Below are 225139 nucleotides of genomic sequence, written 5' to 3'. Positions count from 1 at the left end.
GCAACAAGGCGTGATCAAGCACGGCGCGAAGATGATCCAGGCGGTGGCCAATGCCCGTGTGCCCAAGCTCACGGTAGTGGTCGGCGGTTCCTACGGCGCCGGCAACTATGCGATGTGCGGGCGTGGCCTGGACCCACGCTTTATCTTCGCCTGGCCCAATAGCCGCACCGCCGTGATGGGCGGCGCCCAGGCCGGCAAGGTGCTGCGCATTGTCACCGAGGCCAAGCAGTTGAAAGACGGCCTGGTGCCCGACCCCAAGGTGCTCGACATGCTCGAGCAGGTCACCGCGCAGAAACTCGATAGCCAGTCCACGGCCCTGTATGGCAGCGCCAACCTGTGGGACGACGGGCTGATTGACCCGCGGGACACCCGCACGCTGCTGGGCTACCTGTTGGATATCTGCCAGCAAGCCCAGGTGCGCCAATTGCAACCCAACAGCTTTGGCGCCGCGCGCTTTTAACGATCAGGAGAACAATAAAAATGATCTTCACCCAGGAACACGAAGAGCTGCGCCGTACCGTACGGGGTTTTATCGAGCGCGAGATCAACCCCCACGTCGACGAATGGGAAAAAGCCGGGCGCTTTCCCATCCACGAGATTTTCCGCAAGGCCGGCGATCTCGGTCTGCTGGGTATTTCCAAGCCAGAGAAGTTCGGCGGCATGGGTCTGGACTACAGCTACTCGATTGTCGCCGCCGAAGAATTCGGCACCATCCGCTGCGGCGGCATCCCGATGTCCATCGGCGTACAGACTGATATGTGCACCCCGGCGCTCGCACGTTTTGGCTCCGATGAACTGCGCGACGAATTCCTGCGCCCGGCCATCAGCGGCGAACAGGTGGGCTGCATCGGCGTCTCGGAGACCGGCGCTGGCTCCGACGTGGCGGGCTTGAAAACCCACGCCCGCAAGGACGGCGACGACTACGTGATCAACGGCAGCAAGATGTGGATCACCAACTCCCCCAGCGCCGACTTTATCTGCCTGCTGGCCAACACTTCGGACGGCAAGCCGCATATCAACAAATCACTGATCATGGTGCCGATGAACACCCCTGGGATCAGCGTCAGCCCTCCCCTGGAAAAGCTCGGCATGCACAGCTCGGAAACCGCCCAGGTGTTTTTCGATGATGTGCGTATTCCACAGCGCAACCGCATCGGCCACGAAGGCGCGGGCTTCATGATGCAGATGCTGCAGTTCCAGGAAGAACGGCTGTTTGGCGCGGCCAATATGATCAAGGGCCTGGAGGCCTGCGTCGACAGCACCATCGCCTACTGCAAGGAGCGCCAGACCTTCGGCAAGGCCCTGATCGACAACCAGGTGATCCACTTTCGCCTGGCCGAACTGTCCACCGAGATCGAGTGCCTACGCGCCCTGGTCTACCAGGCCACCGAGCAATACCTCAAGGGCCAGGACGTGACGCGGCTGGCCTCGATGGCCAAGCTCAAGGCCGGGCGCCTGGGCCGCGAAGTCAGCGACAGCTGCCTGCAGTACTGGGGTGGCATGGGCTTTATGTGGGACAACCCGGTGGCCCGCGCCTATCGTGATGTGCGCCTGGTGTCGATTGGCGGCGGCGCCGACGAGATCATGCTGGGGATCATCTGCAAACTGATGGGTACGCTGCCGGGGAAAAAATCGTGAACGCCTGTGAAACCCTGCTGCTGGAGCCGCACAACGGCGTGTTGCACATCACCCTCAACCGCCCGCAGAACCGCAATGCCATGAGCGTGCAGATGGTCAGCGAACTGCGCGCCGTGCTGACGGATGTCGCCCGTGACGAGCAGGTGCGGGCATTGGTGATCAGTGGCGCTGGCGGGCACTTCTGTGCGGGCGCCGATGTTAAGGACATGAGCCGCGCGGGCAGCCGCGAAGGCTTGCGTGATTTGAACCGGGTGTTTGGCGCGCTGTTGCAAGAAGTCGAAGCCCTGCCCCAAGTGGTGATTGTGGTGTTGCAGGGCGCGGTGCTGGGCGGCGGTTTTGGCCTGGCGTGTGTCAGCGACATCGCCATTGCCGACCACCAGGCACAGTTCGGCTTGCCGGAAACCAGCCTCGGCGTGCTGCCGGCGCAGATCGCACCGTTTGTGGTGCGGCGCATCGGCCTGACCCACGCCCGGCGCCTGGCGCTGACTGCGGCGCGGTTTGACGGGGTCGAGGCGCAGCGCCTGGGGGTGGTGCATTTTGTCGAGCATGCCCCCCAAGGATTGGCGCAGCGCCTGGATGAGGTGTTGGGGCAGGTATTGCGCTGTGCACCGCGCGCCAATGCGCGAACCAAGGCGTTGTTGCTCCAGAGCCTGGATCAGCCGCTGGAGCTGCTGCTGGATCAGGCTGCCGATTGGTTTGCCGAGGCGGTGACCGGGGAAGAAGGCATTGAGGGGACGCGGGCGTTTGTCGAGAAGCGCAAGGCCAGGTGGGTGAGTTGATCTTGAAAACGCCACATCCCCTGTAGGAGCTGGCTTGCCTGCGATGCGGGCACCTGGATCTGTCAGGGATACCGAGGTGATGCAATCGCAGGCAAGCCAGCGCCCACACAAGCCCGCGCCTGCGAAACCAATCAAACAGGGACCCAAAATGCCCAGTTTCAATAAAATACTGATCGCCAACCGCGGCGAAATCGCCTGCCGAATCCAGCGCACCGCCCAGGCCCTGGGCTACCGCACCGTGGCGATCTATAGCGCAGCCGACGCCAACGCCCTGCACGTACAAATGGCCGACGAAGCGGTGGATATCGGCCCCGCCCCCGGTGCAGCAGTCTTACCTGAACATCCCGGCGATCCTCAATGCCGCACGCCTGACCGGCGCCGATGCGATCCACCCCGGCTACGGCTTTCTCTCGGAGAACCCCGAGTTCGCCAAGGCCTGCATTGCCGCCGGCCTGGTATTTATCGGCCCCAGCGCCGACGCCATCGAGTTGATGGGCAGCAAGCGCCTGTCAAAAAATCGCCATGCTCGACGCCGGGGTGCCGTGCATTGCCGGCTACCAAGGCAGCGCGCAGGACGACACCACCCTGCAGAGCGAAGCCGAGCGCATCGGCTACCCGCTGATGATCAAGGCCAGTGCCGGCGGCGGCGGACGCGGCATGCGCCTGGTGCACGCGCCGGCGCAGTTGCTCGAACAACTGCACACCGCACGCTCCGAGGCCCTGAATGCCTTTGGCAGCGACGAACTGATTCTGGAGCAGGCGCTGATCGAACCGCGCCATGTGGAAATCCAGCTGTTCGGCGATGCCCACGGCAACCTGATCTACCTGGGCGAACGTGATTGCTCGGTCCAGCGCCGCCATCAGAAGGTCATCGAAGAAGCACCCTGCCCGGTCATGACTACCGAACTGCGCCAGGCCATGGGCGAAGCGGCGCTCAAGGCCGGACGCGCAGTGGCGTATGTCGGCGCGGGCACTGTGGAGTTCCTGCTGGACCGGAGCGGGCGGTTCTATTTCCTGGAAATGAACACCCGCCTGCAAGTGGAGCACCCCGTCACCGAACTGATCACCGGCCTGGACCTGGTGGACTGGCAACTGCAAATCGCCGCCGGCCAGCCCCTGCCCTTGCGCCAGGACCAGGTGACGCTGAGCGGGCATGCCATGGAAGTGCGCCTATACGCCGAAGACCCGGCCCAGGGTTTCTTGCCACAAACTGGCGAGGTGTTGCGCTGGGAGCCGGCAGCCGGGGTGCGGGTCGATCATGGATTGCAAGCCCCGCAGCGCATCAGCCCGTTCTATGATCCGATGCTGGGCAAGATCATCGCCCATGGCGCTACCCGCGAAGAGGCCCGGCGCAAGCTGCTGCGGGCGGTGCAGGACTGCGTGCTGCTGGGGATCCCCAGCAATCAGCGGTTACTGGTGGACCTGCTGGGGCATGCGCAATTTGTCGCGGCGGATTTCAGCACCGGATTTATTGCCGAACACTTCAGTGACATTGCCCGCCCTGCCGTCAGCGAAGAAGACCTGGCTCTGGCCGCCGCCCTGTTTTATCGGCACAGCGCGGCAGTGCATGGCCCGGCCCTGGCAGGCTGGCGCAACAATGCCAGCGTGCCCTGGACCTACCGCCTGGGCGTCGATGAGCACCGCCATGAGGTCAGCGCCCGCTTACTGGCGGAGGATCATCTGCAAGTCGGCAACATCGACATCCACCTCCTCGACAGCGACGGACGCTGGGCCAGCCTGGTCATCAACGGCATTCGGCGGCGGATTGCCTATCACCTGCAAGGCTCCCAGCTCTGGCTGTTGAATGCCGGCACCAGCCTGTGCGTGAGCAACCAGACGCAAACCGTGGCCAGTCGTGAAGCGCCCGTCAGCAGCGGCACGGTCAAGGCGCCGATGGACGGTGCCATTACCCTGCTGCAGGTGCGCGAAGGGGATGTGGTGAGCAAGGGCCAACTGCTGCTGGTGCTCGAAGCGATGAAAATGGAGCATCCGCTCAAAGCGGGCATCGACGGGGTGGTCAAGGCCATTCACGTCAGCGCCGGTGATCAAGTGCGCAATCGCCAGGTATTGCTGCAGATCGAGTAGCCCTGGGCGGAACTACCAGGCTTGGCTACGCTCTATCCCCATCAGAAAGGGATGAGTACGGGAACCTGCGATGCCTCATTGGCTGATTATTGATCTTGAAGCCACAACGGATGACGGCGGCTGGCCCGTGTCGGAGATGGAAATCATCGAAATCGGCGTGAGCCTGGTCAACCGTCAGGGCCGCGAGCTGGACCATTTCCAGCGCTTCGTGCGGCCCTTGCGCCGCCCGTTGTTGACGCCGTTCTGCCGCCAGCTGACGCACATCAGCCAGGCCAGTATCGACAGCGCAGCGCCCTTGACCGAGGTCTGGCCGCTGTTCGAACGCTGGCTGGGCCAGCATCATCCGCGCCTGGAAGGCTGGGCCAGCTGGGGCGACTATGATCGCCAGCAACTGGAGTTGGAGTGGCAGCGCCATGGCTTGGCCAGCGCGCTAAGCCAGACACCCCATGTGAACCTCAAGCAACGCTTCGCCAAGGCCCGACGCCTGGACAAGCCGTTGGGGCTCAATGGCGCCTTGCAACTGGCGGGCATGCAGTTCAACGGCCAGCAACACCGGGCACTGGAAGATGCGCGCAATACCGCGCGTTTGCTGCCGTTGATTTTGCCCGTGTAGAAGGCATACTGGCCGACCTTTCTTGCCCCTTTTTTCGAGGATTCGCCCATGTTCAAAGTCAATGAGTACTTCGACGGCACCGTCAAGTCGATCGCCTTCGGCACCCCTGAAGGTCCGGCGACCATCGGCGTGATGGCTCCGGGTGAATACGAATTCGGCACGGCCCAGCGTGAAATCATGCACGTGGTCTCGGGCGCGCTCACCGTCAAGTTGCCAGGCAGCGACGCCTGGGAAACCTTCGCCGCCGGCAGCCAGTTCAATGTGCCTGCCGACAGCAAGTTCCAGCTCAAGGTGGCCGTGGACACTGCCTACCTCTGCGAATACCGCGGCTAAGCTTTTTCCGCGCAAAAAAATGCCCGCCTCCCAAGAGGCGGGCATTTTTCATGGGCGACGGTTATTCGAGGATCGTCACCGGCATGCCGACTTCCAGGCGGCCCGCGCCGTCATTGACCAGGTTCTGGCCGAACATCACGCCATCGGGCTGTTTGCGGTAGGTTTCCAGGGTCGCCAGCGGCTGGCGATCGGCACTGCGCTCCCCGGTCGCCCGGGTCGATGGTGGTGAGGATGCACCGCGAGCAGGACTTGACCACCCGGAACTCCACCTCACCAATGCGCACGCGCTTCCAGCCATCCTCGGCAAAAGCCTCGCTGCCTTCGATCACCAGGTTGGGGCGAAAGCGCAGCATTTCCATGGGCCGGCCGACGCGTTGCGACAAGTCGTCGAGAGACGCCTGGCCTATCAGCAACAAGGGGAAACCGTCGGCGAACGCCACCTGGTCATCGTCCTTGCCGTAGCCGGCCGCCGTGGTGCGCGCGCGCTCCAGCGGGACTTGCACCAAGCGTGTCGGTTTGCCGATGAACTGGCTGACCCAATCGGCGGCCTCAGCACCGGCGTCCGGGACCCGCAGGGTGTCGCGCCAGATGGTGACACCACGCAGCTCGGCATCGGCGCCGGGCAACGCCACATCCAGGGTGGGCAGGCCTGCAGCGCTCAAGGTCAGGCCACCGGCGGCATTCCACAACGCCGACACAGCTGGCTCATCTGCGCCACGGCACGCTGGGTCAGGAATCGCCCACTGGCCTCGTCCACCAGCATCCAGCGTCGGTCCCCGTCCAGCCCGAGTTTATCCAGGCCGATCTGCGACAAGGTCTCTGCCTTGCCCGACTTCAAGGGGTACCGATACAACGCGCTGAGACGAAGCATGAGCGTGGGTTCCTGTGAGCAAAAGCGTCACCCTATACGAGCACGCCGGCAGAATCAAAATTTCCCCCGGCCGGCAATTAGAGGCCCCCTCGTCACAGGCCGGAATCAGGCCGGCACTTCGTCCAGCATCAGGCGCTGGCGCACCACATCCACCAACTTGTCGGGCTGGAATTTGGAGAGGAAGTTGTCGCAACCGACCTTCTTCACCATCGAGTCGTTGAAGCTGCCCGACAAGGATGTGTGCAGCACCACATAGAGGCCGCGCAGACGCGGGTCGTTGCGGATCTCGGTAGTCAGGCGGTAGCCGTCCATCTCGGGCATTTCGGCGTCGGTGAAGATCATCAACAGTTTGTCGGTCATCACCTGGCCGCTGTCCGCCCATGCCTTGAGCATGTTCAAGGCCTTGAGGCCGTCACTGGCGATATGCATCTTCACCCCCAGTTGCCCCAGGGTGTCGCGCAGTTGCGACAAGGCCACGTTGGAGTCATCCACCAACAGCACTTCGCGACCACGGGCACGTTCGAGCACCGGATCCTCGAGTTTTTCCCGGGAGACCTTGGCGTTGTAGGGCACGATCTCGGCGAGGACTTTTTCCACGTCGATGATTTCCACCAACTGCTCATCCACCTTGCTGATGGCCGTGAGGTAGTGCTGGCGGCCGGCGCTCGCCGGCGGTGGCAGGATCGACTCCCAGGTCATGTTGACGATGCGGTCGACGCCGCCCACCAGGAACGCCTGTACCGAGCGGTTGTACTCGGTAACGATAATGGTGCTGTTGGGCCCCGGTACCAGCGGACGCATGCCGATGGCCTGGGACAGGTCGATCACCGGCAGGGTCTGGCCGCGCAGATTGACCACGCCGCAGACAAACGGGTGACGCTGGGGCATCAGGGTCAGCTTGGGCAACTGCAGGACTTCCTGCACCTTGAACACGTTGATTGCGAACAACTGGCGCCCTGCCAGGCGAAACATAAGGATCTCCAGGCGATTCTCACCCACCAGTTGCGTGCGTTGATCTACCGTGTCGAGAATGCCAGCCATTGAAGACTCCTGGGGTGTGCTGAAAGATTTGCTGCTTACTGGAGAAAGATATCGGCAGACAGTGCCAAACCTTGACCCCCCGGTAAAATGCCACGCAAATGCATTGATGTCACACTGACATCATGCTTTACTGGCCTCACCTTGCCGTCCGGTCGTCAAGCCACGCCGCACGACCCTCAAACGGACATAAGGTTCCGCCATGTAAGGGATTCCCCTAGTCGCAATCAGGTCCAACCTGATATTCGCGATATCCAATAGCCATTAATGTGACGCCATTCTCATTGCATGAACGGAGTCAGGCTTTTGTTTGCTATCGCAAGCCCACGGCCCAAGGGCCTTCCAGGCATTAACGCCTGGGCAATCGAAGTAATGCGAATGCCTCTGGTTGTTCCCACTGCAAGCAGCGCCAGCAGTCGCGACGCTGGTCATTCAAATAAAAGTACTACTCAAAATTCAGAAATGAACTACAGATCTCGGTCATATTTCGGCGCTAGTTTTAAGCCGTTGCTCCGGTATTACATCTCATTGTCTGACCGTACGTTGTGGAGACTTTCATGATGAACGACGGTAAAGAGTGGCAAGACGCACTTCCCGAGTTCCTCCTGGAGGCAGAAATGCTGCTGGCCAAGTCTGAGGAATGCCTGAGCCACCTGCATTTGATCCGCAACGATAACGATGCCATCGACTGCATGAAAAACAGCCTGGTCAAACTGGCAGAAAAGGCCGATGCCATGGCGCTGGACGCCATTGGCAACTTTTCCCGGCATATCCAGGACCTGATCAGCAACGCCCAAAGCCCGATGCAGCTCCACGATACGGCACTTGCAGCCCTGCATGACTGCCTGACGCTGCTGGCCTGGCAACTGGAACTGATCGACGTCAAGACCGGCAAACTCAGCCTGGATGACGCGGAGCAAACCACGTTGATTGAGACGGTTGCCCAGCAGATCCCCCAGAAGGATGTTGGCGCTCGCCATCGCCACTCCATGCCCTACGCCTCCTGAACCTGCCGTGCGGTTAATCCAGGCCGCCGGCGGGCGCCCAACTAATGCTCGTCAAATATTTAGCCAGCCAACTATCATTAACCCAATATGGGTAATAGCGATACAAAACCAAATTAATAGTACAACTAGACGCCGCTGAACTAAGCCTTGTAGCAGGCGACCAACGGTAATTGTTGGTGGTACTATTAGCGCGCTCGAAGTGGCCGACCGTGAATACGTAATAAATCTGAGAAGCGCCTCGAACCAAGACTAAACCCAATCGCTTTCCAAACAGAGCCCGGCCAGCGGTCATGACCGGTCTACCCGCAGCGAACACCCATCGGCTCCATCTGCTATGTACGCCAGCCTCAAGTCACTCATCGCCAGGTTCGTCCTCTCGGGCAATACCCGTTGGATCACCCTGGGTCTTTGCCTGTGCGCGACTCTGGTCAGCCTCTGGGTCTATGCCCACAAAGCACCGCTGCCGCTGTTTTTGCTGTTGCTCAACCTCGCCGCCCTGACCGCCGCCGGCCTGCAGCGTTGGCGCTCGCGCAAGTCGATCAAGTTCCAGCCCCAGGAATTGGCCGACCGCCTGCTGCAAGTCCAGGAAAACGAGCGCCATCGTCTCAGCCGCGAGCTACATGACGATATCGGCCAACTGCTGACCGCTGCCAAACTGCAAAGCGACTGGCTGCAACGCCGCTCGCCGGCAGAGTTGCAGGACCAGTGCGGCGTACTGTGCAACACCCTCAACGAAACCCTGGCCAAAGTGCGGGACGTCTCGGCCATTCTCAATCCCCGGCAACTGACCAGCCTGGGCCTGGAGGCGAGCCTGCGCGCGCACCTGCTCAAGACCCTGGCAAACACCCCGGTGCATTGGAGCCTGGAATGCCAGCAACGCCTGACCGGGATTCCCGAAGAGATGGCGGTGGCGGCCTTTCGTATCACCCAGGAAGCCGTGACGAACATGTTGCGCCATGCCCAGGCGCGCAACCTGCTGGTGCGCCTGCAACGTTTGCCACAGGGGTTGTCGCTGTTTATCAGCGATGACGGCCGGGGGTTCTCCCCCGCCACCGACCCGGCCCTTGCGGGGCAACGGGGCATGTCAGGCATGTGCGAACGCATTGATCAACTGGGCGGCATGCTGACGGTCAATAGCCAACCCGGCTTTGGCACGCGAATCGAAGCGCTGTTCCCCTGGGCGCCCCGTACCCTCGAACGGGCCAATTCCCCTGAGGTTCTAGAGTGACCTGCAATTTACTGCTGGTAGATGACCACGCCCTGATCCGCGCGGGTGTGCGCGCGCTGATCCTGGATATCCCAGGCTATGCGGTGATTGGCGAGGCCACCGATGGCGCGCAACTGCTCGCACAATATACCGCCTTGCTGCCCGATATCGTCTTGCTGGACCTGTCGATGAAGCACACCAGCGGCCTGGATGCGTTGCAGCAACTCAAGCACGCCTACCCCAAGAGCAAAGTGCTGATCCTGTCGATGCACACCGACCCGCAATTGATCATGCGTGCCCTGGAGGCAGGCGCCCACGGCTACCTGCTCAAGGACACCACCGCCAACGAGCTGGAACATGCGCTGCTGGCACTGCGCAACAACGAGCGCTACCTGAGCCCGGCCATCGCCCACACCGTGATCAACCAGGCCTTGATCCACAGCCAGTCCCACCCGGAGGCGCCCGTGCAGCGCCACAACCTGACGGCGCGCCAGCTGGAAATCCTGCGCCTGATCGTACGCGGCAAATCCACCCGGGAAATCGCCCACGGCCTGGGCCTGAGCATCAAGACTGTGGAAGCTCACCGCTCGCAGATCATGAAGCGCCTGCAGATTTTTGATGTGGCCGGCCTGGTGCTGTTCGCCGTGCGCGAACAGATCATCAGCCTGGACGATTAGCCAGCAACGGTGAGTCCACCGGCAAGTGCACCTGCAAGGCCTTGGGCAAGGCGCTGAAGCGCAGGTCACTGCCCTTGAGCGGTTCGCCATCCAGGTTGATATCCAGTCCTTCGGCCACCTTGATTTCCACCCACGGCAGGCGTGCCCGCACAAACAGGTTATCCAGGCCCCAGCCGTCGGTCATCAGGCTGCGCAAGGTGCCGACCACTTCCTGAGGCGCCGGCAGGATGCTGATATCCAGCAAGCCATCATCGGCCATTGCCCCCGGGCACAGCTCGTGCCCGCCACCGGCCTGGCGACCGTTGCCGATGCCCAGGGCCAGTAACTCGCCGCTCCAGTGAAAGTCCGGCCCCACCAGCTCCCCATAAGCCGCCCGCAACTCGCTGAAACGCGACAAGCCGGTAAACAGATAGGCCGCACCGCCCAGCACCTTTTTCAGATCCTCGGAAGTGTTGGCCGTGACCTGGCTGCCAAAACCGCCAGTGGCCATATTGAGAAACACCTGCCCGCCAACCTCCCCCAGGTCGATAGCGCGCGGCGCAACGTCCAACAGCGCCAGGGCCTCACGCGGCTCCAACGGCACGCCGGCCGCACGGGCGAAGTCATTGGCAGTGCCCAGGGGGCATCAGCACCAGGCTGGCGTCGGTCTTGGCGCGGGCCATGGCCTCGGCCACATCACGCAGCGTGCCGTCGCCGCCGCCCGCGATCAGGCGTGTGTAGCCGGCATCCAGGGCTTCACCCACCAGGCGTTGGGCATCGCCGCCCTCCCAGGTGACGCGCACCGCCAGCTCCCACCCCTGCTCGCGCTTGCCTTGCACTGCCGCCCGCACGTCTTCGTTGAGGGCTTGCTTGCCGTGCAGAATCAACAGTGCCTTGGGTTTACTCATGGGGTGAAGCTCCTATTGTTGGAGGGGACCTGAGGAATGTTGACCTTCGGCAGTCAGAAAAAAGCCATTGGGCTGTAAATAAATTCTTCAGCCCAACACTTCACTCAGGGGAATGAAATTCACCCGATCACCGATGGCCAAGGTGCTGCCCTCCACCACTTCCACCAAACCCTCTGCCCAGGCGGCACTGCGCAGCACACCGGAACTCTGGTTCGGGTAGATCACCGCCCGCCCCTGCTCCAGGCGCCCGCGCAGGTATTCGCGACGGTTGCCCGGCTTGGCCCACACGAACCCTGCCGGCACCTCGAAACGCAACGGCTGCACCACCGCGACACCCTGACGGCGCAACAGATACGGGCGCGCCAGCAAGGCGAACGTAACCAGAGTGGACGCCGGATTCCCCGGCAGGCCGATCACCGGTACGCCGCGGAAATGACCGAATGTCAAAGGCTTGCCAGGCTTGATCGCCAGCTTCCACAAGGCCAGTTCGCCCTCCTCGCGCAATGCGATACCGAGGAAGTCCGCTTCCCCCACCGAGACTCCGCCGGTGGACAGGATCAAGTCCACCGAACCCAGTGCGCCCAGGCGGGTGCGGGTCAACTCCAGGTCATCGGGCAAGATACCGGCGTCGATCACCTCGCAGCCCAGGCGTTGCAACCAACTGCACAACACCCGCCGGTTGCTGTTGTAGATCTGTCCCGGCCCCAGTGGCAGGCCCGGTTCGATCAACTCGTCGCCCGTAGACAGCACCGCCACACGCACGCGGCGCACCACCGCCAACCGGTCGCGCCCCAGGGACGCCGCCAGGCCCAGTTCAATCGGGCCGAGCCGTGTACCGGCAGCCAGGACTTCCTCACCGACTGTAGTCTCCTGCCCCTTGGATCGGATGTTTTGCCCTACGCGCAGCGCCTGGGTAAAGCTCACGCGCTGATCGGGTTGCAGCTCGGCGTTTTCCTGCATTTCCACACAGTCGGCCCCGTCGGGTACCGGAGCGCCGGTGAAGATCCGCGCACAGGTACCCGCCGCCAAGGGCTCAGGGGCCTGGCCAGCGAAAATACGCTGGCTCACCCGCAGCGGCTCGCCGGTCCAATCGGCAGTGCGCAGGGCGTAGCCGTCCATGGCGCTGTTGGGCCACGGCGGCAGGTCGAGGGTGGAAACCAATGCCTCGGCCAATACACGCCCATCGCACGCGGCCAATGGCAGGTGTTCCTGCTCACGGATCGGCGCGGCCTCGGCCATGTTCAGCAGCCGTTCCAGGGCTTCTTCCACCGGCATCAGGGCGCCGGTCTTGCCCGGCTTATCCACGGGATTCACACGGCTCGGCCAGCTTGAGGTGCGGCACAAAATTGCATGGGCGATGGCGGGCATCCAGCTGTTCGGCGAGAATCCCGTCCCAACCTGTACGCACCGCATTGGTGGAACCCGGCAGGCAGCACACCAGGGTGCCATTGGCCAGGCCGGCCAGGGCACGGGACTGCACGGTAGAGGTGCCGATATCGGCGACCGAAATCTGCCGGAACAGCTCGCCAAAGCCGTCCACTTGCTTGTCCAGCAAGCAACTGACCGCTTCGGGGGTGCTGTCACGGCCAGTGAAGCCGGTGCCGCCGGTAATCAGCACCACTTGCACCACATCCTCGGCAATCCAGTGGGCGACTTGCGCACGGATTTTGTAGAGGTCATCTTTGAGCAATACCCGTTCGGCCAGGCGATGCCCAGCAGCGAGCAGGCGGTCAACAAAGACCTGCCCGGAGGTGTCGGTTTCCAGGGTGCGGGTGTCGCTGACGGTCAGTACAGCGATATTAAGAGGTACGAAAGGCGCATCAGCCTTGGCTTTCATGGCTCGGTCCGGTTGTCGAAGGAACAGCCCGATGTTATATCACAGCCCCCTATTTCACTGCCGCTGCGGAGCCGTCATGCCACTCAATTCTTCGCCCCTGCCCTGCTCGATCCTGTTGCTGGCCGGCGGTCGCGGCCAGCGCATGGGCGGCCTGGACAAGGGTCTGCTCGACTGGCACGGGCAGCCGCTGATTGCTCACCTGCACCAACTGGTGCGGCCGTTGACCGACGACCTGATCATCTCCTGCAACCGCAACCAGGCGCAGTACGCCCCGTACGGCGACCAGTTGGTGAGCGACGACAGTCCGGACTTCCCGGGCCCCTTGGCCGGTATCCGCGCCGGCCTGGCCGCCGCGCGCCATGAACATCTATTGATCTTGCCCTGCGATGTGCCGCATATCGACGGGCAACTGTTGGCAGACCTGCTCGAAACCGCGCGGCAGCACCCCCAGGTACCGGTGATGATCCGCCATGGGGCGTTCTGGGAGCCTTTGCTCTGCGTCATACCGACGCGCCTGCGCGACGCGGTGGAGGACGCCTGGCTGGCTGCAGAGCGCAGCCCGCGCCAGATCCTGCTGAAACTAGGGGCCCAGGCGCTCGATTGCGCCGAGAACGACCCTCGCCTGGCCAACCTCAATACACCAGAGTTGTTGCGCCCACGCCCCGGCGTGTCAGAATGAGCGCTAGACAAGGAACTTTGCCGACGTTGCATACGTCACAAGGTCAGAACTCAACACAGTATTACTCTCGGAGAAGACTCATGACCCAACGGACCATCGCCGCTCTCATGCTTGCACTGGGCCTTGCTACCCTCGCCGGTTGCGCCTCGCCTACAGTGATCACCCTGAATGACGGTCGCGAAATCCAGGCTGTCGATACCCCTAAATTCGATCAGGATTCGGGCTTCTACGAATTCGAACAACTGGATGGCAAGCGTACCCGCATCAACAAGGATCAGGTTCGCACCGTTAAAGACCTGTAAGTCTTAACGCCAGATACAACAAAGCCCGCTCTTAAGCGGGCTTTGTTGTATCTGGCGCATGGGAAACATCACCACTCAAGCACGATCCGGCTGCTGAAGTCGCGCTGCTCGCCGGTCACCGGGTCGATAAACCGTACGCCCTGGGCCAGCAACTTGAGCGGGTTGGCGTAGTCATCCACAGCATCCTTGATGACCTCGGGATAAAACGGGTCATTGCAGATGCTCGCCCCCAGTGCCGTCATATGCACGCGCAGTTGATGCTTCTTGCCCGTCACCGGAAACAGGCCATAGCGCCACAGGTCACCATTCTTCTCGCGCACCTGCACCGCCGTTTCCGTGTTGCTTGCACCAGGCCCTTCCTGCATGCGGAAGAACGGTTCGCCCTCCACCAGGCGACTCTTGTGCACCAGTGGGAATGTCAGCGCGGGCAAGGCCGGGGCAATGGCTTCGTAGAACTTATCAATCTGCCGGGTGGGGAACAGTTGTTGATACGCCGAGCGGCTTTGCGGGTTGGCAGAGAACAGCACCAGCCCGGCAGTATGGCGATCAATGCGATGCAGCGGCACCAGCGACGGGTTATCCCAGGCGGCGGATCAGGCGGCGCAGTAAAGTCTGCTCGACATATTCGCCGGCGGGCGTCACTGGCAGGAAGTGTGGTTTGTCGGCCACCACCAGATGCTCATCGGCATACAGGATGGTCTCCTGCACCGGGATCGGCTTCTCATCCGGCACTTCGCGAAAGTAGTGGATGCGCAAACCTTCCTTGTAGGCCAGATCCACGGCGACGGGCTGGCCATTGCCATCCAGCACCCGGCCACGGGCGATGCGGTCCAGCCACTGCTCGCGGCCGATGGCGCGAAAGTGCTCGCACAGGCAGTCGAGCACCGTCGCCCAGGGCCCAGGCGGCAGGTACAGCGTACTGGCTTGGTTCTGGGCAGCGGAAAAACCGGTATCGGACATGCGTACACTCAAGGGCCTGGAAATACTAAGGGGGCATTATCCCCCAGAATCTCAAGCCCTGACCAATTCGGCCCGCAGCACCGGCGAGGCGCTGGCAGCCTCGGTAAACTCCTTGAGCCAACGCAGGACGTCCACCGCCTCCCAGCGGCCGGGATCGTACAGTGCATACAGCAAGCCCTGATACCCCACCACATCCAACTGCTTGTGATAACCGGCGCGCTGGAACAAGGCTTCGATTTCGGCAAAACAGGTATTGAAATGCACTTTGTTGAACGGCGTCTTGCCTTCCGTGACCAGGCCATCGAGCCGCAGTTCATTCACCGCATCGCGTACGATATCGACGGACATGCGGTTGACGCTGCTTTTCAGTTGTTCGACATTCACCACGGGCGTTCCCTCTCACTCAAATCGCTGTACAAACATACAGTAACCGAATAATCAGCAACCTGCCACGGGATTAGCGCTAACTTAAAAAGGCGACCACCTGTTCAGTTTCGAACGGCCAGCCCAGTTCCGCCCCGGTATCCACCCGGCGCAGCACCGGAATACTTAGGCCATAGACGTCAAACAGCGCTTGTGAATCGGCGATATCCACCAACTCGACCAACAGCCCGCATTCGACCAACGGCATGATTTCAGCTTCCGCAAGCTCACACAGATGGCAGCCCAGGGTGCCGAACAACTGGCATTCAGGAGGCATGGCGTAAAGACCCGATAAGAAACAGGTACCCATTCTAGGCCGCGAGAAAAACCTCGTCGAGTCATGCCAAAGACCTGATCCAGATCACCATGGCCTATAACTGATTCAGCGATTCTCGCGGCTTTTTTCCTGCAACACCCCGACGGAGATGTCTGTGTTTGCCAACCTGCTGATCATTCTTGCCTCATCCCTGGTCGTCATTGCGCTGTTCCGTCGGCTGCAACTGCCTCCGGTGCTCGGCTACCTCTGCGTGGGCCTGGCCGTAGGGCCGACAGCCCTGGACTGGGTCAATGACAGCGAAGACCTGCCAGACCTCGCCGAACTGGGGGTGGTATTCCTGCTGTTTTCCCTGGGCCTGGAGTTCTCCCCTGTCCAAGATGCTCAGCCTGCGCCGGGTGGTGTTCGGCCTCGGCAGCCTGCAGGTGCTGTGCTGCGCGGTAGTGCTGGGTGCCCTGCTGCTGTTGATGGGCATGTCGCCGGTGGCCGCCTTGCTGCTGGGGGCCGGGCTGGCACTGTCATCCACCGCCATTGTGAGCAAGGAGCTGACCAGCCTCGGGGAGATATTCAGCACTCATGGGCAGAATGCGATTGGCGTGCTGTTGTTCCAGGACGTGGTCGCGGTGCTGTTGCTGACCCTGGTCCCGGTGTTCGCCGGCAGTAGCGAGCAGGCCTGGTACTGGGCACTGCCCCTGACCCTGGGCAAGACCGTGGTGTTGTTCTTCGGTCTGCTGCTCGCCAGCCGCTGGGTGCTGCCGCGCCTGTTCCATGAAGTAGCCCGCCTCGCATTCGGCGGAACTGTTCGTGCTGCTGGCCCTGGTGATTGTGTTGCTTACGGCCTGGCTCACACACCTGCTGGGCCTGTCGCCGGCCCTCGGCGCGTTCCTGGCGGGCATGCTGCTGGGGGAAAGCCATTACCGGCACCAGATCGAAGCGGATATCCGACCGTTTCGCGACATCCTGCTGGGGTTGTTTTTTGTCAGTATCGGCATGCTGATCGACTTGCAACTGTTCGTCAGTCACAGCCTGCAGATCCTCGGGCTGACCCTGGCACTGATGTTGATCAAGGGCTGCATTGTCGCCGCGCTGGTCAAGCTGCGCGGCAGCGACAGCGAGACCGCCTGGCGCAGCGGCCTGGCCCTGGCCCAGGGCGGTGAGTTCTGTTTTGCACTGATGGCGCAAATGCAGTTGAGCAATATGCTGCCCGGCGAAATCAGCAGCCTGCTGCTGGCCGCGACGTTCTGCTCCATGCTGCTGACGCCCCTGCTGCTGCGGGCCGCGCCCTCTATCGCCCTGCGCCTGCATCGCAAGCCCAACCAGCAAGTGCAACTGGAGGCAATCACCGCGCTCAACGCCGAGCTGCGCGGGCATGTGCTGATCTGCGGTTATGGCCGGGTCGGCCAATCCATCGGGCGTTTCCTGCGCCGTGAACAACAGGCGTTCATTGCCCTGGACGATGACCCCGAACGGGTGCAGGAAGCCGCCACCGAGGACAGCAGCGTGCATTATGGCGATTGCCGGCGCGGCGCCCTGCTCAGCGCAGTCGGCCTGGAGCGCGCACGCCTGGTGGTGATTGCCGTGGACAATAGCGACGTGGCCCTGGTGGTGCTCAAGGAAGCGCGACGGATCAACCACAAAGTGCCGATCCTGGTGCGCACCCGCGACGACAGCCAGTTGACTGAACTGAAGGCCGCCGGGGCCAGCGAGGTGGTGCCCGAACTACTGGAGTCGAGCCTGATGCTCGCGTCGCACGCAATGATCATGCTCGGCCTGCCCGACCAGCAGGTGCGCGACCGCGTCGACGAAGTACGGCGCAATCGCTACCGCTTGCTCCACGGTTTCTACCAGCATACCGACGCCAACCGTGAAGCCCCGATCAATCCTGACTGACTGCACCAATCTTATGGATCGACAAGTCCGCGCCGTAGTACTCCTCTTCCTGGCTCAAGCGCAGGCCGCAGAGGCGCTTGAGCACGCCGTACACCAGCAACCCGCCCGCCAGGGCCACTACCACCCCCAGGGCGGTACCGATCAACTGGCTGATCAGGCTCACGCCGCCCAGCCCACCCAAGGCGCTCTGACCGAAAATCCCGCAGGCAATCCCGCCCCACACACCACACAAGCCATGCAACGGCCAGACACCCAGCACATCGTCGATCTTCCACAGATTCTGGGCGGCGATAAAGCACCACACAAACAGGCCACCGGCCACCACGCCGGTGACCAGCGCGCCCACCGGATGCATCAGGTCGGAGCCCGCGCAGATCGCCACCAGCCCGGCCAACGGGCCATTGTGCAAGAAGCCCGGGTCGTTACGCCCGATCACCAGTGCCGCCACGGTCCCACCGACCATGGCCATCAACGAGTTGACCGCCACCAGCCCGCTCACCCCGGACAAGGTCTGCGCACTCATCACGTTGAAACCGAACCAGCCGACGATCAATATCCACGAGCCCAGTGCCAGGAACGGAATGCTCGACGGCGCAAACGCCACCAGACGCCCGTCGCGGTAACGCCCCTGACGCGGCCCCAGCAGCAACACCGCCGCCAGCGCCAGCCAACCGCCCATGGCATGTACCACCACCGAACCGGCAAAGTCATGGAAGGATGCGCCGAAGGTCGCCAACAACCAGGCTTGCAGGCCAAAGTTGCCATTCCACACCATGCCCTCGAAAAACGGGTAGATGAATGCCACGATCAGCGCCGTGGCACACAGTTGTGGAACAAAGCGTGCACGCTCGGCAATGCCCCCGGAGATGATCGCCGGGATGGCTGCTGCGAAGGTCAGCAGGAAAAAGAACTTCACCAGGCCATAACCATGGTCGGCACTGAGCACGGCGGCCGGCTGCATAAAGCTGACCCCGTAGGAGATCCAATAGCCTATAAAGAAATAGGCCAGGGTCGAGACCGCAAAATCACTGAGGATTTTCGACAACGCGTTGACTTGGTTCTTCTGCCGTACCGTACCGACTTCCAGAAACGCGAAGCCGGCATGCATCGCCAGGACCATCACCGCGCCGATCAGAATAAACAGCGTATTGGAGCTATGGACGAGAGTGTCCACCGCGCTTTGCACATTTTCCATGGGGATTGGCAGGCCTGCAGTTCAGGAAAAAGCACCAAAGCAGTTCATTGCCCAACAATCGCGCACTAAATTGGCACTGCGCGTTCTACCCTTCTTCAGAGGGAATGAACCGCTTTGGCGCGACGACAATCGAATAAGGCAGTGACTTGCGGGTTTTTCCACGGGTTTTAGGGATTTAGGGTAAGGTTTTTCAAGGCGTTGGCCGAAACCGCCCACAATGCGCGCAAGCCTTGCGGCTGGCGCACCAAGGCAAAGCAAAAGCTGTACCAGACAATTGCAGTGAACCTTCACCAATACCGGTGACTCTCAAGCAAAACCCTGTAAAAGCACCAGACAGCCACTCACGGAGATAACCATGGCCAGAAAATCGGCAAAGACTGCTCAAGAAATATTGATGGAAGATTTCCAGACCCTGGTCAGCGATACCGAAAAGCTGCTGGACGACACCGCGATTCTGGCCGGTGACCAGGCTGACGAGCTGCGCTCGAAGATCCATGACAGCCTGCTGCAGGCCCGGGAAACACTGAAGTTGACTGAGGACTCCCTGCGCGAACGCGGCAAGGCAGCAGTCACCGCCACCGAGGACTACGTGCAGGCCAACCCTTGGCAATCCGTTGGCATCGCTGCCGGCGTGGGCTTCCTGATCGGTCTGCTGGCTACAAGGCGCTAATCATGTCTATCGGCGAAACCGGCTCGTCCGCGGGCCCAAGCTCCACATCGCGGCGCCTCGGCGCGGCTGTCCTGGGCTTGCTGCACAGCCATGTCGAGCTGTTCGGCATCGAGTTGCAGGAACAGAAAGCACGCACCGTCAGCCTGTTGCTGTTTGCCGGGCTGGCACTGGTGTTCGCCCTGTTGCTGCTGGTGGGGTTATCGGCGCTGGTCATGATCCTGGTCTGGGATACCTACCGCCTGACCGGGATCATCAGCCTTTGCGTATTTTACGTTCTGGCCGCAGGGTTCTGCGGGTTGCGCTTGAAGGCGGCGGTATTCGATGAATCCACGCCTTTCCACGCCACACTCGAAGAGTTGGCCAACGATCGGGAGCGCCTGCTGCCATGAGCCTGACTGAATTGCCGCACACCAACTCCCGGCGAGAAATGCGCAAGGCCTTGATCCGCCTGCGCATGGAAATGCACCGCCAGGAAATTCGCCACGAGTCCCAGCAATTGCTGCTGCCCTTGCAAAAGGTGCGCAACATGGGCCAAAGCTGGCAGGACGGGTTTGGTATCAAGCATGCGCCGCTGTGGGGCGTCGCCGCTGTGACCCTGCTGGGATTCTTCACCGGCAAAGGCGCCAAGGGTGGCGGCATCGGCACCATGACCCGTCTGGTACGGCTCGGTGCGGGCCTGATCCCGTTGATCAAGCTCGCCATGCAGGGTGCGTCCCGCAAGTCCTGACGTAACTGGCTGCATTCTTGCAAACGGATCTGGCCCGGCGCCCTCTCTGCAGGGGCCGGGCCTTTTTCATGCCGAAGCACCTAAGGAGGCTCTGTGATTGACGGGCAACCGCTCGCCTGTTTTCAACCGTTTATCGACACCGCCACCGGACGCATCGCCGGGGTGGAAGCGCTGGGCCGCCTGCTCCAGGCAGATGGGCAACTGCTCTCGGTAGGCCCACTGTTCGCCGATGCACGCACGCCCACCTCGGCGTTACGCCGCCTGGACCGCAAGATCCGCGACAATGCCCTGAGCCGCCTGCATGAAGCACCTGAAGACTGGTTTCTGAGCCTCAATATCTCGCCCCGCTGGATCACGTTGCTGCGACCCGGACAAGCCCTGCCCAGCCTGAAGCAGTTGCAGGCCCATGACGTCGATCCAAATCGCATCGTGTTTGAGATCACCGAGCTGGGAGGCGACAGCCAGCGCCTGGCCGAAGTCGTCGCCCGCTATCGTGAAGCGGGCGCACGGATTGCCATTGATGATTTCGGCGCCGGGTATTCGCAACTGGATCGGGTCCTGGCCCTGCGCCCGGATATCCTCAAGCTGGATATGCGCCTGTTCCAGGCCGCGGCACTGGGTGGCCCGAGCGGCGAGGTGGTGCGCGCCCTGGCGCAAATGGCGGAAAAAACCGGATGCTGGATCATCGCCGAAGGCGTGGAAACCGAAGCGCAACTGAGCTTTGCCCTTGAGTGTGGCGCACGTTATGTCCAAGGCTATCTGTTTGCCCAGGCGCAACGGGACTGGTTCGCCGCCGATGCCTTCGTCCCGCGCTTTGCCGTGCTGCGCCAGGCTTATGTGCAGCAGAAACTGACGGAGCGCGGACGGATCATGCAATTGCGCCAGCAATTGATCGAACTGATGCAGATCCTGCAAGGCTGGGCCCTGGCCCAGGCCCCCCTGAGCCAACTGCCATGGCTGCCGGGTTTTCCCCGGTTACTGCGGTTTTATCAGTGCGATAGCCACGGCACCCAACTGACCCCCAACTTCGAATGGCGCCAGGATGCCTGGCAAGCCGACAGCCGCTACCTGGGCCACAACTGGTCATGGCGCCCCTACTTCTATCATCTGCTGGCCGAAGGCTGGGAAGAGCGGCGCCTGATTCTCTCCAACACCTACCGTGATGCCACGACCAATCAACACTGCCTGACAGCAGGACAATTCTTCAGTAACGGTCAGCGCTTGCTGTTAATCGATATTGACGCCGCCGGACTGTAGTTTTTCGCTTGCTCCGGGCGCGCCGAACCGGGAAGCTGAGGGCCGACATTCATCCTATGGAGAGCCCTCGCCTTGGATTGGCCTACCCTGCTTACCCGCGAACGCCTTGGAAAACCCCTGCACAGTCCGGAAGAACTGGGCCGCAGCCCGTTTCACAAAGACCATGACCGGATTATCTTCTCCGGGGCCTTTCGCCGCCTGGGCCGCAAGACGCAGGTTCACCCGGTGACCAGCAACGATCATATCCATACCCGGCTGACCCACTCGCTGGAAGTCAGTTGTGTGGGGCGTTCCCTGGGCATGCGCGTCGGCGAGACCATTCGCAGCGCCCTACCCGACTGGTGCGACCCCAGCGACCTGGGGATGATCGTGCAGTCGGCCTGCCTGGCCCACGACATCGGCAACCCACCGTTCGGTCATTCCGGCGAAGATGCCATTCGCCATTGGTTCCAGCAGGCAGCCGGCCGTGGCTGGCTGGATGACATGAGCAGCGCCGAACGCAATGACTTCCTCAATTTCGAAGGCAACGCGCAAGGCTTCCGCGTGCTGACACAGCTGGAATACCACCAGTTCGACGGCGGCACGCGCCTGACCTACGCCACCCTGGGCACCTACCTGAAGTACCCATGGACCGCCCGCCACGCCGACTCCCTGGGCTACAAGAAACATAAGTTCGGCTGCTATCAGAGCGAGCTGCCGATCCTTGAACAGATCGCCCAGAAGCTCGGCCTGCCACAACTCGAGGAACAGCGCTGGGCGCGCCACCCATTGGTCTATCTGATGGAGGCGGCCGACGACATCTGCTACGCCCTGATCGACCTGGAAGATGGCCTGGAAATGGAGTTGCTGGAATACGCCGAGGTCGAGTCGTTGCTGTTGAACCTGGTCGGTGATGACCTGCCGGAAACCTATCGGCAACTGGGGCCCGAGGATTCCAGGCGACGCAAACTCGCGATCCTGCGGGGCAAGGCGATCGAGCACCTGACCAACGCCGCCGCGCGGGCGTTCGTCGAACAACAGCCTGCGCTGCTGGCCGGGACCCTGCAAGGCGACCTGGTGGAACACATGCACGGCCCGGCCAAGCGCTGCGTACTGAATGCCAAGGACATGGCCCGCAAGAAGATCTTCCAGGACAAGCGCAAAACCCTGCATGAGATCGGCGCCTACACCACCCTGGAAATCCTCCTGAACACTTTCTGCGGCGCGGCCCTGGAGCAACATGGCGGCCGTACGCCATCCTTCAAGAATCGACGCGTCCTGGATCTGCTCGGCAACAGCGCCCCCCATCCTGACTGGCCACTGCATCGTTCATTCCTGCGCATGATCGACTTCATCGCCGGCATGACCGATAGCTACGCCAGCGAGATGGCCCGGGAGATGACCGGCCACTCAAACCCTCAATGACCCACACCCCGGGCAGGTTTTCCTGCCTGGGTGCTTGCCTCAAAGAATCCACCTACGCAGGCACCAGAGCAGCCTGATCGAATTCACCCCAACACCCGATGAATAATCACCCCTCTCTTATCCGCTCCAACGATCAGCTCCTACACTCACGCAAACCCACGATAGCCCAGCGCCTGACTCACCGAGCAAACAGACACAGGCATCGGCCGACGTGTTTCCGGCTGCTGCTACTTCCACGGAAACTCCTATGCCCGAACGAAAATTGCGCATCCTGTTGGTGGAAGATCACCCTTTTCAACTCCTGGCCATTCAGTGCCTGCTCAAGAGTTTCGGCTTCCACCAACTGACCCCTGCCGAGAGTGCGGAGCAGGCGATCAAGTTGATGAGAACAACCGAGGCCCCCTTCGATATCATGTTATGCGATCAATGCCTGCCGGACCTCACCGGGTTGGAGCTGGTGGAGATAGCCTGCCATACGGGCTTTGTCAAAAGTGCTGTATTGCTAAGTGGACTGCCTGCCCTCGAACTGGAATGTTTGAAAACCCTGGCAATACAACGTGACTTGCGCCTGCTTGGATATTTGGCTAAGCCCTTGAATAAAGAAGCCTGGATCGAATTGATCAGCCAGTCGGGACTTGCCGATGATTAAAGAGTGCGACCTTGCACTTGCCCAGCAACCATCTGACCAAACTGCTCCCCCACTACATCAATACACCGAGCCTGGCCAAAGTAATTTTCAAATTTTGGCGTAGGACATTAAACACTCTTGAAACTGAAACATTACCTTAATTAAAGCGGCAAATAACACCGCACAACTTTCCAATCCTTCACCTAAGAAACTCTTACAACACGACCAATAAAGCCTTAGTGTGTCGTAGTCCAATACCTTTTTGGCCGTAGGAATTTTCCTGTTTTATATCTACTCAGCCTTCCCTTCATGCTCCTGCCCTACCTTCTGAGCTAATGTGCGCGCTTATTTGCACTAGTATGGAATTGGCTCATGAATACAGTTTTTATTATTGACGACCACCCGGTCATTCGACTTGCAATCCGAATGTTGCTGGAACATGAAGGTTACAAAGTAGTCGGCGAAACAGATAACGGTTGTGATGCAATACAAATGGTCCGCGAATGCCTCCCAGACCTCATAATTCTTGACATCAGTATTCCAAAACTCGACGGACTGGAGGTTCTCTGCAGGTTCAATGCAATGAGCACGCCAATGAAAACCCTGATCTTGACGGCCCAATCGCCGACACTTTTTGCGACACGCTGCATGCGTTCCGGTGCTGATGGCTATGTTTGCAAAGAAGGCGACCTAAGTGAACTGCTAAGTGCTGTCAGAGCTGTACTTTCAGGTTACAACTATTTCCCAAGCCAGGCATTAAACAGCACCGGCACCGATGTGGGCGAAAACGAAGAATTGAATCTTTTCAAAGCCGTTAATGATCGGGAACTTATGGTCCTACAACTTTTCGCGCAAGGCCGTACAAACAAGGAAATTGCCAAAGGCATGTTCCTCAGCAACAAAACTGTTAGCACTTATAAAAAACGACTTATGCAAAAACTTAAGGCCAAGTCCTTGGTAGAACTTATCGAGATGGCAAAACGCAACGCGTTAGTGTGAGAAACAGGATGCCAAGGCGTTTAAAGGACTATCTAATCATTTTGAGTACCGGGCTGTGCTTGAGTACAGCCGTGCCAGCCACTCAAACCGCTCCAGAACGCTACGCACTGCTGAGTCGTGCCGGCATCGTTCAGTTGGACACTCAACTGACCCCCACGCAGCGCCATTGGCTACAAAACAAACGGGAACTGCTGCTGGGAGCCTCGACACCCGACTACCCACCTTTCGACATCACCGCCAGCGGTCGTGACTATGAAGGTATTACTGCCGATTACGCGGGCATCCTCGCCAAAGCCCTGGCATTGCCCGTCTCGGTGGTGCGCTACCCCTCGCGGGAGGCGGCAATCCAGGCACTGGAAGAGGGGAAAATCGACCTGCTGGGCAGCGCCAACGGATTTGAAGCGAGCAACACCGACATCGTCCTGTCAACACCCTATGCGGTCGACCAGCCGGTACTGGTCACCCGTGACACAGAAACCCGCCCGCTCGATGACGGGCTGGCGGGCCTGCGCTTGAGCCTTGTCTACCACTACCTGCCCTTGAAAGAAGTCGAAGCGCTGTACCCCAATGCGATCATCCAGATCTATCCGTCCTATTTGAATGCGCTGAATGCCGTGGCCTTTGACCAGGCCGATGTGTTTCTCGGCGATACCATTTCCACCCATTACATGATCAACAAGGGCTACCTGAAGAACATCCGCATGGCCAATTTCGGCAAGCACGAAGCGTACGGCTTCAGTTTTGCCGTGCACCGCGACCAGCAGACCCTGCTGGGCATCATCAATACGGTCCTCGCCGGTGTCGGGACCTACGAGCGGGAGAACATCGCCAAACGCTGGAGTGCAGGCAGCGATATCCTGCTGACCGACCATAAGTTGCAGTTGAGCCAGCGTGAAGAGCGCTGGCTCATGGATCACCCAGTGGTGAAAGTGGTCATCAACGAAACCTTCGCGCCACTGACATTCGCCGACTCAGATGGTCAACTGCGGGGCATGACCGCCGACCTGCTGGAGTTGATCCGGCTACGTACGGGCTTGCGCCTGGAGTTCCTGAACACCCGCAACGTCAAACAGATGATCGAGCAGGTGGAAAACGGCAATGCCGACATCATTGCCGCCATCAGCCCCAGCCGCGAACGCGAAACCAAGCTCAATTTCAGCCGCCCGTACCTGCAGAACTCCTATGTCCTGCTGACACGCAAGGAACCTGGGGCACCCTCAAGCCTTGAGCAAATGGCGGGGAAAAAACTGGCAATCACCGAAGGCAACCCCCTGGTGGGCTACCTGCGCCGCGAGTTTGCACAGATCACCCTGGTGGAGGCCAGCGACACCTTCAAGGCCTCGGAAATGCTGGCCCAGGGGCAAGTGGATGGGGCCGTCAACTCGTTGGTGGTTGCCAACTACTTCCTCTCATCCCACTTCTTCCAGGGTCAGTTGCAGGTCAGTTCGAGTATCGGCACGCAACTGGCTTCTTTTTCCCTGGCGACGTCACGCAGCGCCACCGAACTGGCCTCCATTCTCGACAAGGCCCTGCTCAGCATCGCGCCGGACGAACTTGGGGTCATCAACAACCGCTGGCGTGGCTACACGGCCGCCTCCGACAGCTATTGGCGCAACTACCACCGTCTGATTATCCAGATCGTCAGCGCCGCCGGGCTGCTGCTGCTTACATCCCTGGCCTGGAACGGCTACATGCGCCGACAGATCAAGCAGCGGCAGATGGCGGAAAGGGCCCTGAGCGATCAATACGAATTCATGCGCGCCCTGGTCAATGAGACCCCTCACCCGATCTACGTGCGTGATCGCAATGGTTTGCTACAGACCTGCAATGACAGTTACTTGCAGGTCTTCGGCGTCAAGCGCGAGGACGTCATCGGCAAGAGTGTCATGCAGATCAACCTGGAAAACGAAGCACAAGCCAGTCAGTACCATGCCGACTATCTGCGGGTAGTCGCCGAAGGCAAGCCGCTGATCCTGGATCGCGCCCTGCATATTCATGGGCAGCACCTGACGATCTATCACTGGATCCTGCCGTACCGCGATTCGGTCGGTAAGGTCCAGGGCATCATCGGCGGCTGGATTGATATCAGCGAACGCCGCCAATTGTTCGATGACCTGCGCAGCGCCAAGGACCGTGCCGATGAGGCCAATCGCGCGAAAAGCACATTCCTGGCGACCATGAGTCATGAGATCCGCACCCCCATGAACGCGGTGATCGGCATGCTGGAGCTGACCCTCAAGCGTGCCGACCATGGGCATCTGGATCGTCCGGCCATCGAGGTGGCCTACAACTCGGCCAAGGACTTGCTGGAGTTGATTGGCGACATCCTCGACATCGCACGCATCGAGTCGGGTCGCCTGAGCCTGGCGCCGGAACGCGTCAACCTGCGGGAACTGATCGAGTCGGTGGTGCGTGTGTTCGATGGGCTGGCACGCCAGAAGAGTCTCAATTTGCTACTGGAGTTCAATCCCGGCGTTGAAGAACGTGATGTGCAGATCGACCCCCTGCGCTTCAAACAGGTCCTGTCGAACCTGGTGAGCAATGCCATCAAGTTCACCGAGCAGGGCGAAGTGAAGATCAGGGTGGATATCCAGGCCACCGGCGAGCCACAGCAAATCGAGATGAAACTGGTGGTCGAGGACACCGGCATCGGGATCAGCCGAGACGATCAGCAGCGCCTGTTCGAACCGTTTTCCCAGGCCGACAATTCCGGGCACCTGGCCAGGAGCGGCGCAGGTCTTGGGCTGGTCATCTGTCGTAGCCTATGCGAAATGATGGGAGGGCAACTGACCCTGAGCAGCGTGCCCAGGGTCGGCACCCAGGTGTTTGTCTCGCTGCAGATGACCAGCCTGCCACCTGCCTACCCGCTGATCGAGCTCAAGCCTGCGACCCAGGATGCTGCGGCGGTGCTCAATGTGCTGGTGGTGGACGACCATCCGGCCAACCGCCTGCTCATGTGTCAGCAACTGGGTTTCCTCGGGCACCGGTTCACTGCAGTCCAGCATGGCGCGGCGGGGTTCCAGGCCTGGCGCCAGGAGCACTTCGACCTGATCATTGCCGACTGCAATATGCCGATCATGAACGGCTATGAACTGGCACGGTCGATCCGCGAACATGAACAACGGGAGGACATCACGCCCTGCATCATCCTGGGCTTTACCGCCAATGCTCAGCCGGAGGAAAAACAGCGCTGCCGGGATGCAGGCATGAACGACTGCCTGTTCAAACCCATCAGCCTTACCACACTGGAGCGCCATCTGGCCGAGATCACCCCACTGTCGCCAGGGCGGATCTTTGACCTCGATAGCCTGAACACCCTCACCGGTGGTGATCCACTGTTAAGCCAGCGTCTGTTGGAAGAATTGTTGAGCAGCAGCCGGCGTGATCGCGAGGAACTCATGGCAATGCTCGGACAAGGCACGCCTCAGGACCTGATCGACCAGGCCCACAAGATCAAGGGCGCTGCCAGGATCGTCCAGGCCCGCACACTGGCCAAGCAATGTGAGGTGCTGGAACAGGCAGGTGAGGCAGCCGACCCGGTGCAGGTCGAGATTTGGATCAAAGCCATAGAACAAGCCATGCTCGACCTTGAGCACGTGCTGCAAGAGCAGTTGGACAATATGGCGCCATTGTAGGGGCGGGATTGTCGGGTCGCCGCATCGCGGCGATGGTCGTTAACGTAGACGTGGGGCCCCGCCCCCACTGTTCTACCCGACGCCATCGCAGGCAAGCCAGCTCCCACAAGGAATGCAACTGCGCTCACTCAGCAGTCAGTCAACCGCAGGAAGATTGCCGCCAGTTGCTCAATCCCCATCTGATCCTCAAGCCTGAAACGCGCCAGTTTCGGGCTATCCAGATCCAGCACCCCAATCAACCGCCCATCCTTGATCAATGGCACCACCAGCTCACTGTTGGAAGCACTGTCGCAAGCAATATGCCCGGCAAAGGCATGCACATCTTCCACCCGCTGGGTTTGCCGTGAAGCCGCCGCCGCACCACACACCCCTCGACCAAACGGGATCCGCACACAGGCGATCTGCCCCTGGAAAGGCCCCAGCACCAGTTCCTCATCACGATTGAGATAGAAGCCCGCCCAGTTCAAGTCATCGAGTTGGTTGAACAGGAACGCCGAAAACTGCGCCGCGTTGGCGATAAAGTCGCGCTCATCGGCCAGCAGCGATTCCAGCTGCGCACAGAGCATGGCGTACCCATCAAGGCCGCTGCCCGACTGTTGCAAATCAATCATGGCTGACGCTCCAGCAATTTAAGCCCCACCCAGTAGCGGGCGAACTGGTAGGCGCAACGACCGTTGCGATTGCCACGGCCGGTGGCCCAGCGCACCGCAAGGATGTCGAGTGCTTCATCGCGCTGCCACTGCAAACCCGCTTTGTTGGCCAACTCGCCGATCCAGTGCTCCACCACGTCCAGGAAGTGCTCCTGGGTGAAAGGATAGAACGACAGCCACAAACCAAAACGGTCGGACAAGGCGATCTTGTCTTCCACCGCTTCACTGGGGTGCAGTTCACCGTCCACGCGTTTCCAATTGTCGTTGTCGCTCTGGTTTTCCGGTACCAGGTGACGACGGTTGGAGGTGGCGTACAGCAGCACGTTTTCCGGGGCCTGCTCCAGCGAACCGTCGAGCACGCTCTTGAGCACACGGTAATCGCCTTCGCCGGCCTCGAACGACAGGTCGTCGCAGAACAGGATAAAACGCTGGGGCAGCTTGAGCAGTTGCTCGACCACCCGCGGCAGGTCGGCCAGGTGGTCACGCTCGATTTCGATCAGGCGCAAGCCGGCTTTGGCATGCTGGGCCAGCAAGGCGCGGACCATGGACGATTTGCCTGTGCCCCGCGAGCCCCAGAGCAACGCATGGTTGGCGGGCAGGCCGTCGAGAAATTGCTGGGTATTGCGGGCCAATTGCTCGCGCTGCTTGTCGACTCCAATCAGGTCGGACAGGCGCATATCCAGGCTGACTTCCAGGGGCAGCAGAAAGCCGCTGCGCCCCTCACGCTGCCAGCGGGCCGCCAGGCAGTGGTTCCAGTCAATCACCGCGCGAGGCGCTGGCAACAGGGGTTCCAGACGAGCAAGCACCGCATCGGCCCGCTCAAGAAAGGCATTCAATCGAGAATCCATGACTATTCCTGTGGCAAGTTCTTGTAAAAGATGGCGTATTGGCAACCCTGACGCAGTTGCCAGACGGCTGCACCTGAAAAAACGATTCATACCGGGCAAGGCCGACGCTGAGGATGTTCAGCTATGCTTGCCGGGCGAAGGGAAACGTAAAGTGGCTCAGCACCCAATGGATATCAAGTTCGCCCACCGCTTGTCTTATAAACAAGCCAGACTGACTGTGCTGGTCGGTTTCGTATTGGGAACCTTGCTCAGCCTGATCCAAATCGGCATTGATTATGCCAGCGAAGACGCGTCCATCAACCGTGAAATACACGCGCTGATTGAAATCAGCCATAACCCTGCCTCACGTATCGCCTACAACATCGACGCCGAACTGGCCCAGGAACTGACCCTGGGCCTGCTGCACTCCCCCGCCATCACGCGGGCTCAGTTGGTCGACAATAATGGCCTGGTGCTGGCTGACGTTGATCGGCCGCGCAAAGAGAGCAGCTACCGCCCCATCAGCGATTTTTTGTTCGGCGCCAACCGCCAGTTCGAAAACCGGTTGTATCTTACCCATATGCCCGGCGAATCCCTCGGCGTATTGCGCCTTGACGTCGATACGTACGCGTTTGGCAGCCGATTCCTACGCCGAGCGGAGATCACCCTGCTCAATGGCTTTGCTCGCAGCCTGATCCTGACCGGCATCCTTCTGGGCCTGTTCTACGTGATGCTGACCCAACCCCTGGTGCGGATCATCCGCGAGCTGAGCACCCGCAGCCCCGGCAATGGGCCCCAGGCTCGCCTGGACTGCCCGTCGGGGCACGAACACGATGAGATCGGTGTGCTGGTCAATGTCGCCAACCAACAGTTCGAGAATATGGAGACCGAAATCCAGCAACGGCGCCACGCCGAGGACCGCCTGACCGAGTACCTCGGCCAACTGGAAGATATTGTTTCGGCGCGTACCACCGAGCTCAAGGCGATCAACCAGCGGCTAAGCCAGTCCAACGAGGAACTGGAAGCGTCGAAAATGACTGCCCTGGGCATGGCCCAGGCGCGTGCGGCCTTCCTCGCCAACATGAGCCATGAAATCCGTACCCCGCTCAACGGCCTGCTCGGCATGATCGCGCTGTCCCTGGACAGCACGCTGAATGCCGAGCAGCGCCAACAATTGTCGATTGCCCATGACTCCGGCAAGGTCCTGGTAGAACTGCTCAACGATATTCTCGACCTGTCCAAGTTCGATGCCGGGCAACTGGAACTGGAGAGCATCCCTTTCGATCTCGGCTCCCTGGTGGAAGACACCGCCAACCTGCTGTCGCAGAACGCCGCCCCCAGCGTCGAATTGACCTGCCTGATCGACCCGCAGTTTCCCGCCCAGGTCGTGGGTGATCCGACCCGGGTGCGGCAGATCGTCAGTAACCTGCTGTCGAATGCCTTGAAGTTCACCCGTTTCGGCCGCGTCGACGTACGCCTCAGTGCACAACCCGATGGCGTGCGCATCGAAGTGTGCGACACCGGCATCGGCATTGCCCAGGAGGCCCAGACGCGGATTTTCAAACCCTTCACCCAAGCGGGCGCCGGCATTACCCGCCAGTTTGGCGGGACTGGCCTGGGGTTGGCGCTGACCCACAACCTTTGCGAGGCCATGCGCGGGCGGCTGACCATCAGCTCGGAAACCGGCTTCGGCAGCCAGTTCTGCGCCGAACTGCCACTGGCCGCCCACACACCGGCGGCGCGGCTGGGGCCGTTGACCGGCGAGGTCGCGGTGATTACCGGGGCCAGCAGTGGCCTGGCAGAACTGCTGCTCAGCCTGCTGCCGCACTGGGGATTGTCCCCACACTGCTACACCATCGACGACGACTTGACCGGCCTGGCGCCGGACATCCTGATCACCGACTGCCCCGAGTGCCTGTTCCGCCTGCGCCCGACCGTCAGCGCACCGATCCTGCTGATTACCGCCTACGGCAACTTCATGCCCAGCGAAGAAGTGGCTGCCCTGGCGCCCCTGCAACAGCAGGCTCGCCCGCTGAGCCGCGCTGCGCTGTATCAGGTACTGCACCGCACCCTGCGCGCCGACAGCGAAATCGTCCTCGACCTGGCCCAACTGGAAACCGGCCCGGTCGCGCATCGGGCGCGCATCCTTTTGGTGGAGGACAACCCGGTCAATCAACTGGTGGCCAAGGGCATGCTCGGCAAGCTGGGCTGCGAGGTGGTGGTCGCGGCCCATGGCGGCGAGGCACTGAAGCAACTGGAAGAACAGCGCTTCGATATGGTGCTGATGGACTGCAACATGCCGGTGATGGATGGCTACGAGGCGAGCCGGCAGATTCGCCGTAGCGGGCGCTGGCCGGAGCTGCCGATTGTCGCGCTGACCGCCAATGCCCTGGCCGAGGAGCGCGAACGGTGCCGGGCCGCCGGTATGAACGACTACCTGGCCAAACCCTTCCGCCGCGAAGAACTCAACGCCCTGCTCGACCTCTGGGTGCCGACTACGACAAGTCTGTGATCTGCCGGAGCAACTGGTCGAGGCCATGGCGCAAGGCATCCGCCTGGCTCAGGTCCACACCACTGTCACACAACAGGCGGGCCTTCAGCGGCTGGACGCGCTCACGCAGCGCCTGGCCCGCGTCGGCAAGACACAAGTGCACTTCGCGCTCATCCCGGGTACTGCGCCGGCGCGTGATCAACGCCAGCTGTTCGAGGCGCTTGAGCAACGGCGTCAACGTGCCGGAGTCGAGCAACAAGCGCTCTCCCAGCGCCTTGACCGTCGGCTGGGGCGGCGCAACGGCGTGCCACTCCCACAACACCAACATGGCCAGGTATTGCGGATACGTCAGGCCCAACTCGTCGAGCATCGGTTTGTAGGCCCGCGTCACCGCCCGGGAGGCGGCGTACAGCTTGAAGCACAACTGGTCATCCAGGGCCAGGGATACGGCAGGCAAGTCGGTCATTTGAGCAACGCTTCGATCTCTTGGGTCAGTTCCTGAGGTTTGGTGGTCGGGGCAAAACGCTTGACCACCTGACCGTCGCGACCGATCAGGAACTTGGTGAAGTTCCACTTGATGCCCTTGGAGCCCAGCAGACCCGGTGCGCGCTGTTTCAATTGCACAAACAGCGGGTGGGCCTCGCCGCCGTTGACATCGACCTTCTTGAACAACGGGAAACTGACGCCGAAATTCAGCTCGCAAAACTCCGAAATGGCCCCCTCGTCACCCGGTTCCTGCTTGCCGAACTGATTGCACGGAAAGCCCAACACCACCAGGCCCTGGTCCTTGTACTGCTGCCAAAGCTGCTCAAGGCCTTTGTACTGCGGGGTGAAACCGCACTTGCTGGCGGTATTGACCACCAGGATCGCCTTGCCGGCGAAGTCCGCCAGGGTCTTTTGCTCGCCCTTGATGGTGGTGCAGGGGATGGTCAGCAGGTTGTTGCTCATGAGAACGCCTCGGATGCAGAGAAGGTTGTGAAAACATAGCGAGCAATTAAATTGCATGCAATTTAATTGACCAGACTGATAACCCGACATCAGCGTGTGACGAGGGGGGGCTTGCCCCCTCATCACCACAGCCCCTCGCTACAGGGGATTTCAGCGGGGAACCAGGTCCAGGCACACCGAGTTGATGCAGTAACGCAAGCCAGTAGGCGGCGGACCATCCGGGAACACATGCCCCAAGTGCGCATCGCACCTGGCACAGGTCACTTCAGTACGGATCATCCCGTGGCTGACATCACGAATCTCAATCATCGCGCTATCAGCAATCGGCTGATAAAAACTGGGCCAGCCACAACCGGCATCGAACTTGGTCTTTGAATCGAACAGTGGCTCATTGCAGCAAATGCAGTGATACACACCATCGGTCGTAGTCGCGTTGTAAATGCCGGAAAACGGCCGCTCGGTGCCCTTGAGACGGCACACTTGATACTGCGCCGGGTCGAGCATTTCCCGCCATTCATCCAGGCTCTTATCCAACTTTTCCATCAATCCACCTCGACAACTGAAAAAGCCTGATCTGTGTCTTTTCCATGGATCAGGCGGCACGTATGATTGCGCCTCTTCAAAGCGCCAGTCTGGCACCCGCGTTATCGGCATTCAAACGTATTTATGGGTCAGGCCACACGCAGGATTCCCAGCACGGTAGTCTTCACATCGTCTGGATCGTTCATTTTCGGGATCACATCGCCATGCAGGTCAGCAAATCGAACAAGCTCGCCAACGTCTGCTACGACATTCGCGGCCCAGTGCTCAAGCACGCCAAACGCCTGGAAGAGGAAGGCCATCGCATCCTCAAGCTGAACATTGGCAACCCGGCGCCCTTTGGTTTCGAAGCACCGGACGAAATCCTCCAGGACGTGATCCGCAACCTGCCCACCGCCCAAGGCTATAGCGACTCCAAAGGCTTGTTCAGCGCGCGCAAGGCCGTGATGCAGTACTACCAGCAAAAGCAGGTGGAAGGGGTCGGTATCGAAGATATCTACCTGGGCAACGGCGTCTCCGAGCTGATCGTGATGGCCATGCAGGCCCTGCTCAACAACGGCGACGAAGTGCTGGTGCCGGCGCCTGACTACCCGCTGTGGACGGCGGCCGTGACCCTGGCGGGCGGCCATCCGGTGCATTACCTGTGCGACGAGCAAGCCAACTGGTGGCCGGACCTGGCTGATATCAAGGCCAAGATCACGCCCAATACCAAGGCGCTGGTGATCATCAACCCGAACAACCCGACGGGCGCAGTGTATTCCAAGGAAGTGCTGCTGGGCATGCTGGAACTGGCGCGCCAGCACAACCTGGTGGTGTTCTCCGACGAGATCTACGACAAGATCCTCTACGACGACGCCGTGCACATCTGCACCGCCTCCCTGGCCCCGGACCTGCTGTGCCTGACCTTCAACGGCCTGTCCAAGTCCTACCGGGTGGCGGGTTTCCGTTCCGGCTGGGTGGCCATCTCCGGGCCCAAGCACAATGCCCAGAGCTACATCGAAGGCATCGACATGCTGGCCAATATGCGCCTGTGCGCCAACGTGCCGAGCCAGCACGCGATCCAGACCGCGCTGGGTGGCTACCAGAGCATCAACGACCTGGTACTGCCGGCCGGCCGCCTGCTGGAGCAGCGCAACCGTACCTGGGAACTGCTCAACGACATTCCCGGCGTCAGTTGCGTCAAACCCATGGGCGCCCTGTATGCGTTCCCACGGATTGACCCGAAGGTCTGCCCGATCCACAACGACGAGAAGTTCGTCCTCGACCTGCTGCTGTCGGAAAAGCTGCTGGTGGTCCAGGGCACGGCGTTCAACTGGCCGTGGCCCGACCACTTCCGTGTGGTGACCCTGCCGCGGGTGGATGACCTGGACATGGCCATCGGGCGCATTGGCAACTTCCTGAAGTCCTATCGCCAGTAACCCGGCTTTCGCTGTACGGCCCGCAAAAGGTCGTACAGCGAGTATCTGGCAACACATTCTGTACCCAGATACACCTTCTGCTCCGCCCGCTTCCCCTCTACCCTGTACTTACCCGCAATCGTGGGGCGCAGACGCCAGCCAAGGGCAATTTTCACGGGTCCCAAGCCTCGGAAAATCCCTGCAAGCCTCTACATTCATGCTGTAGGACACAGTTTGAAATAGTCGCCCGGTTGAATAGCCCACTGCCGCACCTTATATACCCCGCAGTACGCGACATATTAAGCATGAGGAGAATTCTACAACCATGATGCGCATCCTGCTGTTCTTGGCCACTAACCTGGCGGTCGTGCTGATTGCCAGCATCACCCTGAGCCTTTTCGGCTTCAACGGGTTCATGGCGGCCAACGGGGTTGATCTGAACCTCAATCAGCTGCTGGTTTTCTGTGCCGTCTTTGGTTTTGCCGGCTCGATCTTCTCGCTGTTCATCTCCAAGTGGATGGCGAAGATGAGCACCAGCACCCAGATCATCACCCAGCCACGCACCCGGCATGAGCAATGGCTGCTGCAGACCGTCGAGCAACTGTCCCGCGAAGCCGGGATCAAGATGCCCGAAGTCGGGATCTTCCCGGCCTACGAGGCCAACGCCTTCGCCACTGGCTGGAACAAGAACGATGCTCTTGTTGCCGTCAGCCAGGGTTTGCTGGAGCGTTTCTCGCCCGACGAAGTGAAGGCCGTGCTGGCCCACGAGATCGGCCACGTCGCCAACGGTGACATGGTCACGCTGGCGCTGGTCCAGGGCGTGGTGAACACCTTCGTGATGTTCTTTGCACGGATCATCGGCAACTTTGTCGACAAGGTGATCTTCAAGAACGAAGGCGGCCAGGGTATCGCCTACTACGTGGCGACCATCTTTGCCGAACTGGTACTGGGCTTCCTTGCCAGCTCCATCGTGATGTGGTTCTCGCGCAAACGCGAATTCCGCGCCGACGAAGCCGGCGCGCAACTGGCCGGTACTGCCGCCATGATCGGCGCCCTGCAACGCCTGCGCTCCGAACAGGGCCTGCCGGTGCATATGCCGGACACCCTGAATGCCTTCGGCATCAACGGTGGCGTCAAGCAAGGCCTGGCGCGGATGTTCATGAGCCACCCGCCACTGGAAGAGCGGATCGACGCACTGCGTCGTCGCGGCTGACAGCCAGCGGGTAAAAAAAGGGGCGATTGAATCGCCCCTTTTTTGTGGGCGCGTGATTTACAGCCGCGCCAACCGGTAAACCCGCTCCTCCAGCCGCGTGACACCGCCCTGGGCGAACTTCGGGCTCTCGGCCAGGATATCCCGCTGCGCCAGGACGCTCAGGCGCCAGCGCACTCCCAGCAGCCCACGGACTTCATCGTCGCTCACGGCAAACGGCGGGCCTGCCTTCAGGGCCTGCTCATAGTCCAGGCTGATCAGCAGGCCACTGTCCACCTGCGGCGCAATCGCCTGCAAATGCGCGGCATAGCGCTCGCGCATCAACGGCGGCAAGGCGATCAGCGCCGCCCGGTCGTAGAGGGCCGTGCAGCCCGCCACATCTTCGCGGCTCAACTCGAAGAAGTCACCGCACCACAGCTCGATAGCGCCTGCCTGATACACCTTGAAGCTACCCCGTTGGCTGACTTGCGCAACCAGGCGCTGCTCCTGGAAAAACTCTTCAATGGCCTTTTCCGACAGCTCCACCCCCAGGACTCGATGCCCCTGGTTCGCCAGCCAGACCAGATCCAGGCTCTTGCCACATAGCGGCACCAGCACCCCCACCCCGCTGGCCAACCCCAGGCCCGGCCAGTGTCGCTGCAAATAGGGATTGACCTCGGGCAGGTGAAAGCCGATCTGATTACGTGCCCAGCGGTCATGCCAAAAGGTGGAGTCCATGAATAATCCTGAAAATTCGATCAAATAGCGCTAAAACTTATATTAGATTTAGATCAATGATCTGATTGAAGATGGTCCCATCTTAACCTTGAGGACCCCACTCATGCTGCCCAGCCTGTTTATTTCCCACGGCTCGCCCATGCTTGCCCTGCAACCCGGCGCCAGCGGGCCGGCCCTTGCACGCCTGGCGGCGGACTTGCCACGCCCCAAGGCAATCGTGGTGATGTCCGCACACTGGGAAAGCCGTGAACTGCTGGTCAGCGCCAGCCCCGCCCCAGAGACCTGGCACGACTTCGGCGGCTTCCCCCGCGAACTGTTTGCCGTGCAATATCCGGCACCGGGTGATCCGGCACTGGCCCAGCAGATCGTCGAGTTGCTCATCGCCGATGGCTTGCAAGCCCGCCTCGATCACCAGCGCCCGTTCGACCATGGCACCTGGGTGCCGCTGTCGCTGATGTACCCGGCGGCCGACATCCCTGTGGTGCAGGTCTCCCTGCCCAGCCATATGGGCCCCGTCCTGCAAACCCGCATCGGCCAGGCACTGCGCGGCTTGCGCGAACAGGGCGTGCTGTTGATCGGCTCGGGCAGCATCACCCATAACCTCGGCGAACTGGACTGGCAGGCCGGGCCGCAAAGCATCGAGCCCTGGGCACGGGAGTTCCGCGACTGGGTCGTCGACCAACTCGGCGCCGAGGATGAAGCTGCCTTGCACGACTACCGCCGCCAGGCACCCCATGCAGTGCGCAGCCATCCCAGCGATGAGCACTTGTTGCCACTGTATTTCGCGCGCGGTGCGGGCGGGCAGTTCAGTGTGGTCCACCAGGGGTTCACCCTGGGAGCCTTGGGGATGGATATCTATCGTTTTGCTTAACCACGGTTTTTTGTAGGGCCCCGGGGAAACCCAGGCAAAAAAAATCCCCGAACCAGTCGGGGATTTTTTATGTTCGATCAATCAACCCGAGGGCTGATCAATCTTCGCGATAGCGACGCAGCTTGAGCTGCTTGCCGGCAACGCGGGTGTCTTTCAGCTTGGCCAGCAACTTCTCCAGGCCATCTTCCGGCAGCTCAACCAGAGAGAAGCTGTCACGCACCTGGATGCGACCGATCGCTTCACGTGCCAGGCCACCCTCGTTGAGGATAGCGCCCAGCAGGTTCTTGGCAGCGATGCCATCACGCGCACCCAGCGCGGTACGGCAACGAGCACGGCCTTCGGCCAATGGAACCGGCGCACGACGCTCACGATCACCACGGTCCGGACGGTCGCCAGTACGCTCTGGACGATCACCGCGCGGGGCGTTGTTCGGCACCAGTGGACGTTCTTTCTCGATCGCCGCCAGGGTCAGTGCCTGACCGTTGGTAGCCTTGCGCAGCAGGGCTGCAGCCAGGGCGCGTGGGGTGCAACCGATATCGGCGGTCAGGCGGTCCAGCAGGTCGCCGTGGGTCGATTCAGCGTCAGCCACCAGCGGCGACAGGCTGTTGGTCAGTTTCTTGATGCGGGCATCGAGAACGGCCTGGGCATCCGGCAGGCGGACTTCGGCAACTTTCTGACCGGTTACACGCTCGATCACTTGCAGCATGCGGCGCTCACGCGGAGTCACCAGCAGCAGTGCACGACCTTCGCGACCGGCACGGCCGGTACGGCCGATACGGTGAACGTAGGACTCTGGGTCGTACGGCATGTCAACGTTGAACACGTGGGTGATACGTGGAACGTCGAGACCACGGGCAGCTACGTCGGTCGCCACAACGATGTCCAGACGGCCATCCTTGAGAGAGTCGATGACGCGCTCACGTTGGTTCTGGGCAATGTCACCGTTCAGCGCAGCGGCTTTGTAGCCTTTGGCTTCCAGGGCACTGGCCAGGTCCAGGGTCGCTTGCTTGGTGCGCACGAACATGATCAGGGCGTCGAAATCTTCGACTTCCAGCAGGCTCAATACAGCCGAGGTCTTCTGGTCAGCGTGAACCAACAGGTGAGCCTGTTCGATCGCGGTAACGGTCTGGGTCTTGGTCTGGATCTTCACGTGTTGCGGATCGCGCAGATGGCGTTCGGCAATGGCACGGATCGACTGTGGCAGGGTAGCCGAGAACAGTACGGTCTGACGGGTCGGTGGCAGCGCCTTGAAGATGACTTCCAGGTCATCCATAAAGCCCAGCTTCAACATTTCGTCAGCTTCGTCGAGAACCAGGTGGTTCACGGTCGACAGGACTTTTTCGTCACGACGCAGGTGGTCGCACAGACGGCCCGGCGTGGCGACAACAATCTGTGCGCCATTACGGATTGCTTTCAGTTGTGGGCCCATAGGCGCGCCGCCGTAAACGGCCACAACGGTAACGCCCGGCATTTGCTTGGCGTAGGTTTCGAAAGCGGTTGCTACTTGCAGCGCCAACTCACGGGTTGGCGCCAGGATCAGGGCTTGCGGCTCGCGCTTGGCAGGATCGATGCAGTGCAGGATTGGCAGGGCGAACGCGGCGGTTTTACCGGTACCGGTTTGCGCCTGGCCAATCATGTCTTGGCCGGCCATGATGATCGGGATCGATTGCTGCTGAATAGCCGAAGGTTCTTCGTAGCCGGTCGCAATGACGGCAGCAAGAATGTTCGGGTTAAGATTAAAAGCGGCGAAGCCGCCGGTTTCCTGGGTCATGGGTCTGCCTCTAAGTGCATCCGCAAAGACCCATGCTCCAAAGCTGCGCATGCCGTGTTGAGACTCAAGAGTCGCCCTGGCTGCTTTGTCGGCGGGGATTTGCGAAAACGAATGAATGAAAAAGATTCGTCAAGGGAGAGTCCGCTGTGCGGACGTGCAGCCGAAGCTGACTTCGGGGAATTGCGCTACCTAAACGCGGCCCGGTTAAAGGCCGGCGCGCACTATACCGGAAATCCCTGAAAAAGGGAGCTTTTTTTATCGGAAAAGGCCATTCCACTGCTCTGTGTCACTGGCTTTGCGCATCTTCGCAGGAACGTCTATTTTTCAAAGGCCCGGCCCCGTTGGTCATTGCGCTTAAACGCTTCACCTTTTGCAGTGGGCCCTTCGGTCCGAAACTGCCTTTCGCGCCCGAGGATGCCCCCATGAGTCAAGCCAGTAGCAGCCGCGTCAGCCGTGAACTACAAGGGCATGTCCTGCTGCTGGGGCTCGATCGGGTAGCCAAGCGCAACGCCTTTGACCTCGATCTGCTCAACGAACTGAGCCTGGCCTATGGCGAATTCGATCGTAATGAAGAAGCGCGGGTGGCCGTGGTGTTCGGGCATGGCGAGCATTTCACCGCCGGACTGGACCTGATCAACGTCGCCCACACCATGGCCCAAGGCTGGCAGCCGCCGCTGGGAGGTTGCGACCCGTGGGGCGTGTTCGCCGGGCCCAGGGTCAGCAAGCCGGTGATCGTTGCCGCACAGGGCTATTGCCTGACCATCGGTATCGAATTGATGCTCGCGGCAGATATCAACCTGTGTGCCAGCAATACGCGCTTTGCGCAGATGGAAGTGCAGCGCGGGATCTTTCCTTTTGGTGGTGCCACCCTGCGCCTGCACCAGATCGCCGGCTGGGGCAACGCCATGCGCTGGCTGCTGACGGGCGATGAGTTCGATGCCCATGAAGCTTTAAGACTGGGACTGGTGCAAGAGGTCATGGCCAGCGAGGACCTGCTGCCTCGAGCACTGACCCTGGCCAACCGGATTGCCAGCCAGGCACCGCTGGGCGTGCAGGCGACGTTGACATCGGCGCGCCAGGCGCGGGATGAAGGCGAGAGCGCTGCGGCGGCCGGGTTGCCGGTGCTGGTCGAAAAACTGCTTAACAGCGAGGATGCCAAGGAAGGGGTGCGGGCGATGCTGGAGAAGCGGCCGGGGGTATTCAAGGGGCTGTGAGCAGGCAGTGATGGCCTCATCGTGAGTAAGTCGAATCGGCGCACCGTCCCATTTGACTGCGTACACCTGTGGGCTTGCCCGCGATGAGCATAGGTCTCTACACAACTCTCTTCTCGGTATGTGTACATAGCCATTGCTGCGGTAACGGCGGCTATTGGTTCCGCCCTGACGGCGGCTCACTTTCGAAAAGCGCGAAAATAACCAAAGCGCTTTTGCCACCACTCGGTGCCTCGCCTAGGCTCGGCATGCCCGCAGCAACAGATATGTACACAAACCTGAGAAGCACCAAAGAGATGTGCAGAGACCTGGGCCGCAATGCGGCCAGTCCAGGCAACTAAGTCGCCGGACGAACCGCCTTGATCAAGGCCTGCAACGAATACCCCAGGCGCGGCGCCAGCGCCTCGGCCCGCGCAGACACCGCCGCCAGGTCCAGCGTCTGGTCCAGCTCCGCCGGCACGATCAGGATCACATTGCCCTCCTTCACCGGCAGCTCCCAGTAATGCCGATGATAAAGCCCACGCAACAACGCAGCGCCCAGGGGCTTGCCATCATCGGTGGCCCATTGATTGATCACCAGCCAACCACCAGGGTTGAGCTTCTTCTGGCAGTTCTCCAGGAAGGTCCAGGCCAAGTGGCCAACCCCCGGCCCAACATCGGTATACAAGTCGACGAAAATCAGGTCCGCCGGCTCCGCCGTCTCCAGCAACTCCAGCGCATCGCCCACGCGGATGTACAACCGCGGATCATCATCCAGCCCCAGGTATTCGATGGCCAGGCGCGGTACATCCGGGCGCAGTTCAATGGCTTCGACATCTTCCAGGGGCAGGAACTTGAGGCAGGCCTGGGTCAGCGTCCCCGCCCCCAGGCCAAGGAACAGCGCACTTTCGGGATGCTCGTGGCACAAGGCGCCAATCAACATGGCACGGGTGTAGTCATACTCCAGCCAGCTTGGATCGGCGGTGAACACACAGCTCTGCTCGATGGCATCGCCAAACTCGAGAAAGCGGTAATCGGCCACTTCCAGCACACGGATCATGCCGAAGTCATCGTGGACCTCAGCCAACAGGCGCTCGACGCGCTCCTCAGTCATTTCATCTCCTAATGGGCCCGGGCACGGGTTCAAGCCGCCTGGTAGCAAGCGGGAAAGGCGCGATTGTCGGCCAAGCGGCGCCAGCAGGTCACGCACTAATTGCTGATAACATGCACGTTCCCGACATTCATTCGAGTTCACGATGAGCCAACCCTGGAGCCCCGACAGCTGGCGCGCCCTGCCGATCCAGCAACAACCCCACTACCCTGACGCCGCGCACTTGCTGCAGGTCGAGCAGAGCCTGGCCAGTTACCCGCCGCTGGTGTTCGCCGGTGAAGCCCGGGAGTTGCGCCGCCAGTTTGCCGAAGTGACCCAGGGTCGCGCATTCCTGCTGCAAGGTGGCGACTGCGCCGAGAGCTTTGCCGAGTTCTCCGCTGCAAAAATCCGCGACACCTTCAAAGTGCTGCTGCAGATGGCCATTGTCATGACCTTCGCCGCCGGCTGCCCGGTGGTCAAGGTCGGGCGCATGGCCGGCCAGTTCGCCAAGCCGCGCTCGGCCAACGATGAAACCATCGACGGCATCACCCTGCCCGCCTACCGTGGCGATATCGTCAACGGTATTGGCTTCGACGAGAAAAGCCGCGTCCCGGATCCGGACCGCCTGTTGCAGTCCTACCACCAGTCCACCGCGACCCTTAACCTGCTGCGAGCCTTCGCCCAGGGCGGTTTTGCCGACCTGCACCAGGTGCACAAGTGGAACCTGGACTTTATCGCCAACTCTGCGCTGGCCGACAAGTACAGCCAACTGGCAAACCGCATCGACGAAACCCTGGCCTTCATGCGCGCCTGCGGCATGGACAGCTCGCCACAATTGCGCGAGACCAGTTTCTTCACCGCCCACGAAGCGCTGCTGCTCAACTACGAGCAAGCCTTTGTGCGTCGTGACAGCCTGACCAACGACTACTACGACTGTTCGGCCCATATGCTGTGGATCGGCGACCGTACACGCCAGCTCGATGGTGCCCACGTCGAGTTCCTGCGCGGGGTGAACAACCCGATCGGGGTCAAGGTCGGCCCGAGCATGAACCCCGAGGATCTGCTTCGCCTGATCGACATTCTCAACCCGGACAACGACCCCGGCCGCCTGAACCTGATCGCACGCATGGGCGCCAACAAGGTCGGCGACCACCTGCCCAACCTGATTCGCGCCGTGCAGCGCGAAGGCAAGCAGGTGTTGTGGAGCAGCGACCCGATGCATGGCAACACCATCAAGGCCAGCAGCGGCTACAAGACCCGGGATTTCGCGCAGATCCTCAGTGAAGTGAAGGAATTCTTCCAGGTCCATGAAGCCGAAGGCACTTATGCCGGCGGGATTCATATTGAAATGACCGGGCAAAATGTCACCGAGTGCATCGGCGGTGCGCGGCCGATTACCGAGGATGGCTTGTCGGACCGGTACCACACCCATTGCGACCCGCGGATGAATGCCGATCAGTCGCTGGAGCTGGCGTTCCTGATTGCCGAGACGTTGAAGCAGGTCAAACGCTAGGCAAGTGTGGCCTGAACCAACGCTATCGCGAGCAAGCCGGGCTCCCACCACGGTCAATGTGGGAGCCGGGCTCGCCCGCGATAGCGTCCTATCTGCCAGCCTCCATTGCCAGCATTGCCACCCGCAACCGGGCTGCGCTGTGCCGCTGACAATTGATCTGCACCTGCTCCAACCCCAGCCAATCCGCCATCTGCCGCAGGCTCAACGCCAGCGCCAACATCCCCGCCTCATCCAACCCTGGCTCTTCCTCATGCACGGCATGCACTGCCAACCGCGCATTGGCACGCTCGGCGCGCAGGTCCACCCGTGCGGCGATGCGTTCGTTGTGCAGGAACGGCAGCACGTAATAGCCGTACACCCGCTTGTCCTGCGGGGTGTAGATCTCCAGCCGATAGCGAAATTCGAACAGGCGCTCGGTACGGCTACGCTCCCAGATCAATGAATCAAAGGGCGACAGCAAGGCACTGGCTGTCACCTTGCGCGGGACCGTTGGCTCGGGCAGGCAATACGCCGGCTGTTTCCAACCCTGGACCTGGCAGACCTGCAATTGCCCATCCTCGACCAACTCGGCGAGGCGCCCACGACTCTCTGCCGGGGTCAGGCGAAAATAATCGCGCAGGTCCTTTTCCGTGGCGATACCCAGCGCCGTCGCGGCATGCAGCAACAGGCCACGCTGGGCACTGTGCTCGCTCAAGGGTGCCTGTTGCAGAATCGCTGCCGGGATAACCCGCTCCGGCAGGTCGTACAGCCGCTCGAAACCACGGCGCCCGGCCACCGTCACCAGCCCTGCGGCAAACAGCCATTCCAGGGCCTGCTTTTCATCACTCCAGTCCCACCACGGCCCGGCGCGCTCTTCACGGGTCGACAGGCTGCCCGCCCCCAACGCACCCTGCTGTTCGACGATGGCCAGCACGCGGCGGATGGTCGCCTGTTGCTCGCGCCCAAAACGCGCCATCTGCTGATAGATCCCCTGCCCCTCGGACGCCCGCTGCATGCGCCAGCGCATCAGCGGATACAGCGCCATCGGCAGCAGCGAGGCCTCATGCCCCCAATACTCGAACAGCGTACGCTTGCGCCCCTGGCTCCAGGCCGCCTGCTCCAGCAGCAACGGCGAGTAATGACCCAGGCGGGAAAACAGCGGCAGGTAGTGGGAGCGCACCACGGCATTGACCGAGTCGATCTGCAACACACCCAGGCGCTCGATCAGACGATTGACCTGGGCTGCCTTGATCTGTGCGGGCGGCTGGCGCCCGGAAAAGCCTTGGGCCGCCAGTGCCAGGCGGCGTGCTTGCTTGAGGGAAAAGCGCAGTTCTGCGGGCATGTGCATCTCCTGATTACGCCCGCAGACTGTAGCGCGGTGGCCGTCATTTACCCAACGGGTCATTCCACACAGACCGGTGGCGTTCATGCTCGACATCCGCCCGGGTCAAGCCAATATCCTTGAGTGAGTCATCACTCATTTCTGCCAGGACCTGACGCTCGCGCTGCACGGCGTACCAACGGCAAACCCTTTGAAACACCCCGGCCAACGGGCGTTTCACCAACAACACATAACCTCTTTGACCCTTCATCATCTCGCCCTCCAGTGGGGATGACTAAAGTCTGGGCCTGGGGCTATGATCAATCCAACGAATGTTTTTTATGCAACACATCTCAGAGATTGATCAATTGAACAACTACCCGAGCATTGATACCGACGTGCTGCGCACCTTCGTCGCCATCGCCGACCAGGGTGGTTTCACCCGCGCCGGCGAGAAGGTCAACCGCACCCAATCGGCGGTCAGTATGCAAATGAAGCGTCTGGAGGAGGACGTGTTGCAGCGCAAGTTGTTCGAGCGTGATGGCCGGCAGGTCAGGCTTACGCCCGAGGGGCAGGTGTTGCTGGGGTATGCGCGGCGCATCCTGAAGCTGCACAGCGAGGTGTTCAATACCTTGCGCGAGCCGCATATGGTCGGGCTGGTGCGCATCGGCACCCCGGACGACTACGTGATGCGCTACCTGCCCGGTATCCTCAAGCGCTTTTCCAAGGCCTACCCGCTGATCCAGATTGAGATGCACTGCGAAGGCACGCCCGTGTTGATGCAGCGACGTGACCTGGCGTTGACCGTGGTCAGCCGTGAACCGGGGAATGAAATCGGCGAACAGCTGCGCAACGAGCGCATGGTCTGGGTGGCGTCACCGTGCTTCTGCGTGGATGAACACGAGACCCTGCCCCTGGCGATCGCCGGCCTGGACAGCTTTTGCACGCAATGGGCGCGCGCCTCGCTGGAGGCCGTGGGGCGCGAGTATCGCCTGGCCTACCACAGCTCCAACGGTGCGGCGATCCAGGCCGTGGTGGGTGCGGGGCTGGCGGTGACGGTGATGATGGAAAGCCTGGTCCCCGACGATCTGCGGATACTCGGCAGTGACGAAGGTTTCGGCCCACTGCACACGGTCAACTTGCGCCTGCTGCGCAACCCGAACATGACCTCGCCCATCACCGAGTGCCTGGCCGAATACATCCTCGAAGGCTTCAGACTTTAAAGGTCAACATCACCGCGCATACCACCAGGAAGCCGCAGAACAAACCGCGCAGCAGACGCTCCGGCAACGCGTGGGCGATTTTCACCCCCCAACTGATACTCAGCAGCCCGCCGACCGCCAAGGGCACGCCGATCAGCCAATCCACTTCCTGGTGCCAGGCATAAGTCACCAGGGTGACGCCGGTGCTGGGCAAGGCCAGTGCCAGGGACAGGCCCTGTGCAACCACCTGGGTGGTGCCGAACACGCTGGTCAACACCGGTGTGGCAACCACCGCGCCGCCAACACCAAACAGGCCCCCCATGGATCCCGACGCCGCGCCCAATACCCCCAGCCACGGCCAGGAATAGCGCATCTGCGCCGAAGGTGGCGCATTGCTGGTGACCATGCGCACCAGGTTGTACGCCGACAGGGCCACCAAAAATGCGATAAAACCAATGCGCATCACGCCCGCATCAATGCCTACCGCCCAGATCGAACCCAGCCAGGCAAAGCAAAACCCCGTGATGCCAAGCGGCAAGGCATGGCGCAGCTCAATGCGGTTGCGCTGGTGATAACGCCACAGCGCCAACATCACATTGGGCACGACCATCACCAGCGCAGTGCCTTGGGCGATTTGCTGATCCAGGCCAAACAAGACGCCCAGCACCGGAATCGCGATCAGCCCGCCACCAATGCCAAACAGCCCGCCGACGGTACCCAGGGCTATGCCCAGCACCACATACATCGCCATATCCACCACAACCGTACCCCTGCACCGTCTCAAGCCCTGCATGCTACGCAGTCCACTCTGGCATGGAAACGCACAGCAACGCACAATGGCTATGCCAAATCCGCACAAGCGAATCCCCCCATGAACCCTACGACCTTGACCGATCAACTGGGCCTGTTCCTCGACGTGCTGGAGACCGGAAGCTTTTCCGCAGCGGCGCGGCGCCATCCGCTGACGCCCTCGGCCGTGGCCCGGCGGATCGACAGCCTGGAAAGCGCCCTGGGCAGCCAGCTGTTCCTGCGCAGTACCCATGCGGTGCTGCCTACCCCTGCCGGCCTGGCATTTGCCGAGCGGGCGCGGCGGATTGTCCGGGAGTTGCAACTGGCGCGAGCCGAGGCGGTATCACTCAGCCATGCGCCCGAGGGCCTGATTCGCGTGGACGCGCCCGCCGCCTTTGGCCGGCGACACCTGGCACCGGCAATCGCGGACTTTCTGACGGTCTATCCGGGCCTAGACGTGCACCTACATCTGATCGACAGTTTTGTCGACATGCAGGGCGAGCACCTGGGCAAGGTCGACCTGGTGCTGCGGGCCGGACATATCGTCGACACACGGCTGATCGCCACGCCTTTGGCCAGCATCGTGCGAATCGCCTGCGCCAGCCCGGCCTACCTGAAAAACCGTGGCACGCCGGCCCATCCCAGCCAACTCAGCGAACACGACGGCCTGGACTGGGAAGGTCTGGCGCCGATGTTCGCCTGGCGTTTTGAACTGGATGGTCGCAAGAACACCTACCGCCCACAGCGCATCCGCATGAGCGCCAACAATGCCGAAGCCCTGCTATCGGGCGCTCTGGCCGGACTGGGCATCGCTCACCTGCCCACCTGGCTGACCAGTGAGTACCTGGTGCGCGGCGAACTGGTGCCGTTATTCTGCGAAAACGGCCTGCCGACCGCAGAAACTGCCGGCATCTACGCCCTGCGCCTGGAACAGCAAGCCAATGCTCGCAGCCGTCTGCTGCTGGAGTACCTCAAGAGCCGTTTCAGCCCCGTCCCGCCGTGGGATCTGGCGTTGCAAAGTGGCTGGGGCTGACTGCGGCTGCAGAATTGTCTGGCGCGTTAAAGGTTTGGCCGCTAGATTCCAGATCAAATACGCTTTAAGGCACTGCCATGACCCACTCTTGCGACGCCCTGCTCCTCGACAACCAACTGTGCTTCGCCCTGCACTCCACCTCGTTGTTGATGACCAAGGTCTACAAACCCCTGCTGCAGGCCCTTGGCCTGACCTACCCGCAGTACTTGGCCATGATGGTGTTGTGGGAACAAGATGGTTTGACCGTGGGTGAAATCAGCAATCGCCTGCTCACCGATCCGGGCTCACTGACCCCACTGCTCAAGCGCCTGGAAGCCGAAGGCCTGTTAAGCCGCACCCGCAGCCGCGCCGATGAGCGTGTGGTCGTGGTGGAGTTGACCGAGGCTGGCCGAGCACTGCGGGACAAGGCCATGGATGTTCCTCCCTGCATCCTTGGCGCCAGCGGCTTGCAGATGGAGCAACTGCAGAAGCTGCAAGCCGACTTGCTGGAGCTGCGCAGGAATCTGCAGGCCAGCGTCTAGCCGCCCCCAAAAGGTGATCACGATCACTTCAAAAATTTATATTGCGCGCTAAACATTTGCGCGATACATTCATCTCGCCACTTATTTTGCGCACAAATTTTTAGCGCAAACACCAGCGAGGAATCCCTGATGCAAACCCTCTATACCGCAGTAGCCACCGCCACCGGCGGCCGAGATGGTCGTGCCGTTTCCAGCGACAGCATCCTCGATGTCAAGCTCTCTACCCCTAAAGAGCTGGGCGGCGCGGGCGGCCAGGCCACCAACCCGGAACAACTGTTCGCTGCTGGCTATTCGGCCTGCTTTATCGGCGCCCTGAAATTCGTCGCCAGCCAGAGCAAACGCAAAATCCCCGATGATGCCTCGATCACCGCCCACGTCGGCATCGGCCAGATTCCCGGTGGTTTTGGCCTGGACATCGACCTTCACATATCCCTGCCCGGCCTGGCGCAAGATGAAGCACAGAGCCTGGTAGACGCTGCGCATCAAGTCTGCCCGTACTCCAACGCTACCCGTGGCAATGTGGATGTGCGCTTGCATGTCACGGTGTGACAGGTAAACAGGCATAAAAAAACCCGACTCTTGGTCGGGTTTTTTTTTGGTAACACCAGAATTACTTCTTGGCGCGACCTTTGTACGAACCACCTTCACGGGTGTCGATTTCGATCAGGTCGTCGATTTCGATGAAATCAGCAACTTGCAGTTCGGTACCGTTAGACAGCTTGGCAGGCTTCATCACTTTGCCCGAAGTGTCGCCGCGAGCGGAACCTTCGGTGTAGGCAACCTTACGCACGATGGTGGTCGGCAGCTCTACGGAAACCAGGCGCTCTTCGAAGAAAATGGCTTCGCAGACGTCTTCCATGCCTTCTTCGATGAACGGCAGAACAGCTTCGATATCTTCAGCGTTCAGCTCGTACATGGTGTAGTCGGTAGTGTCCATGAACGTGTAGGTGTCGCCGCTGATGAACGACAGGGTCGCTTCTTTGCGGTCGAGGATCACGTCATCCAGTTTGTCATCGGCGCTGTAGACGATCTCGGTCTTGTAACCGGTCAGCAGGTTCTTCAGCTTGGTCTTCATGATTGCGCTGTTACGACCAGACTTGGTGAACTCAGCTTTCTGAACCAGCCAAGGGTCGTTTTCGAGACGGATCACTGTACCGGGTTTCAGTTCTTTACCAGTTTTCATTACGAATATCCGAAATTTGGATGGGATTTACAAAAATCAAGGTCGCGTATCATATCCAATTTTCATAAAAGTGTACCAGCGCCGTCGCAAGATCGGCCTGCAAGGCCTGTTCCAGACACCATTTTTCGGCATGTGCGGTCACCTCAGGCCAATGCTCAAGGAGCATTTTCCAGTTGGCGCCCATGTCAGCGTCCGTGTTCCAGGCTTGCCAAAGGGCAATCAGTGCACCTTTGGCTGCGGGTGACAGGCCCTCGGTGTAGCGCTCAAGGAATGCATCTAGCTTGTCCAGGTGAATGTCTTCATCCTGACGGTAGATATGCCACAACAGCGGGCGCCCGGCCCATTGCGCACGGACGAAGGAATCCTCGCCGCGCACCGCATTGAAGTCGCAGCACCACAACAGGCGGTCGTACTGCTCCTGGCGCACGAACGGCAGCACCTGCACCGTCAGCGCGCTACGCAGGTGTACCTGCCCCACGCCCAGCGCCTCGACGCCCAGCCAGCGCTGCACATCACCAAGGATGCGCCCTTCCGGCACCAGCAGATGGGTGGGCTGCCCGTCGGCCGCCAACACCTCCAGCCAACTGGCCAGGCCGGCATTTTCGTAGGCAAACAGCGAGATCAATCGTGCGCCCGCCACAGGAACAACGCCCAAGTCCTGTAGGAATTGTTGCTGAGCCTGGGAATCACGCTGAAACGCCTGACGCTGCTCGATCAACCCGGCCTCACGCAGCAAGCCCCCGGTCCCAGGACGGAATCCCGGAAAGAAGAAGTACTTTTGCACGCCCTTGAACTTGACCGACGGCAAGCCATGGCAACCGACCACCCACTCCTCGGCGCTCAGGTAATCCAGGTTCATCCACAGCGGCGTGCGCTCGCGAGCGGCCATGGCTTCCATGTAGTCCGGGGGCAACTGGCAGGCAAAGGCGGCGATCACCACGTCCGCCGCCGGCGTGGTGGGCCAGTGCGCCGGCCAGTGGCGCACGTCCACGCCCTCCTGCCACTGCTGCGCCGCCTGCACATCAACCTCAGGGCACATGCGCTCGAACGCCCGCAGGTCATCGACCCACAACCGCACCGCACAGCCCTGTTCCGCCACCAATTGCCGGGCCAGGCGCCAGGTCACGCCGATGTCGCCGTAGTTATCGACGACGCTGCAAAAAAATATCCCAGCGGGCTTTCATTCCGGGCTCCATCAGTCAAAGGCTCGATTGTCCGCATAATTGCCGCCATGCAGAAGGGTTGATCGCGATTATTCTGCACGCTGGCTATGCGACAATCCCCAGCTCGCCGCAAACGCCCGCCAGGAGGCCGCCATGTCCGATCGCCCGTTGTCGATGTTCAAACTCAGTATTGCCGTGGCCCTGGGCCTGTGGCTGGGCTTTGTCGCCATCGCCCTGACCGGCTGGCTGGCCTCGCGCTACCTGCTTGAACAACCCGTGGCCACCGTCACCCAGGCCGTGCAGCAACTGGGCAAACCACCTGCCGTGACGCCCGAGCCACCGAACCGGATGTTTGAGCAATACCAACAAAACCTGCACAAGCAGGAACAGCAGCAGGTGCTGGATCAGGCCCGGGACAACCCACGCAACCTGTCCAACCCCAAATGCCAGTTCTGGCTCCAGCAGGACCAGAACGCCCCCAGCGACAAGAGCCGGGCCAACGTCCTGCAATTTTGTGATTGAGCCGAAAACCGCCCATGAATAAACACGCCGTCCTCCAGTTGATCCTGGAAAAACTCGTCGCCGATCTGGATGTGGCACAACGCGCCGCGCAAACTGCCTACGAAACCGCAACCCACGAAGAAAACATCGCCGAAAACAAGTACGACACCCTGGGCCTGGAAGCGTCTTACCTGGCTGCCGGGCAAGCCAAACGCGTCGAGGAGATCAAGCAGTCACTGGCGCTGTGCCAGAACCTCAACCTGCGTCCCTACGATGAACAACGGGGTATCGAGGTGGGCGCCCTGCTCGGCCTGGAAGATGACGACGGCCGCCAGCAATGGCTGTTCCTGGCGCCGGACGCGGCAGGCCTGAAAGTCTATGTGGTGGGGCAATTGGTGACCGTCATCACCCCTCGCTCGCCGCTGGGCAAAAGCCTGCTGGGCAAGTTCGAGGGAGATGAGGTGGAGATTACGGTGGCGGGCGCCCGGCAACAATTCGTGGTGACCGAGGCCCGCTAGGCCGATCAGTGAACCGGCAGTTCAATGCCGTCGAACAGCTCTTCCAGTTCCTGCTTGTTGTGGCACTGGATCGCCTTGGCCATGATTTCACGGGTCAGGTGCGGGGCGAACTTCTCGATGAAATCGCACATAAAGCCACGCAGGAACGTGCCACGACGGAAGCCGATCTTGGTCACGCTGGACTCGAACAACTCGCTGGCATCCAGTACCACCAGGTCGCTGTCGAGCTTGGTATCGACGGCCATCTTGGCCACGATACCGACGCCCAGGCCCAGGCGCACGTAGGTCTTGATCACGTCGGCGTCAGCTGCGGTAAACACCACTTTGGGCGTGAGGCCGCGATGGCTGAAGGCTTCGTCGAGCTTGGAGCGGCCGGTGAAGCCGAACACGTAGGTGACAATCGGGTATTCCGCCAGCGCTTCCAGGGTCAGCTTCGGCAGTTTGGCCAGTGGGTGGCCCTGGGGTACCACGACGCAACGGTTCCAGCGATAGCACGGCATCATCACCAGGTCGCCGAACAGCTCCAGGGCTTCGGTGGCGATGGCGAAGTCGACGGTGCCGTCAGCTGCCATCTCAGCGATCTGCATCGGCGAACCCTGGTGCATGTGCAAGGCCACGTCCGGGTACTGCTTGATGAACGAGCTGATCACCGGCGGCAGCGCATAACGGGCCTGGGTGTGGGTGGTGGCGATCGACAGGGTGCCTTTTTTCTCGTTGGAGAATTCCTGGGCGATCTGCTTGATGCTTTCTACCTTGCGCAGGATTTCGCCGGCAGTGGTAATGATGCGCTCACCGGCAGGCGTGACGCGGGTCAGGTGCTTGCCGCTGCGGGCGAACACTTCGACGCCCAATTCGTCTTCAAGCAGGCGGATTTGCTTACTAATACCCGGTTGCGAGGTGTAGAGGCTTTGAGCCGTGGCGGAAACGTTGAGGTCGTGGTGCGCCACTTCCCAGATGTAGCGCAGTTGTTGAAGCTTCATATGTGTCCCTCAAAGCAGATAGACGCCACGGATATCAGCGACGGTATATAACTATATTAAAGGTTGGATTGATAAATCTAGAACTTTTTATCGTTTACACCCCATCACACATCATCACTGCGTCGACGTTGCAGCAAAGGCACCAGATAGACCGGCACCTGGGACAACTGCAACACCCGCGCCGCCGTACGCCCCAACGGGGTCGCAGCTCCTGCGCCCTGGCTATGACTCCCTACGATCAACAAATCCACCGAGAGTTTCTGCGCCTGGTCGAGAATCACTTGGGCGGGATCCCCCTGGATCACCCGCACCGAACGAATCACCTGCAAGTCCTGCTCACCGTCCTGCAACTCTTCACGAAAACTGTCCAGCACCCGCTGTTCGATGTTTGCCATCACTGTATTGAGGCCCTGGCTCTGCCATTCGCTCAGGGCCTGTTCATCAAGATAGGTTTGCAGCACCGATTCTGCGAACAGCCCGATCGGCTCCACCACATGAATCACATACAGCTCCGCCTTGAATGTGCGCGCCATCGCCAGCGCATGTTGCATCACGTAAGGCGCATATACACCCAGGTCTGAGGCATACAACATCGACCGAATCATAGAACCTCCTGGACTGCCAGGATGGCGGGGATTGTTTCAGCTTAGCAGCGCCTCCGCGACTGCGATGAACTTAGCTCTCGACCTGGACTTTCGGCTCATTGCTCACGCCATGAGGCACATGCCCGGTGGCCACCACCTCCCTGGCTTTCTCGCAATGGCCGGCCTGATCGTCAAAAAACACGTCGGCGGCGAACGCTTCAAGGAACGCCGATTTTTCCAGGCCGCCAAGAAACAGCGACTCGTCCAGGCGGATATCCCACTCACGCAAGGTGCGGATCACTCGCTCATGGGACGGTGCCGAACGCGCCGTCACCAGCGCGGTGCGGATCGGGCAAGACTCATCGGGGAACTCGCGCTGCAGCAGATTGAGGGCCGCCAGGAAGCCCTTGAATGGCCCACCGCGCAACGGCTCGCGGGCCGCTTGCCGCTCGCTGGCCTGGAACGCTTCCAGGCCGCCGCTTTGGTAGACGCGCTCTGACTCGTCGGAAAACAGTACCGCGTCACCGTCGAAGGCAATCCGCAACTCAGCGCTGGAAGCCCGACGGGCGCCGCCGGACAAAATGGTCGCCGCCGCAAAACCGGCATCCAGCGCGCTGCGCACATCTTCGGCGTGGGTCGAGAGGAACAGGTGGCTGCCAAACGCCGCCAGATAAGGGTGGGGGTTACGCCCACCGACAAAGGCGGCGCGGGAAATATCCAGGCCGTAGTGCTGGATCGAATTGAACACACGCAAACCGGTGTCGGCGCTGTTGCGCGACACCAGCACCACCTCGACCCGCGCGCGGCCGAGGCTGGCATTCAGGGTCAGGAGTTTCTTGACCAAGGGGAAGGCATCCCCCGGCTCGAGGATTTCTTCCTCGTGGTCGATCTGATATTTGCGGTAGGCCTCGACGCCCTGGGCCAGATAAACCTTATGGCTTTCACCCAGGTCGAACAGGGCGCGCGAGGAAATCGCCAGCACCAGTTTGTCGCTCATCCCTTTGGCCATGTGTGTTCCTCAGTCGTTGCGTCGATCAATAAAACTCAAGGCCTGGTACAACGCCTGCATCCGCGGCAACTCGCAGCCCGCGGCCCTGGCAGCAGCCAGCGGGCGAGCGTAGATCGCGGCCAGTTCCAGGGGTCGCCGGTGCAGATGATCGTGATACATGCTGGGCCAGTAATCCGTCAAACGCTCGGTCATGCTGAACATCTGCTCGGGGTAGCCGGGCGCGATCTCATGGCCGCACGCCTGGGCGCCCTGCACTACTTCGGCCATCAGGCCCTGGATCAATTCCCGGCTGGATTCGTCGGCCATCAACTGCGAGGTATTGGCACCGAGCAGCACCGACAGGCCGTTGTACGGCACATTCCACACCAACTTATGCCAGCGTGCCTGATCCAGGTCGGGCATGGCCTGGGCGTCGATCCCGGCGTGGCGGAACAGCCCGGCGCCCTCTTCGACAATCGCCTGGCGGCGTGCAGCATCAGCCATGGCAGTGCCGCTGTGATAGCCAAGACTGACCCGGCCCATGGCCTGGTGCTCGACGATCCCCGGCCCGGAACGGTGCACGCAGATATAACAAAGCCCGCCAAGCAGGTGCAGGGACTCGGGCAGATACTCGCGCAGGCCGTCCTCGACGGCGAGGCCGTTTTGCAGCAATACAACCTTGGCATCGGGCGCCGCGACCTGGGCAATGGTGGGCGCCAGTTCAACGTTACCGGTGGTCTTGGTGCCCACCAGCAGCCAGTCGCAAGGCGGCATGTCGGCCGCGCTGGCATAGGCCTTGACCGGGTGCAGGCGCAAGGCGCCATGCACCGCACTATTGAGCTGCAAGCCACGCTCACTGACCGCCGCAAATTCACTGCGCAGCAGGAAATGCACATCGAAACCGGCGCGCGCCAGCATCAACCCGTAAAAACCACCAATGGCACCGGTACCGATAATCCCAATGCGTGGCCCTGGCTCAACTGCACTCGTCATGGCAACTCCTCTGGTTCTCGTTTGAGCGCTTCTTCTATAGCCTCACGTAGGTCGCCGGCATTCAGACCCGTCTGCAATGCGCCGTGGAACTGACCCTCGCACACCACAAACAGCGCCGGCAAATGAAAGATCCCGTAGCGCTGCACCGCGCCGCCATTGTTCCCGGCGTCGATCCAGCAGATGCGCGCAACCGGCAGCTCCCAGCCGGGCAACTGCTGGCGCGCCCAGCGGCAACTGGAACAGCCGACACTGGTAAACACCAGCAGCGAAGCACCCGGCAACGCCAGCAACTGCTGGTCGATATCCAAATCCGTCAATTCAAACGCTTTCACTCGATCTGCACCACACCCTTTAACCAGGCAACACACTATCAGGCCGCACGACACCGCGCGCAATTGCCCATTGTCGAGCCGGCTTGTACGCGCTAAGGTTCGGCTCCCCGCTGCATTTAAATCATGCTGTGCTCCGCCGCACGGGGTTCGCTGGCGGCCGGCACCCGTGACCCTGACGAGTAACACGATGGCTGATTTACCGATCAACGACCTAAACGTCGAATCCAACGAGACCCTGATCACGCCCGATCAGCTCAAGCGCGAAATCCCTCTGAGCGACGCTGCATTGCAGACCGTCACCAAGGGCCGCGAAGTCATTCGTGACATCCTCGACGGCACTGACCACCGCCTGTTCGTGGTGATCGGGCCCTGCTCGATCCACGACCTCAAGGCTGCCCACGAGTACGCCGAACGCCTCAAAGTGCTGGCTGCGGAAGTATCCGACACCCTGTACCTGGTGATGCGCGTGTACTTCGAGAAGCCGCGCACTACCGTGGGCTGGAAAGGTCTGATCAACGATCCGTACCTGGACGACTCGTTCAAGATCCAGGATGGTTTGCATATCGGCCGCAAGCTGCTGCTGGACCTGGCTGAAATGGGCCTGCCAACGGCCACCGAAGCCCTGGACCCGATTTCCCCGCAATACCTGCAGGACCTGATCAGTTGGTCGGCGATCGGCGCGCGCACTACCGAATCGCAAACCCACCGCGAAATGGCCTCCGGCCTGTCCTCGGCCGTGGGTTTCAAGAACGGTACCGATGGCGGCCTGACCGTGGCGATCAACGCCCTGCAGTCGGTTTCCAGCCCACACCGTTTCCTGGGGATCAACCAGGAAGGTGGCGTGTCCATCGTCACCACCAAGGGCAACGCCTATGGCCACGTGGTCCTGCGTGGCGGCAATGGCAAGCCCAACTATGATTCGGTCAGCGTGGCCCTGTGCGAACAGGCACTGACCAAGGCGAAGATCAAGCCGAACATCATGGTCGATTGCAGTCACGCCAACTCCAACAAGGATCCGGCCCTGCAACCGCTGGTGATGGAGAACGTGGCCAACCAGATCCTGGAAGGCAACCAGTCGATTATCGGCCTGATGGTCGAAAGCCACCTGAACTGGGGCTGCCAGGCGATTCCAAAGGATCTGGCCGACCTGCAATACGGCGTCTCGATCACCGACGCCTGCATCGACTGGTCCGCCACCGAGACCACCCTGCGCAGCATGCACGCCAAGCTCAAGGACGTATTGCCCAAGCGCAAACGTACCTGACGCACACAAAAACGCCGGGCTAAGCCCGGCGTTTTTTTATGCCTGCCTGTTTGCTTTCACAGCTTCGCGGCATGGCGCTGGTGGCGCTCCATGTAGCGCTCGACGTAGGAGCAGGACGGAATCACCGTGTAGCCCATGCTCTCGGCGTATTGCAGCGCTTCTTCGGTCAGCGCAGCGGCAATGCCGCGCCCACGCAGGGCATTGGGCACAAACGTGCGGTAAATATCCAGGGTCTGCTTCCCCAGGTCCATGTAGGTCAGATAGGCACGATGACCGTCCACATTGGTCTCGAACTGATGACCAGCCTGGTCATGGTGGATGGACAACGCCTCGCTCATCACTACTCCTCGCGGGTCTTGGTTTCTGACCCCTACCTTACCGATGTTTTTCCGGCGAAGGAACATCTACGCCACCCCGTGCCGGTTTCGACAACGAGAAAAGCCCTACAGCACTCACGCCCCGCACGCAGGAATAGTAGGCACCAATCCTGTCATTGCTCAAGGGACACTCGTCATCCATTTGGCTCGCGAACATAGAAAGGGCTGATCGAACATCCTGTGGTCGATAGCCTGAACATTGCCGGCAGTTGAAGCGTGAGACGAACCAGCGCTTTTAAAGTCACCTCTACATGCGCGAAAGATGCCCGGCAACCCCGGGACAATCTGAACAATAGTATGAGGGCAGATATATAAATTGACATCGGCTTACAACGTTTAACACTTGCCAGGCGGCGCTTTCAGCCTGGATCCAATCTTTGACCAAGCGTCAAAAACTGGATATTTTTTATACAGACCCTCTAAAGATTAGCCAAAACAGATTCAGCACAAGAATTTTTTTGCTTCTTGCGCTACGTCAGTTTACTTACTACAAGTAATGGGTAGTATGTACGCCGGCTATTAGCTCACTCTGAGAAATTAGCCATTAATTAGAAAGTCCTTGAAGGGGAACACGATGAACAACGTTCTGAAATTCTCTGCTCTGGCTCTGGCCGCAGTTCTGGCTACCGGTTGCAGCAGCGTCTCCAAAGAAACCGAAGCTCGTCTGACTGCAACTGAAGACGCAGCAGCTCGCTCCCAGGCTCGTGCAGACGAAGCCTACCGTAAAGCTGATGAAGCTCTGGCTGCTGCTCAAAAAGCACAACAGACTGCTGACGAAGCTAACGAGCGCGCTCTGCGCATGCTTGAAAAAGCTAGCCGCAAGTAATAATCCTTCGGGGTTGTTATCTAGCCGATCCATTTTGGATCGGCTTTTTATTGCCTGGGATTCGGCTACGGATCCCAGGCAATAAAAAACCCGCCAGGGGCAATCCGTGGCGGGCTTCGATGGGAGACAGGCGTTACTGCTGCAGATCGACCGGCATGCTGCTGACCATCGGCGCCGCGCCCGGTTCGCCAATTTGCGCCGGCAAACCATCTTCGGCCGCCACCACATCACGCACTTGATCCCAATCGACCCGCAGGTTATTGGCCAGGTCTTCGCGCTTGAGCATCGCATTGATGACTGCCGTGTGCTTGTCGACCACCGACGGCGTGCCATCGTCGTTCAACGGCGCATGCGCCTCCAGATAGACCTTGCCGCCGCTGATGCCGAATTTGTAGGCGTCATTGATGATCCGCACCGACGTGCCCACCGGAACCATCTTGGCCATCTCCAGCACGTTGTTGTTGAACATGCGGAAGCAACCATGACTGGTACGGGTACCGATACCGAACTTCTTGTTGGAGCCATGAATCAGGTAGCCCGGCGTGCCCAGGGTAAACTTGAATGGCCCCAGGGGATTGTCCGGACCTGCCGGCACTACGTTGGGCAGCGGGTCACCGTCTGCTGCGTGTTCGGCCTTGATCGACGCAGGAGGAGTCCAGGTCGGGTTGGGTGTCTTGGCAATGATGCTGGTGTGGGCAATCGGCGAACCCCAACCCTCGCGACCGATCCCCAGCGGGAAGGTGTACACCACGTCCTGGCCCTTGGGGTAGTAGTACAGACGGTACTCGGCGAGGTTGATCACGATGCCTTCGCGGGGTCCCGGCGGCAGGATGAAACGGGTCGGCAGCACAATCTCCGCGCCGGTGCCCGGTAGCCAGGCATCCACGCCGGGGTTGGCCGCGACCATCTCCGAATAGCCCAGGTCGTAAGTCACGCCCAGGTCGGCAAAGGTGTCTTCGTACTTGGCCTTGATCACCTGGACCTCGCCGACAATGTCTTCACCCGGCGGTGGCAGGGGCAGTTGCAGAGCCGCAACAGGACCGGCTGCACATAAGGCAGCGAGAGACAGGCAACGGGTGACGACAGGCAGACGCGACAACATCCGGAAAATCCTTCGCAGATCGACGGGGGTAAATGGCGATTGTAGCGTGTAGCAGCCCTTAAAGCTCGAAGCGCAGTTCAGGCCAGATAGGCGGTGTGCCACGCTTTTGCGATTCGAGAATCGCCCGGCACAAGGGGCACAGGCGCTGGTCCTGGAAGATCGAGCGATCCACCGAAGACCAGCGTGGCTGGGCCGGCAGCAATGTGCCGCAGAGCGTACGGTCGATCGTGCCGCCCAGCTCCAACTGGCGCGTGACCAGGTGCACCTTCACTTCCTGGCAGGCGAACAGATCCAGCTGCTCGTCAGGCTCGATCAGTTGGTAGGCAAATAGGGACCAGGCAGGACGCGACGACATCGGGGGCTCCAAATCGGGGGCGCCACCTTAGCCGAAAGACCGCTGCTAGAAAAGCGTCATAACAGCGGTTTTAGCGTCGGCCAGACATTTTCCAGCAACTTGGCCTGGGCGCCGACTGCCGGGTGCAGTTGATCCGCCTGCATCATCTCCGGATGCCCCCCCCACCCCTTCAAGAAAAAACGGTACCAGGGGAACGTTTTTTTCCTTGGCCAGCACGCCATAGACTTCGGCAAATGCCGTGGTGTAGCGCGGGCCATAATTGGGTGGCAACTGCATCCCCAGCAGCAACACCTTGGCGCCACCGGCCTTGGACTGGTCGATCATCGACGCAAGATTTTGTTGCAATTGTGCCGGGGGCTGTCCACGCAAGCCGTCGTTGCCGCCCAACTCGATCACCACCACGTCCGGCTTATGCTCTGCAAGCGCCGCCGGCAGCCGCGCCAAGCCTCCGGCACTGGTGTCGCCGCTGATGGAGGCGTTGACCACTTTATCGTCGAAACCCTCCTGCTTGAGCCGTTGCTCCAGTAGTGCTACCCACCCTTTGCTGGTATCCAGGCCGAAACCGGCACTGATACTATCGCCAACGATCAGGACAGTACCCGCCGCTGCGTTCTGGGCCATGCACATCAGGGCCAGGCCAGCACTCAAAAAACCATATTCGCATCGGATTCTCCATGGGCGCATGCATTCTCACCGCGCAGAACCTTAGCAAAGTGGTTCCCAGCGCGGAAGGTGAACTGACCATCCTGCACGAACTGAGCCTGGAACTGAACAAGGGCGATAGCCTGGCTATCGTCGGCAGCTCCGGCTCGGGAAAATCAACGCTCCTTGGCCTGCTGGCCGGGCTCGACCTGCCCAGCAGCGGTGAAGTCACCCTCGCCGGCCAGGCCCTGAGTGTCCTGGACGAGGATCAACGGGCGCGCATCCGCGCCGAACACGTCGGCTTTGTGTTCCAGTCATTCCAATTGCTCGACAGCCTCAATGCCCTGGAAAACGTCATGCTGCCCCTGGAGCTAGACGGTCGCAAAGACGCCCGCGAACGCGCCCGGCACTTGCTCGAACGGGTCGGCCTGGGCCAGCGCCTGACTCACTCGCCCCGCCAGCTCTCTGGTGGCGAGCAACAACGAGTGGCCATTGCCCGTGCATTCGCCGCCGAGCCGGACGTACTGTTTGCCGATGAACCCACCGGCAACCTCGACAGCCACACCGGCGAGCGCATCAGCGACCTGCTGTTCGAGCTCAACAAAGAGAACGGCACCACCCTGGTGCTGGTGACCCACGACGAGCGGCTGGCCCATCGCTGCCGACGCCTGATCCGCCTTGAAGCCGGCCAGATGGTCGAGCCCCTGGAGCCTTGATGGCACGTTTGCCGCTGTTGCGCCTGTTCAGCCTTGCCCTGCGCCAATTGCTGCGCGATGCCCGCGCCGGTGAGTTGCGCGTCCTATTCTTCGCCCTGCTGGTGGCCGTAGCCGCCAGCACGGCCATCGGCTACTTCGGCGCACGACTCAACGGCGCGATGCTGTTGCGCGCCACCGAGTTCCTTGGCGCCGACCTGGTGCTGGAGGGCAGTTCCCCGGCCCGGCCCGAGCAGATAACCAGTGGCACGCAACTGGGCTTGGCACATGCCAGGGTGGTGGAGTTTTCCAGCGTCATCGCCACCGACAACGGTATTCAGTTATCGAGCATCAAGGCGGTCAACGAGCAGTACCCGCTGCGCGGCCAGTTGAAAAGCGCGGCCGAACCGTTCGCCGAAGACACCCCGGGCGGCGGGCCGAAATCCGGCGAAGCCTGGGTCGAGGCCCGCCTGCTGACCGCACTGGACCTGAAAGTCGGCGACAGTATCGACGTCGGCCTGAAGACCCTGCGCCTGGCCCGCGTACTCACCTATGAGCCGGATCGGGCCGGCAACCTCTACAGCCTCACCCCGCGGGTGATGATCAACCTGGCCGACCTTGAGGCCACCGGCGTGGTGCAGCCGGGAAGCCGGGTCAGCTACCGCGAGTTGTGGCGTGCGCCGCCAGCCAGTGTCGCGCTGCAAACCTACCGCGACCAGATCACCCCAGGGCTGGCCGCCAACCAGCGCCTGCAGGATGCGCGGGACGGCAACCAGCAGATCGGTGGTGCCCTGGGCAAGGCCGAGCGCTACCTGAACATGGCCAGTCTGGTCGCCGTGTTGCTCTCCGGCGTGGCCGTGGCCCTGTCGGCCAACCGCTTTGCCAGCCGCCGCTTCGACGCCAGTGCGCTGCTGCGCTGCCTGGGTCTGTCGCGACGGGAAACCATGCTGCTGTTCAGCCTGCAACTGACCGTCCTGGGCTTGCTGGCCAGCCTCGCCGGTGCAGCTCTGGGCTGGTTCGCCCAACTGGGCCTGTTTTACCTGTTGAACGACCTGTTGCCGGCAGACGTGCCACCCGGCGGATTGCTGCCGGCCGTCGCCGGCATCGGTACCGGCCTGGTGGCCCTGGCCGGCTTTGCCCTGCCCCCTCTGGCGGCCCTGGGCCGAGTGCCGCCGTTGCGGGTGCTGCGACGCGACTTGCTGCCGATCCCCTCCAGCACCTGGATGGTGTATGGCGCGGCGCTGTTTGCCCTGGGCCTGATCATGTGGCGCCTGAGCCTGGATCTGGTGCTGACCTTCGCCCTGCTGGGCGGCGGGGTGATCGCCGCGCTGCTGCTCGGTGGCCTGCTGCTGTTGCTCTTGCAAAGCCTGCGCCGCCTACTGGCGCGTGCTGCCCTGCCCTGGCGCCTGGGGTTGGGCCAACTGTTGCGCCACCCGCTGGCGGCGGCGGGCCAGTCCCTGGCGTTCGGCCTGATCCTGCTGTCGATGGGTTTGATCGCCCTGCTGCGTGGCGAGTTGCTGGACACCTGGCAGAACCAACTGCCCAAGGATGCCCCCAACTATTTCGCGCTTAACATCCTGCCGGCCGACAAGGACGCCTTCGGTGCCCGCCTGCTTGAACTGCAGGCACAGGCCGCGCCCTTGTATCCGGTGGTGCCGGGACGCCTGATCAGCATCAACGGCGAACCGGTGCAGGAAATTGTCAGCAAGGACTCCAGTGGCGATCGGGCGATACAGCGAGACCTGAGCCTGACCTGGGCGGCCAACCTGCCCCCTGGCAATACCCTGACATCGGGCACCTGGTGGGCGGATCAGCCGAGCGATGAAATACCGGGGGTCTCGGTCGAAGCCAAGGTCGCCGAAAGCCTCAAGCTCAAGCTCAACGACCACCTGATCTTTACCGTTGGCGGGGAAAACCGTGAAGCCCGGGTCACCAGCCTGCGGGAGATCAACTGGGACAATTTCCAACCCAACTTCTTCATGATCTTCCAGCCTGGCACCCTGAAGGACCTGCCGGCCACGTACCTGACCAGCTTCTATCTGGCCGCCGGCCATGACCAGCAGATCGTCGACCTGTCCCGGGCCTTCCCGGCCGTGACCATCCTGCAGGTCGAGGCGCTGCTGGCCCAACTGCGCAGCATCCTGGCCCAGGTCACGCTGGCCGTGGAATACGTGCTGCTGTTTGTCCTCGCGGCAGGCATGGCGGTGCTGTTCTCCGGCCTGCAGGCCACCCTGGACGAACGCATCCGCCAGGGCGCCTTGTTGCGCGCCCTGGGCGCGGAGCGCAAGTTGCTGGTCAAGGCCCGGCGTATCGAGTTCGGGCTGCTGGGCGCGGTCAGCGGGTTGCTGGCGGCACTGGGTACCGAGCTGGTGACCCTGGTGCTGTATCGCTACGCATTCGACCTGGTCTGGCACCCTCACCCATGGTTGCTGGTGCTGCCAGTGATCGGTGCAGTGCTGATCGGTGGTGCCGGAGTGTTCGGTACACGCCGCGCGTTGAACGCCAGCCCACTGGCGGTACTGCGCGAAGGCTGAAACAAAAATGGCCCGCTTCCTCCTTGGGGAGCGGGCCACTCACAGTTACTTGATGTATTCGATACCTGTGATCCACCAGCACATTTCGCCATTTGGCGTCTGCACAATGGCCTCATCATCCACTTCTTTGCGCAGCAAGGCCCTGGCCATGGGGGAGTCGATGGAGATGTAGTCCATGCGCTCATAAATCTCGTCATAACCCACGATGCGAAAACGCTTGGTCTCGCCCTGCTCGTTCTCGATATCCACCCAGGCGCCGAAAAACACCTTGCCCTCCTGCTCGGGCATGTACTCCACCACCCGCATATCTTCCAGGCGTTTGCGCAGGTAACGCACCCGGCGATCGATTTCACGCAGCAGCTTCTTGTTGTACTGGTAGTCGGCGTTCTCGCTGCGGTCTCCCAGCGAAGCAGCCCACGTCACCTTGCGCGTTGTATCAGGACGTTTCTCTCGCCACAGGTAATCGAGCTCTTTTTTCAGTGCCTCATGACCTTCTTTGGTAATCAGCTTGGTACTCAAAAGCGTCACATCCCCAGGAAATATCCATTGGTTCAAACCCCCTCTGCATCAGCCAAGGATGCATTGGCTGCCTGACGGCAATCGGCCGGGTCTGATGATAAATGAACGCCAGAAAGTAGCCAGGCCTGATTCCCCGGTCAATCGGCACCAAGCAATTTACTGGATTGCTGCTCAACATTTTCCTCAGGAAACAGGGTGCCATCCAGGCGATAAAGCAGTGCCTTCAAGTCGCCCCTGAAGCCCGACAACTGCCCCAGCCCGGTCGCCAGTTGCTCAGCCTGTTGCTGGGATGCCCGGTCCTGCGCCTGTAGCCTGAACGACTCATCTTCCATCTGTTGAGCCCAGCCCTCCAGGCGGCGTTGTTCTGCCTGCTGCAACTGCGCATCCCGGGCCAGGTGCTCCTCCCGGCTATTCAACACTTCGGCTCGCTGCTGCAAAGCAAGCTCCTGCGCGGCCAACTGTTGATTGGCCTGCTCCAATGTGGCCTTTTCCCGTAGTAGCTGGTCCCTTTGCAGTTCAAGCGCCTCCTGCTGCTGGAGCACTGCGCGTTTCTGTTGCGTCAACTCATGCGCCACACGGGCAAGATTGGTCAGCGTGGTGTCTACTTCATGCAGGGACGACTGATCCGCCGCCACGACTGGCGGGACGCCTGCGGGCGGTGCAACAGGCTGCGGCTCCGGGGCCTGCGGTGCAGGTACCTCCTGTGCCTCCGGTTCCTTCGGCGGTGGAGGCAATGGCTCAGGCAAGACGACCACTGGCTCCTCATGGGGCTCCTGCGTCATATCCTCACGATTTGCCGTACCGGGTGGCGATACCATTTTTGACGAGAAGCGAATAGACGGCACAATCAACTCGGTGCTCTCTATCGCGGGCAGACCAATGACTGAAGTGCCCAGGGTGATCACCTTCATCACCAATGCCTTCTTGATCATCAGCGAGTGGTGATCCTCCGGTCGGGCCGTCGGTAGCTTGCTGCCCTTCAGGTCAATGAAATGATAAGGCACCTGGGGCCCGGCGGCATTGCCCCCAGATGCCGTGGCAAGGGTGATGATCTGCTTGAGGACGCTCATTGCCAGTTGCAGGCTCTCCTTGGACTCGATGCTTCCAAGAAAATACCGCTCGGACTTTTTGCGCAACGCGGCGATGTAGACCCGAGAGCTTCCGGGCTCGACCTCCTCGTCCAGACTGTAGACAAGAAAGTTCGAAGCAATTTGCGGTATCGCAAAACAACAGAGCAACGCACCGTTAACGGGGGAATCATGACCAGAGTGTTCAAGAACAAGAGTACGTAGAAGCATCATGAGTGTCGGACTCCATTACCGTAGTACTTCATATACACGCCATTTTTCAAATCAAAATCAACAATCCTGCAAAAACAACGCAATTGTTTCAGCGAGTGATTGAGGCACATGTAGGACTTACCTTATTCAAGCGCTTTAGCGTTTCCAAGCGCCCCTATTGAACGTACCATTTTTTAACAAAGCCGCACCTGAAACACTTGATCAATACTTTTCATTTTCCACCCTCGGCAATTCTCAACCTGAACACACAGGCTTATTGAGCCCCCTGCATATTCAGCATGCCCCGGCAAACAACCAAGCAGAAAAGCCTAATGATCGAAATAACCAATCTAACAAAAAAAACGGGACGAGCGATTGCCATCGACAATATGACATTCAGTGTCCGCCCTGGGGAATGCCTGGGGTTGTTCGGACACGATGGCGCTGGCAAAAGCACACTACTCAAATTGCTCTCAGGCGCAACTCCCGCAACTTCCGGCAATATAAAAATACATGACATAGATATCGCGACCCATCCGATAAGGGCAAAAAAAATAATAGGCTACCAGCCTGAATTCGCCCTCAGCCACGGCAATATGAAGGTAAAAAGCTTTCTGGGTTTCATGGCCGAAGTTCGCGGACTTCGTGGCCTGGAAAAGCGCAAGATGGTTGACCGCGCCATCACCCGCCTGGAACTTTGGCGAGTACTTGACTCACCTGTCGCAGCCCTTCCCCCAGGGCACCGGCGCAAAGTCGCGCTGGCCCAGGCCATCTTGCATGACCCCAAACTGCTGCTGCTCGATGAACCCACAGAGGGCCTGGACACCCTGCAAAAACAGAAGGTCGGCACCCTCATCCAGTCGTTGACCGAAGACATGACGGTCATTGTCGCCTCGCGCAACCCGGAGGAATTCTCCTGCATCTGCCAACGGGCGCTGGTCCTGGCCGAGGGCCGGTTGCTCGCCGACGCCCCTGTCACCGAGTTGCAGCGTAGCTCGCGCCATTACCAGGCAATCACCCTGGCCGCCGATACCCCCCTGGACCTATTGGCGCTGGCCGTGCTTCCGGGGGTGGCTGGCATCGAAGAAGACCGGCACGCCTACGGCAGCGTGACGGTACTCGCGATGCCAGGGCAGGTCATCTATCCCCACATCAATGCCCTGGTCGCCAACCGTCGCTGGAAGATCAATACCTTGAGCCTTGAGCCGGGACGCCTGAGCGACGTCATCCACCACTTGAGCCAGGAGGCACCCAATTGAAACGTCTACCCGTGATATTCAAACGGCAACTCAACAACTACTTGTCGAGCCCGGCCACCTATTTTGGCGTCGCTATGTTTCTGATCACTAACACCACACTAGGTTTTTATGTAGGAAACTTCTTAAACGGAAATCCGACAGATCTTCACGCCTTCTTCCAGTTTCACCCCTGGCTTTATCTTTTTTTCATTCCATTTATTTCCACACTGCTCTGGTCGGATGAGCACAACGAAAATGCACGCTCCTTTACAAATACCTTGCCGGTCTCAGCCCTCGAACTGACATTGGGCAAGTTCCTGGCCGCTTGGACCGTTTGCGCACTCACGCTAGCCTTGGACTTCCCACTGGTCATCATCATTAACTATCTGGCCATGGCGGACAACTCAACCATTCTCGGCCAATTCATAGGGAGTTGGTTACTGGCAGGCGCTTATCTCTCATTCTCCTGCCTTGTCTGTGTAGTGGCCTATAATCGCCTGATTATTTTCGGCATCACACTCGCATTATTATTGCTCACCAGCACTTTATCGTCAGTGCTGGACATGCTGACCCATCAGGCCCCTATCTGGGTGATCGACAGCTTGATTTCACTCAACCCGCGGGTACGGTTCAGCGCGATAGACAGTGGCCTCCTGACCCTGCATGACACGTCGTACTTCATAAGCATGATCATCGCTTTCCTCACCGCAACCACCCTAACTTTAAACTTCAGAAAAGGCTGAGAAAGGAAATCCCCATGAGGAACCTTATAAACTTCGGCGTGACGTTGAGCGTCATCGCCCTGCTTTTTCTCGCCTTCAATCTGGTATGGGTACTGAAACTGCCCAACTATCGACTGGACCTTTCAGAGAAAAAAATCCACACCCTGTCACCTTCGACCGACGCCCTGCTCGCGGCACTTGAAACCCCCATGGATTTGTATTTTTTCAATGGCAGCCATCCCCGCAAAAGTGACGCCCTGAACAACCATGGCGAGTACATTGCCCTGTTGCTCAAGGCCTATGAAAGTGCGTCGAAAGGCAACGTTACGCTGCACCTGATTGATCCTGCCCCCTTTTCAGAGGACGAGTACAAGGCTGAGTTACTGGGCCTGGATAGCCAACAAGGACTGTTTGGACTCATCGGCACCCGCGCCAACCATGAGCCGCAGAAAATCGAACGATTCGACCCCGCCCAGGCGAGTTTCCTGGAATATGAGATCAGTCGCCTGATCCACAACGTCGCCCGCGAGGAGCAACCCACCATCGGCCTGATCTACGGATTAGCCATGGACGGCAACCTGAATGGACGCACCCAGGAAGCCACGCCGCCGTGGCAGTTATTCAAGGAAATACGCAGCCAGTTCAATCTGATGACCCTGGGCAGCGACACCTCGCGCATCCCCGCTCACATCAAGACCCTGATGGTGGTCCAGCCCTCTAGGCTGCCGGAACAGGCACTTTTTGCCATTGACCAATTTGTCCTGGCAGGGGGAAAGCTGATGATGTTTGTCGACCCCTTGAACGATCAGGACTCAACCGCCGACACCACCGGCCTGCAAACCCTGCTCGCCGCCTGGGGCGTGCAGATGCCGGCGAATAAGGTATTGGCGGACAACCTCTATGCAACCCCGGTGGTCGTGACCAGCGGCCAGCCGCCCGTACGTCATCCCGGGGCGCTCACCCTGCCCCGAGAAGCGATGGCGCAACAGGACGTCAGCACCTGGGGCGTTGACAGCGTGACACTGTTGAATCCAGGCACACTCGTGCCGCTGAAAAAAAGCCGCACCACATTCACCCCGCTGCTCCAGAGTTCCGGGCAGGCCAGTACGTTCGATGGGGTACGCTTCACTCAACCGGACGAATTCGCCTCCATGATTGGCGAGGCCGTCAGTCGTGGCCGGCCGAATGTGATCGCAGCCCGTATCGAAGGGCCCGCCTACTCCGCATTCCCTGACGGCAGCAATGGCCAGAAGGCCACACTGCAAAAGGCGACCAATATCCATGTGGTGGTGGTCGCTGATATTGACATGCTCAGCGACCGCGTCTGGCTGGCCGCACGCAATGCCAACGGACAAAAAGCGCAGCGCCCGGGCAATGCCCGGTTTGTCTTGAATACATTGGATAACCTGGCGGCGCCCGACACCCTGAGTGCTATCAGCCCTCGTGCAAGCGACCGGCAACAGCCCGGGTTGCTGGACAGGCTGCGCCACGAGGCCGCGCAATCCTACCGAAAAAAGGCTGCCCTGCTGGAGCAACGGCTGGCCCAGACGGAAAAGGAATGGCGGTTGCTGAACACGCCGCCCTCCATGCTGGAGACTCAGGCCATCTCTTCAAATACGCTGTTGCAAGCGCTAAACAAAGAACGCCTGCGATTACGCATGGAGCTTCACACCCTGGAAAAAGAAGCCTACAAGAGCGTCCGCCGGTTGGAACTCGCTGTGGTGGTGCTCACGACGATCACCGTGCCACTGATAGTGAGCCTGCTGGGCCTGGGGATCTTTATCTCACGTCGCCGTCGCCAACATCCACCTGCCGCAGCGTTCTACTGAACGTGGTTCTCTCAGCCTCGATTAACGCCGGGTAATCAAACCCTGGCGCGCCACGCGGGTCAGGTGGTGAATAAACTCGTTGGCATCCTCAGCGTTCGGCGCCTGGATTACCGCCAGGTCAAAGCTGTTTGTGGCAAAGCGCGCCAGGGACTCGCCATCTTCGACAAACTGGATCAGGAACGCCGAAGGTCGGCCAGTCCGCCGGGGCCAGCCATCCAGGTAACGCAGCAACGTCGGCTGGTGCTTGCCGCCAAGGAGAATTTTCGGATTGCGTTGAGTCAGGCCCGCAGTGATCGGGGCCAGGCGTACAAGAGGTCGTAGTGCATTCATCGTGTCGTGTCTCTGCCTCAAAAGTCTGCGGGCAGGTGAGAGGCAACACCGAACCAGCGCTTTAGCGGTATTTCGAAACCTGGAGCAGGCTTCTGTCGGGACTGCAGCGAGTCCCTGTGGCGCCCCGCAATTAGCTGTTTAAATCGGCGCATGCAGCATCCTAGAGAAGCCGGTGGGGCAGTGTCAAGAATCCCGTACAACGAAAAAGGCCCGCGCGGGGCGGGCCTTTAACAGGTGAGCTGCGCGATCAGTTGGCGATGGCACGGTCGGCAGACAGCTTGCCAGCACCTTCAAACAGCACCGCCACTGTGCCGCCCAGCAGTGCCAGGGCGAACTCATAGCCGTTGTTGGCCATGAACAAACCGTTGCTGATATGCACCGAGAAAATCGCCACCAGCGAGACGATGGTCAACCCCAGCGCCGCCGGGCGTGCCAGCAGGCCAATGATCAGCGCCAGGCCGGCGAAGAACTCAGTACCGCCCGACAACAATGCCATCAGGGTACCCGGGGCCAGGCCGATGCTCTCCATCCACTGCGCCGTGCCCGCCAGGCCGCCGCCGCCAAACCAGCCAAAGAGTTTTTGCGAACCGTGGGCGGCAAAAATGATACCGACAAAAATCCGCAGGACGGTCAGGCCATAGCCGGCACGGGTGGACAGGAGGTTTTTGATCATTGGGCTCATATTGCTAATCCTTTTCGATGAAGGGGGTTGGTTGGCCGCTATATTAATCAGTTTAGATAATGATAAAAGCCGAAAAAAGCGCTAATCAATATCTAATAATTAGATTATTTGCGTGAGACGATCTTGGACGTCACCGGCTCCAGGGAGTCCCGTTCCCGATCAAAGGCCAAGTAGTACTTGTTCACGCTATTAACATAGCTGACGCCGCCCATTCCGACCTGCTCCATGGCGATGCGCTCGACCTGGAAGAACCACTGATTAGGGTTCAAACCCCGGCGGCGCGCCTCGGCACGCATGCCCTGCACCCGCTCCGGCCCCATGTTGTAGGCCGCCAGGACGAACGCCATACGCTCGCGCTCGTTCAGCTTGGGGCTGGCGAAGAACTTGCGGCGAATCAATGCCAGGTAACGCGCCCCTGCCTGCACATTGCTGTCCAGGGTCTGGATATTGTTGACCCCCACCCGCTGGGCCGCTGAAGGGGTGATCTGCATCAATCCCGTCGGCCCGCTGCCGCTTTTCGCGGCGGGGTTGAGGGACGATTCCTTGAAGGCCAGGGCCGCCAGGTTCAGCCAGTCCATGCCTTGTTCCCGGGCGTGTTTCTGCAGGACCGGGCGCAGTTTCTCCAGGCGCTGGCGATCAGCCCGCGCCAAGGGGTAGCGCACCTGATAGAGACGACGATAGATGCGCTGGAAGGCCACGTCCTGGTCCGACGGAGTCTTGTAGGTTTTCAGGAAGCGGTCGATGCTCGCCCGCAGCATCGAGGCATCCTGGCGCACGAACCAGTACTCCTCGCCCGGCTCGCTGATCGCCACTTGCTTGTCGAAACGCAGCTTGGGCAGGATCTTTGACCAGCGCTCCGCAATCGGCCGCTCGACAATGGTCAGGTGGAAGATCCCCGCCTGGACCATCTCCAGCACATCTTCCACCGCCAGGCTGGGGTCCACCCATTCCACCTTGACCGGCGGCAGCTTGCGCAGTGCCAGCTTCTGATTGATCTGGTTGACCGCCTCCCCCGCTGCGCTGCCCGTGGTCAGGGCCAGGGTGCGCCCAGACAACTGCTCCAGCCGGGTAAACCGCCGCTCGCCCTTGAGGCCCACCAGCCATAGCGGCACGTCGCTGGCAATCGGATCACTGCTGCTGATCTTGTGCGCCCCCGTCGTATCCAGCAGTTCGCCGGGCGCCACCAGGTCACCTTCGCCACGGGCCAACGCCCCCAGCAACTGATCCTTGGCCTTGGGAATGATCTTCAGGTTGATTTCCTGGCCGTCGCGGGCGCGGCCGTTGAGGTAGTGTTCGAAGGCGCGCAGGCGGTGGTACTCAACGCCAATCGACTGGCCCTGGACTTCACCGGAGCTGTTGCGGCTCTGGTTGACCAGCACCCGCAAGGTGCGGCTGCTGCGGATTTCTGCCAGGTCACGGACTTTGCCCGACTTGGTCACTTCCAGCGGCCCGTCCAGGCGCGCAACCGCCGCCGTGGGCAGCAGCAGCGTCAGGCACACCATGAGCAATGCCGAGGGTCGGATCATCCGCTCTCCGGAAAGAACAAGGCCCCATGCACCGCGAAAAACGCCGCATTGGGGGACAGAAACAGAGCGCCAGAGGCGCAGACTTTGGGCGCAAGGGTGGCACAGCAGCAGGCCTTCGGCCAACCACAGTGTAACTTGCGACGTTCAAAGACAGCGATAACTCGTTGTAGTTCTTGGTTTTTCTTATAAATCTACAGCTCTGATAGACTTTCCGGCCGCAGGCGGAGATAGCACCATGCAACTCATTGATATTGGCGTCAACCTGACCAACTCCAGTTTCGACGACAAACACCAGGCCGTGCTCGACCGCGCCTATGCTGCCGGCGTGGGCCAATTGGTCGTCACCGGCACCAGCGTGCAAGGCAGCGAACAGGCCCTGGAGCTGTGCCAGCGTTGGGACCAAGGCGCCCGACGGCTGTTCTCCACCGCCGGTATCCACCCCCATAGCGCCAGCGATTGGAACGCCGACAGTGCCCGGCAACTGCGTGACCTGCTCAGCCAGGAGCGGGTACGTGCCGTGGGGGAATGCGGGCTGGACTTCAACCGGGACTTTTCGCCCCGCCCCCAGCAGGAAAAAGTCCTCGAAGCCCACCTGGCACTGGCCGTCGAATTGCAACTGCCAGTGTTTCTCCACGAACGGGACGCCAACCAGCGCCTGCTGGAGATCCTGCGCGATTACCGCGATCAACTGCCCGCCGCCGTGGTGCACTGCTTCACCGGCGAACAACGCGCGCTGTTCAGTTATCTCGATCTGGACCTGCATATCGGCATCACCGGCTGGATCTGTGACGAACGGCGTGGCACGCACCTGCACCCACTGGTCAGGGAAATCCCCCGGGGCCGCTTGATGCTGGAAAGCGATGCGCCCTACCTGCTGCCACGCACCCTGCGCCCCAAACCGAAGAACGGGCGCAATGAGCCGGCCTATCTGCCGGAAGTCTTGCGCGAAGTGGCCCTGCACCGAGAAGAAAGCCTGAAAGACCTGGCCCAGCACAGCACCGCCTGCGCCCGTGCGTTTTTCGGCCTGCCTGTGCCGGATTGACGCGGTGCATTGACCCATATCAACACCCCTTTTCCGGATAGCGGCACAATACTGGCACCTTGCCAATACTGTTTCCGCTATCAGAGAAAACCTTCCATGGGTGCCTGGCTTAGCAATATCTCGCTGAAGTACAAATTCTGGGCCGTGAATGCGGTCGCTTTCATCACCACCCTGCTGCTGGTGCTGTATGCCGTGCAGCTTGAACAACAGGCCCGCAGCCATGCCGCCCAAGCCTCGGCACAAGCCCAGGGCCGCTTGCTCAGCGCCTGGCCGGCCGGGCAGCCGCTGCCCCAGGGCGAGCACTGGCTGGCGTTTGCCCGGGGCCAGGCGCCCGAGTTGGCGGACCAGGACCTGTCAGCCCTGAGCGAAGCCAACGGTTGGGTCGAGTTCAATCATATGCCGCTGTTCGGCGAAAACCCGTTGCAGGGCGCCGAAGTCATCTCCCGCGCCGGTGGCCAACAAGTCGCCGTGCTGGCCTATGCGCCGAGCCTGAGCCAGGTGTTTACCGAGCGCTTTACCAACTACGCGGTGGCGGTGCTGATCCTGATGCTCGCCATGCTCTGTGCCTCGCAACTGTTGATCCGCTTTTTGCTCGCCCAACTCAACACCTTGAAAGACGTGATGCTGCACGTTGAGAAAACCGGCGACCTCTCGGCCCGCGTGCCCCTGGCGTGCAAGGACGAGGTCGGGCAGATGGCCAGTGCCTTCAACGCCATGCAGGCCGGCTACCAGCGGGTGGTCAGTACGGTAGCGCGCACCGCCAAACTGTTGGATGACGGCGCGGCACGCCTGGCCAGCAGCATGAATGAGGTGCAGCACGGCATGCTCGGCCAGCAAAGCGAGACCGATCAGGCGGCGACCGCGATCAATGAAATGACCGCCACCGTGTATCACATCGCCCAGCATGCCGGTGCCACTCGCGATTTGTCCCAGACCGCCGACACCTTGGCCGGCAGCGGTCAGGAAGTGGTAACCCGGGTTCAGCGCTCGATTGCCGGGTTGTCCACCGGTGTGCAGCAAACCGCAGAAATGATCCAGAAGCTGGCCGAGGACAGCCAGAAAATCAATGGCGTGGTCGGCGTGATCCACAGCATTGCCGAACAGACCAACCTGCTGGCCCTCAACGCCGCCATCGAAGCGGCCCGCGCCGGGGAAATGGGGCGCGGCTTTGCGGTGGTGGCCGACGAAGTGCGCAACCTGGCCAAGCGCGTGCAAAGCTCCACCGATGAAATCACCCGCATGGTCTCGGCCCTGCAGGCCGGCACCCGGGATGCGGTGGACTTTATGCAGGAAAGCTCGTTCAAGGCTGACGACTGTGTGCAACAGGCCCAGGAAGCCGGCGCTTCACTGGCCGAAATCACCAGCGCCGTGGCGCAGATGCGCGAGAGCAACACGCAGATTGCGGTGGCTGCCGAGCAGCAGAGCCATGTGGCCGAGGAGATGAACCGCGCGGTGGTGAGTATTCGCGATGTCACGGAAAACACCGTGCAACAGACCGTGGATTCGGCGACCACCAGCAATGAACTGGCAACCCTGGCCGGCGAGTTGAGCAAGGCCATCGGCCAACTCAAACTGTGACGTTTGACCGATCAGCCAGCGCCTGCCGCTGGCGGATCGATCAAAACGCTATAACCCCCATAGCCAACCCCAATTCGCCGCCCCTGCCCGCCCGACCTAAACTCTGTCCATCGAGTTTCAATGGACAGAGGATTTATCATCATGGGCAAACGTCACCCCAATCTCCCTGCCTGGCAATGGCGCGCCTACCCGCAGAACCATCAGCACCCGACCAACCTGGTGCTGCACCTGATTGCCGTGCCGCTGTTCATCGTCGGGTTTCTGCTGATTGTGTCCGGCGTGTTCAGCCTGAGCCTGGCCAGTTTCGCCATCGGTGTGGTCGGCGTACTCGCCGGCCTGGCGCTGCAACGCCACGGTCATAGCCTGGAAGCCCAGGCCAGCGAGCCGTTCAGTGATCGTAAAGATGCAGTGCAGCGCCTGGTGGTCGAGCAGTTCGTGACCTTTCCGCGTTTTGTCCTCAGCGGTGGCTGGTGGCACGCCTGGCGTCAGCGCCACCGCCACTGAGGCCGGGTCAGGCGAAGACCACCACCGTCTGGCGGCTGATAGCGATCAACTGGCCGTCAGGCCCCCACAACATCGCGGCAGCATGACCGTAACCGTCACGGGCATGCTCGATATGGACGTGGTACTGGCACCAGTCCAGGGTCGTCAACTGTGCCAGGGGCTGGATGAATTCGATGGTCCAGGTCAGCGTGCTGCCGGGTGCCGGCCTCTTCAGGTGCGGTAAGAGCGCCGGCGGCCAGGCATCCACCAGCGCGAGGATATGGGCTTCGGTCAAAGGCTCTTCTTTCACATCCCCCCGCAAGCGCACCCAGCCACCCATTTCCCGGGATTTATTGCCGGTGAACGGCAAGCCACCGACGCTCCAGCGCATCGCCAAGTGGCGCATGAACTCAGGCGTCACGCCTTTGATATAGGGCAGTTCCTGGCACTCGTCCCAATGTTTGAAAGTCGGCGCGGGCAAGGCCGGCACGTCGATCTCTGAAGGTCGCGATGCGCCGAAGCTGGCCTGGGCCAGGGTCATCACTTCACCGTCCTGCACCACCCGCCCCAGCAACTGGCTGACGGCCTTGCCTTCGCGCAGTACTTCGACTTGATAACGGGCGGAGACGTCGGGCGCCACGGGCCCGACAAACGTCACGGCCAACGAACGCAATGGGCGATCAGCCGGCACCTGGGCGCGCAACGCTTCGTATTGCAAGGCGGCAACCAGCCCGCCAAACGTGGCGCGACCCTGGGCCCACTCGGCCGGAATAGACACGTCCAACGGGTTGTTACGGGCAGCGTCGAGCAAATCACTAAAGCGCATGGCGACCTCACATCAAGAAAACCGATGAGCGATCTTAACCAGCGCGTCAGCCCGGTACAGCACTTATTCCGGCCAAATACCCAGACAGATAAGCCGCAGGCTCAGAAACAATCCGCCGCCAGCTTGTCGAGTACCCGATCGGCTTTGCCTTCAGCTTCGGCCATGGTCCGATGCCAGACTGCAACGCAAGGTTGCAAGTCTGCCTGGAGCCTGGCTTGCGCCAACCATTGCCAGCAGTCGTGCCAATCGCCCAGGGCGCCTTGGGCGGACTTGAGACGGGACATGGCCTTGGCCGGTACCTGGCCCAATTGCGGGTAGGCCTCGGCCGCGTAGCGCACGCGCTTGATCAACAAACGCAGGCGATGGCGGTCGTGGTCGGGATCGTGCAACGCCACCTCGAGAGCCTGCCATTGTTTGCCCAGGCGTTTTTCGATACGGGCGCGCAGGCGCTTGAGTAGTTTTTGATGCTGGGAGGCGCGGATAAATCGCGGAAAGGCGGCCATGATCTGCAACAGCTGCGCCAATTCCGCGCTCTGGGCCACCTGCCGATAAGTCTGCGGCTGCTGGCGCAGACGCCGGGCCGCCGCTTCGTGATGGCCATGTTGCTGCAGGTAGGCCGCCAGCACTTCGCGGTCGCGCAGTGGCGTGGTCAATTGGCCGACCGCGCTGGCGGCGGCCTCCAATTGCTCGACGCCGGGCAGCCCGCGCAAAGGGCGCAACAGGCTGCGCAGGCGGCGCACGGTGGTGCGCAGGTCGTGCAGCGCCTCGTCGTCGGTCACCGCCGCCAGGCGCGCCTGACAACTCAACAATCCGACTTCCAGGCCGATGACCTGGGCGACTAACTGATCCACCAACGCCGACATGCTGTTTCCCCTGTCAAACAACCGCCATACACCCGCACAAAACAGGCGCCTGGGACCACCTTAACCACTCCAACAACGCGTTACGCTGACGCGGATCAACGGCCCGCGCGCGACTCACGAATATAGAAACGGGCTTTTTGCGCTTTGCTGGCACAGCCTTCGAACGCTTCGAATTGCTGCTGGGTCTTGGCGCCAGTCAGCAACGACAGGGCCTTGGAATAGCTGACCGTACCGGCAAAACCTTCGGCCTTGGCCAGGTCCAGCTCGTGCCACGCGGCATCCAGCTGGCTGCCGCAGCTATCGCGATAGGCCGTTTTGCCGGCACAACCGGCCAGGGCCAACACAATCACAGGCAAACACATCCAGGCTTTCATCAATGACACCTCAAGAAAAGAAAACAGTCGTGGGATGTAGACGTTGCCTACATCGAAAAGTGCCTTATCACACAGCCTGAAATGCCCAGCGCCGATAGACAAAGCATACCCGAGCAAATAGCTCGGCTTACGAAAATTATCGTTCTGCTCCGCTAGGATTGAAGCAGCCCCCTGCTTGGGTGCATTGTGGACAGCTGTTTTACGAAGGATCCAGTCATGAAAAAACGCGTTGCATTGGTCCTGGGCTCAGGCGGAGCAAGGGGTTATGCCCATATCGGGGTGATCGAAGAGATCGAAAAACGCGGCTATGAAATCGCCTGTATCGCCGGCTGCTCCATGGGGGCAGTGGTGGGCGGGATCTATGCCGCGGGCAAACTGCAGGACTACCGGAACTGGATCGAAAGCCTGGACTATCTGGACGTGCTGCGCCTGGTGGATGTGAGCTTTCGCCTGGGGGCGATACGCGGCGAAAAAGTCTTCGGGCAGATCCGCAAGATCGTCGGTGAGATCAATATCGAAGACCTGCGCATTCCCTACACGGCGGTCGCCACCGACCTGACCAACCAGCAGGAAATCTGGTTCCAGGAAGGCTGCCTGCACCAGGCGATGCGCGCCTCGGCAGCGATCCCCAGCCTGTTCACTCCGGTGATGCAAGGCAACCGCATGCTGGTGGATGGCGGCCTGCTCAACCCGCTGCCTATCGTGCCGGTGGTGTCGAGTCATTGCGACCTGATCATTGCGGTCAACCTCAACGCCACCAACCAGAAACACTACAGCCTGCCGGTGATCCAGCGCCCGCCGGCGTTCAAGAGCCGCTTCGACAACCTGGTACGTTCACTGGGTTCCCATCTGCCGTTTCGGCGCAAGCAGGCCGAACAATTATTGTTGCTGGAACAGGAAGCGCTGCAGGCGCAGGCCGCCGATATCAACCCCTGGCTCGAAGGCGCCGAGCCGGAAGCCCAGCAACCGGCCGCAGCCCCGGAAACCGCTGGCGCCCCCAAGTCGGCAACCGGTTCGTTCATCATCGACAACGTCGGGCCGGCGTCGCTGCTGGATTTGATCAACCAGAGTTTCGAGGTGATGCAGACGTCGTTGGCCCAGTACAAAATTGCCGGCTACCCGCCGGATGTGCTGATCAACGTGCCCAAGCGCGTGTGCCGGTTCTTCGAGTTCTACAAGGCGCCGGAATTGATCGCGCTGGGGCGGGAGATTGCCAGCGATACGCTGGATCGGTATGAGAGTGAGCAGAGTTGAGATCTTCGCTGGGGCTTGAGGCCCTATCGCGGCATGGGTATCTACACAGCTCTTTCGTGGTTCTTGGGGTTGTGTACATATCCGTTGCTGCGGTCACGGCGGCTATTGGTTCCGCCCTTACGGCGGCTCACTTTTGGAAAAGAGCCCGGAGTGCCGGCCCAGCCAAAAGTAACCAAAAGGGCTCTTACCCCACCACTCGGCACCTCGCCTAGGCTCGGTGTGCCCGTCATCCGACATTGATTTGGGGGGCAGCGTGGTTTAACGGGGCGCCTAAGATCAAAATCACAAGCAAAGCGAGGCGGCCTGACAGCCGACCTGATCGCCGAAGCGTGCGCGTACCCTTGTGGGAGCTGGCTTGCCTGCGATGACGGTGTCTCAGCCAATACATTTATCGACTGATACACCGTCATCGCAGGCAAGCCAGCTCCCACAGGGGGAATGGAGCTTCGCGCCCCGGCTTTGGCATTGCTGTTGCTGTTGCTCTGCTTTTGATCTGGCTTTTGATCTTGATCTTGGGCGCCCCGTTAAACCACGATGGCCGCAGCCAGGTATTGCGCAGTGGGCACCCCGGCATGGATGCCGGGGTAGCCGCGACACGGCCATGGATGGCCGATCGCGGCGGGCCCACGGAGCAATGCCTGACTGCGGGCATGCCGAGCCTAGGCGAGGCACCGAGTGGTGGGGCATGTAGCGTTTTGCTTACTTTGGCGCTTCTCCAAAGTGAGCCGCCGTAAGGGCGGAACCAATAGCCGCCGTAACCGCAAAAACGGAGATGACACAACCCCAAGAACCACGAAAGAGCTGTGTAGATACCTATACCGCGATGCCGCCGGCCCAGCAACCACAATCCCTCAGCCCTCAGCAGCCCCCAACAACCGATACCCCACCCCCGCCTCGGTCACGATAAAACGCGGCTGGGTCGGGTCATCCGCCAGCTTCTGGCGCAAGTGCCCCACCACAATCCGCAGGTAGTGGCTGTCTTCGGTATGGGTCGGCCCCCAGATATCCTTGAGCAACTGCTGCTGGGTAATCACCCGCCCAGGGTGGCGCGCCAGTTGCGCCAGCACCGCGTACTCCTTGCGGGTCAGGGCCACGTCGACACCCTCCAGCAGCACCCGCCGATAAGCCAGGTCGACCATCAGCGGGCCAAACTGCAGGGCGGCCTGCTGCGCCTCGCCGGTGGGCGCCTGGCGCAACAGCGCACGTACCCGGGCGAGAAACTCCTGGATGCCAAACGGCTTGGTCACGTAATCGTTGGCCCCACCGTCCAACGCCTGGACCTTCTGCCCTTCGCCGGCACGTACCGACAATACCAGCACCGGGGCCGTCGACCATTCGCGCAACTCGCGCAGCACCTGTTGACCGTCCATGTCCGGCAGGCCCAGGTCCAGCACCAGCAGGTCCGGCTTGCTCAAGGCCGCCTGGGCCAGCCCTTCGGCGCCGGTCCCGGCCTCGATTACTTTGTAGCCCTGGGAGGCCAGGCTGATGCGCAAGAACTTGCGGATCTGCGGCTCGTCATCAATGACCAAAATCGTCGCAGTCTGGTTCATGGTGTTCCATCACAATCACTGAAAAAAGTTAAGAGTAGCGCACCGCGTCTCACGCTTCACTGTCCGGGCTCGGCTGGGTCTGCAACGGCAGGAACAGGGTGATGCACGTGCCCCGCCCGTCGATGCCATCGGTCACGCTGATATGCCCGCCGTGGGCGCCGACCATACCCTGGCAGATTGCCAGGCCGAGCCCGGTGCCCTGCCCGCCCCGGTCGCCCCGTGCGGCGGTGTAGAACATATCGAAAATCTTCGCCCGCTCTTCCTCGGGAATACCCGGACCTTCATCACTGACGGAAAAAAACACCGCCTGCTCGGCGACGCCAGCACGCAGTTGCAAGCGGCCATGGGGCGGTGAAAAACGCGCGGCGTTTTCCAGCACATTGACCAACGCCTGCTCGATCAAGGCGGCATGCACATACAGCAATGGCAACTCTGGCGGCACATCGGTACTCACCTGCAACGGCGCCAGCACTGCACGCAAACGGCCGAGGGAGCTGCCGACGATATCGCCGGGCGACACCCAGTCCCGCGCCAGCTTCAAGGCGCCATGGCCGAGGCGGGTCATGTCCAGCAGGTTCTGGATATAGCGGTCCAGGCGCTCGGCTTCGTCGCGGGTGCCTTCCAGCAACTCGCGGCGATCTTCCAGGGGAATGGCTTCGCCCAGGGCCAGCAGGCTGTCGATGCTGCCGCGCATGGAGGTCAGCGGCGTGCGCAAGTCATGGGACACCGAGGCCAGCAAGGCACTGCGCAGTTGCTCGGTCTCGCCATGCAAACGGGCGGCCTCCAGGTTCTGCGCCAACTGGGCGCGGGCCAGGGCCTGGGCCAATGGCTGGCTCAAGGCCGTGAGCAGGCGCCGACGTTGGCCACTGAGCTCCAGGCCAGCTTTGGGGCTGACGCCGAGCAGGCCCAGCGGACCGTTTTCAGCAGACAACGGCCACCACCACCAACGCCCAAACGGCAAGGTACCGGTGCCCATGCCCGCTGGCTGGTCGTGCTGCCAGGCCCAGTCGGCGGCGGCGCGCTCGGCCTCGGTAAAGATGAGTGGCCCGCCGGTCTCGACCTTCCACTCACCGGGCCCGTCGCGATTGACCAGGCACAACTGCAAATCGCTCCAGCCCTGCAGATGATGAGCCGCTGCGCTGATCACCGCCTGGCGATCAGTGGCAGCGGTGAGTTTGCGCGACAGGTCGAGCAGTTCGCTGGTTTCTTCCTGGGTGTCGCGCAGGGCCTGCAATTGCCGACGCTGGCGGGCGGCGAGGTTGCCGGTCAGCGCCGCCATCAGCAGGAAGAACAGCAAGGTCAGCACATCTTCTTCACGCTGGATAGCGAAGGAGAAATTCGGCGGAATAAACAAAAAGTCATAGGTCAGGAACGACAGCGCAGCGCAGGCCAATGCCGGACCCAGGCTGCTGCGCACCGCCACCAGCAGCACTGCGGCGAGGAACACCAGAGAGATGTTGGGCAGCGGCAGGACACTCGACACCGCCCACGCCAACGCACTGGCCAGCACCGTTGCCAGCAGCGCCAGGGCGTAATCGAACCACACTAGGCCACGCACATCGGGCAAACGCGGCGCGGCGGGTGTTCCATCGCTGTCGAGGATATTGATTTCCAGGCCCCGGGCATTGCGCAACAAACGCGCCGCCAGGCCGCCACCGAACAGCCGGCGCCGCCAGCGCGGGCGCGACTGCCCCACCAGCACCAGGCTGGCACGGCGCTCGGCAGCATGCTGGATCAGGGTCTTGGCCACCTCGCCGGCACGCAGCAACACCACTTCGCCACCCAGACGCTCGGCCAGTTGCTGGGCATTTTGCAGCCTCAACCGAGACTGTTCGTCACGCACCCGGCCGTTGTCCACATGCACCAGGCTCCAGGGCAGATGCCGGCGCTGGGCCACACGGCTGGCGTGACGCACCAGGCGTTCGGCCTCGGCGTCGCCATCCACCCCCACCAGCAAGCGCCCGCGCACCGCGGGCGCGGCCTGGCCCAATTGCCGGTAGCCCTGGGCCAGATCGTCATCGACGTGCGCGGCGGCAGTCTGCATCGCCAACTCGCGCAGGGCCATGAGGTTGGTCTGGGTAAAGAATGCGTCGATGGCCGCGCGCGCCTGCTCCGGCACATAGACCTTGCCGTCGCGCAGGCGCTCCAGCAGCTCGCGGGACGGCAGGTCGATCAGCAGTAACTCATCGGCTTCCTGCAAGACCCAGTCCGGCAGGGTTTCGCGCACCTGCACGCCGGTGATGCCACGTACCTGATCGTTGAGGCTTTCCAGATGCTGGACGTTGACCGTGGTGAATACGTTGATGCCGGCGGAGAGCAGCTCCTGAATGTCCTGCCAGCGCTTTTCGTGGCGGCTGCCGGGGGCGTTGCTGTGGGCCAGTTCGTCCACCAGCACCAGCTTGGGCTTGGTGGCGAGCAAGCCGTCGAGGTCCATTTCTTCGAGCATCACCCCACGGTATTCCGAGCGCAGCAGCGGCTGCTGGGGCAAGCCACTGAGCAAGGCCTCGGTCTCGGCACGGCCATGGGTCTCGACCACCCCGGCCACCACTTTGACGCCCTGGCGCAACTGGGTGTGGGCGGCCTGGAGCATGGCGTAGGTCTTGCCCACGCCCGGTGCGGCACCGAGGAATACCTTGAGCCGGCCACGGCCGTGCTTGGGTAGGTCGGCTAGGAGGGCGTCGGCGCGGCCGGAGTCACTCATGGGGCAGTCTTCTTTCAGTTAGGGATGTTGGGTACATGCAGCCGCCATCGCGGGCAAGCCCGCTCCCACATCCGGAATGCATTCCAAGTGTGGGAGCGGGCTTGCCCGCGATGGCGGCGCAACGGTCTACAACTTTTCCAGCGCCATATTCAGCGCCAGTACATTCACCACCGGCGGCCCCACCAGCGGCTGTTCGATATGCTCGTCCATCAAGCGCTCCAGGGTCGACACCGGCAACTGACGTGCCGCCGCCACCCGCGCCAGTTGATAGGCAATTGCCTGCGGTGGCAAGTGTGGATCAAGACCGCTGCCGGAGGTAGTCAAGAGTGCCAGGGGCACCGGGCCCTGGCCGGGGCCCTGGATTTTCGCGGCGTCGTCAAACACCCGCGTTGCCAGCGCCGGGTTGCTCGGGCCGAGGTTGCTGGCACTGCTGGACACGGTGGCAAACGCACCCGCCGAAGGCCGCGAGTGGAACCAGCGCTCGCCGGTAAATTCCTGGGCAATCAGGCTGGAACCGCGCACCTTGCCTTCGGCGTCACGCACCAGGCTGCCATTGGCCTGGTCGGGAAAGGCCACCTGGGCGACGCCGGTCACTACCAACGGATAGGCCACGCCCGTGATCAGGGTCATCAATACCAACAGGCTCAAGGCCGGACGGATCATGCTGGACATTTCATCTTCCTCAATTGATTCGTGACCTGTAGGAGCCAGCTCCTACAGGGTTGGGTCAGACCAGGTGCAGCGCTGTCAGCAGCATGTCGATCGCCTTGATCCCGGCGAACGGCACCACAAGCCCGCCCACGCCATAGATCAACAGGTTGCGTCGCAGCAGCGCCGCCGCACTCGCCGCCTGCACCCGCACACCGCGCAGGGCCAGGGGGATTAGCACCACGATGATCAGCGCGTTGAACACAATCGCCGAAAGGATCGCGCTCTGCGGGCTGTTCAGGTGCATCACGTTAAGCACCCCCAGTTGCGGGTAGATCGAGGCAAACAGCGCCGGCAGGATGGCGAAGTACTTGGCGACGTCGTTGGCAATCGAAAAGGTGGTCAGCGCACCACGGGTCACCAGCAATTCCTTGCCGACCTGCACCACGTCCAGCAGCTTGGTCGGGTCGCTGTCGAGGTCGACCATGTTCGCCGCTTCGCGCGCCGCCTGGGTGCCGTCATTCATGGCCATGCCCACGTCCGCCTGGGCCAGGGCCGGGGCGTCGTTGGCACCGTCGCCACACATGGCCACCAGGCGCCCGTCGTTCTGCTCGTGGCGGATGCGCGCCAGTTTCTTCTCCGGCGTGGCTTCCGCCAGCACATCATCCACACCCGCTTCGGCGGCAATCGCGGCGGCGGTCAATGGGTTATCGCCGGTCACCATCACCGTGCGGATCCCCAGCTTGCGCAGCTCGGCAAAGCGCTCACGGATACCCGGCTTGACCACGTCCTTGAGGTGGATCGCGCCGAGCAATTTACCGTCGGCACACACCAGCAACGGAGTGCCGCCGCTCTGGGCGATCTTGTCGACTTCCCGGGACAGCGCGGGCAGCAGGTCTTGGCGTTGCTGACCGATAAACGCCAGCAGCGAATCGACAGCGCCTTTACGGTAGACGCGGCCCTGGTAATCCACCCCAGACAAGCGCGTTTCGGCGCTGAACGGCACGCCGGTCAGCTCTTGCACGGAGGGCTCGGTGTAAGGATGCAAGGCGCGCAGGTATTCGACGATGGATTTGCCTTCTGCCGTATCGTCCGCCAGCGAGGCCAGCAGCGCGCCTTCGGCCAATTCCTTGCCATTGACGCCAGGCGCGGCATAGATGCCTGCACAGCGCCGGTTACCGAAGGTGATGGTGCCGGTCTTGTCCAGCAACAGCACATGCACGTCCCCCGCCGCTTCCACGGCGCGCCCGGACTTGGCGATCACGTTGAGGCGCACCAGGCGGTCCATGCCGGCGATGCCGATGGCCGATAACAGGCCACCGATGGTGGTGGGAATCAGCGTGACCAGCAGCGCCACCAGGAACACCAGGGGCAGGCTGCCATTGGCGAAATAGGCGAAGGGTTGCAAGGTCACGACCACCAGCAGGAAGATCATGGTCAAGCCGATCAGCAGGATATCCAGCGCCACTTCGTTGGGGGTTTTCTGGCGTTTGGCGCCTTCCACCAGGGCGATCATGCGGTCGAGTGTCGATTCACCGGGGTTGGCGGTGATACGAATCACCAGCCAGTCCGAGACCAGCCGGGTATTGCCGGTGACGGCCGAGCGGTCGCCGCCGGATTCGCGGATCACCGGTGCGGATTCACCGGTAATCGCCGCTTCATTGACCGCCGCAATACCCTCGATGACTTCGCCGTCGCCAGGGATCATTTCCCCGGCCGCAACCCGCACCACATCACCTTTGCGCAGGCTGGTGGCGGGCACTACCGTAAAGCTGCCGTCTGCCTCCTGGCGTCGTGCACTCAGGCCTTCACTGCCAGCCTTGAGGCTGTCGGCACGGGCCTTGCCACGGCCCTCGGCCAGGGCTTCGGCGAAGTTGGCGAACAGCACGGTGAACCACAGCCACAGGGCGATCTGCACTGCGACAAAAGTCGGCACGCTGCTGTCCGGCACCAGGCACAGCACCGTGGTGAGGATTGCGGTCAGCTCGACCACCAGCATCACCGGCGAACGCTTCAACTGGCGCGGGTCCAGCTTGACGAACGCCTGGATCAGCGCCGGGCGCCACAGGGCCGAGATCGCGGTCTTGGCCGACTCCTGAGTCTTGACCGGAGCAGCATTGTTTACAGGCATATTCATGTTCATACCCCTTAGAAGCCCATGCTCAGGTGTTCAGCGATAGGGCCCAGTGCCAGCGCCGGCAGGAAGGTCAGGCCGCCCACCAGCAAAATGGTCACGGTCAACAACGTCACGAACAACGGGCCGTGGGTCGGGAAACTGTCCTGGCCAATCGGTGCGCTTTTCTTCATCGCCAGGCTGCCGGCGAGGGCCAGGATCGGGAGGATGTAGCCGAAGCGCCCGATCAACATGCCCAAGCCCAGCATCAGGTTATGAAACGGGGTATTGGCGCCCAGGCCACCAAAGGCCGAACCGTTGTTGGCACTGGCCGAGGTGTAGCCATAGAGCAACTGGCTGAAGCCGTGGGGGCCGGGGTTGCTGATGGTTGCAGCAGTGGCCGGCACGCTGGTGGCAATCGCGCCGAGCACCAGTACGCCAACGGGCATCACCAACAGGGTCACCACCAGCAGTTGCACTTCCCGGGCCTGGAGTTTCTTGCCGAGGTATTCCGGAGTGCGGCCAATCATCAAGCCGGCGAGGAACACCGCGATCAGCACGTTGAGCAGCATGCCGTACATACCGGCACCGACGCCGCCGAAGATCACTTCGCCGACCATCATATTGACCAGCGCCACCATCCCGCTCAGGGGGCTGAGGCTGTCCTGCATGCCGTTGACCGAACCGTTGGACGCTGCCGTGGTGGTCACCGACCACAACACGGTGGCGGTGGTGCCGAAACGCACTTCCTTGCCTTCCAGCGGTGCAGTCTGCTCGACGGCCGGGTTGTTCAGGGTCGGATTGGGCTGGTGCTCGGACCACAGCGACACCGAGCCGCCAATCAGGAACAACGCGAGCATGCAGCCGAGAATCGCCCGGCTCTGGCGCAGATCCTTGACGTAATGGCCGAAGGTAAACACCAGAGCCGCCGGGATCAGGATGATCGCCGCCACTTCAAACAGGTTGGCCCAGGCCGTCGGATCTTCGAACGGGTGCGCCGAGTTGACCCCGAAGAAGCCACCGCCGTTGGTCCCCAGTTGCTTGATCGCAATCTGGCTGGCGGCCGGGCCGAGTGGGATCACCTGATCAACGCCTTGCATCGTCAGGGCATCAACATAGTGAGCGAAGGTCTGTGGCACGCCCTGCCAGACCAAAAACAACGCCAGCACCAGGCACAATGGCAGCAAGCCATAGAGGGTGGCGCGGGTCATATCCACCCAGAAATTGCCCAGGGTGCTGGCGGACTTGCGACCAATCCCACGGCAAAGGGCGACAAGCACCGCCAGGCCGGTGGCGGCACTGACAAAGTTCTGCACGGTCAGGCCGGCCATCTGGCTCAGGTAGCTGAGGCTGGCTTCACCGCTGTAGGACTGCCAGTTAGTGTTGGTCATAAAACTGACGGCGGTATTGAACGCCTGCGTCCACTCCTGCCCAGGCAACTGCTGCGGGTTAAGCGGCAGGTAGCCCTGAAACAACAGGATCGTAAACAACAACAAAAAGCCCGACAGGTTGAAAGCCAGCAGGGCCAGGGCGTACTTCTGCCAACTTTGCTCTTGTTGCGCATCGACCCCGGCCAAGCGATAACATACGCGCTCGACCGGCCCGAACACTGGCGTAAGCCAAGTGCGCTGCCCTTCCATCACCTTGTAGTAGAACCGCCCCAGAAATGGCGCTGGAACCAGCACCACGGCAAAGAAGGCGATGATCAGCCAATAGTCATAACTGTGCATAGCCGCTCCTAGCCCCGATCCGCGCGCAACAGCGCGACCAGCAGATAAATGAATAGCGCCACGGCCAATAGCAGTGACACCCCATCCAGAACACTCATGGAAGTTTCTCCGTCAGACGGCGACTGCCGCGTATGGAGGTATTGTCCGCAGAAGGGGCGTAAAGGAACGAGGGCGAGGGGGTGGAGGGGGCGTAAAGATGGCGTAAAGAGTGGGTTGGGCGTGAGGTTTTCGGGGCTGTTGAGGCCGCTATCGCGGGCAAGCCCGGCTCCCACAGTTGACCGGGTGCATCCTTGGGAATACGGCCAAATGCGGCAGCCGGGCTTGCCCGCAATAGCATCAGCCTATCCGCCGCCGCCCTACCCTGGTGCACGGAATTACGGTCGCAAACAACAAACTATCTCCCGGGCGACAGTTCCTGCCCTTTACGACGCCCTTTTCCAAGCTGGCATGGCCGCTGCAATGTCCTGAAACATTCCAAACCGTTCTGGGAGCAGCGCAATGAACACCCAACTCAAGCCCACCTTGGGCACCTTGCATCTGTGGGGCATCGCCGTGGGGCTGGTGATCTCCGGCGAATACTTTGGCTGGAGCTATGGCTGGGGCGTGGCCGGGACGCTGGGCTTTTTGGTGACGTCATTGATGGTCGCTGCCATGTACACCTGTTTCATCTTCAGCTTCACCGAACTGACCACCGCAATTCCCCATGCCGGCGGGCCGTTTGCCTACAGCCGGCGGGCGTTCGGCGAGAAAGGCGGGCTGATCGCCGGGCTGGCCACCTTGATCGAGTTCGTCTTCGCGCCTCCGGCGATTGCCCTGGCCATCGGCGCCTACCTGAATGTGCAATTCCCCGCACTCGACCCGAAACACGCAGCGGTCGGGGCGTACTTTGTGTTCATGGGCTTGAATATTCTCGGGGTGAAACTGGCCGCGACCTTCGAGCTGGTGGTGTGCGTGCTGGCCGTGGCCGAACTGTTGGTCTTTATGGGCGTGGTGGCACCGGCATTCAGCTTCAGCAACTTCGCCCTCAACGGCTGGGCGGGTGCCGACACCTTTGGCGCGCCGGCGATAGCCGGGATTTTTGCCGCGATCCCCTTCGCCATCTGGTTCTTCCTCGCCATCGAAGGCGCCGCCATGGCCGCCGAAGAAGCCAAGGATCCCAAGCGCACGATTCCCAAGGCTTACATCAGCGGCATCCTGACCCTGGTGTTTCTAGCCATGGGCGTAATGTTCTTTGCCGGCGGCGTGGGCGACTGGCGCACCCTGTCGAACATCAACGACCCCTTGCCCCAGGCAATGAAAACCGTGGTAGGTGAAAGCTCCGGCTGGCTGCACATGCTGGTGTGGATCGGCCTGTTTGGCCTGGTGGCCAGCTTCCACGGCATCATCCTCGGCTACTCGCGCCAGTTCTTCGCCCTGGCCCGCGCCGGCTACCTGCCCTCCTCCCTGGCCAAGCTGTCACGCTTCCAGACACCCCACCGGGCGATCCTCGCCGGCGGCGTGGTGGGCATCGCCGCCATCTACAGCGACGGCCTGATCAACCTCGGCGGCATGACCCTGACCGCCGCGATGATCACCATGGCCGTGTTCGGCGCCATCGTCATGTACATCATGAGCATGCTCAGCCTGTTCAAGCTGCGTAAGAGCGAACCGTTGCTGGAACGCACCTTCCGCGCGCCGGGCTACCCGATCGTGCCGGCCATTGCGCTGATCCTGGCGCTGGTCTGCCTGGTGGCCATGGCGTGGTTCAATACCCTGATCGGCCTGATCTTCCTCGGGTTCATGGCCGCAGGTTTCATCTACTTCCAACTGACCGCCCAAGACCGCGCCGATGCGCCAGCGGATGCGATGTTGACCGGGCTCTAAACCAGCGAGGCAGAACGGGCCTACAATGGAACGACTGACGAAAGCCGTCACTCAAAGCTGATAGTGCCGTGGGGAATCTTCCCCATGGCAGTCGGCCTCAAGGAGAGCCCTATGCCCTGGTATGCCTGGTTGATCATGGTGGTCGCCATCGGTTCGATCGTTGGTGGCTTGCTGATGCTGCGTGACAGCGCCAACAAAGTGGAACTGACCGACGAACAACGCAAACGTGTCGCCGAGCGCAATGCTCAGGCCGACGCCAAGGACGCGCAGGATCGCTGAAACAAACGCCCCGTGCTGACCGTTACCGGCAGCACGCCAGGCGAGTCAATCTAGATTAAGGCAAATTTGTAATCGCTCCGCGAAACAGCACCAAACCTTGGTTAATATGGCCCCATGTTTCAGAGGGCCCTCTCATGCGCTACTCGCACAATCACAAAGCTCAAACCCACCAGCGCATCATTAAAGAGGCGTCGGTGCGCTTTCGCCGCGACGGCATTGGCGCCACCGGCCTGCAACCCCTGATGAAAGCCTTGAACCTGACCCATGGCGGGTTCTACGCCCACTTCAAATCCAAGGACGAACTGGTGGAAAAGGCCCTGCAAGCCGCCTCCGCCGAACTGGACGCGCATTGCGCGATGCTCTTCAGCCAGGAACGACCGCTGGAAGCCTTTATCGACAGTTACCTGTCAGAGTGGCATCACACCTCCCCCGACCAAGGTTGCCCGTTGCCCACCATGTCCTCGGAACTGGGACAGCGCGGGCAACAGAGCCCCACCACCGATACAGTCCTCGACGCCCGGCTCAAGCAAATCGAAACCGCATTGGGCAGCCCCAATGCCGACGAACAAAGCCTGGTGATGATGTCGACACTGGTAGGTGCATTGGTCCTGGCGCGCAGTGTCGAAAACCCGGAACTGGCGACACGCATTCTCGACGTGGTGCGAGAAAGCCTGAAAACCGGGGTCAATACAGCCCCTGCCGACATAAAAAAGGCCGGTCAATGACCGGCCTCCTGCCTTGATTACTTAACCTCCAGCCTGTCGCGATTCTTCTCCAGCAGCGACTTGCCAATCCCCTTCACTTCCAGCAACTCATCCACCACCGTGAACGATCCATTGGACTCGCGATAAGCAATGATCGCCTTGGCCTTGGCCGCGCCAATGCCAAACAGATCACGGCGCAGGGTTTCAGCGTCCGCTGCGTTGAGGTTGACCTTGGGGGTGGGTTGTTCGCTTGCGCTCAACTGAGCCGCGAGCGGCTGCGGCGCCTCAGGCTTGGCCGATGGGGCGGCGATCGACACGGCGGACAGGCTGGTGAGGAAGGCAAAAAGCAGGGAGGAAAAAACGGATCTACGCATTAGAGACGCTCCATGACATCAGTGGGAAAAGCAGCTTTCCGAAGCTGCTTTTCAAACTTAGGTGATGTGGGGGGATAGTCAAAAATGGGTGAGTTACAACATATGGCAGCCGAAAATAAGCGCCGCCCTCCTCCAGCAACCACGTGGCCAGGGGCTGGAGAGACAAAGTAAAATCAACACCTGCCTGAAATATCAACGCTTATCTAAACGCCCTGTGTCGGAGCAGGCACTGATTGCTTCATCTTGCCAGGTGAATTGGATATCATGGAATTTTTCGAAAAGAAGCGAGCCGGGACGAAATGCGAATGTCGACAGACCTGTACTCTGTAGCGGTAATTGGAACAGGCACTATGGGTAAAGGAATAGTACAGATCCTCGCGCAGTCGAATCAAATCTCGACCGTATTCTGGAAAGGGCGCAGCCTTGCTTCTGTTAATGACTCTCTAGTTGAGTTGGAAAACCAATGGAGTCGCCAAGTAAAAAAAGGCCGCCTGGAAGAATCACTTGCCCGTCAATACCGCGAAAAAATAGTTACTGCTGAGCATTACACTTCACTGTCTGACTCAAAGCTAATCATTGAAGCTATTGCAGAGAACATGGATGCCAAACAAGCGATATTCAAAGAACTTTCGACTATTTCCTCATCCGAAATGGTCCTGGCTTCAAATACATCCTCGCTGTCAATCACCGGACTAGCCTCGCTGTGTGCCTTCCCTCAAAACGTAGTTGGCCTACACTTCTTCAATCCAGCGCCGGTCATGAAACTGACTGAAGTTATTGCTGGACTGGCCACTTCAAGTGACACGCTTGATTGGGCGGTTAATTTTTCCAAGGGCTTGGGGAAAGAGCCTGTCATTGTTAACGAAGCCCCCGGATTCATCGTCAACCGCATGTTGATTCCAATGATCAACGAAGCCATCGGTATTCTTGCAGAGGGCGTCGCCACGGCCGAGGAAATTGATAAGGCGATGCGCTACGGCGCCAACCACCCAATAGGCCCGTTGGCACTTGCGGACTTGATTGGCAACGATGTGAATCTCTCGATCATGGAAACACTACACAATGAAACAGGCGACCCAAAATATCGTGCCCATGCGCTGCTGAGAAAAATGGTCAGAGCCAATCATCTCGGTAGAAAAACAGGCCAGGGTTTTTATAAATACTAATTCGTAAACAATGCGCTTTCAAAGTGCGTTGCAGAAGGGAGATATCAATGATACATGCAACCGCACTTATAGATGATGGTGCAAAAATTGGAAACAATGTCAGTATTGGCCCTTACAGTATTGTTCATAAAAATGTCGTTATCGGTGATAACACCGAGATCGGGGCTTACTGCGAAATTGGCTTGCCGACAAAGCTTGCAAACGGACGCCCGTTGATCATTGGCAAAGACGCCGTCATCCGCTCTCACAGCGTATTTTATGAAGGCTCGACTTTTGGTACAAACCTAGTTACAGGCCATCGAGTCACAGTAAGAGAGCTGACAACAGCTGGCGACGGTTTCCAGATTGGCACTTTGGGCGATATCCAGGGCCACTGCGAGATTGGCGACTATGTCAAATGCCATAGTAATGTTCACATTGGACAGCACTCGACAGTAGGCAACTACGTCTGGATCTTCCCCTACGTGGTCCTGACCAACGACCCTCACCCGCCGAGTGAAGTGATGGCAGGCGTAACAATCGAAGATTTCGCGGTCATCGCCACCATGTCGGTCATACTGCCCGGCGTTACCGTCAAAAAGGGTGCCTTGGTAGGTGCCCACAGCTCCGTGAATAAGGACGTCGCTCCAGATGCCGTGGTTGCCGGCTCGCCCGCAAAGTTTATTTGCGGCACGGAGAAGATCAAATTGAAGGATGGTTCGGGGAATAACGCCTATCCATGGCGTCGCCATTTCCACCGCGGCTATCCAGAGAAAGCCGTCGCTGAATGGATCAAGGAATTTTCGTAAGACCCGCTGACGTCGGCTCATCGGTAAACCTTTTCACAGGTCTCACCGATGAGCCAGATAGTACTTCAAGGCTCCAGGCGACGCTGCTGGTAGATCCAGTCCACGATCTCACCATCCGGAGCATATCCACTGACCGTATCGCGTAGCAGTTGACGGACCCGGCTGTAGTCGTCCGCATCAACCGCTGCCAGTAGTTCTGTCAGCTTCCCTTTGAGTATCTCCCAATCCAGATGATCCTCGTTGGCACTCATAATCATCGGATGCTGGGTGGCTACTACGTTGTCGCCAATCAGCAGCTCTTCGTAGAGTTTTTCACCGGGACGCAACCCGGTGAACTCAATGGCAATATCACCATGAGGGTTTCTATCCGAGCGAACACTCAAGCCAGACAGATGAATCATCTTCTCTGCCAACTCGACGATTCTCACCGGCTCGCCCATATCGAGCACGAACACATCCCCGCCCTGCCCCATTGAGCCCGCCTGGATCACCAACTGGGCCGCTTCAGGGATAGTCATGAAGTAACGCGTGATCTTCGGGTGAGTGACCGTGAGCGGTCCACCTGATTTGATCTGCTTGTGAAACAACGGAATAACCGAGCCGGACGAACCCAATACATTGCCAAAGCGAACCATGGTGAAACGGGTCTTATTGACGCGGGAAACATTGGTCTTGTCGCCAAACAATACCGGTGCCAACTCACGGCTCAACGCCTGCAACGTCAATTCGGCCAAACGCTTGGTACTGCCCATTACATTGGTCGGGCGCACAGCCTTGTCCGTGGAGATCAGCACAAAGTTGGAGACCCCCGCCTGCAGCGCTGCCTGGGCGGTGTTCAATGTACCAATGACATTGTTCAGAACACCCTCTGCAATGTTGTGCTCAACCATCGGTACATGCTTGTAAGCTGCCGCATGGTAGACAGTATCGACATGCCAGGTTTTCATCATGTCGAGCAATTTTGCCTGGTTGCGTACCGAACCTAGGATCGGCAGCAAGCGAACTGGCAGCGACTCACGGGTAATACGCTGCTCAAGCTCGGACAAGATGCTGTAAAGGTTGAACTCACTGTGTTCGAACAGCAACAAAGTAGTCGGACGCAACGCCAGGATCTGCCGGCACAGCTCTGAACCAATAGAACCTCCCGCCCCCGTCACCAGGACGCTCTGTCCCTTGATGCAATGCTCCAGCAGGTCGCCCTGGGCCGGCACGGCATCACGCCCGAGCAAGTCGGCAATGTCTACTTCCTGAATGTCATCGACCTTCACCCGGCCACTGGCGAGATCCATGAAACCCGGCACGCTGCGTACGTGCAGCGGAAACCCTTCCAATAGGCCGAGAATCTCACGACGCCGCGCACGATTGGACGACGGAATGGCCAACAGAATTTCCTGGGCCCCCGTGGTGTCGATCATCTGTTGAATGTGCTTAGGCTTGAACACTTGGAGGCCGGAAATGACGCGATCCGAAATGCTGCTGTCGTCATCAATAAAAGCCACCGGGCGCATGACCCGTCCCATGCGAAGTGCGGCAACCAGTTGATTACCGGCAGCACCTGCGCCGTAGATCGCGACCTTGGTCAGGCCATCATCACGACTAGTAAACGGTACATGCTGGGCTGCCGCAAACCAGTCACCCAAAAAGTACTGGCGCATGGCCAGGCGCAAACCACCAATCATGATCAGACTGAGCCACCAGTAGTTGAACACGATAGAGCGTGGCACGACATTTTCGTGGTTGCTGTACCAATAGACGACAACCCCGAGAATTAGCGCCGACAGGCTGACCGCCTTGATGATAGCGATGAGCGCATCATTACCGAAGTACCGCATTACGGCGCGATACATGCCAAAACGGATAAACAGCGGGATCGAAACGATGGGTGCGCTGATGAACAGCCATGAATGCAAGACGATGGGGTTGACCAACTCGTCTATCCCGAGACGAACAACAAACGCCATCCACAGGGCGATCCAGACCAGCACGATATCGGCGATGACCTGGAGGATCCGTTTGCGTCTGCGAGGAAGACTCAGCAAATATGCCCGTAATTTATCCATGTTGTTACCGACTACCCCTTACTACAAACAATTGAAAAAACGCTTGACGGGCGCCGTCCACCCGTCGCTCTGATGAATTAACACGCCTAATGTCGTGGTTTTCACGGCATCATCAGAGTCCCACGCCCAACAAATCATACAGACTTAAGTATCCAAGCCAAAAAAATGCCCCCAGCCGTCTGCCTAGTTGACGGGGCTGGATGTGTATCCTGTTTCAACCAGCTTTCTGATAATCAACGGGCCCAACGCCTTTTCGGAAAAATACACCGATGCCAGGGGCGTCAAATGACCATAGTCGAACGTTACCAGGCCGGTTTTTCGGTCATCTCCCAGATACGTAAGGCAGCCGTCCTGATCACAAAATACGCTGATCGCCGACAGATACTCAAAACCTCCGGCACCCTGCGTGTATTGCTGCGCCAAGAGTTTATCAGTCTCAAGCGGCACAGGCAGAAGGTTACTGGATATCCGGCGCGGGGTTTGCGACCAGTATTTCCTTATGACCAATTGATACAAGTTTTGATCAAAACGGGGAACCGGCCCTACGACAATAACTCTCTTCACTCCGGCCCCTGTGGCTTCGCGTGCGAGTTCCTTAAAACTGTTGACCGAGTCATGGCCTTCAAGTTGCGCGATAACCAACACGTCCGGTTTTTCCTTGCGCATCACCTCCAGCGCAAACTCGTTTGATCGGTCGCAATACTGGCGCCCCCCTGTAGCGCGCCCTGGCAGGTTTGCCTCGCAACCTGAACTGGCTACCTGAAGGAGAGAGACATCGTGGGGTAACGTTTCCCTTAAACCGTACGAAAACTGCTGGGCATGGGAGTCGCCCCAGACCATTACCTTGGTATTGCTGACCGGGGTGTAGCAGCTCGCATCAATCTGTTGACGTGGTGTCATCGTCGCATTGCCCGCCCGATAGCTGTCGACATCAAAGAAGTCGCACTCGAACCTATACTTTTCAAACAGTCCGTGTTTGCTGGAATATGCCCAGCCGGGCAAGGAGTTCTCAAAATATTGAGCAAACCCCTCTCGCTCCTTGAGCGAAGACGGCAATCCAAAACGGTCAACAAAGCCGTTTTTTACAAAGGTCATGCCTCCGACTACGGCAAGTGTACCGCCGATGACAAGTAGCACTGGGGCCTTGGGGAATTTCGGGCTGATCTTGCGTAGCGGTAACTCGAGGAACCTGTAAGTCACATAAGCCAGCAAAACACTGACGCCTACTGCGAACATGCCGGAAAGAAGATTTAACTCATCCCCCCCTATGATCCGAATGAAGGTAATGACAGGCCAATGCCACAGGTAAAGGGGGTAGCTGATTAGGCCAATCCATACCAAAGGCTTGCTGGCCAGGAGCTGGCTATTCAGCCACGCCCGTGGACCTGCAAGGATCATCATCACGGCACCGCTGACCGGCATCAACGCCCAAAAACCTGGAAAAGCCTTGTATTTATCGATCAGGACAACCGAGGCGAACAAAAAGAACAGCCCCAGTACGGAGAGAATATTGCTGGCGCGCAATGAACCTATTGCGACTCCCGGCACTGACTTACCGAACACAGAGAAGTACGCGAGCAGGCTACCGGACAGTATTTCCCAGAACCTATATTGCGGCATGTAGAAGGCTGCGGAAGGGTTCACCGACAGTTTATAAAGGCCTGCGCCGAAGGAAATCAACGCCATGCCGATCAGGAGTGGCAGTACCAGGACCCGCCGCCGCCAAAAAACCCAAGCTGCCAGAGGAAACAAAATATAAAACTGCTCTTCGACACCCAATGACCATAGGTGAAGCAGGATTTTTAGTTCTGAAGATGTATCGAAATAGCCTGACTCCTTGTACAGCACCAGGTTTTGGATAAACCCGATACCACCTAGGATATGCTTGCCCAGAAACTTGAACTCCGCCGCCATCAGCGCAAACCAACCTACCGCGTAACAGGCGAGCAGAACGATGATCAACGCAGGAAAAATGCGGTTAACCCGGCGTTTGTAGAAATCAAAAAAACTAAAATTACCGGCCTCAAGGCCTTTAAAAATAATGCTTGAGATCAAATAACCAGAGATGACAAAAAAAATATCAACACCAATAAATCCGCCACGCATATAAGCCGGAAAGGCGTGATACAAAACAACTGAAATGATCGCGAATGCACGTAACCCATCGATATCAGGCCGGTAGCTCAAATGGGATGCCAATGAGTGGTTTTTTTTCACTTCCTCATTGTGTCCTTGGATCATTGCCCTGCCACCCATCTAACCGAACTCCCGAGATAAACACTCTAAATGCCGCATTGATTCACTTGCTCCAATTGCACACCGGCGGCGCTACTCTCTCTGCCCAGCCCTGTATTTGACTGCCAGGAACACCAGTGGAAGATACGCAATAACAGTACCCAGCCCTGCGTCCAGCCCAAAAAGCGCCACCGCCAATGCCAACGGCAGCAACCACACCAGATTGATGACAGCTACCGTGAGGCTGACGGGCAAATGGCGTCCATATTGACGGCTTGCAAATTGGTAAGCATGACTGCGATGGGCTTCATAGACCTTATCGCCCCGGGCAAGGCGCCGAATGAGGGTAAAGGTCGCATCCACGATAAAGACCCCCAGCATGATCAGCCAGGCGAAGAAAAACTCACTGCCGGCCCAGGCAGCCTGAATAGAAAGACCTCCCAGAATGATCCCCAGAAACCCACTGCCTGCGTCGCCCATGAAAATACGGGCTGGCGGGAAATTCCAATACAAGAAGCCAGCCACAGACACGCTCAACAACAAGGGCGCCCACATCATTGCCGGCTGCCCACTCAAAAAGTAAATCAGCGTCAAGCCGAGACAGGCACAGATGGCCTGCAGACTGGCAAGACCATCAATACCGTCCATGAAGTTGTATAGATTCAGCATCCAGACCAAATAAAACACGGCTAGGACATGACCTGCCCAACCAAGATCGAACGTAACACCAAAAGCGGTAATTGCCGGTAGCCCTTGCATCCAGGACAAAGTCCAGATCGCGGCGGAAAAATGCCCCAACAGGCGCCAACGGGCAGCAATATGACCATGATCGTCCATAAAACCGATGACAGCGACCAACAACCCAGCCCCCAGCAGCGCGGCACTCTCAGCAACCGTTATCAACTGGACAAACGCCAGCCACACGAGTGCAAGCGCAAACGTCAGTACAATAGCCACTCCACCGCCGCGTGGGGTCGGGACCGTGTGCGAACTACGGGCATTAGGAATATCAATGATGCTGCGGCGCAACGCGTATTGACGCAAGAGTGCCGTCAAGGCCAGGGAAACCAAGGCAGCAACGGGAAAGATGTACCAGTAGTTCATTCAGTACGCTCGCTGAAATAGTGCTGCGCAGTAACATCAAGACCTTGCTTGAGTGTCATTGGCGGCTGCCAACCCAACACCTCGCGCGCCTTGGTAATATCGACTTGCAGCGAGCCGCAAAGACGTTGGGACAGCGCTTTTTTGCCTAACAACGTCGCCCCCCAGACCAGCACCCATTGTGGAACCGGTATAAGCCTGGCAGGTGCGCCGAGGGATTGTGCAAGTTCGCGTAGCAGTTCAGTAGTCGACACATCCTCCCCGTCACTCGCCAAAAAGGTCTCATTGGAAGCAGCCGGGTGAGTCGTACAGGTCAAGATCAGGCTCACGAGATTATCCAGCGCAACCAGGCTTCTTTGGTTGCGTATGGCACCAAATGGCAGAGGAACACGCTTCACGAGCCATTTCATCATGCTTTCAAAGTTCGCTTTGACTCCCGGCCCATACACAAGAACCGGTCGGATAATCACCACCTCAAGCCCAGTCTCCAGCGCAAGGGCCTTCAGCGCCTCCTCCGCCTCCATCTTGGATACACCGTAAGGATCAACGGGCGCCGACAGATCGGTTTCGCGAAAAGGGCGACCTGGAGCGGTTTGCTCGCCGTTGACCTTCACTGAACTGACGAACACAAAACGCCTGGCTCCCGCGGACGCGGCACTCCGGGCCAACGCAAGGGTGTGCCCGACATTAACCCGCCGAAACGCCGCAAGTGGATCCGCTTCGGTGTCGTTCATGACGTGAACACGCGAGGCGAGATGAACAACAACATCTACGCCCTGCAAGGCTGGGTGCTCTGGTGACACAGCCGAGAAATCGGGAAGCACCACGTATTCAACATCTGACGCCAAAGCATCCGGCAGACGACGGATAAGGGCACGCACCTGATAATCAGTGCTCCCCTGCAATTGTTGAATCAGATGACGGCCGACAAAACCGCTGGCGCCGGTGACCAATAACTGGGTTTTCATTTCTTTTGCCTCAAAACCGCCAACACCAGACACAAACCAGCGAATACCAACTTATCCCGTGGGCGTCTGCGGCACTTCGCGGCACTGGTCGCCAAGCGCAGCAGGTCCAGGCGCCCCAGCCCGATCCAGCGCCGGACAAAAGGTTCGTTAGCCATACCGACCATGCCGGCGATCAGTGCTGCTTGATTCAGCCACCAACCATCTAACACTTGGGAAAGGCGTTTCTTGAACGCCTTTGAGCCGCTATTCACCCCGACCTGGTTACCACCGTGCTGGCGATAGCGCATATAAGGCCGGCTATCGATCACCCACTTGAATCCGTGTGAACGGCTATACGCATAACAATACCAATCATGCAACGTTACACCCTGTACTTGTACAAAACGACCGTTGATATGCTGTTGAAGCTCAACAAACAGACGCCGGGAAAAGACGTAAGTGCACCCAGGCCCGGCCGCTTCAAACAAATGATCGAACGCAACCTGAGGTTGCGATTTGACAATGATCGACTCACGACCATCCGGCCAGAATGCCGTTACATTGCCGGAGTAGCCGTCAGCCCCAGTATCGTTCATGTGCTGCGTGGCGCTGGCAAGTTTGTCTGCCAGCCATATATCGTCCTGGTCAGCGAATGAAAAATAATCAAAGCCATCAGTGGGTGCTTCATTGACCAGGCGGAAAAAATTTCGTGCCGCACCGCCAAATTTTTCACCGTGGGCCAGACATTTGACTCTTGAGTCTCTCTGGCACAGTTGATCGACCCATTCTTCGGTACCGTCGTTGGAGCTGTCCACGCTGATCAGAATCGAAACGGATACGCCAACTTGTCCTAGGATCGAATCGACCTGCTCGGCCATCCAACGCATGCCGTTATAAGCAGCAAGCAGAACCAGAATACGTGGCTGCATCAGAATCCACCCTTAGTACTTAACCCAAAAACAATCCTTGGAATATCACGTCCTAAAAACGACATTCAACGTACCCCGCCCAACTTTTTCTGCCAGCCATGGCTTGCACCGCGAATCATCATTCTGAGTGATTTGAGCTTACTGTCGTCAATCAGCAGATTAACGAAAAAGCGTAGTATCAGCGCAGAGAACATACGTTTTCTCCAACATGCCGGCGTATGGCGCATACGGCAAACAGCGACAGTATTACGGAAGAAAAAATAACGACGCACGGGGGAGTATCTAAAAAAGCTCAAGCCAAAAATCTTTACGGGGGGAGCATCAGACAATGCATGTCCCATTTCCACATTCAGACAACCGTACAAGGTATAGCCCTGGTCACGGACCCGAAAGCACCACTCTGTATCCGTAAAATCGACGAACATGCCCTCGTCATAGCGAATACCTTCGATCCACGCCCGAGTACTGATGAACATACCCGAGGTAATGAGCGCATCCGCCTTCACCAGGCCATGCTCATCATCAGAACTGAAAACCGGCTTGATAACCCCGTCGACGGAACTGTAAAAAGGAAAGTTAATTTTCTTTCCATCACGACGATCAAAAAACGCCGGGCTGACCGCAATACAACTGGCATCCTTTGCCTTGGCGCTCATCATCGCCTGATACAGCCTTGCAATCAGATCGGGTTCCGCATGACTGTCCTGATCGAACGTCACGACGTATTGCATACCCGCTTCAATCGCCATTGCGAAGCCAGTATTGAGTGCGGCGCCCAACCCCTGGTTGCCATTGAGCGAGACATAATTGACCCGCGCGCGCACTTCAGGTGCCTGAGCCAGAAATGATTCGCTCCCGCCGTTATCGACCAACACCAGAAACTCAACCTGCGCTGCCAGGGAAGTCAGCAACTCATCAAGAACCTCAATATCGGGATTATAACCGACGACTATTGCTGCAACAGTATCCAACTTACCTCCTGACTTCAGCGTGCAACGCCGAAGGTTCATGATTTTTTATCACAACAGACCAGTACCACAATATCACCAGAAACCCGAAGGAGTTAAAGAGAACGGGATTACTCAATGACATTAGCAGGTACATAAACATTATCAGACGGCTGGATGAGCCTTGCACACTCGCTAAATACTTTCGATTAGGAAAGAGCAACACACTGAACAGCAGCAGTGACAACGGAAGCCCTACATATCTAACAGAGTCCATCCAGGTAATTTCAGTTTGAGCAGCCAGCTCACCATAACCTTCGGTATAGTAATATGTTCCAAGACCGTTACCGAACACCAGCATTTTCCAATCCGCCACATTCAGAAAAGATATAACGTGGCCAATTTTTATGTTATTTGACTGTTCATCGGAGCTGAACATACTGGTTTCTGTTAACAGGTAGCCCACACCCAGAATGATTACCGGCACCAGAGCACACAACATCAACAGTCGCGCAGACCAATTTTTGTTGTAAAAATACAGCACCAACATGGAAACAGCGGCCATTACGATCAACCCCCTAGAGGCGGACCAGATAATAGCCATTAAAATAACAACCACAAAGAAGAGTGACCAAAAACGTTTCACTTGTAGAAAATCAAGAAAAAACAATGACAGCGGAAGCAATAGAAACGGGGAAGAACGGTGATGAAGCATAAACATATCTAACCCGCCAAAGCTGCGCAGACCGTAGTATCCAAGCTCATTGGCATTGTAAAAATCGAGCAGCATCACACTCAAAGACGACCCTGGCTCAACCATCAGCATAAAAGAAAATACGCACATGATAAGTGCAAATATAGCGCCTACCGCCTTCACAATCAGCGCCATATCAACTTTAAATTCGACAATCGAATAGATAAGAAATAACGAGACAGCCCCCAATATCATTTGCCGGGAAAAATCAGCATCGGCGCCGCCTAACAAACCTAGTAAAAAACCATATAAAAAAATCAAAAAGACAACAACTGGCGCAATTGTTTTAATAGGTCGACTAATAAAGACGTACACCGCCATTAAAAACAGAGGCACAAAAAACAGCTTGTTTAATACAAATACCGGCAACAAAACCGTCGATAGGCAATAAAAAAACAGGATCCACTTTACAATCCGACTAGTCATGAAAAACTCGCGAGCGACTTACAAAAATAGCATTCATCGAAACTTCCTCGCCAAGATCATTTTCGCCAGCAGCTTTATTTTCTTCCCAATAGACATCGCGACGAATAAACGGATAGCGAGCCCCCCCTGAAGCCGGGACAGTAGCAAAAACGTATCCAAGGAAATATCCACTTTCAAGGAACCTTTTGGCTCCTCAAAAAAAGCTGTATCTCCCAGCCCGTCACCACTTGAAACCAGCGGGTTAGCGTAAACCTGCCCGTCGTACAAACATTTCAGATAGCGCTCTTTTACCGAGTCAAAGGCATTAACCTTCTCAATAGCACAAAGCACCTCTTCGTCGTACCTATAGTCCGCTATAGAACCCATCACAGCATCAATATCAGTTCGCTTAAGCCTGTCCGCTGGTGAGTAGCCTTGAACCGGAGAGAGCAGCCCCACACACCGCTGCCCTTTGACGAACTGCTCTGCGAACGCAGTCCCACCTGGCAACGGGTGGCTATCAACGTAAAAATCCGCCTTACTGACCAATTCACTGTACTCCTGAAAATCAAGGTGTGCCCTGATACTCAGTCTGGAGCGATATCGGAGTTTTAACGGCCACCACCAAAACGCTTTTTTAACATCACTGCCGATAACCAGGAATGTTGAGGCAGGATAGTCATCAAGAATACGTGCTACCAACTTAAAAATACTGAAGCCTTTGCGGGGTTTGTACTTTATGTCTGAGCCCGCAGAAATGAAAAGCAACGGGGCATGCATTGCTGGTTTAAAATTATTGGCCATAACGCCGTGAGGGATGTTCACCGGGATTCCCAGGAAGCTCTTTCGCCCCTGAATATGCTTGGTCAAATCAAAGCGGCAACCATGGCCACTGAGTTCGAAGTAATAGTCTGCAATCGAGCTCCCATAGGAGAAAACGTGGTCGGCATGATTGACAAAATACACTTCAAGCCCAGAAATGCGTTTTGCTACGCCACACGCTACGACCACCAGAATATCGTCAGGATGAATATGCAGTACGGCCTTTTCATAGCTCAGCAACAAACACACTATCTGCGTCAGCGCATCAACAGGACATGTAGCAATGACGACGCTGGTCTTATCAAAAAATCTGCAAACCTGGGCTTTCGCATCTGGTGCGGCCTGGCGTGAGATCAAAAGATCGGTACGTTCAGGGTGCATAGAGGCAAGTTTTTCCATCAATCTCGTATGCCCACCTGTCATGTAGGGCTCGGTCACGACATGCAAAACCCCTCCACGCTCATTGGGCGTAGCCCCGAAGGTTGAGCCCGCCATTGAGAGACAGCGTTCAATCAGGTTCGCTTCAACAAGCGGCGCATCATGAATCCCTACATCCGCAAACCAAAGCAGGTTGCCATAAGCACTCGCTAACGCGAGCGCCTGATTCAGATCAGCCGTCCCATTAATGGCAGTTTCAAAGTCCTTAAATAGTTTTTTCAAGCGTGATGTTCCAGCTTCTTATGAAAATAATCATCAAGCCTTAGATATACAAAAACATACATAACCAGACTGTAAACCGCATAATTTACCGCATAAGCCCAAGTAGCAGCTTCGACCCCCCACCATTGCGTGAATGCAATGGTCAATAAATACAAGGAAACACAAAATATAATTTCAGTAGTAATAAAGACCTTGACCATAGCCCGACTGAGCATGACATACGCCATAATCCAGCTGAATATCTTCAGGCAGTCGCCCACTACTTGACCAGCAAAAAACATCCTTACAGGGTAGAAGTCAGAGGTAAACAGCACGGCCACGACGAAGTCCCGAAGCACATACATTGCGGCGGCAGCTAACAGGGCAACCGGAAAAATCAGTTTATAACCTTGTATTATTTCTGTTTTTACTTCTGCCGCTGTTTTCAACTCAGAAAGCTTGGGCAGGTAATAGACACTCAACGTGGTCGTTACCAACAAAAGATAAGCGGCACTCAGGCGCCACATAGCCTCCCAGTAGCCAGCCATCTCCCAGCCGTACACCGTACCGATATGATTCCTGACCAACATCTGCGCCAATGGCGCACAAGCAGCAGAAACAACTGCCATCAAAAAAAAGGCAAATAATTTTTTCGCAATTTGCTTGTCTGGGCGTCCAAACAAAAACGAAAGTTTAAACCAGTGCGTTCGCAAGCATAATAATAATGTCACGACAAAACTGATGGATTGATAAACTACCAGCGCTACAAGCGCACCATACAAACCAAAACTGGTTGCCAGGTAAAACGTCACGCCAAAGGATAAGAAGCTACCAGCGATATTCGCGACGATGTACAGTACGATTTCCTTTCGCCCGTTCAATATCGCCAGCAGCAATATGTTCAACGAGAAAAAAACCACGACACCGGCAAACCAAAGAAAAACACCGCCCAAGGCGGCATCTTTCAGGAATAGAGATGCAAGTTCTTTATTATATAAAGCGACAATTAATGCGACTACAAGACTACCCAGAATAGCTACAAACCCTGCTGTTCTCCACAGTTTGATCTGTTGCTCAGGCTCCTCATGATATTCAGCAGTGTACTTGACGACGCCATTGGTAATGGCGCCGCCTGTAAATATCGTGATGACCTGCAAAGCATTCTGAAACTGCCCTATTGCAGCATACCCAGCTGGCCCCACATAGATAGCCAAGACCTTATTAAGACCCAGCAAGGTAAGCATTTTAATGGCAACAGCAATACCATTTAACAAGCTGGTCCGAACAAGATTCATACGGCGTCCGGTTTAAAACTATTGCAGGCTTCGACTACAACCCGAGCCTCATCGATAGATAGCGTGGGTCCTATTGGCAAGCTGAGAATTTGCTCGTGTATTTGTGTCGATACCGGGAGTTCCTGATCCTTCAGCTCAGCATATGCCTGCTGGAGGTGAGGTGGGATCGGATAATGGATGAGCGTCTGTATACCTTGAGCCGCAAGGTGAGCTTGAAGCTTATCTCTCTGAGCACAGAGCACCGTATAGACATGCCATACATGGCATTCGTTAACCGAGGCGTTGAATGCTGCATCAGCTGGCAAGGTAATCGCCGGGTTGATGATCGACTTACTGTACAGCTCAGCGAGTTCACGACGATATGCGGTTTGTTTGTCCAGGTGCTTTAACTTCACGGACAAACACGCTGCCTGCATTTCATCAAGTCGGCTGTTTACGCCGCGATAGAGGTTTTTATATTTTTCATAGGAACCGTAGTTCCCCAGCGCACGAACCGTTTTGGCCAAGGCTTCGTCATTGGTCGTAACGGCCCCCGCATCACCCAATGCACCGAGATTTTTTCCAGGATAGAAGCTAAATCCAGATGCATGCCCCCAACTGCCGGCCTTTTTTCCGTCGACCTTCGCGCCATGTGCTTGCGCCGCATCTTCAAGCACCAGCAAGTCATGGGAACGGGCAAGCTCCATAATTTTAGGCATATCGGCCAGGCGACCGTAGAGGTGAACCGGTAAAATCATCCTGGTTTTTGATGTGATCGCGGCTTTTGCATTAACCGGGCAAATATTGAATGTCTTCGGATCAGGTTCGACCAATACAGGAACCAATCCGTTTTCCGAAATGGCAAGGATACTGGCGATGTAGGTATTGGAGGGAACGAGAACCTCATCACCTTCACTGAGGCGGCCCAGCTCTTTCCAGGCACGAATGACCAATACAAGGGCATCCAGTCCATTGGCAACGCCAATGCAGTGCTCGGTACCACAATATTGGGCAAACTCATGCTCGAATGCCTGGAGCTCTTTCCCACCGATATACCAACCGGAATCAACAACGCGTGTACAAGCAGCTACCAGCTCATCGCGGCACAGATCATTTATAGACTTCAAGTCAAGAAATTTTATCATTTACCAAGCACTCGTTTACTTTGACAGAGCCAGAGCCCGCTTCAACTATCGCCCCAATTAGCCGGCAGTTCTCAGCAGAAAATCAGTGTACTTTCTATATTCTAAGACTGATTAACCAGGCTTTTGAATACCGAATAATCCCTTATATAATCACGCTCGTCATAAACGGCACTTGCCAACACCAGCAATACGCAATCCGGACTGAAATCATGCATTTCTCGCCAGATCATACGATCGATAATGATAGCCTTGTCAGGAGCGTCCAGCCACACCTCCTCCTTGTTCACGCCATCATCAAGCTTCATCAGGCAGCGCCCAGACACGCATACAGCCACCTGCATCAATTCCTTGTGCGCGTGAAATCCTCGTGGAACACCTTCTTTTGTTTCAGTGAGGTAGTAAACTCGTTTAATTTCAAACGGAACATGATTTTCATATTCCAGCGCGACCAACTGGCCCCGCTCATCACCTTTGGAGGTGATATCCAGAAACTTGATCAAACTCATGCTTGCTTCTCCGAGAGGCTATCGGATGTCGGAGCCTTTTCATCTTTTTCGCTAACGTTAAAGCCGCCGGTTGCAGGCCAATTTATCCCAAGCCTTGCATCACTCCAATGCAGCGCCCCTTCAGAGTCTTTATCGTAATAATCCGTGGTTTTATACAAAAAGTGCGTGTCATCTTCCAACGCAACAAACCCGTGAGCAAAACCCTCGGGGATCCACAGCATCAAGTTATTTTGGGAGCTTAGTTCTACACCGACCCATTGCAGGTACGTGCTGGACTCAGGCCGAATATCCACCGCCACATCAAATGCAGCCCCCCGCACCACACGCACGAGCTTGCCCTGGGCATGGGGAGCGCGCTGGAAGTGCAGCCCCCTCAGCACGCCCTTTGCCGAGCAGGAGTGATTGTCTTGAACAAACGCTCGCGGAACGGACAGCCCTAACTCTTTAAGTGCTGTATGAAACCGCTCTTCGTTAAAGCTTTCCATAAACCAGCCGCGATCATCGCCAAAAATTTTTGGCTCAATGATTACAACGTCAGGAATAGCAGTCTGAATCAGTTTCATGCCTTTGAGGCCTCTTCCAGAAGTTTCTGCAAGTACTGGCCATAGCCTGTCTTTTTTAGTTTTTCCGCCTGAGCACCCAGTTGCTCTGGGGTGATCCAACCTTTGTGGAATGCAATTTCTTCAAGACAGGCGACTTTCAACCCCTGGCGGTGCTCAATGGTATGGACGAAATGACTCGCTTCCAGGAGCGACTCATGAGTACCTGTGTCCAACCAGGCAAAACCACGGCCCAGCATCTCCACGGTTAATGACTTGTCATCCAGATAGGCGCGGTTGACGTCAGTGATTTCAAGCTCGCCACGCGGCGACGGCTTGATGCTCTTGGCAATGTCCACCACTCGATTGTCGTAGAAGTACAAGCCTGTAACTGCATAGTTGGACTTCGGTTTCGCCGGTTTTTCTTCGATGCTCAATGCTCGACCAGTGGCATCGAACTCAACAACACCAAAACGCTCAGGATCTGATACGTGATAACCAAAGACTGTCGCACCTGATGTCTGGGACATGGCGGAGCGCAAGTTATCGGAAAAGTGCTGACCGTAGAAAATATTGTCGCCAAGGATCAGGCAGCAAGGATCGTCACCAATAAACTCCTCGCCAATCAGGAAGGCCTGGGCCAAACCGTCCGGACTGGGTTGCTCGGCATAGCTGAGCTGGATGCCGTACTGGCTGCCGTCTCCCAGGAGCTTTTTAAAGCAAGGCAGATCTTCAGGGGTAGAGATGATCAAGATTTCGCGCATGCCAGCCAGCATCAACACCGACAACGGATAAAAAATCATCGGCTTGTCGAAAATAGGCAACATTTGCTTGGATACACCCAGGGTCAGCGGGTGCAAGCGCGTCCCGGAGCCGCCAGCGAGGATGATGCCTTTGCGTTTGATGTCCGTCATATCTTTAGAACTTCCTTAAATATCTGCATTACACCAGGCCAACACGCAGGTTGACGGGTGAAAAATAGCGCGTAGCTTCTCGGTATTGAGCCACAATTTCAATGCCTGTGGCCGGCAATCCGACATCGCCAATATGAAAATTTAATCTTTTCTGGGCAGAGCCCTCACCTGCTCCAGCCTCCTGCGCAACGCAGACAACTGTCTACGCCGGGAAATAACCGCCCAGGCCAGGTTGATCGACCTGCGTGATTATGAGCCATCCGCCGCAGGTCGCCGCCGTTTTTTTACATGAAATAACCCGACAAGCAGGAAGACCGACCCACAAATGCCAGTCACACCGGCCGGCTCCAGACCTCACACAAGACCTGAAGCCGAGAAACCCTTATCCGGTGCGCTATAGACAACAAGTTGCGAGCTAGTTTCCAAATGAAATCAAATCTCGCACTGTCCGGGGAGCGCAGTGCAGATCGCGGTACCTATTGCGATCTGTTCAAACCTGTATCGCTACCCACCATGGTCGGTGAACCCGGTTGCACGGACAGCATTACCGACTGGGGCTGAGGCTGGCGGGTTTTGACGAGATGACGAATTACCGCAATGAAGGCCCCGACAAAGCCACCCAAGACCAGGCCAAGCAGGATAATCAAGGCTTTCTGAGGCTTGACCGGGCGCAAAGGCTCCAGCGCCTGCTTATCGATAGTTACCAGCTTCAGCCGGCTCATATCAATGCTTAAGTTACGCAATCGAGCCACTTCGGCGCGCACCGGCTGAACACCAGCCAGGAACAGATCCTCGTTTTCACGACGACTCAGCACTTCAATCTCGCGGTTTGACTGGAGCAATTGAAGCTCCCTGGCAATCTGCGCGATACGACCCTCAGTAAAATCATCGGACTTACGCTGCATCAACGCAGTGCGTTCAGCCTCGAGCGCCTCGACGCCCATGAAGTACAGAGGGATTTGCTGATTGTTTATTTCGGTACGCATCACACTTGATGAGCCATTACGGTCTGACTCACCCAGAGCGGAAGGCGTGCTGGGTTTTCTGATTCCCAGGGACTTGGCGATTCCGATGGCCTCGTTCAACTGCGCCACTCGGTCAGTGCGCCCAGTCTTCAGCTGTGCTCGCAATGCTTTGAGTTCATCCTGCAACTGCGCACGTCGCAAGCTGTCCGTTTCTCGCAGCGATGCTATCCGCGCCTCTTTATCAACCTCGTAGCTGGAACGGGCGGCATCAATCTTGCCCTTGAGTTCGTTCAATCGATTTTTTACGATAACGTCCAGATCCGCCGCAATCTGCTCACGCTCCGTGGCAATCGCGTAATCGATGAAACCGTTGAGAATGGCGACGCCATCAACACCTTTCGGATAACTCATCTCAAGCTTGATATAAGCACTGAGGGAGTTGGCTTTTTTCGGATCGGGCAGACTGAGCTCGATAGAGTTGCGGTTGAACTCTTCGAAACTCTGCTCCAAGGTCCTGCCAGGCTGTTCAAAGGCCTTGAACAGCTTCTGGTTTGAACGAAAAAAACCCAAGCGGGTATCGTAGGACTCCAATGATGCGCCCACTCTGACAAGAGCATCACCAGGAGGAAGGGTATATATCTCGGAGCGATTCAAAGCATCCAGCTCGTTGATTGCGGCCGGGCGCAGCACACTACTGACTTCGTACTGAGGAGGCGTGAGGAACGCATAGATAGCAGCAATCAGCCCGGCACCTGCGGTAGCGGCCATAACTAACTTTTTCTGCTTCCAGATAGCCTGAAAAAGCACAACGAGATCAATCTCGCCGGACGAGGGAATCGGGGGCGCGCGGAAGCTACTACTCACAACAAAAACCTGCCTTCAAAGAGAAACTGCGGGCTCGTTATGCAGACGATCTTGTGGTTTTTTTGTATTTATAAGGGTCGGCCAAAAAGCCCAGCGTCGCTGCCAGGCCCTGGACACACAAAATGACTGGAATCGAGAACAGGTTGCATTTTGCCATCTCGCGACAACATTGCAAGACTTGACATGACTGTAAGGCAATTCCTATTTATTGAGGAATCTTCAGGAAAAACACGTCAGAGGAGCTCTAAAGTCACTATTTCCTGAATACAGAGAAGCGTTTAACGCACTGTAGTCGAGGTAGCCAATCCCCAACGCATGGCTTGAACCTGCAATACAGGCGACAGACGGTCTACGCTGTCAGATTGACCTTACAATACGGGTTTAGGGTGCCTCTTGCGCCGCATCAGCAGACTCAAGAGCGGCCCCACCAACATCCCGACAATCAACGCCAACGTCACAAACACCGACACCGGCAGCTCCGGCGTAGACCACCCCAAGAACGCCAGGGCGACGTCTTGCTGGTTTTCCAGTACGAATGCCAGGATCGCCAAGGCGACGATCAGCACTATCAGTACCAGGGCGACGCGCTTAACACCGCGCATAAACTTCTCCTATCCCCAAAAAAGCTCAGACGCCGTCTTCTTCGTCTTCGTTCACTCGATCACGCAATTCCTTGCCCGGCTTGAAATGGGGCACGAATTTGCCGTCAAGGCTGACCGACTGGCCGGTTTTTGGGTTGCGGCCCACGCGTGGTGCGCGGTAGTGCAGCGAAAAGCTACCAAAGCCGCGGATCTCTATTCGGTCACCCGTGGCCAGGCACTGGGACATTTGTTCAAGCATGGTCTTGATGGCCAACTCCACATCCTTGGATGAGAGCAGCCCTTGATGGGTGACAATTCGTTCGATCAACTCCGACTTCGTCATATTTTTCCCTTCTTTTTCAAGCAGCTAGGAAAAGCGCTCCGAAGGTTTTAGCATGACCAGATGAATTTGAACAGCCTGTGGCTTGACTTATCTTGCGCAAACTATGGCAGCCCTCACAGAATCCGCGATAACAGCAGATAGCCCCCAGGAAGCCACAGCAGACGTCTTACCGACAAACCGCTGTCAGTGCCGGAATCAGCAACCCTAAGCCCGTACGCAGCCTCAGCCCGCCCCCATTGCGTAGACCAATCGCACCCAAGGGCAAAACCCAAATTCCAGACACAAAAAAGGGCGACCGAAGTCGCCCTTTTTCTATGGTCTGACAGAACTTAGTTCTGTTTTTCCATCTGTGCACGCAACAGGTCGCCCAGAGTGGTCGGACCCGAAGCAATGTCAGAGGTAGCTGGCTTGTCGCGCAGGCTCTGGATTGCTTCTTTCTCTTCGATCTCGTCTTTCGACTTGATGGAGAGTTGGATTACGCGGCTCTTGCGGTCAACGCTGATGATCTTGGCTTCTACTTCCTGGCCTTCTTTCAGAACGTTACGCGCGTCTTCAACGCGATCACGGCTGATTTCGGAGGCTTTCAGAGTCGCTTCGATATCGTCACCCAAAGTGATGATGGCGCCTTTAGCGTCAACTTCCTTCACGATGCCTTTAACGATTGCACCCTTGTCGTTCTCTTGAACGTACTCGGAGAACGGATCGCTTTCCAGTTGCTTGATACCCAGGGAGATGCGCTCGCGCTCTGGGTCAACCGACAGGATAACGGTGTCCAGCTCGTCGCCCTTCTTGAAACGACGAACAGCTTCTTCGCCAACTTCGTTCCAGGAGATGTCGGACAGGTGAACCAGGCCGTCGATACCGCCGTCCAGACCAATGAAGATACCGAAATCGGTGATCGACTTGATGGTGCCGGAGATTTTATCGCCCTTGTTGAACTGGCCAGAGAAATCTTCCCATGGGTTAGATTTGCACTGCTTGATGCCCAGGGAGATACGACGACGCTCTTCGTCGATGTCCAGAACCATAACTTCCACTTCGTCGCCGACTTGTACGACTTTCGAAGGGTGGATGTTCTTGTTGGTCCAGTCCATTTCGGAAACGTGTACCAAGCCTTCCACGCCTTCTTCCAGCTCTGCGAAGCAGCCGTAGTCGGTCAGATTGGTAACACGCGCGGTTACGCGAGTGCTTTCTGGGTAACGGGCTTTGATAGCAACCCATGGATCTTCACCCAGTTGCTTCAGGCCCAGGGAAACACGGTTGCGCTCGCGATCGTATTTCAGAACCTTGACATCGATCTCGTCGCCAACGTTGACGATTTCGGAAGGATGCTTGATGCGCTTCCAAGCCATGTCGGTAATGTGCAGCAGGCCATCGACGCCACCCAGATCGACGAATGCGCCGTAATCGGTGAGGTTCTTGACGATACCTTTGACTTGTTGGCCTTCCTGCAGGGATTCCAGCAGAGCTTCACGCTCGGCGGAGTTCTCTGCTTCCAGGACGCTGCGACGGGAAACGACAACGTTGTTGCGCTTCTGGTCGAGCTTGATGACCTTGAATTCGAGCTCTTTGCCTTCCAGGTGCGTGGTGTCGCGCACTGGACGAACGTCAACCAAAGAACCTGGCAGGAACGCACGGATGCCGTTAACGTCGACTGTGAAGCCGCCTTTAACCTTACCGTTGATAACGCCCTTGACCACTTCTTCAGCTGCGAAGGCTGCTTCCAGAACAATCCAGCATTCAGCGCGCTTGGCTTTTTCACGGGAGAGCTTGGTTTCACCGAAGCCGTCTTCAACCGAGTCCAGAGCAACGTGAACTTCGTCACCGACATTGATAGTCAGGTCGCCAGCGTCGTTGTAGAACTGCTCAAGCGGGATGAGTGCTTCAGACTTCAGACCAGCGTGAACGGTTACCCAGCGAGCTTGGTAATCGATATCAACGATAACACCGGTGATGATGGAGCCAGCCTGAAGATTCAGGGTTTTTAGGCTTTCTTCAAAGAGTTCCGCAAAGCTTTCGCTCATTTTAATTCCTGTTGATAAGGGCGAAGAATACGCCCATCTGCCACACCCCAGACGGTGTGGGTTACGTTCATATAAGAGAAGAAGCGCAGGTCTAGGACTGGTCCCCTGCACTTCCTCTAAGTCATCCGGCGATATCGCGCAGGGCGATTTCACTCAAGATGCGTTCCAGCACCTGCTCGATGGACAATTCCGTGGAGTCCAGCTGTATGGCGTCAGCCGCCGGTTTGAGCGGGGCTACCGCACGCTGGGTGTCACGCTCATCGCGCGCACGAATCTCATCTAGCAGACTCGACAGACTAACACCATCCACCTTGCCCTTCAACTGCAAGTAACGGCGGCGCGCCCGCTCCTCGGCGCTGGCCGTCAGGAAAATCTTCAGCGGCGCCTCGGGAAACACCACGGTGCCCATGTCGCGACCATCGGCCACCAGGCCCGGCGGCTCCTGGAAAGCCCGCTGGCGCTGGAGCAATGCATCACGCACGGCAGGCAATGCAGCAACCTGGGACGCCCAGGAGCCGACCTGCTCGTTGCGCAGATCATCCGTCACATCATCCCCTTCCAGGATAATGCGCAGGGAGTGACCTTCGGTCGCACCGACGAACTGCACATCCAGGTGCGCCGCCAGCAGCACCAACGAGGCTTCGTTGGTCAGGTCGACGCCGTGATTGCGCGCCGCGAAAGCCAGCAGGCGATACAACGCCCCGGAATCCAGCAGGCACCAACCCAGGCGCTTGGCCAACAGGCCCGCGACAGTGCCTTTGCCAGAGCCGCTTGGCCCGTCGATGGTAATCACCGGTGCTTTGATATTCACAATTGAGCCTCTTGGGCAACACGCATGCCGACTTGGGCAGACAGTGTAAGAAAATTCGGAAAAGATGTAGCTACGTTGGCACAGTCATGGATACGAATCGGCGCAGTGGCGCGCAGGGATGCCACGCTGAATGCCATGGCAATCCGATGATCGCCGTGGGCATGCACCTCACCACCGGTCATGCCGCCGCCATCAATGATAATCCCATCAGGGGTCGGCACACACTTCACCCCCAGCGCCAGCAGACCGTCGGCCATCACCTGGATGCGATCGGACTCCTTGACCCGCAACTCTTCGGCGCCACGCAATACCGTGCGCCCTTCGGCGCAGGCAGCGGCGACAAACAACACCGGAAACTCGTCGATAGCCAGGGGCACCAGGGCCAGGGGAATCTCGATACCCTTGAGCCGTGCGGCGCGCACACGCAGGTCTGCAACCGGCTCGCCGCCCACTTCACGGGGGTTTTCCAGGGTAATGTCTGCCCCCATCAGGCGCAGGATATCGATCACCCCGGTGCGGGTCGGATTGATCCCCACATGCTCCAACAACAACTCGGAACCCTCGGCAATCGAAGCCGCCACAAGGAAAAACGCCGAAGAGGAAATATCGCCCGGCACCTCAATGCGGGTTGCCACCAACCCATGACCTGACTCAACCGCTGCCGTCGCCCCCTTAACCTCCACCGGGCAACCAAAACCGCGCAACATGCGCTCAGTATGATCGCGGGTGGGCGCAGGCTCGGTCACCGCCGTCCGGCCTTCGGCGTATAGCCCCGCCAGCAACAGGCTGGATTTGACCTGGGCACTGGCCATCGGCAGCGTGTAATTCATACCCTTGAGCACCTGCCCGCCACGAATAGTCAGCGGCGGCTGCCCCTGGGGCCCGGTCTCGATCACCGCACCCATTTCTCGCAACGGCTTGGCCACACGATTCATCGGGCGCCTGGACAGCGAGGCATCACCGGTCAGGACGCTGTCAAAACGCTGCGCCGCCAATAAACCGGACAACAGACGCATGGACGTACCCGAGTTACCGAGATAAATCGGACCCGGCGCAGGCTTCAAGCCGTGCAGGCCAACGCCATGGATAGTCACCCGCCCATGGTGCGGGCCCTCGATCACCACGCCCATGTCGCGGAACGCCTGCAGGGTCGCCAGGGCATCTTCACCCTCGAGAAACCCTTCGACCTCGGTAATACCCTCCGCCAGCGACCCGAGCATGATCGAGCGATGGGAAATGGATTTATCCCCCGGCACCCGGATATTGCCGCTCAACTGCCCGCCCGGATTGGCGACAAACACCACATCATCCGCATTGGCGGCAGCATCCATATACGCCCGGCGCGCGAGAATCTTGCTGAAGTGCTCCCGCGCCACTCGCGCCCGGGTAAAGACGCCCAGCAACTGGTGCCCATCTCCCGCATCGACCGCGTCGCGCAAGGCGTCGAGGTCACTGCGAAAGGTGTCCAGGGTGCGCAACACGGCCTCGCGGTTGGCGAGAAAGATGTCGTGCCACATCACCGGATCGCTCCCGGCAATTCGCGTGAAATCGCGAAAACCGCCGGCGGCGTAACGGAAAATCTCCAGGTTCTCGTTGCGCTTGGCCAGAGAATCCACCAGGCCAAAAGCCAGCAGATGCGGCAGATGGCTGGTCGCCGCCAGCACTTCATCATGGCGCTCGACCTGCATATGCTCGACATCCGCGCCCAGTTCGCGCCACAGCCGATCCACCACGGCCAGGGCCGCCGGGTCGGTTTCTGCCAGCGGCGTGAGGATCACCTTGTGCCGCCGGAACAGCTGGGAGTTGGACGCTTCCACCCCACTCTGCTCGGAACCGGCAATCGGATGCCCCGGCACGAACCGCGCCGGCATGCCGCCAAACGCCAGGCGCGCCGCGCGCACTACATTGCCCTTGGCGCTGCCGACATCCGTGAGGATCGCCTGCCCCAGATCCATGCCGGCCAACAACGCCAACAGTTTTTCCATGGCCAGGATCGGCACCGCCAACTGAATGACATCAGCGCCCTGGCAGGCAACGGCCAAGTCCGCCTCACAGCGGTCCACCACCCCCAGCTCTACCGCCAACTGGCGCGATTGCGGGTCCAGGTCCACACCGACCACTTCGCCACACAGGCCGCTTTCGCGCAGGCCCTTGGCAAAGGAGCCGCCAATCAATCCCAGACCGACCACCACCAGGCGACCGATCACAGGCACAGCAGGTTGCATTGCAATCACATCAACCACGGGCCAGGACCTTGGCCAACGCCTCAAGGAAGCGACTGTTTTCAGCCGGCAAACCGATGGTGATGCGCAAGTGGTTCGGCATGCCGTAATTGGCCACCGGACGCACGATCACGCCTTCGCGCAGCAGACCCTGGAAGACCGGGGCGGCCTCTTGGGCGAGATCCACGCAGACAAAGTTGCCCTTGGACGCAATCCAGCTCAGACCCAGTTCGCGGAAGCCTTGCTGCAGCTGCTGCATGCCGCTTTCGTTGATCCGTCGCCCCTCTTCCAGGTACTCGGCATCCTTGAGCGCCGCACAAGCCGCCGCCAATGCCAGGCTGTTGACGTTGAACGGCTGGCGCACGCGATTCAGCACATCCGCGACGACAGCTGTGGATAACCCGTAGCCGACCCGCAGCGACGCCAGGCCATAGGCCTTGGAGAAGGTGCGCGATACCAGCAGGTTCGGGTAGGCCGCAAGGAAGTCCAGGCCGTCGGGCAGGTCGCCGCCCTCGGCATACTCGATGTAAGCCTCGTCCAACACCACCAGCACATGCTCAGGCACATCCTGCAGGAACTCGTTCAGCGCGTCGGCACCGAACCAGGTACCGGTCGGATTGTTCGGGTTGGCGATAAACACCACGCGGGTCTGGGCATCAATGGCCGCCAGCATGGCCGGCAGGTCATGCCCCCAGTCCTTGGCCGCAATCACCCGCGCCTCGGCACCGACCGCCTGGGTGACAATCGGATACACCGCAAACGCGTGCTCACTGAATACCGCGTTCAGGCCAGGGGCCAGATAGGCACGCGCCACCAGTTCCAGGATGTCGTTGGAACCGTTGCCCAGGGTGACCTGGCTCAACTCGACCCGGCAGCGCTCGGCCAACAGGGACTTGAGCGTAAAGCCGTTACCGTCGGGATAACGGGTCAGCTCCGCCAATTCTTCACGGATCGCGGCCAGCACCTTGGGGCTTGGGCCCAACGGGTTTTCATTGCTCGCCAGCTTGACGATCTTCGCCGGATCCAGATTCAACTCGCGCGCCAACTCGTCCACAGGCTTGCCCGGAACGTAAGGCGAGAGTTGTTGCACGCCCGGCTGCGCCAGGGCGAGGAAGTTGCCACTCATGTCAAAGCCTCACAAAACCGCTTTCGGGTAAGAGCCCAGCACCTTGAGTGCCACGGCTTCCTGACTGATTTTCTCCAGCACACTCTTGACCAGCGGATCACGGTGGTGGCCGACGAAGTCGATAAAGAACACATAAGTCCATTTACCGCTGCGCGAAGGACGCGTCTCGATGCGTGTCAGGTCTATCCCGTTGTCGTGGAACGGCACCAGCAGTTCATGCAGCGCGCCAGGCTTGTTGCTCATTGAGACAATGATCGAGGTCTTGTCGTCGCCGGTTGGAGGCACTTCCTGGTTGCCGATCATCAAAAAGCGTGTGGAGTTATCCGGGCGATCCTCGATTTTCTCGGCCAGGCGCGTCAGGCCGTACAGGCCAGCCGCCATATCCCCGGCAATCGCCGCCGAGTTCCACTCACCCTTGACCCGCTTGGCCGCTTCGGCGTTGCTGGACACCGCCACGCGCTCGACATTCGGGTAATGGGCATCCAGCCACTTGCGGCACTGGGCCAGGGACTGGGCGTGGGAGTAAATGCGGCTGATGCTGTCGGTCTTGGTGTTTTCACCCACCAGCAAATGGTGGTGAATACGCAGCTCGACTTCGCCACAGATCACCATGTCGTGTTCAAGGAAGCTGTCGAGGGTGTGGTTGACTGCGCCCTCGGTGGAGTTTTCCACCGGCACCACACCAAAATTCACTGCGCCAGCGGCCACTTCACGGAACACTTCGTCGATGGCGGCCATCGGCTTGCTGATCACTGCGTGACCGAAGTGCTTCATGGCCGCCGCCTGGGTGAAGGTCCCCTCGGGGCCGAGGTAAGCCACTTTCAAGGGCTGTTCAAGGGCCAGGCACGAAGACATGATCTCGCGAAACAAGCGCGCCATTTCTTCATTGCCCAGCGGCCCCTGGTTACGCTCCATCACGCGCTTGAGCACCTGGGCTTCGCGCTCCGGACGGTAAAATACCGGCACTTCGCCTTCAGCCAGGGAGGCCATCTTGACCCGCGCCACTTCCTGGGCACACCGCGCCCGCTCACTGATCAGCTCCAGGACTTTGGTGTCCAGGGCGTCAATGCGCACACGCAGGGCCTTGAGTTCTTGCTCAGACATTAGCCGTGTTCCTTTTCGAACTCTGCCATGTAGGCCACCAGCGCCTTGATGGCATTGATGTCGACGGCGTTGTAGATCGAGGCGCGCATGCCGCCTACCGAACGATGGCCCTTGAGGTTCAACAGGCCACGCTCGTCGGCACCGGCCAAAAATGGCTTGTCCAGGCGGTCGTCGGCCAGGCGGAACGGCACGTTCATCCACGAGCGGGCGCTCAGGCTGATCGGGTTGCTGTACAGGCCGCTGGCGTCGATGAAGTCGTACAGAGTGCGCTTCTTCTCTTCGTTGAGCTTGCCCATGGCAGCCACACCGCCCTGCTCCTTGAGCCACTCGAACACCAGGCCCGAGAGGTACCAGGCAAAGGCCGGCGGGGTGTTGTACATCGAGCCGTTGTCGGCCGCGACCTTGTAGTTGAGCATGGTCGGGCACACCGAGCGAGCACGCCCGAGCAGGTCTTCACGGATGATGTTGACCAGGATGCCGCTTGGACCGATGTTCTTCTGTGCGCCGGCGTAGATCATGCCGTAGCGCGACACATCCATCGGGCGCGAGAGAATGTCCGAGGACATGTCGCACACCAACGGGACATCACCCACTTCAGGCACCCAGTCGAATTCCAGGCCGCCGATGGTTTCGTTCTGCACGTAGTGAACGTAGGACGCGTCCTTGGACAGCTTCCACTCGTTCTGGCCTGGAATAGCAAAATAATCGTAAGGCTTGGCCGTACCGGCCACGTTGATATTGCCGTAGCGCGAGGCTTCTTCAATGGCCTTCTGCGACCAGATACCGGTGTCGATATAGTCGGCACTCCCGTTTTCGGGCAACAGGTTCAGCGGCAATTGGGCAAATTGCTGGCTCGCGCCGCCCTGCAGGAACAGCACCTTGTAGTCCGACGGAATGTCCAGCAGGTCACGCAGATCCTGCTCGGCCTTGGTGGCAATGGACACGAACTCATCGCTGCGATGGCTCATTTCCATGACCGAGAGGCCTTTGCCATGCCAGTCGAGGAGTTCACCCTGCGCACGCCGCAGGACTGCTTCAGGAAGTGCCGCGGGACCAGCACAGAAGTTATAGGCTCTCTTGCTCACATCCAATCTCGCTCTGATCTGGTGGTCACATAATTCGTGTTCGACACATAACCCCATGTGGGAGCGGGCGTGCTCGCGAAGGCGGCGTGTCAGGCCACACATGCGCTGACTGATACACCGCCTTCGCGAGCAAGCCCGCTCCCACAAGGGAATGCGCAGTATTGCAAATTTTCAAAGGGGACAAATAACAAGGGGGCGAATCTTCATCCGCCCCCTTGGTTGCCCGCTTATTCCTGCGGTTCTTCTTCGTCTGCGGCAGCATCGAGGGTTGGCTCGTCGACGCTGTCATCGCCGGCTGCGATCACCTCGCCATCGAATTCCTCGCCTTCCAGCTCCTCGCCTTCGACTTCCGATGGCTCCTGGACACGCTCCAGACCCACCAGGGTCTCGTCGCTGGCCAGCTTGATCAAGGTCACGCCCTGGGTGTTACGGCCCAGGCTCGACACTTCATCAACACGGGTACGTACCAGGGTGCCCTGGTCGGAAATCAGCATGATTTCCTCGCCATCGAGCACCTGGACCGCGCCGACCAGGCGGCCGTTGCGATCGTTGCTGACCATGGCGATAACACCCTGGCCGCCACGCTTGTACTCGGGGAACTCGCCGATGGCGGTACGCTTGCCATAACCACGGGCCGAAGCGGTGAGGATCTGGCTGCCTTCTTCCGGGATCAGCATGGAAATCAGCTTCTGCCCTTCCGGCAGACGCATGCCGCGCACACCACGAGCGGTACGGCCCATGGCACGCACGTCGGATTCCTTGAAGCGTGTCACCTTGCCGCCGTCGGAGAACAGCATGACTTCACGCTCGCCATCGGTAATGGCTGCGGAAATCAGTACGTCGCCTTCGTCCAGCTCCAAGGCGATCAGGCCCACGCTGCGCTGGCGGCTGAAGGATTCCAGCGGGGTCTTCTTCACAGTGCCCTTGGCGGTGGCCATGAAGATGAAGTGACCTTCGGTGTATTCCTCGACCGGCAGCATGGTGGTGATGTATTCATCAGTGTCCAGCGGCAACAGGTTGACCAGCGGACGACCACGGGCGGCGCGGGACGCTTCCGGGATCTCGTAGGTCTTGAGCCAGTACACCTTGCCCTTGCTGGAGAACAGCAGCAGCGTGGTGTGGCTGTTGGCTACCAGCAGGTGAGCGATGTAGTCCTCATCCTTGACGCCCGTCGCCGACTTGCCTTTACCACCACGACGCTGGGCCTGGTATGCAGCCAACGGCTGGGTCTTGGCGTAGCCACCGTGGGAAATGGTCACCACGCGCTCTTCTTCCGGGATCATGTCACCCAGGGTCAGGTCGAGGCGCGCATCAAGGATTTCAGTGCGGCGCACGTCGCCGTATTCGGCGCGGATCACTTCCAGCTCTTCGCGGATCACTTCCATCAGGCGCACGGCGCTGTTGAGGATGCGGATCAGCTCGCCGATCTGGTTGAGGATTTCCTGGTACTCGGCCAGCAGCTTTTCGTGCTCGAGGCCGGTCAGGCGGTGCAGGCGCAGTTCCAGGATAGCCTGGGCCTGTTCCGGCGACAGGAAGTACTTGCCATCGCGCAGGCCGTATTGCGGGTCCAGGGTCTCCGGACGGCACGAATCGGCACCGGCACGTTCAACCATCGCTACTACCGCGCTGGATTCCCATGGCATCTTGATCAGTGCTTCCTTGGCTTCCGACGGCGTCGGCGAAGCCTTGATCAGGGCGATGACCGGGTCGATGTTCGACAGTGCAACCGCCTGGCCTTCCAGGATGTGCCCACGTTCACGGGCCTTGCGCAGTTCGAACACGGTACGGCGAGTAACCACTTCGCGACGGTGACGGACGAAGGCTTCCAGCAGATCCTTGAGGTTCAGGATGCGCGGGCGACCGTCGATCAGGGCCACGACGTTGATACCAAACACGCTTTGCAGCTGGGTCTGGGCGTAGAGGTTGTTGAGGATCACCTCAGGCACTTCGCCACGACGCAGCTCGATCACCACGCGCATACCGTCTTTGTCAGACTCGTCGCGCAGTTCAGTGATGCCTTCGAGTTTCTTCTCTTTAACCAGCTCGGCGATCTTCTCGATCAGACGCGCCTTGTTCAACTGGTAAGGCAGCTCGGTGATGACGATCTGCTGGCGGCCACCGACCTTGTCGATGTCTTCGATCATCGAACGGGCGCGCATATAGATGCGGCCACGACCGGTACGATAGGCTTCGATGATGCCGGCGCGACCGTTGATGATTGCGGCGGTCGGGAAGTCCGGGCCGGGGATGTACTGCATCAGCTCATCGACGGTCAGCTCAGGGTTGTCGATAAGCGCCAGGCAACCGTCGATGACTTCACCGAGGTTGTGTGGCGGGATGTTGGTGGCCATGCCCACGGCGATACCGCTGGAGCCGTTGACCAACAGGTTGGGAATACGGGTCGGCATGACCGCCGGGATCATTTCGGTGCCGTCGTAGTTCGGCACCCAGTCCACGGTTTCTTTATGCAGGTCGGCCAGCAGCTCGTGCGCCAGCTTGGTCATGCGTACTTCGGTGTATCGCATGGCTGCGGCGTTGTCGCCGTCCACCGAACCGAAGTTGCCCTGGCCGTCTACCAGCAGGTAGCGCAGGGAGAATGGCTGGGCCATCCGTACGATGGTGTCGTACACCGCAGTGTCGCCGTGAGGGTGATACTTACCGATCACGTCACCGACAACACGGGCAGATTTCTTGTACGGCTTGTTCCAGTCGTTACCCAGCTCGCTCATCGCGAACAGCACACGCCGGTGCACGGGCTTCAAGCCATCGCGCGCATCAGGCAGTGCCCGCCCGACAATTACGCTCATTGCGTAGTCGAGGTAGGACTGTTTCAGCTCGTCTTCGATATTGACCGGGAGGATTTCTTTGGCCAGTTCGCCCATGAGAAGCCTGATTCCTTTTTCGGGTGAAACCTCGTCGCGTCCATATGAGACGAACGAAGCTCGCCGCTGCCGGCAAAGTGCCTGACAACGACTTACGACAAATCAACGAGTTATGACACGGATCTGCACGTTATAGGTAGCCCCTCGGGGCGACCCTGGAAACCGCCGAATGTTATCACAATCGCCGCCACGCACCTATCCCCCTGATGCGCATGGAGTGTAGTTAGTTGACCAGTGACAGGCTGAATGGAGCCGAGAGGCGCTCAGAGACCCAACGGCCTCGCAATTGAGCCCGCAATTGGCTGTATTTCGCCGCGCAAACGCCAATAGGCCTATAAATTGTCAGGCCCTTCAGGCCGACGCGCAGGAGAATGGGTGACATCCAACTCAATTTCCACATCCGGCGCAGCCGCCCCTGAAAACCATCCGCGCCTGCCCGGCGCCCTGAGAACCGTGGGCTGCCCGGCCCTGGCGTCGCTGATGCGCACGCCAATCCCCCCGGTAAGCTCGGCAATTCCCGGCACGCCGTCGGTGGTATTCATGTGGGCTGCTCCAACCCACGCGATCCATCTGCCGCCGTCTTCTGGGTGATAAGCCTGAATCTGACGAACAGCGAAGTAATTCATGTCTTCAATCCGGCTCGACATATCAATCGAAGGCCTGCCGGTGTAGCGATCCCTGCGCAGCGTCAAATAGTCATCATCCAGCCCACGCACCCTCAGGCCACAGGCCTGGGCCCTCCTTGACACCACGCTGCGCGCACTCACCGAACCGGGCGAAACCAATAGCATGGGCGACCCGGTGGCATGGCTACCCTCGATGTACAGCGTGCGAAAGCCGCGATCATAAAGCGCCTGCATCTTATCGGTCAGAAACGTGACACTGGCTTTTTCCGCATGGTTTTCCCCCAGCACCAAACCTTGCACCGATTCCGGCCACCCGCGAATCAGATCATCCACCGTGGCCGACGCCCCCAGAGAAAGCGCCTCGGGCCGAGGAGGTATCTGCACCGTCTCGAAGAATCGCCGACGATCCCGAACAAACCAGGCGTCATAGTAATCGACCGTTGAAGCAGGTAAACCGTGGAAACCGTGGCTGTTGAATCTGTATTGATCTGTTGTCAGATACTCCTCCACAGGCAATTCCATCGAGAGTTTCGAGCCGGATTTCCCCGCGCCCCTGACCCCGATCGAGTGCCAGTGCCCAGACCTGCCGGAGCGCAGAAAACCCACCTCGGTGCGCCGCTGGGCATCAATGACCTATACGGTCAAACCGCCTTCGCCGTAGAGCTTGAAATCGCTTTTTATGCGCAATACCACTGCATTGCCCTGCCTATCCACCGGGCGAATCAAATACTCACCCGCCTGGGTGCGGTAAATACCCTTGGCATTAGGTTCCAAACCTCGGAGCAACACGACCGCTTCGTCGCGAGGCACGGCACTGGCCTTCCACGCCTCGGGGATGAGCGAGGCTGGCGTTGGCGGGCGCGACGCCTGTAGAAGGGACCGCGCAGGCACTGCCGGCGGGCTGAAAAACGGACTGCGGATCGCCAGGGGCCTGACACCGAGCACCTCGCCCCCCTCAATTACAGCATCCATACTCAGACGCCATCCACCAGGCCCATCACGCAGAACCAGCCCCGGAATAGCCTGACCGCGCGCCCGAAAATTACCCACCGCAGAGTGCGCCAACCGGCTCCAGAGCCGCGGGATCGAAGAGCCCCAATGAAGCCCCCAGGGCAGCATATCCAGCAGCATCCCTGCCACCTCTACCCCAAACATCAACTTATTGAAGGTCGATTGACGACTGACTTGCGCATTCGTATTGGCACCGCGCTGCGCAAGCTCTACCAAGCGAAAAACCTGCAAGTAGTACAGGGCTTGCAGCAGGGACGATCGACAAGGCACCAACTGCACATTCAAGGGCGGCAGACGCTCCAGTGGCTTCACGCCACTGAGGAAAAAAGTCGCCAGGCCCTCAGCGAAAAGCTGATATTTCAAACCCGACGAGACCAGGCTTTCAATCACTTGCTGGGACTTTACGCACAGTCGCTCCAGGAGATAGGCCCGCCACTGCGGCCTGCCGATCAATGCTATCAGCTCGCTATCTCCGGCCAACTCCCGCAAGTCCAGGCCGTCGGGCGCATTGGGTGCATAAAGCACCCGCTCGGCATCTTCTGCGGTCGAGATCACGACCAACCCCTGCACCCACTGGCTCCCCCCGCGCTCAGGCTCGGCGTCAGGCCCCCCTAACATCAGGATATTTGCCACGACCGCCCGCCCCTCCACCCGAGGCCGAGCAGCGGGTGCCCATGCCGCCAGCACCGCCTCCACCCATTGCTGCGCACGTTTTTTCGCAGGGTCAGCCGTTAATACCGTTTTATAGATGGCTGGATTGAGCCGTGCCGACTGGGCTGCATACTCCAACGTGGCAGCCTGGCCCGCCATCCATGCCTGTGCCAGCCGCTCGGCCGCCGCCGAGGTGGCAGGCGGCGCGAATGTTTTCTTTAGAACATCCTCGCAATAATGATGACCGGCATCGATTTCTTTTACCCAGCGCTCAATCGTCTCGCGCGACAGCTTAAGCGCCTCGCCACGCACGTCGAACACGCGTCGCCCGTCGGCATACGTCAGGGACGCCTCGATACTGACCCTCGACGTCCAGGCGATGCTCCCTTCCCATGGTTTGAGGTTCTTGAGGGTCAGCTCAGTCAAGCCCATACGTTCGACGTACACGCTTTCAACAGGCGGCGTCACGCCCGGCTGGGACACATAGGTAACCCGAACAGCCTCGGTGCGCACGACGATGATCTTGTCCGGATCGATCTGCTCCACTGCAGAACCGGGCAAACCACGCGCCTCCAAAAAATCTCGCAGCCTGCCTCTGAGCTTCTGCCTGGCATATCCGTGCAACGACTCAAGGCCCTCAAGCAACGCTGCCAGAGCCTGGTTTTTTTCCTGCGCGACCAGCGCCGCCTCCTGCAAGCGCTCCCGATCCGTTGCCGCCAACGCCTTTTGCCAACCCGGCGCCGCCTGTTCTTCCAACAACTGGTTACGCACTACAAAAGCTGGCGCCGTATCCAACTGGGGCGCCAGGTCAATGACTCTGTCCACCGTTCCAGGGCGCAGGCGATTATCAGCCTCAAGCACCAGGCGCAGATCTCGCTGCTGTTTGCTCAGCAAGGCTTCAACCCCGTGGGCGACAAAATCGCCTTCTATTACCTCCGGGACGAGTGCAAGCCGCCCCGTCCAACGGCCGGTTTGCTGGCCACGCACATCGGCTGGCAGGCCACCGGCCAACTGGAGACCTTCAGGTGCACCCTCGTCAAGGCGCCGCCCCACCTCGGCATTAAGGCTGCCCAGGCTCGAAAATGCCTCAAATCCCTGGGCAACCGTCCACAACACCAGCGGCCCGCTGGGCGGGCTGACACTGTCCGGGCTAAGCATAAACGCCGTGGCAAATCGCTCCCCGCCGGTCAAGGTCAGACTGTAGATTCGGGGGCGTTGCGCAAGGGGAAACGCCAGCTCGCGGGCGACAGCAGTGGGGTATTTCAATACCTTGTCGATCAGTTGCCGATGGGACGAGGTCAAAGTGCCATCCATCGTGCGCAAGGCCGATTCGGTCGCCAGTATTTGCTTGCGCACCCGCGTCAGCAAATCGACGGGCGCGCCCTGGTCGCGCTGAGCCGTACTCCAAAATTCGCCCAGCAGCCCGGCAAATTGTTGTTTCAGTGTCGTCACCAGGCTGCTCGGCGTGCCGACCTGCTGCAGCCTGTAACCTTCATCCAGGGTATTGGGTTCTACGTAAAACGCGCCGTCCGCATAGTCTTCAGTACCACCGCCCTCCCATAGCGTATCGAGCAGCGATTCCAGCGTCTGGGACGCATATGGCTGCCCATCGGGTCGAGAACGGGTGAAAAAGATCTGCAGGGGGCTGATCTTCCCGCTGAAACTGGGGAACAGTGTTTTCAACTGCTGTTGGAAAAACCCATCAAACCCGGGCGCGCCCGCAAGCAATTGCCCCGTCAAACGGTTTAGCTTGTTTATCTGCCGTATCAGGTTCTGTTGCTGGTCGCCCACGGCAATGCCAGCAGAGGGCACCACCGGCAACGTATCAGGGCGAAGCGGGCGCCGGAGCAGGTCCCCCGGCAAGCCTGTGGGCAGCGCCAGCACCTGCGCAACCCGGGTATCAATCCCCGACCGGAGGGGCAAAAAAGCGGCGCGCGCATTGACCCGTTGCTGGGCCAGTTGCTCGTCCAGGACCTGCCCCAACAGAGAACCCCGGGCATCCGGGAGCATCCCCACCAGCCCCCAATACGCGCGCCGCTCCCGGCGCAAGGCAAGCACTTGCTCGCGCTCAGGCTGCGCAACGTTTACGAGGATTTCATCGCGCTCCCCCGCGATTGCCTGCCGCAAGCTGAGAGCGGCCAATATCGCAGAGTCGCTGGCAAACTCCTCCAGGCCGCGCTGCGGGGTATAAAGCAGCACCGGCCGACTTTTGGTCAGCCCTCCCCGCCACGCCAACACAAACGCAGCCGACAGATTGATATCCTGGCCCGCGCCTCTGAGCACCAGGCGAAACATTGCCACCTTGGGCGGGTCGCTCGCGGGTTGGGACTGCGGCAAGCAGGCTGCGCGCCAGGGCCCAGCCATCGGCCGTGAGCCCAACCGTCGGATCCGCCAGGTTATCGGCCCTGCGTAACGCCGCTTCTGCCGCCAAGTTCACCCTGGCGATAACGCAGCCAGGTGTCACGCGAGGTCAACTCATTGCCTTGGCGAACAGGGTTGTACCAGAACCGGTCCAGGTGCTGGCGGAAATGCTCGAACAGCCCCTGAAGATGCTGATTGAGCACCTCGACGAACGTTTCAGGATCAATATCGAGCAGGCTCTGGTGGCCCGTTGCAGGGTTAATCGCAGAAAAACCGTTTATGGAGGAGTCGAGCGGGGCCGCGCCTGACACCAGGGCCTCCTGCATCGCCTGGGTCATTGAACGCGGCGTGACACCGGATGGCAGCTCCTCCAGCAGCCACACCGTATCAGGGTCGATTTCCAGCTCGGGAAATTGGCGATCAAGCGCCTGTTGGAACGCTTCGCCACTGATGCGCGCCAGCGACGGCTGGTGCCGCACCAGGCGTTCGCAAAATGCACTCTCGGCTTGCAGCTGTTGCAGATGCCAGGCCCGGCTGGGCACTGGAAGGACGCCCATCAACTCACGGTCGTCAATGAGCGGGTCAGGCATGGAAGCAGATGTAACGGTAGACATGAATAGGTGCCCCGAAGGTGATCATGGGCCACGGCCACATCGTCATGCTCGCGGGCGCTGACGCCCACACTCAGAAATGCCGTGACATTGATCACCATCCTGCGAGAACCCCTCGCCCAGACGGCCTTACACTTGTACTACTGACCGCCTCAATGCAGACGCTTGCGGCACATCAACTTTGCCAATTTGGCCGTATCCGGGCGCTCGACGATGCCTTTTTCAGTCACGATCACGTCAATCAAGTCGGCCGGGGTCACGTCAAATACCGGGTTAAAAGCCGCTACATCGGCGGCAAAGCGCTGCCCGGCGACTTCCAGCAACTCGCCGGCATCCCGCTCTTCGAGGGCGACGTCATCGCCAGTAGCCATCATCAAGTCCAGGGTAGAGCTGGATGCCACCACCATGAAGCGCACGCCGTGGTGCATGGCACACACCGCCAACTGGTAGGTGCCGATCTTGCTGATCACATCGCCATTGGCCGCGATGCAGTCGGCGCCGACAATCACCCAGGTCACGCCCTTGGTCTTGAGGATATGTGCGCCGGCCGAGTCGGCATTCACCGTGACCGGGATACCCTCGCCCGCCAATTCCCAGGCGGTCAGCCGCGAGCCTTGCAGCCAGGGGCGAGTTTCGTTGGCATAAACCTGCTCGACCATGCCTTCCAGAAACGCCGCACGGATTACCCCGAGCGCAGTACCCACACCGCCGGTGGCCAATGCCCCCGCGTTGCCATGGGTCAGGATGGCCTGAGCATTGCCCTGGTGCTTGCGGATCAACTCGACGCCCAGTTGCGCCATGGTCAGGTTGGCTTCGCGGTCACTTTCATGGATCGCGATGGCTTCGGCCTCCAGCACCGCCAATGGGTCGGCGTGGTTCTTGAGGCGGTCGAGGCGGTCGCGCATGCGCTTGAGGGCCCAGAACAGGTTCGACGCGGTGGGCCTGGAGTCGGCCAGCAGCGCGTAGTCTTCTTCCCACGACGCCTGCCAGTCACCGCCCTCGGCGATGCGCTCGCGGGCGGCGAGCACCAGGCCGTAGGCGGCACTGATGCCGATCGCCGGCGCGCCGCGCACCACCATCGCGCGAATGGCTGCAGCCACCTCGTCGACCGTCGCGCATGTCACCCAGCTTTCCCGGGATGGCAGCGCACGCTGATCGAGCAGGTGCAGTGCGCCATCACGCCACTCTATGGCCTTCACTTTCTCTGCTGCCAACAGTCGATCGCGCATCCATCACCCCGTACTCATCAACAAAAGCCGCCGATTATAGCGATCCGCCCGCCAGGGCGCTCGGGTATACTTCGCCCTCTTTATATGACCGCCCCGGACGATGCTCGCTATGACACCACCCGCCGCCCCGCTCGACTTATTGCTGCTGCCAAGCTGGCTAGTACCGGTCGAACCTGCGGGCGTGGTGCTCAAGGCACATGGCCTGGGCATTCGCGATGGGCGCATCGCGTTTATCGGCCCGCGCGACCAGGCGCTGAAGCTGGCGGCCCATGAAGTGCGCGAGTTGCCGGGGGTGCTACTGAGCCCGGGCCTGGTGAATGCCCACGGCCACGCGGCCATGAGCCTGTTTCGCGGCCTGGCCGACGACCTGCCACTGATGACCTGGCTGCAACAGCATATCTGGCCGGCCGAAGCCAAGTGGGTCGACGAGGCCTTCGTGCGCGACGGCACCGACCTGGCAATTGCCGAGCAAATCAAAGGCGGCATCAGTTGCTTCTCGGACATGTACTTCTTCCCCAAGGTCGCCAGCGAGCGCGTGCATAACAGCGGCATGCGTGCGCAGATTGCGATTCCGATCCTCGACTTCCCGATCCCCGGCGCGGCCACTGCCGACGAGGCAATCCGCCAGGGCGTGGAGCTGTTTGGCGACCTCAAGCATCACCCGCGGATCAAAATCGCCTTTGGCCCCCATGCGCCCTACACCGTCAGCGATGCAAACCTGGAAAAAGTCCGGGTCATCGCCGAGGAGCTGGACGCCGCGATTCATATGCACGTCCACGAAACCGCCGGTGAAGTGCAGCAGTCCGTCGAACAGTACGGCGAGCGGCCCCTGGCCCGCCTTGCACGCCTGGGCTTGCTCGGCCCGCGCTTGCAGGCCGTTCATATGACCCAAATCAGCGAAGAAGACCTGGCGTTGCTGGTAGAAAGCAACAGCAGTGTGATCCATTGCCCGGAATCCAACCTGAAACTGGCCAGTGGCTTCTGCCCGGTGGAACGCCTGTGGCAGGCCGGCGTCAATGTGGCAGTAGGCACCGACGGCGCGGCAAGCAACAATGACCTCGACCTGCTGGGCGAAACCCGCACCGCCGCGCTACTGGCCAAGGCCGTCGCCGGCTCGGCCAGCGCCCTGGATGCCCATCGCGCGCTGCGCATGGCCACCCTCAACGGCGCACGGGCCATGGGCCTGGAAACGGAAATCGGCTCGCTGGAAGTGGGCAAGGCTGCAGATATCGTGGCCTTCGACCTCTCGGGCCTGGCCCAGCAACCGATCTACGATCCGGTGTCACAGCTTATATATGCCACTGGGCGCGATTGTGTGAAACACCTTTGGGTCGGCGGCAAGCAACTGCTCGACGACCGGCAACTGACGCGCATGGATGAACAACAGCTGAGCGCCACGGCCATTGCCTGGGGCCGGCGCATCAGCGGACACCACGAATAACGCCGGCCCCGGATCGAAATTCCTGGCCAGGCAAAACGTTTTATCGGATTTAGAGGACTACCCATGAGTAACGTCGACCACGCCGAAATCGCCAAATTCGAAGCCCTGGCTCATCGCTGGTGGGACCGCGAAAGCGAGTTCAAGCCCCTGCACGACATCAACCCGCTGCGGGTCAACTGGATCGACGAGCGGGTCAACCTGGCCGGCAAGAAAGTCCTCGACGTGGGCTGCGGTGGCGGCATTCTCAGCGAAGCCATGGCCCAGCGCGGCGCCACGGTGATGGGTATCGACATGGGCGAAGCGCCCCTGGCCGTGGCCCAACTGCATCAACTGGAGTCGGGCGTGAGCGTCGAATACCGGCAGATCACCGCCGAAGCCCTGGCCGAAGAAATGCCCGAGCAGTTCGACGTGGTGACCTGCCTGGAGATGCTGGAGCACGTGCCCGACCCATCGTCGGTGATCCGTGCCTGCTTCCGAATGGTCAAGCCCGGCGGCCAGGTGTTCTTCTCCACCATCAACCGCAACCCGAAGGCCTACCTGTTCGCGATCATCGGCGCCGAATACATCATGAAGCTGCTGCCGCGCGGCACCCATGACTTCAAGAAGTTTATCCGTCCTTCCGAGCTGGGCGCCTGGAGCCGTCAGGCCGGGCTGACCGTCAAGGACATCATCGGCCTGACCTACAACCCCCTGACCAAGCACTACAAGCTGGCCAGCGACGTCGACGTCAACTACATGATCCAGACCCTGCGAGAGGAATAAGCCTGTGAAGTTGAAAGCGGTTCTTTTCGACATGGACGGTACGCTGCTCGATACCGCGCCGGACTTTATCGCCATCTGCCAGGCCATGCGCACCGAGCGCGGGCTTGCACCGATCAACGACCAGCATATCCGCGATGAAATTTCCGGCGGCGCCCGGGCCATGGTCGCCGTGACATTTTCCATGGACCCGGAGTCTCCAGGCTTTGAAGAGCTGCGCCTGGAGTTCCTCGAACGCTACGTCAAGGGCTGCGCGATCCATAGCAAGCTGTTTGATGGCATGGCCGAACTGCTGGAAGACATCGAGCGCTCCAAGCTGATCTGGGGCGTGGTGACCAACAAGCCCCTGCGCTTTGCCGAGCCGATCATGGAGCAACTGGGCCTGGCCCAGCGCTCGGCGCTGCTGATCTGCCCGGACCACGTAAAAAACAGCAAACCCGACCCGGAGCCGCTGATCCTGGCCTGCAAGATGCTCGACCTGGACCCGGCCAGCGTGCTGTTCGTAGGCGACGACCTGCGGGATATCGAATCGGGCCGCGACGCCGGGACCCGTACCGCCGCCGTCACCTATGGTTATATCCACCCCGACGACAACGCCCGCAACTGGGGCGCCGACGTTGTGGTCGATCACCCGCTGGAGCTGCGCAAGGTGCTCGATAGCGCACTCTGCAGCTGCTGACACTGAAACACTGAGATCAATGTGGGAGCTGGCTTGCCAGCGATAGCGGTGAATCAGCTGCCGCTTTATTGACTGACACTGCGCTATCGCGAGCAAGCCCGCCCCACATTCAGACTGAATTTTTGTTGAGGTCGATTATGTTTGATTACTCCGCACGCCCAGAATTGCTCAAGGACCGGGTCATCCTGGTCACCGGCGCCGGCCGCGGGATTGGTGCAGCGGCGGCCAAGACCTACGCCGCCCACGGTGCCACCGTGCTGTTGCTGGGCAAGACCGAGGCCAACCTGGCCCAGGTCTACGATGAAATCGAAGCCGCCGGCCACCCGCAGCCGGTGGTGATCCCGTTCAACCTGGAAACCGCCCTGCCCCATCAATACGACGAGCTGGCGGCGATGATCGAAAAAGAATTCGGCCATCTCGACGGGCTGCTGCACAACGCCTCGATCATTGGTCCGCGCACGCCGATCGAACAGCTGTCGGGCGAGAACTTCATGCGCGTCATGCATATCAACGTCAACGCCATGTTTATGCTGACCGCCACCCTGCTGCCCCTGCTCAAGCTGTCCCAGGATGCTTCGGTGGTGTTCACCTCCAGCAGCGTCGGGCGCAAGGGCCGGGCCTACTGGGGCGCCTATGGCGTGTCGAAGTTCGCCACCGAAGGCCTGATGCAGACCCTGGCCGACGAACTCGACACCGTGGCGGCAGTGCGCGCCAACAGCATCAACCCCGGCGCCACCCGGACCAGCATGCGTGCCCAGGCTTACCCTGGGGAAAACCCGGCCAACAACCCGCTGCCGGAAGAGATCATGCCGGTGTACCTGTACCTGATGGGCCCGGACAGCTCGGGGATCAATGGGCAGGCGTTCGACGCGCAATAATCTTCGGACATGACATTACGCCATTGTGGGGCTTGTGTGGGAGCGGGCTTGCCCGCGATGGCCTTAGGTACAGGGATCTACACAACTCTTTTCTGGGGTTGTGTACATATCCGTTGCTGCGGTCATGGCGGCTATTGGTTCCGCTCTTACAGCGGGTCACTTTTGGAAAAGAGCCCCAAAAGTAACCAAAAGGGCTCTTGCCCCACCACTCGGCACCTCGCCTAGGCTCGGTGTGCCCGTCATCCGACATTGATTTGGGGGGCCGCCGCGATGGGCCATCCATGGCCCAGCGCGGCTAACCCGGCGTCCTGCCGGGTTACCCCCCAAATCAATATCGGATGACGGCCAGCGTGGTTTAACGGGGCGCCTAAGATCAAAATCACAAGCAAAGCGAGGCGGCCTGACAGCCGACCTGATCGTCGAGATGTACGCATATACCTGTGGGAGCTGGCTTGCCTGCGATGGCGGTGTATCAGTCGATAAATATATTGGCTGATGAACCGCCATCGCAGGCAAGCCAGCTCCCACAGGGGAATGCAGCTTCGCGCTCTTGCTTTGCTGTTGCTCTGCTTTTGATCTGGCTTTTGATCTTAGGCGCCCCGTTAAACCACGATGGCCGCAGGCAGGTATTGCGCAGTGGGCACCCCGGCATGGATGCCGGGGTAGCCGCGACACGGCCAGGGATGGCCGATCGCGGCGGGCCCACGGAGCAATGCCTGACTGCGGGCATGCCGAGCCTAGGCGAGGCACCGAGTGGTGGGGCATGTACGGGACAACCACATAGGTTACAAAAAAGTGCATTCACATAGGTGACACTTTGATTGAAACATACCCGTTCTTTGCGTCTCTAGCATCGACACGGCCTAGGATCACAGGCCCGAAGATCACCTCCCAGACATCATCTCGAATTAGCTCCATTCCAATGGTCTGATGCTTGAGCAGATTGCCTATGTAGATCCTAAGACCTGCTCGATTGATGATTCCATTACTATCAGCCAGGTAACACTCCACGTGGCTCGCATACCCCATTTCAGGCAGCTTTTCCGGGTAAGCGCGGGGTGAGGGCAAATAACATGAGGCTGGTGTTTTCTGGCCAAGCGCCTCGTGCCCTCGCTCATGATTATAGTGCTGCATAAAGCGATCAAAGTGTTTCTGCTGAGCTTCCCAAGCAATCGCCGCTGGTTGGGGCAAAGTGCTTTTCAGGGTTCGGTGCATCCTTTCATGGCGCCCATTCTGATCTGGGCGGCCGGGCTCAATTCGCTCAGGGATAATCCCCAACCGCAGCCACCAGATCGACAGCTGTGATAACCCTGCACGGCCCGTGCTGGCAAACGGTATGCCGTTGTCGGTCCGAATACGTTCAGGCAAGCCATACTCGCGAAAAACACGCTCGAAGGTTTGTTGGGTTTCTTTGAAGTTGGTATTGCGCATGCCCTGGCAGGCCAGTAGAAAGCGGCTGGCATGGTCCATGATCGTCAGCGGATAACACCACACTCCGGCCCCTGTCAGAAACTGCCCCTTGTAGTCAGCGCTAAAGAGCTGATTTGGGGTCTCTGCCTTGCACAGGGGCTTTGGATAGACAGCCACGCGCTGACGCACACGTCGAGGTGCAATCAGATCAGCGGCCTTGAGGATGTTGTAAATGGTTGTTTTCGAGGGTGGATCCTGCCCGGGAAAACGCTGGCGCAAGTCGTTCTGAATCTTCTTCGGCCCGGGAATAGTCTCCCCGATAGAACGAAGCTCGATAATTGCTTGCCTGATAGCAAGAGGCACAACATAGGTTTGATTGTGCCGGCACCGGCTACGTTCTTCGAGCCCTCTGGGTCCTTCAGCCTCGTACCGTTCGACCCATTTGTAGCCAGTCTTTCGACTGACCTGGTAGTCGCGGCACAGCTGGCTAAAGGTATCTCTTTCAGCCAAATAGGCGGCGATGAACATCACTTTGAGGTCCATAGGTTTCAGCTCTTCCCAGGGCATGGTCAGATCCTCACAAAATCGACCCTGCCAGTTAATAACTGTTACCTATGTGCGTGAACTGATTTGTAACCCATGTGGGTGAGTCATACCGGCAAGAGCGCTTTGCTTACTTTGGCGCTCTTCCAAAGTGAGCCGCCGTAAGGGCGGAACCCTAAGTGGCCGTGACCGCAGCAACGGATATGTACACAAACCCAGAAAAAAGTTGTGTGATACCTATCGCCATCGCAAGCAAGCCACAATGGGCCTGCGCCAAATTTCCACCGCGCCTTTTCCTCAATAAATCCCATCCCCTTGTTTTATAAGCACAAAAAACTAATTGCACTAAATGGCACGCTTTTCGCTCCAATTTGCTTAAGCAGGCAGCGCGACATCAAGACGTGCGGCATGGGATCAGGGGTTATAACCCCCGGTAAAGCGGACTAGACTGTTACCCAAGTTTTACGGAACTGAAGGAACAGTAAGGCGCCCGCCAGTAACCGCTCCCATCGAGCCTGTAAGACAGCATTCTGTGCTTAGAGGCCTGCCCGTTTATGAAAACACCGACCCAGACCAACGCAATTGACTTCGACAGTGCCAAATTGCAACGCCTGGGCTTTGGCCAGCCTTCCATCGTCGCCCGCCGACCCATCAGCCTTGCGCAACTGCGCCAGCAACTGAATCTGCAATTGCAGACCAGCCTGGAAGCGGAGCGGATCCTCGGCCTGTTCTTTCGCGAAGTGCAGCGCCTGGTGCCCCTCGACGCCCTGCAATACCGCCATGAAGCCAGCGACCTGCGTCTGGAATATGGCCAGCGCGGTCATCACTCCGTGAGTTACAGCCTCAGCCATCAGGGCGAGCACCTGGGGGAGTTGGTGTTTCGCCGCAACCAGCGCTTCAGCGAAGAGGAACAGGGCAACCTGGAATCACTGTTGGCCAGCCTGCTGTACCCCATGCGCAATGCCTTGCTGTATCGCGCCGCGACCCGCAGCGCCCTGCGCGATCCATTGACCGAGACCGGCAACCGCGTCGCCATGGACCAGACCCTGGGCCGGGAGATCGAGATGGCCAAGCGGCATCTGCATCCGCTGTCCTTGCTGATGCTCGACATCGATCACTTCAAGCGCATCAACGACAGCCACGGCCACGCCACCGGCGACAAAGTGCTCAAGGCCGTCGCAGCCTCGATCAAAAGCCAGTTGCGTAATGTGGATATGGTGTTTCGGTTTGGCGGGGACGAGTTCCTGATCCTGCTTTCCAACACCAGCCGCGATGCCGCCACCATGGTCGGCGAACGCTTGCGCCAGGCAGCACAGGCCCAGGACTACTGGGCGGACACCACGCGTATCGAATTGACGGTGAGCCTGGGTTGCGCGACCTTGCTGGTAGGCGAGTCGGCCGAAAGCTTGCTGCGCCGGGCCGACAGCGCCTTGTACGTGGCCAAGCGCGAAGGCCGCAACCGCCTGGCAATGGCGGGGTAACCCCTACCCCGCCCTGCCGGGGTCAGGCTTCGCTGGCCGCCAGTACCTGGCGTTCGCGGATCACCGGGGTTTTCTCCAACTGCATGCAACGCTCCAGGAACAGGTACATGTAGTCGTAGCTCTTGCACACGGCCTGGCGCAACTCCACTTGCAACGCCTTGCTCGGGTTCATCCCCGCCAGGGTGCAGATGATTTCCAGCGCTTCCCACGGGTGGGCGTCGTCGTACTGGGCATGCATCTTCAGCCACTTCATGGCGCGCTTGCGATCTTCTTCGGGGAACGCTGCGGCATACACGCCCGTCGAACACACCAGCGCAGACCACTCCCCAGAGGCCCCCTCGATGGCGTAGTTGGTAGCGGCAATCGCAACAATCAACGAATCGGCCGAACTGGTGTGCCAGCACCAATGACTCAGTGCGTGCAACTCGGGCGGCACGTTCTGCGCTTGCAGTTCTTCCAGGCCCACGCCATGGGCGCGTGCCCAATGCATCCAATAGTCGGCATGGTTCAGTTCCACGCGAATATTGCGCATCAACCAACGTCGCGCCATATCCTCGCCAGGATGACGGGCAAACTTGGTCTTGGTCAGGTTTTGTGCCATGTACAACGCGAACTGTTCCACCACTGGCCAGACACCAATCAGGTATTGGCGCATGGTCTTGGCACTGAGCTTGTTATCGCGCATGCGCTGGTACAGTTCGTGTTCGACAACTCGGCGCTTGCTCTCGCTACAGTCCTGGATCAATTGCTGAGCCCAGGTGGGGTAACTTGAGGCTTCCATAAGCGGGCCGGTTCTGCTGAATGTGTCGATCACTGTCGGGCTCCTTTTGATGTGTGATGTGTACAGACCAGCAGATGTTTCAGCGGAACGTGCCGGGCGCCCGGAATAACAGAGGCTGCGGGCGCGCAGGTCGACACTGCAAACTATCGAAGGTAAACAATTGCGGGCGCTCAATCAGGTAGCCCTGAGCGTAGTCCACGCCGATCTCAAGCAATGCCTGCTCGATGTGCGGCGTTTCGACAAACTCGGCAATAGTGCGTTTACCCATGACATGGCCGATGTGGTTGATCACTTCGACCATGGCGCGGTTAATCGGGTCGTCCAGCATATCCTTTACGAAACTTCCATCGATCTTCAGGAAGTCTACAGGTAAATGTTTGAGGTAGGCGAATGAGGACATTCCGGCGCAAAAGTCGTCCAGGGAGAAGAAACAGCCTAAGGCCTTGAGCTCATTGATAAAACGAATCGCACTGCCAAGGTTGGAAATGGCACTGGTTTCGGTGATTTCAAAACAGATCATGCTCGGCGGAATGCCATAGGCGTTGAATTTCTCCCGCAGGAAGCTCAGGAAGTCGTCATCGCCGATGGTGATGCCCGACAGGTTGATCGCACACATCGCCATGGGCCTGCCCGGTCGCTCGATCATGCAACGGGCAATCAGCTTGAATACGTTCTCCACCACCCAGCGGTCCAGCGAAGTCATCAACCCATAACGCTCGGCAGCCGGGATAAAGCTGTCGGGCAAAATGATCCGCCCCGCTTCGTCGTGCAGGCGCAACAGGATCTCGATATGCCCGGCACCCGCCTCGGTATGGCCCAAGGCCGCGATTTCCTGGGCATACAGGCAGAAGCGGTTCTCCTCCAAAGCCATGTGCAGGCGCTGGATCCAGGCCATCTCGCCAAAGCGCAAGGACAACTCGGAGTCATCGGCGTGATAGACCTGCACCCGGTTACGCCCCTTTTCCTTGGCCATGTAGCAGGCCATATCCGCGGCGCGCAAAGAAGTTTCCAGGGTGGTCGGGATGTGCGAGATATGGACCAGGCCGATACTGACCGTGGTGACAAACGGCCGGCCTTTCCAGACAAAGTGCAGGTTTTGCACGGTGCGACGCAGACTTTCGGCGATTTTCTCGGCCACCAGTGGCGGGCAGTTCTCGAGCAGAATGCCAAACTCATCGCCCCCGAGGCGAGCCAGCGTATCGCCTTCGCGCAGGTCCGATTGCAGCAGCGCGCAGATATGCCGCAACAACTCATCGCCCGCCGCGTGACCACAGGTGTCGTTGACCAGCTTGAACTGGTCCAGGTCGAGGAACATCAAGGCATGCCCCGACTGCTGGCGCCCGATGCCATGCAACACCTGCTCCAGGCGGAATTCAAATTCACGGCGGTTGGCCAGCCCGGTCAAGGCATCATGGGTCGCCTGCCAAGACAGGTTGGCAATGTATTGGCGCTCTTGGGTCATGTCGTGCAACACCAACACTGCCCCGCTGACCTTTCCGGCACTGCGGATCGGGGCACCTACCAGGGTCACGGAGACCGTGCTGCCATCCAGACGCTGGATCAGCTTGGAGTGTTCGCTGCCGCCGGTGAGTTGACCGCCAAGAATATGCTCGATCAGGGCAAACCCTTCGGCCTGGGCGTTTTCATCCAGCAGATTGAACAACGCCGCCAGGGGCAGGCCCTGGGCCTGGGCAGCCTTCCAGTGGGTCAGGGACTCCGCCGCCGGGTTCATATAGGCGATAGCCCCGTCGACATCGGTGGTAATCACTCCGTCGCCGATGGACTCCAGGGTGATCTGCGCCCGCTCCTTCTCCACTTGCAAGGCATCGGCAAACGCATGGCGCTGGGCCAATAGCTTGCGGGTGCGCAACAAGGCCAGGGCAATCAGGCCGAGGGCGGTGGCCAGGTTAGTGATCAGCAGCAGGCGCAGAATCATCCTTGAGCCTTCACCCAGGGCATCGCTGAAAGCCTTGGCCGCCGGCGTCACGCTATCGTTGATGGCGATGATGCGTTCTTTCCAGGCATGGATGTCGGCGCTGGTGGCTTGGTTGGCAAGGATGTCCCGGTGCATTTCCTGCGCCAGGTCGTCGAGTTGCACTAGGTAGCCATCGCCCACGGTCCACAGCTCGATGGCTTTTTCCAGGTAACTGAAATGGCGGAAATTAAGGTACAGCCAGATCACGCTCGACACGTCATCCGGATGGTTGCCGCCCTTGAGGATCCCCTGGCGCGCGGCCGCCAGGTCAGGGTTGGGGCGGTCCAGGGCGATGCGCAGCTCGTGCCCGCCCTGGGGCACGGCAATCGCGTTCTGGTATTTGAGAAAGGTCTTCTGGTCGCGGTTATCGGCGTACAGGGTCAGGTAATAGATGGCATCTTTCTGGCCCTTGGACCACAGGCTTTCGCCCGCCACATAACCGCGCACGGCCGAGAGCATATAGAGGCTGACGCAGCCCAGTAATGCCTGGAACAGTACAACCGCAATAAAAGGCCAGACAATGCCCAGCAAACGGGGTGTTCCGAAAGTTCGCTTCTGCTTCATGAGATCCCTTGCATCAGCACAGGCGAGTAAAAACTGCTCCTGACAGCACAGCCGAGGCCAAACACGATCCCTCCAGGATCGGTACCGGGATCGTTTCAGCGAACTTGTTGCAAGTGTCCGTAAAGCTTGGCGTACAAACCGCCGTCGGCTATCAGCTGCTGGTGGTCGCCGTCTTCGGCTATATGCCCACCGTCAAACACCAATACCCTATCAGCCTGCTTCACCGCCGACAAACGGTGAGCAACGATCAGTGTAGTACGCCCACTGAGAAACCGCGCCAGTGCCTGGTGCAGGTTGTATTCGGTGGCCGCATCCAGGGCCGAGGTGGCTTCGTCGAGGATCACCACTTTCGGCTCGGCCAGCACCATCCGGGCAATCGCCAGGCGTTGGCGCTGGCCGCCGGACAAACGTACGCCCGAGCGCCCGACAATACTGTCCAGGCCCTGGGGTAACCCCTTGACCGTAGCATCCAACTGGGCAATTTCAAGGGCCTGCCAGCAGGCTTGATCACTGCGCTCGCGGCCCATGGTCAGGTTGGCGCGCACCGTGTCGTTGAACAGTGCCGGATGCTGCAGCACCACCGCGACATGCTCGCGGATGGTTTCCAGGCCAATCGCCTGCTGGGTTGCGCCGCCGAAGCGGATCGTGCCCGCCTGCGGGGTGTAGAGCCCCAGCAGTAATTGCACCAGGGTACTTTTACCGCCGCCACTGGCGCCGACAATCGCCACCTTCTCGCCGGGGGCGATGACCAGGTTCAACTGATTGAGCACCAGGTCTTCGCCATAGCCAAAGTCCAGGCCCTGCACCTCGATACCCACGGTTTCGCGCCCGGTAAACGGATCTTCGCCCCCTGCGTATTGCGGTTCGTCGGCGCGGGCCAACAGTTCGTTGATCCGCGTCAGCGCGCCACCGGCTGCGTAGTAGGCGTATTGCAGGTTCAGCAGTTGCTCCACCGGGCCGATCATGAACCACAGGTAGCTGAACACCGCGAGCATCTGGCCGATGGACAAGTCGGAAAACAGCACCGTGAGCATCGCCGCCGCGCGGAAGATATCAATGCCGAACTGGAACAGCAGGCCACTGGCGCGGCTGGAGGCGTCGCTTTTCCACTGGGAGTTGATGGCAAAGTCGCGCACTTCCTGGGCACGCTGCCCCAGGCGCCCGAGGAAAAACCCCTGGCGATTGCCGGCGCGCACTTCCTGGATGGCATCCAGGGTTTCTGTCAGGGCCTGGGTAAACCGCGAGGTACTGTCGTTTTCGAGCTTTTTCAGGTGTTTGACCCGCTTGCCCAACTGCACCGTGGCGTAGATCACCAGGGGGTTGAACAGCAGGATCAACAGGGCCAGCTTCCAGTGCATCCACATCAGGATCCCGGAGGTGCCGACCAGGGTCAGGGTGGCCACCAGGAACCGGCTCAAGGTTTCCCCGACAAACTTGTCCACCGTGTCCAGGTCGGTGACCAGGTGTGTGGTCACGGTGCCACCGCCCAGGCTTTCGTATTCACTCAGGGAAATACGCTTGAGCCGCTCGATCAGACGCACGCGGATGCGGTAGACAATGTCCTTGGCCAGCCCCGCAAACAGGCGGGCCTGGACCACGTTGAACACCAACGCCGCGCAGCGCAATACCAGGGTAATCAGCAGCATCAGGCCGATATACCCGGCAGCCTGCTGCCAGGCCGTCGGCAACGCGTGGTTCATCACCTGCAACGCCGCATCGCCATTGCCCAGCAGCACTTCGTCCACCAGCAACGGCAGGAGCAAGGGAATCGGTACGCTGCACAGGGTCGCCAGTACGGCGACACCGTTGGCAATCCACAGGGATTTTTTATGGCGCAGGGCCAGGCGACGGATTTCTGCCCAGGTCAGCCGATCAACCCGTGGTGTTGGCTGATCATGCACAGGCAGCTCGCTCCAGCCAGCGACCGAGCAGCGGCGACAGCTCGGACAGCGGCTGGTAGCCATTGGTCAACAACGCCAACTGGCCATTGCGTTCGGCCAGCAAGGTCGGGAAACCGGCGATGCCCAGGTCCTGGACCCAAGTGAAGTCGGCGGCCGTGGCGGCATGTTGTTCGGCGCGGTCAAAGGCCTCGGCAAACTCGATACGCGGCACCCCGGCAGTCTCGGCCAGCTCCACCAGCACACTGGCGCGGGTCACATCGCGACCCTCGACATAAAAGGCCTGCTGGATCAGCCCGAGCAAGGTCCAGGCGCAATCCGGCGCCAGGCCACGCGCAGTGACCAGGGCCCGGCAGGCCGGCTCGGTGTCATACACAAACCCTTCAGGCAAGGCGCCCTCCAGGCGGAACGGCTGGCCCGTGGCCTCGGTCACCGCCTGCCAGTGCTCCAGGATATAGCGCCGAGTAGTCGGTTCCAGCGCCGCACCACTGCCGGTACGCAAGCAGCCCACCACCAGGTGCAATTCCACGCCAGCCGCCTGGGCCTGCTCAACCAGGGCCTTGGCCACTGGGGCAAAACCCCAGCACCAGGAACACATCGGGTCCATTACATAGAGCAGGCGCGCAGACATGGTTCAAGCCTCGGTGGATGATTGCTTGTAGTTGTAACCAATCGGGTGCGGCATATTGCGGGCCTTGGCCAGCTCGATCTGCTTCTGGCGGTCGATCGCACTGCGACGGGTCTTCTCGGACAGCTTATCCCAGCAGTGCGGGCAACTGATGCCGGCCACGTAGTGCTCGGATGCGCGGTCCTCTACGCTAACCGGTGTACGGCAGGCATGACATTGATCGTAGTCACCTTCGCTCAAGTCGTGGCGCACGGTCACGCGGTTATCGAAGACAAAGCAGTCGCCCTGCCATTTAGTCTCTGCCTGGGGCACCTCTTCGAGGTATTTGAGGATGCCGCCCTTGAGGTGATACACCTCGTCAAAGCCTTCGCTGAGCATATAGCTCGAGGCCTTTTCACAACGAATCCCGCCGGTGCAGAACATCGCGACCTTCTTGTGCTTGGCCGGATCGAAGTTGGCTTTGATATAGTCGGGAAATTCGCGAAAACTCGTGGTTTTCGGGTCGATTGCGCCTTCAAAGGTGCCGATCGACACTTCATAGTCGTTACGGGTGTCGATCAACAGCACTTCTGGATCGCTGATCAACGCGTTCCAGTCTTGCGGATCAACGTAGGTACCGACTTTCTTGTTCGGGTCGACGCCTTCGACACCCAGGGTCACGATCTCTTTTTTCAGCTTGACCTTGGTGCGGTAGAACGGCTGCTCATCGCAGTACGACTCTTTGTGGTCGATATCGACCATGCGTGGGTCGTTCTTCAACCAGGCCATCAGGCCATCAATGCCTTCGCGGCTACCGGAAACGGTGCCGTTGATGCCTTCTTCGGCGATCAGCAAGGTGCCCTTGATGCCATTGTCGACCATGGCCTGCAACAGGGGCTCACGCAGGGCGACGTAATCTTCGAGGGTGACGAACTTATACAGTGCCGCCACGACGATGGGGTGTGTCATGGGTGTTCTCTCCAGGTGGCTACCCTCGTAAAGGGTGAACCGGATGCAAAAAAAACGCGCCGACTAAGCGGCGCGTTGCGGATTCTAGCAAAACATAGGCCCTTGTAGCAGCCGGATATCAGTGTTTGCTACCGCCAGCGCAGGTCGGCGAGGCCGGGGCTGCGTCGGTTTTTGCCCATTCTTCAGGCGTGTAGGTATGCAGCGCCAGCGCATGGAACTCGCTCATCAGGTCGCCCAACGTGGCGTAGACCTTCTGGTGGCGCTTGACGCGGTTGAGCCCCTCGAACTGCTGGCTGACCAGCACGGCCTTGAAATGCGTCTGCAATCCACGGCTGTGCATGTGGCTTTCGTCCAGCACACTCATGTGTTCCGGGCTCAGGGCGGCAAGTGCCGATTCGATACGCTGCTGCATGGTCATTGCTTACTTCTTCTTGGCGGGTGCGGCTTTGGGGGTCAGCTCGTTGGTCATGTCTTCCAACAGCTTGTTCACGACAGGTACCGCGCTTTCCAGCTTGGCCTGGGTCAACTGGGCCGATTGCTGGGTCAGTTGCGGCATTTTCTCCAGGACTTTCTTGCCCAGTGGCGATTTGTAGAAGGCAACCAGGTCTTTGAGTTCGGACTCGCTGAAGTTGCTGGTGTAGAGCTTGACCATGTCCGGCTTGAGCTTGTTCCAGCCAATGGCCTGGTCCAGGGCGGCGTTGGCCTTGGCCTGGTAGGTGTCGAGCACGGTTTGCTTGGCGGCAGGCGCCTTGGTCTGCTCGAAACGCTGGGCGAACATTTGCTGCACTTGCATGTACACCGGGGTGCCCAGCTTGTCCGCGTGAGCCAGGGTCAGGAAGGCTTCGGCACTGGCGTTGTGGCTGGCGGTATCGGCAAAAACCTGGCCGCTGGCACAGACCAGAGCAACCGCGGTACAGATGGCACGAAGACGAGTCATCGAGTTTCCTTTCTAGCAGGCGAGGTAATACCCCAAGGGCGACCATTCTGCGCCTAAAAAACGCTGGCACTCAACCCCACGCCTTATAGCGCCTGGTTTTGCGGGGGGTTGGCCGATGAAATGGCTTTTATGGAACCCAATCGCCCCCCCAGGGCCTAAACTGCGCAAACCGACTACAAGGAGAGTCCCTGCGATGAGCCGTATCGAAACCGACAGCCTGGGCGAAGTACAAGTCCCGGATGACGCTTACTGGGGCGCACAGACCCAGCGTTCACTGGTCAATTTCGCCATCGGCGAACAACGCATGCCACTGGCGGTCCTGCACGCCCTGGTCCTGATCAAGAAAGCGGCGGCGCGGGTCAACGACCGCAATGGCGACCTGCCCGCCGATATTGCCCGGCTGATCGAACAGGCCGCCGACGAAGTGCTCGACGGCCAGCACGATGACCAGTTCCCCTTGGTGGTCTGGCAGACCGGCAGTGGCACCCAGAGCAATATGAACGCCAACGAAGTGCTCGCCGGCCGCGCCAACGAGCTGTCGGGCGGGCCCCGTGGCGGCAAGAGCCCGGTACACCCCAACGATCACGTCAACCGCTCCCAGAGCTCCAACGACTGCTTCCCCACCGCCATGAGCATCGCCACGGTACAGGCGGTGCACGAGCAGTTGCTGCCGGCGTTGCGCGAACTGTCTGGCGGGCTGGCGGAGTTGTCGGCGCGCCATATGAAGCTGGTCAAGACCGGCCGCACCCATATGATGGACGCCACGCCGATCACCTTCGGCCAGGAAGTCTCCGCGTTCATCGCCCAACTGGACTATGCCGAGCGCGCCATTCGCAGTGCCCTGCCCGCCGTGTGCGAGCTGGCCCAGGGCGGCACGGCGGTAGGCACCGGCCTGAACTCGCCCCACGGCTTTGGCGAGGCGATTGCCGCAGAAATCGCTGCGTTGTCCGGGCTGCCGTTTGTCACCGCGCCCAACAAGTTCGCCGCATTGTCGGGCCATGAGCCGCTGACCACCCTGTCCGGCGCCCTGAAAACCCTGGCCGTGGCCTTGATGAAAATCGCCAACGACCTGCGCCTGCTGGGCTCGGGGCCACGCGCTGGGCTGGCCGAAGTGCGCCTACCGGCCAATGAGCCGGGCAGTTCGATCATGCCCGGCAAGGTCAACCCGACCCAGTGCGAGGCGCTGTCGATGCTGGCGTGCCAGGTGCTGGGCAACGACGTGACCATCGGCATTGCCGCCAGCCAAGGGCATTTGCAGTTGAACGTGTACAAGCCGGTGATTATCCACAACCTGCTGGAGTCGATCCGCTTGCTGGCCGATGGCTGCCGCAACTTCCAGGAACATTGCATCGCGGGCCTTGAGCCCGACGCCGAGCAAATGGCCGCGCACCTGGAACGGGGTTTGATGCTGGTGACCGCGCTGAACCCGCATATCGGCTATGACAAGTCGGCGCAGATTGCCAAGAAAGCCTATGCCGAAGGGCTGACGCTACGTGAAGCAGCGCTGGAGCTGGGCTACCTCACCGATGCCGAATTCGACCAGTGGGTACGCCCGGAGAATATGCTCGAAGCCGGGCATTGACCTAAAGGTGGGCCAACCTTGCGCGCCGGGCCTTGAGCCCGGCGATCAAGGACGGCGCCAACGCCACCGACGCCGACCCCAATACCACCAGCACCGCACCGCCGTAACCCAGGCCATTGATCTGCTCGGCATGCACATAGTCAGGCCACAACCAGGCCGCAATCGCCACCGCCACAAAGGTCACCAGCGGTGTAATCGCCAACGTCGCACTGACCCGCGACGCTTCCCAGTGAGCCAAGGCTTCGGCAAAGGCGCCATAGGCAATCAGCGTATTGAAACAGCACGCCAGCAACAGCCAGCCTTGCAATGGGCTCAGTTGCAGCGCCTCCATGGGATGTACCCAGGGCAACAGGAGAAATGCGCAAGACAGGTAAATCACCATCATCACCTGCAGTGAATTCCACACCGTCAGCAATTGCTTCTGGCCCAGGGCGTAGAACACCCAGATGGTGGTCGCCAGCAGAATCGTCAGCACCCCGGCGGTGTAAGTGCCCAGGGATGTCAGCAGCTCCGCCAGGCGCTGGTTGAAGAACAGTGCAAAGCCGATGATCAGCACCAACAGGCCTACCCCCTGCCCCAGGCTGAAACGCTCCTTGAACAGAAACACACTGGCGATCATCAAAAAGATCGGCCCCATCTGCACCACCAGTTGCGCCGTGCCGGGGCTCAACATCTTCAGCCCCACCAGATAGAGCACGTAGTTGCCCAGCAGCCCACACACCGCCATCGCCACCAGCCAGCCACCGCGCTTGCCCAAGACTTTCGGGCTGGGCAGACGCTTGACGGCGGCCAGATAAACGAACAGGCAACTGCCGGACACCATCAGGCGAAACCAGGTCACTGTGATCGGGTCCATCACCTGCAGCACCTGTTTGAGCTTGATCGGCAGAATGCCCCAGAGCAGCGCGGTCAGCAGGGTCAGGGATAAACCGTAGACCCAGCGGCCGGAAGAGATGTGCATGAGTGCCCCAAGAGCCAGAGGTAGAGGAAGCCGCATTCTAGGGGGATGTGGGTGGACCTTGGCGAAGTTTTTTATCAGGCATACCGCAAATCAACTGTGGGAGCTGGCTTGTGTGGGAGCTGGCTTGCCTGCGATGCAAGCACCTCGGTACATCAGTTGCATCGCGGTGACGCTATCGCAGCATGGGTATCTACACAGCTATCCTCTGGGTATGTGTACATATCCATTGCTGCGGTCACGGCCGCTATTGGTTCCGCTCTTACAGCGGGTCACTTTTGGAAAAGAGCCCTGTACGGACCGGACACATAGTGGACACATGTGCGGGGACATAGTTGACACATTATGAACCATAGTCCGGTTTGCTCACGTCGATCGTTCGTAGGAAATGGTGGCAGAAGTAGACGTCAAAGAGCCCGTCACTTTCAGGGTTAGGCCGAACTGCGATGTGCTGCCCAACCAGCCCCTTGGCAATGCTGAAGTAACGTTTCTGAAAGCGAAATCGGCTGTGATAAACCTTGGCCAGCACATCATCCGGCCCATATTCAAACTCCGATAGCTGCTGCGGATAAGCCCAGGGGCTTGCTCGATACCGGTCCATAGGCACCTTGTAGTCCAGTGCTTGGTGAGGGCGTTTTAAGTTATAGACCTCACGCCATTGATCAAACGCTGTTTGAGCATCCTTGATCGTGGAGAATTGACGCCCATCAAGCACCTCGGCTTTGAGTGAACGATGGAAGCGCTCAATCTTTCCATTGGTTTGAGGGTGATAAGGACGACTGAAGCTGATCCTGATCCCCAAGCGAATCAACCAGATACTTAATTCTGTGATTTCCCCAGGGTTGCGTGGCGAGCCCCATGGCGGCCCATTGTCAACGTTGATGCGAGCCGGTAAACCAAAGCGCTGGAATACCTCGATCATCTTTTCCTTCACTGTGATTCCACGCTCGTTATCACAAGCTTGAATCGCCAAATTGAATCGTGAGTGATCGTCCAACAACGTCAGCGGATGGCATCGGCCTTCTTGCGTCGGGAAGTGCCCTTTGAAATCCATCTGCCAAAGATCGTTAGGTGCATCGTGTTCAAATCTCAGCTTTGCTTCTTGTTCCTTCTGAACAGGCTGAATCAGCCCGCATCGGTGCAGAACATTGGTGACAGTGCTAGGAGCAATCTGCTTTTTCAAAAGGCTGCTGATTGTACGTCCGCCCCAAGCGGGATGTGCTCGCCTAAGCGCTATGACTTCCGCTTCCAGAGCTGGCGCGGTTAGCTTTGGGCTAGTCGCAGGTTTTCGGGACTTCTCTTGCAGTCCAGACTGCCCCTGCATTTCATAGCGTTTCAACCACTTATAGGCCGTTTGCGGACTGATGCCGAACCGTCGACACAGCTCTCGTTTATTGCTGCCGGGTTGCCGTGCTAAGGCAATGAACTCTTCTTTCAGGCTCATGGTATCTCTCGTGTCCCAGGGCATGATGGCTTTCCGGCGAAGTTGGCTCGCCAAAAGTGTCCACCATGTCCCCGCACACCCGTCAACCATGTGTCCGGTCCGTACAAAAAGAGCCCCAAAAGTAACCAAAAGGGCTCCTGCCCCACCACTCGGTGCCTCGCCTAGGCTCGGCATGCCCGCAGTCAGGCATTGCTCCGTGGGCCCGCCGCGATCGGCCATCCATGGCCGTGTCGCGGCTACCCCAGCATCCATGCCGGGGTGCCCACTGCGCAATGCCTGCCTGCGGCCATCGTGGTTTAACGGGGCGCCTAAGATCAAGATCAAAAGCCAGATCAAAAGCAGAGCCAGAGCACGAAGCTGCATTTAATAATTGGGCCCCCAGGGCCAGATCAGCGCACAGCTTCAAACAGCCCGGTTGCCCCCATCCCACCGCCCACGCACATGGTGACGATGCCATAACGCAAATTGCGCCGTTGCAGCTCCCGCACCAGGTGCCCGACCTGCCGTGACCCGGTCATGCCGAACGGATGGCCAATGGAGATCGAACCGCCGTTGACGTTGTACCTGGCATTGTCGATCTCCAGACGATTGCGCGCATACAGGCACTGGGACGCAAACGCCTCGTTGAGCTCCCACAGGTCGATGTCCGCCACTTGCAGGCCACGGGCCTTGAGCAATTTGGGCACCGAGAACACCGGGCCGATGCCCATCTCGTCCGGCTCGCAGCCGGCCACGGTAAAGCCACGGAAAAACGCCTTGGGCTTGAGCCCCAGTTCCAGGGCTTTTTCCAGGCTCATCACCAGGGTCATCGACGCGCCGTCGGACAGTTGCGATGAGTTACCCGCGGTCACCGAACCATCCTCGGCAAACACCGGCTTGAGCCCACTCAGGCTGGCCAGGGTGGTGTCCGGGCGGTTGCAGTCGTCGCGATCGACCACGCCGTCGAGGATCTGCACCTCGCCGGTGTGCTTGTCCTCGACCTTGTACTTGACCGCCATGGCCACGATTTCATCGTCGAACAGCCCCTCGGCCTGGGCCTGGGCGGTGCGCTGCTGGCTTTGCAGGGCGTACAGGTCCTGCTCTTCGCGGCTGACGTTATAGCGGCGGGCAACTATTTCGGCGGTCTGGCCCATGGGGAAGTAGATGCCCGGCACCTGCTCCTTGAGCAATGGGTTGATCAGGTTGTCGGTATTCACGCTCTTCATGGTCAGACTGATGGACTCGACACCACCGGCGACAATGATGTCGCTGCACCCCGAGGCGATCTGGTTGGCCGCGATGGCAATCGCCTGCAGCCCCGATGAACAGAAACGGTTGAGGGTCATGCCGGCGGTGCCGGTGCCCAGGCGCGACAGCACCGCCACGTTGCGGCCGATGTTGTAGCCCTGGGCACCTTCGTTGGAGCCGGCGCCGACAATGCAATCCTCGACACTGGCCGGGTCGATGCCACTGCGTGCCAGCAAGGCGTTGACGCAATGCGCGGCCATGTCATCAGGACGGGTCTGGTTGAACTTGCCGCGAAAGGACTTGGCCAGGCCGGTTCGCACGCTGTCGACGATCACTACTTCACGCATGGGCTACCTCGATCTTGTCGTTATTGGGAGACAGATCGAGGATAGATCCGGGGCCTGGCGATCGCGACGATCATTCACCTGGCGTATGCAAAAGCATGGCGCTATTTGTGCTTCTTCTTTTTGTCGTGCTTGTCGGACTTGGCGAACGCCTCTTCCAGCGCCAGGTTGATGGTGCGCAGCACCTTGACCCGTGCCCAGCGCTTGTCGTTGGCCTCCACCAGGGTCCAGGGCGCGATCTCGGTGCTGGTGCGGTCCACCATGTCGCCCACCGCGGCCCGGTAGACATCCCACTTGTCGCGGTTGCGCCAGTCGTCTTCGGTGATTTTGAAGCGCTTGAACGGGATCTCTTCCCGGGCCTGAAAACGCTCCAGCTGGGTCTGTTTATCAATCGCCAGCCAGAACTTGACCACGATCACCCCGGCGTCGCGCAATTGCTCCTCGAAATCATTGATCTCGGCGTAGGCGCGCATCCAGTCGGCCGTGGTGCAAAAGCCTTCGACCCGCTCCACCAGCACCCGGCCATACCAGGAGCGGTCAAACACGGTAAACATGCCCCGCGCCGGGATCTGCCGCCAGAACCGCCACAAGTACGGCTGGGCGCGCTCGTCTTCGGTGGGCGCGGCAATCGGCACGATGCGGTACTGGCGCGGGTCCAGTGCCGCCGCCACGCGGCGGATCGCCCCGCCCTTGCCCGCCGCGTCATTACCTTCAAAAACCGTGACCAGCGCGTGTTTGCGCATGCGTTTGTCGCGCATCAGGCCCGAGAGCCGCGCCTGTTCGGTAATCAGTTGCTCTTCGTAGTCGTCCTTTTCCAGGCGCTGGGTCATGTCCAGGCTGTCCAGCAGGCTCATCTGGTCCACCGAGGATGGCAAGGGCGCCGGATGGATGCCGCTGGCCCTGGCCTTGGACAGCTTCAGGGCATTTTGCAGGCCCTCCAGAAGGATCCTGGCCACGGTCAGCCCGCGGTAGTTGGCATCCACGCCTTCGATCACATGCCAGGGTGCATAGTCACGGCTGGTGCGGCGCAGCACGCGCTCGCCGAAATGCACAAACTTGTCGTAGGTCTCGGACTGCTGCCAATCCAGCGGGCTGATACGCCAGCTGTGCAGCGGGTCGTCCTGCAGGGCCTTGAGCCGCGCCTTCATTTGTTTCTTGGAGAGGTGGAACCAGAACTTGAAGATCAGCGCCCCTTCATCGCACAGCATCTGCTCCAGGCGCTCGGCCCCGGCAATGGCCTGGTCCAGGCGTGCGTCCTTGATCTGGCCATGGACCCGCGCCTGCAGCATCTGGCTGTACCAGTTGCCGAAGAACACGCCCATGCGCCCCTTGGCCGGCAGTTGTCGCCAGTAGCGCCAGGCCGGCGGGCGGGCCAGTTCTTCGTCGGTCTGCTGGTCAAAGGTGCGCACCTCGATCAGGCGCGGATCCATCCATTCATTGAGCAGCTTGACGGTTTCGCCCTTGCCGGCGCCTTCGATGCCATTGATCAGCACGATCACCGGGAAGCGTCCCTGCTGGTGCAACTCGAACTGCGCTTCCAGCAAGGCCTCACGCAAGGCCGGGACTTCAGCGTCGTAAGTGTCCTTATCGACGGCGTGACCAATTTCGGCGGATTCAAACATGGGCGACTCCCTTCCAAGATGGATCAAGACTAGCGGATTGGGCAGCACGGCGGGCAAGCAATTCCACGCCACTTGCCGTGGATCAATTGACCGGGCTGCGGCTCAGACCTCGGGCACGTAACAAATATCCAAGTCATGGTGCTTCATTACTTCCTCGGTCAATCGCTCCACCACCTCGTCGACGGCTTGCCGGCGCGGCGCGCGCAGGGCTTCCATCTGCGCGAGGTATTCCCCGTCGGTGAGGCTCTGGCTGCTCTCGAAAAGTTGTTGCTGGCGCGCATCGAAGGGTTGCGTCGCCGCGAGGAATGTCGCGGGAAATTGCTGCTTGAGGTGAGCTTGCCAGAACGACAACTGCGTCAGGAAACGCAAGAGTGCCGGCGACAACTCTGCCGTGCGCACCTGGGAATGCGCGGCGTCCAGCCCCTCACGGGTCACATTGGCAAACGAGACATACTGCGCAAACTTGGGCTGCCCCGGCAGCTGCGTGAATGTGTGGGTTAAATCGTCCTGTACCGACATCAGCAATGTCCCTTATTGCCTAGGGTTGAACGCCTAACGATACCCTGCGCCAACCCGCCGGATTAACGCTGATTGTTGATCGAATCGGGGGCTATCGCCGGGAGTTTTTCCATGTATGAAGTAGCCGGCTAACACCCGGTTCAACCCTGCCCCCCGTGATCGACTAGAATGGCCGCCTTGTCTTTGCCGAGTTGCCCATGAACCCCGTACAGCCCAATGCCCAGCTCGACTGGGACGACCAGGGACGCCCACGCTCGCGGGTGTTCGACGACGTGTATTTCTCCGACAAGTCGGGCCTGGATGAAACCCGCTACGTGTTCCTCGAGCAGAACCGCCTGCAGGAGCGGTTTGCCGCGCTGCCCGTGGGCGGGCGCCTGGTAATCGGGGAAACGGGGTTTGGCACCGGGCTGAACTTCCTGTGTGCCTGGCAGCTGTTTGAGGAGCACGCGGTACCGGGCGCGCGCCTGCATTTTGTCAGCGTGGAAAAGTACCCGCTGCGCCACGCCGACCTGCAACGCGCCCTCGCCCTCTGGCCAGCGCTCAAGCCATTGGCTGACCAATTGCTGGCGCAGTACGTCGCCATTCATCAGGGCTTCCAGCGCCTGATCCTGGCGAACGGGCGCGTGACGCTGACCCTGCTGATCGGCGATGCCCTGGAGCAACTGCCGCAACTGGATGCGCAGATCGACGCCTGGTTTCTCGACGGTTTTGCCCCGGCGAAAAACCCCGACATGTGGACCGCCGAACTGTTCGCCGAGCTGGCACGGCTGGCGGCCCCGGGCTCGACCATCAGCACCTTTACCAGCACCGGCTGGGTGCGACGCCTGCTCAACAGCGCCGGGTTCAAGATGAAGCGCACACCGGGCATTGGTCACAAGTGGGAAATCCTGCGCGGCGAGTTTCTCGGTTGGCCGGCCGACGCGCCGCTACCGGCCCCGATCAAGCCCTGGTTCGCCAGGCCGACGGCCCTCAAGGGAGAGCGCCGCGCCCTGGTGATCGGCGGCGGCATGGCCGGCTGTACCAGTGCTGCGAGCCTGGCCGCACGGGGCTGGCAGGTGAGCCTGCTGGAACGCCATGAAGGCCTGGCCCAGGAGGCCTCGGGTAATCCGCAAGGGGTGCTCTACCTCAAGCTGTCAGCCCACGGCACCGCCTTGTCGCAGATGATTGTCAGCGGCTTCGGGCATACCCGGCGCCTGCTGGAACACCTGCAACGAGGGGTGGATTGGGACGCTTGTGGCGTGCTGCAACTGGCGTTCAACGCCAAGGAGGCCGAACGCCAGGCCCAATTGGCCCAGGCATTTGCTCCGGACTTGCTGCACCTGCTGGACAGGGATCAGGCCCAGGCCCGAGCCGGGGTCGGCCTGGCGTATGGCGGGCTGTTTTTCCCCGAGGGTGGCTGGGTGCATCCGCCCGCCCTCTGCCAGTGGCAGGCACGCCAGCCGGGCATCACCGTGCACGTGCTGCATGAAGCCCTGGAACTGCGCAAGGTAGACGAGCAATGGCAGGCCTGGGACGGTGACAGGTTGCTGGCCAGCGCCCCCGTGGTGGTGCTGGCCGGGGCGGCCGAGGTCAAGCGTTTTGCCGCCAGTGCCGAGCTGCCCCTTAAACGTATTCGCGGGCAAATCACCCGGTTGCCGCAGACCGCCGACAGCCAGGCGCTGGCCACGGTGGTCTGTGCCGAAGGCTATGTCGCGCCGGTCCGCCTGGGCGAACACACCCTGGGCGCCAGCTTTGATTTCAAGAGTGATGACCTGGCGCCGACCGCTGCCGAGCATGCCGGTAACCTGGCGCTGCTGCAGGAGATTTCCCCGGACCTGGCCCAGCGCCTGCGCGCCGACAGCCTGCCCCCACACACCCTGGAGGGGCGCGCCGCGTTTCGTTGCACCAGCCCGGACTATCTGCCGATTGTCGGGCCGCTGGTCGATCCCCAGGCGTTTGCCCAGGCCTATGACGCCCTGCGCAAGGACGCCCGGCATACGCCGGACATCGCCTGCCCATGGCTGGACGGCCTGTACGTCAACAGCGGCCACGGCTCACGGGGCCTGATCACCGCCCCCCTGTGCGCCGAACTGTTGGCCGCGTGGCTGGACAACGAACCGCTGCCCCTGCCCCGCAGTGTCGCCGAGGCCTGTCATCCGAGTCGCTTCGCCCTACGCGCGTTAATTCGCAGCAACGTGACGAAAAAACCTCAGTGAGCACTCCCTCAAACGGCCGGCGTTAGCTCGCAGGTGCCCAGGTCGTCGAGTTTCAACGCCTCATGGGTCAGGCGTTCAAGCTCGGCGAGCTCCGCCTTTTCCTGCTCATCCTGTATCTGGCTCATCTGACTCCGGTAGTCGGCGTCAGCCAGCGTCTCTCGCTGCGCCCACACCGCCTCGACGCGCTCACCGAAGGGCCGGTTCAGGGTGTCGAATGAACCGCTATGGATGCGCCGCAGATAACTGCTCCAAAACGGCAGCTTCACCACATACTTCAACAACTGCGGAGAAAGCTCAGCCATCTTCAACTGCATTTCAGCGAGCGTCAGCATATGCTCGGTCACCCCACCGAGACTGGCATAGCGCATATGGCGGGGTTGCCCGGGCAGATGAAAGCGCCCGGCCAACCCGGTGCGATAAGCCAGGCTGACCTCCAGCGGATCCAGCATCGGGTGCTCGGCGCTATGGCTGCGGGCCATATGCTCCAGTCGGTCGAGGCGAAACAACCCCTTGGCCAGCCTCAAGAGCGGCTTGGCCGTGACCTGACCGCCCACCACCCGCTGCGAAGCCTGGTGGATTTCAACCAGCACTTCCAGGTTACTGAAACTCACTGCAGCAGCATCATCACAGTTCAGGGGCGTGGCCGCCCGTTCAAAGATCTCTTCGCGCAGCCGGGCATCCATCGCCGCGGCGTCCAGCACGCGCCAGACCCGGCGGCCCATGTCCTCCTGCACGTGGGAGGTATCTGCGACACTGCCCAGGCCGGCCAGCAGCTTGAACAGAGCGTCGGAGCCCAGCTCATCCTTGAGTCCGGTCCAGGTCTCGACCCGCTCGGCGTAGCGCGCCATGCGCTCATCCCCCAACCATAAGTCCCGGGCGGTCTGCTCATTGAGCCGGGCGATATCGTCCTCCATAAAGCCCATGCCCACGCCAAGGGTGTCCCGGTAGTTCTGCAACAGCAGGCGGCTGGGGGAGTCCAGCGGGTTATGGCGCAGGTTGATGATTTCAGCGTGCTGGCGTGGCACCTCGAACAACCACTGCGGCAAGGTGGCGAGATCATTTTCCCGCAGGTCCAGGTGCTCCAGATAAGGCAGACGCATAAAGCCGGAGGGCAAGCGCTGAAGCCGGCAATTGCGCAAGACTAGGTGACGCAACTCAAACATGTTGCTGACCAGCGGCGGGTCTACCAGGGGGTTGTTGCTCAGGTCCAATACCGTCAACCCTCGCAGGTCACCGAGTTTGGTCCGCGTATATTCCGTCAGTTGCAGTTGGTTATTGGCCAGGTACAGCCGACGAAGGTGCTTCATCTGCTGCAGCACTTCCGGCAGTCGTGTCACCTGGTTGTCCGTCAACTCCAGAGTATTCAAGCCTTTGAAATGCTTGAGGAAGTAACCAACATCATCGTTGAGCCCCATGTTCCTTAACGACAACTGGCGAACATGCTCGAACTTGACTTCGGGCGGCAAGGTCGGCAATGCCCCGATCACCATGCCATCGAGGGAAAGATTCGGGACTTGCCGATGGGACTCATCCGGGATCAGCGAGGCATATTGCCAACTGCGCTCGATGAGCTGGACGGCCTGGTGACGGGCCAGGCGGTAGTCCCGCAGGGCAACGTCCGAGCGCCCCTGCCCGCCCCCCTCCCTGGCCCACACCTTGAGCGTTCGATGCAGTGCTTCATATTGCTGCTCAAGAGCACGCACGGCTTTGGCCCGGGACAGCGGATCGTGACCCAAGTCCTGCAAAAAGGTCGCTATGCGCCGCTCATCAAACAAGGGGTAGAGCTTGCGGACCTTGCGCACCAGGCCGGCGGGTTGTCGCGGCGGCTCCACGGGCATTGCTTGCACGCACGACACAGGCGGATCTTCGGGCACCGGCCGTTCCGGCCATAGATAACGGCTAATCCGGCGCCGCTCATCCTGGGCCTTGCCAATCAGGCTATTGCGCAAATGGCTGGCCCTGCCGCTCGCGGGCAACTGCAGCTGGTCGAGCTCAGCGGGGGGCAAACTGTTAAGCAACGCCTCATAGAACCCCTCCGGGCCCTCGGCCATCGGCCCCAGCGGCGCACCTTGTCCGTTGTAGGCGCGCCACCCCAGGTTCGACTGGACCAGCGTGCGAGTGGTGGCGGCAGATGCGTTGCCCACCTGCCCCATGACACTGCCGTCCAAGCTCTCCTGGCGTATTTGCATCAACACATCTTCGGGCCAGCCCGGAACCCGCGGCAGTAACCCCAGCGCTATACGCCGAGTGGCGTCGGTGGCCAGTTCCGGCAGGTACAGACCGCTCAGGGCATCGTCTTCGTTAAGTATTTCCAAGGTCTCCCGCACCCATTGGGCGATCCGCAAAGGCACCCGCCCGGTATCGCGCAGCCGCCAACGCTCGGCCGTGGAGGCCTGGGTCATGATTTCCCAGGCAAGCCGAATGGGCAGTTGCGGATAGCGATGCTTGAGCACGCCGTGATCGGTCTGGTCGGGAAAGTCGACATCGGCACGCAGCCTTTCGTAAACCGCCTGGTGATTGTCCTTGAGTGAAGCGGTCAGCCGCCGCGCCAGCACCTCTTGCGCCTCTTCTGGAGGGAAGGTGCCGCCGAGCAGGCGCGCGGTCTCCTCGGGGTCGAGGGCCTCCAGTAGGCTGGACAGGACTTGCCCGTGTTTCAGATGCCCCGTGGTGATGTGGATGCTCAGGTCTTCGTAGTCGAAAGGCGCGGTGTCGGGATGACGCTCCAGCAGGTACCCCTGCTCGTCCAGCAGTTCGAAAAACCGCCCCTGGGGCCAGCCTTCCATCAGCGGCAGGGCCAGCATCTGCACACGCGTGGTCGCCGCGTCGAGCGGTGCCTGATGCTCCATCTGCCAGATCAGGTCGCGAACCTCCTGATTCTGCCTGAAGCGCAGCGCACGTTCGCGCAAGCGCTCCGGCAATGGCAGGTTTTGCCTGGCTATTTGCTGCAGGCGGGGCAAGGTCGCGTCAGTGATGGCGGCGATATCCCGTAGATGCCCGGCTGGAAGGGTACCGAGGCTGGGGTCCAGTCGGCCCAGGACATAGTCCGGGTTCTGCCATTCTTGCGGTTGTTCGAACGAGAACTGCCAACCGCCCTGGTAGTTGTGGACCAGGGGCGGTCGATACGCTGAATCACGCTGCGGATGTCGGGCCCGCCAGCGGCCGGTACCGGAGTCAAAGACAACCGAGTAGGTCGAACCGTCGACATTGACGTAGGACTGGCCGTGAGCCTGGTAGACCCCACGGGGACTGGCAACCGTCCCTTCGAGCGAAACGGTGTGGCGGTACGGCTCGGTGCGGCTGCGCCACAAGCGCGTGGTTCTATCCGGCATGCGCACCGCCTCGAACCGTTCGTAAAACCCCGAAGCCGGCGGCGTGGTTCTCCAGAGCCGGCCGGCCACTTTTGCACCCGCCGCGAACAACGCCATGGCCGCGAGGTTCTCAGCAATGTTCGTCAGGTGCCGAAGGGCACCGAGTTTGTCCTGGTGTACCCAGTCATCCACCCCTTCGAACACTTCCCCAAGCAGTTGCCCGACCGCCACGCCCGTCATCAACTGGCCCAGTACCGGCACCACAAACGCGGCGACGTTGAGTACCGTCAAGCCCGCATCCAGGTAATCCTGGGTGCGCTGGCGGCGTGCGTCGTCATCGGCCTGGGCATTGGGAACGGCGAGCACACGGGCATCAATCTGGATTTTGCCGACACCGGCATTAAAAAAGAACGTCGAAAAATTATCCGTTACAGGTAGCGGTTCTACGCGCACCAGGAGGTTGTACTGCTCAAACCGCTGAAAAAAACCGAAACGCTCGGACTCGTCCAGGTAGCCCATGAAGAAGTGTCGATAACGACTCACGTGGAGCTTGAGGCTGAGGTAAAGCTTGAACTGCTCCAGGGACACGTAGCGGTACCACGGCCGCACGGGCTCATTGGGCATGTACACCACGATCGGGCCGTTGGAAAACCCCTCGGGGGAGGCGCCGGAAAACACCAGCACGCCCCACAGGCACGCCCCGTCGATGTTCAAGCCTTGCCAGGTCAGCGGTTGGTTGTTGAACCACAGTTGCCGGGTGCTGCTGGCGGGCATGTCCGCCTTGACCAGGCCCAGCAACAGCTCACGGGTCGGTTGATCAATATCGCCTTTGGCATAGGCGATCTGCAGGTCGATCAGCATATCCATGCACCGGGACTGACCCATCGTCCTCACCGCCGGGCTATAGCCGCCGTCCGGGTCCGTCAGGTTAAACACCTCGCGCACATGGGTTTGATAGGCCTCCCCCAGATTAAGCTCGCGGCAGTAGCCGATAAATGTCTGGGCGCTGATATCTTGCGCAACCCTGCGCTTAGCCCCAACGCGGACCACGGCATTGATCGGTATGCCTCCCGGTTCGGCCCCGGCCTGGGAAAAATTCTGCATCGCCGCTTGCAGCAGGCTGTGTTTCTCCAGAGTAACGGTCTGCACCAGCATGCCGCCCAGGTCCGGATTGACTCCCCTGAAGGTACGCCTAGGGAGCTCCAGCGAGTCGTTCTCGATATCCAGCTGGGTGTGGCCTTTGGCGGCCAGAAACGCCGTGAGGCGTTCGGCACAGAACGCGTCCAGAGGGGTCAGACGGCTCAGCAGCCGTTGCAGGTTTGCCTTGGGCCGCTCGCTGTCGGCATACGCCTGCTCTATGGCCTGGAGTGCCTGGGGATCGGCCTTGACCAGCCAGGCGGGCAACGTGTCATGCAAGACCTGCGCTTTATCCAGGTCGCCGGTGCTGTCCAGCAGCGCCTTCATCAATTCGTCCGAGGTCACAGGCTGCACAGCCTGGCTCAGCTTTGCTGTTTGCGTCATTCGCAACGGTCCTTAATCGCGTTGAACATGACGCATCACCATAAGCTCCCCTGCACCGCAGAAGGGTTCAAATAGCTGGGGGGTTGCCCTTGGAAACGCGCCACTATTTGCATCAGAGCCAGACCTAATTACCTCCACTTTGCCCCGCGCCCCACGGGCCGCAGAACGGCGTGCGCGGGGGAGCGGCCGTTTGCCATATAACTTATTGATCTAAAACTCCAGGTATAGCCTCGGGTCAGTCCTTGGGTACCCGCCGTTTTGGCGCGTGCCTTTTACCCCCTCCCCAACGGAAAAACCGGTAAGGACTTTATGTGCGGATTAGCTGGAGAACTGCGTTTCGATCATCAACCTGCCGACCTGGCAGCGGTGGAGCGAATCACCCATCACCTGGCACCACGCGGACCTGACGCGTGGGGCTTCCATGCCCAAGGGCCGATTGCCCTGGGCCATCGTCGCCTGAAAATCATGGACCTGTCGGACGGCTCGGCCCAGCCGATGGTCGACGCCCAACTGGGCCTGTCCCTGGCGTTCAACGGCGCGATCTACAACTTCCCGGAACTGCGCACCGAGCTTGAAGCCCTGGGCTACGCCTTCTATTCCGGCGGCGACACCGAAGTGCTGCTCAAGGGCTACCACGCCTGGGGCGAAGCCTTGCTGCCTAAGCTCAACGGCATGTTTGCCTTTGCCATCTGGGAGCGCGACAGCCAGCGCCTGTTCATCGCCCGCGACCGCCTGGGCGTCAAGCCGTTGTACCTGTCGCGCACCGGCCAGCGCTTGCGCTTTGCCTCGGCGTTGCCGGCGTTGCTCAAGGGCGGCGATATCAACCCGATCCTCGACCCGGTGGCGCTCAATCACTACCTGAATTTCCACGCCGTGGTGCCGGCACCGCGCACCTTGCTGGCGGGCATCGAAAAGCTGCCGCCGGCCACCTGGATGCGGATTGAGGCCAACGGCAAGACCGAGCAGAAAACCTGGTGGACCCTGCCCTACGGCCCCCATGACGATGAAAAACACCTGACCCTGGAAGACTGGACCGACCGCGTGCTCGACAGCACCCGCCAAGCCGTGGCGATTCGCCAACGCGCGGCGGTGGATGTCGGCGTGCTGCTGTCGGGCGGTGTGGATTCGAGCATGCTGGTGGGCCTGTTGCGCGAAGTCGGCGTACAGGATCTGTCGACCTTCTCCATCGGCTTCGAAGATGCCGGCGGCGAGCGTGGCGATGAGTTCCAGTACTCCGACCTGATCGCCAAGCACTACGGCACGCGGCACCACCAACTGCGTATCGCCGAAAGCGAAATCATCGAGCAACTGCCGGCCGCGTTCCGCGCCATGAGCGAGCCAATGGTCAGCCATGACTGCATTGCCTTCTATTTGCTGTCGCGGGAAGTGGCCAAGCATTGCAAGGTGGTGCAAAGCGGCCAGGGCGCCGATGAGCTGTTCGCCGGTTACCACTGGTACCCGCAAGTGGACGGCGCCAGTGACCCGTATGCGGCCTATCGCGAGGCCTTCTTCGACCGCAGCTACGACGACTACGCGGCCACCGTCGCCCCGCAATGGCTGACCGCCAATGACGCCGCCGGCGACTTTGTGCGCGAGCATTTCGCCCAGCCCGGCGCCGAGGCGGCTGTGGATAAGGCCCTGCGCCTGGACAGCACGGTGATGCTGGTGGACGACCCGGTCAAGCGTGTGGATAACATGACCATGGCCTGGGGCCTGGAAGCGCGCACGCCGTTTCTCGACTACCGCCTGGTGGAGTTGTCGGCGCGGGTGCCGGGCCAATTCAAGCTGCCGGACGGTGGCAAGCAAGTGCTCAAGGAAGCCGCGCGCCGGGTGATCCCCAGTGCGGTGATCGACCGTAAGAAAGGCTACTTCCCGGTGCCCGGCCTCAAGCATTTGCAGGGCGACACCCTGCACTGGGTGCGTGACCTGTTGCTGGACCCGAGCCAGGATCGTGGTCTGTTCAACCCGGCGATGCTCGACCGTCTGCTCACTGACCCCCAAGGGCAATTGACCCCGCTGCGCGGCTCCAAGCTGTGGCAATTGGCGGCGCTGAACCTGTGGCTCAGCGAACAAGGAATCTGATTGATGAAACCTCACGCCACGGCCTACAGCCAACGCCTGCTGCGCGGCCAGGCACCGTCCTACGAGCGCCTGCAAGCGCGCCTGGCCGAAGACGGCAGCGAACCCAGCGCCCAGCCCATCGCCGTGCATTGCGGATGGGGCCGCTTATTGATTGGCCATACCTTCCCCGACCCGGCGAGCCTGGCCCTGGAGCTGCTCAACGAGCAGCCCGGGGAACGGGATATCGCCCTGTATGTGGCCGCGCCCCAGCAGATCCTCGGGATTGATCCGCAACAGTTGTTCCTCGACCCCTCCGATACCTTGCGCCTGTGGTTCACCGACTACCGGCCGGCGACCCGGGTGTTCCGTGGCTTTCGCATTCGCCGGGTACAGAGCGAAGCCGACTGGCAGGCAGTCAATCGCCTGTACCAGGGGCGCGGCATGTTGCCGGTGGATGCCAACCTGTTGACCCCGCGCCATCAAGGCGGCCCGGTGTACTGGCTGGCCGAGGATGAAGACAGCGGCGCGATAATCGGCAGCGTCATGGGCCTCAATCACCATAAAGCCTTCCATGACCCGGAACACGGCAGCAGCCTCTGGTGCCTGGCCGTCGACCCGCAATGCTCGCGGCCCGGCGTCGGCGAAGTGCTGGTGCGCCACCTGATCGAGCACTTTATGAGCCGGGGCCTGAGTTACCTGGACCTGTCGGTGCTGCACGACAATCGCCAGGCCAAGAGCCTGTACGCCAAGCTCGGTTTTCGCGCCCTCACCACCTTTGCCATCAAGCGCAAGAACGGTATCAACCAGCCGCTGTTCCTTGGGCCGGGGCCGCAGGCGGGGTTCAATCCCTATGCACGGATCATTGTCGAAGAGGCGCACCGGCGCGGTATTGATGTGCAGGTGGACGATGCCGCAGCCGGGCTGTTCACCCTCAGCCATGGCGGGCGCCGGGTGCGCTGCCGGGAGTCACTGAGCGACCTGACCAGTGCGATCAGCATGAGCCTGTGCCAGGACAAGAGCCTGACCCACAAGGTCTTGAGCGCCGCCGGCTTGAAATTGCCAGCGCAACAACTGGCAGCCAACGCCGACGACAACCTGGAGTTTCTCGACGAACACCAGCGCATCGTGGTCAAGCCGCTGGACGGAGAACAGGGCCAGGGCGTGGCCGTGGACTTGCAGACCATCGAAGAAGTGCAAGGCGCCATCGAAGCGGCGCGCCAGTTCGACTCCCGGGTTTTGCTGGAGAGTTTCCACGAGGGCCTGGACCTGCGCATCCTGGTGATTGGTTTTGAAGTAGTAGCTGCCGCGATCCGGCGCCCGGCGCAGGTGATCGGCGACGGCAAGCACCGCGTCGGCGCCTTGATCGAAGTGCAGAGCCGACGCCGCCAGGCGGCCACAGACGGCGAGAGCAAGATCCCGATGGATGACGAAACCCTGCGCACCCTGAAGGCGGCAGGATATGACTACGACAGCATCCTGCCTTCGGGTGAAGTGCTGGCGGTACGGCGCACTGCCAACCTGCACACTGGGGGCTGCCTGGAAGATGTCACGGCGATTCTGCACCCGACGCTGGCGGATGCTGCCGTGCGTGCGGCGCGTGCCCTGGATATTCCGGTGGTCGGCCTCGACTTGATGGTGCCGGCCGCTGACCAGCCGGAGTACGTATTTATCGAAGCCAATGAACGGGCCGGCCTGGCCAACCATGAACCACAGCCCACGGCAGAACGGTTTGTGGATTTGTTGTTCCCCCACAGTCAAACCACGGCTTGAGACATGAGCTGACTGGACGGGCCTCATCGCGGGCAAGCCCGCTCCCACAGGTTGCTGTGTGAGCTGGCTTGCCTGCGATGAGGCCAGCCCGGCCAACAAATCCCCAAGCCCCTCATCGAAACCATCGATGCCCTCAACTCATCAGGAGTTTCCATGACCCGAGCCATCCCCGAACCGGATCTCAACTACCTGCAAAAAGTGCTGCTGGAAATGCTCGCCATCCCCAGCCCTACCGGGTTTACCGACACCATCGTGCGCTACGTCGCCGAACGCCTGGAAGAACTGGGCATCCCGTTTGAAATGACCCGGCGCGGTACGATCCGCGCCACCCTCAAGGGCCAGAAAAACAGCCCGGACCGTGCCGTCTCCGCGCACCTGGACACCATTGGCGCCGCCGTACGGGCGATCAAGGACAATGGCCGCCTGACCCTGGCCCCGGTGGGTTGCTGGTCCAGCCGCTTTGCCGAAGGCAGCCGCGTCAGCCTGTTCACCGACAATGGCGTGATCCGTGGCAGCGTGCTGCCGCTGATGGCCTCCGGGCATGCCTTCAACACCGCCGTGGATGAAATGCCGATCAGTTGGGACCATATCGAACTGCGCCTGGACGCCTACTGCGCCACCCGCGCCGATTGCGACTCCCTGGGGATCAGCGTCGGTGACTTCGTGGCGTTCGACCCGCTGCCGGAATTCACCGAAAGCGGCCATATCAGCGCCCGCCACCTGGACGACAAAGCCGGGGTCGCAGCCTTGCTGGCGGCGCTCAAGGCCATCGTCGACAGCGGCGAACCGTTGCTGATCGACTGTCATCCGCTGTTCACTATCACTGAAGAAACCGGCAGCGGCGCGGCGGCGGCCCTACCCTGGGATGTCAGCGAGTTCGTCGGCATCGACATTGCCCCGGTCGCCCCCGGCCAGCACTCCAGCGAACATGCGGTGAGCGTGGCGATGCAGGATTCCGGCGGCCCTTACGACTATCACCTGTCCCGGCACCTGCTGCACCTGGCGGCGGAAAACGACCTGCCAGTACGCCGTGACCTGTTTCGCTACTACTTCAGCGACGCGCACTCGGCGGTCACCGCCGGCCACGATATCCGCACCGCGTTGCTGGCCTTTGGCTGCGATGCGACCCATGGTTACGAGCGCACCCATATCGACAGCCTGGCGGCCTTGAGCCGCCTGCTGGGCGCCTACATCCTCAGCCCGCCGGTATTTGCCAGCGATGCGCAACCGGCCCAGGGTTCCCTGGACCGCTTCAGTCATCAACTGGAACACGAAACGCAAATGGAGAGTGACACCCGCGTGCCCTCGGTGGACAGCCTGATCGGGCAGAAATCCTGAGGCTGGCAACTATGATCCCGGCACAGTAGGATCGCCGGGATCCACCATTTGAGGCTTGTATGCTGATTCCCTACGATGCACTTGAAGTCGACACCCTGACCCGCCTCATTGAAGACTTCGTGACCCGCGACGGCACCGACAACGGCGACGACACGCCCCTGGAAACCCGCGTACTGCGCGTGCGCCAGGCGTTGACCAAGGGTCAGGCGCTGATTGTTTTCGACCCTGAAAGCGAGCAGTGCCAGTTGATGCTCAAGCACGACGTGCCCAAGCACCTGTTCGACTAAGGGTTGGGCACCGCCACCGCCTGCCCCTGCAGGCGGCGGATCTTTTCGTAGACCTCCGCCCGGTGCACATTGACCCCTGCGGGCGCTTGCACACCGAGTTTCACCTGGAGGCTGTTGACCTCCAGGATCCGCAGGGTGATGTGATCGCCGATGGAAATGATTTCGCCTACCGCGCGGCTAAGTACCAGCATGGCGTGTGTCCTTTGGAAAGTTACCGGACCGCGACCATGCGCCCTCCCCTACGAGCCATCAATGACCTGCCAGATAAACAGATCCGCCCTACAATCCAGGGTTGGATTTACTGACAGACGAATATCAAACAGCCCAGTAGGAGCGCAAAAATATAAACGCATTGTTTATATCCCTCAGCCTTTGACCGACTGAGCCTTGGCGCGCATTTTTTCCGACATGCTGGTCATCTCGTCATACAGCAATTGCGGGTTTTTCTGTTTCAGCGCCCAGGCCATGCGTCCCTGTTCGTGGGGCAGGATCATGAACTCACCGGCGGCCACACGCTGGTAGATGTAATCGGCAATGTCTGCCGCACTGATCGGCGAGCTTTCCAGCAGTTTGCCAACCTGGGCCTTCATCGCCGGGGTGGGGCCGCGGAACGAGTCCAGCAGGTTGGTCTGGAAGAACGACGGGCACACCACGTGCACCCCGACTTCCTGCTGCTTGAGCTCCACCAGCAGGCTTTCCGAAAGCGCCACCACACCGGCCTTGGCCACGTTGTAGTTACTCATGGCCGGGCCTTGCATCAGGGCCGCCATGGAGGCGATGTTGATGATCCGGCCCTTGCTCTTTTCCAGCAGCGGCAGGAAGGCCTTGCAGCCCTTGACCACCCCCATCAGGTTGATTGCGATCTGCCAGTCCCAATCCTCCAGGGACAGCTCGCTGAAGAACCCACCAGAGGCGACCCCGGCGTTGTTGACGATCACGTCGATGCCGCCCAGCTTGACCTCGCAGGCCTGGGCAAAGGCGGTGAGCTGGCTGTAGTCACGCACGTCACAGCGCTGGATAAACCCGTCGCCACCGGCCTGGCGCACCCGCGCGAGGGTTTCCTGCAAGCCCGGCTCGCTGACATCCGACAAGGCCAGCTGCCAGCCCTCGCGGGCCCAGCGCAGAGCGATTTCGCGACCCAGGCCGGATCCGGCGCCAGTGATCATCATGCGATTTTGCATAGGAAGTAGCCTTGTGATTCAGGGAAGAAGTACGCGCCAGTGTAGCGAAGGTTATTCACCGCCCCATGCACCATCAAGTTGCTGAATGCCCGGGGCAAACCAAAGGCCCGGTCGGATGCCGGGGCGTGGGGTAAGTTCAATCTTTTTAAACTAAGTGCGCAACAACACAACAATTAAAAACGAAATAAGCCAGCGGCCAAATCGGATTAAAAAAACAGGGAATTTTCTGCAAAGTGCAGGAGTCGGATTGATTAAGGCGGCCGTTTTAAAGGTGCGGCTCTGACAATTAACAATCAGGTCTTTTCAGAAGACGAATAAGGAAAACAAACTATGAGCCTCATTCTTATCATTGTTCTGATCCTCCTGCTGGTCGGCGGCCTGCCGGTATTCCCGCACTCGCGTAACTGGGGTTATGGGCCGTCGGGTATTCTCGGTACGGTGCTGGTGGTGCTGTTGATTCTGTTGTTGCTGGGCAAGATATAACCCCCCAGCGTTAAAAAAGATGCAAAAAAAAGAGGCCTTGAAGAAGGCCTCTTTTTTATTGCCGGGCGATTAGTCCGGCTTGCCGTCTACCACGCCTGCGGTGTTATCCAGCAGGCTCTTGGTCGCGGTTTGCAGGAACGACTCAAGTTTCTGCTTGAGTTGCGCCTCATCCGCCGACTCGGGAATCACCTTGCCGGTCGGGTTGGCGCCCAGTTCGTATTGCCACAGTTTCGGTGGCATTTCCTTGGGCAGTACCAACACACGGTCGGCAGTGAGCAACGCCACGGTCTGGTCGCTGCCCGAGGGCTTGATCACGCCAAAGCCCTTGTCGCCTTCCGGCAAGTTGAGCAGGTCGCGGCCCCAGCACTGGTGGCGGGTTTCACCGCCCAGGCGGCCCATGATGGTCGGCACGATGTCGATCTGCGTTCCCACGGTGTGGTCACGCACGCCGAACTTGTCCTGCACGCCCGGTGCGATCAACAGCAGCGGCACGTTGAAGCGCCCCAGGTCCATTTCGGTGATCTGTTGCTCGTTACCGAAACCATGGTCGCCGACGATCACAAACAGGGTGTCCTTGAAGTACGGCTCCTTACGGGCCTTCTCGAAGAACTGGCCCAGGGCCCAGTCGGAGTAGCGCATGGCCGTCAAATGCTCGTTGAGACGGCCACGATCAGTCACCGGCGCGACCGGCAACGGCGTCGGCAAGGCATACGGCGTGTGGTTGGACAGGGTTTGCAGCAGGGCATAGAACGGCTTGCCGCCTTCGCGCGCCTTCAGCTCCTGCAGGCCCCGGTCGAACATGTCCTGGTCGGACACGCCCCAGGTCGGATCGGAGAACACCGGGTCGACGAAATCCTTGCGGCCAATGAAGTTGGTCATGCCCTGGTTGCTGAAGAAGCCCGACTGGTTGTCCCAGGCGAAGTCGCCGTTGTAGACATACACGTCGTCAAAATCACGGGCGCTGAGCAACTGCGGCAAGCCCGACAGCTTGTGGCTGCCTTCCGGGGTCTGCATCAGGTATTCGAAGCCTGGCAGGTTCGGGAAGCAGGCCATGGTGGCGAACATGCCCTGGTGGGTATGGGTGCCATTGGAGAAGAAACGGTCGAACAGCAGGCCTTCCTTGGTCAACTCGTCGAAGTACGGCGTGATTTTGCCGCCACTGCCCAGGGCGCCCACCGAGTGACCGGCGAAGCTTTCCATCAGGATCACCACGACGTTCTTGATCGGCAGGGTCTTCTCGGCCGGCGGCGTGAAGTCACGGCGCACGGCGGCGGTGTCGGTATCCACCAGTTTTTCGTCAGGCAGCACCAGCATGTCACGCACGGTCTGGGTCGCCAGCGGCTGCTCCAGGGTGGCTTTCCAGACGTTCTCGCGATGCTCGGAGAAGCGCGCCTTGGCTGCACCGATCAGCGACAACGTACCGTTGAGGCCCAGGTGGTTGGCGAAGTTCGAGTCGGTGGTGTACACGTCACCCCAACGCAGTGGCGGACCCTGGCGCAGGGTGCCACGCGCGGCGACCACGGCAATCAGCAGGCACACCACGAACACCGCGATGCGGCTGTACCACGGCGCGACCTGGCGGGTGCCGACGGTGCCACCGCTGAACGGGCCACGGGGGCGCGTCGCACGGTCGGCGCCCTTGAAGGCGATGCTCAGGATAAAGGTACCGACGGCCCAGCCCAGCAGGTAGCGCACCACCGGGAAACCGTACCAGAGCATGCTCATCACGGTTTTCGGGTCTTCCTTGACGTACTGGAAGACCAGGCCGTTAAGGCGCTGGTGGAACTCGCGGTAGAAGTCCATCTCCATCAGGCCAAGGAACAGCGCGCTGCTGGAGACCACGGTCAGCCACAACCGGAAGAACCCACGGGCGGCCATGGCGCGCACGCTGAACAGGGCCAGGATCAGCGGGATGCTCAGGTACACCACCAGGCGCAAGTCCAGGCGCAGGCCATTGACGAACGCTTCAAGGAAGGTCGAGGCCGGGGTGTCGAGCATCATGTCGCTGTTGTACACCAACAGTCCCAGGCGCAGCAGGGAGAGCATCACCATCATGACCAGGGCGCAAAGCAGCGTGTAGGCCAGGTGGGACTTGACGGTCGGTTGCAGCAGACGAGTAGAAGCTCGCTGCTGATTCAGGGCGTCCGGGTTTGCCATGTTGTTTGAGGACCCATTGGAGGTTTAAGTGACGAAAGAATGCAGCGGCGTCCTGCCCCGGCCAGTAAAGGCACAGGGGTCCAGGGTATTACGCAGTGGGCAGATGCTGCCCGATCAACGTCGTCAACGCTATCGATTACTCATCGCGCAGCGCTCCTGTCGGCACAGACTGACCGAGGCAGGAAAATAAAGCGGGGGAATTGTCTTGGATGAAGTGTGAAAATTTTGTGCAGCGAATAGATGGACACAAAAATCTACAGGACACGCCGCAGACAAATGTGGGAGCGAGCTTGCTCGCGACAGCGGTGTGTCAGCCAATCAATCTGGTACTGATACACCGCTGTCGCGGGTAAGCGCGCTCCCACATTATTTACATGCTTGTGCCCGCAGAGGATCAGAGCCGCACGTTGCCCCGTGGCCCGGCGATGGCCCAGATAATCAGGCCCAATACCGGCAACAGCAGGATCAACAGGATCCACAACACTTTGGCCCCGGTGCTGGCGCCGCTTTTGAACACGTTGATGATCGCCCAGATATCCAGTGCCAGGATGATCAACCCGATCAGACCATTAAATGTGGAACCCATGGTGTCGCTCCTAAGTGAGGGCTTGCCTGTTTAGGATAGCCAGCCCTGGCCAGGGTTCCGTTTTATTTCAGACGTGGACGGCAATGCGCAGGGCTTCCAGGGACGGTTCGCCCTTGATCCCGACTTCGGCACACAATTCCAGCACCCGCGGCACGTCATTGCCATAGACCAGCACGGCCTGGATTTCGTCATCGAGCAACTGGCTGAAATTCATCAGGGTGTAGCCGCCGTTTTCCGGGTTCATGGCGCCGAGCTGGATCTGGATGCGATTAAGGGCCGTCAGCGCCTCGGTCTTGGCCAACTGCTTGGGCTTGAGGTTGAACGCAACGTCGGGACCAAAGGAAGCAACGATCTGGGCGAACAGATCCTGGTAGGTGTCGGCCTGGAACAGCACCGTTTCCGGCAGGCTGCCGACCACAATCCACTCGCCCAGCGGGATGGGGAAGGTGTCGTCGTAGTTGATATCAGGGTTGGCCGCCAGGAACCCATCGGCATCGGCGTAGGCCTGGCTGGCCTCATCGGCGATCCGCACGATCTCGGCGTCGCCCAGGCAACCGGAACTGATTTTAGTGATGAGTTCGACGAGCGCGGTGTTCATGGGCGAATCCTGTGGCAAGGCTGATTTTGAGGGCGCAAAGCCTACACCAGTTTTTGCAACTGCGCCGTCGTATCCGCTGCCCCCATGGTCTGGGCCGCCACCAGGGCCGTTACCCCCTGGGCATCCGTGGCCTTGGGGTTGGCCCCTACGCTGATCAGGTACTCGACCATTTCGGTGCGATTGAACATCGCCGCCATCATCAGCGCCGTGCGGCCATCGGCAGAGGCGCCGTCAACCGGGGTGCCGCCTTCAATCAACGCCTTGACCACCGCCAGGTTGCCCTTGAACGCTGCACCGGCAATCGGCAGTTGGTTCTTGTCGTTGGCGATCTGCGGATCGGCCTTGAACTCCAGCAGCACTTTCACCGCCTCGGCGTGCCCGTGATAGGCGGACAACATCAACAAGGTATCGCCATTGTGATTGCGCAGATTCACCGGCAAGCCCTTGGCCAGCAGCGCAGCCAGCATGGCGGCATCACCGCGGCGGGCCACGTCGAAGACCTGCTCGGCAAATTCGGCGGCTTCTTCTTCGGTCATTTGTTTGGCTTGATCAGACATCTGCGGCTCCCTGTGAGGTGTGGCGTAAGGCCGTCAGTTTCCCGAGCAGCGCCGCGCCTGTCACCCCTTTTTTGCCGAAAGCCACAATAGCCAGGTTCTATCGAGCCGCCCTAGTAGCGATATTTTCCGCTCTGGATATCCGCCAGCACCTGCACGGTCACGGGCACATAGGTATCGCTGCCCGGTAACCAGGCGTAGAGCGGATCGTCCCCCACCTTGTGCGGGTCGAAGGCCTCTTCCTTAAGACGGACCTTCTGGTACTTAAAGGTGCCGGTGGTTTCCATCTTCACCTTGACCCGCAGGAACAGCGGCACCGCATAGGCCGGCATCTGGCTCTGGGCGAATTGCAGCAACGCCTGCATATCCAGGGTGGCCAGGGATTCGGACGGGGTAATCGCCGCCATCCCGGCGCGGCCATTGGTGTTGGCGATTTCCACGCCGTAGGCCACCGCCTCGGTGATCTGCGGGTGCTGCATAAAGATGTTTTCCACCTCGGTGGTGGAGACGTTCTCGCCCTTCCAGCGATAGGTGTCGCCCAGGCGGTCCACGAACTGCGCATGGCCAAAGCCAATGCTGCGCAACAGATCGCCGGTGTTGAAGTAGCGGTCGCCCTTTTCGAACACGTCGCTCAAGACCACCTTGCGGTTCTTTTCCGGGTCGGTGTAGCCATCGAACGGCGCCTTGTCGTCGATCCTGGCCAGCAGCAGGCCCTGGCCGCCCTTCTGCACTTCACGCATAAAACCATTGCTGCCACGGATCGGCTCGCAAGTGTCGTGGGCGTAGTCCACCAGCGCCCAGTGCATCAGGGAAAAGCCGATGGTGTTGTCGAAATTCAGCACGTTGGTGAAGCCGATATTGCCGTCACTGGCGGCGTACAACTCGCAGATATGCCCCACACCAAAACGCTCCTTGAACGGCCCCCACACTCCCGGACGCAAGCCGTTGCCGATCATCTTCACCACTCGGTTGTCGCGGTCGCGTTCGCTGGGCGGCTGGTCCATCAGGTAGCGGCATAATTCGCCGACATAGCCCAGGGTGGTCGCGTTGAATTTGCGCACATCGTCCCAGAACTGGCTGGCGCTGAATTTGCGGCGGATGGCAAACCCCGACGCGCCGGCAATCGCCGAGCCCCAGCACACACAGAGCCCGGTGGCGTGGTACAGCGGCAGAGTGCAATAGACGACGTCCTCCGGCCCCATATCCAGGGCGATGGTGCCGAAGCTGGCCGAGGATTTCATCCAGCGCCCATGCTTGAAGATACCTGCCTTGGGCAAACCGGTGGTGCCGGAGGTGTAGATATAGAAGCACGGGTCGTTGAAGTAGATCTGTTGGCTGCTGGCCGGGTTATCCGTGGAACAGTCTGCGCTGGCGGCCATCAGGTCGATATAGCCCTGGGGCACAGGCGCCACCTGTTGATCGGCGACATACCAGGTGCGCTGCGGATCAATCGCCACCTGCTCACGTACCGCGTCGTAGGCGTCGACCAGTTCGGCGCCGACCACAATTGCCACCGGGTTGACCAGGGTCAGGCTATGCACCAGCACCGCCTGGGTCTGCGCGGTATTGAGCATGGCGCAGATGCCGCCGACCTTGGCCACCGCCAGCACGGTCAACAGCAGTTCGGGACGGTTTTCAATAAACAGCGCGACCACATCACCCTTGCCAATGCCTTGGGCCTGCAGATGATGGGCGATGCGATTGGCGTGCTGGTTGGCCTGGCGGTAGCTGAGCACCTGGTCGCCAAACAACAGCGCGGCGCCTTCGGGGTTGCGCTGGGTGGCCTGTTCGAAGGTCCAGCCCAGGCCGCACGGCTGGTCGGGGTCAGTGATATTGGCGACACGGATACCGCGCACCAACCGTGGCAGGGCCCGGACAATGGTCGGCACCTTACGCAACATCATGCCGAGGGTAATCATCTCGCTATGGGGATTGCTCATGCACAGAAGTCCTTTTTCTTATTATTCGTAGGGTCCACGGGCCTTCATGCGGTGTAGGACCACTCCTGAATGCCTTGCAGGAAAATACGCCAGCCATTCCTTGGCTGTACACGCGGGATTTGCAATGTTTTGTATCCCAGGCACCGGTGACGCACGATACCGTTCGTCATCGCCCAATAGCGCAAAATGCAGGATGCACGATGGCCATTCATGCATATTGCACGAAAGTGAAAAGTTCTATTTTTTGTAAGTCACTGACTTATAAGGTTTTTGTATAAGTCGCGATACTGGCACAATCACTGCACCTATCACTCCATGCCGCACAACACGAGCCAATGGAGCCGATAGACATGAGCCTGATCCAAGATAAATTCGCTTCTGTATTCTCCAACTACGACGTCACCACCCAGGCACGTCCTGACGGTGGGATCCTGCTGACCCTGCGCAACACCGAAGGCAAGCAGATCAAACGCTCGATCTCGTACCAGCAGCTGCACACTGCCGACCAACTGACCTGGGTCATCAGCGCTATCCGCCGCGACCTGGCAGAACAAGCCAGCGAGTTGCCGCAGATTTCGATGTTGCAAAGCCAGCACCGCTTTGCCCTGCCGACCTACCATTCGGCATAAGTACCACTGCGTTTCCCAGGGCCGTGAAGCCATTGCGCTTCACGGCCCTTTTTTATCCGCACAACCCGCGCCTGATCGCTTCACTCACCGCCTGGACCCGGTTATTGACGTGCAACTTGCCGTAGATATTGCGCAGGTGAAACTTCACCGTGGCCTGTGAGACACAGCGGATCCGGCTGATCTCCCACACTGTCTTGCCCTCCGTGGCCCAGCGCAGTATTTCCAACTCCTTGGCCGTCAGCGGCTTATCCGGCAACGACTGTGCGTCGCCTGCCCTGTCGTCGCACGCCTGCTCACAAACATCTGTTGCCACACTGACCGCCGGCCCAGGTACGGATGGGGTGGGCTCCTCTGGACTGCTCATGCTGCCTCTCCCTTTCGTAGTGGTTTGCACTGTCAATATTCGGACAACTCCTATTGACAGATAGGTACACAGCGACGGGAGAGTTACATAAAGCCAAGGGTTAACACATCGACCCTCAGACAAATAGCTGGAACTTACAAACTATAGAGTTCATTCCCACAAACTTATCCAACTTGAGCATATTGAATAAGTTTGCGGATAGTGAACTAAGGTCAATCATCCAGCCCCGGGAAACCTTGGGCGATCCCGCTGCCGGTCACTTGCGCCTCAGCCCCGGACGCCGTCTGGAACAGACTGATCGCGACCACACGCGGCTCCTCCCCCAGGTCAAACCAGCGTGGCATGCCGGCCGGTATGCGCAGCAGGTCGTGTTTTTCGCAGAGCACCGTGTAGACATAGTCGCCGATATGCAGGCCGAGCAAACCACGGCCGGCGGCGAACAAGCGGATCTCATCAGCCCCGTGGTAATGCTCATCGCGCAAACCTGCGGCAAGGGCAACCTTTTGCGGGTGCTCGCGGTTCACGCTCAACACTTGCACCTGCGCGTAGCCCTGTGCCGTCATCCAGCTGTCAATTTGCTCCTGGTACGCCGCCGTCACTTCGGCAGCACTGGCGCCGGCCTCGACACGGGTGCTGGCCTGCCAGCGTTCGAAGCCCACGCCCTGCTCGGCCAGGGTCGAGGCAATATCGTCAGCGTGGGTCAAGACCTTGTTCGGGGTGTCCGGGGTAGAAAGGTGATAAACGCAAAGAATGCTCATAAAAGGGGTCCTCGGGCGGTAAGAGTCTGCAGATGATGGGCCGGGCTCACGGCTGTTCCTCGGGCAAGCGCAGCGCCATGATCAACGCGGCGGCCAGGGCCGCGAGGCTGGCGATACTGAAGGTCAGGGTCGGCCCCAACTGGTTCCAGCTGTACCCGGAATACAAGGCGCCGAGCGCGCCGCCGGTGCCGGCCAGCGCCGCATACAAGGCCTGGCCCTGGCCTTGCTGGCGCGCACCGAAGCTGCGCTGCACAAATTGAATGGCCGCCGCATGAAAGCTGCCAAAGGTCGCGGCATGCAGCACCTGGGCGAGCAACAGCACCCACAGGAATTCGGCGAACGACCCCAGCAACAGCCAGCGTAACGCGGCCAACAGGAAACTGGCCACCAGCACCCGGCGCACCGAGAAGCGCGTGAGAATCCGGCTCATGGCCATGAACATCAACACTTCCGCCACCACACCCAAGGCCCACAGCAGGCCGATCACACCGCGGCTGTAACCGAGGTTTTCCAGGTGCAGGGTGAGGAAGGTGTAGTACGGGCCGTGGCTCATTTGCATCAACGCGACACAGGCGTAAAACGCCAGCACGCCAGGGCTGCGCAGTTGCCGCAGGAAGCCGTCGCCGGCACCGCGACCACCGGTGGCAGCCGGCTGGGCATTGGGCACCCACCAACTGGCACCGATGATGCCGGCCATGATCAACACGATCGCCACCGGGTAGATGTCCAGGCTCAGGGCCTCGAACAGGCGCCCCAGGGCGACGACCGCGAGGATAAACCCGACGGAGCCCCACAAGCGGACCTGGCTGTAGCGCGAGGTCTGACCTTGCAGGTGCGCCAGGGTGATGACCTCGAACTGCGGCAGCACCGCATGCCAGAAGAACGCGTGCAGGGCCATCACCAATGCCAGCCAGGCATAGCTCTGGCTGACAAAGATCAGCGAAAAACTGAGCAGCGTGCACACCGCGCCAAACCGCACAATGGCCAGGCGCCGCCCGGTGTAGTCACCCAGCCAGCCCCAGATATTGGGGGCCACGCAGCGCATCAGCATCGGGATTGCGACCAACTCGCCAATGCGCGCGCTGGAGAACCCCAGATGATGGAAGTACAGCGCCAGGAACGGCGCCGTCGCCCCCAGCAGGGCGAAATAGAACAGATAGAAGCTGGAAAGTCGCCAGTACGGGAGCGCTGTCACGGTCAGACCGTCACAGCTGGCCCAGCACCGGAGTAGTCACGCGCACATCGGCATTCTGCCCACGGTGCCGCAGCAGATGGTCCATCAGCACAATGGCCATCATTGCTTCGGCAATCGGCGTGGCGCGGATGCCGACGCACGGGTCATGGCGGCCCTTGGTAATCACATCCACCGGGTTGCCATGCACATCAATCGAACGCCCCGGCGTGGTGATGCTCGAGGTCGGCTTGAGCGCCAGGTGCGCCACAATCGGCTGGCCGGACGAGATACCGCCGAGAATGCCACCCGCATTGTTGCTGACAAAACCTTCGGGGGTCAGCTCATCGCGGTGCTCGGTGCCGCGCTGGGCGACACAGGCGAAGCCGGCGCCGATTTCCACGCCCTTGACCGCGTTGATGCTCATCAGCGCGTGGGCCAGTTCGGCGTCCAGGCGGTCGAAAATCGGCTCGCCCAGGCCCGGCATCACCCCTTCGGCGACCACGGTGATCTTCGCGCCCACCGAATCCTGGTCGCGGCGCAACTGGTCCATATAGGCTTCCAGTTCCGGCACCTTGTCCGGGTCGGGGCTGAAGAAAGCGTTGTCTTGCACGCTGTCCCAGGTCTTGAACGGGATTTCGATCGGGCCCAGTTGGCTCATATAGCCACGAATCAGGATGCCCTGGGTTGCCAGGTACTTCTTGGCAATGGCTCCGGCGGCCACGCGCATCGCGGTTTCCCGCGCCGAACTGCGGCCGCCGCCACGGTAGTCGCGCTCACCGTATTTATGGTGGTAGGTGTAGTCGGCGTGGGCCGGGCGGAACAGATCCTTGATCGCCGAGTAGTCCTTGGACTTCTGGTCAGTGTTGCGGATCAGCAGGCCGATGGCGCAACCGGTGGTGCGACCCTCGAACACGCCGGAGAGGATCTCGACTTCGTCGGGCTCCTGGCGCTGGGTGGTGTGGCGGCTGGTGCCGGGCTTGCGGCGGTCGAGGTCGCGCTGCAGGTCGTCCAGGGACAGCTCAAGGCCGGGCGGGCAGCCGTCGACAATGGCGACCAACGCCGGACCATGGCTTTCGCCCGCGGTGGTGACAGTGAACAGCTTGCCGTAGGTATTGCCGGACATGCAGAGCGCTCCGTGAAATCAGTTGAATCAACTCAACCGTGATAACTAAGCGCGCCAGTATACGCAGGCTCACCCAGTAGTTCATCCTCGAAACCTTCCCGGTAGACGTTGGTCCAACCGGCACCTTCCTCATGATGGCGCGATGATGCTGCGAGTTTTGCTGTTTACCCTCACCCTGTTCTGTAGCGTCGCCCACGCCGCCAGCCCTGTCGTACTGCAACGACCCATCAGCCTGGACACCGGCAGCGGCGAGCTGTTTGGCTCATTACTGCTGCCCCAATCCGACAAACCCGTGCCTGTAGTGCTGATCATTGCAGGCTCCGGCCCCACCGACCGCAACGGCAACAGTGCCGAAGGCGCGCGCAATGACAGCCTCAAGCGCCTGGCCTGGGTGCTGGCGCGCCATAACATTGCCAGCGTGCGCTACGACAAACGCGGCGTGGCCGCCAGCCTCAAGGCCACGCCAGACGAGCGCAACCTGACGCTGGACGCCTATGTGGCCGACGCCGTGGCCTGGGGCAAATCGCTCAAGGCCGATCCGCGCTTCGGGCGCCTGGTGGTGTTGGGGCACAGTGAAGGCGCGTTGGTGGCTGCCCTCGCCGCCCCTGAACTCAATCCCGACGGGGTGATTTCCCTGTCCGGCAGCGCCCGCCCGGTGGACCAGGTGATTCGCCAGCAATTGGCGGATCACCTGCCGCCGGCCCTGCTGCTGCGCAGCAACCAGATCCTCGACAGGCTCAAGGCCGGCCAGGTGGATGCTGATGTGCCGGGCCCGCTGCAGGGTATTTTCCGTCCCAGCGTGCAGCCGTACCTGATCAGCCTGTTTCGTGCGGACCCCGCAGCGGCGTTCGCCCGCCTGACGATGCCGGCCCTGATTGTCCAGGGCACCACCGACCTGCAAGTAGGGGTCGCCGATGCCCAGAAGCTCAAGCAGGCCAAACCCGACGCCGAATTGGCGGTGATTCCCGGCATGAACCACGTCATGCGCATCGTGCCCAACGAGGTGAAGCAGCAGTTGAGCTCCTACAACAATCCACAATTGCCCCTCGCCGATGCACTGGGTAGGCGTCTGGTTGGCTTTATCGACGGACTTCGCCACCGATAACCCACTATTTACCCTCCAGTCCTGGAAAGAACGGCCGATAAGCACAAGGTCGACAGCAAAAAGCCTGTCGACTAGCTGGGCTTGGACAGGATCGCGCCGAATGACGAACACCGAAGCAGTACCACAACCTCCCGCCGAAACCACCGCCGACACCGAAGCGGCGGCTGCGGCTGCGCTGCCGTGGGCAGAGGTTGAGGCCGAACACTTCAAAATGCTGCGCCTGGCGCCCTTGGCCACCGATCGCGCAACCGGCGCCCGGCCCTTGCGCTTTGTGCAGTTTGGCTACGCCGAGCGCAACAACAAGGACCACAGCCTGCTGCGCATGGTCATCCAGTTGCCTGCCCAACGGGTGCGGCGCGAACAGAATCACCTGGATGTGTGGGTCGATCATGCCACCCACCGCGTGCACTTCGGCCCAAACAACAGCCTGGAAATCGAACCCGCGAACCGAGGCCTTGGCCGCTTCCTGGTAGCCCAGGGCGCTGCGTGGGCAAAAAAGAAGTGGTCGCACTATCGCGTCGACGGCGTCGACCTGGCGAACAAGGACGCGCTGAACGAAGCCACGCGCCTGCGTCGCGACCACTTTTTGCGGATCCAGGGTTTTGATGTGGCCTATGCCGATGTCCAGCACCTGAAAGGCCATGTGCAGCCGGGCAAGGTCAGCGAAGTGCTGGACAGCTGGAACACCGAGAAGGTGCAGTTCGTGGAAATCCTCGAAGCGGCGCAGATGCTGCAACAGGCCGAACAAAACCTGGCCGAGCAGGAAGTGAAGCTGCGCCACGAGGAAGAAAAGGTCATCAAGTTCAAGCGCGAGGACAGCGGCTTGCGCTTCACCATCACCTGCCTGGTGGCGTTTACCGTGTTCCAGGCGGGATTATTGATCTGGATTGCGACGCATCGCTGACCACTCGATTTCACTGAACAATACAAATCAAATGTGGGAGCGGGCTTGCTCGCGAAAGCGGCGGATCAGTCGGTACATGTATTGACTGATCCATCGCTTTCGCGAGCAAGCCCGCTCCCACATTCAGTTCCGCCTGATCAGACGCGAGAGGCAAACACCGCCTGATGGGCCCGGCACTGCTCCGCCGTCAGCATGAATACGCCATGCCCGCCGTTCTGGAACTCCAGCCAGGCAAAATCCACTTCCGGGTACAGCGCTTCAACGTGCACCTGGCTGTTGCCCACCTCGACAATCAGCAAGCCCTTCTCGGTCAGATGATCGGCCGCCTCGGCCAACATCCGGCGCACCAGGTTCAAGCCATCGTCACCGCAGGCCAGGCCCAATTCGGGTTCGTGCTGGTATTCATCGGGCATGTCGGCAAAGTCTTCGGCATCGACATACGGCGGGTTGGACACAATCAGGTCAAAACGCTGGCCGGGCAAACCGTCGAAGCCATCACCCTGCACGGTGTACACGCGCTCGTCGGCGCCATGGCGCTCGATGTTCTGGTTGGCGACTTCCAGCGCTTCGAAGGACAAGTCCCCCAGCACCACTTCGGCTTCCTGGAACTCGTAGGCACAGGCGATGCCGATGCAACCGGAGCCGGTGCACAGGTCAAGGATGCGCGCCGGCGGCTGGGCCAGCCAGGGTTCAAAGCGGTTTTCGATCAACTCGCCAATCGGTGAGCGCGGGATCAGCACGCGCTCGTCGACGATAAACGACATGCCGCAGAACCAGGCTTCTTTCAACAGGTAGGCAGTGGGCACGCGCTCGTGGATACGACGATGCAGCAGACGCTGTACGTGGGAAATCTCTTCTTCTTCGAGGTTGCAATCCAGGTAGCTGTCGGCAATTTCCCAAGGCAGGTGCAGTGCACCCAGTACCAATTGCCGGGCTTCGTCCCAGGCATTGTCCGTACCATGGCCAAAAAACAGGTCTTCCCCATGGAAACGGCTGACAGCCCAACGGATATGGTCGCGCAAGGTGCGCAGGCGGGAAGTGATCACGGGGGCAAGCTCCAGGAAAAAACGACTGGCAATTCTAACAGCCTTAAGCTGTACGGACGATGTATGAAAAACTGCGACGGCGCGTCAGACTCAACCTGATTCAAGGTTTTTCTGTTATACCGCTGTCCCTCTTGACATGGCTGTAGGCCAACAACGGCGCACCTTACGTTAGTAGCGATTCACAGAACCGCTCAGCCAGAGGACAATGTCGCAAAAGCCCCACTCACAGGAGCCCCAGAATGTCCGTTCCAAAGACGATGTTTCAACTCAGCGGTCGCGGTTACGCACCGGCCAATTTGAGCCACGCGACCCTTGTGATCATCGATGCCCAGAAAGAATATTTGAGCGGCCCGCTCGCCCTGTCGGGCATGGACGCCGCCGTGGAAAACATCAAGCAACTGAGTGCTGCCGCCCGCAAGGCCGGGCGCCCGATCGTGCATGTCCGTCACCTGGGCACCGTCGGCGGCCTGTTCGACCCTCAGGGCGAGCGCGGCGAATTCATCCCCGGCCTGGAGCCGCACGATGACGAAACCATCATCGGCAAGCTGCTGCCCAGCGCTTTCCACGGCACGCCGCTGGAAAAAACCCTGCAGGAGCTGGGCTCCCTGGACTTGATCGTCTGTGGTTTCATGAGCCACTCCAGCGTCAGCACCACGGTGCGCGCAGCGAAGAACCTGGGCTTTCGTTGCACCCTGGTGGAAGACGCCTGCGCCACCCGCGACCTGCCTTACAAGGGCGGCATCCTCAGCGCCGAACATGTGCAGCAAACGGAAATGGCCATCATGGCCGACAACTTCGCCACCCTCGCCTTGACCCAAGATCTGATCTGATCGCACTGTTGATGAGCGGCGCGGCCACCTCAGGCCCCGCTCATCCGCTAAAGCCTGTCATTTACCGCAATTGCCTCCCAGCCCGGAACAAGTTGTTTATCTTCCGGTCGAAGGGCCGATACCCTGGAGGAAAGGTCGGAATGAAGATATCCGATGGTTTTGACGCTCGTCGCTTGCGCCCCAAGGGCCCGAGCAACTGGCGTCTGCGCCTGGGCGTAGCGTTTGCTGCGTTGCTCGCGCTGTTTGGCTTGCTGCTTTCGTTGGCGGGTGCAGCCGCGCTGCTGGGCCATTCGCCCGCGCTCGGCGAGCTCAATACCAGCCCCGGCGGCGCGGCGCTGCTGTTGGCCGGCGGGCTGTTGATCCTGTGGCTGGGAATTTGGTGGTGGCGCCGTTGCCGGCGCCGTATGCACCAGCCGCTGTCCCTGAACATCGCCTCGCACCTGATGAAAAAGCACGATTGAGGGAACACTGATAGCGTTTTGTCCCGCATCAACCGCCTCGATTTGGGTAAACTGCCCGCCCTTCGCGGAGGCTGACATGCAAGACGACGATTTTTCCCTGTTCAAAAACGAGCTGCGCGGTGTCAAGCCGATCAAGCACGACCGTGCCGACACCGGCAAACCCAAGACCGACCGCGCACAGATCGCCAAACTGCGCCAGGCGGCCACGGTGCGTACGGATGCCACCACGGTGGACGGTCTGTCGGACCAGTTCGTGATTGACGTCAGCCCCGAGGACGAGTTGATGTGGTCCCGCGACGGGGTCCAGGAAAGCCAGGTGCGCAAGCTCAAGGCCGGACAGATCCCCTTCGAAGGCAGCCTCGACCTGCACGGCATGACTGTGGAAAAGGCCCGGGAAACCCTCTGGGCCTTCCTGGCCGAAGCCACCAAGTTCGAAATCCGCTGCGTGCGCGTGACCCACGGCAAGGCCGTGCGCCTGGACGGCAAGCGCCCGATGATCAAAAGCCACGTCAACACCTGGTTGCGCCAGCACACCCAAGTGCTCGGTTTCACCTCCTGCCAACCGCGCCATGGCGGTGCCGGGGCGGTGTATGTGATGCTCAAGCGCACGATGCTCGAAGGGCGTGACGAGTAACCCACGCTTGCAGCGATCTGCCGGCCACCGTACCCTTGCACTTTGCGAAAATCCCACAGGTAGTTTCATGTCCCTGGAACAGAATTACACAGCGATTTTCAATGGGTAGTGGTAAGTAGTAGAAGCCAATGAGTCCGGGGGTTTGCTCCCTCAGAAACACCCGGATTTACCCTGGCAAACACGGTCATTGGTACAAAAAGTGGTACAAGATTAACCCCCTCCCCCGGCGTCCTGCCGACCGAACACAATCCACCACCAAGCAACCCAACTGCTACGCTGTTCACTCCAAGGAGGAACACCGATGCCGAACTCTGACCTGCTCCCTTCCCTGCTGTCCAAAATCAACGAAAACCAACTCGCCCTTGAAGCGGCCATCATGGAGCTGACAAATTGGGTTGAGCAGCAAGGCGGCACCGAAGTGGCCGACAACGTTCGCGGCGCATTGGACACCATCGACCGCAACGAAGAGTTCATCAAGCTAACCTTGGCCGTTTTCAACGCTCCCTGACTGATCGTCGGGAACACCTGCAGTTCGTCGCCTCACATCGCACAACCCGCAAACCTCGATTACTGTATGCACATACAGCATTCGGATTGCCCCACAATGAACATCGACGAAGACACCTCGACGTGGCTTGGGTGCCCTACGCCCCTGGAAATGTACAAGCACCAGTGCGCGCTACTCGAGGACGAGCTCACAACCGCCTATCGCCTGCTGAGCAAAGCGCGGGAGAACGTTGCGGGCCTGGTCCAGATGAATGACCTGCTCGCCACCGGAAAAGCGTCGGCAGAGACGGCACTGAGGGACGCCCTTGAGCGCATATCGGCGATGGGCAATGACCAGACTGACAAGAGAAGCTTTCGAAGCGTCGACCTGGTGACCGATCAACGCGACCACCTCTTCAGGGAGAATCAGCGGCTGCTGCTGGAGTTGAAAGTATTGAGGGGGCCACAGCCCTGACATACGCCTGGCACGCCCGCAGCGCGATCAATCCACCCACCGAACATTCGACATCCCGCGAATTATCGAGGTTACATGTTGAAAATACTCCAACTCGATGGCGGATTTGCCATGAGTCAATTTTCTGTGGAGTTCATCCTCGGGAGAAATCACAATACTCACGCCAATTTCCTGCATTAGATCGTCAAGCTTCTTTGATAAATGGTCTTCGGGTTCGGGCAACGCTGTTGATGGATCAAGTCTTAATTGGTTGGCGTAACCATCATACTTTGCCCAGTATTTATTTTGGGCCTCCTTAGCCTGCAACTTAATAGTTGAAACCAAGTCTTTTAATACGAGCCTATCCACACTTTTAAGTCGTGACAAATCGTACGAATTTAATACATCATCAATACACCCTGCGATATCTTTAGAGAACGATGCTCCGTCCTTTGCTTGACCCAAGGCTAGCTGACGCCAGCCACTACAATTAACAGCCTCATCTACAAGGTTACTCACGTCGGCGGTACGGACCCTAATGTAAAGGTCTGAAATCTGCTTGTTTAGCATATCCAATTCAAGTTCTTTTTTGGCGAGAGCCTCCTCAAGCTGAGCACTTTTATAAAGTGGAATAACTGTAAAATACAATGTAAGCAGGGTAACTACAAACAACCCTATCTGCACTACACTAGTAGCCCTAGACAGATACACATCTATTTTATGATTCACATCAATTCTCAATGAGTTCTTTACCCACCTCTAATAACACGCGGTTACAGCTGACAGCAATACCCGCTCATATCCGATTCTCTGCCTACGTTCGGCCAAAAGCGCCCTCACCTTGAGCTCCAAGCTGTCTGATTTATGGAGTCCTGCTGCCGCCCAGGCCGGGACGTCCACCATCTTCGTCTTGCAGGGCACCAGTACCGGCACCTCCACTCGCACAATGCGCACCTCAGGGTCCTTGCCCGCACACCCCGCAAGAAGTACCAATACAAACCCCATTATCAGAAATTTCATAACCCCAACTCCTGATCGATGATCAATGAAGCGGCCTGGGCCGGATCGCCGCCGGTTCGCCCCTGCAAAAGCTGATTGGCTGCCGCGTAGTCGGGCTGGGCCTCCTGCAGGGCTTTCTCATGCGCTAGTGCGGCGTTACGCTCCCGCAATTCGCCAGCTAGCACCAGGTCGCCGAGCTTTCTGCCCTGCTCCCCTGCCAACGCTTCAAGGTTGTCCCGGGCTGACCTGGCGGCGGCCAAGTCAGTGTTCGCGGCATCCAGCATCGGCCTGTAATGCCGTGCGGCCAGCCACACACCACCGCCCATACCAAGAATCACCAGCAGGATGGTCGCCAGGATGAGTCCTGCCAGCTTCTGGACGGGAGTCATCACGGCACGTCCTTGAAAAAGATGTGGTGCCCCAGGCGCAGCGTTTGCTTGGCCTTCGCCGCCCAGGACGGAGCCTTGGGCATCGTGGTTGCGTAGTAGTGCGTGGCCCCGCCGGTTGGGTCAGGCACCGCGCCGGCCATCACCTGGTCAGCAGCACACTGTGCCTGTGCGAACTGCGCGGCCGGGATCGGCTTCGCGCCGCTGAGGTAGGCGTAGTTCGGGTCGTTCTGGTTCCAGCAGCTGAACTGCCATGGCTTCAGGCACACGCCGGCGTAGCCCTCCCCCCACCAGGACTTGGCCTTACCGTCGAGCACGCGGTTGCGGATGGTCCAGGCCACGGCGATCTGGCCGGCCAGCCCCTCGCCACGGGCTTCACCCCAGAGCGTGCGCGCCAGGATGTCCCGGTCTTTTTCGGAAGTGGTCATGCTTTTCTCCAGGCAAAAATAAACCCGCTCGATGGCGGGTGGCGGTGTACAGCTAAAACTCAGTCGCTCACGGTCTCGGCGGCGGCTGGCAGCGGGAAGCGTTGCTTGATCGCCGCTACGGATGCCAGCCACTCGGCGTAGTCGGGCTCCAGCCCCTGGCTTAAGGCGTCGTAATCAGCTTCCAGGCGCAGCGGATCCGACTCGGAGAGGTACGCCGCCCGCCGCGAAGCCAGGGCAGCCTCCAGCGCCTCACGCTCACGCTCTTGCTGCAGCTGCTCGGCCGTCTTCATCATGCTGTAATCGATATTGCTCACTGGGGAAGCCTCACATTGCCATCAGGTGGATTGATGATGTCGGCCGGGTACAGCGCCGCTGCCGTTGCCTCGGGCCCAACCGGAAAACGAATGGTGATAATCAGCTCACCATCTACGCGGCGAACAGGTTGAGAGATCCACGTCCCGGAGATAGCCTCCATCGGAAGCGTAGCCCCTTCCGGAAGGGGCCTGAAGTCGTAACGCTCACCGTTGATTGTGAGTACGTCGCTGCGCTTTTTGATTTCAAGCGTTGCAGATGGATCAATCGGAGAATATGGAGACAGTTTAATAATCATTACTTCCACCTTCCCATTGCGATATAACCGACCATGTAAGTGTTGTTTTCTCCAGAAGTAATCTGCAATAAGGCCTGAGTACCGCCTATGGCCGTACCGGTGAACCGCTTAACAGTAGTGCCATTACCGTCAGAAACAGATGGATACTCAAGCGTCGGCACAAGCGTCGGAGTCTGGATAAAATCAGCCGGAAAGGTTGGGTAAAAATCCGCCCTGACATTTGCGACAACAGAAACAGACATCCTTGTCCCAGAACAAAACATCGTGCCATCGGGAAACTTGACGAATGTACCGTTGGCATTAATACCCCACACAATGGGATCAGAAATACCAAGTGCAGTTTTGGCCCCTGCAAGACTGTTAGCGCCCGTGCCGCCCTTCGATAATGGAAGAGCCCCAGGGAGCGCGCCGCTTCCGTCAGCACCAAGCGCAATATAAAGCTCTTGCGTCATATCGTTAATTTTTATGTTCGCAGAACGCGTAGTATCGCCCCCTGCACCGTTCGGCAATACGCCGAGGTTAATTGCCTGTCTGGCCATGGGTGGGTTCTCTTGATCTAATTTAAGAAATCGGCTTCGCAAAGACTACCGAGATATACTGCGCGGTCGGTAGGTCTACTCCAGTAGCTTGAATCACCAGCCTGTTCCCGCCGTAATCCCAGACCGCTTGGACTACGCCCTGTCTTGATACCGTGCCCGCCATGTCCATGGCGATATTGTTTAAAAGCATGTAGTCGCCAGTGTTGATCGGTGAAAAAGCGGACCAGCTATACCTGTAAACTCCTGGCTGTGTTTGCTCTGCCCCGAGGTAGTTCCAGGCGGATATGGTGCGAGTGAATTGCGCGCACGGCGTCCCGCTATCAAAAATAATCTTCGAGGTTGCATCCCATAGCCTTAGACCGTAATCAGCAATTGGCGAGGACTTGAATGCAGCGATAAACCACTTCCCGCTTGAATGACTTCCCTTCAGGGTGTTGAACCTAAAGGCGTGCCAGTTCCCTGGTTCGCCTTGCACCAGGCAGAATGCAAAGTAGTCATCTTGATCTGGCCTGACAAAAACTAAAGGGGGCTCATCGGTTGTAATTACACTTGAAAATGCAATCCCTATCCCGCCGCTTCCGCCCCATGTGCCGCTATCAAGAATTACAAGTCTTGCGAATTCAGAGTCAAGCGTTACTACGTTGTCGTTGTTTGTGAATGTAAGTCCGTACGTCATTACCTATACCTCGTGACTATAAGTCTCTGGGTAGTTGTTCCGGTCGGCCCCGTAGTTGCTGCTGGGCTTCCGAAAAAAACCCTTACATATCCCTCGTAGACGTACGGCGTGAAAGCTATTGCGCTTACCTGCTGCCCAGTAGTTAGGTAGGGGACCACAGGGATGCACACGCAAGAATCCTTGCTTGGCGTAACCCCGGGTATGGGTATATCAACAAAGCGCCCAGCCGTTTTTGGTACGAGCGCCGAATAAATAACCCTGACAGTAAAGGATGTTTCATCCAGCTGGAGAGCTCCGTCAGCCCCCCATATCCTTATTCCATAACTCATGCGGAAAGGTCTCCCCACTGGTATCGTTTAACACCATTTTCGTCATAGACCTTGCCACCTCGGTTATTAATCACCTGCCTGGCCTGCCCACCGAATGCGCCATTAATCTCAAACGTCCCATCGAAGAACAGCTTCCAGCCACTGGTACCAGCAACGTAGTTGTTCGATTGGATGTAGTTGCCGATCTTGGCATTGGTGATGGAGGCATCTTGGATAAACGCGGCTTTAATGAACGTCTGACCGTCCGTTACAGCAAACGGAATTGTGCCGCCCTGCCCAATGGCGAACATGTCCGCGTCGATAATGAACTTGGACTGTAAGCCGCCAGGGCCGTTTTCTAGGCCGAGCCCCACACCGGCATATTTATATTCACCTGTAGCCGAGGTGTACTGCAGGCGCACCGACCATGTAGCAGAAACCTTGCCGTCGACGTCCTGAATAGCTTCGGCGTTCTGTGCGATCGACAGGTTGGCCCCATTGAGATTGGTTTCTACGGTCGTAATTTGCTGGCCAAGCACCCCATCTGCCGCTACCCGAGCCGCCGTTTCCGTTTGTATAGCGGTAGAGTTGCCCCCAACTTGTGCGCCAAGAGTAGTGATTTGTTGAGCCAGGGCAGTGTCGGCAGAGACTCGCGCCGTGGTCTCGGTTGATATCGCGGCAGTGTTGGCGTTTACCGAGGCTTCAACCAAGTCAGTGCGCTTGCTTTGAGCGTAATCACCCTCGGCAATTGCAGACCATACGGACCACACGCCCGCGCTGACAGTGTTGTCGCCGGCGTTGGTGGTCGTGTCGCCTGCATAGGTTGGATTGACCTGAGCGTAAACCCCATCAACCTTTTCAGATGTTGCAACCAGCTTGCCATCAACCTCGGCGATATCCAGGGTGTTCTGGTGGACCTCGCCCGCAAGCGCATTGGCCTCTTCGAGAGTTGAACCGATGTCCTTCCACGGAGCTGCCGGAGGAGCGATCCCCGCAGCTACAGGCCCTTCTGCCTGATAAATCCGCTGTCCTTGGCGTACCATATCGCCTTTAACGTAGGGCTTCTCAGGGTCGTATGCCAGAGCGTCGGCGAAGTCTTGAACGGCCTGATCGATCCTCGCGTTGACGGATCCGGGGCCACTACCGTCGATCAAGTCGATTCGGTCGTTAAGCTCTTTGCCGATCGCGCTCTCGTCAATTTTCCCTTTGATCTGCTCAAGAATCGGCCCTGCATCAGAACTGGCCTGACCCATCACGCCATTACCGATCGGATAGAACGGCCCCACGTTGCCGGTACGATCCACCAGGCGCGCCCAGAAGAACAGGGTTGCACCAGCCAGCAGCGATTGCATGCGATAGTCAGCCTGAGGGTATGCCAGGTCGGCCAGCTTGGTCGACGCGCCCAGGTCGTTCGCAGGGCCATACCAGATCTCGGTACGCTGGGTGTCTTCTGCACCTGGTGGGAAACCCCACTTGATGCTGATCCCGAACAGTTCGCTGGTTGTGGTCAGGAACGCCACCGCCGGCGGCAAGCCTACCTTGCCTTCCAGGCTGGTCAGCGCTGACGTGACAGGGATCGACGAAACGTTGAGCGCACTCACCGCCCGCACCCTGGCCATGTACTGCCCGGAATAGATACCGCGCACATCGGCCATCAGTTCACCGGTACGCGGTACCGGAACCCACTCGCGAGCGCCCCACTTCCATTCGACGTCATAACCCACGGCGTTTGGCGCCGCGTCCCAGGCAATCGACATGACGGTGACAGCAATGCCCTGCTCGATCACTACGTGCTGGCTCAGCATCACTCGCGCCGGGGCGTCCTGGGTACCGACAGGAATCCCGGTGATTGGCCGGGTGTCGACCACGGCGCCGTTGTCGATAGCGTCGAATTTGCTCGGGTCGTGCTGGATCACTTCGAACTGGAACTGGTGCCACTCCGGCCGCGTGACGTTGCGGACGTAGAACTGCATCAGCTTCAGGTCTTCGTAATCAAGAATCCATCCGCTTTCCGCCTGGGGCTGCTCGCTGAAATCCGCCATCACGGTCACGTCACGACCGGCAACAGACTTCACTACCCGTCCCTCAGACTTGCCGCTGGGTAGGTTGACCATCAGACGAGCGCCCACCGGCACGGTGGTGTCACGGTCGAGCGTCACCACGCGCCCAGCCGCCGCCGATATGCGCCCGCCATTGTTCCGGCCAACCAACATCGGGTCCGCCACGGCGATGACTTGACCAGGCTTCGGGATGTCACCATCGAGACCAACACGGAACACGCCGCCTTGGGTCTGTAGCTTTTCGGTCAAGGCCGCCCACTGCCCAGCGCGCTGGGCCTGGCCCAGAGAGGTGCATCCAATAGCGCCGACGGTGGTTTCACGGACCATGCCGCCGAGCTCGACCATTGCCTCATCGTCGAATACCGGCTCCTTGTCGGTTTCGAAACCCTGGTCCGGGTTATCCCAGGACACCATGTAGAGCGTATGGCGGTCGCGGGCCCGGGTGCCTTCGTACTTGATGGCGCCGTTGTTCAGGATCTGCGTCTGGTTGTAGGTGTACACCGGATCACCCGGCATATCGGCATTGACCACGATCTGGCTGCCGTCCCAAAAGGCCAGGCCGTGGAAGATTGAGGCCAGGTCCTGCAGCACCGCATAGGCTTCGGCCTGTTTCTGGAAGTACAGATTGCAGGTAAAGCGCGGCTCCGTGCCGCCCTTGCCGTCCGGCACCATCTGATCGCAGTACTGCGCGATGCGGTAAAGCGACCAGCGATCCACCATTGTCGCGTCGATTCGGTCACCAAGACCGTAGTACGGGTGCAGCACCAGGTCGTAGAAGATCCAGGCGGGGTTGTTGGTATAGGCCTCTTTAAACGTGCCATCCCAAATACCATTGCTCGTACCGGTGCCGGATGTTGCGTAGGTTCGGGTCTCCGCGTCGTAGTTGGAGGGCACACGAATAATGCGCCCGCGCATCAGAGCCGCAATCTTGGCGATATCGCCGCCGAAGGTCTGGGCGTCGTACTCGATGCTGCTGACTGCTGTGAGCGGGTATTCCTGATCGCTATCGACAACCTCGGCGATGGCCTTGACGACCATCTGGTCAACCACCAGATCGCCGTTGGCGTTGGGAGTCAGGCGCCGAACACGGATAGTCCAGCGGCTGCCCGCCGGCAACTCCAGGCGGTGCGCGCGCTCGTACTCTGTGACGTTCTTGCGATCAACAAACGAGACCAGAGCCTCGACGTAGGGCCCGTTATCGGTGGAGATGTCCACGGCATAGTCAATGCGCACGCCGTTGATGTTGCCGGCGGCATCCTGGCTGCGAAGGGTTGGCCAGCTCAGGCGCAGGCGAATCGCATCAATCACCGAATTGGTGATGGTGTGCAGCCAAGGCGTGCCGAAGATCAGCTCCTGCTTTACGTCGATCTCGTTGCTGGACTCAGTGTTACCTTCCAGCCGCTCTTGATTCAGCTCGCCATTACGGAACTGCCATTTAACGCCCGGGTAGTTGATCGTCCCGTCAGGCGCTTGGATCGGCGTGCCGTCCAACTTGAGAGAGCGCAAGCCGTCAACCAGCCCAACAATGGGGCCCCAGCTCCACAGATAGACGATGCGAGCAGTAGAGATCGACGGAACGCTGTTCTGCGCAATGCTCGGCTTTTTCTGTTTGGCCTGGCCGCCCTTGCTGCCGATCACGGCGCGGCGCGTGCGAGGGGCTACACGCCGCGCCTTCTTTGCTGCTGCGCTCATGCGCCCTCCAGAATGCAAAAACCCGCCGAAGCGGGTTGGGATGTTGGGATTGGTTAAATGTTGTCTTGGGTGTAGACCCCGCCGGACTCAACCGCCCCGCCGATCTCCCGCTCTCCATAAAGCAGCGGGTAGGGGTTGCCCTGGGCGATAGTCGTGACAGCGCCTCCGAAGCCGTAGCTCGGATTGTTGCCGTCGTCATTCTTGCTCTCGGCGCTGGCTTTGGTGGTAGGCGACAACATCTGCACAACACCGCCCAACCCGACAGCGGCGCCGGCGGCCAGAAGGCCCATGCCGAGCGTCGAGGTGGTACCTCCAGTGAACAGGCCGGCCACGATCAGCACCACGCCGAGCAGTGTCTGGAACATGCCCGCCTGCTTGCTACCCTGGACGATTGGCTGAATACGGATGTCGCCGTTGTTGCTGCCCACCAGGTCAAGCTCCTGCTCGCCAAGATTGCGCTCGTCGACGAAGACAGCGAACACCAGACCGCGCTCTTCGGCAGTGCGCAGGTACTTCTCAAAGCCCGGCTTCATCATGCACAGCGCCGCCATGGCATCCCGGAAGCTGTGAACATCCAACGTGAACTGCTTGCCGAACTTTTTACCCAGCACACCGCCGAGCTTGATGGTTCGCATAGTCATGGGCGGTAGTCCTTGTGACGGAGAATCAGCTTTACCCGGTTGGCCATCGACCAACCGTAGATTTCACGGGCGGCCAGGCGGCCGGGCATGTGGTGGTAGATGAACGGCCCAGACCCGCCAAGCTTCGGCGCCGTCTCGCTGATCAGCGCCGGCTCATCGCCCAGGTAAATCGCTGCATGGTTCGGGAAGTAGCACTCCCGGCCGGGCGTGGGGATCTGCAACACCAGCATGTCACCCCGCCGCGCCTCGTTGACCTGGTAGAAACCGGTGGCCGCGAAGTTGTCCTCGTACAGGCTCGGCCCATCCTTCTGCTCCCACCACAGATCGGCGCGCTCGAAGTTCGGCAGTTGCAGGCCAACCTCCCGGGCGTACCAGTCGCGACACGCCGCCCAACAATCAAGCAGACCATGGGAGAAGTCGCGGCCCAGCAGCGGCGCCTGGAAGCCTGACGGCTTGAACCACTCAAACTCACCGCCGGGCCAGCCCACAATGCCCCAGGGCAGTTCGTGCAGCTCGCAACTGACGCGGTCAGCCATGCTCGGCGTCGGGGCCAGGTCCGGGTGGCTATGGATGATCGCCAGCACATCCCCGCGATCCTCGGCTCTGGCCATGTCCTTGTGGTCGATCTGGAAGTTCTCGCGGGCAGTGGTGGCCAGGTTGGTGCAGGGCACGTACTCACGGCCAGCAGCGGTCTTGATCAGCACCCCGCAAGCCTCGGCCGGGTAGACACGTTCGGCGTGCGCGCGGATCTCGTCCTGCAATTTCTGATTGATCCGCATGACTACCTCGAACTTGCGATAAGGCTCGCGCCCATGGATCCGCCGAAGCGGCGTGTGTTGCCCCGTAACTTGCAACTGCTCCACCAGCCCCCGCAGCGGTCGAGCGCCGGGTTGTCCGTGGGCTGATTCTTCTTGTCGAACATGGCAGTGCCGGCATAGGCGCACGCCTCCTGCCGGTACCCGCCACGGCAGGCCCACCGGCAAAGCTTGGTGATCTGCTGGGAAGGCAACATCTGCCCTTCCATGTCCGTGGGGCTGGACAGGGAGAAGGTGACCGAGATGCTCGGCAGCGCCTCGGTCTTCTGCTCGATAAACCAAAGGTTCGTTTTCGATTGGTCGCTAGCTTCCGGGTTGCCGTCGGGGAAGTTGGCGGCGTCCAGGAAGTGGCGAAACGTTTCAATCACCTTGACCCGGGCGCCGGCCAGGTCGCGGAACTGGAAGCACAGGGCAGTGATCGCCCCGCGCACACCGCCCAGCTCGTCGTCCACCTGCAGCGTTGGAGTGGCCGGCCTGCCATCGCCACGAATGTCGAAGCCTTTGGCCTCGATCTGTAGCGGCGAGTAGAGCTGCCCCTGCCAGATGATGTCGCCTTCATGGGCATGGCCGTGGAATCGCCAAATCGTGGCACCCAGGCGCGTAGCGTCCAGTTCATACAGCCGGATCTGATTGCCAGGCTCGAGCTTTTGAATATCAGTGTTGTAATTCATAGACCCCCACAAACGCAGAGCCCCACTTAATGCGGGGCTCTGGAGTGCTGGACAAAAGGACAGTAACGACGAATCGATAAGGCGTAGTAGCCTCTCGCCTTCATGCAATGGATTCACCCAGTCCTTTGCCTGCAAGCCCAAGGACTGGGGTCTGCGCCACTTCCGGCGCACTTATGACCTGGAGGTCAAAATGTCACAGCAAGAAATAAGCACCGAGCACGCTATTGCTCAACTCACCAACTTGGTGCTGGCCCTCGCGCATACCCAGGCCGCCTCCAACCCCGATCATGCATTGGCTAGGATTGGCGCTGCGGTCTACGCCTGTCGCAAACAGGGGGTCGGAGACTTCTACCCCCTTCAGGTTTTCAAAACAGTCTTCCCTGGCAAAAATCTCCCCGTCGTTTTAACTGACGAAGAATATGCAGCGAAGCTGGCCGAAACTAAGCGCTAAGCTTCAAGCGCCGGATGGCGCCTTGATCAACAGCCTTCTGGCTTAAGAGAAAGCTGCCGTCCGGCATCAGGATCCACATCGGATTACCGCCCGAATCCTTAGCATCACTGCAAACTACCTTTTCCATTTCTATCTCCTGCGGCGCGGCCGCGGTTGTCGGTGCTACAAATAAGAAACCCCGCACTTGGCGGGGCTTGGTAAGGGTTAGGGTGTGTAGGTCTGCTTGAACGTAAACGAGAGCGTCCAAAGCCCCGCGCCGAGCGGCTTGGACTTGTAGCCCTTGCATCGGTATCGGCCCTGAATGCCACCGGGAGGGGTCCAAAGGAAAGCCTTGTAGCCTTCGTGCCGGTCTATGAAATCTCGCACCGCAGGCAGATCCTCACCGGGAGCCATAACCCCGGAGTGGGTGAGATTCCATATCTCGCTCTTGGTATTAATGCCGATGCCGCCGGCCTGGGTGTATCCGTCGCCGAAATCATTCTCCCAGGTGCGCTGGTCAATCTCTCCATCGCCGCCCAGTTGAACGCAGTAGCTGAATGTTTCCGCCATCAGACTCGCCTCCAGAGCATGCCGCCCTGCCCCATTTCACCCTGAAGCACGCGGCGGATTTCAGAGACCAGGCCCTGCCCCATCGCCTCGCCCTGTTTCCGAGCATCGTCGCCACTCATACCTGGCTGGGCCTGGACGCTCACAGGAGCACTGATGTGGATTCCCCCGCCAGCGCCACCGCCGGAGTTGGCTCGCAACTGATCAAGCGTCCTGTCCAGCTTGGCACTGGTCTCGGCAGTGGTGACCCGCTCGCCCTTCTGGAGCAACCAGGTGCCCGTCTCCGGCACCGCATCGATACCGTCGTGCGCCATACCTGCAAGAGCAGCACTGGCAACACCAGCCACCATCGGGGCAGTTGCTGCCGCAGCAGCCGCAGCAGCGGCCGGCGCGGCTGCTGGACCGACGATAGGAATAGCCGCAGTCGAGGCGAACGCTGCCAGACTGGCCTGAAACGCAGTTGCCTGGGCATTGGCCACCAGGGTTGGGACCGCGCTTGCCTGCGTGGTCTTGCCCACCAGCATTTGCACTGCCTGATACACCAGCCACTGGGCGGCCATATCAGAAAGGGCCTGCAGGGTGGACTTGGCAAAGTTGGCAACAAGATCGCCAAGAGCGTCGTCAGCATCTTCGGCGCCGCTGATCACATCAGATATGAAACCGCCGAGTTCGCTCCTTGCACTATCCAGCACCGAGGCCGTGGCATCGGCAGCCATTCCAGAGTAATCGGTCGCGGCGTCGACGTAGTTCTGCCATGCATCACTCACCCCGGCCATCCAGTTGTTCTGGGCCTCATCGACCTGGTTGTAATAGTCCTGCTGAATGACCATCCGCTCGGCAAGAGCCTCTTCGAGCAGAGCGGTTTCCTTGTCGTACAGCTCCTGGCTGATATCGCCAGAGTTACGCTGCTCAAAAAGGTCAGCGACCTGCTTGTCATGCTCCTGCTGAATTTTGAGGTCTGCCTTTAGGCGCTCTCTCAACTTGTCGCCTGAGCCGGCGCCGGCAAGCTCAACCTCAAAACCCTGCTTGATGGTTTGGTTGCTGTCTTTGAGGTTGGCCCCAAACGCCGCGAGCTTTGCGGCGTCTTCGTTGGCCTTCTTGAGCCCCTTCAGCGCGTCCAGTTCGTCAGCGAGCCCCTTCAGCCGTTCTTTCTGCTGGCCGCTAAGGCCGGTCAGTTTGCCGGACTCGAACTCAAACTGGAGCTTGGCGGCTTCGGTCGCATCCTTTCGGGCGTCAGTGGACGTGTTGATCAGTTCAATCTGGCGCTTGAGCCCGGTCTCAGTTGATTCAAAGGAGTCCTGTATTTTCTTCGCGGCTGCTACCTGGTCGGGCGGGATGACATTCAACGTGCCCTTCGGGGGATTCCGGAGTTTCTCCAGAAGGTCAGCCAGGGCTTTTACTTGGCTGGTAGCACCAACATCTGCAGGCTTGTCGAGGGATGCCAGCAGATCGCCGTACCCAAGAGCCGTTTTATCCATTTCCACGCCGGCCTTGGCTAACGTTTCTTTGACTCCGTCAAAGTTCTGAATCATTCGATAGATTCTAGCCGGCGGCACCCACCTCTCCCAATAGGAGCTGTCCTTCATCGAAGCATCATCGAGATCCGAAAGCGTCTTAATGCTTTGACCGAGAATATGAATCCCGGCAACGGCCCCCAAGGCAAACTTGGCCAGGCCCTTAAAGGCTCCAGCCAAGTCATCGGCGACCTGCTTACCCAGTAGGCCATTGGCAGAAGTGAGGTTTAGCTGAGTCGAAAAGTTTGCCAGTGTTGGCAATAGCGCTGCGCTGATTTGGTTTTTCAGCCCGGAAGCTGACTGTTCAACAAGCCATGTCGCAGCGCTCATCTCCTTGGCGGCCCTGATTGTCTTGTCATCAAGGATTGCGCCAGCAGCCTCGGCTGCATCCCCAAACGCTCTAAATCCCTCAGCGTTGTTTTTGAGTAGCGGCAGCAGCAGTGTTGCGTCGTTTGCGATCGACTCCAGGTAGAAAGTCATATCTGCCTGGCTGGCCCCCGCCTTCTCCAGGCTTGACACGAACAACCCCAGCGCCTCCGGCCCGGACAGATTTCTGAACTCATCCGCGGTGACCCCAACAAGCGGGGCGATATTTGTGAAGAAGTCCTTTAGTTCGCCACCGCCGGTATTAAGAAAGTCGCCAACCTTATCGTTAACATCCTTGAATATGTCGGACAGTTTTTCCTGACTGATACCCACAAGGTTTGCGCCAGCGGAAAGCTTTTGAAACTCCGTTGTGCTGGTGTTCGAGATTGCAGCAAAGCGGGAAATTTCTTCTGCTGCCCTAACAGTGTTCACAGCCAAAGCAGCCAACGCGCCCACGCCTGCCGCGACTCCTGCGCCAATGGCCGCGCCAACCAATTTCGCGCTCTTCTCGGTTTCTTGCTGCCACTTCTTCGCGTTACGGCCGGCCTGGTCAAGCGGACCAGTAAATCCACCGATCCTTGCAATCAAGTCGAGGGTTAGCGTGCCTAGTGATTTCGAGGCCATTCAATTTCTCCAGGCATAAAAAAACCCGCACTTGGCGGGCTTCATTAATAAAGAACTTCACATCGCTTTCACGCAAGCAAGGTACATCTCATTTTGGAATTGAGCGACTGCCTTGGCTTTATTAGCATCAGAGGAAAATGCAGGAGACTCGTAAGCGTCAATAACCATGTCTTTCATGACTTTCTTAATTTCATCAGGAGCATCTCCACCAGAAAACACTCCCATTACTTTCGCCATAGGCGCCTCATTCTGCCTGGACTTCATTATGCTTTCCGCAAGATTAGACACCCATAAACAGGGGTCTCGCTGCTCCTCCGCAATTGAGCTTAACGAGGTCAGCCCCATTAAAAGACCAGCAATTACTTTATTGCGCATACCTGCCACCACCGTCCTAAATCAAAACACTGTAGCAGCAGGCATCGCATTCCAAAAACAACCGCCATGGCGTACGGTGACATAGGACCACTTCAAAGACTGCTCGCTGATTCAAGCCCATGACTCCATCGCCTGCTCCAGGCTGGGTGGCTTCTCAGCGTCGTGCGGCATGAAGTCATACACCGTGTAGCCGCCATTCTTCGTTTTAAAGTTTGCATACAGAGTGGCCAGCAGCGCGACTGACCTCTCTACCCGCATGCCAACATTCAACGATCCGCGCAGTTTTCGATACTTAACCCATTGCCGGAACTCCGGCATGCTCAGTCTTTCTTGGGCTTCCGCGACCGTCGCACCGAGGGTGATGGCGAGTTCGTGCCAGAGCTCGTCGGTGTCACTGAGCTCATCGTCTTTCCCATGTTGTTGACCTCGGCGATAACCATCATCAACGCCACGGTCAGGTTGCCGTCCAGGGCCCCGCGCTCTGGATCGGCATCACCAGTGATGTCGCCCACGGTGAACACTGGCTGGCCGGACTCATCACAAATGCTGGCCGCGATGCGTCCGGCGTAGCTTTCGACCTTACCAGTGGCCGAAAGCACGTCATTGACCGCAGTGCGGTAGCCCAGCGGGCGAACAAAGACCGTTGCCGACATCTCCTTGCCGCCCTGGGCCCACTTGATCTCCCGCTCAACAGGGCGCCCGGTGAAGGCGCCCATTTCTTTCAACCCACTGATACTCAGCTGCATGATTGATCCTTAAGGAGTGGTGGTTTTGCGGATCCAGGCAGAACCGCCCGAGCGCTGAATGGTTGCAGCCGTGCTGACCACGGCGTTAGCCGCGAAGTCGAACGGGAAGTCGGAGACGTAACCACGGAAAACAAACCAGGTGCGAGACTCTGGAAGATCAAAGCCGTCCTCTTTGTTGACCGAGGCTGTTGCAGTGGCCCCGGTTCCGGCCCCGGTGAAAGCCACGGTGGGCGCGCTGGTGTAACCGCTGCCCGGGTTGGTGATAGTGATACCGGTAACCGTGCCACCCGAAACAGTTGCCGTACCTGCAGCGCCAGTACCCCCGCCGCCAGTGAAGGCCACGGTAGGCGCCGTGGTGTAACCGGTGCCACCACTGCCAACGGTTGCAGAATCTACGGTGCCGCCGGCGATGACAGTCGGCACTGCGGTACCGTCAGACCAACCCACGGCCCAGTCGATGGTGGTATCACCATTCGCTTCGGACATCTGGTGGAGGCGGACATGGCTCGCGTTGCTGGGGTCAGCGTTGACTGTCAGCGAAGCCTGGCCAGGAGTCCGCAAACCTTTTTTGTAGCTGCGGTCTTTATCTTCCAGGCACGTATCTTCGATCTGATCAGCAGGCGCACCGCCCGGGCTGAATGCCGTAGCGCACTCAATGGCAAGCACGGTCTTTGGGCCGGTACCGGACACCGGCGGGACGAGTGCGAAGATCTGGGTTCCTTGGGAAAGGATCGACATGGGCGTTCTCCAAATGTCGGGCATAAAAAAACCCGCACTTGGCGGGCTGGTTTTGGGTTTGAAGCGTTATCGCAGAACGATCCAGTTCACATCGAAGCTGTACCGATAATTCTTGGTCACAGGGTCTCGACTGTCTCCACCCCATCGGGTGATGTTGCAATGAAGCTCGATAGCATCGCGTAGAGCCTTAGCCACTGCTCGGGCATCCTTGCCTGACTCCGCGTAAACGTCGATCTGTAGCGAGTAACCGTCAGCATCCGGGCGGCCTGCCAGGTAGTTCTCCGGATCGCCACCGATGGTTTGCCAGACTGCGTAGGGTTTGGGCACGTTCTGCGGGGCATCACCGAACGCATAGAACCGCTGAGGCACTGACCCGAGCAGCGCAATCACTCCAGCGTCCAGGGCGCATACGGCGTTGATGGGTGCGAACATCAGCTGCTACTCCTTGATCTGGATTCACGGCGGATAGCCCTGTCGAGGCCTTTCTCGAACTGAGTGGCGAACTCATTGGTGATTTCGCCGATATGATCTTCCAGGGCTGGGCGGGCCACCGGGTCAGCAGCAATATGCTCTGTACCGAACTCGAGAAGACGCCAATGGGGTGTCGGGGCGCTTTTTTCAGTGCTGCCATTCTTAACCAGCACCGCCCCGTGCAGCACGCCAACGCGAAAGCCCAGGTCACCAGTACGGCGAAACAGCCGGCCGTTCCAGCGAAGGACGATGTTGTCGGCAATCGAGCGCCCTGTGTCCGGGTCGTCCCAGCGCCTGGCGCCCTCTTTGAAGTTTTTGGCAACCATCTCAGCAGCGCGCCGAAGCGCGGTGCGCCCAGTCTTGCGCTTGACCTCATCGTTCACCGTGGCCAGTTTTGAAAGCAGGCCGTCAATGCCGACAAGGCTGAACTGGATGTCGTCAGCCATCGTTCACGCCCTCGGAATAGGGTAGCGTCAGGTAGTCCAGGCCGGACTTGGGGTCGGGCAGGACGCCTTGGATGTTGTAGATCCGGCCCCGGTACACCCCGCGCATCTGTGCCTTGATGTCGGTACGCCGACGAATCACGATTCGACCCACGACCTCGGACTGAACCGCCTGAGCACCGATGAACTCCCTGCCACTCAACGGCTCGATAGAGGCATAGACCATTGCAACGTCGACCCACTCGCCTGCTGTAGGCTCTTGGGTTTCAGGGTCGACTCCCGGGGCCAGCTTCTGAAATTGCATGCGGTGCCGCAGATCGCCAGCCCTCATGGCTCATCCTCCGGCTTAAGGTCGACAACACCGCGCCAATTCCTTGAGGCCCAAAGAAGCGAATCCACAGCCAAGGGCAGTTCGGCGGTAATGGTGCCGATCACGACCGCTTCACGAGTCGCGTACGCATTCCCTAGCAGCAGCAACAGCGCAGCCTTGAAGGACGCAGGGAAATCAGCCACCAACTTTAGCGCCGGGTTGTCGCAATACCACAGCGCCCAAGCCAGGGCAGACTCAGCATAGAGCTCGATCAGGTCGTCATCGTCTTCATGGTCGACGCGCAGATGCTTGCGCATCAAAGCGATCGGCAGCAGATCGGTGACGGGGATGCTCATTTTTTACCGCCTGCTTTCTTGGTTGCATTGGTCGCAGGTGCTTCTTGCTCCTGCTCCTGCTCCTGCTCCTGCTCCTGCTCCTGCTCCTGCTCCTGCTCCTGCTCCTGCTCCTGCTCCTGCTCCTGCTCCTGCTCCTGCTCCTGGATTGGATCGGCCTCTACCTCTTCTGCCAAGTCCAATCCGATCAATGCCTCTGCATATTCGTCCTTTACCTCACGGACCTCGAACTGGCTGAAGTTGCCGGCGTGGTAGTGCGAGAACTGCCGCAACGCGCGAATCTTGATCATGACGCAATCGGGGCAGTTGCCTGCCCCGCCCTCGATTATGGTGCGGTTGCGAAAGGACCGGTGATGATCGCGGTTGGCCGGTAGTGGGCCAGGGCCAGGCGCTCTTCACAGAGGATGGTCAGCATGTTCTTGACGAAGTTATCGCGATCTTCGCGGCTGACTTCGACGGTTGCGTCCATGCGGTCCCAGACCTGGGAGGCCAGATCAAAGCCGCCGACAGTGAACGTCCCCAGGGCCTGGGCCTTGGTTGCAACCACTGGCAGCCCCCACATGACCTTGGCGGCGAAGGCAGCCGGACCGCCGAAGATGTAGCGGCCATCAGCATCTTTCAGCAACGCAATGGCGTGCCAGTCGCGCGGGTTGAGGATGATGCCGGAGGCTTCAAACTCAGACTCACTGGTCTGGAAGATCGCGTGGGCAATCTTGTCAGCACGGGTGTCACCGGTAACGTTCAGCGCTGCGTCGTAGGCCGTGGCAACCTTGTTCAGGCCGGTCAGGTTGTCACCAGTACCGTCACCGTTCAGCAGTTGGCCTTCTTCGACCAGGGCCAAGCCGAACAGCAGGCGGTTGTTTACGTAGGATTCCAGCATTGGCGCATCGTCCATGACCTGGCGCGAAGCCTGAATCCAGTGGGCGATGGTTTTAACGTTCGCTGTTTCCTTGGTGAAGGTCAGGTTGGACTCAGGCTTCAGCGTGCCCTCGGCGACCGGCGCCGCGCTGTTGGTGAAGATGTTCTCGCGAACATATTCCAGCGAGTTCGAGCTGATACGGCCTTGTGCCAGCAGGTCGCGAATGGTGAGGCGGCGCAGGCCAGGCATCAGGATGCCAGCGTTGCGCTGAGGCTCGATCAATGCGCCAGCCGAACCAGCGCCGCTGCCAAGCTGCTTGTTGAAGCTTTTAACGTCAACCTTGCCCGAGGACTTGCCGTCCCAGGACTTTTGAAGATCGAGCGCTGTTTGCTCGGCAAACGACTTCTTGGTTTCTGGGTTGTCCAGATTGCCGGACGCCAGCTTCTGCTCCAGGTCAAACAGTCGGGTGCCGGACTTGGTCAGCTCTTCCTGGACGGTTTGGAGGTCGGACTGCAGCTTCTTGCTAACAGCACCAGTCTCGGTGATTTCCTTCTTCTGCGCGTCGAACAGTTGGGTCATGTTCGTCTGCGCGTCTTCGATTGCCTTTTGGATTTGGGCCAATTCGGACATGGTTCAGTTTCCTACAGTTGGGAAGGTTTTAAGGCGATTGAGAATCGCGGTGATTTCGCCACCTTCGGAATCACTCCGAACTGCGGACTTGATCCGGGCGATAAGGCCCAGGGCTTGCGACTTCGAGAGGCCGGCCGAATCCCTCAGCCAGTGCTCAACGTCGCGAATAGTTGTGATCGACTCCATGGACTTCATGGACTCAATAGTTGCCAGCTCATTGGCGGGGAACGTGCAAATGCTGATCTCGCGAAGGGAAGCCACGTTCTTGAACGCGCGGCCGGTGGCGATCATGTCGAAGTCGTTTTTCATCACGGTGAAGCCAACAGACATGCCCTCGACAGTCTTGTGCTCCATCGCGGCGCGAAGGTCGTTAGAAACAGAAAGACCTGGCGTCAGTTCGCCTCGAACGATCAAGCCTTTGCTGTCCTCTTCAAGCGACTGCCATTTACCCACCGGCAAACCGTAGGTTTGGTGGTTGAAGAACATGCCAACCTGCCGGCTCTGCGTGTTCAGGGCTTTTTTAAACGCGCCCGGAAGGATGATGTCGCCATCCGAATCGATCACATCGAAAACGCTGGCATACCCCTCGAAAACCCCTACCTTTCCGCCGGAATCGAATTTGATCTCAGCCTCAGCGAAGGCCAGGGTCTTTTGAATGTTTGACATTTGGCAGCTCCAGAAAAACTAAACCCCGCTGGGTGCGGGGTTTGTTTGGCCAAGTTGGGTAAGCGGTACGTTTTGCGACTGCCTGGTGGCGACATCGCCGCCATCAACGGGTGGCCGGTTGTTGACGCGCCTGCCTTCGTTGATCGTCAGCAAGCCGGTATCCACCAGAGTTTTCATGTAGTTCGCCCTGGCGGTAGAGTCGCCACTGAGAAGGCCATCGCGGTTGTGCTCAGCATGAATCCTGCCGAGGTCGGACGGCTTTACCAGCCAGCGAAGGATGCTGCACTCCCAGATCTCCAAGTAGGGATCAAGGGCGTACTGTAGAAATCCGAGGTTTTGTTGCTCAATACCGGAGCCCCAACTGGTGGACTTTTCAACATCGCCCACCAGATGGGGAGGCACTCCAAAGAACCTGGCCAGCTCGCTCACCTGAAACTTGCGCGCCGCCATCGTTTCAGCGTCCTGCGGGCTCACCCCAATAGCCTGGGTCGTAAAGCCACCCTCAAGGATCCACAGCCGCTTTTTCACCGGGCCGCCGGATATCTCCTTGAAGTTCTCTTCAACCTGAGCGCGCTGTTCTTTATTGAGAACCTTGCTATCACCGGTCATCAACAACTGCGGAGACTTCGCACCATTCGCGTAGAAGTCTCGCTGCTGATCCTCCATGGCCACCGCGACACCAGCGCTCTTGGCCGCAAATGCGATCGGGGAAAGCCCTACGAGACCATTGAAGCCGAACCCCTTGAGGTGGAAAATTTCTGTTTGTTTGAAGTCCGCATATTCATTGTCGCGACGGTATCGATACACAACCTTGCGACCCTCGAGCCTGACGTCCATGTTGGCTGAAAGGAGCGGGACAAGACTGATTACATCTCCGGCGCTGTTGCGCTCGATCAGTGCATACGCGTTGCCGTAGTAACAGAGCTGCATCGTCATCGACACACGGAAGTCGAATGCGGTCATGAAAGAGTTGGGGCTATACCGCAGCAAGCGTGCCAAAGGATTATTGAGGTCCGCCTTCCTGCGGTCATCACCCTTTGTTTCAAATACGTCCAAGGGCATGCACGCTGTGACGCTGGATATCAGCCTTACACACGCGAATACCGTGGATATCTGGAGCGAACGCTCATCGTTGACGACCGAATCCCCTACTACCCCTGAAGCTGATACGGGGCCGGTCTGCGATCCCTTGTCCGGAGTAACCAGGCGACCGCCGACAAAGAAGCTCGCCATACGCGCCCAGAAGGGACTGCGCGTGCGCAGGTCAATGCTGTAGTCGGTATCTGCCATTACATGCTCATCGGTCTGGATAGGAAGTCGTCAACAGAACCTTGCACCTCAGCATTCGCCAGGACTCGGCCTATCGCCATAATCAGCGCAACAGCGCCGTCGATCTTGTTGTCATCGCCCTGCTTAATCGGGCGAACCACGTCATCGTTACCTGGCAAGTTCTTGCCGATGACGTTGCCGATACACCAGGTCATGATCGGGTTTCCGTCGTGATGAAACCGGCCAGCCTCAATAGCGGCTTCCAGCTCTTTCATGGGGTCCGACATGTTGGTGTAGTTCTGGGTGATCGTAATGGGGTTGAACCCCTGGTCATCCAGGTCATGGCTGAGGCCGGTCGCGCCGTGAGGGTCGATTGGGCACTCACGCACTGGTGCGTGATGGTTGGCCTCTTTCGTGTCCTCTAGGATCTCGCGGTAATCAATCTCGGCACCGTCCGTTACCTCAAGGTGCTTGGAGTGAATCCAGGCCTGAAATCGCTCAGACATACGCTTGTTGTCGGTGTTGAAGGCGGTGTCATAGGGAACCCAGAACTTCGCAACGCTGTAGTAGTGGATTTTCCCGTAATCATTCGCCAGAACAGGCGAGCCCTTGAGTTCATGTCGAGCTTGCGCGCCAGGTCGAAACCCGCATTCCACTCTTGGCCCTCGAACTGCTCCAGGGTCAGCGTGGTGTCCTCGCAAGCCTTCCAGCTTTCCATGTTGTAAAAGCCGGACTTGGCACTCACCCAGAGATTGAGGTGCTTTGTCTTGAATGTGTTGGTGAACCGTGCCGAGCGAATTGCCCGGGCCTGCTGGCTTTCCAGGTACTCCTGGAACACAGAGACCCCGTGATTAGGATTGGCCTTGGCCAACATCTTCGGGTCAGTCCAGTCATCCCCCTCGTCCAGCGTCCAGATCCAGCCGAACAACTCATCATCGGGCACGGTGCCCTCGAGCATCTCGATCACCTGGCGGCGCTTGTCGTAGCAAGGCCCCTCAATGTCGGCGCCGGCGGTGGTGATGATGAACATCAACGGCTGCCGCCTGGCCCCCATGCCGGTGAGCATGGTGTCGTATTGGGCTGACGTTGGGTGTTCGTGATATTCGTCGACGATGGCACAGCTTGGTGAAGCACCATCGCCTGGGTTACCGATCAGCGGCTCGAAACGGCTGAAGTCCGATGGGATGTTCATGTTCGAGGCGTTCACCTCAATGCCGGCGGCCTGCACCAGCATTGGCGACTTGGTGACCATCAGCTTCGCTGGGCGGAACACTTCCCAGGCCTGCTTCTCTGTCGTGGCACCTGCATACACCTCGGCACCGTACTCACCATCGGCGACGAACATGCTTATGCCAACACCACCAGCAACGACTGACTTTCCGTTCTTGCGGGGAACCTCCCAATAGCTTTCGCGGAACCGCCGGTAGCCACCCTTCTTCCTGACCCAACCAAACGTCACCGCAATGCCGAACAGTTGCCAGGCCTCAAGAGTGATCAGCTGTCGCTTGAATGCCCATTCGCCTTTGGTGTGCGGCAACAGTTGCATCAGCTTGAGCTTCTTCTCAGCCTTGGCTGGATCGAACTTGAAGCGGAATGCGCGCTTGCGACTGGCAGCCAAATCATCGAAGTGGCGCTGCACCGCCTGGTGGATGTAGCGGCACGCAGGAACCTTCCCGCGCAACAGAGACCTTCCCCACGCCATCGCCTTGTCGACGTTGGGGTGAGCGGACTTGGCCATTTAAGATCTCAATAGTTGGGCGAATTCGTTGGTTTCTTTCTCCTTGTTGCCGCCGATCAGGCGCGTCCGGCTGGCCGGATCTAGTCCGAGCATCGAGCCAAACGTGACCAGTTGGCGCATCGTTTCGTTTGCAGCAGTCAGTGCGGGGTTCTTTATTGGGCCACCCTGGGCGCCCGTAACGACGATCCCGTTCTTTTGAACCGACTCTTGGGCCATGCGCCAGTTGTCATATGCAACGCAAAACGCTTCGACGTTGTGCAGATCGGTGATCGCTACCACGTTTTCGCGGAGCAACTCCGGGACAACCATGCGCCACATCTGGGCAGCGCGGTCAGTCAGCCACTCGGGCGGATCGACATTAGTGATCTTTGAAAACTCTGGCTCGGCCTTGTTGAGTGCTCGCTTGCCAGGATTTCCGGCGAGCAATTTCTTGGCCGTCGGCTTGGGTTTGCGACCACGGCCGGCGACCGTGGCGGTGCCTCCCATCGCGCAACTCCTGGATTTTTAATTTCGCGGGTGTAAAAAAACGACTGAGGGCGCGGTCTAGAAGCGAAAGGGCCCAGACTTTCGCCCCTCCCCCTCCCTTTCTGCCTGAAGCGTCCTGATTTGGCCGTTTTTCACTGTTTTTTTGCAGTTTTTCTGTTTTCAGCGCCGGGAATTGCCGAATCCACCATCCTCGGAGGCAGTCTTGCTGGAGTGGCACGGCCCGCATAGGCTCTGCCAGTTGTTCCGATCCCAGAACAGTGTCATGTCGCCCTTGTGCGGAATGATGTGATCAACATCAGTGGCAGCAACCACTTTCCCTTCCGCCTGACAGCATCGACACAGCGGATGCTTTGCCAGCCAACCTGCGCGAGCCTGCTGCCACTTGTAGTTGTAGTGACGTTTGGTACTGCTCTCGCGAGGCTTGGCCCATGCCGAGCTCTTGAGCAGGTGAGCATGCTCATCACAGTACCGAGGGTTGCGGGTCAACTTGTTGCAGCCTTGGGCGTTGCACGGCTTCTGGGGCCTCAGCGGCATGGTGAGCCATCCATGTAGGTCATTGGCGGCACATCGGGATCCTGCTCGGCCTGCTCCTCAGCCAGCGCCTGGATCAGTAGGCCCTGCTGCTCTGCCATCCTTTCGAGGATCGCTGTCTGCTTCTTCTGCTCATCAAGGATGGCTTGCAGCACCTGGGCAAGTGGCGCGGTCATGCTCCTACCCTTGCATGCTTACACGACTGCGACTGCAGGTCAGTGATGTCCACCTCGACGATGTGCGCCTCGGCATCCACTGCCTGGATGATCTCGGGCAGTACGGTGATGGTTGCCTCCCACACCCCGCCCGCCTTAGCACTCAACGTTACTGAGGTGACGCCTGACAACTCACTGCCATCACTCAGCATCACCTTCGTGCCTTGCGCCATCTGGGCGCTGCCCGGCTTCTGGCTCGGCGGGGGCAGGATCGTGACCACGCTCAAGGAGTTCTTTGGCTCGCTCATATGCAATCTTGCTCCACTTGGATATCCATTCGCGCCGGGCGGCGCATCCGCTGCAAGCCATCAGGCCCACCGCTTCCAGTGCCGCAGCACGTCGCCAAGCTGCAGCAGCTCATTCATTGCTCTGGTTCGGAGTGGACAGATGCTGTTTAGGCGCCTGCCGTGGTAGTAGTCAGCCTTGGCCATCGACGCATTGGCATACCCTATCAACCACTGCGGCGCGCCTGACTTGATACAAGCCTTCAGGTCGCTTGCTGTCCGGCGAAACAAATCTCGGTACCGCATAACCATCCTCCAGCCTTCGAAAACGTGGCGCGGATTACTGTCCCGCACCGCGCCGAGGAAACTTGAAGTCGGCGACCCGATCAGCAAAATCGGCCAGCTTCTTAACGCCCAGAAATCCGATAAACACACCGGCAGCCGTCGCAAGGTTCTGCGGGAGCCCGAAGTACTCAAGGACAGGGATCAGGCCAATCGTGATCAAGGTGCAGATCGCCGCCTCAAGCAGAGCCTGGCGCCGGGTACCGCCGCCATAAATGATCCTGATACCAGCCATCAAGGCAGATAGGCCTGCGGCATAAAGCGTCGGCGAGTGCTGACTCAGCCATGCAAGCACGATGAGCCAGGTGTCCGGTTTGTCTGGCATGTTGGGCATCCGCTGTCCTCCCCGATGTGGGGGGCGATTAGGTCCGGCTCCAGCAGCACTCCCAGCTCAGAGCAATGGGCGTGGTGGAGCCGAAAACGAAAAAGCCCCGGCAAATGCCGAGGCTCGATGAACTGTAGAAAGCAAAAAGCCCAGCGATGGCTGGGCTTTTGGTGTCGTCTCTCATAACGCGCAAGATCGACATTATGGGGTTAATTTACGGCCAGTCGGCCAACAGGTCAAGCGGCATCTACAAAGATTTGTTCGCTTTCGAATATCTCGGTCGCGTGGATAACGGCCTGCTCTTCGAGCTTCTCCAAACGTTTGTGGATTCCGCCTCGCCAGTTGCGGCGTGTGCGCTCAGGAGAGCCCGCCAAGTCCCAAGTGTTCATGTCGTAGAACTCGGCAGGAAGCACGATCATGTCGGTGGAGCGCTTGCCAACCTGCACACCCTTCAGCTTCGGTATGGCCCAGGCAGTCAGCGCCTTATAGATAAACAATTGAGGCGCCGGTGAAACCATGCGGGCCACCAGCCGGCCAATAGCACCAACCTTGTTGGCCTTGTGCGTGGAGTACTTGGCCACCAGCACATCCCACTGCGCCGGATCGAGCTGCCGGTGCAGCAGCGCGTAGAGGCAGCAGTCGTAGTCGAACTTGTCCCGCACCGACAGGGTGCTGCCGGTGCCGCCCTGGCGCAGATCGGCGTCGATCAGCTTCTGCCACGACTGCTTGGTGCTGTTGTCGATGTTGTCTGCTGCCAACACCCGCACCAGGGTGCCCATCACGTCCTTATACATAGCCATGGCTCAATCCCCTGTGTAGTTGGTGGCGCCAGGGCCACGGCGGTTGTTCTCGTTGTACTGATCCTGGGCTCCACCAATCGCCGGCGATCTGCCCAGCCTGCCCCGGGCCTGGCGAACGACACGACCCAGCTGAACCACCAGGTCATCCATGTTCAGTGGCTCCAATGTTTGAGCATGGACAAACCCAGATGAGTGGCAACCGGTGCAGTCGAGCTCATGGAGAAGGCCGGCGATCAAACCTTTCCCGGCACATGCTGGGCACTCAGTCATCGGTATCAACCTGCGCACCAGGGCGGGGCCATGCTGCTTTTTGATCATTTTTAAACCTCGCCTATGGTTGTTTCTTGAATGGCCTTGCAGCCCATATGCACCGTGGCTTCCAGCGAATTACCGGAATCTCCGAATCTAACGCCGGTCAACCCATGAATCAGGGCAAAGCCACGCTGATCTAGATGCGCGTGCCACTTCTCCAGGGCATCGCGCTTGCGGGCCATCACATCCGACTGGATGTACACCTTCACGTTATGGCCCATGGCGTGGTTGATCAGCAGCTCACCGATCAGGTGATCGATTCCGATGTCTGCCCATCCAGTCCTTGCCACCTTGCGCAGGTCGTGGCTCGTCCACTCACCCTGGCCCAGGCGCGTGAACACGGCACTGGCCTGGCCTTCGCTCAGTGGCTTTCCATTGCGCGCCGGGAACACGTACTGGCCGGTGTAGCCATTGGCGTACTGCCAATCTCGATAACGCTTCAGGATTTCGCACATCTGCTCGGTCAGCGGTAGGTGATGCTCGACGCCGGTCTTGGTGTGATCGCCAGGGATAAACCACTCACGCTCGGCCAGGCTGATGTGTGGCCACTGGGTCAATCGGCTTTCACCGATGCGCGTGCCGTGGCACAGCATCAGCAGGGCCAGCATGGCGTCACGCGGGGTCGAGACGAACACATCGGCAAGCTGCTCAAGCAAGTCAGGCAATTGGACACCGCGCAGTCGAGACGGCTTGATCCCAACCTTGGCCTTGGAGAAGTCGCTGAACTTGATGCCGGCCATTGGGTTGGAGGAGATCAGATCTAGTTTGAACGCCTGACGGAAGGCCAAGGCCAGCAACTGGAACACTAGGCGCACGTAGTCAATGGATAGCGCCTCCTGCAGCGGCCACATCAATTGGCTATCGAGAGCGGCCTTGTCCAGGCTGGTCAGCGGCAGATCGCTCAGGCGCGGGATCAGGTGGCACTTGATCGCCGATGCGCCGGTCTTCTTGCGCTTGCTCGACAGATTGCGATCCCTGGCCATGCGCTCTGCGTACCAGCCCAGTAATTCACCCACCGTCGCCCATTTCGACAAATTGGCACCCTCACCCGCGTCCAGGCGCAGGCGAATCGCAGGCAGCGCCGCGACCACCTGCTTGGTGCTCAGCTCAGGAAAGGTGCCGATGCGGTACCACTGACGTTTGTTCACCAAGTACCAGGAGCCCCGCTCGCGATTCTTGGTGAACCGAAAGTGCAGCGCCGGGTGACTGGCGTCCCGGAGGTCACGCACATGCTCAAGCTTGGCATTGCGGGCGATCTCGGCATCCGACAGCTTCACCGTCAGGGTTTTGATTTGGGTGCTCAAGCGCTCACCTTTCCTTCTTTGATCAAAATGGCCTGAGTCCGCAAGACGGCCTCGGCGTGATAGAGGCGGATCTCGTCGTAACTCATGCCCAGGTTGTTTCGGTTGGTGCGGCCATCACTCAGGCTGTGGCAGTACTCGCAGGCCCAGGCCCCTATTAGGTCTGGTGGCTTCATGCCCGCTCCGCAAATCCCCGCCAGGCGGTAATGGGCCAACACAACGGTTTCGGTATCGCCTGGGCAGCCCGGCAGACGGACCTGACAATCTCGACCGCGTGCAGCCTTGGTCAGCTTGGTTTGGCGGGTCATGGGGCAACCCTCTGGGAGGTACGCAGATCAATCACTTGGTACGTCTCAGGCCACATCCCGCAGCCGTATCGAGCAGCCATGTTGCGGTCAGCGAAAAGCGCCATGGCGTGGTCTGGGGTGTCGCCCAGGTCGAACTTGAACGAGCAGCAAAAGACTGCGTATGGGTACAGGTGAGGGTCGGGCGTTGCCAGCAGACGATCAACCACGGGAACCTCCGGCGCGGCATGCGCGCAGTTCAGCCAAGGCCCTATTGCCTACATCGGGGGTAATTTTTGGTTTAGGCGCAGCAAGCTCGGCGACCGGAACGGGCTCAAGACTCTCGCCCTGCCAGATTCGACGGCATTGGTTTAGGTACTGCTTTTCGAAGCTCGCCAGGCCCAGCTCACGGGAGAGCAGCGGCAGGCTGTGGAAGCCGGCGGCCGCCGTTGCGTGGTAGACGGCTGGGTGATACCACTTGGAACAATGGCGCATGGCGGGATGGCAGTTGCGGAGCGCCTGCGCGTAAGCAGATTCGACACTCGGAAGGCCCAGCCCTTCAGGGGCAAAGCACCAACTGACAAAAACACCGGGCGCCGGCACAAAAGCTGACTTGCTCGCACTCACTACCCGCATGCCATGGTCGATCTGCTCCATACGACTGATGCCTGAACGCATGAACTCGCCGAGCCACTCAAGCTTAGAGGCGTTCATGACGGCCTCGGTGGGCCAGGACTGTCGCCAAGCGCCGCATGCCCCACGCAACCGAAGGAATAGGTCGTCGATGACAGCCTGGGTGGATGGGTCGACAGGAACAACGGCCTGAGCCTGGTCAGGGCCCTGGTAGGTTGGATCGCATTGACGGCGAGCAACCAACTGGCTTGCCATCACAGGTTTGTTGGCTCGGTTCATAGCCGTACCCCTTTCGATGCCCAGTCTTCACCGGCAGGGCCCTCTTCCACCGAGGCGGATCCGGCGGCCTGGGCTCGCTCGCGCTTGATCCAGCCGACCAACTTGAAACACCAGCCAGCAGCGGTATCGAGTACGGATGTTTTGGCGACGAAGAAACCTTTGAAGCCGGCCAGCAGTTCGTCGGTCATCGAGTCGACTGGCAGGCCCGCGATTTTCAGTTGAGTCTGCAGCGCGTCTTCGGGCGGAACGAATTCGGCGAACATGGCGAAGCGCTGGCGGTCATCTTGCGATTCCAAGGCCTGGCGATCTTGATCGGCAATCAATTCCGCAAGCTCGCGCTGCTGCTCTTCGGTTAATTGATGGTTAGATGATGTATTGGGTGCAGTGGCTGCACCCCGTTCTGTCGCAGGCTGCACCCCGTTCTGACCAAGGCTGCACCCCGTTACATCTGGACGGGGTGCAGGTGCTGCACCCCGCTTGATCATGAGGTCATACACAACCGGGCGACGGTCATGACGGTCGATGTACACCGCAGCCAATGCCTGATTTCCGCGAACGATCAGGCCGCACTCTTCCAGCAGGTCGAGCTTGATACGGACTGTTCGCTCGGAAAGACCGGTGTCATCGGTAAGGGTTTTTGCCGAAGGGAACGCGCCAGCACCATTTGAGCCGGCGTAGTTGGCCAGGCACAGCAGTACGTGCCGAGCGCTGGAGTCTTTTAGTGATTGGATGGGCAGAGAAAGCGCCCATGACATTGCCTGGACGCTCACAGCGAGCTCCCTTTGATGATTTGATTGACCGCAGGGGATGAAGTGAGGTGTCGCGACACATATTTAAGATGGGCTGAAGGTGTCGCGACGTTCATGGAGGTGTTGACTGTTCTGTCTTGATTGATCATTATTGACCCCGTTAAACGCTGTACTAAGCCGCCCTGCCAGGCGGTTTTTTTATGCCTGCGATTCAGGCGTTATGGGTGTCCGGTGCATCCGTGGTAGCTTTTTGCTTCCACACGAAAAGGTCACGGAGACCGGACATATGAAACTCAGTCGGATGAATCACCGGGCGCGCTGGTTTGAACTGGTGGGACAGTGCGAAGAGCAAATCAAAAACAGCCAGGATCTGCGCTGGCCAGGCCAACACCAACTTCAAGCTGAGTACGAGGCACTGGGGTACTACAAGCTCTCCTGTTTCGCAGAGCGAATTGCAAAGGACCCAAGGGCTATTTGGTCGCACTTGACTGCGGCCCAGGCGCTCAACCTGTATTTGCTTAACAAGCACCACTGGAGTCCTGCTGAGCCTGCGGACATGTCTGAGGACGACTATCTGTTTCTTCTTCGGGATGAACTGATGCAGATGAAGCTGACGGTTGAAGAGTCGGCTCCAATTCGCTCGACGCTCGCGCACAGGCCGGACGCTCTTCGAGAGCTTGAGGGGCATCTGGATTAAATCGGCACATACGAGCGTCAAATCGATCGGCTCTTTCCGCTTGATCAGTGGCGGCATTTAAAAGCCAATCAGCCTGCTGCCTTAGTGTTGTATCGGCGGGCCACACCACAATCGGCAGGTGACAACCATCCAGCACCGCAACACCTGCCAACACCTGTTTGGCCGCCTCAACTGGAGAGCCCCCCGCGCGTGCAGATACTGCTGCGATAGCGATTTCTCGCTCTCGTGGCGTGAGCATCGGCCGCGAAGCGGGGAGGATTTCTGACTCTGGAAAAGTGCGCTGATCGAGGCGTTCGGCAGCACTTGCTGGAATACTGATTTCTTCGTTCTTGCCTTCCATCTCTATTCCCTTCCTATGCACTGTATGAATTAACAGCTAACCCAAAATCTCTATCTGCCTTTCCCGTCAAGGCGGAAAATAGCGACGTGTAAGGGTTATGCCGCCGCCAGTTCCGGCCAGATCAGATTCCAATCGTCCGGCCTCAGCGACCTACGACTCAGAGCGCCAGACGATTCGCGCTCAAGCGACATCGCGAGCGCGGCAGAAGCCTGCTTGTTTCCATAGGCAATCTGTCTTAGATAGCCGCGAGAGGTCCCAGTACGCCCGACAGCATCGTCAGAAGCGCTTTTGAGCCACTCCAAAAGCTGGGTGTGCTTCGTTCGCATCACGGATCTCCTATGTGATGCGCAATTATTACCTCACGGTAACCATATAATCAATACCGAATGGTCATTTACCAATGAGTAATGACCCGTAGAGAATCGCAACATGGATATTCGCGACGTGCGCAGGCACAACTTAAAAAAGCTGATGGACACTAAGTACGGGGTTGGCGCTCGCGGAGCTCAGTCGCGCCTGGCAGAAAAGCTGAAGAAGCCTCAGAACTTCATTTCAAGATGTCTTTTCGACCCGGAAAAGAAGGGCGCAAAGACCATCGGGGAGGATTTCGCTCGGGAAATCGAGGCTGAGTTTGAGCTGCCCAGGTATGCGCTAGATGCACCGATTGGTGATAGCCCTGCCAAGGAAAGCAACGTGATATCAATTGGCTCGCGACGAAGGTCTCAGGATCCAAGTTTCATCACGATCCCTCAGCTGGATGTAGCTGGCTCAATGGGATCGGGAAGAGTGCCGCCCGACCATATCGAGGTCATCAGAGACATTACAGTCCATCTCGATTGGCTAAAGACTCAGGGCTTGTCATATTCCAAGCTGGAGAACCTAGCCATCATTGATGGCGACGGTGACAGCATGGAGGGCACCTTCCGTAACGGCGACGCCCTGCTGGTAGATCGCGGCATTACCGAGATTCGCACCGATGCGATCTATGTCTTCACTTTGGATGGAGAGCTTTTCATTAAAAGACTCCAGCGCCTGACTGGCGGCTCTTTGCGAATGATTTCAGACAATCCTGTGTACCCGGCAATCATGATTGAAGGTGACATGCTTCCTAGAGTTCACATCCAGGCTCGCGTTCTTTTGGTCTGGAACGCCCGAAAGCTATAGGGTTTGGGGCGGCGGAGAGTTGTAGGAGTTGCCCGCGCATCTGAAAAATAAAAATTAGCCTACTAACGGAGTAGCATGGCCAGTCCAGACAAAACACCTTCAGCCTCATGGGTTGATGTGCCCGGGATCATTGACGCTGTTACAAATCTTTATAACGCCGTAGCTGCTAAATCGCCCCTTGTAGCCGATACTGTCGTGATATTGGCTGCACTTCTCCCGTTCTATATTGCTTACATATGGAGCATCGGATTGAAGGGAAAGGAGAAAAAAGCTGATACGAAGGTCAAAGTGGGAAGGAAGGCTACAAAAAAGCTAGGGAAAGGCCAATCAGGAGGTAAAAAACCATGAGTCAACTGCTGTTACCACTGCTAGGGGCTAGCATAATTGTTGCCTACTGGGTTGTGTGCAGACGCAGGTCTCTTGTTTATCGCGAGCGCGCTGCAGACCTGCTTGTCGATTATTTCGGGAAGCATGGCATCACAGACGCAGAGAAGGATTCCGCTGAACGATTTTACCTAAACGCTCGCTTCTGGCTGTTCCTACCGGTAATGACCGTTTTGGCCTTCCCGGTAATCTTGGTAAGCGTTTTGGCAAAACACCCCACGGCCGTCGTCAGCAAGGAGCGGATGGCGATTACTGACGCAACCATGAAGATGTATTTGACCAGAAACCCCTTGACTGGCACCGTTTGTCTTTTGGTGTTTTCGGTTACTGCGTTGCTGGCAATGTTTGTCGGACTGCTAATAAACCGAGTCAGATTTATTCCAAGTCCGGCGGCGATCTACATGACGACCTCCAAGGTGTATCCGCATTTCAAGCGTCACGCGCACTGAAGTCAGGGCGCCCTGATCTAAAGCCCGGCCCAGCGCCGGGCTTCTTGTATTTAGCCCTACCGATCTGAATCTTGAGCCCGCCTAGTGCGGGCTTTTTCACGCCCCTCACATTATTATTACCAATAGGTATTGACTTGAATTATTACCGTGCGGTAACTTTAATCCATCGCCGGATAACAACCGGCCAGATGGAAGGCAGCGATGAACCGGCCTCAACGGTTCAGAGGGTTGGCAACTGACCCGGGTGTGCAGCGTAAAACACCAAGACGAGTTATCCAGCGGGAGAACAAGCCGAAAGGCCCGCGGCTGGAGAGACATTTGATTCAAGCCGGTGACCGACGCCAGTAGCGGGTCACGGCGGAAAGCATCACTGAGCAGCCTTCTCGCGAGGGCTGCTTGGGATGATTACCGAGGGAGAGCTATGAAATTGACCGCTGCACAGAAACAACTCTGGGTTCCGCTGGCGACTTTTGTCGTCTCGGCAGGCCTTTACGCTTATCTGCTCGGAAGTATTTGGGCGCTTTTTGCGGTGCCCTCATTGGCGCTTTCGGCGGGCATTTTCGGGTTTTACAACTTTGAGCGATTGACCAAACGCTTTCGCGACTGGATGGGTAGAGACGATTGACGGACCTTTTCACTGATGCACCTGGTGACGGGTGCAGCGGGAAAACAACCGGGAGTCACAACGATGGAAGCAACAATCGTTAACGGCGCATGGAAGGGTCATCTCGGCCATGGTCTTGCGCCGCGAGAACTTCAGTATTTGCTGTCCGCTGCCCAGGGCAAGACGGCAAAGGAAATAGCCAGGCTGCACGGCGTGGCGGCCTGCACCGTGGCCAAACGCCTTTCCTGCGCAATGTTCAAGCTCGGCGTGAACCGCCAGACCGCGATGGTGGCCGAGGCCATGCGCCGGCAGATCATCTCGCCGATGTGCTTTGTCTTGGCCAGCCTGATCGCCATGCACACGATGATCGGCGACGACGCGATGCGCCGGGATCGCCGAACGCCGGAGCGCCGTACCGCCCAGGTGCGAATGGTGCGCCAGGCTGAACGACCAACCCTCACCGCATAACCGACAGCATCACTTCTGCACCTTGGCGACAGGGTGCAGCGGGATGTAACCCAACCCAGAGGAATCACCCATGTTCGGCAGAATATTTGGCAAGAAATCCGGCGAAGCGCGTCAGGCCCTGGCCGTGATGACCAATCGCGACCTGATGCAGGCTTCGGTCTACGGCGTGTTCTACGTCGCTTCGGCTGATGGCGATATCGAGAAGGAAGAGCTGGAGAAGATCGAGAAGCTGATCAACAACTCTGCCGCCCTGAAGGGTTTCGGCGCAGAGCTGAGCAACACCATCGACCGCGCCAAGGCCGACTTCAACGACGGCGGCCCGCGCATCATCCGTCAGAACGCCGAAAAGGAACTGAAGGACTTGGCTCACAGCGTTGACGACGCGGCCACAGTCCTGAACTTCATGCTCACCGTGGCCGAGGCTGACGGCGAGATCGAGCCAGCCGAGATGGTGGTGCTGGAGAAGGCAGCCAAGATCATGAACCTCAACCTGAAAGACTACCTGTAACCATGCTGGGCAGGCTCAGCAGCAAGGCCCGCACCCTGGCGGCCTATGGGCTCGCCGGCGGTGTTGTCTTCGTCGACTCGGCAAGCCGCATTCTCTCAATGGTTGGTGACCTGGTACTGGTCGCTCTGCTGCTGGTGGTGCTGATGGCCGGCAAGGGGAATTATCGTGAAGAAAAATAGCAATTCAAGCACCAGCGGCGGCATCGGAATTCTTGGTCTGCTCGGAGTTTTGTTCGTAGGCCTAAAGCTCACGGGTTACATCGACTGGTCGTGGTGGTACGTGACCATGCCGTTCTGGGGAGGATTGGCCGTTGCCCTGGCAGTAATCGTTCTGATCTTGATTGGATGGCTGCTAACTCGGCTGTTGAGCACCAAGCGCTAGGCATCACCTCTGCCCATTCGCTGAGTGGGCTTTGGGATGCGGACGAAATCGCGGCCTATAACCGCCCACCTGCATGCAACAAGCCTTAGAGAACGGTGGCCACTGCCAACCCAGTGAGCGAACAAAGAGGGATACAGCCATGAAATAACCAGGATGAGTTGACACCCCTGCGTGACATAGGGAGGTCTATGTAACGCAACGAAAAGCCCAGTCCCTACTGGGCTTTTTTTCATCTCGCGTTTACCCGTCAGCACCCTCCCCTGGCCCACCGGCACCCGCCAGGCGGTCAGGGTGCTGACGAGTACACGCAACCCACTGAGGTATCCACCATGCACGCATCAATTCAACAGCGCGTAGACGGGGTTGCGGCCCTGCACGTGCGTTCCCGCATCGCCACCGCCGAGTTCTACGCCCTGATCGGCAGGGAGGCGCCTGTGCAGAAGATTCGCTTTCAGATCCGCAACGCCGGCAAGGCATACCACATCGTGGAGATCGCCACCGGCAAGGTAAAGGGCTTCCGCTGGACCTGGAAGAAGGCAAACAACTTCGCCCAGGAGCTGGAATCGCGTGCAGATGGCGTGAAAGTAACGCTTTCAGGCGGTGCGCAGTGATCGGCGTACCGATGGCCAACCCGAAAGACGCAGTGATCGCGGATCTGCATCGCCAGATGGACGCATTCTTCGGCGCCGGCAACAAGGCGGAGCAGATTGCCAGCGGCGTCAGCGGTGAGGCTGGAGGCCCGATCAAAAGCACCCGCAGCATCAAACTGAAGGCTGCCCGCGACAAGGATGCGCCCAGGCTGAAGGAGCTGGCTGAGGCAGGCCTGACTGCTATCGAGGCCGCCAAAGAGTTCGGCACCGACAGCAAGCGGGCCAGGCTGATCGCTCAGGAAAACGGCTTCAAGTTCGCCGACAGCCTGTGAAACGCATCAACAACCAGGTGCGGCAACGCCGGCGGCAGGCATGGCTGGATTTGCCTGCACATCAAACCGAAGAGGTAGGCCATGGCCGAGGAAGAGCAACAGCCGACGGCGGAAGCCTTGAAGCAGCGACGCAAGCGCGAGAAGGCAGCAGCGAAGGACGCTGCATTGGGCGTCGAGAAATTTACGATTGAGGTGGCCGGAATCTTCAAGGCCGACCTCAAGCGGCTGATGAAGCAGCACGGCTTCAACAACCAGCAGGAGGTTTACCAGACCCTGCTGCGCAACGTGATCGCCGCGAACTTCGAAACGGCGGCGCAGATGCTTAAGTGTGTCACGACACCTTTTGTTGTTACTGAAAAGGTGTCACGCCTCATCCGGGAGGCAGGGTTGAGGTCGCTCGCCGATGACCCGCCGGAACCTGACGACGAAATCGAAAGACCAGCATAACCCACCCTACTCGCTGCATCCGGTAACCGGAGGGCGGCGCCTACCTGAGGTAAACGCAATGCCCGTACTTCACAGCGCAATCCACAAGATCGACAAGAAGCCAGACGGCACCCCGGCCGTTCTGTTCCTTGGCGGCGCCGAGCAAGTCGAAAGCCAGGCCCGCGATGATCTGATGCACCAGTTCAACGAAAGCTACAACGCCACCGCCGGTAAGGGTTGGGGGTTCTTCCATGCTGAATCGGGGGCCTTCCCACTCAGCGGCTGGCTCGGCAAGTACCTGGCTGGAGTCGGTGACTTCCTCAAGTTCAGCACCATCGCTGTCGAGCACCTGGTCAGGCTGATGGAAGAGTCGAACCTCACCACCGGCGGGCACGCCCTCTTCTGCCACTACCAGCAAGGTCTGACCGAATACTTGGTCATCGCCCTGGTACAGGAGACCGAAGCGGTGACCATGACCGAGGAACTCAGCCTGCTGACGGTGAAGCGCCTGGACTTGGACCACATCCGCCTGGCTGCACGCATCAACCTCAGCGAATGGAAGAGCAGCCCGCAGTCGAAGCAGTACATCTCCTATATCAAGGGCAAGCAGGGTCGCAGGATCAATGAGTACTTCCGCGACTTCATCGGCTGCCAGGAAGGGATCGACGGCCCAAGCGAAACCCGGACCTTGCTCAAGGCGTTCAGCGACTTTGTTGAAAGCGAGGATCTGCCAGAAGAGTCGGCACGCGAGAAGACACACACGTTGGTCAGCTACTCCATGGCCCAGGCCAAATTGGGCGAGCCCATTACCCTGGGTGAGCTTTCGGAGTTGATCGACGAGGGCCGCCCGAAGAACTTCTACGACTTCATCAAGGCGAAGGACTACGGACTTTCCGAGACCCTGCCGCCGGATAAGAAGACCCTCAACAAATTCCGGCGGTTCACCGGTCGGGCTGAGGGTATGTCGATCAGCTTCGAAGCACACCTGCTGGGCGACAAGATCGAGTTCGACGAAGCCGGCGGCACGCTGACGCTGCGCGGGCTGCCGACCCAGCTTACTGAGCAGCTCAAGCGCGCGTCGTCCTGAAACCACACGTAGCGCCGCGCTCTCGTGGAGGCGGCGCCCGCCAGAGAAATACGGTCAGCGGATCATTACTTGTACTTCGTAGCCTTTACCGGTTGGCCAATCTTCGCGAACCACCTCGACAACGCCCTTGCCGACCTTCGCAGAGCCATGCTCTCCCCGCTTTATTAGAGCTATGACAGGTTCGGGCAATGGGGCTCCAAGCGCTCGCTGAGACAATTTACTGGCGGCTGCAAGTAGGGCTTTCGTTGCGGGCCCGGATTGAGACGGCTGGTTATAGTTGAGCACCAGCTTCATCTCCATCACGTACTGGCTAACCCCGGTGACGTAGAAAGCCAGGTTATTTGCCAGGCCGGTCGCCGAACCGATTTCCTTGTAGTCACTGGCACAGCCAGAAGAACCATCTCCGTAATCGTCTACCCATTTGCGCCCCTTCAGACCTACATCAGCAAGCAATGAGCATGCTTTTGGTGTCGGTTCAAGAATTTCAGCAAAGGATGACGAGGCGAACACTGCAGCCGCAAGAAACAAAAGCGTTTTTTTCAAGATCAACCCCTTTTTCGGCTCCATGCCGGTCACCCGTAATACCCCATATCAACGAATCACGCCAGCCGGCGAGGATCCCCTATGTCCGCACAACAGAAGAAACACCCCTTCGACTTCAAAACCCAATACGGACTCGGCTTCAACCCTCAGGACGATGAGATCGTTGTCGACTTCTTCTGTGGTGGTGGCGGCGCCGGTACCGGCCTGGAGATTGGCCTGGGTCGCGCGGTGAACGTGGCGAAAAACCACAGCCCGCAGGCGATCAGCATGCATACCGTTAACCACCCCGGCGCCCAGCACTTCACAACCGACGTTTTCGAGGGTGACCCTGACACGGAGTGCGGCGGCAAGGCCGTGGGCTGGTTCCACATGTCCCCGGACTGCACGCACCACAGCCAGGCGGCCGGCGGTCAACCGCGCAAACGCGAGATCCGCAACCTGTCGTGGATCGGCCTCAAGTGGGGAGGCAAGAAGCGGCCCAGGGTGATCAGCCTGGAGAACGTGAAACAGATTTTGCAATGGGGCCGGTTGATCGCCAAGCGCGACAAGGCCACCGGGCGCGTGGTGACGCTGGACCAGGTACCGCACCCATCCAAGAAGGGAAAGACCACCAACCGTGTGGCAGCGCCGGGTGAGCAAGTCCCGGTGTCGAATCAGTTCCTTGTGCCTGACCCAAAGCAACGCGGCCGCACCTGGCGCCGCTTTGTAGCCCTGCTGGAAGGCATGGGGTACGTCGTAGAGTGGAAGGTGATCAGGGCGTGCGACTTCGGCGCCCCGACCAGCCGGGAGCGCCTGTTTATGATCGCTCGGTGCGACGGCCAACCGATTGTGTGGCCTGAGCCAACTCACGCAAAGATCCCGGCCAAAGGCCAGCAGAAGTGGAAGACCGCCGCTGACTGCATCGACTTCAGCGACCTGGGCAAAAGCATCTTCGGGCGCAAGAAAGACCTTGCTGACGCCACGCTGCGCCGCGTCGCCAAGGGCATGAAGAAGTTTGTCATCGACAGCCCGGCGCCGTTCATTGTGCCGATTGCGAACTGGTCAGGTGAGTCGGTGCAGTCCGCCGGCGAGCCGCTGCGCACGATCACATCCTATCCCAAGGGCGGTGCCTTCTCGGTTGTCAGTCCGGTGATTGCACCCGCAACGCACCAGGGCAGCGACCGGATCAACGACCCGCTCGACCCCCTGCCCACGGTGACATGCGCCAATCGCGGCGAGCTGACACTGATCAGCCCAGTAATGGTTGGTGCTGGTGGGCCGGTGTATGCCGGTCACCCAGTAGCAGCAGACCAACCGGTCGGCACGATTATGACTCGCAGCCACCGCGCGTTGGCATCAGCCTGCATCGTCCAGGCCGGGCACGGCGAAGGCTCGGGCGCAAATAAACGCCGCTCCCACGGGGTGAACGATATCTGCGGCCCGGTGGGCACCGTCACTGCCAGCGGCGGCGGCCAGTCCGTCAGCACCGCGGTAATGATCCAGGCCAACGGCGGATTCAACACCGTGCACGCCAAAGATATCCGCGACCCAATGACCACGGTGACCAACACCGGCAGCCAGCAGCAACTGGCGACGGCGCACCTTGTGCATATGCGCGGCAATTGTGATGCACGGGACGCTAACGACCCGCTGCACACAATCAGCGCCGGCGGCCAGCACCACGGGTTGGTCAGCGCATTCATGGAGCGGGCATTCGGCGGCAGTATTGGCCAGGGCCTGGAAGAACCGGCACCGACCATTACAGCAGGCGGTGGCGGCAAGAGCTCCCTGGTATCGCTCACCCTGTCGCCTGAGCATGAAGCTGGTGCGTTGCGCGTTGCAGCCTTCCTGATCAGCTACTACGGCACCGAGAACGTCAGCGCTTGCGATGCGCCGGCTCCCACGATCACCACCAAGGATCGCCTGGCACTCGTCACGGTGATGGTCCAGGGCACGCCATACGTGATCGTCGATATCTGCCTGCGGATGCTCAAGCCGGCTGAGCTGTACAAGGCCCAGGGGTTCCCAGCCGACTACATCATCACCCACGGCGCCGACGGCAAGCCCTTCACCATCACCCAGCAGGTGCATATGTGCGGCAACAGCGTCAGCCCGCCGCCAATGGCTGCCCTGGCGCGGGCCAATGACCCGTGGAGAATCGCCGAGCGTCAGGCGGCTGCGGCTTAAACGCGCTCAGCAATCAGCTTGGCCCCGACCTCACGCCCAGCAACCTGAGCCAGGCCACGGTCAACATAGGTTCGGTCACCCGCAACAACCGGCACCACCACCTCACCACCGCGCTTTATCTCGACGTTGATTCGCCAGGTCTCCCGGCCTTCCTCGTCCTTGTCGCACTCCATGTAGTTCCAAACCTGAAAGCCTTCGATCTCATCGTAAATATCGTGCTTGGTCATGGTCCAGCCCATTTAGAGGAAGGGGCCATCGTAGCACCACACCGCCCGGGCATGGCCCGGCAAGGACTCCCCATGCCTACAGTAAACAAAACCATCGGCCAGCAGCGCCTGGACCGGATCATCGCTGCGAATGAATTCCTCAGGGTGATCGCCAACTGCGGCCGGTGCTTCTTTCGTAACAAGGGCGCTGGGCACGATGCATACCTCGCTCTCAATGGCCGCCGCAACATCGTCTGGCTGTTCGATGACTACACCGGGGCCCGCATCAACGTTACGAGAGAAGGCCCGTGGGATGGCTTCTCGCACGGCGGCACACTGAAGAGCCTGGCCGGGTCTATCGGTGCGTTCGTACTCACTGGCAAGACGATGCGATACGGGTATTTCCAACCCGTGATGGATAACGGTTTCGAGAATCCGTGGGGCTATGGCGACGACATATTGATTGTTCGCGATGAAGGCGTGCGCCTTGGCTTGATCCGCAAGCCGGAAGAGCAAAAGGAGGCCGCATGAAGCGCATCTACCTCAGCGGCCCCATGACCGGCCTGCCCGGCCTCAACTTCGCCGCCTTCCACTCCATGACCACCAACCTGCGCGCCGGCGGACACACCGTCACCAACCCCGCCGAACTGAACCCAGACGGCGGCACCTGGAACGACTGCATGCGCCGCGACATTGCAGCCCTGATGGACTGCGACACCGTGGCCACCCTGCCCGGCTGGCAAGAATCGAAAGGCGCCCAGCTCGAAGTCCTGATTGCCCAGCACCTCGGCATGACGGTTGTGAATGCCCATGATCTGGTAACGAGGGAGGCTGTATGAGCCGATTCTGTTTTTGTAACTGCCCTGCTGGCTTCTCCGCTGCCCCTGAGCGACATGCCCCAGACTGCCCTGGTCGATCCGGCGCAGGCAAGACACGGACTCCAGTGCCAGCCACCACTCCGGCGCTGAAGGTGACCGCCGCCGAAGAACTGGACGCAGTGCTGCACTGGCGTGGCAAGCACTCGATCGCGGTCAGGGAGCGTGATGGCCTTCAGTTAAGCCTGAACACGGCAGATCAAACCATTGATGATCTCAGCGCAGCTGTTTCCCGGCGCACGAAGCGGGTTCGAGATCTGGAAGCGCAGCTGGCCTACGCCGTGGACGCCCTCAATGAGGTGGTCAAGGCCTCAGCTATGTACGAAAGGCCATTTGAAATTGCGACCTTGGCTATCGGTGAAATGTCTGCCGTCATAGAACAGCCCGCGCCGGTAGCGGTGAATAGTCAGGCGATGACCGAACTGCGCTGGATCTTCGATTCGAACAAAGGCGCTGACGGAACCTTGGTGATCAGCAAGAAACTCGCCGCACAAATCCTCAACCCCTCTCTGTAACCCCTCCCCCTTCAAAGTCAGCCGCTATAGCGGCAAGGACGAAGTCATGCCTGAAATAAAGGAACGCCCCATCCTGTTCTCGGCGCCGATGGTGCGCGCCATTCTGGAAGGCCGGAAGACGGTCACGCGGCGGGCAATCAAGGTTCAGCCGCATATCGATGCCAGCGGCAATTTCTGCGTAGGCCGCTCCAACTACGGCCAGGACGGTTACGGCAAACCTGTGACCAAGCACTTCGTCAACGGCTGCTGCCCCTATGGCAAGACCGGCGACCGGCTATGGGTGCGCGAGACCTTCGCCTTGCTCGGCAACGAGGACGGCTGCTGTATCGACTGGCAGGACAACTTGGTCAAAGGCGACGAGCGGGGAGCGGCACGGATCTACCGGGCAAGCTGTCCACCGGGCGACTACGGGCTTAATCAGATCCCAGCGAAAGCGGAATGGAAGCCAGATACTGAAGCCATGGAGTATGACGGCGCATGGCGCCCCAGCATCCACATGCCACGCTGGGCCAGCCGCATCCTGCTGGAGATCACCGGCGTGCGCGTCGAGCGGGTGCAGGAAGGCGAAGGCGAGACAGCCTTCGAAAGCCGCTACGTCGCCGAAGGCATCAACCGAATCCACCAGGGTGACGGTGATTACGCTTTCCACCCATTCAAATCTGAACCGGGCCCAGGCAACTGGACTGACCCTTTCGACGCCTGGCGCGAACTGTGGGTGTCGATCAACGGCGCCGAGTCGTGGAATGCCAACCCGTGGGTATGGGTGGTCGAGTTCAAGCGGGTGACGCCATGATCGCCCCCCTCTGGTTCGCCTACGTCTTCATCTACAAGGGGCCGAGGCCATGAGTACGACCGCAGTGAAAACGCAAGATCTGACCGGTGCGGCTCTGGATTGGGCTATGGCGATTGCTGTGCATGGCAAGGTGTATCGCTACCCAGATGGCGGCCTGTGCCCACCCGAAGGCACCGTCTCTCTCAATGAGGACGACAACAGCCTGTGGACGAACATCGGCGGATTTCATCATGGCGACCGGTGGTCACCGTCAACCGACTGGGGTCAGGCCGGGCCTTTGATCGAAAGAATCAAGATCGGGTTCGGTCCGGTCCGACGCGCGGGATGGGTGGCACACCCGCATCGTCCAAACGCGCCTACCGAATGGCTTGAGGCTGAAGAACCGCTGGTTGCGATCTGTCGCGCCATCGTCGCTGACAAGCTTGGCATGGTCGTGACGGTTCCAGCCGAACTCATCCAGTAATAGCCCCCCCCTACATGCCTGCCGGTGAGCGGCGGGCAGCGAATCACGCAAAAGAGTTCACCCAGCCATCTGAGGCCACTCAGCGTTTGCTTTGAAACATCTGGCTGGGCGAACAACAGAAGACTAGCTGCCTTTGATGGCCGCGTCCCTATCCACTTTCTGAACAATTCACCCTCACCTTCTGCCGCCCAGCGCGGCAAGGACACCCCATGTACGCAACGAAACTCACCCTGCTCATGACGGCCATCGTGTTGTACGTGGCGGGGTCCACCTTCTGGTTTTTCTGGCAGGTGCCGGAGCTGCTCTCCACCGGTACCGAGCAGACCCTGGTCGCAGCATTCGCCGGCACCGTCGCCTGGATGCTGCTCACCTTCGGTTTCATCATCCACATCATCAAGACAGCGCGGCCTACAGCGGGCGGCGGGAGGTAGGCATGGCAGCAGCCGAACAGCTGGACGAACCGCTCAGGTCGGACAAGATCCCGGAAAAGGAATTCGCCTTACTCGTCGGCACCACGAAACGCGCTCTCGAAGGGAAGCGTCAGCGGGGAGTTATCCCCAGGGGTGTTTGGAATGAGTATGACGGGAAGATTTACTATAGCTTTTGGAGATATGAGAAATGGCTAGAAAGCCAATGGGAATGCCCGCCGGCGTTGAGCTTGCCGGACAGTCCGTCCGGATTCGCTTCACCTGGAAGTTTCGTCGCTGCGAAACCCTCCCCTATCCCCAAACGCCAAAGGGCATTAAAGCGGCCGCAGATCTTCGCGCTACAGTAACCAGCCTGATTAAGCACGGCGTGATGGACGAGCAGCGTTACGCCGAGCTGTTCCCAAACTCGACATACTCCACTTATTCAGCCACTCCACTGTTCGGGGAGTATGCCCAGGCGTGGCTAAATGGGCGGGAAGTGGTAACCGGAACCCGAAAAAACTACCGAATTTCGCTGAACCTCTACTGGATGCCCCACCTGGCGCTGATCCCCATGGATCAAATCACGTCGCCGATGCTCAGAAAGATCGTGAGCGAAACAGAATGGAAGTCGCCAACCGTCAAGCGGTCGGCAATTCAGCGGCTTACCACACTGCTTGAGACGGCCGTGAAGGATGAGCTGCTCACGCGCAACCCCGCAAACTCAATTGAACTGCCGACGAAGGCAAAAAAGGCTGTGGATCCTTTTACGGTAGAGGAAGCAGATCGGGTTATTGGGCACCTGTATCAGGTGCTGACCGGTTCAATGCGGGTGTACGCAGCCTACTTTGAGTTTGCGTTTTACACCGGCATTCGGCCTGGTGAGATAGCGGCGTTGCGCTGGGGTGAGGTAGATAAAGAGGCCAGAGTGGCCAATATCTGCAGAATTGTTGCTGACTACAAGATCGAAGAGCGGACCAAGACCCGGGAATCGCGCCGGGTGATGCTCAACAGTCGAGCCCTGAATGCTATAGAGGAAGCGGAGAAAGTCGCCGCACTGCGAGCCAAGCAGAGCCGCCGGCAGCACAAGCAATCGCCGTATGTGTTCCCGCCGACCAGGAACTTTGAGTACATCCAGCAGGCCAGCGTGACCGACAAACACTTCCAGGCGGCTCTGGTAGAATTGAAGATCCGAAGCCGTCGGCAATACAACTGTCGGCACACGTACGCTACTATGTGCCTAATGGCAGGCATGAACCTCGGGTTCATAGCAAATCAGCTTGGTCACAGCGTGCAAATGCTGCTGTCCACTTACGCCCGATGGATAAACTCCAGCGAAGATTGGAGCGAGCTCGGGAAGCTTGAACAAAGCCTGAATGGTACAAAATTGGTACAGGCAGAAACCGTACCGCTCTGAAACCCATACGGAATACCGCCCTGTGACTTTGGAACAGAATTACACAGCGATCCTCGGCCAAATCGGCGAGGACGTTTCCCGCGAGGGCCTGCTCGACACGCCAAAACGTGCCGCCAAGGCCATGCAGTACCTTTGCCGCGGCTACGAGCAAACCCTGGAAGAGGTCACCAACGGTGCCCTGTTCAGCTCCGATAACAGCGAAATGGTGCTGGTCAAGGACATCGAGTTGTACTCGCTGTGCGAACACCACCTGCTGCCGTTCATCGGCAAGGCCCATGTCGCCTATATCCCTAGCGGCAAGGTCCTGGGCCTGTCGAAGGTCGCGCGGATTGTCGATATGTATGCCCGTCGCCTGCAGATCCAGGAAAACCTCAGCCGCCAGATCGCCGAAGCGGTCCAGCAGGTGACCGGTGCCCTGGGCGTTGCCGTGGTGATCGAGGCCAAGCACATGTGCATGATGATGCGCGGTGTGGAGAAACAGAATTCGTCGATGATCACCTCGGTGATGCTGGGTGAGTTCCGCGAAAACGCGGCGACCCGCAGCGAGTTCCTCAGCCTGATCAAGTAACAGGCTGCGTCAGAAAAAACCGGCATTCATCGCCGGTTTTTTTTCGCCTGTAAAAATCAGGTAAGCTGCGGCCCCTTCTGTCCTGGGCAAGAGGTTTCAGCCATGTTCGTCAAAGCACTTCGAGTGGGCCTCGGCCACGTCATCATCGCGGGCGACTTACTTACCCGCCCGCGTAAAAAGCAGCGCCCCGCCGAGCAACAGGCACAGGTCAATGAAGCGGCCAAGGGCCTGACCCTGTACCAATTCCACGCCTGCCCGTTCTGCGTGAAAACCCGCCGCACCCTGCACCGCCTGAATGTGCCGGTGGCGCTCAAGGACGCGAAGAACAACGAGCAAGACCGCCAGGCTTTGCTTACCCAAGGCGGCAAGATCAAGGTGCCATGCCTGCGCATCGAAGAAAATGGCCAGACCACCTGGATGTATGACTCCAAGGTGATCATCGACTACCTGGACAAGCGCTTCGCCGCGATCTGACAGAAAACGCAGTGCACATGTGGGAACGGGCTTGCTCGCGATGGCGGTGTGTCAGTCAATATTCGACAACTGACCCTCCGCCATCGCGGGCAAGCCCGCTCCCACATTTAGGTCGCGCCTATCAGTCGAGCATCGGCACATGCCGGGGATGGCTGGCCACGCGCGCAAGCCAGGCTTGTACGGCCGGATAAGGGCTCAGGTCAAAACCACCCTCATGGGCCACATGGGTGTAGGCATACAGCGCAATGTCGGCGATCGAATACTGGTCGCCCACCAGGTATGGCGTGGCTTGCAGCTGTTTTTCCATGACCCTCAGCGCCTTGTAGCCGCCTTTATGGGTGGTCTTGTACTCCTCCAGCCGATCCTCCGGCAGCCCCAGGTAAAGCTGGATAAACCGCGCCACGGCAATGTACGGTTCATGGCTGTACTGCTCGAAAAACTGCCACTGCAACACCTGGGTGCGCAGGCGCGGTTCGCTGGGCAGGAACTCGCTGCCGTCGGCGAGGAAGTTGAGGATGGCGTTGGATTCCCACAGGCAGGTGCCGTCTTCGAGCTCCAGGACCGGGATCTTGCCGTTGGGGTTCTTCGCCAGGAACTCGGCGGTCTGGGTGTCGCCGTTCAAAATATCGACATTCACCCACTCGTATGCGATGCCGAGCAGGTTGAGCATCAACTTGACCTTGTAGCAGTTGCCCGAGCGGTAATCGCCATAAACCTTGTACATGAAGCTCCCCTTATGCCGCTTGCGCGAGCTGTGCTTGACGGATCACCGCCGCGAGACGCTTGAGACCTTCGTCCAGGCGCGTCGGGTCGATGTGGCTGAAATTGAGCCGCAGGTGCCCGTGGTGCTGGTCCGGCTCGGAAAAGAACGGTTCACCGGGCATGAACGCCACGTCCTGGTCGAGCGCTGGTGCCAATAAAGTGCGGGTATCGAGGGGCTGTTTCAAGGTCAGCCAGAAGAATAATCCACCCTGGGGCACTTGCCAGTCCGCCAGTTCCTGGAAATGTCGCGTCAGTGCCAGCTGGAA

227 protein-coding genes and 9 pseudogenes (2 of these 236 only partly in view) are annotated in these 225139 nt (G+C 59.5%); 94 read left to right on the top strand and 142 right to left on the bottom strand.

The window, feature by feature from the left end:
* The 8 genes and pseudogenes from atuC to PSH80_RS09455 form a co-directional block, all read left to right on the top strand.
* Positions 1-460, top strand: the final stretch of a protein-coding gene (gene atuC, locus PSH80_RS09480) for a geranyl-CoA carboxylase subunit beta (protein WP_305419981.1). The gene continues 1157 nt to the left of window position 1, outside the view; the window shows 460 of its 1617 coding nt (coding positions 1158-1617); its start codon lies off the left edge, out of view; it ends in the stop codon at positions 458-460.
* 20 nt (positions 461-480) lie between these two features.
* Positions 481-1638, top strand: coding sequence for a citronellyl-CoA dehydrogenase (gene atuD / locus PSH80_RS09475; RefSeq protein ID WP_220172882.1), 1158 nt, complete (start codon positions 481-483; stop codon positions 1636-1638).
* Positions 1635-2417, top strand: a complete 783-nt coding sequence (locus PSH80_RS09470; protein WP_057960224.1) for an enoyl-CoA hydratase/isomerase family protein — start codon at positions 1635-1637, stop codon at positions 2415-2417. Before atuD ends, PSH80_RS09470 begins: the two co-directional genes overlap by 4 nt.
* Positions 2418-2460: 43 nt before the next feature.
* A pseudogene (locus tag PSH80_RS27345) lies at positions 2461-2679 on the top strand (biotin carboxylase N-terminal domain-containing protein); the annotation flags it as partial.
* Positions 2680-2737: 58 nt separating this feature from the next.
* Positions 2738-2842 (top strand): annotated as a pseudogene (locus PSH80_RS27340) (biotin carboxylase N-terminal domain-containing protein); the annotation flags it as partial.
* A 97-nt stretch (positions 2843-2939) separates the two neighbouring features.
* Positions 2940-4502, top strand: a complete 1563-nt coding sequence (locus tag PSH80_RS09465) for a biotin/lipoyl-containing protein (RefSeq protein WP_370693722.1) — start codon at positions 2940-2942, stop codon at positions 4500-4502.
* Between the two features lie 70 nt (positions 4503-4572).
* On the top strand, positions 4573-5115 hold the full coding sequence (locus tag PSH80_RS09460; RefSeq protein WP_057439153.1) for an exonuclease domain-containing protein: 543 nt from the start codon (positions 4573-4575) through the stop codon (positions 5113-5115).
* 48 nt (positions 5116-5163) lie between these two features.
* Complete coding sequence (locus PSH80_RS09455; RefSeq protein WP_032862771.1) at positions 5164-5448, top strand: pyrimidine/purine nucleoside phosphorylase; 285 nt, start codon at positions 5164-5166, stop codon at positions 5446-5448.
* 61 nt (positions 5449-5509) lie between these two features.
* Here the strand turns inward: PSH80_RS09455 and PSH80_RS09450 are convergent.
* Both PSH80_RS09450 and PSH80_RS09445 read right to left on the bottom strand, forming a co-directional pair.
* Positions 5510-6319, bottom strand: a pseudogene (locus PSH80_RS09450) (MOSC domain-containing protein).
* 105 nt (positions 6320-6424) lie between these two features.
* Entirely contained in the window at positions 6425-7360 is a 936-nt protein-coding gene (locus PSH80_RS09445; RefSeq protein WP_057960227.1) for a chemotaxis protein CheV, read from the bottom strand.
* 554 nt (positions 7361-7914) lie between these two features.
* Between PSH80_RS09445 and PSH80_RS09440 the strand changes: the two genes are divergently transcribed.
* The 3 genes from PSH80_RS09440 to PSH80_RS09430 all read left to right on the top strand — a co-directional run bounded on the left by PSH80_RS09440 (position 7915) and on the right by PSH80_RS09430 (position 10248).
* Complete coding sequence (locus PSH80_RS09440) at positions 7915-8364, top strand: hypothetical protein (RefSeq protein WP_120732407.1); 450 nt, start codon at positions 7915-7917, stop codon at positions 8362-8364.
* Positions 8365-8698: 334 nt separating this feature from the next.
* Positions 8699-9592: a sensor histidine kinase gene (locus tag PSH80_RS09435; RefSeq protein ID WP_057960228.1), complete on the top strand. Its 894-nt coding sequence runs from the start codon at positions 8699-8701 to the stop codon at positions 9590-9592.
* Complete coding sequence (locus PSH80_RS09430; RefSeq protein WP_057960229.1) at positions 9589-10248, top strand: response regulator transcription factor; 660 nt, start codon at positions 9589-9591, stop codon at positions 10246-10248. The genes PSH80_RS09435 and PSH80_RS09430 overlap by 4 nt, the downstream gene beginning before the upstream one ends.
* Here the strand turns inward: PSH80_RS09430 and yegS are convergent.
* The 3 genes and pseudogenes from yegS to moaB form a co-directional block, all read right to left on the bottom strand.
* A pseudogene (yegS, locus tag PSH80_RS09425) lies at positions 10210-11135 on the bottom strand (lipid kinase YegS); the annotation flags it as partial. The gene PSH80_RS09430 and the pseudogene yegS overlap by 39 nt on opposite strands.
* A gap of 87 nt (positions 11136-11222) precedes the next feature.
* Positions 11223-12410 carry a gephyrin-like molybdotransferase Glp gene (gene glp, locus PSH80_RS09420; RefSeq protein ID WP_178118021.1) on the bottom strand — a complete coding sequence of 396 codons (1188 nt, stop codon included), beginning with the start codon at positions 12408-12410 and terminating at the stop codon, positions 11223-11225.
* Positions 12411-12432: 22 nt separating this feature from the next.
* Entirely contained in the window at positions 12433-12972 is a 540-nt protein-coding gene (moaB, locus tag PSH80_RS09415) for a molybdenum cofactor biosynthesis protein B (RefSeq protein WP_029298095.1), read from the bottom strand.
* Positions 12973-13048: 76 nt separating this feature from the next.
* Here moaB and mobA point away from each other — a divergent pair, with 76 nt between their 5' ends.
* Positions 13049-13651, top strand: a complete 603-nt coding sequence (gene mobA / locus PSH80_RS09410) for a molybdenum cofactor guanylyltransferase MobA (protein ID WP_198799771.1) — start codon at positions 13049-13051, stop codon at positions 13649-13651.
* Between the two features lie 80 nt (positions 13652-13731).
* A complete protein-coding gene (locus tag PSH80_RS09405) occupies positions 13732-13953 on the top strand; it encodes a YgdI/YgdR family lipoprotein (RefSeq protein WP_029298091.1) in 222 nt (73 codons plus the stop codon).
* Between the two features lie 68 nt (positions 13954-14021).
* On the opposite strand, the pseudogene PSH80_RS09400 reads toward PSH80_RS09405, so the two are convergent.
* From PSH80_RS09400 to PSH80_RS09390, 3 genes and pseudogenes are all read right to left on the bottom strand, one after another.
* Positions 14022-14913, bottom strand: a pseudogene (locus PSH80_RS09400) (pseudouridine synthase).
* Positions 14914-14964: 51 nt separating this feature from the next.
* Positions 14965-15300, bottom strand: a complete 336-nt coding sequence (locus PSH80_RS09395; protein ID WP_029298086.1) for a hypothetical protein — start codon at positions 15298-15300, stop codon at positions 14965-14967.
* 76 nt (positions 15301-15376) lie between these two features.
* Positions 15377-15613: a glutaredoxin family protein gene (locus PSH80_RS09390; RefSeq protein WP_057958950.1), complete on the bottom strand. Its 237-nt coding sequence runs from the start codon at positions 15611-15613 to the stop codon at positions 15377-15379.
* Positions 15614-15767: 154 nt separating this feature from the next.
* On the opposite strand from PSH80_RS09390, the pseudogene PSH80_RS09385 reads away from it, so the two are divergent.
* Positions 15768-17500 (top strand): annotated as a pseudogene (locus PSH80_RS09385) (cation:proton antiporter).
* Here the strand turns inward: PSH80_RS09385 and PSH80_RS09380 are convergent.
* A complete protein-coding gene (locus tag PSH80_RS09380) occupies positions 17487-18695 on the bottom strand; it encodes an ammonium transporter (RefSeq protein ID WP_057439162.1) in 1209 nt (402 codons plus the stop codon). The pseudogene PSH80_RS09385 and the gene PSH80_RS09380 overlap by 14 nt on opposite strands.
* 355 nt (positions 18696-19050) lie before the next feature.
* On the opposite strand from PSH80_RS09380, the gene PSH80_RS09375 reads away from it, so the two are divergent.
* The 8 genes from PSH80_RS09375 to PSH80_RS09340 all read left to right on the top strand — a co-directional run bounded on the left by PSH80_RS09375 (position 19051) and on the right by PSH80_RS09340 (position 28015).
* A complete protein-coding gene (locus tag PSH80_RS09375; protein WP_057439163.1) occupies positions 19051-19365 on the top strand; it encodes a YqjD family protein in 315 nt (104 codons plus the stop codon).
* Positions 19366-19367: 2 nt separating this feature from the next.
* The gene (locus PSH80_RS09370) at positions 19368-19754 is read left to right on the top strand and encodes a phage holin family protein (protein WP_057439164.1); all 387 of its coding nucleotides are present in this window, start codon (positions 19368-19370) and stop codon (positions 19752-19754) included.
* Positions 19751-20092 (top strand): hypothetical protein, encoded by a 342-nt coding sequence (locus tag PSH80_RS09365; protein ID WP_057958948.1) that lies wholly within the window; start codon positions 19751-19753, stop codon positions 20090-20092. Before PSH80_RS09370 ends, PSH80_RS09365 begins: the two co-directional genes overlap by 4 nt.
* A 93-nt stretch (positions 20093-20185) precedes the next feature.
* Positions 20186-21349 (top strand): EAL domain-containing protein, encoded by a 1164-nt coding sequence (locus PSH80_RS09360; RefSeq protein ID WP_057958947.1) that lies wholly within the window; start codon positions 20186-20188, stop codon positions 21347-21349.
* Positions 21350-21421: 72 nt separating this feature from the next.
* A complete protein-coding gene (locus tag PSH80_RS09355) occupies positions 21422-22753 on the top strand; it encodes a deoxyguanosinetriphosphate triphosphohydrolase (RefSeq protein ID WP_057439167.1) in 1332 nt (443 codons plus the stop codon).
* A 247-nt stretch (positions 22754-23000) separates the two neighbouring features.
* Positions 23001-23402 (top strand): response regulator, encoded by a 402-nt coding sequence (locus PSH80_RS09350; protein ID WP_057958946.1) that lies wholly within the window; start codon positions 23001-23003, stop codon positions 23400-23402.
* A 351-nt stretch (positions 23403-23753) separates the two neighbouring features.
* Positions 23754-24380, top strand: a complete 627-nt coding sequence (locus PSH80_RS09345) for a response regulator transcription factor (protein WP_057439169.1) — start codon at positions 23754-23756, stop codon at positions 24378-24380.
* A gap of 8 nt (positions 24381-24388) precedes the next feature.
* Entirely contained in the window at positions 24389-28015 is a 3627-nt protein-coding gene (locus PSH80_RS09340) for a transporter substrate-binding domain-containing protein (RefSeq protein WP_169989335.1), read from the top strand.
* Between the two features lie 128 nt (positions 28016-28143).
* Here PSH80_RS09340 and PSH80_RS09335 read toward each other — a convergent pair whose 3' ends face one another.
* Together PSH80_RS09335 and PSH80_RS09330 are read right to left on the bottom strand one after the other, a co-directional pair.
* Positions 28144-28626 (bottom strand): GAF domain-containing protein, encoded by a 483-nt coding sequence (locus tag PSH80_RS09335; RefSeq protein ID WP_057958944.1) that lies wholly within the window; start codon positions 28624-28626, stop codon positions 28144-28146.
* Positions 28623-29513, bottom strand: coding sequence for an ATP-binding protein (locus PSH80_RS09330; protein ID WP_029298058.1), 891 nt, complete (start codon positions 29511-29513; stop codon positions 28623-28625). Before PSH80_RS09330 ends, PSH80_RS09335 begins: the two co-directional genes overlap by 4 nt.
* Before the next feature lie 166 nt (positions 29514-29679).
* Between PSH80_RS09330 and PSH80_RS09325 the strand changes: the two genes are divergently transcribed.
* Entirely contained in the window at positions 29680-32004 is a 2325-nt protein-coding gene (locus PSH80_RS09325; protein WP_057958943.1) for a response regulator, read from the top strand.
* On the opposite strand, the gene PSH80_RS09320 is transcribed toward PSH80_RS09325, so the two are convergent.
* The 3 genes from PSH80_RS09320 to msrB form a co-directional block, all read right to left on the bottom strand.
* On the bottom strand, positions 31988-32449 hold the full coding sequence (locus PSH80_RS09320) for a MarR family winged helix-turn-helix transcriptional regulator (protein ID WP_057958942.1): 462 nt from the start codon (positions 32447-32449) through the stop codon (positions 31988-31990). The genes PSH80_RS09325 and PSH80_RS09320 overlap by 17 nt on opposite strands.
* On the bottom strand, positions 32446-32931 hold the full coding sequence (locus PSH80_RS09315; protein ID WP_057958941.1) for a glutathione peroxidase: 486 nt from the start codon (positions 32929-32931) through the stop codon (positions 32446-32448). Before PSH80_RS09315 ends, PSH80_RS09320 begins: the two co-directional genes overlap by 4 nt.
* 150 nt (positions 32932-33081) lie before the next feature.
* Complete coding sequence (gene msrB, locus PSH80_RS09310; RefSeq protein WP_305419967.1) at positions 33082-33474, bottom strand: peptide-methionine (R)-S-oxide reductase MsrB; 393 nt, start codon at positions 33472-33474, stop codon at positions 33082-33084.
* A gap of 203 nt (positions 33475-33677) precedes the next feature.
* Here msrB and PSH80_RS09305 point away from each other — a divergent pair, with 203 nt between their 5' ends.
* A complete protein-coding gene (locus tag PSH80_RS09305; RefSeq protein ID WP_029298044.1) occupies positions 33678-34889 on the top strand; it encodes a pyridoxal phosphate-dependent aminotransferase in 1212 nt (403 codons plus the stop codon).
* Positions 34890-35193: 304 nt separating this feature from the next.
* The gene (gene htpX / locus PSH80_RS09300; RefSeq protein WP_029298042.1) at positions 35194-36081 is read left to right on the top strand and encodes a protease HtpX; all 888 of its coding nucleotides are present in this window, start codon (positions 35194-35196) and stop codon (positions 36079-36081) included.
* A 57-nt stretch (positions 36082-36138) separates the two neighbouring features.
* On the opposite strand, the gene PSH80_RS09295 is transcribed toward htpX, so the two are convergent.
* Complete coding sequence (locus PSH80_RS09295; RefSeq protein WP_198799772.1) at positions 36139-36795, bottom strand: thiopurine S-methyltransferase; 657 nt, start codon at positions 36793-36795, stop codon at positions 36139-36141.
* A gap of 103 nt (positions 36796-36898) precedes the next feature.
* Between PSH80_RS09295 and PSH80_RS09290 the strand changes: the two genes are divergently transcribed.
* Positions 36899-37666 carry a class III extradiol ring-cleavage dioxygenase gene (locus tag PSH80_RS09290; RefSeq protein WP_057958938.1) on the top strand — a complete coding sequence of 256 codons (768 nt, stop codon included), beginning with the start codon at positions 36899-36901 and terminating at the stop codon, positions 37664-37666.
* A 97-nt stretch (positions 37667-37763) separates the two neighbouring features.
* Here the strand turns inward: PSH80_RS09290 and PSH80_RS09285 are convergent, their stop codons facing one another.
* Positions 37764-39437, bottom strand: coding sequence for a DEAD/DEAH box helicase (locus PSH80_RS09285; RefSeq protein ID WP_017136163.1), 1674 nt, complete (start codon positions 39435-39437; stop codon positions 37764-37766).
* A 422-nt stretch (positions 39438-39859) separates the two neighbouring features.
* On the opposite strand from PSH80_RS09285, the gene PSH80_RS09280 reads away from it, so the two are divergent.
* Complete coding sequence (locus tag PSH80_RS09280) at positions 39860-40651, top strand: crotonase/enoyl-CoA hydratase family protein (RefSeq protein WP_057958937.1); 792 nt, start codon at positions 39860-39862, stop codon at positions 40649-40651.
* Between the two features lie 334 nt (positions 40652-40985).
* Here the strand turns inward: PSH80_RS09280 and PSH80_RS09275 are convergent, their stop codons facing one another.
* A complete protein-coding gene (locus tag PSH80_RS09275; RefSeq protein WP_198799773.1) occupies positions 40986-41741 on the bottom strand; it encodes a spermidine synthase in 756 nt (251 codons plus the stop codon).
* Positions 41742-41883: 142 nt separating this feature from the next.
* Here PSH80_RS09275 and PSH80_RS09270 point away from each other — a divergent pair, with 142 nt between their 5' ends.
* Positions 41884-43230: a class II 3-deoxy-7-phosphoheptulonate synthase gene (locus PSH80_RS09270; protein WP_057958936.1), complete on the top strand. Its 1347-nt coding sequence runs from the start codon at positions 41884-41886 to the stop codon at positions 43228-43230.
* 88 nt (positions 43231-43318) lie between these two features.
* Here PSH80_RS09270 and PSH80_RS09265 read toward each other — a convergent pair whose 3' ends face one another.
* On the bottom strand, positions 43319-44551 hold the full coding sequence (locus PSH80_RS09265) for a winged helix-turn-helix domain-containing protein (protein WP_198817831.1): 1233 nt from the start codon (positions 44549-44551) through the stop codon (positions 43319-43321).
* Between the two features lie 43 nt (positions 44552-44594).
* On the bottom strand, positions 44595-44801 hold the full coding sequence (locus PSH80_RS09260; protein ID WP_057444696.1) for a DUF1127 domain-containing protein: 207 nt from the start codon (positions 44799-44801) through the stop codon (positions 44595-44597).
* Between the two features lie 70 nt (positions 44802-44871).
* Between PSH80_RS09260 and PSH80_RS09255 the strand changes: the two genes are divergently transcribed.
* Positions 44872-45753, top strand: a complete 882-nt coding sequence (locus tag PSH80_RS09255) for a LysR family transcriptional regulator (RefSeq protein ID WP_057439228.1) — start codon at positions 44872-44874, stop codon at positions 45751-45753.
* On the opposite strand, the gene PSH80_RS09250 is transcribed toward PSH80_RS09255, so the two are convergent.
* Positions 45743-46492, bottom strand: coding sequence for a sulfite exporter TauE/SafE family protein (locus PSH80_RS09250; protein WP_057439181.1), 750 nt, complete (start codon positions 46490-46492; stop codon positions 45743-45745). The genes PSH80_RS09255 and PSH80_RS09250 overlap by 11 nt on opposite strands.
* 111 nt (positions 46493-46603) lie before the next feature.
* On the opposite strand from PSH80_RS09250, the gene PSH80_RS09245 reads away from it, so the two are divergent.
* From PSH80_RS09245 to PSH80_RS09235, 3 genes are all read left to right on the top strand, one after another.
* On the top strand, positions 46604-47554 hold the full coding sequence (locus PSH80_RS09245) for a LysR family transcriptional regulator (protein ID WP_057958934.1): 951 nt from the start codon (positions 46604-46606) through the stop codon (positions 47552-47554).
* A 77-nt stretch (positions 47555-47631) separates the two neighbouring features.
* Positions 47632-48075 (top strand): MarR family winged helix-turn-helix transcriptional regulator, encoded by a 444-nt coding sequence (locus tag PSH80_RS09240; protein WP_057439182.1) that lies wholly within the window; start codon positions 47632-47634, stop codon positions 48073-48075.
* A 129-nt stretch (positions 48076-48204) separates the two neighbouring features.
* Entirely contained in the window at positions 48205-48624 is a 420-nt protein-coding gene (locus tag PSH80_RS09235; protein WP_057439183.1) for an organic hydroperoxide resistance protein, read from the top strand.
* 61 nt (positions 48625-48685) lie between these two features.
* Here PSH80_RS09235 and PSH80_RS09230 read toward each other — a convergent pair whose 3' ends face one another.
* Together PSH80_RS09230 and earP are read right to left on the bottom strand one after the other, a co-directional pair.
* Positions 48686-49258 carry an elongation factor P gene (locus tag PSH80_RS09230; protein ID WP_003172723.1) on the bottom strand — a complete coding sequence of 191 codons (573 nt, stop codon included), beginning with the start codon at positions 49256-49258 and terminating at the stop codon, positions 48686-48688.
* Between the two features lie 49 nt (positions 49259-49307).
* Positions 49308-50442: pseudogene (earP, locus tag PSH80_RS09225) on the bottom strand (elongation factor P maturation arginine rhamnosyltransferase EarP).
* A gap of 132 nt (positions 50443-50574) precedes the next feature.
* On the opposite strand from earP, the gene PSH80_RS09220 reads away from it, so the two are divergent.
* Positions 50575-50943, top strand: coding sequence for a hypothetical protein (locus PSH80_RS09220; protein ID WP_057958932.1), 369 nt, complete (start codon positions 50575-50577; stop codon positions 50941-50943).
* 14 nt (positions 50944-50957) lie between these two features.
* Entirely contained in the window at positions 50958-51440 is a 483-nt protein-coding gene (locus PSH80_RS09215; protein ID WP_057444675.1) for a GreA/GreB family elongation factor, read from the top strand.
* Between the two features lie 5 nt (positions 51441-51445).
* Here the strand turns inward: PSH80_RS09215 and cysB are convergent, their stop codons facing one another.
* The 5 genes from cysB to PSH80_RS09190 all read right to left on the bottom strand — a co-directional run bounded on the left by cysB (position 51446) and on the right by PSH80_RS09190 (position 55317).
* Positions 51446-52420, bottom strand: coding sequence for an HTH-type transcriptional regulator CysB (cysB, locus tag PSH80_RS09210; RefSeq protein WP_057958931.1), 975 nt, complete (start codon positions 52418-52420; stop codon positions 51446-51448).
* A 104-nt stretch (positions 52421-52524) separates the two neighbouring features.
* The gene (locus PSH80_RS09205; protein ID WP_057958930.1) at positions 52525-53025 is read right to left on the bottom strand and encodes a universal stress protein; all 501 of its coding nucleotides are present in this window, start codon (positions 53023-53025) and stop codon (positions 52525-52527) included.
* A 70-nt stretch (positions 53026-53095) separates the two neighbouring features.
* Complete coding sequence (locus PSH80_RS09200; protein ID WP_038447487.1) at positions 53096-54013, bottom strand: 5'-nucleotidase; 918 nt, start codon at positions 54011-54013, stop codon at positions 53096-53098.
* Positions 54014-54022: 9 nt separating this feature from the next.
* The gene (locus PSH80_RS09195) at positions 54023-54985 is read right to left on the bottom strand and encodes a putative 2-dehydropantoate 2-reductase (protein WP_186625783.1); all 963 of its coding nucleotides are present in this window, start codon (positions 54983-54985) and stop codon (positions 54023-54025) included.
* Positions 54982-55317 (bottom strand): co-chaperone YbbN, encoded by a 336-nt coding sequence (locus tag PSH80_RS09190; RefSeq protein ID WP_305419956.1) that lies wholly within the window; start codon positions 55315-55317, stop codon positions 54982-54984. The genes PSH80_RS09195 and PSH80_RS09190 overlap by 4 nt, the downstream gene beginning before the upstream one ends.
* Before the next feature lie 187 nt (positions 55318-55504).
* On the opposite strand from PSH80_RS09190, the gene PSH80_RS09185 reads away from it, so the two are divergent.
* Positions 55505-56581 carry a 3-deoxy-7-phosphoheptulonate synthase gene (locus tag PSH80_RS09185; protein WP_029297994.1) on the top strand — a complete coding sequence of 359 codons (1077 nt, stop codon included), beginning with the start codon at positions 55505-55507 and terminating at the stop codon, positions 56579-56581.
* A gap of 56 nt (positions 56582-56637) precedes the next feature.
* Here the strand turns inward: PSH80_RS09185 and PSH80_RS09180 are convergent, their stop codons facing one another.
* Positions 56638-56919 carry a GNAT family N-acetyltransferase gene (locus PSH80_RS09180; protein WP_029297992.1) on the bottom strand — a complete coding sequence of 94 codons (282 nt, stop codon included), beginning with the start codon at positions 56917-56919 and terminating at the stop codon, positions 56638-56640.
* 613 nt (positions 56920-57532) lie between these two features.
* Here PSH80_RS09180 and oprI point away from each other — a divergent pair.
* Complete coding sequence (gene oprI, locus PSH80_RS09175) at positions 57533-57784, top strand: outer membrane lipoprotei OprI (protein WP_003172710.1); 252 nt, start codon at positions 57533-57535, stop codon at positions 57782-57784.
* A 133-nt stretch (positions 57785-57917) separates the two neighbouring features.
* On the opposite strand, the gene PSH80_RS09170 is transcribed toward oprI, so the two are convergent.
* The 3 genes and pseudogenes from PSH80_RS09170 to PSH80_RS09160 form a co-directional block, all read right to left on the bottom strand.
* On the bottom strand, positions 57918-58886 hold the full coding sequence (locus tag PSH80_RS09170; protein WP_057439189.1) for a L,D-transpeptidase family protein: 969 nt from the start codon (positions 58884-58886) through the stop codon (positions 57918-57920).
* A gap of 58 nt (positions 58887-58944) precedes the next feature.
* Entirely contained in the window at positions 58945-59241 is a 297-nt protein-coding gene (locus PSH80_RS09165) for a hypothetical protein (RefSeq protein ID WP_029297976.1), read from the bottom strand.
* Between the two features lie 56 nt (positions 59242-59297).
* Positions 59298-59905: pseudogene (locus PSH80_RS09160) on the bottom strand (arylesterase).
* Positions 59906-59915: 10 nt separating this feature from the next.
* On the opposite strand from PSH80_RS09160, the gene PSH80_RS09155 reads away from it, so the two are divergent.
* Positions 59916-60599, top strand: a complete 684-nt coding sequence (locus PSH80_RS09155) for an ABC transporter ATP-binding protein (RefSeq protein ID WP_057439231.1) — start codon at positions 59916-59918, stop codon at positions 60597-60599.
* Positions 60599-63109, top strand: a complete 2511-nt coding sequence (locus PSH80_RS09150; RefSeq protein ID WP_120732380.1) for an ABC transporter permease — start codon at positions 60599-60601, stop codon at positions 63107-63109. The genes PSH80_RS09155 and PSH80_RS09150 overlap by 1 nt, the downstream gene beginning before the upstream one ends.
* Positions 63110-63154: 45 nt before the next feature.
* Here PSH80_RS09150 and greB read toward each other — a convergent pair whose 3' ends face one another.
* Both greB and PSH80_RS09140 read right to left on the bottom strand, forming a co-directional pair.
* Complete coding sequence (gene greB / locus PSH80_RS09145) at positions 63155-63628, bottom strand: transcription elongation factor GreB (protein WP_057439191.1); 474 nt, start codon at positions 63626-63628, stop codon at positions 63155-63157.
* 137 nt (positions 63629-63765) lie between these two features.
* Entirely contained in the window at positions 63766-64929 is a 1164-nt protein-coding gene (locus PSH80_RS09140) for a hypothetical protein (protein ID WP_305419951.1), read from the bottom strand.
* Between the two features lie 311 nt (positions 64930-65240).
* On the opposite strand from PSH80_RS09140, the gene PSH80_RS09135 reads away from it, so the two are divergent.
* The 3 genes from PSH80_RS09135 to PSH80_RS09125 are packed head-to-tail and all read left to right on the top strand — an operon-like array spanning position 65241 to position 68697.
* On the top strand, positions 65241-66167 hold the full coding sequence (locus PSH80_RS09135) for an ABC transporter ATP-binding protein (RefSeq protein WP_115129376.1): 927 nt from the start codon (positions 65241-65243) through the stop codon (positions 66165-66167).
* A complete protein-coding gene (locus PSH80_RS09130; RefSeq protein ID WP_057439193.1) occupies positions 66164-66889 on the top strand; it encodes an ABC transporter permease in 726 nt (241 codons plus the stop codon). Before PSH80_RS09135 ends, PSH80_RS09130 begins: the two co-directional genes overlap by 4 nt.
* A 14-nt stretch (positions 66890-66903) precedes the next feature.
* Positions 66904-68697 (top strand): Gldg family protein, encoded by a 1794-nt coding sequence (locus PSH80_RS09125; RefSeq protein WP_305419948.1) that lies wholly within the window; start codon positions 66904-66906, stop codon positions 68695-68697.
* A 21-nt stretch (positions 68698-68718) separates the two neighbouring features.
* On the opposite strand, the gene PSH80_RS09120 is transcribed toward PSH80_RS09125, so the two are convergent.
* The 3 genes from PSH80_RS09120 to PSH80_RS09110 all read right to left on the bottom strand — a co-directional run bounded on the left by PSH80_RS09120 (position 68719) and on the right by PSH80_RS09110 (position 71235).
* Positions 68719-69027, bottom strand: coding sequence for a hypothetical protein (locus PSH80_RS09120; RefSeq protein ID WP_057439194.1), 309 nt, complete (start codon positions 69025-69027; stop codon positions 68719-68721).
* A gap of 247 nt (positions 69028-69274) precedes the next feature.
* Positions 69275-69709: a DoxX family protein gene (locus tag PSH80_RS09115; protein ID WP_057439195.1), complete on the bottom strand. Its 435-nt coding sequence runs from the start codon at positions 69707-69709 to the stop codon at positions 69275-69277.
* Between the two features lie 104 nt (positions 69710-69813).
* The gene (locus PSH80_RS09110) at positions 69814-71235 is read right to left on the bottom strand and encodes a transglycosylase SLT domain-containing protein (protein ID WP_057439196.1); all 1422 of its coding nucleotides are present in this window, start codon (positions 71233-71235) and stop codon (positions 69814-69816) included.
* A 235-nt stretch (positions 71236-71470) separates the two neighbouring features.
* On the opposite strand from PSH80_RS09110, the gene PSH80_RS09105 reads away from it, so the two are divergent.
* The 3 genes from PSH80_RS09105 (at position 71471) to PSH80_RS09095 (ending at position 74359) form a co-directional block, all read left to right on the top strand.
* The gene (locus tag PSH80_RS09105; protein WP_200656581.1) at positions 71471-72277 is read left to right on the top strand and encodes a TatD family hydrolase; all 807 of its coding nucleotides are present in this window, start codon (positions 71471-71473) and stop codon (positions 72275-72277) included.
* A 96-nt stretch (positions 72278-72373) separates the two neighbouring features.
* The gene (locus tag PSH80_RS09100; protein ID WP_057958919.1) at positions 72374-73855 is read left to right on the top strand and encodes a methyl-accepting chemotaxis protein; all 1482 of its coding nucleotides are present in this window, start codon (positions 72374-72376) and stop codon (positions 73853-73855) included.
* A 141-nt stretch (positions 73856-73996) separates the two neighbouring features.
* A complete protein-coding gene (locus PSH80_RS09095) occupies positions 73997-74359 on the top strand; it encodes an Mpo1-like protein (protein ID WP_057439198.1) in 363 nt (120 codons plus the stop codon).
* A gap of 7 nt (positions 74360-74366) precedes the next feature.
* On the opposite strand, the gene PSH80_RS09090 is transcribed toward PSH80_RS09095, so the two are convergent.
* The 3 genes from PSH80_RS09090 to PSH80_RS09080 all read right to left on the bottom strand — a co-directional run bounded on the left by PSH80_RS09090 (position 74367) and on the right by PSH80_RS09080 (position 76401).
* A complete protein-coding gene (locus tag PSH80_RS09090) occupies positions 74367-75164 on the bottom strand; it encodes an acyl-CoA thioesterase II (protein WP_057958918.1) in 798 nt (265 codons plus the stop codon).
* A 101-nt stretch (positions 75165-75265) separates the two neighbouring features.
* On the bottom strand, positions 75266-76027 hold the full coding sequence (locus PSH80_RS09085; RefSeq protein ID WP_057958917.1) for a CHAD domain-containing protein: 762 nt from the start codon (positions 76025-76027) through the stop codon (positions 75266-75268).
* Between the two features lie 95 nt (positions 76028-76122).
* Positions 76123-76401, bottom strand: a complete 279-nt coding sequence (locus PSH80_RS09080) for a hypothetical protein (RefSeq protein WP_057958916.1) — start codon at positions 76399-76401, stop codon at positions 76123-76125.
* Between the two features lie 216 nt (positions 76402-76617).
* Between PSH80_RS09080 and PSH80_RS09075 the strand changes: the two genes are divergently transcribed.
* Entirely contained in the window at positions 76618-77655 is a 1038-nt protein-coding gene (locus PSH80_RS09075) for a patatin-like phospholipase family protein (protein WP_057958915.1), read from the top strand.
* Positions 77656-78506: 851 nt separating this feature from the next.
* Here the strand turns inward: PSH80_RS09075 and PSH80_RS09070 are convergent.
* From PSH80_RS09070 to kdpF, 6 genes are all read right to left on the bottom strand, one after another.
* Positions 78507-79205 carry a response regulator gene (locus PSH80_RS09070; protein WP_057439201.1) on the bottom strand — a complete coding sequence of 233 codons (699 nt, stop codon included), beginning with the start codon at positions 79203-79205 and terminating at the stop codon, positions 78507-78509.
* Between the two features lie 49 nt (positions 79206-79254).
* Positions 79255-81906, bottom strand: a complete 2652-nt coding sequence (locus PSH80_RS09065) for a sensor histidine kinase KdpD (protein ID WP_057958913.1) — start codon at positions 81904-81906, stop codon at positions 79255-79257.
* Positions 81907-82032: 126 nt separating this feature from the next.
* Positions 82033-82578, bottom strand: a complete 546-nt coding sequence (kdpC, locus tag PSH80_RS09060; RefSeq protein ID WP_057439203.1) for a potassium-transporting ATPase subunit KdpC — start codon at positions 82576-82578, stop codon at positions 82033-82035.
* Between the two features lie 55 nt (positions 82579-82633).
* On the bottom strand, positions 82634-84697 hold the full coding sequence (kdpB, locus tag PSH80_RS09055) for a potassium-transporting ATPase subunit KdpB (protein WP_120732371.1): 2064 nt from the start codon (positions 84695-84697) through the stop codon (positions 82634-82636).
* A 5-nt stretch (positions 84698-84702) separates the two neighbouring features.
* The gene (kdpA, locus tag PSH80_RS09050; RefSeq protein ID WP_120732369.1) at positions 84703-86397 is read right to left on the bottom strand and encodes a potassium-transporting ATPase subunit KdpA; all 1695 of its coding nucleotides are present in this window, start codon (positions 86395-86397) and stop codon (positions 84703-84705) included.
* Between the two features lie 8 nt (positions 86398-86405).
* The gene (gene kdpF, locus PSH80_RS09045) at positions 86406-86495 is read right to left on the bottom strand and encodes a K(+)-transporting ATPase subunit F (protein ID WP_032863112.1); all 90 of its coding nucleotides are present in this window, start codon (positions 86493-86495) and stop codon (positions 86406-86408) included.
* Positions 86496-86895: 400 nt separating this feature from the next.
* Here kdpF and eat point away from each other — a divergent pair, with 400 nt between their 5' ends.
* The 3 genes from eat to PSH80_RS09030 all read left to right on the top strand — a co-directional run bounded on the left by eat (position 86896) and on the right by PSH80_RS09030 (position 89264).
* The gene (gene eat, locus PSH80_RS09040; RefSeq protein ID WP_057439205.1) at positions 86896-88260 is read left to right on the top strand and encodes an ethanolamine permease; all 1365 of its coding nucleotides are present in this window, start codon (positions 86896-86898) and stop codon (positions 88258-88260) included.
* Between the two features lie 111 nt (positions 88261-88371).
* A complete protein-coding gene (locus PSH80_RS09035) occupies positions 88372-88539 on the top strand; it encodes a DUF2897 family protein (RefSeq protein WP_081044204.1) in 168 nt (55 codons plus the stop codon).
* A gap of 134 nt (positions 88540-88673) precedes the next feature.
* Positions 88674-89264 (top strand): TetR/AcrR family transcriptional regulator, encoded by a 591-nt coding sequence (locus tag PSH80_RS09030; protein WP_057439206.1) that lies wholly within the window; start codon positions 88674-88676, stop codon positions 89262-89264.
* 17 nt (positions 89265-89281) lie between these two features.
* Here the strand turns inward: PSH80_RS09030 and PSH80_RS09025 are convergent, their stop codons facing one another.
* Positions 89282-89617 (bottom strand): helix-hairpin-helix domain-containing protein, encoded by a 336-nt coding sequence (locus tag PSH80_RS09025; RefSeq protein WP_057958909.1) that lies wholly within the window; start codon positions 89615-89617, stop codon positions 89282-89284.
* A 305-nt stretch (positions 89618-89922) separates the two neighbouring features.
* Here PSH80_RS09025 and PSH80_RS09020 point away from each other — a divergent pair, with 305 nt between their 5' ends.
* Together PSH80_RS09020 and PSH80_RS09015 are read left to right on the top strand one after the other, a co-directional pair.
* Positions 89923-90783 (top strand): 3-hydroxyacyl-CoA dehydrogenase family protein, encoded by an 861-nt coding sequence (locus tag PSH80_RS09020; RefSeq protein WP_057958954.1) that lies wholly within the window; start codon positions 89923-89925, stop codon positions 90781-90783.
* A gap of 47 nt (positions 90784-90830) precedes the next feature.
* Complete coding sequence (locus PSH80_RS09015) at positions 90831-91571, top strand: N-acetyltransferase (protein ID WP_057958908.1); 741 nt, start codon at positions 90831-90833, stop codon at positions 91569-91571.
* A gap of 65 nt (positions 91572-91636) precedes the next feature.
* Here PSH80_RS09015 and PSH80_RS09010 read toward each other — a convergent pair whose 3' ends face one another.
* The 27 genes from PSH80_RS09010 to mtnA all read right to left on the bottom strand — a co-directional run bounded on the left by PSH80_RS09010 (position 91637) and on the right by mtnA (position 127284).
* The gene (locus PSH80_RS09010) at positions 91637-93631 is read right to left on the bottom strand and encodes a nucleoside-diphosphate sugar epimerase/dehydratase (RefSeq protein WP_057439209.1); all 1995 of its coding nucleotides are present in this window, start codon (positions 93629-93631) and stop codon (positions 91637-91639) included.
* Positions 93632-93814: 183 nt separating this feature from the next.
* Positions 93815-95872, bottom strand: coding sequence for an acyltransferase family protein (locus PSH80_RS09005; RefSeq protein WP_057958953.1), 2058 nt, complete (start codon positions 95870-95872; stop codon positions 93815-93817).
* Between the two features lie 87 nt (positions 95873-95959).
* Positions 95960-96970, bottom strand: a complete 1011-nt coding sequence (locus PSH80_RS09000; protein WP_057439211.1) for a glycosyltransferase family 4 protein — start codon at positions 96968-96970, stop codon at positions 95960-95962.
* Positions 96967-97935 carry an SDR family oxidoreductase gene (locus PSH80_RS08995; RefSeq protein WP_057958906.1) on the bottom strand — a complete coding sequence of 323 codons (969 nt, stop codon included), beginning with the start codon at positions 97933-97935 and terminating at the stop codon, positions 96967-96969. Before PSH80_RS08995 ends, PSH80_RS09000 begins: the two co-directional genes overlap by 4 nt.
* A complete protein-coding gene (locus PSH80_RS08990) occupies positions 97932-98843 on the bottom strand; it encodes a glycosyltransferase (RefSeq protein WP_057439212.1) in 912 nt (303 codons plus the stop codon). The genes PSH80_RS08995 and PSH80_RS08990 overlap by 4 nt, the downstream gene beginning before the upstream one ends.
* 65 nt (positions 98844-98908) lie before the next feature.
* Entirely contained in the window at positions 98909-99814 is a 906-nt protein-coding gene (locus PSH80_RS08985; RefSeq protein ID WP_057439213.1) for a glycosyltransferase family 2 protein, read from the bottom strand.
* Position 99815: 1 nt separating this feature from the next.
* On the bottom strand, positions 99816-100970 hold the full coding sequence (locus tag PSH80_RS08980; protein WP_305419932.1) for a hypothetical protein: 1155 nt from the start codon (positions 100968-100970) through the stop codon (positions 99816-99818).
* 33 nt (positions 100971-101003) lie between these two features.
* Entirely contained in the window at positions 101004-102431 is a 1428-nt protein-coding gene (locus PSH80_RS08975) for a hypothetical protein (RefSeq protein WP_057958904.1), read from the bottom strand.
* Positions 102428-103705 (bottom strand): O-antigen translocase, encoded by a 1278-nt coding sequence (locus PSH80_RS08970; protein WP_057958903.1) that lies wholly within the window; start codon positions 103703-103705, stop codon positions 102428-102430. The genes PSH80_RS08975 and PSH80_RS08970 overlap by 4 nt, the downstream gene beginning before the upstream one ends.
* Positions 103702-104829 carry a DegT/DnrJ/EryC1/StrS aminotransferase family protein gene (locus PSH80_RS08965; protein WP_057958902.1) on the bottom strand — a complete coding sequence of 376 codons (1128 nt, stop codon included), beginning with the start codon at positions 104827-104829 and terminating at the stop codon, positions 103702-103704. The genes PSH80_RS08970 and PSH80_RS08965 overlap by 4 nt, the downstream gene beginning before the upstream one ends.
* Before the next feature lie 101 nt (positions 104830-104930).
* Positions 104931-105335 carry an FdtA/QdtA family cupin domain-containing protein gene (locus PSH80_RS08960; protein ID WP_057439216.1) on the bottom strand — a complete coding sequence of 135 codons (405 nt, stop codon included), beginning with the start codon at positions 105333-105335 and terminating at the stop codon, positions 104931-104933.
* Positions 105332-105898 carry a dTDP-4-dehydrorhamnose 3,5-epimerase gene (rfbC, locus tag PSH80_RS08955; protein ID WP_057958901.1) on the bottom strand — a complete coding sequence of 189 codons (567 nt, stop codon included), beginning with the start codon at positions 105896-105898 and terminating at the stop codon, positions 105332-105334. Before rfbC ends, PSH80_RS08960 begins: the two co-directional genes overlap by 4 nt.
* The gene (gene rfbA, locus PSH80_RS08950; protein WP_170057039.1) at positions 105895-106788 is read right to left on the bottom strand and encodes a glucose-1-phosphate thymidylyltransferase RfbA; all 894 of its coding nucleotides are present in this window, start codon (positions 106786-106788) and stop codon (positions 105895-105897) included. The genes rfbC and rfbA overlap by 4 nt, the downstream gene beginning before the upstream one ends.
* Positions 106789-107264: 476 nt before the next feature.
* A complete protein-coding gene (locus PSH80_RS08945) occupies positions 107265-108617 on the bottom strand; it encodes a Wzz/FepE/Etk N-terminal domain-containing protein (protein WP_305419927.1) in 1353 nt (450 codons plus the stop codon).
* 368 nt (positions 108618-108985) lie between these two features.
* The gene (locus tag PSH80_RS08940) at positions 108986-109219 is read right to left on the bottom strand and encodes a lipopolysaccharide assembly protein LapA domain-containing protein (RefSeq protein ID WP_057958898.1); all 234 of its coding nucleotides are present in this window, start codon (positions 109217-109219) and stop codon (positions 108986-108988) included.
* A gap of 25 nt (positions 109220-109244) precedes the next feature.
* On the bottom strand, positions 109245-109541 hold the full coding sequence (gene ihfB, locus PSH80_RS08935; RefSeq protein ID WP_032888918.1) for an integration host factor subunit beta: 297 nt from the start codon (positions 109539-109541) through the stop codon (positions 109245-109247).
* Between the two features lie 329 nt (positions 109542-109870).
* Positions 109871-111565 (bottom strand): 30S ribosomal protein S1, encoded by a 1695-nt coding sequence (gene rpsA / locus PSH80_RS08930; RefSeq protein ID WP_029298694.1) that lies wholly within the window; start codon positions 111563-111565, stop codon positions 109871-109873.
* 121 nt (positions 111566-111686) lie between these two features.
* The gene (gene cmk, locus PSH80_RS08925; RefSeq protein WP_029298696.1) at positions 111687-112376 is read right to left on the bottom strand and encodes a (d)CMP kinase; all 690 of its coding nucleotides are present in this window, start codon (positions 112374-112376) and stop codon (positions 111687-111689) included.
* Positions 112373-114583: a bifunctional prephenate dehydrogenase/3-phosphoshikimate 1-carboxyvinyltransferase gene (locus tag PSH80_RS08920; RefSeq protein ID WP_264083209.1), complete on the bottom strand. Its 2211-nt coding sequence runs from the start codon at positions 114581-114583 to the stop codon at positions 112373-112375. The genes cmk and PSH80_RS08920 overlap by 4 nt, the downstream gene beginning before the upstream one ends.
* 28 nt (positions 114584-114611) lie before the next feature.
* Complete coding sequence (gene hisC / locus PSH80_RS08915; RefSeq protein WP_198792382.1) at positions 114612-115724, bottom strand: histidinol-phosphate transaminase; 1113 nt, start codon at positions 115722-115724, stop codon at positions 114612-114614.
* Positions 115725-115733: 9 nt separating this feature from the next.
* Positions 115734-116828: a prephenate dehydratase gene (pheA, locus tag PSH80_RS08910; protein WP_025113086.1), complete on the bottom strand. Its 1095-nt coding sequence runs from the start codon at positions 116826-116828 to the stop codon at positions 115734-115736.
* A complete protein-coding gene (gene serC, locus PSH80_RS08905; protein ID WP_198799785.1) occupies positions 116828-117913 on the bottom strand; it encodes a 3-phosphoserine/phosphohydroxythreonine transaminase in 1086 nt (361 codons plus the stop codon). Before serC ends, pheA begins: the two co-directional genes overlap by 1 nt.
* Before the next feature lie 227 nt (positions 117914-118140).
* On the bottom strand, positions 118141-120795 hold the full coding sequence (gene gyrA / locus PSH80_RS08900; RefSeq protein ID WP_057439222.1) for a DNA gyrase subunit A: 2655 nt from the start codon (positions 120793-120795) through the stop codon (positions 118141-118143).
* Between the two features lie 332 nt (positions 120796-121127).
* Complete coding sequence (locus tag PSH80_RS08895) at positions 121128-121943, bottom strand: membrane-targeted effector domain-containing toxin (protein WP_305419920.1); 816 nt, start codon at positions 121941-121943, stop codon at positions 121128-121130.
* A 111-nt stretch (positions 121944-122054) separates the two neighbouring features.
* Positions 122055-125282 carry a dermonecrotic toxin domain-containing protein gene (locus PSH80_RS08890; RefSeq protein ID WP_305419918.1) on the bottom strand — a complete coding sequence of 1076 codons (3228 nt, stop codon included), beginning with the start codon at positions 125280-125282 and terminating at the stop codon, positions 122055-122057.
* 197 nt (positions 125283-125479) lie between these two features.
* The gene (locus PSH80_RS08885) at positions 125480-126058 is read right to left on the bottom strand and encodes a hypothetical protein (protein ID WP_305419916.1); all 579 of its coding nucleotides are present in this window, start codon (positions 126056-126058) and stop codon (positions 125480-125482) included.
* A gap of 149 nt (positions 126059-126207) precedes the next feature.
* Positions 126208-127284: an S-methyl-5-thioribose-1-phosphate isomerase gene (mtnA, locus tag PSH80_RS08880; protein ID WP_057439224.1), complete on the bottom strand. Its 1077-nt coding sequence runs from the start codon at positions 127282-127284 to the stop codon at positions 126208-126210.
* Between the two features lie 109 nt (positions 127285-127393).
* Here mtnA and PSH80_RS08875 point away from each other — a divergent pair, with 109 nt between their 5' ends.
* The 4 genes from PSH80_RS08875 (at position 127394) to PSH80_RS08860 (ending at position 131041) form a co-directional block, all read left to right on the top strand.
* Positions 127394-128725: a TRZ/ATZ family hydrolase gene (locus PSH80_RS08875; RefSeq protein WP_057958895.1), complete on the top strand. Its 1332-nt coding sequence runs from the start codon at positions 127394-127396 to the stop codon at positions 128723-128725.
* A 63-nt stretch (positions 128726-128788) separates the two neighbouring features.
* Positions 128789-129487 carry a bifunctional 2-polyprenyl-6-hydroxyphenol methylase/3-demethylubiquinol 3-O-methyltransferase UbiG gene (gene ubiG, locus PSH80_RS08870; protein WP_003172645.1) on the top strand — a complete coding sequence of 233 codons (699 nt, stop codon included), beginning with the start codon at positions 128789-128791 and terminating at the stop codon, positions 129485-129487.
* A 4-nt stretch (positions 129488-129491) separates the two neighbouring features.
* A complete protein-coding gene (gene mupP, locus PSH80_RS08865) occupies positions 129492-130163 on the top strand; it encodes an N-acetylmuramic acid 6-phosphate phosphatase MupP (protein ID WP_057439225.1) in 672 nt (223 codons plus the stop codon).
* A 137-nt stretch (positions 130164-130300) separates the two neighbouring features.
* Positions 130301-131041: a YciK family oxidoreductase gene (locus PSH80_RS08860; protein WP_032863166.1), complete on the top strand. Its 741-nt coding sequence runs from the start codon at positions 130301-130303 to the stop codon at positions 131039-131041.
* Positions 131042-131842: 801 nt separating this feature from the next.
* Here the strand turns inward: PSH80_RS08860 and PSH80_RS08855 are convergent.
* On the bottom strand, positions 131843-133018 hold the full coding sequence (locus PSH80_RS08855; RefSeq protein WP_047229189.1) for an integrase core domain-containing protein: 1176 nt from the start codon (positions 133016-133018) through the stop codon (positions 131843-131845).
* A 530-nt stretch (positions 133019-133548) separates the two neighbouring features.
* Between PSH80_RS08855 and PSH80_RS08850 the strand changes: the two genes are divergently transcribed.
* Positions 133549-134475 (top strand): GGDEF domain-containing protein, encoded by a 927-nt coding sequence (locus PSH80_RS08850; protein WP_200661375.1) that lies wholly within the window; start codon positions 133549-133551, stop codon positions 134473-134475.
* A 22-nt stretch (positions 134476-134497) separates the two neighbouring features.
* On the opposite strand, the gene PSH80_RS08845 is transcribed toward PSH80_RS08850, so the two are convergent.
* The 7 genes from PSH80_RS08845 to PSH80_RS08815 all read right to left on the bottom strand — a co-directional run bounded on the left by PSH80_RS08845 (position 134498) and on the right by PSH80_RS08815 (position 142206).
* Positions 134498-135256: a TenA family transcriptional regulator gene (locus PSH80_RS08845; protein WP_370693721.1), complete on the bottom strand. Its 759-nt coding sequence runs from the start codon at positions 135254-135256 to the stop codon at positions 134498-134500.
* Between the two features lie 79 nt (positions 135257-135335).
* Positions 135336-137795, bottom strand: coding sequence for an EAL domain-containing protein (locus PSH80_RS08840; protein WP_057958893.1), 2460 nt, complete (start codon positions 137793-137795; stop codon positions 135336-135338).
* A 95-nt stretch (positions 137796-137890) separates the two neighbouring features.
* Positions 137891-139696: an ABC transporter ATP-binding protein gene (locus PSH80_RS08835; protein ID WP_120732334.1), complete on the bottom strand. Its 1806-nt coding sequence runs from the start codon at positions 139694-139696 to the stop codon at positions 137891-137893.
* Complete coding sequence (locus tag PSH80_RS08830) at positions 139689-140324, bottom strand: DsbA family protein (protein ID WP_305419908.1); 636 nt, start codon at positions 140322-140324, stop codon at positions 139689-139691. Before PSH80_RS08830 ends, PSH80_RS08835 begins: the two co-directional genes overlap by 8 nt.
* Positions 140325-140327: 3 nt before the next feature.
* Positions 140328-141269 carry a rhodanese-related sulfurtransferase gene (locus tag PSH80_RS08825; protein WP_057440777.1) on the bottom strand — a complete coding sequence of 314 codons (942 nt, stop codon included), beginning with the start codon at positions 141267-141269 and terminating at the stop codon, positions 140328-140330.
* Between the two features lie 118 nt (positions 141270-141387).
* The gene (locus PSH80_RS08820) at positions 141388-141687 is read right to left on the bottom strand and encodes a BolA family transcriptional regulator (RefSeq protein WP_057958890.1); all 300 of its coding nucleotides are present in this window, start codon (positions 141685-141687) and stop codon (positions 141388-141390) included.
* 3 nt (positions 141688-141690) lie between these two features.
* On the bottom strand, positions 141691-142206 hold the full coding sequence (locus PSH80_RS08815) for a DUF2059 domain-containing protein (protein WP_057958889.1): 516 nt from the start codon (positions 142204-142206) through the stop codon (positions 141691-141693).
* 193 nt (positions 142207-142399) lie between these two features.
* On the opposite strand from PSH80_RS08815, the gene PSH80_RS08810 reads away from it, so the two are divergent.
* Complete coding sequence (locus tag PSH80_RS08810; RefSeq protein ID WP_057440775.1) at positions 142400-143788, top strand: class II fumarate hydratase; 1389 nt, start codon at positions 142400-142402, stop codon at positions 143786-143788.
* A 1-nt stretch (position 143789) separates the two neighbouring features.
* On the opposite strand, the gene PSH80_RS08805 is transcribed toward PSH80_RS08810, so the two are convergent.
* The 5 genes from PSH80_RS08805 to PSH80_RS08785 all read right to left on the bottom strand — a co-directional run bounded on the left by PSH80_RS08805 (position 143790) and on the right by PSH80_RS08785 (position 149902).
* Complete coding sequence (locus PSH80_RS08805; RefSeq protein WP_057958888.1) at positions 143790-144749, bottom strand: DMT family transporter; 960 nt, start codon at positions 144747-144749, stop codon at positions 143790-143792.
* Between the two features lie 340 nt (positions 144750-145089).
* A complete protein-coding gene (locus tag PSH80_RS08800) occupies positions 145090-146214 on the bottom strand; it encodes an IS481 family transposase (protein WP_057961168.1) in 1125 nt (374 codons plus the stop codon).
* 365 nt (positions 146215-146579) lie between these two features.
* Positions 146580-147764 (bottom strand): thiolase family protein, encoded by a 1185-nt coding sequence (locus PSH80_RS08795; RefSeq protein WP_057958887.1) that lies wholly within the window; start codon positions 147762-147764, stop codon positions 146580-146582.
* Between the two features lie 101 nt (positions 147765-147865).
* Positions 147866-149383 carry a polyphosphate:AMP phosphotransferase gene (gene pap / locus PSH80_RS08790; RefSeq protein ID WP_057958886.1) on the bottom strand — a complete coding sequence of 506 codons (1518 nt, stop codon included), beginning with the start codon at positions 149381-149383 and terminating at the stop codon, positions 147866-147868.
* Positions 149384-149485: 102 nt separating this feature from the next.
* Positions 149486-149902, bottom strand: a complete 417-nt coding sequence (locus tag PSH80_RS08785; protein ID WP_057958885.1) for an NEL-type E3 ubiquitin ligase domain-containing protein — start codon at positions 149900-149902, stop codon at positions 149486-149488.
* 197 nt (positions 149903-150099) lie between these two features.
* On the opposite strand from PSH80_RS08785, the gene mnmC reads away from it, so the two are divergent.
* Positions 150100-152097, top strand: coding sequence for a bifunctional tRNA (5-methylaminomethyl-2-thiouridine)(34)-methyltransferase MnmD/FAD-dependent 5-carboxymethylaminomethyl-2-thiouridine(34) oxidoreductase MnmC (gene mnmC / locus PSH80_RS08780; protein ID WP_057958884.1), 1998 nt, complete (start codon positions 150100-150102; stop codon positions 152095-152097).
* A gap of 8 nt (positions 152098-152105) precedes the next feature.
* Here mnmC and PSH80_RS08775 read toward each other — a convergent pair whose 3' ends face one another.
* A complete protein-coding gene (locus PSH80_RS08775) occupies positions 152106-156926 on the bottom strand; it encodes an NEL-type E3 ubiquitin ligase domain-containing protein (RefSeq protein ID WP_216312410.1) in 4821 nt (1606 codons plus the stop codon).
* A 309-nt stretch (positions 156927-157235) separates the two neighbouring features.
* Here PSH80_RS08775 and PSH80_RS08770 point away from each other — a divergent pair, with 309 nt between their 5' ends.
* The 4 genes from PSH80_RS08770 to PSH80_RS08755 all read left to right on the top strand — a co-directional run bounded on the left by PSH80_RS08770 (position 157236) and on the right by PSH80_RS08755 (position 162382).
* Positions 157236-159008 carry an N-acetylglutaminylglutamine amidotransferase gene (locus PSH80_RS08770; RefSeq protein ID WP_057958882.1) on the top strand — a complete coding sequence of 591 codons (1773 nt, stop codon included), beginning with the start codon at positions 157236-157238 and terminating at the stop codon, positions 159006-159008.
* A 3-nt stretch (positions 159009-159011) separates the two neighbouring features.
* Positions 159012-160757 (top strand): N-acetylglutaminylglutamine synthetase, encoded by a 1746-nt coding sequence (gene ngg, locus PSH80_RS08765; RefSeq protein WP_128593835.1) that lies wholly within the window; start codon positions 159012-159014, stop codon positions 160755-160757.
* A 153-nt stretch (positions 160758-160910) separates the two neighbouring features.
* Positions 160911-162095, top strand: a complete 1185-nt coding sequence (locus PSH80_RS08760; protein ID WP_120732323.1) for an osmoprotectant NAGGN system M42 family peptidase — start codon at positions 160911-160913, stop codon at positions 162093-162095.
* A gap of 59 nt (positions 162096-162154) precedes the next feature.
* Complete coding sequence (locus tag PSH80_RS08755; protein WP_003192759.1) at positions 162155-162382, top strand: YheU family protein; 228 nt, start codon at positions 162155-162157, stop codon at positions 162380-162382.
* On the opposite strand, the gene csrA is transcribed toward PSH80_RS08755, so the two are convergent.
* Together csrA and PSH80_RS08745 are read right to left on the bottom strand one after the other, a co-directional pair.
* Positions 162379-162573 (bottom strand): carbon storage regulator CsrA, encoded by a 195-nt coding sequence (gene csrA, locus PSH80_RS08750; protein ID WP_057440758.1) that lies wholly within the window; start codon positions 162571-162573, stop codon positions 162379-162381. The two genes, PSH80_RS08755 and csrA, sit on opposite strands and share 4 nt — an antisense overlap.
* A gap of 174 nt (positions 162574-162747) precedes the next feature.
* Entirely contained in the window at positions 162748-163563 is an 816-nt protein-coding gene (locus PSH80_RS08745; protein WP_057440755.1) for an SDR family oxidoreductase, read from the bottom strand.
* A gap of 330 nt (positions 163564-163893) precedes the next feature.
* On the opposite strand from PSH80_RS08745, the gene PSH80_RS08740 reads away from it, so the two are divergent.
* Positions 163894-164046 (top strand): DUF3309 family protein, encoded by a 153-nt coding sequence (locus PSH80_RS08740; RefSeq protein ID WP_032863216.1) that lies wholly within the window; start codon positions 163894-163896, stop codon positions 164044-164046.
* A gap of 69 nt (positions 164047-164115) precedes the next feature.
* Here the strand turns inward: PSH80_RS08740 and PSH80_RS08735 are convergent, their stop codons facing one another.
* From PSH80_RS08735 to PSH80_RS08715, 5 genes are all read right to left on the bottom strand, one after another.
* Positions 164116-166203, bottom strand: a complete 2088-nt coding sequence (locus PSH80_RS08735; RefSeq protein WP_120732321.1) for an LTA synthase family protein — start codon at positions 166201-166203, stop codon at positions 164116-164118.
* A gap of 394 nt (positions 166204-166597) precedes the next feature.
* Positions 166598-166789: a PLDc N-terminal domain-containing protein gene (locus PSH80_RS08730; protein WP_015885097.1), complete on the bottom strand. Its 192-nt coding sequence runs from the start codon at positions 166787-166789 to the stop codon at positions 166598-166600.
* 67 nt (positions 166790-166856) lie between these two features.
* Positions 166857-167387 (bottom strand): hypothetical protein, encoded by a 531-nt coding sequence (locus PSH80_RS08725; protein ID WP_057440752.1) that lies wholly within the window; start codon positions 167385-167387, stop codon positions 166857-166859.
* 41 nt (positions 167388-167428) lie between these two features.
* Positions 167429-167944 carry an ankyrin repeat domain-containing protein gene (locus PSH80_RS08720; RefSeq protein WP_057440749.1) on the bottom strand — a complete coding sequence of 172 codons (516 nt, stop codon included), beginning with the start codon at positions 167942-167944 and terminating at the stop codon, positions 167429-167431.
* Between the two features lie 110 nt (positions 167945-168054).
* A complete protein-coding gene (locus tag PSH80_RS08715) occupies positions 168055-169881 on the bottom strand; it encodes a long-chain-acyl-CoA synthetase (RefSeq protein WP_169989370.1) in 1827 nt (608 codons plus the stop codon).
* Positions 169882-170231: 350 nt separating this feature from the next.
* Between PSH80_RS08715 and PSH80_RS08710 the strand changes: the two genes are divergently transcribed.
* Positions 170232-170510: a DUF3509 domain-containing protein gene (locus tag PSH80_RS08710; RefSeq protein WP_029300345.1), complete on the top strand. Its 279-nt coding sequence runs from the start codon at positions 170232-170234 to the stop codon at positions 170508-170510.
* Positions 170511-170562: 52 nt separating this feature from the next.
* On the opposite strand, the gene PSH80_RS08705 is transcribed toward PSH80_RS08710, so the two are convergent.
* The 4 genes from PSH80_RS08705 to aroC all read right to left on the bottom strand — a co-directional run bounded on the left by PSH80_RS08705 (position 170563) and on the right by aroC (position 173929).
* Positions 170563-170874, bottom strand: coding sequence for a response regulator transcription factor (locus PSH80_RS08705; RefSeq protein ID WP_081044200.1), 312 nt, complete (start codon positions 170872-170874; stop codon positions 170563-170565).
* A 212-nt stretch (positions 170875-171086) separates the two neighbouring features.
* Complete coding sequence (locus PSH80_RS08700) at positions 171087-171632, bottom strand: acireductone dioxygenase (protein ID WP_057440742.1); 546 nt, start codon at positions 171630-171632, stop codon at positions 171087-171089.
* Between the two features lie 46 nt (positions 171633-171678).
* Positions 171679-172827, bottom strand: a complete 1149-nt coding sequence (locus tag PSH80_RS08695) for an MFS transporter (protein ID WP_057440740.1) — start codon at positions 172825-172827, stop codon at positions 171679-171681.
* Between the two features lie 10 nt (positions 172828-172837).
* Positions 172838-173929: a chorismate synthase gene (gene aroC / locus PSH80_RS08690; RefSeq protein WP_057440738.1), complete on the bottom strand. Its 1092-nt coding sequence runs from the start codon at positions 173927-173929 to the stop codon at positions 172838-172840.
* A gap of 142 nt (positions 173930-174071) precedes the next feature.
* On the opposite strand from aroC, the gene PSH80_RS08685 reads away from it, so the two are divergent.
* On the top strand, positions 174072-175034 hold the full coding sequence (locus PSH80_RS08685; RefSeq protein ID WP_057958877.1) for an alpha/beta hydrolase: 963 nt from the start codon (positions 174072-174074) through the stop codon (positions 175032-175034).
* Positions 175035-175134: 100 nt separating this feature from the next.
* Positions 175135-175938 carry a hypothetical protein gene (locus PSH80_RS08680; RefSeq protein ID WP_057958876.1) on the top strand — a complete coding sequence of 268 codons (804 nt, stop codon included), beginning with the start codon at positions 175135-175137 and terminating at the stop codon, positions 175936-175938.
* A 137-nt stretch (positions 175939-176075) separates the two neighbouring features.
* Here PSH80_RS08680 and prmB read toward each other — a convergent pair whose 3' ends face one another.
* The gene (gene prmB / locus PSH80_RS08675) at positions 176076-176984 is read right to left on the bottom strand and encodes a 50S ribosomal protein L3 N(5)-glutamine methyltransferase (RefSeq protein WP_057440732.1); all 909 of its coding nucleotides are present in this window, start codon (positions 176982-176984) and stop codon (positions 176076-176078) included.
* Between the two features lie 239 nt (positions 176985-177223).
* On the opposite strand from prmB, the gene PSH80_RS08670 reads away from it, so the two are divergent.
* The 5 genes from PSH80_RS08670 to PSH80_RS08650 all read left to right on the top strand — a co-directional run bounded on the left by PSH80_RS08670 (position 177224) and on the right by PSH80_RS08650 (position 179870).
* Positions 177224-177814: a cysteine hydrolase family protein gene (locus PSH80_RS08670; protein ID WP_057959045.1), complete on the top strand. Its 591-nt coding sequence runs from the start codon at positions 177224-177226 to the stop codon at positions 177812-177814.
* Positions 177815-177954: 140 nt separating this feature from the next.
* Positions 177955-178275 carry a hypothetical protein gene (locus PSH80_RS08665; RefSeq protein ID WP_057440727.1) on the top strand — a complete coding sequence of 107 codons (321 nt, stop codon included), beginning with the start codon at positions 177955-177957 and terminating at the stop codon, positions 178273-178275.
* Positions 178276-178351: 76 nt separating this feature from the next.
* The gene (locus tag PSH80_RS08660) at positions 178352-178909 is read left to right on the top strand and encodes a Smr/MutS family protein (RefSeq protein ID WP_057959044.1); all 558 of its coding nucleotides are present in this window, start codon (positions 178352-178354) and stop codon (positions 178907-178909) included.
* A 301-nt stretch (positions 178910-179210) separates the two neighbouring features.
* Positions 179211-179417, top strand: coding sequence for a hypothetical protein (locus PSH80_RS08655; RefSeq protein ID WP_198849159.1), 207 nt, complete (start codon positions 179211-179213; stop codon positions 179415-179417).
* A gap of 96 nt (positions 179418-179513) precedes the next feature.
* Positions 179514-179870: a hypothetical protein gene (locus PSH80_RS08650; protein WP_273865876.1), complete on the top strand. Its 357-nt coding sequence runs from the start codon at positions 179514-179516 to the stop codon at positions 179868-179870.
* Between the two features lie 27 nt (positions 179871-179897).
* Here PSH80_RS08650 and PSH80_RS08645 read toward each other — a convergent pair whose 3' ends face one another.
* The 12 genes from PSH80_RS08645 to PSH80_RS08590 form a co-directional block, all read right to left on the bottom strand.
* Positions 179898-180578 carry a hypothetical protein gene (locus tag PSH80_RS08645; protein ID WP_305419889.1) on the bottom strand — a complete coding sequence of 227 codons (681 nt, stop codon included), beginning with the start codon at positions 180576-180578 and terminating at the stop codon, positions 179898-179900.
* Between the two features lie 30 nt (positions 180579-180608).
* Entirely contained in the window at positions 180609-180869 is a 261-nt protein-coding gene (locus PSH80_RS08640; protein WP_305419887.1) for a hypothetical protein, read from the bottom strand.
* The gene (locus PSH80_RS08635; protein WP_305419885.1) at positions 180866-181237 is read right to left on the bottom strand and encodes a hypothetical protein; all 372 of its coding nucleotides are present in this window, start codon (positions 181235-181237) and stop codon (positions 180866-180868) included. The genes PSH80_RS08640 and PSH80_RS08635 overlap by 4 nt, the downstream gene beginning before the upstream one ends.
* The gene (locus PSH80_RS08630) at positions 181237-181662 is read right to left on the bottom strand and encodes a cell wall hydrolase (RefSeq protein ID WP_305419883.1); all 426 of its coding nucleotides are present in this window, start codon (positions 181660-181662) and stop codon (positions 181237-181239) included. The genes PSH80_RS08635 and PSH80_RS08630 overlap by 1 nt, the downstream gene beginning before the upstream one ends.
* 59 nt (positions 181663-181721) lie before the next feature.
* Positions 181722-181976, bottom strand: coding sequence for a hypothetical protein (locus PSH80_RS08625; protein ID WP_170043577.1), 255 nt, complete (start codon positions 181974-181976; stop codon positions 181722-181724).
* Entirely contained in the window at positions 181973-182272 is a 300-nt protein-coding gene (locus PSH80_RS08620; protein WP_170042754.1) for a hypothetical protein, read from the bottom strand. The genes PSH80_RS08625 and PSH80_RS08620 overlap by 4 nt, the downstream gene beginning before the upstream one ends.
* Complete coding sequence (locus tag PSH80_RS08615) at positions 182272-182811, bottom strand: hypothetical protein (protein WP_305419878.1); 540 nt, start codon at positions 182809-182811, stop codon at positions 182272-182274. Before PSH80_RS08615 ends, PSH80_RS08620 begins: the two co-directional genes overlap by 1 nt.
* Before the next feature lie 22 nt (positions 182812-182833).
* Positions 182834-183487 (bottom strand): hypothetical protein, encoded by a 654-nt coding sequence (locus PSH80_RS08610; RefSeq protein ID WP_305419876.1) that lies wholly within the window; start codon positions 183485-183487, stop codon positions 182834-182836.
* A gap of 325 nt (positions 183488-183812) precedes the next feature.
* Positions 183813-187547 (bottom strand): phage tail protein, encoded by a 3735-nt coding sequence (locus PSH80_RS08605; protein ID WP_305419875.1) that lies wholly within the window; start codon positions 187545-187547, stop codon positions 183813-183815.
* A 53-nt stretch (positions 187548-187600) separates the two neighbouring features.
* Positions 187601-188188: a tail assembly protein gene (locus tag PSH80_RS08600; protein WP_220172313.1), complete on the bottom strand. Its 588-nt coding sequence runs from the start codon at positions 188186-188188 to the stop codon at positions 187601-187603.
* Complete coding sequence (locus PSH80_RS08595; RefSeq protein WP_305419873.1) at positions 188185-188967, bottom strand: C40 family peptidase; 783 nt, start codon at positions 188965-188967, stop codon at positions 188185-188187. Before PSH80_RS08595 ends, PSH80_RS08600 begins: the two co-directional genes overlap by 4 nt.
* A gap of 2 nt (positions 188968-188969) precedes the next feature.
* On the bottom strand, positions 188970-189674 hold the full coding sequence (locus tag PSH80_RS08590) for a phage minor tail protein L (RefSeq protein WP_305419871.1): 705 nt from the start codon (positions 189672-189674) through the stop codon (positions 188970-188972).
* 190 nt (positions 189675-189864) lie between these two features.
* Here PSH80_RS08590 and PSH80_RS08585 point away from each other — a divergent pair, with 190 nt between their 5' ends.
* The gene (locus PSH80_RS08585) at positions 189865-190125 is read left to right on the top strand and encodes a hypothetical protein (protein WP_305419869.1); all 261 of its coding nucleotides are present in this window, start codon (positions 189865-189867) and stop codon (positions 190123-190125) included.
* On the opposite strand, the gene PSH80_RS08580 is transcribed toward PSH80_RS08585, so the two are convergent.
* From PSH80_RS08580 to PSH80_RS08440, 27 genes and pseudogenes are all read right to left on the bottom strand, one after another.
* The gene (locus PSH80_RS08580; RefSeq protein ID WP_305419867.1) at positions 190115-190252 is read right to left on the bottom strand and encodes a hypothetical protein; all 138 of its coding nucleotides are present in this window, start codon (positions 190250-190252) and stop codon (positions 190115-190117) included. The genes PSH80_RS08585 and PSH80_RS08580 overlap by 11 nt on opposite strands.
* A 77-nt stretch (positions 190253-190329) precedes the next feature.
* Positions 190330-190674 carry a phage tail protein gene (locus tag PSH80_RS08575; protein WP_305419865.1) on the bottom strand — a complete coding sequence of 115 codons (345 nt, stop codon included), beginning with the start codon at positions 190672-190674 and terminating at the stop codon, positions 190330-190332.
* Positions 190674-193175, bottom strand: a complete 2502-nt coding sequence (locus tag PSH80_RS08570; protein WP_305419864.1) for a phage tail tape measure protein — start codon at positions 193173-193175, stop codon at positions 190674-190676. The genes PSH80_RS08575 and PSH80_RS08570 overlap by 1 nt, the downstream gene beginning before the upstream one ends.
* Positions 193176-193232: 57 nt before the next feature.
* Positions 193233-193550 carry a hypothetical protein gene (locus tag PSH80_RS08565; protein WP_305419862.1) on the bottom strand — a complete coding sequence of 106 codons (318 nt, stop codon included), beginning with the start codon at positions 193548-193550 and terminating at the stop codon, positions 193233-193235.
* Between the two features lie 111 nt (positions 193551-193661).
* Positions 193662-193868, bottom strand: a complete 207-nt coding sequence (locus PSH80_RS08560; protein WP_169989384.1) for a hypothetical protein — start codon at positions 193866-193868, stop codon at positions 193662-193664.
* Between the two features lie 2 nt (positions 193869-193870).
* On the bottom strand, positions 193871-194296 hold the full coding sequence (locus PSH80_RS08555; RefSeq protein ID WP_305419860.1) for a phage tail assembly chaperone family protein, TAC: 426 nt from the start codon (positions 194294-194296) through the stop codon (positions 193871-193873).
* Between the two features lie 9 nt (positions 194297-194305).
* Positions 194306-195034, bottom strand: coding sequence for a phage tail tube protein (locus tag PSH80_RS27335; protein ID WP_169989386.1), 729 nt, complete (start codon positions 195032-195034; stop codon positions 194306-194308).
* 66 nt (positions 195035-195100) lie between these two features.
* On the bottom strand, positions 195101-195466 hold the full coding sequence (locus PSH80_RS08540) for a DUF3168 domain-containing protein (protein WP_305419859.1): 366 nt from the start codon (positions 195464-195466) through the stop codon (positions 195101-195103).
* Positions 195466-195951, bottom strand: a complete 486-nt coding sequence (locus PSH80_RS08535; RefSeq protein ID WP_305419857.1) for an HK97-gp10 family putative phage morphogenesis protein — start codon at positions 195949-195951, stop codon at positions 195466-195468. The genes PSH80_RS08540 and PSH80_RS08535 overlap by 1 nt, the downstream gene beginning before the upstream one ends.
* Positions 195944-196279 (bottom strand): phage head closure protein, encoded by a 336-nt coding sequence (locus PSH80_RS08530; protein ID WP_305419856.1) that lies wholly within the window; start codon positions 196277-196279, stop codon positions 195944-195946. The genes PSH80_RS08535 and PSH80_RS08530 overlap by 8 nt, the downstream gene beginning before the upstream one ends.
* Positions 196276-196614, bottom strand: coding sequence for a head-tail connector protein (locus PSH80_RS08525; protein ID WP_305419854.1), 339 nt, complete (start codon positions 196612-196614; stop codon positions 196276-196278). The genes PSH80_RS08530 and PSH80_RS08525 overlap by 4 nt, the downstream gene beginning before the upstream one ends.
* The gene (locus PSH80_RS08520; RefSeq protein ID WP_305419852.1) at positions 196611-196901 is read right to left on the bottom strand and encodes a hypothetical protein; all 291 of its coding nucleotides are present in this window, start codon (positions 196899-196901) and stop codon (positions 196611-196613) included. The genes PSH80_RS08525 and PSH80_RS08520 overlap by 4 nt, the downstream gene beginning before the upstream one ends.
* Before the next feature lie 35 nt (positions 196902-196936).
* Complete coding sequence (locus PSH80_RS08515) at positions 196937-198100, bottom strand: phage major capsid protein (protein WP_169989391.1); 1164 nt, start codon at positions 198098-198100, stop codon at positions 196937-196939.
* Between the two features lie 3 nt (positions 198101-198103).
* Positions 198104-198766 (bottom strand): HK97 family phage prohead protease, encoded by a 663-nt coding sequence (locus PSH80_RS08510; protein WP_169989392.1) that lies wholly within the window; start codon positions 198764-198766, stop codon positions 198104-198106.
* Positions 198767-198784: 18 nt separating this feature from the next.
* A complete protein-coding gene (locus PSH80_RS08505; protein WP_305419848.1) occupies positions 198785-200056 on the bottom strand; it encodes a phage portal protein in 1272 nt (423 codons plus the stop codon).
* Positions 200056-201773 (bottom strand): annotated as a pseudogene (locus PSH80_RS08495) (terminase large subunit). Before PSH80_RS08495 ends, PSH80_RS08505 begins: the two are co-directional and overlap by 1 nt.
* Complete coding sequence (locus PSH80_RS08490) at positions 201774-202259, bottom strand: phage terminase small subunit P27 family (RefSeq protein ID WP_169905275.1); 486 nt, start codon at positions 202257-202259, stop codon at positions 201774-201776.
* A 159-nt stretch (positions 202260-202418) separates the two neighbouring features.
* The gene (locus PSH80_RS08485; RefSeq protein ID WP_305419843.1) at positions 202419-202793 is read right to left on the bottom strand and encodes an HNH endonuclease signature motif containing protein; all 375 of its coding nucleotides are present in this window, start codon (positions 202791-202793) and stop codon (positions 202419-202421) included.
* Entirely contained in the window at positions 202784-202966 is a 183-nt protein-coding gene (locus PSH80_RS08480) for a hypothetical protein (RefSeq protein WP_305419841.1), read from the bottom strand. The genes PSH80_RS08485 and PSH80_RS08480 overlap by 10 nt, the downstream gene beginning before the upstream one ends.
* Complete coding sequence (locus PSH80_RS08475; protein WP_305419839.1) at positions 202963-203253, bottom strand: hypothetical protein; 291 nt, start codon at positions 203251-203253, stop codon at positions 202963-202965. The genes PSH80_RS08480 and PSH80_RS08475 overlap by 4 nt, the downstream gene beginning before the upstream one ends.
* A gap of 316 nt (positions 203254-203569) precedes the next feature.
* Positions 203570-203905, bottom strand: a complete 336-nt coding sequence (locus PSH80_RS08470) for a phage holin, lambda family (RefSeq protein ID WP_220172334.1) — start codon at positions 203903-203905, stop codon at positions 203570-203572.
* A gap of 227 nt (positions 203906-204132) precedes the next feature.
* Positions 204133-204696, bottom strand: a complete 564-nt coding sequence (locus tag PSH80_RS08465; RefSeq protein ID WP_305419837.1) for a hypothetical protein — start codon at positions 204694-204696, stop codon at positions 204133-204135.
* 3 nt (positions 204697-204699) lie between these two features.
* Entirely contained in the window at positions 204700-204846 is a 147-nt protein-coding gene (locus tag PSH80_RS08460) for a hypothetical protein (RefSeq protein WP_169872143.1), read from the bottom strand.
* Between the two features lie 170 nt (positions 204847-205016).
* Positions 205017-206312, bottom strand: a complete 1296-nt coding sequence (locus PSH80_RS08455) for a site-specific integrase (RefSeq protein ID WP_305419834.1) — start codon at positions 206310-206312, stop codon at positions 205017-205019.
* On the bottom strand, positions 206309-206617 hold the full coding sequence (locus PSH80_RS08450; RefSeq protein WP_305419833.1) for a DUF1364 domain-containing protein: 309 nt from the start codon (positions 206615-206617) through the stop codon (positions 206309-206311). The genes PSH80_RS08455 and PSH80_RS08450 overlap by 4 nt, the downstream gene beginning before the upstream one ends.
* Positions 206618-206815: 198 nt before the next feature.
* Positions 206816-207505, bottom strand: coding sequence for a replication protein P (locus PSH80_RS08445; protein ID WP_370693720.1), 690 nt, complete (start codon positions 207503-207505; stop codon positions 206816-206818).
* Positions 207502-208260, bottom strand: a complete 759-nt coding sequence (locus PSH80_RS08440) for a helix-turn-helix domain-containing protein (protein WP_305420553.1) — start codon at positions 208258-208260, stop codon at positions 207502-207504. Before PSH80_RS08440 ends, PSH80_RS08445 begins: the two co-directional genes overlap by 4 nt.
* Before the next feature lie 280 nt (positions 208261-208540).
* On the opposite strand from PSH80_RS08440, the gene PSH80_RS08435 reads away from it, so the two are divergent.
* The 13 genes from PSH80_RS08435 to yejK all read left to right on the top strand — a co-directional run bounded on the left by PSH80_RS08435 (position 208541) and on the right by yejK (position 215684).
* On the top strand, positions 208541-208951 hold the full coding sequence (locus PSH80_RS08435) for a hypothetical protein (protein WP_305419831.1): 411 nt from the start codon (positions 208541-208543) through the stop codon (positions 208949-208951).
* Between the two features lie 769 nt (positions 208952-209720).
* On the top strand, positions 209721-210455 hold the full coding sequence (locus PSH80_RS08425; protein WP_305419827.1) for a S24 family peptidase: 735 nt from the start codon (positions 209721-209723) through the stop codon (positions 210453-210455).
* A gap of 75 nt (positions 210456-210530) precedes the next feature.
* Positions 210531-210803, top strand: coding sequence for a hypothetical protein (locus PSH80_RS08420; protein ID WP_305419825.1), 273 nt, complete (start codon positions 210531-210533; stop codon positions 210801-210803).
* Positions 210800-211288 (top strand): hypothetical protein, encoded by a 489-nt coding sequence (locus tag PSH80_RS08415; RefSeq protein ID WP_305419824.1) that lies wholly within the window; start codon positions 210800-210802, stop codon positions 211286-211288. Before PSH80_RS08420 ends, PSH80_RS08415 begins: the two co-directional genes overlap by 4 nt.
* A gap of 421 nt (positions 211289-211709) precedes the next feature.
* Positions 211710-211913 (top strand): hypothetical protein, encoded by a 204-nt coding sequence (locus tag PSH80_RS08410; RefSeq protein ID WP_305419822.1) that lies wholly within the window; start codon positions 211710-211712, stop codon positions 211911-211913.
* 63 nt (positions 211914-211976) lie between these two features.
* Positions 211977-212360, top strand: coding sequence for a response regulator transcription factor (locus PSH80_RS08405; RefSeq protein ID WP_305419820.1), 384 nt, complete (start codon positions 211977-211979; stop codon positions 212358-212360).
* A 70-nt stretch (positions 212361-212430) separates the two neighbouring features.
* Positions 212431-212868 (top strand): tellurite resistance TerB family protein, encoded by a 438-nt coding sequence (locus tag PSH80_RS08400; protein WP_169877863.1) that lies wholly within the window; start codon positions 212431-212433, stop codon positions 212866-212868.
* Positions 212869-212870: 2 nt separating this feature from the next.
* Positions 212871-213047 carry a hypothetical protein gene (locus tag PSH80_RS08395; protein ID WP_305419816.1) on the top strand — a complete coding sequence of 59 codons (177 nt, stop codon included), beginning with the start codon at positions 212871-212873 and terminating at the stop codon, positions 213045-213047.
* Positions 213034-213249 (top strand): hypothetical protein, encoded by a 216-nt coding sequence (locus PSH80_RS08390; protein WP_305419814.1) that lies wholly within the window; start codon positions 213034-213036, stop codon positions 213247-213249. The genes PSH80_RS08395 and PSH80_RS08390 overlap by 14 nt, the downstream gene beginning before the upstream one ends.
* Before the next feature lie 329 nt (positions 213250-213578).
* Positions 213579-213860 carry a hypothetical protein gene (locus tag PSH80_RS08385; protein ID WP_305419812.1) on the top strand — a complete coding sequence of 94 codons (282 nt, stop codon included), beginning with the start codon at positions 213579-213581 and terminating at the stop codon, positions 213858-213860.
* The gene (locus PSH80_RS08380; protein WP_305419810.1) at positions 213857-214171 is read left to right on the top strand and encodes a hypothetical protein; all 315 of its coding nucleotides are present in this window, start codon (positions 213857-213859) and stop codon (positions 214169-214171) included. Before PSH80_RS08385 ends, PSH80_RS08380 begins: the two co-directional genes overlap by 4 nt.
* Positions 214172-214252: 81 nt before the next feature.
* Complete coding sequence (locus tag PSH80_RS08375; protein ID WP_305419808.1) at positions 214253-214618, top strand: hypothetical protein; 366 nt, start codon at positions 214253-214255, stop codon at positions 214616-214618.
* A gap of 58 nt (positions 214619-214676) precedes the next feature.
* A complete protein-coding gene (gene yejK / locus PSH80_RS08370) occupies positions 214677-215684 on the top strand; it encodes a nucleoid-associated protein YejK (RefSeq protein WP_305419806.1) in 1008 nt (335 codons plus the stop codon).
* A 54-nt stretch (positions 215685-215738) separates the two neighbouring features.
* Here yejK and PSH80_RS08365 read toward each other — a convergent pair whose 3' ends face one another.
* A complete protein-coding gene (locus PSH80_RS08365; RefSeq protein WP_305419804.1) occupies positions 215739-216251 on the bottom strand; it encodes a hypothetical protein in 513 nt (170 codons plus the stop codon).
* A 57-nt stretch (positions 216252-216308) separates the two neighbouring features.
* On the opposite strand from PSH80_RS08365, the gene PSH80_RS08360 reads away from it, so the two are divergent.
* Entirely contained in the window at positions 216309-218393 is a 2085-nt protein-coding gene (locus tag PSH80_RS08360) for a DNA cytosine methyltransferase (RefSeq protein WP_305419802.1), read from the top strand.
* Here PSH80_RS08360 and PSH80_RS08355 read toward each other — a convergent pair.
* Complete coding sequence (locus PSH80_RS08355) at positions 218390-218620, bottom strand: hypothetical protein (protein ID WP_305419801.1); 231 nt, start codon at positions 218618-218620, stop codon at positions 218390-218392. The two genes, PSH80_RS08360 and PSH80_RS08355, sit on opposite strands and share 4 nt — an antisense overlap.
* A gap of 72 nt (positions 218621-218692) precedes the next feature.
* On the opposite strand from PSH80_RS08355, the gene PSH80_RS08350 reads away from it, so the two are divergent.
* The 9 genes from PSH80_RS08350 to PSH80_RS08310 all read left to right on the top strand — a co-directional run bounded on the left by PSH80_RS08350 (position 218693) and on the right by PSH80_RS08310 (position 224111).
* Complete coding sequence (locus PSH80_RS08350) at positions 218693-219130, top strand: hypothetical protein (RefSeq protein ID WP_305417596.1); 438 nt, start codon at positions 218693-218695, stop codon at positions 219128-219130.
* Entirely contained in the window at positions 219127-219438 is a 312-nt protein-coding gene (locus PSH80_RS08345) for a DUF4406 domain-containing protein (protein WP_154906925.1), read from the top strand. The genes PSH80_RS08350 and PSH80_RS08345 overlap by 4 nt, the downstream gene beginning before the upstream one ends.
* A 131-nt stretch (positions 219439-219569) precedes the next feature.
* Positions 219570-219989: a hypothetical protein gene (locus PSH80_RS08340; RefSeq protein WP_305417598.1), complete on the top strand. Its 420-nt coding sequence runs from the start codon at positions 219570-219572 to the stop codon at positions 219987-219989.
* A gap of 46 nt (positions 219990-220035) precedes the next feature.
* Positions 220036-220782: a morphogenetic protein gene (locus PSH80_RS08335; protein WP_305419799.1), complete on the top strand. Its 747-nt coding sequence runs from the start codon at positions 220036-220038 to the stop codon at positions 220780-220782.
* A gap of 49 nt (positions 220783-220831) precedes the next feature.
* Positions 220832-221245, top strand: coding sequence for a phage protein NinX family protein (locus PSH80_RS08330; protein ID WP_133714895.1), 414 nt, complete (start codon positions 220832-220834; stop codon positions 221243-221245).
* A 209-nt stretch (positions 221246-221454) separates the two neighbouring features.
* Entirely contained in the window at positions 221455-221676 is a 222-nt protein-coding gene (locus PSH80_RS08325) for a hypothetical protein (protein WP_305419796.1), read from the top strand.
* A 187-nt stretch (positions 221677-221863) separates the two neighbouring features.
* Positions 221864-223069, top strand: a complete 1206-nt coding sequence (locus tag PSH80_RS08320) for a tyrosine-type recombinase/integrase (protein ID WP_305419795.1) — start codon at positions 221864-221866, stop codon at positions 223067-223069.
* Positions 223070-223091: 22 nt separating this feature from the next.
* Positions 223092-223637 carry a GTP cyclohydrolase I FolE gene (gene folE, locus PSH80_RS08315; protein ID WP_029300367.1) on the top strand — a complete coding sequence of 182 codons (546 nt, stop codon included), beginning with the start codon at positions 223092-223094 and terminating at the stop codon, positions 223635-223637.
* A 102-nt stretch (positions 223638-223739) separates the two neighbouring features.
* The gene (locus PSH80_RS08310) at positions 223740-224111 is read left to right on the top strand and encodes a glutathione S-transferase N-terminal domain-containing protein (protein WP_057440721.1); all 372 of its coding nucleotides are present in this window, start codon (positions 223740-223742) and stop codon (positions 224109-224111) included.
* A 121-nt stretch (positions 224112-224232) separates the two neighbouring features.
* Here the strand turns inward: PSH80_RS08310 and PSH80_RS08305 are convergent, their stop codons facing one another.
* Together PSH80_RS08305 and PSH80_RS08300 are read right to left on the bottom strand one after the other, a co-directional pair.
* Positions 224233-224835, bottom strand: coding sequence for a glutathione S-transferase family protein (locus tag PSH80_RS08305; protein WP_057440718.1), 603 nt, complete (start codon positions 224833-224835; stop codon positions 224233-224235).
* 10 nt (positions 224836-224845) lie between these two features.
* Positions 224846-225139, bottom strand: partial view of a PLP-dependent aminotransferase family protein gene (locus tag PSH80_RS08300; RefSeq protein ID WP_170045000.1) — the final stretch only. The gene runs 873 nt beyond the window's last position; the window shows 294 of its 1167 coding nt (coding positions 874-1167); its start codon lies off the right edge, out of view — the gene reads right to left on this strand; its stop codon occupies positions 224846-224848.

Origin of the sequence: Pseudomonas sp. FP818, assembly GCF_030687335.1 — a bacterium.
GTDB lineage: Bacteria > Pseudomonadota > Gammaproteobacteria > Pseudomonadales > Pseudomonadaceae > Aquipseudomonas > Aquipseudomonas shahriarae.
The sequence above is the reverse complement of the archived record's forward strand: the minus strand, read 5'-3'. Positions and strand labels throughout refer to the sequence as shown.

Coding starts and splice junctions, on each gene's coding strand:
- PSH80_RS08575 (WP_305419865.1), bottom strand. CDS start 190,674: ATGGCGGAAACATTCAGCTACTGCGTTCAACTGGGCGGCGATGGAGAG.
- PSH80_RS08335 (WP_305419799.1), top strand. CDS start 220,036: ATGCCTGAAATAAAGGAACGCCCCATCCTGTTCTCGGCGCCGATGGTG.
- PSH80_RS08755 (WP_003192759.1), top strand. CDS start 162,155: ATGCTGATTCCCTACGATGCACTTGAAGTCGACACCCTGACCCGCCTC.
- PSH80_RS09080 (WP_057958916.1), bottom strand. CDS start 76,401: ATGAAAGCCTGGATGTGTTTGCCTGTGATTGTGTTGGCCCTGGCCGGT.
- PSH80_RS08445 (WP_370693720.1), bottom strand. CDS start 207,505: ATGAACCGAGCCAACAAACCTGTGATGGCAAGCCAGTTGGTTGCTCGC.
- mobA (WP_198799771.1), top strand. CDS start 13,049: ATGCCACTCAATTCTTCGCCCCTGCCCTGCTCGATCCTGTTGCTGGCC.
- PSH80_RS09110 (WP_057439196.1), bottom strand. CDS start 71,235: ATGATCCGACCCTCGGCATTGCTCATGGTGTGCCTGACGCTGCTGCTG.
- PSH80_RS09370 (WP_057439164.1), top strand. CDS start 19,368: ATGTCTATCGGCGAAACCGGCTCGTCCGCGGGCCCAAGCTCCACATCG.
- PSH80_RS09265 (WP_198817831.1), bottom strand. CDS start 44,551: ATGCCCGCAGAACTGCGCTTTTCCCTCAAGCAAGCACGCCGCCTGGCA.
- PSH80_RS08895 (WP_305419920.1), bottom strand. CDS start 121,943: ATGGAATTGCCTGTGGAGGAGTATCTGACAACAGATCAATACAGATTC.
- PSH80_RS09165 (WP_029297976.1), bottom strand. CDS start 59,241: ATGTCGTCGCGTCCTGCCTGGTCCCTATTTGCCTACCAACTGATCGAG.
- aroC (WP_057440738.1), bottom strand. CDS start 173,929: ATGTCCGGCAATACCTACGGCAAGCTGTTCACTGTCACCACCGCGGGC.
- PSH80_RS08940 (WP_057958898.1), bottom strand. CDS start 109,219: ATGCGCGGTGTTAAGCGCGTCGCCCTGGTACTGATAGTGCTGATCGTC.
- mtnA (WP_057439224.1), bottom strand. CDS start 127,284: ATGCGCGATCGACTGTTGGCAGCAGAGAAAGTGAAGGCCATAGAGTGG.
- ubiG (WP_003172645.1), top strand. CDS start 128,789: ATGAGTAACGTCGACCACGCCGAAATCGCCAAATTCGAAGCCCTGGCT.
- PSH80_RS09155 (WP_057439231.1), top strand. CDS start 59,916: ATGGGCGCATGCATTCTCACCGCGCAGAACCTTAGCAAAGTGGTTCCC.
- PSH80_RS08585 (WP_305419869.1), top strand. CDS start 189,865: ATGTCACAGCAAGAAATAAGCACCGAGCACGCTATTGCTCAACTCACC.
- htpX (WP_029298042.1), top strand. CDS start 35,194: ATGATGCGCATCCTGCTGTTCTTGGCCACTAACCTGGCGGTCGTGCTG.
- PSH80_RS09325 (WP_057958943.1), top strand. CDS start 29,680: ATGGATATCAAGTTCGCCCACCGCTTGTCTTATAAACAAGCCAGACTG.
- PSH80_RS09100 (WP_057958919.1), top strand. CDS start 72,374: ATGGGTGCCTGGCTTAGCAATATCTCGCTGAAGTACAAATTCTGGGCC.
- PSH80_RS09375 (WP_057439163.1), top strand. CDS start 19,051: ATGGCCAGAAAATCGGCAAAGACTGCTCAAGAAATATTGATGGAAGAT.
- PSH80_RS08595 (WP_305419873.1), bottom strand. CDS start 188,967: ATGCGGATCAATCAGAAATTGCAGGACGAGATCCGCGCGCACGCCGAA.
- PSH80_RS08630 (WP_305419883.1), bottom strand. CDS start 181,662: ATGACCACTTCCGAAAAAGACCGGGACATCCTGGCGCGCACGCTCTGG.
- PSH80_RS09070 (WP_057439201.1), bottom strand. CDS start 79,205: ATGAACCAGACTGCGACGATTTTGGTCATTGATGACGAGCCGCAGATC.
- PSH80_RS08650 (WP_273865876.1), top strand. CDS start 179,514: ATGAACATCGACGAAGACACCTCGACGTGGCTTGGGTGCCCTACGCCC.
- PSH80_RS09235 (WP_057439183.1), top strand. CDS start 48,205: ATGCAAACCCTCTATACCGCAGTAGCCACCGCCACCGGCGGCCGAGAT.
- PSH80_RS08465 (WP_305419837.1), bottom strand. CDS start 204,696: ATGGCTATGTATAAGGACGTGATGGGCACCCTGGTGCGGGTGTTGGCA.
- PSH80_RS08990 (WP_057439212.1), bottom strand. CDS start 98,843: ATGCAGCCACGTATTCTGGTTCTGCTTGCTGCTTATAACGGCATGCGT.
- PSH80_RS08490 (WP_169905275.1), bottom strand. CDS start 202,259: ATGGGAGGCACCGCCACGGTCGCCGGCCGTGGTCGCAAACCCAAGCCG.
- PSH80_RS08995 (WP_057958906.1), bottom strand. CDS start 97,935: ATGAAAACCCAGTTATTGGTCACCGGCGCCAGCGGTTTTGTCGGCCGT.
- PSH80_RS09085 (WP_057958917.1), bottom strand. CDS start 76,027: ATGTCGGCGTTGGTGGATCAGTTAGTCGCCCAGGTCATCGGCCTGGAA.
- ngg (WP_128593835.1), top strand. CDS start 159,012: ATGAAACCTCACGCCACGGCCTACAGCCAACGCCTGCTGCGCGGCCAG.
- PSH80_RS09065 (WP_057958913.1), bottom strand. CDS start 81,906: ATGAGTGACTCCGGCCGCGCCGACGCCCTCCTAGCCGACCTACCCAAG.
- PSH80_RS08830 (WP_305419908.1), bottom strand. CDS start 140,324: ATGTCTGCGCGCCTGCTCTATGTAATGGACCCGATGTGTTCCTGGTGC.
- PSH80_RS09270 (WP_057958936.1), top strand. CDS start 41,884: ATGAGCCAACCCTGGAGCCCCGACAGCTGGCGCGCCCTGCCGATCCAG.
- PSH80_RS09460 (WP_057439153.1), top strand. CDS start 4,573: ATGCCTCATTGGCTGATTATTGATCTTGAAGCCACAACGGATGACGGC.
- PSH80_RS08855 (WP_047229189.1), bottom strand. CDS start 133,018: ATGCCCTGGGAAGAGCTGAAACCTATGGACCTCAAAGTGATGTTCATC.
- pheA (WP_025113086.1), bottom strand. CDS start 116,828: ATGTCTGAGCAAGAACTCAAGGCCCTGCGTGTGCGCATTGACGCCCTG.
- PSH80_RS08980 (WP_305419932.1), bottom strand. CDS start 100,970: ATGACTAGTCGGATTGTAAAGTGGATCCTGTTTTTTTATTGCCTATCG.
- kdpA (WP_120732369.1), bottom strand. CDS start 86,397: ATGCACAGTTATGACTATTGGCTGATCATCGCCTTCTTTGCCGTGGTG.
- PSH80_RS09455 (WP_032862771.1), top strand. CDS start 5,164: ATGTTCAAAGTCAATGAGTACTTCGACGGCACCGTCAAGTCGATCGCC.
- PSH80_RS09125 (WP_305419948.1), top strand. CDS start 66,904: ATGAGGAACCTTATAAACTTCGGCGTGACGTTGAGCGTCATCGCCCTG.
- PSH80_RS09140 (WP_305419951.1), bottom strand. CDS start 64,929: ATGATGCTTCTACGTACTCTTGTTCTTGAACACTCTGGTCATGATTCC.
- PSH80_RS08705 (WP_081044200.1), bottom strand. CDS start 170,874: ATGAGCAGTCCAGAGGAGCCCACCCCATCCGTACCTGGGCCGGCGGTC.
- PSH80_RS08375 (WP_305419808.1), top strand. CDS start 214,253: ATGGCCGAGGAAGAGCAACAGCCGACGGCGGAAGCCTTGAAGCAGCGA.
- PSH80_RS08800 (WP_057961168.1), bottom strand. CDS start 146,214: ATGCCCTGGGACACGAGAGATACCATGAGCCTGAAAGAAGAGTTCATT.
- glp (WP_178118021.1), bottom strand. CDS start 12,410: ATGCCGGTGGAAGAAGCCCTGGAACGGCTGCTGAACATGGCCGAGGCC.
- PSH80_RS09185 (WP_029297994.1), top strand. CDS start 55,505: ATGGCTGATTTACCGATCAACGACCTAAACGTCGAATCCAACGAGACC.
- pap (WP_057958886.1), bottom strand. CDS start 149,383: ATGTTTGAATCCGCCGAAATTGGTCACGCCGTCGATAAGGACACTTAC.
- PSH80_RS08395 (WP_305419816.1), top strand. CDS start 212,871: ATGCTGGGCAGGCTCAGCAGCAAGGCCCGCACCCTGGCGGCCTATGGG.
- PSH80_RS09205 (WP_057958930.1), bottom strand. CDS start 53,025: ATGATTCGGTCGATGTTGTATGCCTCAGACCTGGGTGTATATGCGCCT.
- PSH80_RS08425 (WP_305419827.1), top strand. CDS start 209,721: ATGGATATTCGCGACGTGCGCAGGCACAACTTAAAAAAGCTGATGGAC.
- oprI (WP_003172710.1), top strand. CDS start 57,533: ATGAACAACGTTCTGAAATTCTCTGCTCTGGCTCTGGCCGCAGTTCTG.
- PSH80_RS09290 (WP_057958938.1), top strand. CDS start 36,899: ATGCTGCCCAGCCTGTTTATTTCCCACGGCTCGCCCATGCTTGCCCTG.
- PSH80_RS09285 (WP_017136163.1), bottom strand. CDS start 39,437: ATGACCCAGGAAACCGGCGGCTTCGCCGCTTTTAATCTTAACCCGAAC.
- kdpB (WP_120732371.1), bottom strand. CDS start 84,697: ATGAACATGAATATGCCTGTAAACAATGCTGCTCCGGTCAAGACTCAG.
- cysB (WP_057958931.1), bottom strand. CDS start 52,420: ATGAAGCTTCAACAACTGCGCTACATCTGGGAAGTGGCGCACCACGAC.
- PSH80_RS08385 (WP_305419812.1), top strand. CDS start 213,579: ATGCACGCATCAATTCAACAGCGCGTAGACGGGGTTGCGGCCCTGCAC.
- PSH80_RS08410 (WP_305419822.1), top strand. CDS start 211,710: ATGAAATTGACCGCTGCACAGAAACAACTCTGGGTTCCGCTGGCGACT.
- PSH80_RS08760 (WP_120732323.1), top strand. CDS start 160,911: ATGACCCGAGCCATCCCCGAACCGGATCTCAACTACCTGCAAAAAGTG.
- PSH80_RS09095 (WP_057439198.1), top strand. CDS start 73,997: ATGGGCAAACGTCACCCCAATCTCCCTGCCTGGCAATGGCGCGCCTAC.
- PSH80_RS08710 (WP_029300345.1), top strand. CDS start 170,232: ATGAGCCTGATCCAAGATAAATTCGCTTCTGTATTCTCCAACTACGAC.
- PSH80_RS08825 (WP_057440777.1), bottom strand. CDS start 141,269: ATGACACACCCCATCGTCGTGGCGGCACTGTATAAGTTCGTCACCCTC.
- PSH80_RS08840 (WP_057958893.1), bottom strand. CDS start 137,795: ATGAAGCAGAAGCGAACTTTCGGAACACCCCGTTTGCTGGGCATTGTC.
- PSH80_RS09015 (WP_057958908.1), top strand. CDS start 90,831: ATGATACATGCAACCGCACTTATAGATGATGGTGCAAAAATTGGAAAC.
- PSH80_RS08605 (WP_305419875.1), bottom strand. CDS start 187,547: ATGAGCGCAGCAGCAAAGAAGGCGCGGCGTGTAGCCCCTCGCACGCGC.
- PSH80_RS08475 (WP_305419839.1), bottom strand. CDS start 203,253: ATGAGCGAGCCAAAGAACTCCTTGAGCGTGGTCACGATCCTGCCCCCG.
- PSH80_RS09020 (WP_057958954.1), top strand. CDS start 89,923: ATGTCGACAGACCTGTACTCTGTAGCGGTAATTGGAACAGGCACTATG.
- PSH80_RS08560 (WP_169989384.1), bottom strand. CDS start 193,868: ATGCCGGAGTTCCGGCAATGGGTTAAGTATCGAAAACTGCGCGGATCG.
- atuD (WP_220172882.1), top strand. CDS start 481: ATGATCTTCACCCAGGAACACGAAGAGCTGCGCCGTACCGTACGGGGT.
- PSH80_RS09005 (WP_057958953.1), bottom strand. CDS start 95,872: ATGATCCAAGGACACAATGAGGAAGTGAAAAAAAACCACTCATTGGCA.
- PSH80_RS27335 (WP_169989386.1), bottom strand. CDS start 195,034: ATGTCGATCCTTTCCCAAGGAACCCAGATCTTCGCACTCGTCCCGCCG.
- PSH80_RS08330 (WP_133714895.1), top strand. CDS start 220,832: ATGAGTACGACCGCAGTGAAAACGCAAGATCTGACCGGTGCGGCTCTG.
- PSH80_RS08520 (WP_305419852.1), bottom strand. CDS start 196,901: ATGATCAAGATTCGCGCGTTGCGGCAGTTCTCGCACTACCACGCCGGC.
- PSH80_RS09105 (WP_200656581.1), top strand. CDS start 71,471: ATGCAACTCATTGATATTGGCGTCAACCTGACCAACTCCAGTTTCGAC.
- PSH80_RS08485 (WP_305419843.1), bottom strand. CDS start 202,793: ATGCCGCTGAGGCCCCAGAAGCCGTGCAACGCCCAAGGCTGCAACAAG.
- PSH80_RS08875 (WP_057958895.1), top strand. CDS start 127,394: ATGACACCACCCGCCGCCCCGCTCGACTTATTGCTGCTGCCAAGCTGG.
- PSH80_RS08700 (WP_057440742.1), bottom strand. CDS start 171,632: ATGAGCATTCTTTGCGTTTATCACCTTTCTACCCCGGACACCCCGAAC.
- PSH80_RS08805 (WP_057958888.1), bottom strand. CDS start 144,749: ATGCACATCTCTTCCGGCCGCTGGGTCTACGGTTTATCCCTGACCCTG.
- PSH80_RS09245 (WP_057958934.1), top strand. CDS start 46,604: ATGAACCCTACGACCTTGACCGATCAACTGGGCCTGTTCCTCGACGTG.
- PSH80_RS08665 (WP_057440727.1), top strand. CDS start 177,955: ATGAAGATATCCGATGGTTTTGACGCTCGTCGCTTGCGCCCCAAGGGC.
- PSH80_RS09345 (WP_057439169.1), top strand. CDS start 23,754: ATGAATACAGTTTTTATTATTGACGACCACCCGGTCATTCGACTTGCA.
- PSH80_RS09030 (WP_057439206.1), top strand. CDS start 88,674: ATGCGCTACTCGCACAATCACAAAGCTCAAACCCACCAGCGCATCATT.
- PSH80_RS09230 (WP_003172723.1), bottom strand. CDS start 49,258: ATGAAAACTGGTAAAGAACTGAAACCCGGTACAGTGATCCGTCTCGAA.
- PSH80_RS09035 (WP_081044204.1), top strand. CDS start 88,372: ATGCCCTGGTATGCCTGGTTGATCATGGTGGTCGCCATCGGTTCGATC.
- ihfB (WP_032888918.1), bottom strand. CDS start 109,541: ATGACGAAGTCGGAGTTGATCGAACGAATTGTCACCCATCAAGGGCTG.
- PSH80_RS08415 (WP_305419824.1), top strand. CDS start 210,800: ATGAGTCAACTGCTGTTACCACTGCTAGGGGCTAGCATAATTGTTGCC.
- PSH80_RS09390 (WP_057958950.1), bottom strand. CDS start 15,613: ATGCCTCCTGAATGCCAGTTGTTCGGCACCCTGGGCTGCCATCTGTGT.
- hisC (WP_198792382.1), bottom strand. CDS start 115,724: ATGAGTGGCAACTTCCTCGCCCTGGCGCAGCCGGGCGTGCAACAACTC.
- PSH80_RS08610 (WP_305419876.1), bottom strand. CDS start 183,487: ATGACGTACGGACTTACATTCACAAACAACGACAACGTAGTAACGCTT.
- PSH80_RS09220 (WP_057958932.1), top strand. CDS start 50,575: ATGTCCGATCGCCCGTTGTCGATGTTCAAACTCAGTATTGCCGTGGCC.
- rpsA (WP_029298694.1), bottom strand. CDS start 111,565: ATGAGCGAAAGCTTTGCGGAACTCTTTGAAGAAAGCCTAAAAACCCTG.
- PSH80_RS08815 (WP_057958889.1), bottom strand. CDS start 142,206: ATGACTCGTCTTCGTGCCATCTGTACCGCGGTTGCTCTGGTCTGTGCC.
- PSH80_RS08405 (WP_305419820.1), top strand. CDS start 211,977: ATGGAAGCAACAATCGTTAACGGCGCATGGAAGGGTCATCTCGGCCAT.
- PSH80_RS08820 (WP_057958890.1), bottom strand. CDS start 141,687: ATGACCATGCAGCAGCGTATCGAATCGGCACTTGCCGCCCTGAGCCCG.
- PSH80_RS09405 (WP_029298091.1), top strand. CDS start 13,732: ATGACCCAACGGACCATCGCCGCTCTCATGCTTGCACTGGGCCTTGCT.
- PSH80_RS09435 (WP_057960228.1), top strand. CDS start 8,699: ATGTACGCCAGCCTCAAGTCACTCATCGCCAGGTTCGTCCTCTCGGGC.
- PSH80_RS09365 (WP_057958948.1), top strand. CDS start 19,751: ATGAGCCTGACTGAATTGCCGCACACCAACTCCCGGCGAGAAATGCGC.
- PSH80_RS09445 (WP_057960227.1), bottom strand. CDS start 7,360: ATGGCTGGCATTCTCGACACGGTAGATCAACGCACGCAACTGGTGGGT.
- PSH80_RS08620 (WP_170042754.1), bottom strand. CDS start 182,272: ATGATTATTAAACTGTCTCCATATTCTCCGATTGATCCATCTGCAACG.
- PSH80_RS09330 (WP_029298058.1), bottom strand. CDS start 29,513: ATGGATTCTCGATTGAATGCCTTTCTTGAGCGGGCCGATGCGGTGCTT.
- PSH80_RS08450 (WP_305419833.1), bottom strand. CDS start 206,617: ATGACCCGCCAAACCAAGCTGACCAAGGCTGCACGCGGTCGAGATTGT.
- PSH80_RS08590 (WP_305419871.1), bottom strand. CDS start 189,674: ATGAATTACAACACTGATATTCAAAAGCTCGAGCCTGGCAATCAGATC.
- PSH80_RS08775 (WP_216312410.1), bottom strand. CDS start 156,926: ATGACGCAAACAGCAAAGCTGAGCCAGGCTGTGCAGCCTGTGACCTCG.
- PSH80_RS08525 (WP_305419854.1), bottom strand. CDS start 196,614: ATGAGCATCCCCGTCACCGATCTGCTGCCGATCGCTTTGATGCGCAAG.
- kdpC (WP_057439203.1), bottom strand. CDS start 82,578: ATGTCCAGCATGATCCGTCCGGCCTTGAGCCTGTTGGTATTGATGACC.
- PSH80_RS08860 (WP_032863166.1), top strand. CDS start 130,301: ATGTTTGATTACTCCGCACGCCCAGAATTGCTCAAGGACCGGGTCATC.
- PSH80_RS08640 (WP_305419887.1), bottom strand. CDS start 180,869: ATGAAATTTCTGATAATGGGGTTTGTATTGGTACTTCTTGCGGGGTGT.
- PSH80_RS09380 (WP_057439162.1), bottom strand. CDS start 18,695: ATGGAAAATGTGCAAAGCGCGGTGGACACTCTCGTCCATAGCTCCAAT.
- PSH80_RS09305 (WP_029298044.1), top strand. CDS start 33,678: ATGCAGGTCAGCAAATCGAACAAGCTCGCCAACGTCTGCTACGACATT.
- PSH80_RS08365 (WP_305419804.1), bottom strand. CDS start 216,251: ATGGAGCCGAAAAAGGGGTTGATCTTGAAAAAAACGCTTTTGTTTCTT.
- PSH80_RS08470 (WP_220172334.1), bottom strand. CDS start 203,905: ATGCCCAACATGCCAGACAAACCGGACACCTGGCTCATCGTGCTTGCA.
- PSH80_RS09255 (WP_057439228.1), top strand. CDS start 44,872: ATGCAACACATCTCAGAGATTGATCAATTGAACAACTACCCGAGCATT.
- PSH80_RS08635 (WP_305419885.1), bottom strand. CDS start 181,237: ATGACTCCCGTCCAGAAGCTGGCAGGACTCATCCTGGCGACCATCCTG.
- PSH80_RS08770 (WP_057958882.1), top strand. CDS start 157,236: ATGTGCGGATTAGCTGGAGAACTGCGTTTCGATCATCAACCTGCCGAC.
- msrB (WP_305419967.1), bottom strand. CDS start 33,474: ATGGAAAAGTTGGATAAGAGCCTGGATGAATGGCGGGAAATGCTCGAC.
- PSH80_RS08740 (WP_032863216.1), top strand. CDS start 163,894: ATGAGCCTCATTCTTATCATTGTTCTGATCCTCCTGCTGGTCGGCGGC.
- kdpF (WP_032863112.1), bottom strand. CDS start 86,495: ATGAGTGTTCTGGATGGGGTGTCACTGCTATTGGCCGTGGCGCTATTC.
- PSH80_RS08970 (WP_057958903.1), bottom strand. CDS start 103,705: ATGAATCTTGTTCGGACCAGCTTGTTAAATGGTATTGCTGTTGCCATT.
- PSH80_RS09150 (WP_120732380.1), top strand. CDS start 60,599: ATGGCACGTTTGCCGCTGTTGCGCCTGTTCAGCCTTGCCCTGCGCCAA.
- PSH80_RS08480 (WP_305419841.1), bottom strand. CDS start 202,966: ATGACCGCGCCACTTGCCCAGGTGCTGCAAGCCATCCTTGATGAGCAG.
- PSH80_RS09135 (WP_115129376.1), top strand. CDS start 65,241: ATGATCGAAATAACCAATCTAACAAAAAAAACGGGACGAGCGATTGCC.
- PSH80_RS08515 (WP_169989391.1), bottom strand. CDS start 198,100: ATGTCCGAATTGGCCCAAATCCAAAAGGCAATCGAAGACGCGCAGACG.
- PSH80_RS08540 (WP_305419859.1), bottom strand. CDS start 195,466: ATGTTCGCACCCATCAACGCCGTATGCGCCCTGGACGCTGGAGTGATT.
- PSH80_RS08505 (WP_305419848.1), bottom strand. CDS start 200,056: ATGGCAGATACCGACTACAGCATTGACCTGCGCACGCGCAGTCCCTTC.
- mnmC (WP_057958884.1), top strand. CDS start 150,100: ATGAACCCCGTACAGCCCAATGCCCAGCTCGACTGGGACGACCAGGGA.
- PSH80_RS08655 (WP_198849159.1), top strand. CDS start 179,211: ATGCCGAACTCTGACCTGCTCCCTTCCCTGCTGTCCAAAATCAACGAA.
- PSH80_RS09170 (WP_057439189.1), bottom strand. CDS start 58,886: ATGTTGTCGCGTCTGCCTGTCGTCACCCGTTGCCTGTCTCTCGCTGCC.
- PSH80_RS08345 (WP_154906925.1), top strand. CDS start 219,127: ATGAAGCGCATCTACCTCAGCGGCCCCATGACCGGCCTGCCCGGCCTC.
- PSH80_RS08615 (WP_305419878.1), bottom strand. CDS start 182,811: ATGGCCAGACAGGCAATTAACCTCGGCGTATTGCCGAACGGTGCAGGG.
- PSH80_RS08730 (WP_015885097.1), bottom strand. CDS start 166,789: ATGGGTTCCACATTTAATGGTCTGATCGGGTTGATCATCCTGGCACTG.
- csrA (WP_057440758.1), bottom strand. CDS start 162,573: ATGCTGGTACTTAGCCGCGCGGTAGGCGAAATCATTTCCATCGGCGAT.
- PSH80_RS08670 (WP_057959045.1), top strand. CDS start 177,224: ATGTCCGTTCCAAAGACGATGTTTCAACTCAGCGGTCGCGGTTACGCA.
- PSH80_RS09075 (WP_057958915.1), top strand. CDS start 76,618: ATGAAAAAACGCGTTGCATTGGTCCTGGGCTCAGGCGGAGCAAGGGGT.
- PSH80_RS09260 (WP_057444696.1), bottom strand. CDS start 44,801: ATGAAGGGTCAAAGAGGTTATGTGTTGTTGGTGAAACGCCCGTTGGCC.
- PSH80_RS09090 (WP_057958918.1), bottom strand. CDS start 75,164: ATGCGCTTTAGTGATTTGCTCGACGCTGCCCGTAACAACCCGTTGGAC.
- PSH80_RS08600 (WP_220172313.1), bottom strand. CDS start 188,188: ATGACTATGCGAACCATCAAGCTCGGCGGTGTGCTGGGTAAAAAGTTC.
- PSH80_RS08720 (WP_057440749.1), bottom strand. CDS start 167,944: ATGTCTGATCAAGCCAAACAAATGACCGAAGAAGAAGCCGCCGAATTT.
- eat (WP_057439205.1), top strand. CDS start 86,896: ATGAACACCCAACTCAAGCCCACCTTGGGCACCTTGCATCTGTGGGGC.
- PSH80_RS09340 (WP_169989335.1), top strand. CDS start 24,389: ATGCCAAGGCGTTTAAAGGACTATCTAATCATTTTGAGTACCGGGCTG.
- PSH80_RS08715 (WP_169989370.1), bottom strand. CDS start 169,881: ATGAGCAATCCCCATAGCGAGATGATTACCCTCGGCATGATGTTGCGT.
- PSH80_RS08565 (WP_305419862.1), bottom strand. CDS start 193,550: ATGCGCAATAAAGTAATTGCTGGTCTTTTAATGGGGCTGACCTCGTTA.
- PSH80_RS09025 (WP_057958909.1), bottom strand. CDS start 89,617: ATGCGTAGATCCGTTTTTTCCTCCCTGCTTTTTGCCTTCCTCACCAGC.
- PSH80_RS09195 (WP_186625783.1), bottom strand. CDS start 54,985: ATGACGAGTGCAGTTGAGCCAGGGCCACGCATTGGGATTATCGGTACC.
- gyrA (WP_057439222.1), bottom strand. CDS start 120,795: ATGGGCGAACTGGCCAAAGAAATCCTCCCGGTCAATATCGAAGACGAG.
- PSH80_RS08680 (WP_057958876.1), top strand. CDS start 175,135: ATGACGAACACCGAAGCAGTACCACAACCTCCCGCCGAAACCACCGCC.
- PSH80_RS09200 (WP_038447487.1), bottom strand. CDS start 54,013: ATGGCCAAAGGGATGAGCGACAAACTGGTGCTGGCGATTTCCTCGCGC.
- PSH80_RS09115 (WP_057439195.1), bottom strand. CDS start 69,709: ATGAGCCCAATGATCAAAAACCTCCTGTCCACCCGTGCCGGCTATGGC.
- PSH80_RS08310 (WP_057440721.1), top strand. CDS start 223,740: ATGTTCGTCAAAGCACTTCGAGTGGGCCTCGGCCACGTCATCATCGCG.
- PSH80_RS08965 (WP_057958902.1), bottom strand. CDS start 104,829: ATGATAAAATTTCTTGACTTGAAGTCTATAAATGATCTGTGCCGCGAT.
- PSH80_RS08850 (WP_200661375.1), top strand. CDS start 133,549: ATGAAAACACCGACCCAGACCAACGCAATTGACTTCGACAGTGCCAAA.
- PSH80_RS09350 (WP_057958946.1), top strand. CDS start 23,001: ATGCCCGAACGAAAATTGCGCATCCTGTTGGTGGAAGATCACCCTTTT.
- PSH80_RS08685 (WP_057958877.1), top strand. CDS start 174,072: ATGATGCTGCGAGTTTTGCTGTTTACCCTCACCCTGTTCTGTAGCGTC.
- PSH80_RS08735 (WP_120732321.1), bottom strand. CDS start 166,203: ATGGCAAACCCGGACGCCCTGAATCAGCAGCGAGCTTCTACTCGTCTG.
- PSH80_RS08555 (WP_305419860.1), bottom strand. CDS start 194,296: ATGCAGCTGAGTATCAGTGGGTTGAAAGAAATGGGCGCCTTCACCGGG.
- PSH80_RS09335 (WP_057958944.1), bottom strand. CDS start 28,626: ATGATTGATTTGCAACAGTCGGGCAGCGGCCTTGATGGGTACGCCATG.
- PSH80_RS08570 (WP_305419864.1), bottom strand. CDS start 193,175: ATGGCCTCGAAATCACTAGGCACGCTAACCCTCGACTTGATTGCAAGG.
- PSH80_RS08725 (WP_057440752.1), bottom strand. CDS start 167,387: ATGAACACCGCGCTCGTCGAACTCATCACTAAAATCAGTTCCGGTTGC.
- PSH80_RS08305 (WP_057440718.1), bottom strand. CDS start 224,835: ATGTACAAGGTTTATGGCGATTACCGCTCGGGCAACTGCTACAAGGTC.
- PSH80_RS08660 (WP_057959044.1), top strand. CDS start 178,352: ATGCAAGACGACGATTTTTCCCTGTTCAAAAACGAGCTGCGCGGTGTC.
- PSH80_RS08440 (WP_305420553.1), bottom strand. CDS start 208,260: ATGTCATGGGCGCTTTCTCTGCCCATCCAATCACTAAAAGACTCCAGC.
- yejK (WP_305419806.1), top strand. CDS start 214,677: ATGCCCGTACTTCACAGCGCAATCCACAAGATCGACAAGAAGCCAGAC.
- PSH80_RS09000 (WP_057439211.1), bottom strand. CDS start 96,970: ATGAACTACTGGTACATCTTTCCCGTTGCTGCCTTGGTTTCCCTGGCC.
- PSH80_RS08810 (WP_057440775.1), top strand. CDS start 142,400: ATGAGCCGTATCGAAACCGACAGCCTGGGCGAAGTACAAGTCCCGGAT.
- PSH80_RS08960 (WP_057439216.1), bottom strand. CDS start 105,335: ATGAGTTTGATCAAGTTTCTGGATATCACCTCCAAAGGTGATGAGCGG.
- PSH80_RS09180 (WP_029297992.1), bottom strand. CDS start 56,919: ATGAGCGAGGCGTTGTCCATCCACCATGACCAGGCTGGTCATCAGTTC.
- PSH80_RS08845 (WP_370693721.1), bottom strand. CDS start 135,256: ATGGAAGCCTCAAGTTACCCCACCTGGGCTCAGCAATTGATCCAGGAC.
- rfbA (WP_170057039.1), bottom strand. CDS start 106,788: ATGACGGACATCAAACGCAAAGGCATCATCCTCGCTGGCGGCTCCGGG.
- PSH80_RS08460 (WP_169872143.1), bottom strand. CDS start 204,846: ATGGATGACCTGGTGGTTCAGCTGGGTCGTGTCGTTCGCCAGGCCCGG.
- PSH80_RS09320 (WP_057958942.1), bottom strand. CDS start 32,449: ATGACCGACTTGCCTGCCGTATCCCTGGCCCTGGATGACCAGTTGTGC.
- PSH80_RS08325 (WP_305419796.1), top strand. CDS start 221,455: ATGTACGCAACGAAACTCACCCTGCTCATGACGGCCATCGTGTTGTAC.
- PSH80_RS09280 (WP_057958937.1), top strand. CDS start 39,860: ATGAGTCAAGCCAGTAGCAGCCGCGTCAGCCGTGAACTACAAGGGCAT.
- PSH80_RS08535 (WP_305419857.1), bottom strand. CDS start 195,951: ATGGCTGACGACATCCAGTTCAGCCTTGTCGGCATTGACGGCCTGCTT.
- PSH80_RS08510 (WP_169989392.1), bottom strand. CDS start 198,766: ATGTCAAACATTCAAAAGACCCTGGCCTTCGCTGAGGCTGAGATCAAA.
- PSH80_RS08320 (WP_305419795.1), top strand. CDS start 221,864: ATGGCTAGAAAGCCAATGGGAATGCCCGCCGGCGTTGAGCTTGCCGGA.
- PSH80_RS08580 (WP_305419867.1), bottom strand. CDS start 190,252: ATGGAAAAGGTAGTTTGCAGTGATGCTAAGGATTCGGGCGGTAATCCG.
- PSH80_RS09275 (WP_198799773.1), bottom strand. CDS start 41,741: ATGACTGAGGAGCGCGTCGAGCGCCTGTTGGCTGAGGTCCACGATGAC.
- PSH80_RS08420 (WP_305419825.1), top strand. CDS start 210,531: ATGGCCAGTCCAGACAAAACACCTTCAGCCTCATGGGTTGATGTGCCC.
- PSH80_RS08530 (WP_305419856.1), bottom strand. CDS start 196,279: ATGAGGGCTGGCGATCTGCGGCACCGCATGCAATTTCAGAAGCTGGCC.
- PSH80_RS08785 (WP_057958885.1), bottom strand. CDS start 149,902: ATGTCGGTACAGGACGATTTAACCCACACATTCACGCAGCTGCCGGGG.
- PSH80_RS09295 (WP_198799772.1), bottom strand. CDS start 36,795: ATGGACTCCACCTTTTGGCATGACCGCTGGGCACGTAATCAGATCGGC.
- PSH80_RS08885 (WP_305419916.1), bottom strand. CDS start 126,058: ATGTCTACCGTTACATCTGCTTCCATGCCTGACCCGCTCATTGACGAC.
- PSH80_RS09315 (WP_057958941.1), bottom strand. CDS start 32,931: ATGAGCAACAACCTGCTGACCATCCCCTGCACCACCATCAAGGGCGAG.
- PSH80_RS08795 (WP_057958887.1), bottom strand. CDS start 147,764: ATGCGTGAAGTAGTGATCGTCGACAGCGTGCGAACCGGCCTGGCCAAG.
- rfbC (WP_057958901.1), bottom strand. CDS start 105,898: ATGAAACTGATTCAGACTGCTATTCCTGACGTTGTAATCATTGAGCCA.
- PSH80_RS08350 (WP_305417596.1), top strand. CDS start 218,693: ATGCCTACAGTAAACAAAACCATCGGCCAGCAGCGCCTGGACCGGATC.
- PSH80_RS09440 (WP_120732407.1), top strand. CDS start 7,915: ATGATGAACGACGGTAAAGAGTGGCAAGACGCACTTCCCGAGTTCCTC.
- PSH80_RS08745 (WP_057440755.1), bottom strand. CDS start 163,563: ATGCAAAATCGCATGATGATCACTGGCGCCGGATCCGGCCTGGGTCGC.
- PSH80_RS09010 (WP_057439209.1), bottom strand. CDS start 93,631: ATGGATAAATTACGGGCATATTTGCTGAGTCTTCCTCGCAGACGCAAA.
- PSH80_RS08360 (WP_305419802.1), top strand. CDS start 216,309: ATGTCCGCACAACAGAAGAAACACCCCTTCGACTTCAAAACCCAATAC.
- PSH80_RS08400 (WP_169877863.1), top strand. CDS start 212,431: ATGTTCGGCAGAATATTTGGCAAGAAATCCGGCGAAGCGCGTCAGGCC.
- moaB (WP_029298095.1), bottom strand. CDS start 12,972: ATGAAAGCCAAGGCTGATGCGCCTTTCGTACCTCTTAATATCGCTGTA.
- PSH80_RS08435 (WP_305419831.1), top strand. CDS start 208,541: ATGAAACTCAGTCGGATGAATCACCGGGCGCGCTGGTTTGAACTGGTG.
- PSH80_RS09240 (WP_057439182.1), top strand. CDS start 47,632: ATGACCCACTCTTGCGACGCCCTGCTCCTCGACAACCAACTGTGCTTC.
- PSH80_RS09215 (WP_057444675.1), top strand. CDS start 50,958: ATGAATAAACACGCCGTCCTCCAGTTGATCCTGGAAAAACTCGTCGCC.
- PSH80_RS09465 (WP_370693722.1), top strand. CDS start 2,940: ATGCTCGACGCCGGGGTGCCGTGCATTGCCGGCTACCAAGGCAGCGCG.
- PSH80_RS09120 (WP_057439194.1), bottom strand. CDS start 69,027: ATGAATGCACTACGACCTCTTGTACGCCTGGCCCCGATCACTGCGGGC.
- PSH80_RS08355 (WP_305419801.1), bottom strand. CDS start 218,620: ATGACCAAGCACGATATTTACGATGAGATCGAAGGCTTTCAGGTTTGG.